General features: G+C 69.4%; 208 protein-coding genes, 5 tRNA genes, 1 other RNA gene, 2 pseudogenes and 2 riboswitches (2 of these 218 running past the window's edge). Of the genes and pseudogenes, 130 read left to right on the top strand and 86 right to left on the bottom strand.

Annotation, left to right across the window (positions count from 1 at the left end; genetic code table 11):
* A protein-coding gene (locus IFU11_RS04160) for a hypothetical protein (RefSeq protein ID WP_079705496.1) crosses the window boundary here: on the top strand, positions 1–219 show its 3' portion. 105 nt of this gene lie to the left of the window's left edge; only the last 219 of its 324 coding nucleotides appear in the window; the start codon falls outside the window, past its left edge; its stop codon occupies positions 217–219.
* A 43-nt stretch (positions 220–262) separates the two neighbouring features.
* On the opposite strand, the gene trhA is transcribed toward IFU11_RS04160, so the two are convergent.
* The gene (trhA, locus tag IFU11_RS04155) at positions 263–979 is read right to left on the bottom strand and encodes a PAQR family membrane homeostasis protein TrhA (RefSeq protein ID WP_192018220.1); all 717 of its coding nucleotides are present in this window, start codon (positions 977–979) and stop codon (positions 263–265) included.
* A gap of 73 nt (positions 980–1,052) precedes the next feature.
* Here trhA and IFU11_RS04150 point away from each other — a divergent pair, with 73 nt between their 5' ends.
* The 4 genes from IFU11_RS04150 to IFU11_RS04135 all read left to right on the top strand — a co-directional run bounded on the left by IFU11_RS04150 (position 1,053) and on the right by IFU11_RS04135 (position 5,308).
* Positions 1,053–1,835 (top strand): isoprenyl transferase, encoded by a 783-nt coding sequence (locus tag IFU11_RS04150; protein ID WP_085510483.1) that lies wholly within the window; start codon positions 1,053–1,055, stop codon positions 1,833–1,835.
* Complete coding sequence (locus IFU11_RS04145) at positions 1,832–2,998, top strand: aminotransferase class V-fold PLP-dependent enzyme (RefSeq protein ID WP_192018219.1); 1,167 nt, start codon at positions 1,832–1,834, stop codon at positions 2,996–2,998. The genes IFU11_RS04150 and IFU11_RS04145 overlap by 4 nt, the downstream gene beginning before the upstream one ends.
* A gap of 344 nt (positions 2,999–3,342) precedes the next feature.
* A complete protein-coding gene (locus IFU11_RS04140; protein WP_370282231.1) occupies positions 3,343–4,626 on the top strand; it encodes a PhoH family protein in 1,284 nt (427 codons plus the stop codon).
* Between the two features lie 100 nt (positions 4,627–4,726).
* Positions 4,727–5,308: a prepilin peptidase gene (locus IFU11_RS04135; RefSeq protein WP_192018218.1), complete on the top strand. Its 582-nt coding sequence runs from the start codon at positions 4,727–4,729 to the stop codon at positions 5,306–5,308.
* Positions 5,309–5,380: 72 nt separating this feature from the next.
* On the opposite strand, the gene IFU11_RS04130 is transcribed toward IFU11_RS04135, so the two are convergent.
* The 5 genes from IFU11_RS04130 to xseA all read right to left on the bottom strand — a co-directional run bounded on the left by IFU11_RS04130 (position 5,381) and on the right by xseA (position 9,687).
* The gene (locus IFU11_RS04130; RefSeq protein WP_082455866.1) at positions 5,381–6,784 is read right to left on the bottom strand and encodes a class II fumarate hydratase; all 1,404 of its coding nucleotides are present in this window, start codon (positions 6,782–6,784) and stop codon (positions 5,381–5,383) included.
* A gap of 67 nt (positions 6,785–6,851) precedes the next feature.
* Positions 6,852–7,493: a carbonic anhydrase gene (locus IFU11_RS04125; protein ID WP_064296442.1), complete on the bottom strand. Its 642-nt coding sequence runs from the start codon at positions 7,491–7,493 to the stop codon at positions 6,852–6,854.
* Positions 7,490–8,185 (bottom strand): DUF4245 domain-containing protein, encoded by a 696-nt coding sequence (locus tag IFU11_RS04120; protein WP_161578537.1) that lies wholly within the window; start codon positions 8,183–8,185, stop codon positions 7,490–7,492. Before IFU11_RS04120 ends, IFU11_RS04125 begins: the two co-directional genes overlap by 4 nt.
* Positions 8,182–8,418, bottom strand: coding sequence for an exodeoxyribonuclease VII small subunit (locus tag IFU11_RS04115; protein ID WP_064296575.1), 237 nt, complete (start codon positions 8,416–8,418; stop codon positions 8,182–8,184). Before IFU11_RS04115 ends, IFU11_RS04120 begins: the two co-directional genes overlap by 4 nt.
* A gap of 9 nt (positions 8,419–8,427) precedes the next feature.
* A complete protein-coding gene (gene xseA / locus IFU11_RS04110) occupies positions 8,428–9,687 on the bottom strand; it encodes an exodeoxyribonuclease VII large subunit (protein ID WP_137241984.1) in 1,260 nt (419 codons plus the stop codon).
* Positions 9,688–9,821: 134 nt separating this feature from the next.
* Here xseA and IFU11_RS04105 point away from each other — a divergent pair, with 134 nt between their 5' ends.
* Positions 9,822–10,853: a 4-hydroxy-3-methylbut-2-enyl diphosphate reductase gene (locus IFU11_RS04105; RefSeq protein ID WP_071261248.1), complete on the top strand. Its 1,032-nt coding sequence runs from the start codon at positions 9,822–9,824 to the stop codon at positions 10,851–10,853.
* A complete protein-coding gene (locus IFU11_RS04100; RefSeq protein ID WP_137241983.1) occupies positions 10,850–11,446 on the top strand; it encodes a DUF6264 family protein in 597 nt (198 codons plus the stop codon). Before IFU11_RS04105 ends, IFU11_RS04100 begins: the two co-directional genes overlap by 4 nt.
* 60 nt (positions 11,447–11,506) lie before the next feature.
* Here the strand turns inward: IFU11_RS04100 and fbaA are convergent, their stop codons facing one another.
* The gene (gene fbaA / locus IFU11_RS04095) at positions 11,507–12,532 is read right to left on the bottom strand and encodes a class II fructose-bisphosphate aldolase (RefSeq protein ID WP_085510491.1); all 1,026 of its coding nucleotides are present in this window, start codon (positions 12,530–12,532) and stop codon (positions 11,507–11,509) included.
* A 76-nt stretch (positions 12,533–12,608) separates the two neighbouring features.
* Here fbaA and IFU11_RS04090 point away from each other — a divergent pair, with 76 nt between their 5' ends.
* A complete protein-coding gene (locus IFU11_RS04090) occupies positions 12,609–13,604 on the top strand; it encodes a fructose-bisphosphatase class II (protein WP_137241982.1) in 996 nt (331 codons plus the stop codon).
* Between the two features lie 50 nt (positions 13,605–13,654).
* Complete coding sequence (gene glpX / locus IFU11_RS04085) at positions 13,655–14,653, top strand: class II fructose-bisphosphatase (RefSeq protein WP_064296437.1); 999 nt, start codon at positions 13,655–13,657, stop codon at positions 14,651–14,653.
* A gap of 78 nt (positions 14,654–14,731) precedes the next feature.
* Here glpX and rmuC read toward each other — a convergent pair whose 3' ends face one another.
* Positions 14,732–16,111 carry a DNA recombination protein RmuC gene (gene rmuC, locus IFU11_RS04080; RefSeq protein WP_137241981.1) on the bottom strand — a complete coding sequence of 460 codons (1,380 nt, stop codon included), beginning with the start codon at positions 16,109–16,111 and terminating at the stop codon, positions 14,732–14,734.
* Positions 16,112–16,169: 58 nt separating this feature from the next.
* Positions 16,170–16,751, bottom strand: a complete 582-nt coding sequence (locus tag IFU11_RS04075; protein WP_064296572.1) for an exonuclease domain-containing protein — start codon at positions 16,749–16,751, stop codon at positions 16,170–16,172.
* A gap of 132 nt (positions 16,752–16,883) precedes the next feature.
* On the opposite strand from IFU11_RS04075, the gene ychF reads away from it, so the two are divergent.
* Positions 16,884–17,957 (top strand): redox-regulated ATPase YchF, encoded by a 1,074-nt coding sequence (gene ychF / locus IFU11_RS04070; protein ID WP_085510494.1) that lies wholly within the window; start codon positions 16,884–16,886, stop codon positions 17,955–17,957.
* A gap of 69 nt (positions 17,958–18,026) precedes the next feature.
* Here ychF and IFU11_RS04065 read toward each other — a convergent pair whose 3' ends face one another.
* Complete coding sequence (locus tag IFU11_RS04065) at positions 18,027–18,332, bottom strand: hypothetical protein (RefSeq protein WP_192018217.1); 306 nt, start codon at positions 18,330–18,332, stop codon at positions 18,027–18,029.
* A 32-nt stretch (positions 18,333–18,364) separates the two neighbouring features.
* Positions 18,365–18,880, bottom strand: coding sequence for a hypothetical protein (locus tag IFU11_RS04060; RefSeq protein WP_192018216.1), 516 nt, complete (start codon positions 18,878–18,880; stop codon positions 18,365–18,367).
* Between the two features lie 135 nt (positions 18,881–19,015).
* Between IFU11_RS04060 and IFU11_RS04055 the strand changes: the two genes are divergently transcribed.
* On the top strand, positions 19,016–20,185 hold the full coding sequence (locus IFU11_RS04055) for a hypothetical protein (protein WP_192018215.1): 1,170 nt from the start codon (positions 19,016–19,018) through the stop codon (positions 20,183–20,185).
* A 13-nt stretch (positions 20,186–20,198) separates the two neighbouring features.
* On the opposite strand, the gene IFU11_RS04050 is transcribed toward IFU11_RS04055, so the two are convergent.
* Positions 20,199–20,546, bottom strand: coding sequence for a LysR family transcriptional regulator (locus tag IFU11_RS04050; RefSeq protein WP_064296432.1), 348 nt, complete (start codon positions 20,544–20,546; stop codon positions 20,199–20,201).
* 46 nt (positions 20,547–20,592) lie between these two features.
* Complete coding sequence (locus tag IFU11_RS04045; RefSeq protein WP_192018214.1) at positions 20,593–21,813, bottom strand: ice-binding family protein; 1,221 nt, start codon at positions 21,811–21,813, stop codon at positions 20,593–20,595.
* 209 nt (positions 21,814–22,022) lie between these two features.
* Here IFU11_RS04045 and IFU11_RS04040 point away from each other — a divergent pair, with 209 nt between their 5' ends.
* Complete coding sequence (locus IFU11_RS04040; protein WP_192018213.1) at positions 22,023–23,678, top strand: ABC-F family ATP-binding cassette domain-containing protein; 1,656 nt, start codon at positions 22,023–22,025, stop codon at positions 23,676–23,678.
* Positions 23,679–23,694: 16 nt separating this feature from the next.
* Here IFU11_RS04040 and IFU11_RS04035 read toward each other — a convergent pair whose 3' ends face one another.
* From IFU11_RS04035 to IFU11_RS04000, 8 genes are all read right to left on the bottom strand, one after another.
* A complete protein-coding gene (locus IFU11_RS04035) occupies positions 23,695–24,264 on the bottom strand; it encodes a carboxymuconolactone decarboxylase family protein (RefSeq protein ID WP_192018212.1) in 570 nt (189 codons plus the stop codon).
* A gap of 219 nt (positions 24,265–24,483) precedes the next feature.
* Positions 24,484–24,699, bottom strand: a complete 216-nt coding sequence (locus IFU11_RS04030; RefSeq protein WP_079705518.1) for a hypothetical protein — start codon at positions 24,697–24,699, stop codon at positions 24,484–24,486.
* A gap of 119 nt (positions 24,700–24,818) precedes the next feature.
* A complete protein-coding gene (locus IFU11_RS04025; protein ID WP_064296429.1) occupies positions 24,819–25,019 on the bottom strand; it encodes a hypothetical protein in 201 nt (66 codons plus the stop codon).
* 108 nt (positions 25,020–25,127) lie between these two features.
* A complete protein-coding gene (locus tag IFU11_RS04020; RefSeq protein ID WP_192018211.1) occupies positions 25,128–26,270 on the bottom strand; it encodes a cysteine desulfurase family protein in 1,143 nt (380 codons plus the stop codon).
* 1 nt (position 26,271) lies between these two features.
* Positions 26,272–27,123 carry a carboxylating nicotinate-nucleotide diphosphorylase gene (gene nadC, locus IFU11_RS04015; protein WP_191940778.1) on the bottom strand — a complete coding sequence of 284 codons (852 nt, stop codon included), beginning with the start codon at positions 27,121–27,123 and terminating at the stop codon, positions 26,272–26,274.
* Positions 27,117–28,742, bottom strand: a complete 1,626-nt coding sequence (gene nadB / locus IFU11_RS04010; protein ID WP_192018210.1) for an L-aspartate oxidase — start codon at positions 28,740–28,742, stop codon at positions 27,117–27,119. Before nadB ends, nadC begins: the two co-directional genes overlap by 7 nt.
* 1 nt (position 28,743) lies before the next feature.
* Positions 28,744–30,051, bottom strand: a complete 1,308-nt coding sequence (gene nadA, locus IFU11_RS04005) for a quinolinate synthase NadA (RefSeq protein WP_191940780.1) — start codon at positions 30,049–30,051, stop codon at positions 28,744–28,746.
* Complete coding sequence (locus tag IFU11_RS04000) at positions 30,048–30,830, bottom strand: NUDIX hydrolase (RefSeq protein WP_192018209.1); 783 nt, start codon at positions 30,828–30,830, stop codon at positions 30,048–30,050. Before IFU11_RS04000 ends, nadA begins: the two co-directional genes overlap by 4 nt.
* Positions 30,831–30,981: 151 nt before the next feature.
* Positions 30,982–31,067, top strand: a riboswitch (glycine riboswitch).
* A gap of 1 nt (position 31,068) precedes the next feature.
* Positions 31,069–31,172, top strand: a riboswitch (glycine riboswitch).
* Positions 31,173–31,228: 56 nt separating this feature from the next.
* Between IFU11_RS04000 and gcvT the strand changes: the two genes are divergently transcribed.
* The 3 genes from gcvT to gcvP are packed head-to-tail and all read left to right on the top strand — an operon-like array spanning position 31,229 to position 35,652.
* A complete protein-coding gene (gene gcvT, locus IFU11_RS03995; protein ID WP_192018208.1) occupies positions 31,229–32,353 on the top strand; it encodes a glycine cleavage system aminomethyltransferase GcvT in 1,125 nt (374 codons plus the stop codon).
* Between the two features lie 3 nt (positions 32,354–32,356).
* The gene (gene gcvH / locus IFU11_RS03990) at positions 32,357–32,731 is read left to right on the top strand and encodes a glycine cleavage system protein GcvH (protein ID WP_192018207.1); all 375 of its coding nucleotides are present in this window, start codon (positions 32,357–32,359) and stop codon (positions 32,729–32,731) included.
* Positions 32,731–35,652 (top strand): aminomethyl-transferring glycine dehydrogenase, encoded by a 2,922-nt coding sequence (gene gcvP, locus IFU11_RS03985; RefSeq protein ID WP_192018206.1) that lies wholly within the window; start codon positions 32,731–32,733, stop codon positions 35,650–35,652. The genes gcvH and gcvP overlap by 1 nt, the downstream gene beginning before the upstream one ends.
* Positions 35,653–35,727: 75 nt before the next feature.
* Here gcvP and IFU11_RS03980 read toward each other — a convergent pair whose 3' ends face one another.
* A complete protein-coding gene (locus IFU11_RS03980; protein ID WP_240043924.1) occupies positions 35,728–36,540 on the bottom strand; it encodes a CPBP family intramembrane glutamic endopeptidase in 813 nt (270 codons plus the stop codon).
* 336 nt (positions 36,541–36,876) lie between these two features.
* On the opposite strand from IFU11_RS03980, the gene IFU11_RS03975 reads away from it, so the two are divergent.
* The 4 genes from IFU11_RS03975 (at position 36,877) to IFU11_RS03960 (ending at position 42,186) form a co-directional block, all read left to right on the top strand.
* Entirely contained in the window at positions 36,877–38,487 is a 1,611-nt protein-coding gene (locus IFU11_RS03975) for a peptide ABC transporter substrate-binding protein (protein ID WP_241160856.1), read from the top strand.
* Between the two features lie 75 nt (positions 38,488–38,562).
* A complete protein-coding gene (locus tag IFU11_RS03970; protein ID WP_064296418.1) occupies positions 38,563–39,492 on the top strand; it encodes an ABC transporter permease in 930 nt (309 codons plus the stop codon).
* Positions 39,482–40,450, top strand: coding sequence for an ABC transporter permease (locus tag IFU11_RS03965; RefSeq protein WP_064296417.1), 969 nt, complete (start codon positions 39,482–39,484; stop codon positions 40,448–40,450). Before IFU11_RS03970 ends, IFU11_RS03965 begins: the two co-directional genes overlap by 11 nt.
* Positions 40,451–40,461: 11 nt before the next feature.
* Complete coding sequence (locus IFU11_RS03960; protein WP_079705528.1) at positions 40,462–42,186, top strand: dipeptide ABC transporter ATP-binding protein; 1,725 nt, start codon at positions 40,462–40,464, stop codon at positions 42,184–42,186.
* An 82-nt stretch (positions 42,187–42,268) separates the two neighbouring features.
* On the opposite strand, the gene IFU11_RS03955 is transcribed toward IFU11_RS03960, so the two are convergent.
* Genes IFU11_RS03955 through IFU11_RS03940 form a run of 4 tightly spaced genes read right to left on the bottom strand, consistent with a single transcriptional unit; the run spans position 42,269 to position 46,944 of the window.
* Positions 42,269–42,886: a hypothetical protein gene (locus tag IFU11_RS03955; RefSeq protein WP_192018205.1), complete on the bottom strand. Its 618-nt coding sequence runs from the start codon at positions 42,884–42,886 to the stop codon at positions 42,269–42,271.
* 48 nt (positions 42,887–42,934) lie between these two features.
* Positions 42,935–45,040: an ABC transporter ATP-binding protein gene (locus IFU11_RS03950; protein ID WP_192018204.1), complete on the bottom strand. Its 2,106-nt coding sequence runs from the start codon at positions 45,038–45,040 to the stop codon at positions 42,935–42,937.
* On the bottom strand, positions 45,033–45,956 hold the full coding sequence (locus IFU11_RS03945; protein WP_191940786.1) for an ABC transporter permease: 924 nt from the start codon (positions 45,954–45,956) through the stop codon (positions 45,033–45,035). Before IFU11_RS03945 ends, IFU11_RS03950 begins: the two co-directional genes overlap by 8 nt.
* Before the next feature lie 4 nt (positions 45,957–45,960).
* Entirely contained in the window at positions 45,961–46,944 is a 984-nt protein-coding gene (locus IFU11_RS03940) for an ABC transporter permease (RefSeq protein ID WP_079705532.1), read from the bottom strand.
* Positions 46,945–47,240: 296 nt separating this feature from the next.
* Here IFU11_RS03940 and IFU11_RS03935 point away from each other — a divergent pair, with 296 nt between their 5' ends.
* From IFU11_RS03935 to IFU11_RS03925, 3 genes are all read left to right on the top strand, one after another.
* Complete coding sequence (locus IFU11_RS03935; RefSeq protein WP_192018203.1) at positions 47,241–48,965, top strand: ABC transporter family substrate-binding protein; 1,725 nt, start codon at positions 47,241–47,243, stop codon at positions 48,963–48,965.
* 161 nt (positions 48,966–49,126) lie between these two features.
* Positions 49,127–51,034: a translational GTPase TypA gene (gene typA, locus IFU11_RS03930; protein WP_056007297.1), complete on the top strand. Its 1,908-nt coding sequence runs from the start codon at positions 49,127–49,129 to the stop codon at positions 51,032–51,034.
* Positions 51,035–51,104: 70 nt separating this feature from the next.
* Positions 51,105–51,536: a hypothetical protein gene (locus IFU11_RS03925; protein ID WP_133059959.1), complete on the top strand. Its 432-nt coding sequence runs from the start codon at positions 51,105–51,107 to the stop codon at positions 51,534–51,536.
* Positions 51,537–51,622: 86 nt separating this feature from the next.
* On the opposite strand, the gene efeB is transcribed toward IFU11_RS03925, so the two are convergent.
* The 3 genes from efeB to efeU all read right to left on the bottom strand — a co-directional run bounded on the left by efeB (position 51,623) and on the right by efeU (position 55,216).
* Complete coding sequence (efeB, locus tag IFU11_RS03920) at positions 51,623–52,987, bottom strand: iron uptake transporter deferrochelatase/peroxidase subunit (protein WP_244631625.1); 1,365 nt, start codon at positions 52,985–52,987, stop codon at positions 51,623–51,625.
* A 113-nt stretch (positions 52,988–53,100) separates the two neighbouring features.
* Complete coding sequence (efeO, locus tag IFU11_RS03915) at positions 53,101–54,312, bottom strand: iron uptake system protein EfeO (protein ID WP_192018202.1); 1,212 nt, start codon at positions 54,310–54,312, stop codon at positions 53,101–53,103.
* Positions 54,313–54,367: 55 nt separating this feature from the next.
* Positions 54,368–55,216, bottom strand: coding sequence for an iron uptake transporter permease EfeU (gene efeU / locus IFU11_RS03910; protein ID WP_192018201.1), 849 nt, complete (start codon positions 55,214–55,216; stop codon positions 54,368–54,370).
* 203 nt (positions 55,217–55,419) lie between these two features.
* Here efeU and IFU11_RS03905 point away from each other — a divergent pair, with 203 nt between their 5' ends.
* The 4 genes from IFU11_RS03905 (at position 55,420) to IFU11_RS03890 (ending at position 58,881) form a co-directional block, all read left to right on the top strand.
* Positions 55,420–55,953 (top strand): hypothetical protein, encoded by a 534-nt coding sequence (locus IFU11_RS03905; protein WP_192018200.1) that lies wholly within the window; start codon positions 55,420–55,422, stop codon positions 55,951–55,953.
* A 39-nt stretch (positions 55,954–55,992) separates the two neighbouring features.
* Positions 55,993–56,316, top strand: coding sequence for a ferredoxin (gene fdxA, locus IFU11_RS03900; RefSeq protein WP_079705538.1), 324 nt, complete (start codon positions 55,993–55,995; stop codon positions 56,314–56,316).
* Between the two features lie 4 nt (positions 56,317–56,320).
* On the top strand, positions 56,321–57,442 hold the full coding sequence (gene dapC / locus IFU11_RS03895; RefSeq protein WP_342450852.1) for a succinyldiaminopimelate transaminase: 1,122 nt from the start codon (positions 56,321–56,323) through the stop codon (positions 57,440–57,442).
* Between the two features lie 179 nt (positions 57,443–57,621).
* Entirely contained in the window at positions 57,622–58,881 is a 1,260-nt protein-coding gene (locus IFU11_RS03890) for a citrate synthase (protein ID WP_064296340.1), read from the top strand.
* Between the two features lie 88 nt (positions 58,882–58,969).
* On the opposite strand, the gene dapD is transcribed toward IFU11_RS03890, so the two are convergent.
* Positions 58,970–59,947: a 2,3,4,5-tetrahydropyridine-2,6-dicarboxylate N-succinyltransferase gene (gene dapD / locus IFU11_RS03885; protein WP_071261031.1), complete on the bottom strand. Its 978-nt coding sequence runs from the start codon at positions 59,945–59,947 to the stop codon at positions 58,970–58,972.
* Between the two features lie 51 nt (positions 59,948–59,998).
* Between dapD and dapE the strand changes: the two genes are divergently transcribed.
* The 3 genes from dapE (at position 59,999) to IFU11_RS03870 (ending at position 62,586) form a co-directional block, all read left to right on the top strand.
* Positions 59,999–61,096 (top strand): succinyl-diaminopimelate desuccinylase, encoded by a 1,098-nt coding sequence (gene dapE, locus IFU11_RS03880; protein ID WP_071261029.1) that lies wholly within the window; start codon positions 59,999–60,001, stop codon positions 61,094–61,096.
* On the top strand, positions 61,086–62,309 hold the full coding sequence (locus IFU11_RS03875) for a hypothetical protein (RefSeq protein WP_244631624.1): 1,224 nt from the start codon (positions 61,086–61,088) through the stop codon (positions 62,307–62,309). Before dapE ends, IFU11_RS03875 begins: the two co-directional genes overlap by 11 nt.
* Positions 62,310–62,412: 103 nt before the next feature.
* Positions 62,413–62,586: a DUF3117 domain-containing protein gene (locus IFU11_RS03870; protein ID WP_079002123.1), complete on the top strand. Its 174-nt coding sequence runs from the start codon at positions 62,413–62,415 to the stop codon at positions 62,584–62,586.
* Between the two features lie 92 nt (positions 62,587–62,678).
* Here the strand turns inward: IFU11_RS03870 and IFU11_RS03865 are convergent, their stop codons facing one another.
* Positions 62,679–63,311 carry an O-methyltransferase gene (locus IFU11_RS03865; protein ID WP_064296167.1) on the bottom strand — a complete coding sequence of 211 codons (633 nt, stop codon included), beginning with the start codon at positions 63,309–63,311 and terminating at the stop codon, positions 62,679–62,681.
* A 71-nt stretch (positions 63,312–63,382) separates the two neighbouring features.
* Between IFU11_RS03865 and IFU11_RS03860 the strand changes: the two genes are divergently transcribed.
* Entirely contained in the window at positions 63,383–63,805 is a 423-nt protein-coding gene (locus IFU11_RS03860; protein ID WP_192018199.1) for a Sec-independent protein translocase TatB, read from the top strand.
* Between the two features lie 35 nt (positions 63,806–63,840).
* Here IFU11_RS03860 and IFU11_RS03855 read toward each other — a convergent pair whose 3' ends face one another.
* The 3 genes from IFU11_RS03855 to IFU11_RS03845 are packed head-to-tail and all read right to left on the bottom strand — an operon-like array spanning position 63,841 to position 66,842.
* Positions 63,841–65,016, bottom strand: a complete 1,176-nt coding sequence (locus tag IFU11_RS03855; RefSeq protein ID WP_371742716.1) for an Mrp/NBP35 family ATP-binding protein — start codon at positions 65,014–65,016, stop codon at positions 63,841–63,843.
* The gene (locus IFU11_RS03850; protein ID WP_071261025.1) at positions 65,009–65,551 is read right to left on the bottom strand and encodes a DUF1003 domain-containing protein; all 543 of its coding nucleotides are present in this window, start codon (positions 65,549–65,551) and stop codon (positions 65,009–65,011) included. Before IFU11_RS03850 ends, IFU11_RS03855 begins: the two co-directional genes overlap by 8 nt.
* Positions 65,529–66,842, bottom strand: a complete 1,314-nt coding sequence (locus tag IFU11_RS03845) for a magnesium transporter MgtE N-terminal domain-containing protein (RefSeq protein WP_079705545.1) — start codon at positions 66,840–66,842, stop codon at positions 65,529–65,531. Before IFU11_RS03845 ends, IFU11_RS03850 begins: the two co-directional genes overlap by 23 nt.
* A 68-nt stretch (positions 66,843–66,910) precedes the next feature.
* On the opposite strand from IFU11_RS03845, the gene IFU11_RS03840 reads away from it, so the two are divergent.
* Entirely contained in the window at positions 66,911–67,414 is a 504-nt protein-coding gene (locus IFU11_RS03840) for a general stress protein (protein ID WP_079705546.1), read from the top strand.
* 42 nt (positions 67,415–67,456) lie between these two features.
* Here IFU11_RS03840 and IFU11_RS03835 read toward each other — a convergent pair whose 3' ends face one another.
* Positions 67,457–68,854: an aminopeptidase P family protein gene (locus IFU11_RS03835; RefSeq protein WP_192018198.1), complete on the bottom strand. Its 1,398-nt coding sequence runs from the start codon at positions 68,852–68,854 to the stop codon at positions 67,457–67,459.
* Positions 68,855–68,895: 41 nt separating this feature from the next.
* Positions 68,896–69,933 carry an endonuclease/exonuclease/phosphatase family protein gene (locus IFU11_RS03830; RefSeq protein WP_192018197.1) on the bottom strand — a complete coding sequence of 346 codons (1,038 nt, stop codon included), beginning with the start codon at positions 69,931–69,933 and terminating at the stop codon, positions 68,896–68,898.
* Between the two features lie 82 nt (positions 69,934–70,015).
* Between IFU11_RS03830 and IFU11_RS03825 the strand changes: the two genes are divergently transcribed.
* A complete protein-coding gene (locus IFU11_RS03825) occupies positions 70,016–70,870 on the top strand; it encodes a PHP domain-containing protein (protein WP_192018372.1) in 855 nt (284 codons plus the stop codon).
* A 238-nt stretch (positions 70,871–71,108) separates the two neighbouring features.
* Here the strand turns inward: IFU11_RS03825 and IFU11_RS03820 are convergent, their stop codons facing one another.
* A complete protein-coding gene (locus IFU11_RS03820) occupies positions 71,109–72,668 on the bottom strand; it encodes a DEAD/DEAH box helicase (RefSeq protein ID WP_192005224.1) in 1,560 nt (519 codons plus the stop codon).
* A gap of 136 nt (positions 72,669–72,804) precedes the next feature.
* Between IFU11_RS03820 and IFU11_RS03815 the strand changes: the two genes are divergently transcribed.
* Positions 72,805–73,524, top strand: a complete 720-nt coding sequence (locus IFU11_RS03815) for a ferritin-like fold-containing protein (RefSeq protein WP_079705551.1) — start codon at positions 72,805–72,807, stop codon at positions 73,522–73,524.
* Positions 73,525–73,599: 75 nt separating this feature from the next.
* Here the strand turns inward: IFU11_RS03815 and IFU11_RS03810 are convergent, their stop codons facing one another.
* The gene (locus IFU11_RS03810; protein WP_079705552.1) at positions 73,600–73,899 is read right to left on the bottom strand and encodes a hypothetical protein; all 300 of its coding nucleotides are present in this window, start codon (positions 73,897–73,899) and stop codon (positions 73,600–73,602) included.
* A 2-nt stretch (positions 73,900–73,901) separates the two neighbouring features.
* Entirely contained in the window at positions 73,902–74,126 is a 225-nt protein-coding gene (locus tag IFU11_RS03805) for a DUF3107 domain-containing protein (protein WP_064296179.1), read from the bottom strand.
* Between the two features lie 141 nt (positions 74,127–74,267).
* Here IFU11_RS03805 and IFU11_RS03800 point away from each other — a divergent pair, with 141 nt between their 5' ends.
* The gene (locus IFU11_RS03800; RefSeq protein WP_192018196.1) at positions 74,268–77,453 is read left to right on the top strand and encodes a UrvD/REP family ATP-dependent DNA helicase; all 3,186 of its coding nucleotides are present in this window, start codon (positions 74,268–74,270) and stop codon (positions 77,451–77,453) included.
* Positions 77,417–80,725 (top strand): UvrD-helicase domain-containing protein, encoded by a 3,309-nt coding sequence (locus IFU11_RS03795; RefSeq protein WP_371742715.1) that lies wholly within the window; start codon positions 77,417–77,419, stop codon positions 80,723–80,725. Before IFU11_RS03800 ends, IFU11_RS03795 begins: the two co-directional genes overlap by 37 nt.
* On the opposite strand, the gene IFU11_RS03790 is transcribed toward IFU11_RS03795, so the two are convergent.
* On the bottom strand, positions 80,635–81,894 hold the full coding sequence (locus IFU11_RS03790) for a phosphotransferase (protein WP_192018195.1): 1,260 nt from the start codon (positions 81,892–81,894) through the stop codon (positions 80,635–80,637). The genes IFU11_RS03795 and IFU11_RS03790 overlap by 91 nt on opposite strands.
* A 63-nt stretch (positions 81,895–81,957) precedes the next feature.
* Here IFU11_RS03790 and nudC point away from each other — a divergent pair, with 63 nt between their 5' ends.
* Complete coding sequence (gene nudC / locus IFU11_RS03785) at positions 81,958–82,896, top strand: NAD(+) diphosphatase (RefSeq protein ID WP_192018194.1); 939 nt, start codon at positions 81,958–81,960, stop codon at positions 82,894–82,896.
* 25 nt (positions 82,897–82,921) lie between these two features.
* Positions 82,922–84,655 carry an ATP-dependent helicase gene (locus tag IFU11_RS03780; RefSeq protein ID WP_192018193.1) on the top strand — a complete coding sequence of 578 codons (1,734 nt, stop codon included), beginning with the start codon at positions 82,922–82,924 and terminating at the stop codon, positions 84,653–84,655.
* Here IFU11_RS03780 and IFU11_RS03775 read toward each other — a convergent pair.
* Both IFU11_RS03775 and IFU11_RS03770 read right to left on the bottom strand, forming a co-directional pair.
* Positions 84,543–85,412, bottom strand: coding sequence for a TOMM precursor leader peptide-binding protein (locus tag IFU11_RS03775; protein WP_192018192.1), 870 nt, complete (start codon positions 85,410–85,412; stop codon positions 84,543–84,545). The two genes, IFU11_RS03780 and IFU11_RS03775, sit on opposite strands and share 113 nt — an antisense overlap.
* A gap of 87 nt (positions 85,413–85,499) precedes the next feature.
* Positions 85,500–86,897, bottom strand: a complete 1,398-nt coding sequence (locus IFU11_RS03770; protein ID WP_371742714.1) for a zinc-dependent metalloprotease — start codon at positions 86,895–86,897, stop codon at positions 85,500–85,502.
* Positions 86,898–87,017: 120 nt separating this feature from the next.
* Here IFU11_RS03770 and IFU11_RS03765 point away from each other — a divergent pair, with 120 nt between their 5' ends.
* From IFU11_RS03765 to IFU11_RS03755, 3 genes are all read left to right on the top strand, one after another.
* The gene (locus IFU11_RS03765; protein ID WP_192018191.1) at positions 87,018–88,148 is read left to right on the top strand and encodes a YlbL family protein; all 1,131 of its coding nucleotides are present in this window, start codon (positions 87,018–87,020) and stop codon (positions 88,146–88,148) included.
* A 71-nt stretch (positions 88,149–88,219) separates the two neighbouring features.
* Positions 88,220–91,141, top strand: coding sequence for a UPF0182 family membrane protein (locus IFU11_RS03760; protein ID WP_192018190.1), 2,922 nt, complete (start codon positions 88,220–88,222; stop codon positions 91,139–91,141).
* A 144-nt stretch (positions 91,142–91,285) separates the two neighbouring features.
* Positions 91,286–91,359, top strand: a tRNA-Met gene (locus IFU11_RS03755).
* 159 nt (positions 91,360–91,518) lie between these two features.
* Here IFU11_RS03755 and ald read toward each other — a convergent pair.
* Positions 91,519–92,622, bottom strand: coding sequence for an alanine dehydrogenase (gene ald, locus IFU11_RS03750; protein WP_192018189.1), 1,104 nt, complete (start codon positions 92,620–92,622; stop codon positions 91,519–91,521).
* Positions 92,623–92,791: 169 nt separating this feature from the next.
* Here ald and IFU11_RS03745 point away from each other — a divergent pair, with 169 nt between their 5' ends.
* The 4 genes from IFU11_RS03745 (at position 92,792) to IFU11_RS03730 (ending at position 97,006) form a co-directional block, all read left to right on the top strand.
* Positions 92,792–93,274, top strand: a complete 483-nt coding sequence (locus IFU11_RS03745) for an Lrp/AsnC family transcriptional regulator (RefSeq protein ID WP_192018188.1) — start codon at positions 92,792–92,794, stop codon at positions 93,272–93,274.
* 397 nt (positions 93,275–93,671) lie between these two features.
* Entirely contained in the window at positions 93,672–95,033 is a 1,362-nt protein-coding gene (locus IFU11_RS03740) for a quaternary amine ABC transporter ATP-binding protein (protein ID WP_192018187.1), read from the top strand.
* Entirely contained in the window at positions 95,030–96,037 is a 1,008-nt protein-coding gene (locus IFU11_RS03735) for an ABC transporter permease (RefSeq protein ID WP_192018186.1), read from the top strand. Before IFU11_RS03740 ends, IFU11_RS03735 begins: the two co-directional genes overlap by 4 nt.
* Before the next feature lie 72 nt (positions 96,038–96,109).
* A complete protein-coding gene (locus IFU11_RS03730) occupies positions 96,110–97,006 on the top strand; it encodes a glycine betaine ABC transporter substrate-binding protein (RefSeq protein ID WP_079705563.1) in 897 nt (298 codons plus the stop codon).
* 62 nt (positions 97,007–97,068) lie between these two features.
* On the opposite strand, the gene IFU11_RS03725 is transcribed toward IFU11_RS03730, so the two are convergent.
* A complete protein-coding gene (locus IFU11_RS03725) occupies positions 97,069–98,265 on the bottom strand; it encodes an aminotransferase class I/II-fold pyridoxal phosphate-dependent enzyme (RefSeq protein WP_192018185.1) in 1,197 nt (398 codons plus the stop codon).
* Between the two features lie 101 nt (positions 98,266–98,366).
* Between IFU11_RS03725 and IFU11_RS03720 the strand changes: the two are divergent.
* From IFU11_RS03720 to IFU11_RS03695, 6 genes and pseudogenes are all read left to right on the top strand, one after another.
* Positions 98,367–100,076, top strand: a pseudogene (locus IFU11_RS03720) (trypsin-like peptidase domain-containing protein); the annotation flags it as partial.
* 73 nt (positions 100,077–100,149) lie between these two features.
* On the top strand, positions 100,150–101,217 hold the full coding sequence (locus tag IFU11_RS03715) for a glycosyltransferase family 2 protein (RefSeq protein WP_191940805.1): 1,068 nt from the start codon (positions 100,150–100,152) through the stop codon (positions 101,215–101,217).
* Positions 101,218–102,045, top strand: coding sequence for a CDP-alcohol phosphatidyltransferase family protein (locus IFU11_RS03710; RefSeq protein ID WP_086473636.1), 828 nt, complete (start codon positions 101,218–101,220; stop codon positions 102,043–102,045).
* Entirely contained in the window at positions 102,045–102,929 is an 885-nt protein-coding gene (locus tag IFU11_RS03705) for a glycosyltransferase family 2 protein (protein WP_086473635.1), read from the top strand. Before IFU11_RS03710 ends, IFU11_RS03705 begins: the two co-directional genes overlap by 1 nt.
* A gap of 68 nt (positions 102,930–102,997) precedes the next feature.
* Positions 102,998–104,293 (top strand): CDP-glycerol glycerophosphotransferase family protein, encoded by a 1,296-nt coding sequence (locus IFU11_RS03700; RefSeq protein WP_192018184.1) that lies wholly within the window; start codon positions 102,998–103,000, stop codon positions 104,291–104,293.
* Positions 104,294–104,346: 53 nt separating this feature from the next.
* Positions 104,347–105,555, top strand: coding sequence for an acyltransferase family protein (locus IFU11_RS03695; protein WP_192018183.1), 1,209 nt, complete (start codon positions 104,347–104,349; stop codon positions 105,553–105,555).
* Here IFU11_RS03695 and IFU11_RS20700 read toward each other — a convergent pair.
* The 5 genes from IFU11_RS20700 to IFU11_RS03670 all read right to left on the bottom strand — a co-directional run bounded on the left by IFU11_RS20700 (position 105,476) and on the right by IFU11_RS03670 (position 110,342).
* Entirely contained in the window at positions 105,476–106,951 is a 1,476-nt protein-coding gene (locus IFU11_RS20700; protein WP_192018182.1) for a glycosyltransferase, read from the bottom strand. The two genes, IFU11_RS03695 and IFU11_RS20700, sit on opposite strands and share 80 nt — an antisense overlap.
* 84 nt (positions 106,952–107,035) lie before the next feature.
* Entirely contained in the window at positions 107,036–107,932 is an 897-nt protein-coding gene (locus IFU11_RS03685) for a hypothetical protein (RefSeq protein WP_192018181.1), read from the bottom strand.
* A 74-nt stretch (positions 107,933–108,006) separates the two neighbouring features.
* Positions 108,007–108,765 (bottom strand): ABC transporter ATP-binding protein, encoded by a 759-nt coding sequence (locus tag IFU11_RS03680; RefSeq protein ID WP_137241935.1) that lies wholly within the window; start codon positions 108,763–108,765, stop codon positions 108,007–108,009.
* Entirely contained in the window at positions 108,765–109,532 is a 768-nt protein-coding gene (locus IFU11_RS03675; RefSeq protein WP_085510553.1) for an ABC transporter permease, read from the bottom strand. The genes IFU11_RS03680 and IFU11_RS03675 overlap by 1 nt, the downstream gene beginning before the upstream one ends.
* A 117-nt stretch (positions 109,533–109,649) precedes the next feature.
* Positions 109,650–110,342, bottom strand: a complete 693-nt coding sequence (locus tag IFU11_RS03670) for a phosphocholine cytidylyltransferase family protein (protein WP_064296200.1) — start codon at positions 110,340–110,342, stop codon at positions 109,650–109,652.
* Positions 110,343–110,613: 271 nt separating this feature from the next.
* On the opposite strand from IFU11_RS03670, the gene IFU11_RS20695 reads away from it, so the two are divergent.
* The 3 genes from IFU11_RS20695 to IFU11_RS03655 all read left to right on the top strand — a co-directional run bounded on the left by IFU11_RS20695 (position 110,614) and on the right by IFU11_RS03655 (position 114,313).
* Complete coding sequence (locus IFU11_RS20695; RefSeq protein ID WP_371742713.1) at positions 110,614–112,395, top strand: ATP-binding cassette domain-containing protein; 1,782 nt, start codon at positions 110,614–110,616, stop codon at positions 112,393–112,395.
* A complete protein-coding gene (locus tag IFU11_RS03660; RefSeq protein WP_137241934.1) occupies positions 112,371–113,942 on the top strand; it encodes a hypothetical protein in 1,572 nt (523 codons plus the stop codon). The genes IFU11_RS20695 and IFU11_RS03660 overlap by 25 nt, the downstream gene beginning before the upstream one ends.
* A gap of 95 nt (positions 113,943–114,037) precedes the next feature.
* On the top strand, positions 114,038–114,313 hold the full coding sequence (locus tag IFU11_RS03655; RefSeq protein ID WP_064296346.1) for a DUF3039 domain-containing protein: 276 nt from the start codon (positions 114,038–114,040) through the stop codon (positions 114,311–114,313).
* Between the two features lie 43 nt (positions 114,314–114,356).
* On the opposite strand, the gene IFU11_RS03650 is transcribed toward IFU11_RS03655, so the two are convergent.
* Positions 114,357–115,685, bottom strand: a complete 1,329-nt coding sequence (locus tag IFU11_RS03650) for a nicotinate phosphoribosyltransferase (RefSeq protein ID WP_137241933.1) — start codon at positions 115,683–115,685, stop codon at positions 114,357–114,359.
* Between the two features lie 87 nt (positions 115,686–115,772).
* Here IFU11_RS03650 and murI point away from each other — a divergent pair, with 87 nt between their 5' ends.
* The 4 genes from murI to IFU11_RS03630 all read left to right on the top strand — a co-directional run bounded on the left by murI (position 115,773) and on the right by IFU11_RS03630 (position 118,969).
* On the top strand, positions 115,773–116,618 hold the full coding sequence (gene murI / locus IFU11_RS03645; protein WP_071260977.1) for a glutamate racemase: 846 nt from the start codon (positions 115,773–115,775) through the stop codon (positions 116,616–116,618).
* A complete protein-coding gene (gene rph / locus IFU11_RS03640) occupies positions 116,611–117,345 on the top strand; it encodes a ribonuclease PH (protein ID WP_064296204.1) in 735 nt (244 codons plus the stop codon). The genes murI and rph overlap by 8 nt, the downstream gene beginning before the upstream one ends.
* Positions 117,345–117,980 carry an RdgB/HAM1 family non-canonical purine NTP pyrophosphatase gene (gene rdgB / locus IFU11_RS03635; protein WP_192018180.1) on the top strand — a complete coding sequence of 212 codons (636 nt, stop codon included), beginning with the start codon at positions 117,345–117,347 and terminating at the stop codon, positions 117,978–117,980. The genes rph and rdgB overlap by 1 nt, the downstream gene beginning before the upstream one ends.
* 77 nt (positions 117,981–118,057) lie before the next feature.
* A complete protein-coding gene (locus IFU11_RS03630) occupies positions 118,058–118,969 on the top strand; it encodes a cation diffusion facilitator family transporter (RefSeq protein ID WP_192018179.1) in 912 nt (303 codons plus the stop codon).
* 53 nt (positions 118,970–119,022) lie between these two features.
* Here IFU11_RS03630 and IFU11_RS03625 read toward each other — a convergent pair whose 3' ends face one another.
* Positions 119,023–119,769, bottom strand: coding sequence for a DedA family protein (locus IFU11_RS03625; RefSeq protein WP_085510558.1), 747 nt, complete (start codon positions 119,767–119,769; stop codon positions 119,023–119,025).
* Between the two features lie 52 nt (positions 119,770–119,821).
* Positions 119,822–119,903: transfer RNA gene (locus tag IFU11_RS03620), tRNA-Leu, on the bottom strand.
* A 243-nt stretch (positions 119,904–120,146) separates the two neighbouring features.
* On the opposite strand from IFU11_RS03620, the gene IFU11_RS03615 reads away from it, so the two are divergent.
* Entirely contained in the window at positions 120,147–122,060 is a 1,914-nt protein-coding gene (locus IFU11_RS03615; RefSeq protein ID WP_192018178.1) for an anthranilate synthase family protein, read from the top strand.
* A gap of 68 nt (positions 122,061–122,128) precedes the next feature.
* Here the strand turns inward: IFU11_RS03615 and IFU11_RS03610 are convergent, their stop codons facing one another.
* A complete protein-coding gene (locus tag IFU11_RS03610) occupies positions 122,129–122,872 on the bottom strand; it encodes an NAD(P)H-hydrate epimerase (protein ID WP_192018177.1) in 744 nt (247 codons plus the stop codon).
* Between the two features lie 107 nt (positions 122,873–122,979).
* Here IFU11_RS03610 and IFU11_RS03605 point away from each other — a divergent pair, with 107 nt between their 5' ends.
* A complete protein-coding gene (locus tag IFU11_RS03605) occupies positions 122,980–123,252 on the top strand; it encodes a DUF2277 domain-containing protein (RefSeq protein ID WP_191940818.1) in 273 nt (90 codons plus the stop codon).
* Positions 123,253–123,277: 25 nt separating this feature from the next.
* On the opposite strand, the gene IFU11_RS03600 is transcribed toward IFU11_RS03605, so the two are convergent.
* Positions 123,278–123,670 (bottom strand): barstar family protein, encoded by a 393-nt coding sequence (locus IFU11_RS03600; protein ID WP_192018176.1) that lies wholly within the window; start codon positions 123,668–123,670, stop codon positions 123,278–123,280.
* A 96-nt stretch (positions 123,671–123,766) separates the two neighbouring features.
* Between IFU11_RS03600 and IFU11_RS03595 the strand changes: the two genes are divergently transcribed.
* From IFU11_RS03595 to IFU11_RS03565, 7 genes are read left to right on the top strand one after another with little or no spacing between them, the layout of a single operon-like run.
* Positions 123,767–124,996, top strand: coding sequence for a CpaF family protein (locus IFU11_RS03595; protein WP_192018175.1), 1,230 nt, complete (start codon positions 123,767–123,769; stop codon positions 124,994–124,996).
* Positions 124,993–125,862 carry a type II secretion system F family protein gene (locus IFU11_RS03590; RefSeq protein WP_159878302.1) on the top strand — a complete coding sequence of 290 codons (870 nt, stop codon included), beginning with the start codon at positions 124,993–124,995 and terminating at the stop codon, positions 125,860–125,862. The genes IFU11_RS03595 and IFU11_RS03590 overlap by 4 nt, the downstream gene beginning before the upstream one ends.
* A complete protein-coding gene (locus IFU11_RS20520; protein WP_192018174.1) occupies positions 125,859–126,797 on the top strand; it encodes a type II secretion system F family protein in 939 nt (312 codons plus the stop codon). Before IFU11_RS03590 ends, IFU11_RS20520 begins: the two co-directional genes overlap by 4 nt.
* A gap of 13 nt (positions 126,798–126,810) precedes the next feature.
* A complete protein-coding gene (locus IFU11_RS03580) occupies positions 126,811–127,005 on the top strand; it encodes a hypothetical protein (protein ID WP_191940830.1) in 195 nt (64 codons plus the stop codon).
* Positions 126,989–127,414 carry a TadE/TadG family type IV pilus assembly protein gene (locus IFU11_RS03575; protein ID WP_371742712.1) on the top strand — a complete coding sequence of 142 codons (426 nt, stop codon included), beginning with the start codon at positions 126,989–126,991 and terminating at the stop codon, positions 127,412–127,414. Before IFU11_RS03580 ends, IFU11_RS03575 begins: the two co-directional genes overlap by 17 nt.
* Positions 127,389–127,877 (top strand): TadE family protein, encoded by a 489-nt coding sequence (locus IFU11_RS03570; RefSeq protein ID WP_192018173.1) that lies wholly within the window; start codon positions 127,389–127,391, stop codon positions 127,875–127,877. Before IFU11_RS03575 ends, IFU11_RS03570 begins: the two co-directional genes overlap by 26 nt.
* A gap of 53 nt (positions 127,878–127,930) precedes the next feature.
* Entirely contained in the window at positions 127,931–128,335 is a 405-nt protein-coding gene (locus tag IFU11_RS03565; RefSeq protein WP_192018172.1) for a hypothetical protein, read from the top strand.
* Between the two features lie 22 nt (positions 128,336–128,357).
* On the opposite strand, the gene IFU11_RS03560 is transcribed toward IFU11_RS03565, so the two are convergent.
* Positions 128,358–129,626 (bottom strand): MFS transporter, encoded by a 1,269-nt coding sequence (locus tag IFU11_RS03560; protein WP_079705592.1) that lies wholly within the window; start codon positions 129,624–129,626, stop codon positions 128,358–128,360.
* A gap of 46 nt (positions 129,627–129,672) precedes the next feature.
* Between IFU11_RS03560 and prfB the strand changes: the two genes are divergently transcribed.
* The 12 genes from prfB to IFU11_RS03500 all read left to right on the top strand — a co-directional run bounded on the left by prfB (position 129,673) and on the right by IFU11_RS03500 (position 140,896).
* Positions 129,673–130,782, top strand: coding sequence for a peptide chain release factor 2 (gene prfB, locus IFU11_RS03555; protein WP_079705593.1), 1,110 nt, complete (start codon positions 129,673–129,675; stop codon positions 130,780–130,782).
* 99 nt (positions 130,783–130,881) lie between these two features.
* Positions 130,882–132,192, top strand: a complete 1,311-nt coding sequence (gene ftsE / locus IFU11_RS03550; protein WP_192018171.1) for a cell division ATP-binding protein FtsE — start codon at positions 130,882–130,884, stop codon at positions 132,190–132,192.
* A complete protein-coding gene (gene ftsX, locus IFU11_RS03545; protein WP_064296231.1) occupies positions 132,189–133,103 on the top strand; it encodes a permease-like cell division protein FtsX in 915 nt (304 codons plus the stop codon). Before ftsE ends, ftsX begins: the two co-directional genes overlap by 4 nt.
* Positions 133,104–133,214: 111 nt before the next feature.
* On the top strand, positions 133,215–133,691 hold the full coding sequence (smpB, locus tag IFU11_RS03540) for an SsrA-binding protein SmpB (protein ID WP_056007115.1): 477 nt from the start codon (positions 133,215–133,217) through the stop codon (positions 133,689–133,691).
* A 137-nt stretch (positions 133,692–133,828) separates the two neighbouring features.
* Positions 133,829–134,197, top strand: a transfer-messenger RNA (tmRNA) gene (ssrA, locus tag IFU11_RS03535).
* A gap of 137 nt (positions 134,198–134,334) precedes the next feature.
* A complete protein-coding gene (locus IFU11_RS03530) occupies positions 134,335–137,265 on the top strand; it encodes a Na+/H+ antiporter subunit A (protein ID WP_192018170.1) in 2,931 nt (976 codons plus the stop codon).
* Positions 137,262–137,741: an NADH-quinone oxidoreductase subunit K gene (locus IFU11_RS03525; protein WP_137241919.1), complete on the top strand. Its 480-nt coding sequence runs from the start codon at positions 137,262–137,264 to the stop codon at positions 137,739–137,741. The genes IFU11_RS03530 and IFU11_RS03525 overlap by 4 nt, the downstream gene beginning before the upstream one ends.
* Positions 137,738–139,306: a Na+/H+ antiporter subunit D gene (locus tag IFU11_RS03520; protein ID WP_079002188.1), complete on the top strand. Its 1,569-nt coding sequence runs from the start codon at positions 137,738–137,740 to the stop codon at positions 139,304–139,306. Before IFU11_RS03525 ends, IFU11_RS03520 begins: the two co-directional genes overlap by 4 nt.
* Positions 139,306–139,875 (top strand): Na+/H+ antiporter subunit E, encoded by a 570-nt coding sequence (locus IFU11_RS03515; protein WP_192018169.1) that lies wholly within the window; start codon positions 139,306–139,308, stop codon positions 139,873–139,875. Before IFU11_RS03520 ends, IFU11_RS03515 begins: the two co-directional genes overlap by 1 nt.
* Entirely contained in the window at positions 139,875–140,138 is a 264-nt protein-coding gene (locus IFU11_RS03510; RefSeq protein ID WP_192018168.1) for a monovalent cation/H+ antiporter complex subunit F, read from the top strand. The genes IFU11_RS03515 and IFU11_RS03510 overlap by 1 nt, the downstream gene beginning before the upstream one ends.
* The gene (gene mnhG, locus IFU11_RS03505; RefSeq protein WP_192018167.1) at positions 140,135–140,512 is read left to right on the top strand and encodes a monovalent cation/H(+) antiporter subunit G; all 378 of its coding nucleotides are present in this window, start codon (positions 140,135–140,137) and stop codon (positions 140,510–140,512) included. The genes IFU11_RS03510 and mnhG overlap by 4 nt, the downstream gene beginning before the upstream one ends.
* Before the next feature lie 15 nt (positions 140,513–140,527).
* Entirely contained in the window at positions 140,528–140,896 is a 369-nt protein-coding gene (locus IFU11_RS03500; RefSeq protein WP_137241917.1) for a DUF7882 family protein, read from the top strand.
* On the opposite strand, the gene IFU11_RS03495 is transcribed toward IFU11_RS03500, so the two are convergent.
* Together IFU11_RS03495 and IFU11_RS03490 are read right to left on the bottom strand one after the other, a co-directional pair.
* Positions 140,893–141,876 carry a DNA topoisomerase IB gene (locus IFU11_RS03495; protein ID WP_192018166.1) on the bottom strand — a complete coding sequence of 328 codons (984 nt, stop codon included), beginning with the start codon at positions 141,874–141,876 and terminating at the stop codon, positions 140,893–140,895. The two genes, IFU11_RS03500 and IFU11_RS03495, sit on opposite strands and share 4 nt — an antisense overlap.
* A 63-nt stretch (positions 141,877–141,939) precedes the next feature.
* On the bottom strand, positions 141,940–142,743 hold the full coding sequence (locus IFU11_RS03490) for an inositol monophosphatase family protein (protein WP_229938626.1): 804 nt from the start codon (positions 142,741–142,743) through the stop codon (positions 141,940–141,942).
* A 147-nt stretch (positions 142,744–142,890) separates the two neighbouring features.
* Here IFU11_RS03490 and IFU11_RS03485 point away from each other — a divergent pair.
* A tRNA-Lys gene (locus IFU11_RS03485) sits at positions 142,891–142,966 on the top strand.
* A 383-nt stretch (positions 142,967–143,349) separates the two neighbouring features.
* On the opposite strand, the gene IFU11_RS03480 is transcribed toward IFU11_RS03485, so the two are convergent.
* From IFU11_RS03480 to IFU11_RS03470, 3 genes are all read right to left on the bottom strand, one after another.
* The gene (locus IFU11_RS03480; protein ID WP_192018165.1) at positions 143,350–143,919 is read right to left on the bottom strand and encodes a hypothetical protein; all 570 of its coding nucleotides are present in this window, start codon (positions 143,917–143,919) and stop codon (positions 143,350–143,352) included.
* A gap of 148 nt (positions 143,920–144,067) precedes the next feature.
* Positions 144,068–144,256, bottom strand: a complete 189-nt coding sequence (locus tag IFU11_RS03475; protein ID WP_079705603.1) for a hypothetical protein — start codon at positions 144,254–144,256, stop codon at positions 144,068–144,070.
* Positions 144,257–144,260: 4 nt separating this feature from the next.
* Entirely contained in the window at positions 144,261–145,094 is an 834-nt protein-coding gene (locus IFU11_RS03470) for a sugar phosphate isomerase/epimerase family protein (RefSeq protein WP_244631623.1), read from the bottom strand.
* A gap of 57 nt (positions 145,095–145,151) precedes the next feature.
* Between IFU11_RS03470 and otsA the strand changes: the two genes are divergently transcribed.
* The 6 genes and pseudogenes from otsA to ilvC all read left to right on the top strand — a co-directional run.
* Positions 145,152–146,735 carry an alpha,alpha-trehalose-phosphate synthase (UDP-forming) gene (gene otsA, locus IFU11_RS03465; protein ID WP_085510580.1) on the top strand — a complete coding sequence of 528 codons (1,584 nt, stop codon included), beginning with the start codon at positions 145,152–145,154 and terminating at the stop codon, positions 146,733–146,735.
* Positions 146,732–147,553, top strand: a complete 822-nt coding sequence (gene otsB, locus IFU11_RS03460) for a trehalose-phosphatase (RefSeq protein WP_192018163.1) — start codon at positions 146,732–146,734, stop codon at positions 147,551–147,553. Before otsA ends, otsB begins: the two co-directional genes overlap by 4 nt.
* A 1-nt stretch (position 147,554) precedes the next feature.
* Positions 147,555–149,249 carry a dihydroxy-acid dehydratase gene (ilvD, locus tag IFU11_RS03455; RefSeq protein WP_064296246.1) on the top strand — a complete coding sequence of 565 codons (1,695 nt, stop codon included), beginning with the start codon at positions 147,555–147,557 and terminating at the stop codon, positions 149,247–149,249.
* Between the two features lie 42 nt (positions 149,250–149,291).
* Positions 149,292–151,097 carry an acetolactate synthase large subunit gene (locus IFU11_RS03450; RefSeq protein ID WP_085510581.1) on the top strand — a complete coding sequence of 602 codons (1,806 nt, stop codon included), beginning with the start codon at positions 149,292–149,294 and terminating at the stop codon, positions 151,095–151,097.
* A 2-nt stretch (positions 151,098–151,099) separates the two neighbouring features.
* Positions 151,100–151,609 (top strand): acetolactate synthase small subunit, encoded by a 510-nt coding sequence (ilvN, locus tag IFU11_RS03445; RefSeq protein WP_064296248.1) that lies wholly within the window; start codon positions 151,100–151,102, stop codon positions 151,607–151,609.
* Positions 151,610–151,657: 48 nt separating this feature from the next.
* A pseudogene (ilvC, locus tag IFU11_RS03440) lies at positions 151,658–152,685 on the top strand (ketol-acid reductoisomerase); the annotation flags it as partial.
* A gap of 49 nt (positions 152,686–152,734) precedes the next feature.
* On the opposite strand, the gene IFU11_RS03435 reads toward ilvC, so the two are convergent.
* The 3 genes from IFU11_RS03435 to IFU11_RS03425 all read right to left on the bottom strand — a co-directional run bounded on the left by IFU11_RS03435 (position 152,735) and on the right by IFU11_RS03425 (position 156,205).
* Complete coding sequence (locus IFU11_RS03435) at positions 152,735–154,057, bottom strand: alpha-L-fucosidase (RefSeq protein ID WP_371742711.1); 1,323 nt, start codon at positions 154,055–154,057, stop codon at positions 152,735–152,737.
* A gap of 124 nt (positions 154,058–154,181) precedes the next feature.
* Entirely contained in the window at positions 154,182–155,183 is a 1,002-nt protein-coding gene (locus tag IFU11_RS20690; RefSeq protein WP_192018162.1) for a Gfo/Idh/MocA family protein, read from the bottom strand.
* A complete protein-coding gene (locus IFU11_RS03425; protein ID WP_192018161.1) occupies positions 155,180–156,205 on the bottom strand; it encodes an N-acetylglucosamine kinase in 1,026 nt (341 codons plus the stop codon). The genes IFU11_RS20690 and IFU11_RS03425 overlap by 4 nt, the downstream gene beginning before the upstream one ends.
* Before the next feature lie 93 nt (positions 156,206–156,298).
* Here IFU11_RS03425 and IFU11_RS03420 point away from each other — a divergent pair, with 93 nt between their 5' ends.
* From IFU11_RS03420 to IFU11_RS03395, 6 genes are all read left to right on the top strand, one after another.
* Entirely contained in the window at positions 156,299–157,246 is a 948-nt protein-coding gene (locus IFU11_RS03420) for a MurR/RpiR family transcriptional regulator (RefSeq protein WP_079002196.1), read from the top strand.
* Between the two features lie 10 nt (positions 157,247–157,256).
* A complete protein-coding gene (locus IFU11_RS03415) occupies positions 157,257–158,036 on the top strand; it encodes a sugar isomerase domain-containing protein (RefSeq protein WP_192018160.1) in 780 nt (259 codons plus the stop codon).
* A 95-nt stretch (positions 158,037–158,131) separates the two neighbouring features.
* Positions 158,132–159,538 (top strand): N-acetylglucosamine/diacetylchitobiose ABC transporter substrate-binding protein, encoded by a 1,407-nt coding sequence (gene ngcE / locus IFU11_RS03410; protein WP_079705609.1) that lies wholly within the window; start codon positions 158,132–158,134, stop codon positions 159,536–159,538.
* Complete coding sequence (locus IFU11_RS03405) at positions 159,535–160,539, top strand: carbohydrate ABC transporter permease (protein ID WP_079705610.1); 1,005 nt, start codon at positions 159,535–159,537, stop codon at positions 160,537–160,539. The genes ngcE and IFU11_RS03405 overlap by 4 nt, the downstream gene beginning before the upstream one ends.
* A complete protein-coding gene (locus tag IFU11_RS03400) occupies positions 160,536–161,447 on the top strand; it encodes a carbohydrate ABC transporter permease (protein WP_192018159.1) in 912 nt (303 codons plus the stop codon). Before IFU11_RS03405 ends, IFU11_RS03400 begins: the two co-directional genes overlap by 4 nt.
* A 53-nt stretch (positions 161,448–161,500) precedes the next feature.
* Positions 161,501–162,256, top strand: a complete 756-nt coding sequence (locus tag IFU11_RS03395; protein WP_192018158.1) for a copper homeostasis protein CutC — start codon at positions 161,501–161,503, stop codon at positions 162,254–162,256.
* 45 nt (positions 162,257–162,301) lie between these two features.
* Here IFU11_RS03395 and IFU11_RS20140 read toward each other — a convergent pair whose 3' ends face one another.
* Entirely contained in the window at positions 162,302–162,688 is a 387-nt protein-coding gene (locus IFU11_RS20140; protein WP_371742710.1) for a DoxX family protein, read from the bottom strand.
* A gap of 71 nt (positions 162,689–162,759) precedes the next feature.
* On the opposite strand from IFU11_RS20140, the gene IFU11_RS03385 reads away from it, so the two are divergent.
* The 3 genes from IFU11_RS03385 to serA all read left to right on the top strand — a co-directional run bounded on the left by IFU11_RS03385 (position 162,760) and on the right by serA (position 165,393).
* Positions 162,760–163,308, top strand: a complete 549-nt coding sequence (locus IFU11_RS03385; RefSeq protein WP_192018386.1) for a DNA polymerase III subunit gamma/tau — start codon at positions 162,760–162,762, stop codon at positions 163,306–163,308.
* A gap of 5 nt (positions 163,309–163,313) precedes the next feature.
* Complete coding sequence (locus IFU11_RS03380; protein ID WP_192018156.1) at positions 163,314–163,685, top strand: bacitracin resistance protein; 372 nt, start codon at positions 163,314–163,316, stop codon at positions 163,683–163,685.
* A 115-nt stretch (positions 163,686–163,800) separates the two neighbouring features.
* A complete protein-coding gene (gene serA / locus IFU11_RS03375; RefSeq protein WP_071260923.1) occupies positions 163,801–165,393 on the top strand; it encodes a phosphoglycerate dehydrogenase in 1,593 nt (530 codons plus the stop codon).
* A 107-nt stretch (positions 165,394–165,500) separates the two neighbouring features.
* On the opposite strand, the gene IFU11_RS20510 is transcribed toward serA, so the two are convergent.
* Positions 165,501–166,058, bottom strand: a complete 558-nt coding sequence (locus IFU11_RS20510) for a TetR/AcrR family transcriptional regulator (protein ID WP_079705616.1) — start codon at positions 166,056–166,058, stop codon at positions 165,501–165,503.
* A 114-nt stretch (positions 166,059–166,172) separates the two neighbouring features.
* Between IFU11_RS20510 and IFU11_RS03365 the strand changes: the two genes are divergently transcribed.
* The 4 genes from IFU11_RS03365 (at position 166,173) to IFU11_RS03350 (ending at position 170,851) form a co-directional block, all read left to right on the top strand.
* The gene (locus IFU11_RS03365) at positions 166,173–167,696 is read left to right on the top strand and encodes an MFS transporter (RefSeq protein WP_371742709.1); all 1,524 of its coding nucleotides are present in this window, start codon (positions 166,173–166,175) and stop codon (positions 167,694–167,696) included.
* A gap of 100 nt (positions 167,697–167,796) precedes the next feature.
* Positions 167,797–168,852 (top strand): 3-isopropylmalate dehydrogenase, encoded by a 1,056-nt coding sequence (locus tag IFU11_RS03360; protein ID WP_191940845.1) that lies wholly within the window; start codon positions 167,797–167,799, stop codon positions 168,850–168,852.
* Between the two features lie 40 nt (positions 168,853–168,892).
* Complete coding sequence (locus IFU11_RS03355; protein WP_191940846.1) at positions 168,893–170,008, top strand: branched-chain amino acid aminotransferase; 1,116 nt, start codon at positions 168,893–168,895, stop codon at positions 170,006–170,008.
* Positions 170,009–170,086: 78 nt separating this feature from the next.
* The gene (locus IFU11_RS03350) at positions 170,087–170,851 is read left to right on the top strand and encodes a fumarylacetoacetate hydrolase family protein (RefSeq protein ID WP_192018155.1); all 765 of its coding nucleotides are present in this window, start codon (positions 170,087–170,089) and stop codon (positions 170,849–170,851) included.
* Positions 170,852–170,857: 6 nt separating this feature from the next.
* Here IFU11_RS03350 and IFU11_RS03345 read toward each other — a convergent pair whose 3' ends face one another.
* Positions 170,858–171,931, bottom strand: coding sequence for an aminotransferase class V-fold PLP-dependent enzyme (locus tag IFU11_RS03345; protein WP_192018154.1), 1,074 nt, complete (start codon positions 171,929–171,931; stop codon positions 170,858–170,860).
* A gap of 81 nt (positions 171,932–172,012) precedes the next feature.
* Here IFU11_RS03345 and IFU11_RS03340 point away from each other — a divergent pair, with 81 nt between their 5' ends.
* The 4 genes from IFU11_RS03340 (at position 172,013) to IFU11_RS03325 (ending at position 175,568) form a co-directional block, all read left to right on the top strand.
* Positions 172,013–172,975, top strand: coding sequence for a LysR family transcriptional regulator (locus IFU11_RS03340; protein ID WP_192018153.1), 963 nt, complete (start codon positions 172,013–172,015; stop codon positions 172,973–172,975).
* A complete protein-coding gene (gltX, locus tag IFU11_RS03335) occupies positions 172,968–174,488 on the top strand; it encodes a glutamate--tRNA ligase (RefSeq protein ID WP_192018152.1) in 1,521 nt (506 codons plus the stop codon). The genes IFU11_RS03340 and gltX overlap by 8 nt, the downstream gene beginning before the upstream one ends.
* Entirely contained in the window at positions 174,485–175,405 is a 921-nt protein-coding gene (locus IFU11_RS03330) for an NAD(P)/FAD-dependent oxidoreductase (protein WP_192018151.1), read from the top strand. Before gltX ends, IFU11_RS03330 begins: the two co-directional genes overlap by 4 nt.
* Before the next feature lie 91 nt (positions 175,406–175,496).
* A tRNA-Gln gene (locus tag IFU11_RS03325) sits at positions 175,497–175,568 on the top strand.
* Between the two features lie 109 nt (positions 175,569–175,677).
* Here IFU11_RS03325 and IFU11_RS03320 read toward each other — a convergent pair.
* The 6 genes from IFU11_RS03320 to IFU11_RS03295 all read right to left on the bottom strand — a co-directional run bounded on the left by IFU11_RS03320 (position 175,678) and on the right by IFU11_RS03295 (position 184,226).
* On the bottom strand, positions 175,678–176,289 hold the full coding sequence (locus tag IFU11_RS03320; protein WP_192018150.1) for an arsenate reductase/protein-tyrosine-phosphatase family protein: 612 nt from the start codon (positions 176,287–176,289) through the stop codon (positions 175,678–175,680).
* Positions 176,286–177,692, bottom strand: a complete 1,407-nt coding sequence (locus tag IFU11_RS03315; protein WP_191940852.1) for a polysaccharide biosynthesis tyrosine autokinase — start codon at positions 177,690–177,692, stop codon at positions 176,286–176,288. The genes IFU11_RS03320 and IFU11_RS03315 overlap by 4 nt, the downstream gene beginning before the upstream one ends.
* A 106-nt stretch (positions 177,693–177,798) precedes the next feature.
* Positions 177,799–178,275 carry a DapH/DapD/GlmU-related protein gene (locus IFU11_RS03310; RefSeq protein ID WP_079002213.1) on the bottom strand — a complete coding sequence of 159 codons (477 nt, stop codon included), beginning with the start codon at positions 178,273–178,275 and terminating at the stop codon, positions 177,799–177,801.
* Between the two features lie 154 nt (positions 178,276–178,429).
* A complete protein-coding gene (locus tag IFU11_RS03305; protein WP_192018149.1) occupies positions 178,430–181,852 on the bottom strand; it encodes an error-prone DNA polymerase in 3,423 nt (1,140 codons plus the stop codon).
* Between the two features lie 44 nt (positions 181,853–181,896).
* Positions 181,897–183,492: a DNA polymerase Y family protein gene (locus tag IFU11_RS03300; protein ID WP_192018148.1), complete on the bottom strand. Its 1,596-nt coding sequence runs from the start codon at positions 183,490–183,492 to the stop codon at positions 181,897–181,899.
* Positions 183,489–184,226 (bottom strand): hypothetical protein, encoded by a 738-nt coding sequence (locus IFU11_RS03295; protein ID WP_192018147.1) that lies wholly within the window; start codon positions 184,224–184,226, stop codon positions 183,489–183,491. The genes IFU11_RS03300 and IFU11_RS03295 overlap by 4 nt, the downstream gene beginning before the upstream one ends.
* Before the next feature lie 141 nt (positions 184,227–184,367).
* Here IFU11_RS03295 and IFU11_RS03290 point away from each other — a divergent pair, with 141 nt between their 5' ends.
* Entirely contained in the window at positions 184,368–185,069 is a 702-nt protein-coding gene (locus tag IFU11_RS03290; RefSeq protein WP_192018146.1) for an SOS response-associated peptidase, read from the top strand.
* 172 nt (positions 185,070–185,241) lie between these two features.
* Here IFU11_RS03290 and IFU11_RS03285 read toward each other — a convergent pair whose 3' ends face one another.
* The gene (locus IFU11_RS03285; protein ID WP_056006986.1) at positions 185,242–185,445 is read right to left on the bottom strand and encodes a cold-shock protein; all 204 of its coding nucleotides are present in this window, start codon (positions 185,443–185,445) and stop codon (positions 185,242–185,244) included.
* Positions 185,446–185,817: 372 nt separating this feature from the next.
* Between IFU11_RS03285 and IFU11_RS03280 the strand changes: the two genes are divergently transcribed.
* Positions 185,818–186,912, top strand: coding sequence for a fatty acid desaturase family protein (locus IFU11_RS03280; RefSeq protein ID WP_191940856.1), 1,095 nt, complete (start codon positions 185,818–185,820; stop codon positions 186,910–186,912).
* Between the two features lie 10 nt (positions 186,913–186,922).
* Here the strand turns inward: IFU11_RS03280 and IFU11_RS03275 are convergent, their stop codons facing one another.
* Positions 186,923–187,561: an MBL fold metallo-hydrolase gene (locus tag IFU11_RS03275; RefSeq protein WP_124769078.1), complete on the bottom strand. Its 639-nt coding sequence runs from the start codon at positions 187,559–187,561 to the stop codon at positions 186,923–186,925.
* Positions 187,562–187,644: 83 nt separating this feature from the next.
* Here IFU11_RS03275 and IFU11_RS03270 point away from each other — a divergent pair, with 83 nt between their 5' ends.
* The 11 genes from IFU11_RS03270 (at position 187,645) to IFU11_RS03220 (ending at position 198,533) form a co-directional block, all read left to right on the top strand.
* Positions 187,645–188,547: a YegS/Rv2252/BmrU family lipid kinase gene (locus tag IFU11_RS03270; protein WP_192018145.1), complete on the top strand. Its 903-nt coding sequence runs from the start codon at positions 187,645–187,647 to the stop codon at positions 188,545–188,547.
* A gap of 108 nt (positions 188,548–188,655) precedes the next feature.
* A tRNA-Glu gene (locus tag IFU11_RS03265) sits at positions 188,656–188,728 on the top strand.
* A 164-nt stretch (positions 188,729–188,892) separates the two neighbouring features.
* Entirely contained in the window at positions 188,893–189,948 is a 1,056-nt protein-coding gene (locus IFU11_RS03260) for a trypsin-like serine peptidase (protein ID WP_121290177.1), read from the top strand.
* On the top strand, positions 189,945–190,871 hold the full coding sequence (locus IFU11_RS03255; RefSeq protein WP_191940859.1) for a hypothetical protein: 927 nt from the start codon (positions 189,945–189,947) through the stop codon (positions 190,869–190,871). Before IFU11_RS03260 ends, IFU11_RS03255 begins: the two co-directional genes overlap by 4 nt.
* Positions 190,868–191,989: a DUF4333 domain-containing protein gene (locus IFU11_RS03250; protein ID WP_192018144.1), complete on the top strand. Its 1,122-nt coding sequence runs from the start codon at positions 190,868–190,870 to the stop codon at positions 191,987–191,989. The genes IFU11_RS03255 and IFU11_RS03250 overlap by 4 nt, the downstream gene beginning before the upstream one ends.
* A 191-nt stretch (positions 191,990–192,180) precedes the next feature.
* Positions 192,181–193,677, top strand: coding sequence for a 3-isopropylmalate dehydratase large subunit (gene leuC / locus IFU11_RS03245; RefSeq protein ID WP_085510608.1), 1,497 nt, complete (start codon positions 192,181–192,183; stop codon positions 193,675–193,677).
* Complete coding sequence (gene leuD / locus IFU11_RS03240; protein WP_191940860.1) at positions 193,677–194,273, top strand: 3-isopropylmalate dehydratase small subunit; 597 nt, start codon at positions 193,677–193,679, stop codon at positions 194,271–194,273. Before leuC ends, leuD begins: the two co-directional genes overlap by 1 nt.
* A gap of 19 nt (positions 194,274–194,292) precedes the next feature.
* On the top strand, positions 194,293–195,663 hold the full coding sequence (murA, locus tag IFU11_RS03235; protein ID WP_064296294.1) for a UDP-N-acetylglucosamine 1-carboxyvinyltransferase: 1,371 nt from the start codon (positions 194,293–194,295) through the stop codon (positions 195,661–195,663).
* A gap of 6 nt (positions 195,664–195,669) precedes the next feature.
* Complete coding sequence (locus IFU11_RS03230) at positions 195,670–196,410, top strand: lysophospholipid acyltransferase family protein (RefSeq protein WP_191940861.1); 741 nt, start codon at positions 195,670–195,672, stop codon at positions 196,408–196,410.
* Between the two features lie 37 nt (positions 196,411–196,447).
* Positions 196,448–197,539, top strand: a complete 1,092-nt coding sequence (locus IFU11_RS03225) for an NAD(P)H-dependent glycerol-3-phosphate dehydrogenase (protein ID WP_229938610.1) — start codon at positions 196,448–196,450, stop codon at positions 197,537–197,539.
* On the top strand, positions 197,442–198,533 hold the full coding sequence (locus IFU11_RS03220) for a D-alanine--D-alanine ligase family protein (RefSeq protein ID WP_192018143.1): 1,092 nt from the start codon (positions 197,442–197,444) through the stop codon (positions 198,531–198,533). Before IFU11_RS03225 ends, IFU11_RS03220 begins: the two co-directional genes overlap by 98 nt.
* A gap of 20 nt (positions 198,534–198,553) precedes the next feature.
* On the opposite strand, the gene IFU11_RS03215 is transcribed toward IFU11_RS03220, so the two are convergent.
* Entirely contained in the window at positions 198,554–199,045 is a 492-nt protein-coding gene (locus tag IFU11_RS03215) for a DUF3515 family protein (RefSeq protein ID WP_192018142.1), read from the bottom strand.
* A gap of 25 nt (positions 199,046–199,070) precedes the next feature.
* Between IFU11_RS03215 and thiL the strand changes: the two genes are divergently transcribed.
* Positions 199,071–200,087: a thiamine-phosphate kinase gene (gene thiL / locus IFU11_RS03210; RefSeq protein WP_192018141.1), complete on the top strand. Its 1,017-nt coding sequence runs from the start codon at positions 199,071–199,073 to the stop codon at positions 200,085–200,087.
* Between the two features lie 64 nt (positions 200,088–200,151).
* Here thiL and IFU11_RS03205 read toward each other — a convergent pair whose 3' ends face one another.
* Complete coding sequence (locus IFU11_RS03205; protein ID WP_192018140.1) at positions 200,152–200,724, bottom strand: RsmD family RNA methyltransferase; 573 nt, start codon at positions 200,722–200,724, stop codon at positions 200,152–200,154.
* A 71-nt stretch (positions 200,725–200,795) separates the two neighbouring features.
* On the opposite strand from IFU11_RS03205, the gene IFU11_RS03200 reads away from it, so the two are divergent.
* The 6 genes from IFU11_RS03200 to mutM all read left to right on the top strand — a co-directional run bounded on the left by IFU11_RS03200 (position 200,796) and on the right by mutM (position 205,946).
* Positions 200,796–202,964 (top strand): ATP-dependent DNA helicase RecG, encoded by a 2,169-nt coding sequence (locus IFU11_RS03200; protein WP_192018139.1) that lies wholly within the window; start codon positions 200,796–200,798, stop codon positions 202,962–202,964.
* A gap of 19 nt (positions 202,965–202,983) precedes the next feature.
* A complete protein-coding gene (coaD, locus tag IFU11_RS03195) occupies positions 202,984–203,466 on the top strand; it encodes a pantetheine-phosphate adenylyltransferase (protein WP_064296302.1) in 483 nt (160 codons plus the stop codon).
* Positions 203,467–203,577: 111 nt separating this feature from the next.
* Entirely contained in the window at positions 203,578–204,090 is a 513-nt protein-coding gene (locus IFU11_RS03190; protein WP_192018363.1) for a YceD family protein, read from the top strand.
* 3 nt (positions 204,091–204,093) lie between these two features.
* Positions 204,094–204,303, top strand: a complete 210-nt coding sequence (gene rpmF, locus IFU11_RS03185) for a 50S ribosomal protein L32 (RefSeq protein WP_056006932.1) — start codon at positions 204,094–204,096, stop codon at positions 204,301–204,303.
* 91 nt (positions 204,304–204,394) lie between these two features.
* Positions 204,395–205,072 (top strand): ribonuclease III, encoded by a 678-nt coding sequence (gene rnc, locus IFU11_RS03180; protein WP_086473824.1) that lies wholly within the window; start codon positions 204,395–204,397, stop codon positions 205,070–205,072.
* Positions 205,056–205,946, top strand: a complete 891-nt coding sequence (gene mutM, locus IFU11_RS03175) for a bifunctional DNA-formamidopyrimidine glycosylase/DNA-(apurinic or apyrimidinic site) lyase (protein WP_191940866.1) — start codon at positions 205,056–205,058, stop codon at positions 205,944–205,946. Before rnc ends, mutM begins: the two co-directional genes overlap by 17 nt.
* Positions 205,947–205,949: 3 nt before the next feature.
* Here mutM and IFU11_RS03170 read toward each other — a convergent pair whose 3' ends face one another.
* Positions 205,950–207,032: a GNAT family N-acetyltransferase gene (locus IFU11_RS03170; RefSeq protein ID WP_192018138.1), complete on the bottom strand. Its 1,083-nt coding sequence runs from the start codon at positions 207,030–207,032 to the stop codon at positions 205,950–205,952.
* 149 nt (positions 207,033–207,181) lie between these two features.
* Here IFU11_RS03170 and IFU11_RS03165 point away from each other — a divergent pair, with 149 nt between their 5' ends.
* Genes IFU11_RS03165 through IFU11_RS03155 form a run of 3 tightly spaced genes read left to right on the top strand, consistent with a single transcriptional unit; the run spans position 207,182 to position 212,286 of the window.
* On the top strand, positions 207,182–210,853 hold the full coding sequence (locus tag IFU11_RS03165) for an AAA family ATPase (RefSeq protein WP_192018137.1): 3,672 nt from the start codon (positions 207,182–207,184) through the stop codon (positions 210,851–210,853).
* Between the two features lie 54 nt (positions 210,854–210,907).
* Entirely contained in the window at positions 210,908–211,786 is an 879-nt protein-coding gene (gene ftsY / locus IFU11_RS03160) for a signal recognition particle-docking protein FtsY (RefSeq protein ID WP_064296361.1), read from the top strand.
* Entirely contained in the window at positions 211,786–212,286 is a 501-nt protein-coding gene (locus IFU11_RS03155; protein WP_192005129.1) for a DUF2004 domain-containing protein, read from the top strand. Before ftsY ends, IFU11_RS03155 begins: the two co-directional genes overlap by 1 nt.
* Before the next feature lie 24 nt (positions 212,287–212,310).
* Here the strand turns inward: IFU11_RS03155 and lipA are convergent, their stop codons facing one another.
* Both lipA and lipB read right to left on the bottom strand, forming a co-directional pair.
* On the bottom strand, positions 212,311–213,327 hold the full coding sequence (gene lipA / locus IFU11_RS03150; protein WP_192018136.1) for a lipoyl synthase: 1,017 nt from the start codon (positions 213,325–213,327) through the stop codon (positions 212,311–212,313).
* Positions 213,324–213,998 carry a lipoyl(octanoyl) transferase LipB gene (gene lipB, locus IFU11_RS03145; RefSeq protein WP_192018135.1) on the bottom strand — a complete coding sequence of 225 codons (675 nt, stop codon included), beginning with the start codon at positions 213,996–213,998 and terminating at the stop codon, positions 213,324–213,326. The genes lipA and lipB overlap by 4 nt, the downstream gene beginning before the upstream one ends.
* A 103-nt stretch (positions 213,999–214,101) precedes the next feature.
* Between lipB and ffh the strand changes: the two genes are divergently transcribed.
* The gene (ffh, locus tag IFU11_RS03140; RefSeq protein ID WP_064296308.1) at positions 214,102–215,655 is read left to right on the top strand and encodes a signal recognition particle protein; all 1,554 of its coding nucleotides are present in this window, start codon (positions 214,102–214,104) and stop codon (positions 215,653–215,655) included.
* Positions 215,656–215,671: 16 nt separating this feature from the next.
* Positions 215,672–216,052, top strand: a complete 381-nt coding sequence (locus IFU11_RS03135; protein WP_192018134.1) for an META domain-containing protein — start codon at positions 215,672–215,674, stop codon at positions 216,050–216,052.
* Positions 216,053–216,062: 10 nt separating this feature from the next.
* Here IFU11_RS03135 and IFU11_RS03130 read toward each other — a convergent pair whose 3' ends face one another.
* On the bottom strand, positions 216,063–217,205 hold the full coding sequence (locus tag IFU11_RS03130) for a glutamate--cysteine ligase (RefSeq protein WP_064296310.1): 1,143 nt from the start codon (positions 217,203–217,205) through the stop codon (positions 216,063–216,065).
* A gap of 251 nt (positions 217,206–217,456) precedes the next feature.
* Between IFU11_RS03130 and rpsP the strand changes: the two genes are divergently transcribed.
* Genes rpsP through rimM form a run of 3 tightly spaced genes read left to right on the top strand, consistent with a single transcriptional unit; the run spans position 217,457 to position 218,784 of the window.
* Entirely contained in the window at positions 217,457–217,882 is a 426-nt protein-coding gene (rpsP, locus tag IFU11_RS03125; RefSeq protein WP_064296311.1) for a 30S ribosomal protein S16, read from the top strand.
* 2 nt (positions 217,883–217,884) lie between these two features.
* Positions 217,885–218,136, top strand: a complete 252-nt coding sequence (locus IFU11_RS03120; RefSeq protein WP_064296312.1) for an RNA-binding protein — start codon at positions 217,885–217,887, stop codon at positions 218,134–218,136.
* Positions 218,137–218,784, top strand: coding sequence for a ribosome maturation factor RimM (rimM, locus tag IFU11_RS03115; protein WP_236555410.1), 648 nt, complete (start codon positions 218,137–218,139; stop codon positions 218,782–218,784). It begins immediately after the preceding gene.
* A gap of 93 nt (positions 218,785–218,877) precedes the next feature.
* Here rimM and IFU11_RS03110 read toward each other — a convergent pair whose 3' ends face one another.
* The 6 genes from IFU11_RS03110 to nirB all read right to left on the bottom strand — a co-directional run.
* Positions 218,878–220,539, bottom strand: coding sequence for an FAD-dependent oxidoreductase (locus IFU11_RS03110; RefSeq protein WP_192018133.1), 1,662 nt, complete (start codon positions 220,537–220,539; stop codon positions 218,878–218,880).
* Positions 220,536–222,689, bottom strand: coding sequence for a molybdopterin oxidoreductase family protein (locus IFU11_RS03105; protein ID WP_192018132.1), 2,154 nt, complete (start codon positions 222,687–222,689; stop codon positions 220,536–220,538). The genes IFU11_RS03110 and IFU11_RS03105 overlap by 4 nt, the downstream gene beginning before the upstream one ends.
* Before the next feature lie 37 nt (positions 222,690–222,726).
* The gene (locus IFU11_RS03100; RefSeq protein WP_192018131.1) at positions 222,727–224,145 is read right to left on the bottom strand and encodes an MFS transporter; all 1,419 of its coding nucleotides are present in this window, start codon (positions 224,143–224,145) and stop codon (positions 222,727–222,729) included.
* Between the two features lie 177 nt (positions 224,146–224,322).
* A complete protein-coding gene (locus IFU11_RS03095; RefSeq protein ID WP_079705653.1) occupies positions 224,323–225,486 on the bottom strand; it encodes a uroporphyrinogen-III synthase in 1,164 nt (387 codons plus the stop codon).
* On the bottom strand, positions 225,483–226,262 hold the full coding sequence (cobA, locus tag IFU11_RS03090) for a uroporphyrinogen-III C-methyltransferase (protein ID WP_121290213.1): 780 nt from the start codon (positions 226,260–226,262) through the stop codon (positions 225,483–225,485). The genes IFU11_RS03095 and cobA overlap by 4 nt, the downstream gene beginning before the upstream one ends.
* Positions 226,263–227,340, bottom strand: partial view of a nitrite reductase large subunit NirB gene (gene nirB, locus IFU11_RS03085; protein ID WP_371742708.1) — the 3' portion only. 1,526 nt of this gene lie beyond the right edge of the window; 1,078 of the gene's 2,604 nt are visible here — the last part of the coding sequence; the start codon falls outside the window, past its right edge — the gene reads right to left on this strand; the stop codon is at positions 226,263–226,265.

Here is a 227,340-nt window from a genome sequence, read left to right as displayed (position 1 = left end):
GTGATCACCTTCGCCATCGCCGGCGTCGTCGTGTTCCTCGTCATCGACATGGTGCGTCGCGTGCGCCGGGTCAACTACCGCGCGGAGATCGACGAGCGGCTCCAGGCCGAGGTCGCCGAGCGGGCAGCCGCGGACCGCGCGGGGAGCGACACCGGTGAGGCGGCCCCCGCAGGCGTCGAGGACGACCCTCGCCCGCCGTCGGACCAGTCGGCCCGCTGACACCACCACCGCGACGCCTCGCCGCGCGCCGGGTCGCCGCTCGTCAGCGGTTGTAGACCGGGTCGATCGCGATCAGCAGGATCCCGGTCCAGTGACAGAGGAACGCGAGCACCGTGCACAGGTGGAAGAGCTCGTGGAACCCGAACCGCCCCGGCCAGGGGTTCGGTCGCTTCATCGCGTACATGATCGCGCCGACCGTGTAGAACAGGCCACCGGCGGCGACGAGCACCATCGTGGCGAAGTTGCCGCGGGCGATGTCGCCGAGGTACGCGACCGCACCCCACCCGAGTGCCAGGTAGAGCGGGACGTAGAGCCACCGCGGGGCGTTGATCCAGAACACGCGGAAACCGATGCCGAGGAGCGCGCCGCCCCAGACGAGCACGAGCAGGAGGTTGCCCTGCGCCGGTGGCAGCGCGAGCACGGCGAGCGGCGTGTAGGTGCCGGCGATCAACAGGAAGATGTTGGCGTGGTCGATCCGCTTGAGGAGGAGCTTGACCGAGGGGCGCCAGGAGAACCGGTGGTACAACGCCGAGTTCCCGAAGAGCAGCATCGAGGTGAGCACGAAGACCGTCGAACTCCACTTCGCGGCCGCACCCTGTGCGAGCACGACGAGGACGATCCCGGCGACGATCGAGATGGGGAAGATCCCGGCGTGCAGCCATCCGCGCCAGGTCGGTTTGACCTCCTCCGGTGCGGCGGCATCGTCGGCGGCGACCTCGAGCAACGGCAGCTTCGGCAGCTCGGGGTCTCCACTCGTCATGGGTCCAGGATACGGGGTGGCACGGAACGCGTACTGGGAGCGATGCAGGAAACTGCACTAGCGTTGCAGGGTGATGACGAGGCATTCCGCACCGGTGGACGGCTTCCTGTACGGCGTCTACGCACGGCGCCTCCGGAAGGCGCTCACTCCGCAGACGCTGCCGCACCATGTCGCGATGATCATCGACGGCAACCGGCGGTGGGCCAAGCAACTCGGGTACGACACCGCGGCGCACGGCCACCGGGCCGGTGCCGCGAAGATGCGCGAGTTCCTGACCTGGTGCGACGACCTCGGCATCGGCGTCGTCACCCTGTACCTGCTGTCGAGCGACAACCTGGTGAATCGTGCGCCGGACGAGCTTGACGACCTCGTCGACATCATCGCCGACCTCGCCGAGGGGCTGTCGCACTACCGTGACTGGCGCGTCAAGCACGTCGGTTCGAGCGATGGGCTCCCGGAGTCGTTGCGCACGGCGTTGACGAGCGCGGAGGAGCGCACGGCCGACCGTTCCGGCATGCACATCAACCTCGCGGTCGGCTACGGCGGCAGGACCGAGATCGTGGACGCGATGCGCGCCATCGTCGCCAAGCACCACCTCGAGGGTCGGAGCCTGGAAGACCTCGCGGCCCTGCTCACCCCCGATCTCATCGGCGAGCACCTCTACACGGGAGGCCAGCCCGACCCCGACCTCGTCATCCGCACCAGCGGTGAACAGCGGATGAGTGACTTCATGCTCTGGCAGAGCGCCCACAGCGAGTTCTACTTCGTCGAGGCGCTCGGGCCGGACCTCCGCGAGGTCGACTTCCTCCGCGCCCTCCGCGACTTCTCGAGACGGCAGCGGCGGTTCGGCGGATGAGCCGTTCGACTCCTGCCTCGGAGCCGGACGAGCCGGAGACGGCGTCCCGGTTGGAGACCTTCCGAGTGGGATTCGGTGAGGTCGACGGCTATCTCAACTACGGCAGTGTCGGTCCGTTGGCGGCGTCCGTCGTCCTCGAGGCCAGCCGCTGGAACGCCGTGCTCGCGAGTGCGACCCCCGGCACGCTCGGCGCGGTCGACGGGCAGGACGAACGGATGCGGACCGCCGTCGGGACGCTCACCGGGTTCCGAGCCGACCAGGTCGTCGCCCAGCCCAACACCTCGCAGGGCCTCATGCACGCGATGTTCGGCCTGAGCGGCACCGTCCTGCTCTCCCGTCTGGAATACCCCACGCTGCCACTTGCCGCGGAGCGGGCCGCCGAGCACCGGCACCTGCTCACGCCGAGATGGCTCGAGACGCGACGCGGGCACGTGACGGCCGAGAGCGTGCGCGAGCAGCTCGACGACGCCGTCACCGCCGTGGCCGTGAGCCTCGTCGACTACCGCACCGGATACGTCTGCGACCTCGAGGCCGTCCGCGACGTGATCGGCGACCGCCTCCTGATCGTCGACGCCATCCAGGGCTTCGGTGTGGTCGACGCCCCCTACGCCGTCGCCGACGTGGTCGCCTCGGGTGGGCAGAAGTGGATGCGGGCGGGCTGGGGCACCGGATTCCTCGCCCTGAGCGACCGCGCCGTCGAGCGACTCGAGCCGGTCTTCTCCGGCGTGACCGGCACCGACGAGCCCTGGCCGTTCAGCGCGACCCCGGCACCGAGCCGATCGGCGCGCGCGTACTCGATCACCAGGCCCGACCCGCTCGCGGCGGCGCGGTTCGCCGCGTCGCTGGAGGACACGGTCGCCGTCGGGACCGCGACGGCCCACGCCGCGATCGCCGAGCTCACGGCCGAGGTGATCGAGCTCGCGGACGAGTTCGGCGTCGCGGTGGTCTCCTCGCGAGACGAGCACGAACGCGCGGGCATCGTCGTCCTGGAGCCGGAGGAGTCCGTCCTCGACACACTGTGGACCTCGCTCGAGAACCACGGCGTCACCGCGACCATCCGCGCCGGGGCCGTGCGGCTCAGCGTGCACGCCGGTACCAGCCGGCAGACGCTGGACCAGCTGCGCGGTGCGCTGCTGTCGTTCGCGACGGCCGCGAGCTACTGAGCCGCCGTCCGACCACCGGCGGGCCAGAAGACGGCCCCCATCTGTTCACCTCCCCGTAACAGAACACGGGGCGTGTCGTCGCGTCGATGTCGGCGGCCGGACGTACGTTCATCTCATCGGGCATGGAGCCCGGTCGAGACGGCCACACAAGTTCGGCTCGAAACCCTGCAGGCGGCCGTTTCGCACAGTGATCCGAGCATCAGATGCTCGGGGTGGGAGTGGTTGTGGCCTCGCGAGAAATCCAGAACACGTCAGCCGGGACCGAGACGCGGGACGCGTCGACGAGACGGAGCCGGCGACCCGCCGACCACACGGCGAGCGGGGGAGATCAGGCGCAGGCCGAGATCACCTACGTGCTCGACACCTCCGTGCTGCTGTCGGATCCCAAGGCGCTCTTCCGGTTCGCCGAGCACGCCGTCGTCATCCCGGTCGTCGTCATCAGCGAGCTCGAGGGCAAGCGCAACGACCCCGAGATCGGCTACTTCGCACGTCAGGCACTCCGCATCCTCGACGAGCTCCGCATCGAGCACGAACGCCTCGACTTCCCGATCCCCGTCGGTGACGGCGGATCCCTGCGGGTCGAACTCAACCACTCGAGCATGGCCTCGCTGCCGTCCGGTCTCCAGCTCGGCGACAACGACTCGCGCATCCTCGCGGTCGCGCTGAACCTGGCGAACGACGGCTTGACGGTCACGGTCGTGTCCAAGGACCTGCCGCTGCGCGTCAAGGCGGCCTCCATCGGTCTGCAGGCGGAGGAGTACCGGGCGGAACTCGCGGTCGACTCCGGCTGGACGGGCATGTCCGAGATCACCCTCGGCTCCGAGGACATGAGCACGCTGTGGGAGCGCGAGGAGGGGACGACGCCGATCATCGAGGACCTGCCGATCAACACGGGCCTCGTGATCCACTCCGACCGGGGATCCGCACTCGGACGGGTCACGGGCAAGCGGAGCTACAAGCTCGTCCGCGGCGACCGCGACGTCTTCGGTCTGCACGGACGCTCGGCCGAGCAGCGGCTCGCGATCGACCTCCTGCTCGACCCCGAGATCGGGATCCTCTCGCTGGGAGGTCGAGCAGGGACGGGGAAGTCCGCGCTCGCCCTCTGCGCGGGTCTGGAGGCCGTCCTCGAGCGACAGGCGCACAAGAAGATCATGGTGTTCCGGCCGCTGTACGCGGTCGGCGGCCAGGAGCTCGGGTACCTGCCCGGCGACCAGGGCGAGAAGATGAACCCCTGGGGACAGGCGATCTTCGACACGCTCGGCGCGGTCGTCTCGCAGAACGTGCTCGACGAGGTGGTCGAACGGGGCATCCTCGAGGTGCTCCCGTTGACGCACATCCGCGGCCGGTCGCTCCACGACGCCTTCGTGATCGTCGATGAGGCGCAGTCGCTCGAGCGCAACGTCCTCCTCACGGTCCTCAGCCGGATCGGGCAGAACTCGCGGGTCGTCCTCACGCACGACGTCGCGCAGCGCGACAACCTGCGCGTCGGCCGACACGACGGCGTCGCCTCGGTGATCGAGACGCTCAAGGGGCACCCGCTGTTCGCGCACGTCACGCTAACGCGCTCGGAGCGCTCGGCCATCGCGGCACTCGTGACCGAGATGCTCGAGGGGAACGAACTGGCCTAGCGGCCGTCGGCGGAGCGGGCTCGCGAGGCTCGCTCCGCCGGACCCGGCCGCCTGTGGAGAACGCCGAGGGCCGGCATGAGGATCCTCCTATCCTGACGGGATGCCCTCGCGACCGACCTCCACCGGCAGGCGGCTCCGCCCGCGTGTCGCCACCGCGGCGATGGCTGGCTCGACGCTGCTGCTCGTGGCAGTCACCGTGGCCCGGCTCGGCCCCGACCCGCGTCCGGTCGGCATCGTGTTCGTATGGCTCGCCTGCATCACGCCGCCGCTCGTGCGCATCGACGTCGCGGAGCGGCGGCTCCCGAACCGTCTCGTGCTGCCGGCGCTCGCCATCGCGGTGCCGGTCACCGCGGTCGATGCCGCAGTGCGTCAGGTGGCCCCGCTCGAACCGCTCCTGATGGGGTTCGCGGTCGGCGCCGTCCTGTACGTGTGCGCCGTCTTCGGCGGGCTGGGCATGGGGGACGTGAAGCTCGGCGCGCTGCTCGGCCTCGCGGTCGGCTGCTTCGGGACGTCCGCGGTACTGCTCTTCGCGGTGGTGTCGGTCTCCTCGGCCGGCCTCGCGGGTGTGGTCGTCGTGATCCTCGCACGCTCACGTGGTGGCTCAGCCGGTTGGCGCACGCGCATCCCGTTCGGCCCGTTCCTGCTCCTCGGCTGCTGGAGCGCGATCGCCGCCACAGCGTGACCACACGGACGGAGACGGCCCCGGAACCGCGAGGGTTCCGGGGCCGTTCGGTCGTTCGACGAGCGGGTCGACTCAGCCGGGGTGCGTCATCGAGAGGACGTCGAGCGCCGTGTCGAGCTGCTCCTCCGTGATCTCGCCGCGTTCGACGAACCCGAGGTCGACGACGGCCTCGCGGACGGTGAGGCCCTTGGCGACGGAGTGCTTGGCGATCTTCGCCGCCGACTCGTAGCCGATGATCTTGTTCAGAGGAGTGACGATCGAGGGCGAGGAGCCGGCGAGTGCCGCGGCGCGGTCGAGGTTGGCCTCGAGGCCGTCGACGGTCTTGTCGGCGAGGACCCGGGTCGCGTTCGACAGGAGACGGATGCTCTCGAGGAGCGCCGTGCCCATGACCGGGATCGCGACGTTGAGCTCGAAGGAGCCCGAGGCGCCGGCCCAGGCGATGGTCGCGTCGTTGCCGATGACCCGGGCGCCGACCATCAGGACGGCCTCCGGGATCACGGGGTTCACCTTGCCGGGCATGATCGAGGATCCCGGCTGGAGGTCGGGGATGTGCAGCTCGCCGAGACCGGTGTTCGGGCCCGAGCCCATCCAGCGGAGGTCGTTGCAGATCTTGGTGAGGCTCACCGCGATGACCCGGAGGGCTCCCGAGGCGTCGACGAGTCCGTCGCGAGCGCCCTGGGCCTCGAAGTGGTCCTGGGCTTCGGTGATGGGCAGCTCGGTCTCCTGCGCGAGCAGCTCGATGACGAGCTGGGGGAAGCCCTTCGGCGTGTTGATGCCGGTGCCCGTCGCGGTTCCGCCGAGCGGGACCTCCGCGACGCGGGGGAGCGCCGTGCGCACACGCTCGATGCCGAGACGCATCTGGCGGGCGTAGCCACCGAACTCCTGGCCGAGCGTGACCGGCGTGGCGTCCATGAGGTGCGTCCGGCCCGGCTTCACCGCGGTCTTCCACAGCTCGGCCTTGCGCTCGAGCGACACGGCCAGGTGGTCGAGGGCCGGGATGAGGTCGTCGATGAGGGCGCTCGTGACCGCGATGTGCACCGAGGTCGGGAAGACGTCGTTGGAGGACTGCGAGGCGTTGACGTGGTCGTTCGGGTGCACCGGGCTGCCGAGGCGCGCGCTCGCGAGCGTGGCCAGGACCTCGTTCATGTTCATGTTCGACGAGGTGCCGCTGCCGGTCTGGTAGGTGTCGACCGGGAACTGCGCGTCGTGCGCGCCGGTGATGACCTCGTCGGCTGCAGCGGCGATCGCGTCGGCGACACCCTGGTCGAGGACGCCGAGCTTGGCGTTGGCGAGTGCCGCGGACTTCTTGATCCGGGCCAGCGAGGCGATCTGCGCCGACTCGAGCCCGCTGCCCGAGATCGGGAAGTTCTCGACGGCCCGCTGCGTCTGTGCACCGTAGAGCGCGTTCGCGGGGACTCGCACCTCGCCCATGGTGTCGTGTTCGATGCGGTACTCGGTTGCTGAGGTGTCTACCACGCTGTTCGTTCTCCTTCGTGCGATTGCGGTGGTGCTGCGCTCGACCGGTCGGTGAGCGGAGTGGAGGTCATTCGGGGACGGTGACGTCGCCGATCACGATGTCGGCGACGGCGGTGCCCTCGAGGAGCTTGTAGTTCGCGCCGATGATGGCGACCGTCCCGGCCGCCACGGCGTCGCTGATGAGCTCGGAGCGCGAGACGACCTCCATGACGGTGCGACGGAGGTGGCGTCGTCCGACCTCGGAGGTGTCGACGGAGGCTGCGTCGATCGGTGCAGGGCCGGCGACCGCGCTCACGGCGGGGACGATCTGCTGGATCAGCTGGTCGATGTACGGGGGGAGCGGGGTGGCGTCCTCGATCTGCGAGTCGATCGCCGCGCGGACGGCGCCGCACTCGTCGTGCGCGAGCACGAGGATGAGCGGGACCTGCAGGACGCCGACGGCGTACTCCAGGGTGCCGAGCACCGAGTCGGAGACGATCTGGCCGGCGTTGCGGACGACGAAGAGGTCGCCGAGTCCCTTGTCGAAGATGATCTCGGCCGCGAGGCGGGAGTCGGAGCAGCCGAAGATGACCGCCTCCGGGGCCTGGGAGTGCGCGAGCGTGGCGCGGCGTTCGACGTCCTGGCGGGGGTGGGCGGGCTGACCGGCGACGAACCGCGCGTTGCCGCGCTGCATCTCGCGCCAGACGGCACCGGGGCGCTTCTGGGTCATTCGGAGTCCGTTTCTGCAGGGGCGCCCGGCGGGGCGTCGAGGTTGGCGGTGACCCCGGTGCGCACGGACCGTGCGACATCGAGGACGTACTCGGGCTTCGCCGTGCCGAACACGGCGATCGTGCTCCGACCGGCGACGGTCGACAGGGCGTACGCGACGTTACCGTCGTCGGAGCCGCTGCCGTTCGCGTATTCGACCCACTCGACGCCGTCGATGGTGACGGTTCCGGTGGGCCGGGCTTCGTCGAGCTCGGCGAGGAGCCAGGTGTCGTTGGCGTCCACGCCTTGGACGAGGCCGACGAACTCGTCGTCGGGGGAGATGAGTCCGACGTTCCAGGAGCGGATGTCGGGCGTGCCGGCGACCGGTGAGGCTGCGGTGCGGACGTCGGCGTAGTTGCTGCCCCAGTCGTCGCCGAGCTCTGGGGTGAGGAGCGGGACGGGGAGGTCGGGCTGCGCCTGACCGGCGAGCTGCGCGTAGTCGACGGTCGGGCGTTCCGGGGCCTCACCTCGGGGCACGGCGAGCACGATCACGACCACGAGGCCGACCGTGGCCAGGAGCGACAGGACGAGGTTGTTGACGGTCTTGCGCGAGCGGTAGAGGCGGGAGTTCTCCGCCTTGCGGTCGGCGGTCTCCTGCGGCGTCTCGGGGCGGCCGAGTTCGGCAACGACGCGCGGCGGCTTGGTGTCCTTCACCGCGATGCGTCCGGAGTGCCGGATCCGAGCTGGGCGGCGCGAGCCGCGTCCAGCCGTGCCTTCGCGCCGATCAGCCACTCCTCGCAGCGCTGGGCGAGCTGTTCGCCGCGCTCCCAGAGCCGGAGGGAGTCCTCGAGCGACGCCGAGCCCTGCTCCAGCTCGGACACGACACGCACGAGCTCGTCGCGTGCCTGCTCATAGCTGAGCTCCTGGACATCGGAGGGGGTTGGCATGCTTCTATCCTATTCGTCGTCGGTCCGGGCGGCAGCCGTGGCCGGGCCGGTACTGGAGGCGCCGATCGCGCCGGAGGCGAGGGTGACCAGGAGCTCCGTCCCGGCGGGGGCGTCGCCCTCCGCACGGATGACCGCGCCACCCGGGACGCCGGCCTCCGGGTCCGCTCGCTGGACGATGGCGTAGCCGCGGTCGAGCGTGCGCTGCGGCGACAGGGCGCGGAGGTGCGCGCGGAGTTCCGTCACCTCGCGCTGGGAGCGCTCGACGGCGCGGTCGATGAGCTCGGCACCCCTCGCGACCGTGCGGGTCAGCTCGTCCGCCCGTGAGTCGACGATCCATGACGGGTCTGCGAGCGCGGGACGGGTGCGGAGCGTCGCGAGTCGGTCGATCTCGTGACCGAGCAACGAGGTCACCCGGGAGGACAACCGGACGCGGGCCTGCTGCACGCGAGCGAACTCCTCCGCGACGTCGGGGACGACCCGCTTGGCGGCGTCCGTCGGCGTGGAGGCGCGGAGGTCGGCGACGTCGTCGAGCAGCGGGCGGTCCGCCTCGTGGCCGATGGCGCTCACGAGGGGCGTGGTGCAGGCGGCCGCGGCTCGGACCACGCGTTCGTCGCTGAACCCGAGGAGGTTCTGGAAGTCGCCACCACCACGCGCGACGATGATGACGTCGACCTCGGGGTCGGCGTCGAGCGTCTGCAAGGCGCTCACGACGTCGCCAGGGGTGCGGTCGCCCTGGACGGCGGCGTGGACGACGCGGAACCGGACCGACGGCCAGCGCAGCTCAGCGTTGCGCAGGACGTCCTTCTCGGCGTCGGAGTCCTTGCCGGTGACGAGCCCGATGCACTGCGGGAGGAACGGCAGTGGGCGCTTGCGGGATGCGTCGAAGAGCCCCTCCTCGGCGAGCTGCCGACGGAGTCGTTCGAGTCGCTCGAGGAGGTCGCCGATGCCGACGTGCTTCATCGCCATGACCTGCATGGTGAGCGTGCCGCCCTTGAGCCAGTAGTTCGGTTTGACCAACGCGACCACGTGGTCGCCCTGCTTGAGGTCGGCGGGGATCTTCGCGCGGACTGACGACCAGATGGTGAACCCGACCGTCGCATCGATCTCGAGGTCTTTGAGCTTGCCGTAGACGTTGCCGCCCGAGGCGCCCCACTGCGTGATCTCGCCCTCGACCCAGACCGTGCCGAGGCGGTCGATGTAGTCGCGGAGCTTCGTGCCGAGGAGCGCGACCGGCCAGGGGGATTCCATGGTGGCCGGTGCATCGCTCATCCCTCCAGCCTAGCCGCGAGCACCGACGGCGCGGGGTCGCGGATCACCCGGCCGTTCACGGCCGACTCCCGAGCGCTGCCGCGTAGAATCCACACGTGACCGATCTCCGCGACGCCCCAGCCATCGGCCTCGGCATGCCGAGGCTCCGACGCATCGCCGGACGCCTCGCAGACCTCCCCGTCGCCGGCGAGAAGCGCGTCCTGCTCGCCGCCCCTCGTGGCTACTGCGCCGGCGTGGACCGCGCGGTCGTCGCCGTCGAGAAGGCCCTCGAGCACTATGGCGCACCGGTGTACGTCCGGAAGCAGATCGTCCACAACGTGCACGTCGTCGATCAGCTCGAGGCCCAGGGCGCGGTGTTCGTGGAAGAGGTCGACGAGGTGCCGTCCGGCGCGCACATCGTCTTCAGTGCGCATGGCGTCTCGCCCGCCGTGGTCGATGCCGCCGCCGACCGCGGGCTGCTCGCGATCGACGCCACCTGCCCGCTCGTCACCAAGGTCCACCGCGAGGCCGTGCGCTTCGCCCGCGACGACTACGAGATCCTGCTCATCGGACACGAGGGGCACGAGGAGGTCGAGGGGACGGCCGGTGAAGCGCCCGACCACGTCACGCTCGTGACGAGCCCGGAAGCCGTCGACGACCTCGTCGTCGCCGACCCCGACAAGGTCGTGTGGCTCTCGCAGACCACGCTGTCGGTGGACGAGACCATGGAGACGGTCCGCCGCCTGCGCGAGCGGTTCCCGAAGCTCCAGGATCCGCCGAGCGACGACATCTGCTACGCGACCCAGAACCGTCAGGTCGCCATCAAGAAGGTCGCCCAGGACGCTGACCTCGTGATCGTGGTCGGGTCGGCGAACTCCTCGAACTCGGTGCGCCTCGTGGAGGTCGCCCTCGAGTACGGCGCGAAGGCCGCCTACCGCGTCGACTATGCACACGAGATCCAGCAGGCCTGGCTCGACGGCGTCGTCACGGTCGGTGTCACCAGCGGCGCCTCCGTGCCGGAGGTCCTCGTCGACGAGGTCCTGGAAGAACTCTCCGGAGCCGGCTACGGCGCGGTGCAGGAAGTCAAGACGGCCGAGGAGGACCTCATGTTCTCCCTGCCGAAGGAGCTGCGCAAAGACCTTGCCGGCACGACCGATCCGCGCGCCCTGGGAGGGCGTCGACCATGAGCGAATCCCGCCCCCGTCCGCAGTTCGGTGAGTACGCGTCCCCCGAGGAGCAGCGTGCCCGGATCGCCGAGCCCATCGACGAACAGCGGGCGGAGGAGCTCGGCATCGCGCCGGTCGTCCCCGTCGAGCGGCAACCGCGGCAGCAGCAGGAGCCGACCCTGCGCGAGCAGACGCGTGAGCCTGGGGTGGTGCAGCCGGGCGCTCCGACCGTGGCCGCCAGACGACCCGTCGCCGGAGACCGCATCGCGACGTCGATCCTGCTCGGACTCGGCCTCGTCGGCCTGATCGTGACCATGCCGGGCCTGCTCGACCTCCCCGGCCTGATCCGCCCCGCACTCGTGCAGATGGGTGTCTCGGGGTACTCCTCGGACGGTCTCGCGAGTGCCATGGGCATCCTGGCGCTCGGTCTCCAGATCGCCCTGTGGGTGGGCGCCATCATCCTGTCGAGCCGGTCGCTCCGCGCGGGTCGACTGACCTTCTGGATCCCGCTCGTCGCCGGTGTCGCGGCGAACCTGGTCGTGGTGATCTGTCTCGCCGTGGCCATGGGCGCCGACCCGGCGTTCATGGAGTACGTCCGCTCGCAGCAGCCGTAGTCGTCCACACACGAAGAACGGGCCCGGCAGCGCTGCCGGGCCCGTTCTTCGTGCAGGTGACTAGGAGGTGCTGGTGCCGTACGAGCCGAGCTGCTTCGTCGACTCCAGGACGCGAGCGGCCATCGCCGACTCGGCAACCTTGCCCCAGGCGCGAGGGTCGTAGACCTTCTTGTTGCCGACCTCGCCGTCGAGCTTCAGCACACCCTCGTAGTTCGAGAGCATGTAGCCGGCGATCGAGCGGGTGAACGCGTACTGCGTGTCGGTGTCGATGTTCATCTTGACGACACCGTTCGCGACGGCCTCGGCGATCTCCGCGTCGGTGGAACCCGACCCGCCGTGGAAGACGAGGTCGAGCGGCTTGGGGCCGTGGCCGTACTTGGCGGTGAGGCCGTCCTGGATGGTCTTCAGCAGCTCGGGCTGGAGCTTGACGTTGCCGGGCTTGTAGACGCCGTGCACGTTGCCGAAGGTGAGGGCGGCCATGTAGCGACCCTGCTCGCCGAGGCCGAGCGCCTCGACGGTCGCGATGGCGTCGTCGAGCGTGGTGTACAGGTGCTCGTTGATGTCGTGGCTGACGCCGTCCTCTTCGCCGCCGACGACGCCGATCTCGACCTCGAGGATGGCGTTGATGGCCTTGGTGCGCTTCAGCATCTCGGTCGCGATCTCGAGGTTCTCCGTGAGGGGGACCGCCGAGCCGTCCCACATGTGGGACTGGAAGATCGGGTTGCGACCGGCCTTCACCTCTTCCTCGGAGGCGGCGATGAGTGGCATGACGAAGCCGTCGAGCGCGTCTTTCGGGCAGTGGTCGGTGTGGAGCGCGACGGTGACGGGGTAGTTCTTGGCGACCTCGGTCGCGAACTTCGCGAAGGCGATCGCGCCGGCGGCACGGTTCTTCACGGTGTGGCCGGCGAAGTAGTCGGCGCCGCCCGTGGTGACCTGGATGATGCCGTCGGAACCGGCCTCGGTGAGGCCCTGGAGGACGGAGTTGATGGTCTGGCTGCTCGAGACGTTGAACGCCGGGTACGCGAACCCGTTCGACTTCGCCTTGTCGAGCATCGCTGCGTACTGTTCCGGGGTGGCGACGGGCATGTCTTCTCCTTGCGTGGGGACGATTCGCCTTGAAGTCTAGTGACTCGGGCTCCGAGGCATACGGCACGATGGGGACATGATCGAGCGCGCTCCGGACACCGACCTCCTCGACGGCTTCCTCGATGCCACGAGGGCCGCGGCTGCCGCCGTCGCGGGTCTCGTCGGTGGTGGTGACGGCATGCGCATCGACGGGGTCGCCGTCGATGCGCTCCGCCGGGCGCTCGAATCGCTCCCGGTGGACGGGCGCGTCGTCGTGGGGGAGGGCGAGAAGGACCAGGCGCCCATGCTGTTCGTCGGGGAGCGTTTCGGCACGGGTTCCGGGCCGGCGATCGACCTCGCCGTCGACCCCGTGGACGGCACGAAGCTCGCTGCCTCCGGGAAGCCGGACTCCGTCGCCGTGATCGCCATCGCCCCGCGCGGTGCCATGTTCGACATCGGGCCGGCGTACTACCTCGAGAAGCTCGTCGCCGCCGGTGGGGGACGCGAGTTGTCGCTGGCCGACCCGATCGCGGTGACCCTCGACCGGCTCGCGGCCCGGCTGGGGCGGCCGGTCGAGCAGCTGCGGGTCGCGGTCCAGGACCGTCCTCGGAACGCGGCGACCGCCCAGGCCGTGACCGCCGCCGGTGCCGAGCTCGTGAGCTTCATGGACGGCGACGTCGCCCTGTCCCTGCGGGCTGCGGCCGCCGACGGCGACCTCGATCTGCTCCTCGGTGTGGGCGGGGCCCCCGAGGGCATCCTCACGGCCGCCGCGGTCCGGGCCCTCGGCGGCTGGATGACGGCGCGCTTCGCACCGCAGTCGCCGGAGGAACGCGCGCGGCTCCTCGAGGCCGGGACCGATCTCGACCGCGAGGTCCCGCTCGACGAACTCTGCCGCGATGACGCCTGGCTGCTGCTCAGCGCCGTCACGTCGACCGCGCTCGCTGCCGGAGCCGAACTCGCCGGAGTCCGGGTCGAAGCGGACGGCGGTGTCACGGTCGAGTCCGTCGTCGTCGGTCCCGGCAGCCCGCTGACGAGGTCACGGAAGCGCCTCGATCGAGACGCACCCACCGGCCTTCCCAGCCCGGTTCGATAGGCTGAAACCCTCATCCACCGAAGCGTCGTGTCCCACGAGGCGAGCGATCCATGGAGGATCCAGTGACCCAGCCTGAAACCGGCTCCCACTATCTGCAGCCCGACCGCAACCTCGCCATGGAGCTCGTGAGGGCGACGGAGGCCGCCGCGATCCGGGCGGCGCCGTTCATCGGACGAGGCGACAAGAACGCTGCCGACGGTGCGGCGGTCGACGCGATGCGCGCCTTCCTCGGCACCGTCAACTTCGACGGCGTGGTCGTCATCGGCGAGGGCGAGAAGGACGAAGCGCCCATGCTGTTCAACGGCGAGCACGTCGGCAACGGCCGCGGCCCGTCCTGCGACATCGCCGTCGACCCGATCGACGGCACGAGCCTCACCGCCGCGGGCCGCCAGAACGCCCTCTCCGTCATCGCCGTGTCCGACCGCGGCAGCATGTTCGACCCGTCCGCGGTGTTCTACATGGACAAGATCGTCACCGGCGCCGACGGCATCGGTGTCGTCGACATCAGCCAGTCCATCGGCGACAACATCCGCGAGCTCGCGAAGGCCAAGGGCAAGCAGCCCGAGGACATCCGCGTCGCCGTCCTCGACCGACCGCGCCACGCGCAGCTCATCGAGGAGATCCGCGCGGCCGGTGCCGGGACGCGACTGCTGCTCGACGGCGACGTCGCGGGTGGCATCAACGCCGCGCGCTACGACTCGCGGATCGACATGTGCGTCGGCATCGGTGGCACGCCCGAGGGCATCATCACCGCGTGCGCGGTGAAGGCGCTCGGTGGCCTCATCCAGGGCAAGCTCATGCCGAAGGACGACGCCGAGCGCGAGCGTGCCCTCGCGGCCGGTCACGACCTCGACCGCGTCCTCGGCGCGAACGACCTCGTCCGTGGCGACAACACGTACTTCGTCGCGACGGGCGTCACCCACGGTGAGCTCGTCGACGGTGTGCAGCGCAAGGGTCCGATCATCCGCACCGAGAGCCTCGTGCTGCGGTCGCGTTCCGGCACCATCCGTCGCGTCGAGGCGGACCACCTCGCTGCGAAGTGGCTGTAGCCGCTCCTCCAGCAGAGCGAAGCGCCCGGTTCCACCTCACGGTGGGCCGGGCGCTTCGTCGTGCGGCGTTCGTGCCGGTCAGTCCTGGAGCCGGTGCGCGAGCCGGGCCTCGAGCTCGCTCGGCTCGGCACCGGACGGCTCCGGCGGGGGCTGCGCCTCCGGTGCGGTGAGGCGCTTCGGTGAGGCGTCGCTCTGGCTCACCTGACCGATGACCGTCGCCTCGTCGAGGGCGTCGAGCTTCCGCGCCGTGACGAGCACGCGGGTCTCGAACGACGAGGCGAACTGGTTGTAGTTGGTGACCGTGCTCTCGATGGACCGGCGCAGGCGGTCGGCGTGGTCCGACAGCGTCGAAAGCCGCTGGTAGAGCTCCTTGCCGAGGTCGAACAGTCGCTTCGCGTCCTCGGTGAGGACGTCCTGCTGCCAGGTGAACGCGACCGTCTTGAGGACGGCCCACAGGTTGACGGGGGAGGCGAGGGCGACCCGTTTGCCGAAGGCGTAGTCGAGCAGGCTCGCGTCGGCCTCGAGCGCTGCGGCGAGGAGCGACTCGCTCGGGATGAAGCAGATCACGAACTCCGGGCTCGACTCGAGGCCGCGCCAGTACCCCTTCGCGGCGAGGGCGTCGACGTGCGACCGCACGGCCTTCACGTGCTGCGCAAGGAGGGCGGTGCGTCGTGCCGCCTCCTCGCCCGTGGCCGTGACGGGGATGGTGCTGGCTTCGAGGTATTGCGCGAACGGCACCTTCGCGTCGACCGCGATCGACTTGCCGCCGGGGAGTCGCACGACCATGTCGGGTCGGCCGATGCCGTTGTCGGACGTGATGCTCGACTGCAGGTCGAAGTCGACGCGCTGCGTGAGTCCTGCGGCTTCCACGACGTTGCGGAGTTGGGTCTCGCCCCAGACGCCGCGGGTGGCGTTGTTGCGGAGCGCCGAGGCGAGCGACTCCGTCGTGGACCGCAGGCGTTCCTCGGACTCCGAAGCCGTCTTCAGTTGTTGGGCGAGCTCACCGTGCTGGCGGCTGCGCTGCTGCTCGAGTTCCGCGACCTTCGCCTGCATGTGCTCGAGGCTGTGCTGCACGGGCGCGAGGGCCTGCAAGACCTGGCTCTCCTCGTGTTCCTGGCGCGATCGTCGTTCGGCGTCGGCGCGGTGGCGTTCGGCGAGCTCGCGGTACTGCTCGCGCTGGGCGTTCAGCTCGCGTCCGAGCCCGTCGGCCGTGGCGTCGAGCGCGGCGAGTTCGGCGCGCAGCGCGGCGCGGAGTTCGGCCTCCCGCGCGGACGCGTCGGCGAGGAGCTGTGCCTGCTGACCGCGGAGGTCGGCGAGTTGGGCGGTGTGCCTGGCCTCGAGCAGCGCCGGGTCGACCGAACCCGCGCCGGTGCGCCGCTGCAGCAGGAGGACCGCCACGGCTGCGCCGATGACGAGTCCGATGAGGAGGCCGATCCCGAGGGCGAGTGCGCTGTCCATGCCCTCAGTGTGTCGCGGGCCGCCGACATCGGTCGGAGGCCGCGCGGCGACCGCGGGCTCAGGCGGCGACGGCCGTCCCGATCCGGCCGATCTTCACGCTCGTGAGCTGCGCGAGTTCGGCGATCGAGGAAGCTCCATGGCGGGCGGCGGCGTGGATGATGATGTGCGCGGAGGCCTCGGCGTCGCCGGTGGCGTCGTGGTGCTGGAAGTCGTCGAATCCGGCGGCGAGGGCCGCCACGGGGAGCCGGTAGGAGTCGAGCTGATACGTCTTGCGGGCGACGTTGAGGCTGCACAGGTAGCTGAGGTCGGGGCAGTCGAGGCCGGTGGCGGCGCAGCCACCCCGGATGACGCCCATGTCGAAGCCGGCGTTGTGGGCGACGAGGGCGTCACCCTGGGCGAAGTCGAGGAGCGTGTCGAGCTGGTCCGCCCAGCCCGGCGCCCCGAGGACGTCGGTGGCGACGATCCCGTGGATGCGGGTGTTCCACTCGAGGAACGCGTCGTGTCCGGCAGGGGGCTGGATGAGCCAGCCCGCGCGGTCGACGACGATGCCGTCGCGGACCCTGACGAGGCCCACGCTGCAGGCGGAGGCGGATGACGAGTTCGCGGTCTCGAAGTCGATGGCGGTGAAATCCAGTGGCACGTCCTCACCCTCGCACCAGCGTCCGACACCGCTCGGGTGGCACGCCGCAACCCGCTCGATCGACGGTGCCGATCCGTGCCCGGAGCGGAGGCGCGACCCACGGGGACGCGCGGCCAAGTACGATAGACCCTCGTGGCTCTTACTCTCGGCATCGTCGGCCTGCCCAACGTCGGCAAGTCCACCCTGTTCAACGCGCTCACGCGCAACAACGTGCTCGCGGCGAACTATCCGTTCGCGACGATCGAGCCGAACGTCGGCGTGGTCGAACTGCCCGACGCCCGGCTCGGCAAGCTCGCGGAGATCTTCGGCAGCGAGCGCATCCTGCCCGCCGCGGTGTCCTTCGTCGACATCGCCGGCATCGTCAAGGGCGCGAGCGAGGGGGAGGGTCTCGGCAACAAGTTCCTCGCGAACATCCGCGAGGCCGACGCCATCGCGCAGGTCGTCCGCGGCTTCGCCGACCCCGACGTCGTGCATGTCGACGGCGACGTGAACCCGGCGTCCGACATGGAGACCATCAATACCGAGCTCATCCTCGCCGACCTCGAGACGCTCGAGAAGGCGATCACCCGGTTCGAGAAGGAGGTCAAGGGCAAGAAGCTCGACCCCTCCGTCCTCACGGCGGCGAAGGAGGCGCAGGACGCGCTGAACGCCGGCACCCCGCTCTCGGCGACGAAGATCGACCTCGCGCCCATCAAGGAACTCGGTCTCCTCACGGCCAAGCCGTTCATCTACGTGTTCAACGTCGACGAGGACGTCCTGCAGGACCAGGCGAAGCTCGACGAGCTGGCCGCCCTCGTGGCACCGGCGAAGGCCGTCTTCCTCGACGCCAAGCTCGAGTCGGAGCTCGTCGACCTCGACGAGGACGACGCCCGCGAGATGCTCGAGTCGACCGGCCAGACCGAGTCCGGCCTCGACCAGCTCGCACGCATCGGCTTCGCGACGCTCGGCCTGCAGACCTACCTCACGGCGGGCCCGAAGGAGTCGCGTGCGTGGACGATCCCGCAGGGTGCCAAGGCGCCCCAGGCGGCCGGCGTCATCCACACGGACTTCGAGAAGGGCTTCATCAAGGCCGAGGTCATCTCGTTCGACGACCTCGTCGAGACCGGCTCCGTCGCTGAGGCCCGCTCCAAGGGCAAGGCCCGCATGGAGGGCAAGGACTACGTCATGCAGGACGGCGACGTCGTGGAGTTCCGCTTCAACGTCTAGCCCGTCGAAAGCGCGCGTTTCGTCGTGCAGCACCGCCAGCGTCGACGGAATGAGCACTCTCGGTGGTGGTCACCGCTTCCGTCGCTGTTCCGCGATCCACGTGTGATCGGCGATCGCGGCTGAGACGGCTTCGCGATACTGCGCGCCGTCTACACTGCGGTACAGATCCCTGCTGAAGAACGGCGATTTACTCCGGTAGGGCGCACTGTTGTGGATGCGTCCGGCGAGGTCGGACAGGACATCGTGGTCGCCCGCGAGGTAGGCGGCGAGCTCGGTGTCGTTCAGCCGGATGAGCGCGGAATCGTCGATGAGGGCGCTGTAGCTGTACCTCGCGTCGAGGTAGAGCGAACCCTCCTGCTCGACGAGGAACCACATTCCTGGTTCATGGTCCACGTAGCGCACCGTCACTACCAGCGCTTGGCGCGAGGGACCAGGCCCGCGAGGGCTGCGAGCCCGGCGAACGCGCTGACCACCCCGAGGAAGCCCAGAGGGGTGTCGCGGAGCGGGCCGATGACGAGCAGGGCGCCCAGGCCGAGCGCTGCCACGCCGAACCCGATGCGCCAGGGTCGCCCGGCTTTCGCCGATGGGCGGCGGCCGGGCAGGTCGGAGGGTCGCGGGCGCGCCCGGCGTCGAACGCTCAGCGGCGGTCCGCCGTCCTCCGGCCCGTCGACGGCACGCCCGAACCCGTCGACCCACGGACCGGCACCGACCTCGGGGCAGCGGTCGTGGACGTTCGTGTCGCGGGTCGAGGCATCCGCCGGGTGTGTAGGCATGGCTGCGGCGAGATCCACGTCGAACCTGACGGAACCGTCCGACAGGAGGGTGTCGTAGCCGACGAACCGCAGCGGCCGTCGGCGCCATCTCGACGTGCCACGAAACGCCGTCGCGCGGACGGCGACGGGACGGTCGGGCGATTCGCGCATGGATCGATGGTGGCACATCGGGTCTCCGTGGTTCAGCACCCTGATGTTTCCGACGTCCCTGCCGCCAGCGGGGTCGTGCTCCGGCGGTACGCTCGATGAGGCGCCACCCGAACGGGCGCCTGGGGGAGGCCACGGGTGACGATCGATCTGGCGAGCATGCTGGTGGTGGCGGTGATCGTCTGCGCCGCCTGCGGGATCTTCTACGGACTCGACAGCGCGCGAACCCTCGCCGGACGCCATATTGCCGCCTGGATGTCCGGATTCGCCACCACTCTGCTCTCGGCGGTCAGCTATCTCGCCGCCACGCTCAACGGCGACTCGGTATGGATCGTCGCCGTCGCCAACGCCGCCATGGTCGCTTCGATCGCCGCCCTGTGGGTCGGGTGCCGGCTGTTCAACGGTCGCCGCAGCCTCGTGCTGCTCGGCACCCTCTTCGTCGGCGTGACGGCGATCTCCACCGTCCTCGACCCCACCGACGACCCGGAGTGGGCCGGCACCATCGCCCGGCTCATCTCGCTCATCATGCTGTCGCTCCTGGTCGCGTACGAGGCGCGGCGGGGGCGGATGCGAGCGGCACGGGCGTCGCTGGTGCTCGTCGTCGTCATGATCCTGCACGCGGCGTTCACCGCCGTGCGCCTCGCGGTCTACCTCACGGGCGGTCCCCACTCGGAGCTCTTCGAGCGGTTGTTCGGCACGGCCTTCGTCACGTACATGAACCTCGTGTTCGTGGTCCTCGTGGCGGTCGGCCTCGTCCTCCTGCGCTCCTGGGAGCGCAAGCAGCGCCTCTCCTCGGAGCGGGTGGGCGTCCGCGCGGTGGGGCGCCGGGCGTTCATCGCCGAGGCGACCCGACTCCGCGAGGGCCAGCAGTCCGATCGTCGCCTCGCGATCCTCGTCGTGGCGATCGACGGCTACGGCGACCTCCGCCGCGCTTACGGGATGGCGACGGCGGGGGAGCTGGAGGCACTGCTCGCAGCCGCGGTCTTCCGTGAGCTGCCGGCCGGGTCCGTCTGCACCCGCGTGTGGAGCGGGACGATCCTCGTGGCCACGTCGGTCGAATCGGGGCCGACCGGCCTCTCGGGTCTCCACGACCTCGCGGCACCGATCGCCGCCGGCTACCGGGAGGCCGTGACGCAGCAGCTCGACGGTTTCGCGGGCGCTGCCAACCTCGGTGTCGCGGTGGATTCGGCCGCGCCGACGCCCGTTGAGACCCTCGTGTCGATCGCTCGGACGGCCCGAGCCGACGCGGAGCGGCGAGGCGAATCGGTGCGGGTCGTCGAGTCCGCGTCGGAGACGCAGGACCGCTGACGGCGGGGACGGCTCAGCGACCCTGGCGCTTCTTGTACGGCAGCGGCTCGCCCTTGACCTTCGGCGCGCGACCCTTGCCCTTGTTCGCCTTGGCTTTGCCGCCCGGCGCAGGAGCCGACTTCGCTGCTGCTGCCGCTGAGGCGTCGAGTTGGCGACGCGCCTCGATGAGGAACGCGTAGCCGGCGTCCGTCAGCTGCGTGGATTCCACGTCGCGAGCGAACAGTTCCGCTCCGACGCTCTCCTCGAGCTTCCGGACGTCGGCGACGACGGTGCTCCGCGGCACGCCGAGCGCCTTGGCCGCCTTCGCGAAGTGGAGGGTCTCCGCGGAGGCGACGAAGGAGCGCAGCTGCTTGTGATCCATGCCCTCAGCCTACGGTCACGGCGTCAGGCTGCCGACCAGTGTCGCGTCAGCCACCCAGCTGGTCGCGTCGACGACGTCGCACGATCACCGAGGCGATACCCGCGAGCAGACCGAGGCCGAGCAGGGAGCCGGCCACGATCGCGAGCGTGGATCCCTGGAACCCGGTGTCGGGGAGCCTCGTGATGTCTCCGGCCGGAACCGCCGGCTGACCGGGGACCTGCGGGGTGCCCGGCGGGACGATGACGATCGTCGATTCGATGGAGTCGTCGGGCGCGCCGCCGTTACTCGCAGTGATGGTGACCGTGTAGGTCCCGGGCGTCGTGGGCGTGCCGGTCACGCCACCGGTCACGCTGTCGAGGACGAGTCCCGGGGGCAGGGCACCCGAGGTGACCGTGTACGTCGCGTCGGGGCTGCCCGTGGAGGTGACGGTGCTGTCATACGTCGTACCGACGGTGCCGCCGGGGAGCGGAGCGGAGGTGATCTCCGGGCTCGTCGTCACGACGGAGCCGCTGCCGTCGTCGCAGCCTGCAGGACGGGTGATGACCGTGTTGTCGAGCGTCACAGCACCGGTGGATGCGAGCAGGCGACCCTCGACGACCGTGCCCGATTGCGTGGAGATGGACGCGTCGGCGAGGATCGTGCCGACGAAGGGCGCGCCTCCGCGGAGCGTGGCCGAGCTGCCCACGCGCCAGAACACGTTGCAAGCACTCGCGCCGCCGACGAGGGTGACCGAGGAGCCGACGGCGGTGTCCAGCGTGCTCGCGGCCTGGAAGACCCAGACGGACTCTGCGGCGCCGGTGAGCGTCACGTTGCCGGTGAGGGAGATCTCTCCGCCTGCATAGACGCCGGGCTCGAGGTTGAGGCCGGTGAGGTCACCGACCTGCTGCGGGGCCGGCGTGAGACTGGAGGCGGTACCCATCGCGATGAGGAGGTCGTTCTTGGCGGTGGCGGCGACCTCGTTGGTCACATCCTGGATGCCGTTGACGATGCCCGGCGGAAAATTGGTCACGGCGCTCCCCGGGCTCAGCCCGAGGTCGCCGTTGATCGTGGTCGGGGAGTCGGTGTTGGTGACGGTCGACCCTGCGAGCACGCCGTACTTGGCTGCCGTGCCCAGGTTGATCGGGCCGTTGATCGTGGTCGCGGCGTTCGCCGGTCCGGCACCGATGGCCAGGAGTCCGACGGTCACGACTGCCGCTGCGGCGAAGAGGCGAGAGCGAACGCGGCCGGGTCTGGCGCTGCGGGCGGGTGGAGAGAGTTCGAGGCGCATCAGGGCCCCTTCCGTGTGGGAGGGGCGCGAAGCCAAAGAACATGGCGACATCAACCGCAACTGCTCCCTGTGTAACACCTTCGGGGGGCGCCCAGTCGGTTAGTGCGGAACGCGTACCCGATCGTGATGTCGTGCTATTCGCGGGCGGGCGCGAGGGTGGCGCGGAATGAACGGTCTCCTGCGCCCGGTCCGAGTGAGACGATTGACCTATGACTGCAACGCTCGTGGCCCAAGGCCTGGCCGGAGGACACGGCCACCGCACCCTGTTCGACGGCCTCGATCTGACGGTGGCACCGGGCGACGTCATCGGCGTCGTCGGGATGAACGGCGCGGGGAAGTCGACCCTGCTCCAGCTCCTCGGCGGCTCCCTCGAACCGCAGGCAGGCACGATCTCGCTGTCGCCCTCCGACGCCTTCGTGGGCGCGCTCCCGCAGGAACACGAGCGCGTCGTCGGCGAGAGCGTCGCCGCTTACATCGCCCGGCGCACCGGCTGTGCTGCGGCGACCGAGGCGATGGACGCGGCTGCCGCGGCGCTCGCCGAACCCCCGCAGGCAGGCGCGGACCCCGCGGACGTCTACTCCGCCGCCCTCGACCGCTGGTTGGCGAGCGGCGCTGCCGATCTCGAGGAGCGGATCCCCGCGGTCCTCGCCGACCTCGGGCTGGACCTCGATGCGGATGTCACGACCACGATGATGACCTCGCTGTCCGGTGGGCAGGCCGCTCGCGTCGGACTGGCGGCGCTGCTGCTGTCGCGATTCGACATCGTCCTCCTCGACGAACCGACCAACGATCTCGACCTGGACGGCTTGGAGCGGCTCGAACGCTTCGTGCAGGGATTGCGCGGGGGTGTGGTGCTCGTCAGCCACGACCGCGAGTTCCTCGCCCGCTGCGTCACGCGCGTCCTCGAACTCGACCTCGCACAGCGGAGCAACCGCGTCTTCGGGGGCGGATACGAGGCCTACCTCGAGGAGCGTGAGGTCGCCAGGCGGCACGCCCGCGACGCCTATGACGAGTTCGCCGACAAGAAGGCCGATCTCATCGGTCGCGCCCGGGTGCAGCGGGAGTGGTCCAGCCAGGGCGTGCGGAACGCGATGAAGAAGGCGCCCGACAACGACAAGATCCGGCGGAAGGCCTCGGCGGAGTCCTCGGAGAAGCAGGCCCAGAAGGTCCGGCAGATGGAGAGCCGCATCGCCCGGCTGGACGAGGTCGAGGAACCGCGCAAGGAGTGGCAGCTGCAGTTCACGATCGGCAGCGCACCGCGTTCGAGCACGGTCGTCGCGACGCTGTCCGAGGCCGTCGTCCGGCAGGGCGACTTCCAGCTCGGCCCCCTGTCGCTCCAGGTGAACGTGGGCGATCGCATCGGCATCACCGGGCCCAACGGCGCCGGCAAGTCCACCCTGCTCGCGACGCTGCTCGGTCGCCGCGAACCCGATGCGGGCAGCGCGAGCCTCGGCTCGAGTGTGCGGATCGGCGAGATCGACCAGGCCCGCTCACTGCTCGTCGGCACGGAGCCGCTCGCCGACCGCTTCGAGGCGATCGTGCCCGACCTCAGTCCGGGAGAGGTCAGGACGCTGCTGGCGAAGTTCGGACTGAAGGCCGACCACGTGAACCGGCCCGTCGACGAGCTGTCACCGGGGGAGCGCACCCGCGCCGGGCTCGCCGTGCTCCAGGCGACGGGGATCAACCTGCTGGTCCTGGACGAGCCGACGAACCACCTCGACCTCGCTGCGATCGAACAGCTCGAGGAGGCGCTCGAGAGCTACGACGGAACGCTGCTCCTCGTCACCCACGACCGCCGCATGCTCGACACCGTCCGGATCGAGCGGCGGTGGGTCGTCGAGGCCGGCCAGGTCACGGAGCGCTAGCCCGCGTCGGTACCGCTCAGAGGCCCCGGAGGAGCGCGTCACGGAGTTCGGGTCCGATGTCCTCGGGAACGTCGACGTCGACCGCGAGCGCCTGGATCGCCCGGCTGTAGTAGTTGCGGGCGGCCGCGGCGAGCGTGATGTCGAGGATCTCCCGGTCGGAGAAGCCGTGCTGGCGCAGGATCAGGCTGTCGGCGTCGGTCATCCGGTCCGAGTCGCGACCCACCCGTTCCGCGTAGGCCATCATCGCGACCTCCGCGGGGCTCAGGTCGGCGTCGCGATAGTCCGCCGCGATGCGCACGAGTTGGTCCTCCTCGAACAGTGAGAGCGATCTCCGGCCGTGAGCGAGACGGCAATGCTGCGACCGTGTCCCTTGCGCCGCGGCGAGCGTCACGAGCTCGTAGCGGCGCATGCCGAGCGGTCGGGCGATCTCACCGATCAGCGCCTCCCATGCGGCGTAGGCCCCCGGGTTCAACGCCATCACCTTCGTGTGAGCAGCGACGAAACCCTGGTCGGCGATGTCGTCGTCATACATCGCGGCCGTCGTCGCATCGGCATCGGCTTCGGGAATGGTGCGGAGGATCGACATGTCGGCCACCTCGTCGGAACGGGTCGCGGGCCGGGCGTCCGCGGCTACCGTTCATGATGGCACTCGAGATCGGCGCTGTTAGAACCAGTTTCCGGCGGGTCTCGGCGATCACATCGGCATCACCGGCCCCCGTTGTCGCCGGGGGAGACCCGCGCCCCGACAATGAGCGAGGACCCCGCGGCGTTCGCCAGGCGGGGTCCTCGTCGTTCAGAGGGCGCGTCAGTCGCGCAGCTGCTCCTTGTAGTCGTTCTTCGCCTCGGTGGTGTCGCGCTCGGCCTCGGCCTTCTTCACGTCGGCCTCCGCCTGCTTCACCTTCGCGTCGGCCTTGGCCTCGTCGACCTTGTCGCCGATCCGGTCCTTGGCGTCTTCGACGGTCTCGCCGATCTTCCGACCGGTCGCCTCAGCAGCGTCCTTGGCGTTGTCCAGGAATCCCATGTCAGCTCCGTCTCTGATCCCGACTCTCGGTCACAGATCCAGCCTCGCGGGCCCGCGCACGCGCGGCAACCACTTGTGTTCCGAGGCGTGGACGGCTAGATCATGAGACGATCCGGCGCTCAGGGAGCGGGGGCACCGCCGTCGGTCGGGGTCGCGTGCGGCAGCCAGTCCTTGAGGATGACCTCCTCCGGGTCGACCAGACGCTCCGTGTGGAGGTCGTACTCCGGGTCGCGCTCGGCGAGGAACCTGGTGACGGCGTCAGCGTCCTCGTTGTCGTGTCGACGTCGTGCGCGGTCTGCCGCGTCCTGCTCGGTGCTCATGGATCCCACCGTAGCCCAGCCTCCGGCAGAGGGTGGCGCTGGACACCCGGCATCGAACGCCCGGCACCGAGCGCGCGCCCGGATCCGTGCGGCCGGCCGTCGCGGGGGTCAGCGGAGGCCCGCGACTGCCTCCACCGAGGCGACGACGGCGCTCGCCGTCCGGTCCAGCTCGGCCGCGGTGACGGCGGCGGTCCAACTGAAGCGCACGGCGGTCTGCGCGACCTCCGGAGCGATGCCGATCGAGAGGAGGACCGGCGACGGCTCGTCGCTGCCGGCGGCGCACGCGGAGCCGCTCGAGGAGATGACACCGCGGCGTTCGAGTTCGAGGAGGACCGCCTCGCCGGAGGTCCCGGGGAACACGAACGACGCGATACCCGGCAGCCGTCGTTCGGGGTGGCCCGTCAACCGAGCGCGCGGGACCTCTGTCAAGACCCTCGCGATGAACGCGTCACGCAGTCCGCTGACGCGGTCGACCGCTTCCACCCGATCACGCTCGGCGAGCTCCAGCGCCGTCGCGAGCCCGACGGCGGCGGCCACCTGTTCGGTCCCGCTCCGGCGACCGCGTTCCTGCCCGCCGCCGTGGAGGAGCGGTTCCAGCGGCAGGGAGCCGCGCACGGCGAGCAGTCCGACGCCCTTCGGAGCACCGAGCTTGTGGCCGGCGAGGCTCAGCGCGTCCACGCCGAGGCGATCCAGTCCGAGCGGCAGCCATCCCGCGGCCTGCACGGCGTCGGTGTGGAACGGGACGCCTGCGGCCCTGATGACGGCTCCGAGCGCCGACAGGTCCTGGACCGTGCCGATCTCGTTGTTGGCCGCCATCACCGAGACGAGCACCGTGTCCGGCCGGAGTGCAGCGGCGAGCTCGGCCGGGTCGACCAGGCCGGTCCCGTCCGCCGGGAGGACGGTGGCCTCGACCCCGTGGAACCGCGTGAGGTATGCGACCGATGCCGCGACCGCCTCGTGCTCGATCGGCGAGGTGACGACATGGCGTCCGCGATCGAGGGCCGCCAGGGTGATGCCCTTGACTGCGAGGTTGTCCGCTTCGGTGCCGCCCGAGGTGAACACCACGTCGCCAGGTCGGACGCCCAGCACGGTCGCGACGCGTCGCCGGGCGTCCCGCAACGCCCCGGCCGCCGCCTCGCCGACGGTGTGATGGCTCGACGGGTTGCCGAAGGTGCTCGTCAGGTACGGCCACATCGCCTCGAGCACCTCGGGGCGCACCGGCGTCGTCGCCGCGTTGTCGAGGTAGAGCATCTCAGTCGACCGAGACGTCGAGTCCGAGGTCGAGGGAGCGGACACTGTGCGTGAGGGCACCGGAGGAGATGACGTCCACACCGGTCTCCGCGATGGCCCGCACCGTCGACAGCGTCACGTTCCCGCTCGCCTCCACGATGGCGCGGCCGGCGATCAGCGCGACGCCCTCGCGGAGCTCGTCGACGCTGAAGTTGTCGAGCATGATCGTGTCGACGCCCGCTGCGAGCACCGCCTCGATCTGGTCCAGACGGTCGACCTCGACCTCGATCGTCGTCGTGTGCGGGAGCTCCTCGCGAGCCCGCAGCAAGGCCTCGGTGACGGTCAGGCCGCGCTCGAGGAGGACCGCCAGGTGGTTGTCCTTGACCATGACGGCGTCGGAGAGCGAGTGGCGGTGGTTGTGTCCGCCGCCCGATCGCACCGCGTGGCGCTCGAAGACGCGCAGGCCCGGGGTCGTCTTCCGGGTGTCGACGATGCGGGCGCGGGTGTCCGACACGGCTTCGACGTAGGCCGCAGTGGTGGTCGCGATGCCGCTCATCCGCTGCACGAAGTTCAGGGCGACGCGCTCAGCGGTCAGGACGGCACGCGCCGGACCCGACACCATGGCGATGGTGTCGCCCGCAGCGAACCGTTCGCCGTCGGCGACGAGGAACGCGACCGTGATGCGTGGGTCGGTCAGTCGGAACGCCGCCTCGAACACGGCCGACCCGCTGAAGACGCCCGCCTCGCGCGCGGTCAGGGATGCCGAGGCCGTGGCGTCCTCCGGGATGAGGGTCGCCGCCGTCAGGTCGCCCCACGGGGCGTCCTCGACGAGGGCCGCGGTGACGGTGGTGTCGATGAGGTGTGGGGTCAGCATGGTGCGAGCACGGTTCCGTTCACGGATGGGTGGGTGGTGGGCTGGGGCGCGTCGGCCGAGGTGGCGAGGATGATCGCGATGGGCGACGCCTGATCCGGATCGACACCGGGATGGTCGTCCCTGGCGTGGGCGCCGCGTGACTCGGTGCGCGCGAGGGCACCGGCGACTACGGCGCGGGCGAGCAGCAGGAGGTTGCGGTCCTCGGCGGCCGCGACCGATCGCGGAGTGGTGACGACGTCGTCGAGCTCGGCTGACCAGCGGTCCAGGGTCCGGCGCGCGCGCTCGAGACCACTTGCGTCACGGACCAGTCCGGCGTCCCGCCACATCACGGCGTGGAGTGCCGCTCGGCTGAACGGCTCGACGTGATCCGCTGGGAGCCGGCGATCGTCTTCGGCCGCAAGGGGATCCAGGACGACCCGCTGACCGCCGAGCCTCGGGCGACCGGCGAGGGGACCCGGTGCCGCATCGATCGCCGCGACGGCGCGGGCCGCGAAGACGGCACCCTCGAGGAGCGAGTTGGAGGCGAGGCGGTTGGCGCCGTGGACGCCCGTGCGTGCGACCTCACCGACAGCCAGGAGCCCCGGCAGGGTGGTCCGGCCGTCGAGATCCGTGGCGACGCCGCCCATCCAGTAGTGGGCAGCCGGGGCGACGGCGACCGGTGTGCGTGACCAGTCCACGCCGGAGGCTCGGAGGTGCTCGTCGATCCCCGGGAACCGCGCGGCGAGGCGGTCAGCACCGAGCGCGGTCGCGTCGAGCGTCACCGGCGCGCCACCCTGCGCTGCCATGGTCCGCGCGATCCCGCGGGCGACCACGTCGCGCGGTGCCAGCTCGGCGTCGGGGTGCAGCGCCCGCATGAAACGTTCACCGTTCACATCCCGGAGGACGGCCCCCTCACCGCGGACGGCCTCGGAGACGAGGAAGCTGCCGGGTGCGGCGAGCGCGGTCGGGTGGAACTGGACGAACTCCACGTCGGCCAGCACCGCTCCAGCACGGAGCGCCGCAGCGGCGCCGTCGCCCGTCGCCACCGCCGGGTTGGTCGTGAACGGGTAGAGCTGTCCGACACCGCCGGTGGCGAGGATCACCTGGTCGGCGTCGACGGTGAACGCACCGCGCTCGGAGGACCGGAGGTGTGCACCGGTGACCGTCCCGGCGGTGACGACCAGGTCGACGAGGACGGTGTGCTCCAGCACGGTGACCCGCCGGGCCGCAAGCGTCTCGACGAGTGCCGTCTCGATCGCCGCGCCGGTCGCGTCACCACCGGCGTGCAGCACCCGGGGGTAGGAGTGGGCCGCTTCGAGGCCCTTAGCGAAGCCGTCGCCGTCGCGGTCGAACGCCACGCCGAAGGCGATGAGCTCGCGGATCCGTTCGGGCCCCTCGGTGCAGAGCACCCGCACGGCCTCCTCGTCGCACAGCCCCGCGCCAGCCAGCAGCGTGTCCCGGACGTGGTCCTCGACGCGGTCGTCGTCGAACATGACCCCGGCGATCCCGCCCTGCGCATAGCGCGTGTTGCTCTGGCCGAGGACGTCCTTGGTGACGACCACCACCTCGTGCCGTTCACTCGCCTGGATCGCGGCCACGAGACCGGCGATCCCGCTCCCGACCACGAGCACCGTCGCCATGTCAGACGGCCTGGGTTCCGGGGGCGACCGGCGGCTTCGCGGCGAGCATGCGCTCGAGCGACAGTCGCGCCGGGACGGCCACGTCGTCGGAGACGGTGATGCGGTTGAGCACCTCGCCCGCGACGAGTCCCTCGAGCACCCAGGCCAGGTAGCCGGGGTGGATGCGGTACATCGTCGAGCAGGGGCAGATCACGTCGTCGAGGCAGAAGATCGTGTGCTGCGGGTACTGCGCGGCGAGGCGCTGCACCATGTTGATCTCGGTGCCGATCGCGAACGTGGTGCCGTCGGGCGCCGCCGCGATGGCCTTCTGGATGTAGTCCGTCGATCCCGCCTCGTCGGCGGCGTCGACGACCGCCATCGGGCACTCGGGGTGCACGATGACCCGGACGCCGGGGTGCTGCGCCCGGGCGCGGTCGATCTGGTCGACGGTGAACCGCTTGTGCACCGAGCAGAAGCCGTGCCACAGGATGACCTCGGCCTGCTCGAGGTCGGTCGCCTCGTTGCCGCCGAGCGGGCGGTTCGGGTTCCACATCGGCATGTGCTCGAGCGGCACGCCCAGCTTCTTCGCGGTGTTCCGACCCAGGTGCTGGTCCGGGAAGAACAGCACCCGCTGTCCGCGCTCGAAGGCCCACCGCAGGACCGTCTCCGCGTTGCTGGACGTGCAGACGATCCCGCCGTGCCGACCGCAGAAGCCCTTGAGTGCCGCCGAGGAGTTCATGTAGGTGACGGGGATGACCGGTACCCGGCCGTCGGCGTCCGGTTCGGTCCCGTAGAGCGCCTCGAGGGCCTCCCACGCCTCCTCGACCTGGTCGATGTCCGCCATGTCGGCCATCGAGCATCCGGCGGCGAGGTTCGGAAGGATCACGGCCTGCTCGGGTCCGGACAGGAGGTCGGCGGTCTCGGCCATGAAGTGCACGCCGCAGAACACGATCGCCTCGGCCTCGGTGCGTGCCTTGGCCGCGTTCGCGAGCTGGAAGGAGTCGCCGATGTAGTCGGCGTGCTGGACCACCTCGTCCCGCTGGTAGAAGTGCCCGAGGATCACGACGCGGTCTCCGAGGGTCTGCTTCGCGGCCACGATGCGGCGGTGGAGTTCATCGTTGGAGGCGTCGCGATAGGCGGCCGGGAGCTGGCCCTGCCGAGGCGAACCGGTCGGGATGACGTCGCCCATCGACGCGCCAGGGCCGTAGCTCGGCGGCTGCAGGTCGAACACCCAGGGCCCGGCCGCGAGCTCGGGCGCGCAGGTCGCGCCGTCGGACGCACCCTCGGTGATCTGCTGGATGGTGTCGTCGACGGATGCGGTGATGGTCATGCTGGCTCCTCGGACTGCTGACGGGTGGTCGGGGTGGACGTCGTGGGCCTGCGGCTCGTCGACCGGCCGGGCGACGGGGTCTCCGGTCGGGTGACGGGCTGGGTCCACCGGTAGAGCCGCGCCGGGCGGTGGCGCCCACCGGTGCGGAGTTCGTCGGTCTGCAGGACGAGGCCGGAGGACTCGACCTGGCGTCGGAAGTTCGCGGGGTCGAGCTGCTTCTGCAACACCGCCTCGTGCACCTCCCGGAGTTCGGAGAGGGTGAAGGTCTCGCCGAGGAAGGCGTGCGCGATGTGGCTGTACTCCAGCTTGTTGCGGAGCCGCCACAGGGCGTACTCGACGATGTCGCGGTGGTCGAAGGCCAACGGGGGGAGTGCGTCGGCCGGGAACCAGCGGACGTTCTGGCCGAGCCGCGTGCGCTTCGCCTCGTCGGACCCGACGAGCGCCCAGTAGACGATCGAGACGACGCGCTCGGCGGGGGAGCGGTCGAGGTCGCCGAACGCGTACAACTGCTCGAGGTAGCGCGGGCGGAGGGAGGTTGTCGTCTCCAGGGTCGACGAGGCCGCGTCCGCGAGGGACTCCGCGGCACCGAGCGGGCCGCCCGGCAGCGCCCAGAGGCCGTCGTAGGGCTCACGGATGCGCCGGACGAGCGGGAGCCAGATGCCCGGCTGCGGGTCGGTCGCGCCGAACCCATCGTCGGCTCGGAGCGTGAAGATGACGGTCGAGACCGCGAGGCCGACCTGCGGGTCCGTCTGCTCCGCGGGAGTCGTCGATCGCTGCATGGGGGATCTCCGTGTTCCGGAGCACCGGCGGCACTTCAGGTAGAAATGACCTGTACTCGATACAGGCTTAGTGTACACCTGACTCGAACAAGGTCCTGCGCCGAGGCGACCACTCGCGATATGCTGGCGGCTCAATCGAACATCGGGCCGCAAACACGATGCGGGAGAGCCGGTACGCCGGCACCGAAGGAGCAAGCCTCCCCGCCAATCTCTCAGGTCCTGTACCGCATCGGACTGGCCACTCTGGAAAGCAGCGCACGTTCGTGGTGCGCTCGCCGACGGTGAAAGCAGTGTCCGCAGCAGCGGCGCTCGTGAAGCTCTCAGGCCAATGACAGAGGGGGAGTTCCCAACGGGCACCGTCAGGTGTCCGCAGCGCACCACGCGACCCCGGAGAACTCGTGACCGACCTCGAACGAACCAGCCCGCTCCGTGCCGTCCACGAAGCCGCCGGCGCGAGCTTCACGGACTTCGCCGGATGGCAGATGCCCGTGCGGTACTCGAGCGACCTGGCCGAGCACCACGCCGTGCGCACCGCCGCCGGCATCTTCGACATCTCCCACATGGCCGAGATCCAGGTCGTGGGCGACGACGCCGCCGACTTCCTCGACCAGGCGCTCGCGGGCAAGCTGTCCGCCATCGATCTGCTCCAGGCCAAGTACTCCCTGCTGCTGAACGAGGCCGGCGGCATCATCGACGACCTCGTCGTCTACCGCAACGGTGAGCACGAGTACCTCGTCGTCGCGAACGCGGGCAACCACGACGCCGTCGTCGCAGCGCTCACCGAGCGGGCCGCGGCGTTCGAGCACGTGGTCGTCATGGACCGCAGCGACGAGATCGCGCTCATCGCCGTCCAGGGGCCCGCCTCCCGCGCCATCCTCCAGGCGACCGAGGGGCTCCACATCCTGGACGAACTGCCCTCCCTCGACGAGGTGAAGTACTACCGCGCGACGGGTGCCTCCTTCGAGAACGGCACGGTCTTCATCGGGCGCACCGGGTACACCGGCGAGGACGGGTTCGAGCTGTACGTCGACGCGGCCGACGCCGTGGAGCTGTGGAACGCCATCGTCGCCGCCGGGACACCGCTCGGACTGGTCCCCGCCGGGCTCGCCAGTCGCGACACGCTCCGGCTCGAAGCCGGCATGCCGTTGTACGGCCACGAGCTCGGTCCGGACATGCTGCCCGTGCAGGCCGGACTCGGTCGCGTCGTCGCACTCGGCAAGCACGGCACGTTCATCGGTCGTGACGCCGTCGAGGCCGGTCCGGCGGACGACGCACCGGTGCTCGTCGCCCTCGTCTCCGAGGGGCGTCGTGCCGGTCGTGCCGGTTACCGCGTCCTCGCCGGCGACACGACCGTCGGCGAGGTGACGAGCGGGGCGCTGTCGCCGACCCTCGGACACCCGATCGCCATGGCCTACGTGCACCCCGACCACGCCGAGCCGGGCACCGTGCTCGACATCGACGTCCGCGGCACGCGGATCCCCGCGACCGTCACCACGCTCCCCTTCTATTCGAGAGAGAAGTAACCCATGGCCGACAAGACCACCCTCAAGTACACCCCCGAGCACGAGTGGATCCGCGTCGAGGGCGATCTCGCCGTCATCGGGATCACCGACTACGCTGCCGAGAAGCTCGGCGACGTCGTCTTCGTGGACCTCCCCGCCGTCGGCGCGGCGCTCTCGGCCAGCACCGTGGTCGGCGAGATCGAGTCCACGAAGTCCGTCGGCGAGCTCTTCGCCCCGCTCGACGGCGAGGTCGTCGAGGCCAACGACGCCGTCGTCGACGACCCGTCGCTCGTCAACAGCGACCCGTTCGGTGCCGGCTGGCTCGTGTCGGTCCGGTACGACGCGCTGCCCGACACGCTCCTCAGCTGGGACGACTACGCCGCGCTGGTGGGCGAGTGATGGCGGACCGCTTCGCAGAACGGCACATCGGAACCGACACCGCCGCCCAGGCGACGATGCTCGCCGCCGTCGGGTACGACAGCGTCGACGCTCTGCTCGCCGCGGCCGTCCCGTCCGCGATCACGGCCGCCGAACTCGCCTCGTCGAGCATCCCCGACGCCGCGACCGAGCGCGCGGCGCTCGCCGAACTCCGTGAGCTCGCCGGCCGCAACACGGTGAACCGGAGCCTGATCGGTCTCGGTTACTTCGACACGATCACGCCGGCGGTCATCAAGCGGAACGTCCTCGAGAACCCCTCCTGGTACACGGCCTACACGCCGTACCAGCCCGAGATCTCGCAGGGCCGCCTCGAGGCGCTCATCAACTTCCAGACGATGGTCGCCGACCTCACCGGTCTCGACACGGCCAACGCCTCGATGCTCGACGAGAGCACCGCGGTCGTCGAAGGCATGCTCCTCGCGCGACGGGCCTCGAAACTAGCCGACCCGACGTTCATCGTCGACGCCGACGCGTACCCGCAGACGAAGGCGCTCCTCCGGAGTCGCGCGGAAGCGGTCGGCATCGACCTCGTCGAGCTGCCGTTGTCGACCACCTCGCCCGAGGACCTCCCGGCGTCGTTCGGTGTCTTCGTGCAGTACCCCGGTGCCTCCGGGCTCGTGTGGGACCCGTCGGCGGTCCTCGCAGCGGTCAAGGCGGCCGGCGGCGTGTCGGTCGTCGCGGCCGATCTCCTCGCCCTCACGCTCATCTCCTCGCCCGGTTCCCTCGGCGCGGACATCGCGGTCGGGACGAGCCAGCGCTTCGGCGTGCCGATGGGCTTCGGCGGGCCGCACGCTGGGTACCTCGCGGTCCGTAAGGGCCTCGAGCGCCAGATGCCCGGTCGCCTCGTCGGCGTCAGCCAGGACGCGGCGGGTCACCCCGCCTACCGGCTCACGCTGCAGACGCGCGAGCAGCACATCCGCCGTGAGAAGGCCACGAGCAACATCTGCACGGCCCAGGTCCTGCTGGCGGTCATGGCCGCGATGTACGCCGTGTACCACGGGCCAGACGGGCTCAAGCGGATCGCGCAGTCGGTGCACGCGACCACCGCGAGTGCAGCCCGTCTGCTGGGGTCGGCGGGTGTCGAGGTGCTCACGGAGCACTACTTCGACACCCTGCAGGTGCGCGTCGCCGACAGCGCAGCGGTGGTGTCTGGTGCGCACGACCGCGGCCTCCTGCTGTGGGCCGTCGACGAGACGACCGTCTCGATGAGCTTCGACGAGGTGAGCGCGGTCGAGAGCGTCGTCCCGACCCTCGTCGAGGTGCTCACGACCGCTGGGACCGCCGCCGCCGGAGAGCCGTCGGCATACGTCTTCGACGAGGGGGCGTCCGCCTCGGCGTTCGGTCCGAGCGCCGTGTCGGAGTACCCGGCCACGCTCGCCCGCGAGACCGAGTATCTGACGCACCCGGTGTTCAACACCCACCACTCGGAGACCGCCATGATGCGGTACCTCAAGCAGCTTGCCGACCGCGACTATGCGCTCGACCGGGGGATGATCCCGCTGGGTTCGTGCACGATGAAACTCAACGCCGCCACCGAGATGGAGGCCGTCACCTGGCCCGAGTTCGCCGGGCTGCACCCGTTCGCCCCGCGTGAGGACGTCGCAGGCTCGCTCGAACTCGTCGACCAGCTCGAGACCTGGCTGGCCGAGGTCACCGGGTACGACTCCGTGTCGCTGCAGCCGAACGCCGGCAGCCAGGGCGAGCTCGCCGGTCTCCTCGCCATCCGCGGCTACCACCGCGCGAACGGCGACGAGCAACGGACGGTCTGCCTCATCCCCTCGAGTGCGCACGGCACGAACGCGGCCTCCGCCGTCCTCGCCGGCATGCGTGTGGTCGTCGTCGCGTGCGACGAGCAGGGCAACGTCGACCTCGACGACCTCCGGTCGAAGATCGAGGCCAACGCCGAGTCCCTCGCCGCGCTCATGATCACCTACCCGTCCACCCACGGCGTCTACGAGCACGAGGTGAAGACCATCACCCAGGCCGTGCACGACGCCGGCGGCCAGGTCTACGTCGACGGCGCGAACCTCAACGCGCTGCTCGGGTACGCGCGGTTCGGTGAGTTCGGCGGCGACGTCTCGCACCTGAACCTGCACAAGACGTTCTGCATCCCGCACGGCGGTGGCGGCCCCGGTGTCGGGCCGGTCGCCGCCAAGGCGCACCTCGCGCCGTTCCTGCCCGGTCACCCGCTGGCGCAGCGGGCCGAGCACCCGCTGCTCGGCGGCGGGACGGTCGTGCACGACGGCGGTCCGATCTCGGCGGCTCCCTACGGCAGCCCGAGCATCCTGCCGATCTCGTGGGCCTACGTCCGCATGATGGGTTCGGAAGGGCTCCGCGAGGCGACCGGGGCCGCGGTGCTCGCAGCGAACTACATCGCTGCGCGACTGCGCGACCACTATCCCGTCCTGTACACGGGCGACAGCGACCTCGTGGCGCACGAGTGCATCCTCGACCTCCGTCCGCTCAAGGAGGCGACCGGGATCTCCGTCGACGACGTGGCCAAGCGTCTCGTCGACTACGGGTTCCACGCGCCGACGATGTCGTTCCCCGTCGCGGGGACGCTCATGGTCGAGCCGACGGAGAGCGAGGACCTCACCGAGGTCGACCGCTTCGTCGACGCGATGATCGCGATCAAGGCGGAAGCGGACGCCGTCGCGGCGGGCGAGTGGCCTGCCGACGACAACCCGCTCGTCGGGGCGCCGCACACGGCCCAGTCGGTCATCGAGGGGGAGTGGACGCACGCGTACTCGCGCGAGCTCGCCGTCTACCCCGTACACACGCTCGTGCGCACGAAGTACTGGCCGCCGGTGCGTCGCATCGACCAGGCGTACGGCGACCGCAACCTCGTGTGCGCCTGCCCGCCGCCCGAGGCCTTCGCCTAGCCGGTCCATGAGCACTCCCTCGCCCATTCGTGGGCGAGGGAGTGCTCGTCCGCCCCGTGATGGGCGAACGGGTCGTCAGGAGGACGGCGTCGCGGCGAAGATCTCCGGCCACCAGGCGACGGCGAGCGGGAAGCCCGCGAACGAGATGATGTCGATGACCGTGTGCGCGACGACGAGCGGCATCACCCGCCCCCAGCGCTTGTAGCACCAGCCGAACGCGATCCCCATGGCGACGTTGCCGAAGAACGGCCCGATGCCCTGGTACAGGTGGTAGCTCCCGCGGAGGACGGCGGTCGACAGGATGATCGTCCACCACCCCCACCCGATCTCGCGGAGCCTGGTGTACAGGTAGCCGATGATGATGACCTCCTCCTGGAGGCCGGCGCGGAGGGCGGAGAAGACGAGCATCGGGATCGTCCACCAGTACATGGTGTCGGGGAACGTCGAGACCGCGACCGTGACGCCGAGTGCGCGGCCCAACGCGTACACACCGATGCCGGGGACACCGATAGCGGCGACGAGGAGCAGACCGCGGCCGAGGTCGCGTCCGGGGGAGCGGAGGTCGAGTCCCATCCGCGCGAAGCCGCTGCGTCCGGGCTGCCAGAGCAGGTAGATGACGAGGGCGACCGGCGCGAGCTGGAAGAAGAGCCCGAGGAACTGGTAGCTGAAGTCGAGCCACTCCCGGGTGGCCTGCGTGGTGTTGATCGCCGCAGATTGATCGGAGAGCGGTGGCCCCGCCGTGAGCTTCGCGATGAGCGAGATGATCGAGTACACCGCCGACGCCCCGAGGCTCAGCGCGAGGACGATGCCGATCTCCCACCACCGACGGCTGTTTCCGGCGCCCTCGGGGAGGTACGGTCCCCGCTCGGTGGTGTTCTGCTCGCTCACCGGTCCATTCTGCTGTCTGGTGGCTCCGAGCGCACCGCATACCATCTGCACGTCCGCTCGGCGGATATCGGGAGATGAACGCCTTACGATTCGTATCCGGAACGAGGAAACGACCGCACGAGTTTTGCGATCATGATCGTTCTGTTGCGTCGTGGGCGGGATCCGTGCACGAAAAAGCATCCGTGAGCAACAATCCGGCGATTGGGTTACCGCTGTGTAACGTTTGGCGTCCCAGTTTGCTCGCCGTCCTGCTTCTGCTTATCGTCAGAGTATTCAAAGAGCGATCCAGCGCACACGATGCGCTGTTTTCGCTTGCCCTTTCCCCAAGGAGGAACTGTGAAGTTCAGTCGGTTCGGCTCTGCCGCCGCCATCATCGCAGCAGGGGCTCTCGTCCTCACCGGTTGTTCCGGTGGCGGTTCCAGCAGCGAGAGCACCAGCAGCGCATCATCCGTCATCACGACCAACGGCTCCGAGCCGGAGTCGGGCCTCATCCCCAGCGACACCAACGAGGTCGGTGGCGGCAAGATCATCGACGAGGTCTTCGCAGGCCTCCGCTACTACGCGGCCGACGGCAAGCCGGTCGACGACCTGGCCGAGTCGATCGACACCGACGACTCGACCACCTTCACGATCAAGATCAAGGCTGATCAGAAGTTCACCAACGGCGACCCCGTCACCGCTGACTCGTTCGTCATGGCATGGCAGGACGCCGTCGTCAACCTCCGCAAGAACGCCTCGTTCTTCGCTGACGTCGAGGGCTACAACGAGACCGGCCAGCCCCTGACGGGCCTGAGCGTCGTGGACGACACCACCTTCACGGTGAAGCTGTCCGCACCTGCATCGGACTTCCCGCTGCGTCTGGGCTACTCCGCCTTCTACCCGCTGCCCGCTGCAGCGTTCGACGCGGCCGGCAAGGTCACGGACGAGTTCGGACAGAACCCGATCGGCAACGGCCCGTACAAGGTCGACGGCGACAAGGCGTGGAAGCACAACGAGTCGATCAAGCTCGTCAAGAACGACGAGTACAAGGGTGGCCGCGAAGCCAAGAACGGTGGCCTGACCATCACGTTCTACAAGGACTTCGACAGCGCCTACGCCGACCTGCTGAGCGGCAACCTCGACGTCCTGGACCAGATCCCGGACTCCGCGCTCTCCACCTACCAGGACGACCTGGGCGACCGCGCGGTCAACCAGCCGGCCGCCGTGTTCCAGTCCTTCACGATCCCGTCCCGCCTCCCGCACTTCAGCGGTGAAGAGGGTCAGCTGCGTCGTCAGGCCATCTCGTACGCGATCAACCGTGAAGAGATCACCAAGGTCATCTTCAACGGGACCCGCACGCCGGCGACCGACTTCACCTCGCCGGTCATCGACGGCTACTCGAAGGACATCGAAGGTAACGACGTCCTCAAGTACAACGAGAAGAAGGCCAAGGAACTCTGGGCCGAGGCAGACGCCATCTCCCCGTGGGACGGCTCCTTCCAGATCGCGTACAACGCCGACGGGCCGCACCAGGCCTGGGTCGACGCAGTGACCAACGGCATCAAGAACGTCCTGGGCATCGAGTCCTCGGGCGTCCCGGTCGCCGTCTTCGGTGACTTCCGTGCCGGCATCACCAACCGCTCCATCGAGACGGCGTTCCGCTCCGGATGGCAGGCCGACTACCCGGGTCTGTACAACTTCCTCGCTCCGCTCTACGCGACCGGTGCTTCCTCGAACGACGGTGACTACTCGAGCCCCGAGTTCGACAAGCTCCTCTCCGAGGGTTCGTCCGAGACCGACCTGGACGCTGCGAACAAGAAGTTCCAGGACGCCCAGGCGGTCCTCTTCAAGGACCTGCCGGCCATCCCGCTCTGGTACCAGAACGTGAGCGGCGGCTTCGGCGAAGGCGTGCAGAACGTCGAGTTCGGTTGGAACTCGGTGCCGCTGTACTACGAGATCACCAAGTAGTCTTGTAGTGGCATAGCTGGGTGGGTCCGGTTCTTCCGGGCCCACCCAGCTTCACGAGTTCAGGAGTCCCACACCATGGGCGGTTACATTCTTCGTCGTGTCCTGCAGGCTATCCCCGTACTGCTCGGCACGACTTTCCTCATCTATTTCATGGTCTTCGCGTTGCCCGGTGATCCCGTGCTCGCATTGTTCGGCGACAAGACGCCGAGCGCCGCGCAGATCGCTCAACTCAACGCCGAGTACAACCTCGACAAGCCGTTCATCGTGCAGTACTTCCTGTACCTCGGCGGCATCTTCACTGGCGACCTCGGAACGTCCTTCTCCGGGCAGCCGGTCAGCGAGATCCTCGCGCAGGCCTTCCCGGTCACGCTGCGGCTCGCCGTCATCGCCGTCTTCTTCGAGATGGTCGCCGGCATCACGATCGGTCTCATCTCCGGCATCCGCAAGGGCGGCATCTTCGACGCCTCGTTCCTCGTGGTCAGCCTGATCCTCATCTCGCTCCCCGTCTTCGTCATCGCGTTCGTCGCGCAGTACGTGTTCGGGATCCAGCTCGGGTGGTTCAGACCGACGGTCGGCCCGGGCGCGCCGATACAAGACCTCCTACTCCCCGCACTGGTCCTCGCCACCATCAGCTTCGCGCAGATCGTGCGGTTGACCCGGTCCTCGGTCATCGAGACGCAGTCGCTCGACTTCGTCCGTACGGCGTACTCGAAGGGCCTCAGCCGTCGCCGGGTCATCCCCGTGCACATCCTGCGCAACTCGCTGATCCCGGTCGTGACCTACCTCGCGGTGGACTTCGGTGTGCTGATCGTCGGCGCCACGGTGACCGAGGGCATCTTCAACGTCCCCGGTGTCGGCCGCACGCTCTACCAGGCCATCCTCCGAGGAGAAGGCCCGACCGTGGTGTCCTTCGTGACGGTGATGGTGTTGTTCTACCTCATCATCAACCTCGTCATCGACCTCTTCTACGCCGTGCTCGACCCAAGGATCCGCTATGTCAAGTAATGATCAGGAGCCGACGATCAAGCGATCCCCGAATCACTTCGTCGCGCCGCTCGAAGAGACCCCCCTCGCGGTCATCGACGCCGTCAAGGTCGACGAGAAGGTCAGCAACCTCTGGACCGACGCGTGGGCGTTCATGCGCCGTCGTCCCATGTTCTGGATCTCGTCCGTCCTCATCCTGCTCGTCGTGGTCGTGGGGCTGTTCCCCTTCCTCTTCACGCAGACGCCCCCGAACAACCAGTGCTTCCTCGAGAACAGCAACGGCGGGCCTGAGGCCGGCCACATCCTCGGGTTCACGAAACAGGGCTGCGACATCTTCGCGCGGGTCATCTACGGGACCTCCACGTCGCTGTCCGTCGGGCTCATCGTGACGCTCATCACCGCCACGCTCGGCATCGTGTTCGGCGCGTTCGCCGGCTTCTACGGCGGTTGGGTCGACTCGGTGCTGTCCCGCATCGGCGACATCTTCTTCTCCATCCCGTACATCCTCGCGGCCGTCGTCGTCATGTCGGTGCTCGCGAAGTACCGGAGCGTGTGGACCATCTCCTTGGCGATCGGTTTGTTCGCCTGGCCATCCGTCGCCCGAGTGCTTCGAGCGGAGGTGCTCAGGGTCAAGAACGCGGACTACGTCCAAGCGTCCATCGCGCTGGGTGTCTCCCGCTTCAAGATCCTCCTGCGCCACGTGCTGCCGAACGCGATCCCTCCGGTGATCGTCGTCATCACGATCTCGCTGGCGTCCGCGATCGTCGCCGAGGCGACGTTGTCCTTCCTCGGCGTGGGGCTCGGGAGCGAGACCATGTCCTGGGGCAACGACATCAGCCAGGCGCAGCGTGACCTCCGCACGGCGCCGCAGGTGCTGATCTACCCGTCGATCGCGCTGTCGCTCACCGTGCTCAGCTTCATCATGATGGGCGAAGTCCTGCGAGACGCGCTCGACCCGAAGGCGAGGGCCCTGCGTTGAACGCGAGCCAGATGAACACCCAGCAGCCGCTGCTCGAGGTCAAGGACCTCGAGGTCACCTTCCGTACCCAGAGCGGGACGGTCCAGGCCATCCGCAAGACCGGGTTCACCATGATGCCCGGGGAGACCGTCGCGATCGTCGGTGAGTCCGGATCCGGGAAGTCGACGACCGCGCACGCGATCATCAACCTCCTGCCCGGTACCGGCAAGATCAGCGGGGGCGAGATCCTCTTCGAGGGGCGCGACCTCTCGAAGCTCTCCCGCAACGAGATCGAGGACGTCCGAGGACGCCTGATCGGTTTCGTACCGCAGGACCCGATGTCCAACCTGAACCCGGTGTGGAACATCGGCTTCCAGGTCGAGGAGGCCATCCGTGCCAACGGCATCGCCCACGGCAAGAAGGCCGTCCGCGCCAAGGCGATCGAGGTGCTCCAGCAGGCCGGCCTCTCCGACGCCGACCGTCGCCTGAAGCAGTTCCCGCACCAGTTCTCCGGCGGCATGCGTCAGCGCGTGCTCATCGGTATCGGTCTGTCGTCGAGCCCGAAGCTGCTCATCGCGGACGAGCCGACGTCGGCGCTCGACGTCACGGTCCAGCGGAAGATCCTCGACCACCTCGAGAGCCTGACCCGCGACAGCGGCACGGCGCTGCTCTTCATCACGCACGACCTCGGCCTCGCCGCCGAGCGCGCTGAGAAGCTCATCGTCATGTACAAGGGGCAGATCGTCGAGGCCGGTCCGTCGGTCGAGATCCTGCAGAACCCGGTGCACCCGTACACGAAGCGGCTCGTCGCAGCGGCGCCGAGCCTGGCGTCGCGTCGCATCCAGTCGGCGACCGGATCGCTCGAGACCCTCGACCACGAGGCTCCCGCCGGCTCCGAGGGCATCGACCTCATCGTCGCCGCCGAGCACCGCGCTGCGGCGCAGGCTGCCCAGCCGGACGCGGAAGCCGCGATCGTGGTCAAGGACCTCGAGAAGGTCTACAACATCCGTGGCCAGAAGGCGGCTGAGCGGGAGCTCAAGGCCGTCGACGGCGTCTCGTTCGAGATCCCGAGGGGCACCACCATGGCGCTCGTCGGCGAGTCCGGATCCGGCAAGTCGACCGTGGCGAAGCTGCTCCTGCAGCTGGAGACGCCGACGTCCGGCCAGATCCGCATCGGTGGCAAGGCGATGGAGGGGCTCGATCGCAAGGGCCTCCTCGCGCTGCGCCGGAAGATGCAGCCGGTCTTCCAGGACCCCTACGGTTCCCTCGACCCGCTGCGGAACATCGGCAACACGATCGCTGAACCGCTCGTCACGCACAAGGTGGGCGACAAGGCCTCCCGCCGTGCTCGCGTGCTGGAGCTCCTCGACCAGGTCTCGCTGCCGCAGGCGGTCGCGACCCGGTACCCGAACGAACTCTCCGGTGGACAGCGTCAGCGCATCGCGATCGCTCGCGCACTCGCGTTGAAGCCTGAGATCGTCGTCCTCGACGAGGCGGTGTCCGCGCTCGACGTCCTCGTCCAGGCGCAGATCCTGCAGTTGCTCGCCGACCTCCAGTCGGAGCTGCAGCTGACGTACCTCTTCATCACCCACGACCTCGCGGTCGTGCGCGTGATCGCCGACAACGTCGCGGTCATGCAGAAGGGGAAGATCGTGGAGGCGTCGACCACGGACGACGTCTTCGAGAACCCGAAGCAGCAGTACACGCGGGAACTCCTCGACGCCATCCCCGGCGCCGGGATCGAGCTCGCGCTGTAACCGGCGCACCACGTCGAAGGGCGGTGCCGCGGAGTGATCCGTGGCACCGCCCTTCGACGTTGTGGGAGGCGTCCGCCGGTCGCTAGCCGAGGAGCGCCGAGGCGACGCCCCAGAGGACGAGTGCGGCCGTGACGCCGAGGGCGACGACGTCCCAGCGCGAGGTGGCGAGGCGGTCGTCCTTCGGGTCGATCCGGCCCCAGCGTTCGTGCGCGCGGTCGATGAGGTCGACGGCCGTCGGACCCTCGTTCCCGGCGCGACCGGGTCGGCGGACACCTGCCGCGCGGTCCTGATGGTCGACCCCGCGTCGTCCGGCGCGTCCGCCGATCATCGACGGACGGTCGAGACCGGCGCTCGGTGCGCCCCAGCTCGTGATCTTCCGACCGTCGCGGAGGAGCACCGTGAGCTGGTAGCGGCTGGTCGCCTCCTCCATGCGCGACCACGGGATGTCGTGGAGACGCCCCACGTTCACGATGGTCAGCTGCGACGGCTCGATGACGATGCAGGGACGGACGAGGACGAGGTAGACCAGCCACACGACGAGGAGCTCCCACGGGAGCGCCTGGACCGCGAAGCCCCAGGCCCCGCGGCCGACGGCGTCGATGATGAAGAAGACCATGAGGAGGGCGGTGACCCCGAGGATCCAGAAGCCGCTCGTGCCCCGCAGGGTGGTCCGATTGCCGGCGTTCGTCGCGTCGTTCACATCCACCATCCTTCCAGGCCGCCGACCCGCGGGGGCCGTGCGGCTCGATCAGGCGGTGACGAGCCGATCACTCTCCGCGTGGTGGCACGCCACGAGCCGTCCGTCGACGGGGCGTTCTCGCGGATCGTCGCGTTCGCAGACCGCCTGCTTCTCCGCCGGCAGCAACTGGAACAGCGGGCAGCGGCTCCGGAAACTGCAGCCGACCCGGTCGTCGCTGGGGGAGGGGAGGTCGCCGTTCAGCAGGATGCGCTGCCGGCTGCGTTCGATCTCGGGGTCCGGGACCGGCACCGCGGAGAGGAGCGCCTGCGTGTACGGGTGCTTCGGGTCGTCGAAGATCGTGGCACTGGGTCCGTACTCGACGATGCGCCCGAGGTACATGACCGCCACGTCGTCGGCGATGTGCCGGACGACGGCGAGGTCGTGGGCGACGAACAGGTACGAGAGTCCGAGCCGCTGCTTGAGGTCTTCGAGCAGGTTGATGACGCCGGCCTGGACGGAGACGTCGAGCGCGGAGACCGGCTCGTCGAGCACGAGGATCTTCGGTTCGACGACGAGCGCCCGGGCGATGCCGATGCGCTGTCGCTGGCCACCCGAGAACTCGTGCGGGTACCGGCCGGCGAAGGACGGCTCCAGGCCGACGAGTTCGAGCATGGCACCGACGCGGGAGCGGATCTCGGTCGGGGAGACCCCGTGGACGGTCAACGGTTCGCCGATGATGTCCTCGATCGTCATGCGCGGATCGAGCGAGGCCATCGGGTCCTGGAACACCACCTGGATGTCGCTGCGCAGCTTCCGGCGGTCGGGCTTCGACAGCGTCGCGGTGTCGACCCCGTTCACGTGGATGCTGCCGCCCTGCGTCCTGGCGAGTTCGAGGATCTCCATGATCGTCGTCGTCTTCCCGCAGCCGGACTCCCCGACGAGGCCGAGGGTGCGTCCGCGCTGCACACTGAACGAGACGCCGTCGACCGCGCGGACGGTGCCGATGTTGCGACGGAACACGACGCCCTTCGTGAGCGGGAAGGCGCGGGTCAGGTCGCGGACGTCGAGGACGGTCTCCTGGGCGACCTCGGCGACGAGCTCCTCCGGCACCTCGTCCGGCCGAGGGAAGATCTCCGGGCGGCGCAGCGATCCGTCGGCGATCTCGCCGGCGCGGATGCACGCCGCGGTGTGGTCGACCGAGGTCGTCGGGTCCTCGACGGGACCGTCGAGGACGGGGAGCAGCGCCGGTTCACCCTCGAGGCAGGCGGCCACGGCGATCGGGCAGCGCGGGGCGAAGGGGCAGCCGGTCGGCACGGTCGTCAACAGCGGTGGGCGTCCCTCGAGTGGGACGAGTCGTTCCTGCTGGTTCGCGGCCATGTTCGGCATGGATCGCAGCAGACCGATCGTGTACGGCATGAGGGGTTCGCGGAACAACGGGACGACGGGTGCCGTCTCGACGATCCGGCCCGCATACATCACGGCGACCCGGTCGGCGTTGCCGGCGACGACACCGAGGTCGTGCGTGATGAGCACCACGGCGGCGCCGGTGATGTCCTTCGCCTTCTGGAGCACCTCGAGGATCTGCGCCTGGATGGTGACGTCGAGCGCGGTGGTCGGCTCGTCGGCGATGATCAGCTGCGGGTCGTTCGCGATGGCGATCGCGATCATGGCCCGCTGACGCATGCCGCCGGAGAACTCGTGCGGGAACGCCTTCGCACGCCGCTCCGCGTTCGGGATGCCGACGATCTTCAGCAGTTCGACGGCCCGGGTCTCGGCGGCGCGCTGCGAGAGCGCGGAGTCGTGGAGGCGGAGCCCCTCGGCGATCTGCTGACCGATCGTGTAGACGGGTGTGAGGGCCGAGAGCGGGTCCTGGAAGATCATGGCGATGTCGCGCCCGCGGATCTTCGACAGTTCCTTGTCGGACTGGCCGAGCAGCTCGACGCCGTCGTAGCGGATGCTGCCGCTCACCTGCGCGTTGGTCGGGAGCAGCCCCATGACGGCCATCGAGGAGACGCTCTTGCCGGAGCCCGACTCGCCGACGATGCCGAGGAACTCGCCTCGCCGCACCTCGTAGGAGACACCGCGGACGGCGTGCACGGGCGTGCCGGCGTTGGGGAAGGTGACGGTGAGGTCGTCGACCTTGAGGAGCGGCGCTGTCGCCTGGGGGTCAGTCACGGTTGGCTCCTGAGGTCGGGTCGATGGCGTCGCGGAGGGCGTCGCCGAGGAGGCTCGAGGCGAGCACGGTGATGACGAGGATCGCTGCCGGGAAGACGAACAGCCAGGGCCGCGTCACGGCCGCACTCGCACCGGCGGCGAGCAGGGTGCCGAGCGAGACGTCGGGTGCTTGGACGCCGAAGCCGAAGAAGCTCAGCGTCGTCTCCGACAGGATCGCCGCGCCGATGCCGAGCGTCGCGTCGATGATGAGGAGGCTCGCGACGTTCGGGATGATGTGCCGACGGATGATCGTGAACCCGGGGACGCCCATGAAGCGAGCGGCCTTGACGTACTCGCGTTCGCGGAGCGACATCGTCTGCCCGCGGATGACGCGGGCGAGCACCATCCAGCCGAACAGGACGAGGAAGACGACGAGGGCGAGCCAGGAGAGCGACTTGAACGCCGGGCTGAGGAGCACGAGGAGGAAGAAGCCGGGGATGACGAGGAGCAGGTCGATGAGCCAGACGATCGCCTTGTCCCAGACGCCGCCGACGTAACCGGCGATGGCCCCGACGAGTCCGGCGATGATCGCCGCCCCCGGGCCGACGATCAGGCCGATGACGATGGACTTCTGCAGACCGACGAGGGTCTGCGCGTACACGTCCTGGCCGATGTTGTTCGTGCCGAACCAGTGCGACAGCGAGGGCGGCTGGCTGAAGGCGAGGCCGTCCTGGTCGGTGAAGGACCAGGGGGAGAGCAGCGGGCCGATGAAGGCCCAGAGGATGATGAAGAGGAGCACGCCACCGCCGATGCGGGCGCGCTTCGTGGCGAGCACCTTCCGGAGGATCGTGCGTCCGCGGGACTGCGGCCGCTTGGGCGTATCCCGCATCGTCTCGGGTTCCCCGACGGTGAGGGTCGATGGGTCGGTCAGTGCCATGTCGTTACACCCGCACTCTCGGGTCGAGCGCCGCATAGATCACGTCGGAGAGGGTTCCGGCGATCAGGACGAGGATGGAGGTGAAGAGGATCGTTCCGGCGGCGGCGTTGATGTCCGAGTTCGAGACGCTCGTGAGGAGGTACTCGCCCATGCCGTGCCAGCTGAAGACGTTCTCCGTCACACTCGCGCCGGTGAGGATGAGCCCGAAGGAGTAGGCGAAGAACGTCGACATCGGGATGAGCGCGACGCGGACGCCGTGTCGGATGATCGCGGAGCCGCGGGTCCGGCCCTTCGAGCGGGCGGTCCGGATGTAGTCGGCGCTCATCACGTCGAGCATGGCGCTGCGCTGGTACCGCGAGTACGAGGCGACGGCGCCGACGGTGAGGGTGATGGTGGGCAACAGCAGATGCATCGCCCGGTCGCCGAACTGTGTCCAGAACCCGCCCTGTAAGCCGGCGGTGTACTCGCCGGTGAAGTTGATGACGTTCGTGCCGACCGCCTGGTTGAGCGACGTCGCGAGGATCATGAGCACGACGCCGATGACGAAGACGGGCATCGCGAGGATCGTGAACGAGGCGTAGGTGATGATCTGGTCGCTGGCCCGGTACTGCCGGACGGCGCCCCAGACGCCGAGGGCGACGCCGATGACCGCGCCCAGGATGGTGCCGATGACGAGGAGTCGGAGGCTCGTGCCCGAGCGCTCGAAGATGTCGGCCGTGACCTGGGTGCCGCGGGTGCTGACGCCGAGGGACCCGGTGGTCACGAGCTGGGTGACCCAGTCCCAGAGGCGTTCGAGCAGCGGCACCTTCGGGTTGACGCCCATCTTGTCGAGCGCCGCGTCGATCGAGGACTGCGGGATGGGCGGGTTCTTCCCGAGGAACCGGGCCGAGGGCTGGAGCGTCATGCTCACGAGCACGTAGCCCAGCATGGTGGCGATGGCGGAGAGGAACAGGTAGTTGACCAACCGCCGTGCAATGAACCCGATCATGTACCAGCCTTGCGAAGTCGTTGTGCGGGACCGCGTCGTCCCGTCAGCTGTGCTCCCCTCGTGGGGTGGAGACACTGTAACCCCGAACTGTCGGGAATCAGAAAACGACGCGTGTACTCAGGAAACGAAACGTATGTTTCCGGCTCGTACCGTCGAGAAATCGAAACGGTAACAATTCGTGCCCACTTGTGGGGGATCCCCGGAGCGGGTGCAAGATGGTCCACATTGGCCTGCGCGCCTTCCGCTCCGCATCGGTGCGGCGTTGCGCAGTTACACGTCACGAAAGGTGGATCTCGATGAGTTCCAGAACACAGGGATCGAAGCGGCGCGGCGGGATGATCCTCGCCGGCGTCTCGATCGTCGCCCTCGCATTGACGGCTTGCACCGGAGGCGGTTCAGGCGGTGGCGGCTCGACGTCGAAGCCCGCCGAGCTGTCCGGCACCGGCTGGGAGCGCGCCGACGCCGACCAGATCGCCCAGGGCGGCACACTCAACCTCGCGGTCGACACGATCCCGGCCAACTGGAACCTCAACAACCTCGACGCCGGTACGGTCGACGACCAGTTCCTCACCAACCTGTACACCCCGTCGTTCGTCAAGATCAAGGAGGACGGCTCCTGGGAGGCGAACCCTGACTACGCGACCTCGGTCGAGCTGAAGAGCGAGGACCCGCAGGTCGTCGAGATCAAGATCAACCCCGACGCCGTGTGGTCCGACGGCACCGCGATCAGCGTCGACGACGTCGCTGCGACGTGGCAGTCCCTGAACGGCGCGAACGAGGCGTACGCACCCACGTCCACGAACGTGTGGAAGGACATCGAGTCCGTCACCGCCGGTGACAGCCCGCAGGACGTCCTCATCACGTTCAAGAACAAGAACGCCGACTGGCCGTCCATCCTCGGCAACATCTGGCCGAAGTGGCTCGGCGCGACGCCCGAGTCGTTCAACACCCTTTGGGCGACCGGACCGTACGCGGCCGACGGCACGACCTACGTGTCGGGTGGCCCGTACATCGTCAGCAAGATCGACCAGACCGGTGCCGTCGTCACCTTCGCGCCCAACCCGAAGTGGTGGGGCGACAAGCCGAAGCTCGACAGCATCATCTTCAAGCAGATCTCCCGTGCCGGGCTCGCCCAGGCGTTCTCCAACAGTGAGATCGACGTCTTCAGCGTGGGTTCCAACGCCGACAACTATCAGACGGCCCAGAAGCGCAGCGACGCCGAGATCCAGCGTTCGCGCGGCACCACCTACAACCACATCACGCTGAACGGTACGTCCGAGGTCCTCAGCGACCCCGAGGTCCGCCAGGCGTTCGCCAAGTCGATCAACCGTCAGACCATCGCCGAGGCTCGCCTCGCAGCGATCGACGCACCGACCGACCTGCTGAACAACCTCATCTTCCTCCCGGGCCAGGACGGCTACGAGGACGACGCCTCCAAGGTGCTCGGCTACGACATCGACGCGGCCAAGAAGCAGCTCGAGGACGCCGGTTGGAAGGAAGGCAGCGACGGCATCCGCGAGAAGGACGGCAAGAAGCTGACCGTCCGCTACGTCATCGACTCCGACAACCCGGTCTCCGCCGAGACGTCGCAGCAGGTGCAGGCCATGGTGAAGGAGTCGGGCTTCGACCTCCAGATCGACACCGTCCCCTCGGACGACTTCTTCACGAAGTACGTCACCACCGAGACCCGCGACTTCGACGCCGTGAGCTTCGCGTGGCAGGGCACCGCCTTCCCGATCTCCAGCACCGAGTCGATCTTCTACCCGGCCGACTCCGGGCAGAACTTCCCCGGCGTCACCGACGACTCGCTCGGTGACCTCTGGGCGAGCGCCAACGCGGAGCTCGACCCCGACAAGCGCCTCGAGATCGCGAAGGAGATCGACAAGAAGATCGTCGCCCTCGCGACCACGCTGCCACTGTTCCCGGTGCCGTACACCTACGGCGTCAAGACCGGCCTCGTGAACTACGGGCCGACCCAGTTCGAGACCATCGACTGGAAGAACGTGGGCTGGAAGAAGTAGGCGACACGACGGGTTCCTCCTGAACCCTGAGGACGACGGGCATCGGCGGGAAACCGCCGGTGCCCGTCGCCGTTCAGCCCCCGGCCAGGACTCCTGCGGTATGATGGTCCGTCGGCACCATCGTGCCCGAATCCCATCCACTTGAAGGAAGCCACCCTTTTATGGCGCTCGCCACTCGTTCCGATCTGCGCAATGTCGCGATCGTGGCCCACGTTGACCACGGCAAGACGACCCTCGTCGACGCCATGCTGCGACAGACCAACTCTTTCGCCGAACACGCCCACCTCGAAGAACGCGCCATGGACTCGAATGAGCTCGAGCGCGAAAAGGGCATCACCATCCTCGCCAAGAACACGGCGATCTCGTACAAGGGCGAACACGCCACCGACGGCCCGATCACGATCAACGTCATCGACACCCCGGGCCACGCCGACTTCGGTGGAGAGGTCGAGCGCGGCCTGTCCATGGTCGACGGCGTCGTCCTCCTCGTCGACGCGTCCGAGGGCCCCCTGCCGCAGACCCGGTTCGTGCTCCGCAAGGCGCTCGAGGCCAAGCTGCCGGTCATCCTCCTGGTCAACAAGACCGACCGCCCCGACGCGCGCATCGACGAGGTCGTCGTCGAGAGCCAGGACCTCCTCATCGGTCTCGCCAGCGACATGGTCGACGACGTCCCCGACCTCGACCTCGACGCCGTCCTCGACGTCCCGGTCGTCTACGCCTCCGGTAAGGCCGGCCGCGCGTCGTCCAACAAGCCCGCCAACGGCGAACTGCCCGACAGCGAAGACCTCGAGCCGCTGTTCGCAGCCATCCTCGAGCACATCCCGGCTCCGCAGTACGACGACGAGCACCCGCTCCAGGCGCACGTCACGAACCTCGACGCCTCGCCGTTCCTCGGTCGCCTCGCGCTCCTGCGCATCTTCAACGGCACGCTGAAGAAGGGCCAGACGGTCGCCTGGGTCCGCCACGACGGCGACGTCCACAATGTCCGCGTCACCGAGCTCATGATCACGAAGGCCCTCGACCGCTACCCGGCCGAGAGCGCCGGCCCCGGCGACATCGTCGCCGTCGCCGGTTTCGCCGACATCATGATCGGCGACACCCTGGCCGACCCCGAGGACGTCCGCGCGCTGCCGGCCATCACGGTCGACGACCCGGCCATCTCGATGACGATCGGTACCAACACCTCGCCGCTCATGGGCAAGGTCAAGGGCCACAAGCTCACCGCACGCATGGTCAAGGACCGCCTCGACCGCGAGCTCATCGGTAACGTCTCGCTCAAGGTCCTCGACATCGGTCGACCCGACGCGTGGGAGGTCCAGGGCCGTGGAGAGCTCGCGCTCGCCATCCTCGTCGAGCAGATGCGTCGCGAAGGCTACGAGCTCACCGTCGGCAAGCCGCAGGTGGTCACGAAGCGTATCGACGGCAAGGTCCACGAGCCGTACGAGCACCTCACCATCGACGCCCCCGAGGAGCACCTCGGCGCGATCACCCAGCTCCTCGCCGCTCGCAAGGGCCGCATGGAGAACATGGCGAACCACGGCACCGGCTGGGTCCGCATGGAGTTCATCGTCCCGTCGCGCGGCCTCATCGGCTTCCGCTCCGAGTTCCTCACCGCCACGCGCGGTACGGGTATCGCCAACGCGTTGGCACACGGATACGGCGAGTGGGCCGGCGCGATCACGACGCGCAACAACGGATCGATCGTCGCCGACCGCTCCGGCGTGGTCACCCCCTTCGCGATCATCGCGCTGCAGGAGCGCATGTCGTTCTTCGTGCAGCCGACCGAAGAGGTCTACGAGGGCATGGTCATCGGCGAGAACTCGCGCAACGACGACATGGACGTCAACATCACCAAGGAGAAGAAGCTGACCAACATGCGTCAGTCTTCGGCCGACAACTTCGAGTCGATGACGCCCCCGCGCGTCCTCACGCTCGAGGAGAGCCTCGAGTTCGCCCGCGAGGACGAGTGCGTCGAGGTCACGCCCGAGCACGTGCGTATCCGCAAGGTCGAGCTCGACGCTCAGGCCCGCCAGCGCAGCTACTCGCGTCTCAAGAAGCAGTCCGAGTAGGCAGTAACCGCTCCAACCCGATGCCCGGTCCTCTCAGGAAGACCGGGCATCCGGTCGTTAAGCTGATCGCATGCGCCGACCCGCCTCCCTCGCCCTGCTGGCCGCCCTCGTCCTCGCCCCGACGCTCGCCGGGTGCAGCGTCATCGAGTCCACCGTCAAGGACTCCGTCGAGCAGGGCATCCGCGACGCCACCGGTGGCGATTTCGACGTGAACCTCGACGAGGGGCTGCCGGACGGATACCCCGTCGACGCGGTCCCGGTCGTCGACGGCACGGTCAACGGCGGACGTGGAACGGTCGACGGCAAGGACACCTTCGTCGTCACGGTGCAGGCGACCGACGCCGCCACCGCAGCCAAGGATGCGCTCGTCGCGGCGGGCTTCACGGTCGACGGGGAGATCGCGAACGGCGACGGTTCGATCGTGACGCTGTCGACGACGGCCTACGACGTGAAGGTCGTCGCCTCGGCGGACAGCATCCTCTACACGGTGACGGTCAAGTAGCACTTCGACAGGCTCAGTGACCGGGGTCGGTGCTTCTCCGGTCCCTGAGCGCCCTTCAGGTCCCTGAGCTTGTCGAAGGGCCGTTCCTACGCGAAGAGCGTCTCGCCGACCCAGCCGTCCTTGCTCGCGCCCGGGGGCACCGCGAAGATCGCCGACCCGACGTGCTTGATGTACTCGTTGAGCGCATCGGTGGCCAGCGCGCGCTGCACGTCGATGAACTGCTTCGGCGATCGCTGGTACGACATGAAGAACAACCCGGCGTTCAACCGCCCGAGGTCGTCATTGCCGTCGACGAAGTTGTATCCGCGTCGCAGGAGCTTCGTGCCCTTGAGCTGGGTCGGGTGCGCCAGACGCACGTGTGAGTGCTTGTCGATGAGGGGCTGATCCGTCGCGCCGACCGCGTCGAAGTCGGGCTCAGTGAACTCCTTGCCGCCCGACAGCGGTGCGCCCTCGCCCTTGCTCCGACCGATGACGCGCTCCTGCTCCTGGAGCTGCGCGCGGTCCCAGGTCTCGATGATCATCCGGATCTTCCGGACCACGAGGTAGGAACCACCGCTCAGCCAAGCGGCGCTGTCTCCGTCCTGGACCCACACCTGCTCCTCGACCGTCTTCGTCTCCTCGGACTTGACGTTCGCGGTGCCGTCTTTGAAGCCGAACAGGTTGCGCGGCGTGACCTGGCTGGTGGAGGTCGACGAGGTGCGACCGAAGCCGAGCTGCGACCAGCGGATGGAGGCACGTCCGAACGCGATGCGGCTCAGGTTGCGGATCGCGTGCACGGCGACCTGCGGGTCGTCGGCGCACGCCTGGATGCAGAGGTCGCCGCCGGTCAGGCCCGCCTGCAGGTTGTCGCCCGTGAAGCGGGGGAGCTTCTCCAACTCGGCCGGGCGCCGGTCGGCGATGCCGAACCGGTCCGTCCCGTCCTCGGCGGTGAAGAGCGTGGGGCCGAACCCGAAGGTGATCGTGAGCCCGCTGGCGGGCAGTCCGAGCGCCTCTCCGGTGTCGACCGGGGGAGCGAGCGGCGAGCCGTCCACGGCGCCGCCGTCGGAGACCTCCTGGCCTTGCGTCATGCGTGCCGCGGCGACACTCCAGTCCTGGAGCAGCTCGATGAGCTCCTCCCGGGTGGTCCCAGCCGACACGTCGTACGCGGCGAAGTGCAGGCGGTCCTGCGCCGGCGTCGTGATCCCGCTCTGGTGGGCCCCGTTGAACGGGTAGACCGTCGTGACGCCCGTGGCACTCGCCGAGGCGCTGACGGCGGCGGTGATGGCCGCGGTCGCCCCGGCTCCGGCCGCCAGCCCTGCGGCGCCTGCTCCGGCCAGGCCGAACAGCGCCCGGCGCGACAGCCCGCGCCGCGGCGGGTCGCTCGGTGGTGCGGACGCGGCGCCGGGCTCAGCCGCAGTGGGCGTCGAACCGGCATCGGGTGCAGGCATGGTGGGGGGAGTGTGCTCGGTCATCGGACCTCATGCTATTCAGGGATGGCTGGAAGGCCGCAGGGCCGGAACCCCCAGAATGCTCTGAGCGGTTCCGGCCCGGCGCGCCGCGGAGGCGGCGGTGGATCCGTTCGGTGCTACTCGGCGACGCCGAGCACCGTGTGGGTGAGCTGCGACAGCGGCTCGGAGAGGGCGTTCACCTGGTCGGAGAGCTCCTTGCGCTGCTCCTCGGTGACGGTGTCGTAGCTCACGAAGCCGCTGTCGAGGCTGCCGTACTTCGCGAGCAGGTCCTGCAGCGCCGTGAACTCGGTCTCGATCTGGCCGACGAGCTTCGTGCCCGCGTCGCCCTTGCTCGCGGCGATGTCCTTGACGTTGCCGAACGCGACCTCGGCTCCCTGCACGTTGGCCGCGAAGTCGTAGAGGTCGGTGTGGGACCACCAGTCCTCCTCGCCGGAGATCTTGCCGACGGCGACCTCGTCGAGGAGACCGATGGCGCCGTTCGAGATGTCGCCGAGGCTCACGGTGAAGTCCTTCTCGGAGACGAGGTCGAACAGCTGCTGCACGTCGTCGACGAGACCGGTGGCGAACTGCTGACGCTGCTCCGGCGTCGACGGCGTCCAGTCCGTCAGCGCGCTCGTGCCGTCCGAGTTCAGCGCGTCGGCTGCCGGTGGCCAGAGGTCCTTCTCGATCCGGTGGAAGCCGGTCCAGTCGAGTCCTTCAGCCACGGCGTCGACCTCGCGGTAGTCGATCTTCGGGTCGAGGTCGCCGAACGCCTCGGCCGTCGGCTCGATGCGTTCGTACGAGACGCGCGTCGTCGCGAACAGCTGACGGGCGGTCTCGTCGTCGCCGGCGGCGTACGCGTCGGTGAAGGCCTTCACCTGCGGCACGAGTTCGGCCACCTGCGACTTGATGTAGGCGACGTAGTTCGTCACGGCCTGGTCGGTGAGCGCCTGCTCGTCCTTCGAGACGGCGGCGTTCTCGCCCGTCACGGTGAACTCGGCGAGGCCGACCGGTGCGCCGACGAGCTGGAACTTGCAGGCCGTGTAGTAGGTGCCGGGGTTCAGCTGTGCGACGTAGGACACCGTCTGGCCCGGCGTCACGTTCTCCTTCTCGCCGACGATGCGCAGCTTGTCCGAGGCGAGGATCTCGAACTCGTTGACGTCGGTGCCGTTGTTGGTGATCGAGAAGGTCACGGCACCGGCCGTCGCCTTCGCCACGGACACCGAGCACGAGTCGTCGGTGATGGCGACGGTGAGCGCGTCGCCGCCGGTCTTGTTCGGGACGCATCCCGTGAGGGCGAGGGCGAGGACGCCCGCGCCGGCGAGGCCGGCGATGATGCGGTGCTGCATGGAGACTCCTGTCGGAAGGTGCTGGTGCTTGGTTCGTGGTGGGTCGGGGACCGGGTCAGGCGTTCGTCGCGACCGGGGTCGTGACCGCCGTCGGGCGCCGACGGCCGAGACCCGAGACGCGGATGAAGCAGATGAGCGTGACGACCAGGTACAGCAGCCACGCACCGAACTGCGCCCAGGTCGGGGCGGGGGTGAAGTTGAAGAGTCCGCCGAGGACGGTGCCGTACCAGCTCGTCGGAGGGACGACGGCGCTCAGGTCGAAGGCGGCCTGGCCCCAGCCGGGGATGACACCCGCCTCCTGGAGGTCGCCGACGCCGTAGGCGAGGACGCCGGCAGCCACGACGACGAGGAAGAGGCCGGTCCACGTGAAGAAGGTCCCGAGGTTGATCCGGACGAATCCGCGGTAGATGAGATACGCGATGACGACGGAGGTGAGGATGCCGAGGAGCGCGCCGATCGAGCCGACGACGGCGTTCTCACCGGAGTTGACGCTCGCCCAGATGAAGAGGGCGGTCTCGATGCCCTCGCGGCCGGCGCTGATGAAGCCGAGGACGACGATGCCGATCGCCGATCCGGCGACGGCGGCGTCAAGTCGTGACTCGAGGTCGTGCTTGAGCTCTCGGGCGTTGCGCCCCATCCAGAAGATCATCCAGGTGACGAGCCCGACGGCCAGGATGGAGAGTCCGCCGCCGAGGATCTCCTGCGCCTGGAAGCTCAGCCCGTACGGTCCCCAGGTGAGGATGGCACCGACGCCGAGGGAGACGACGATCGCGACGGCGACGCCGAGCCACAACCGGGGGAGGACGTCCCGGCGGCCGAGCTTGTTCAGGTAGGCGACGAGGATGCCGACGATGAGGCCGGCTTCGAGGCCTTCGCGGAGGCCGATGAGGTAGTTCGCGAGCACGTGACCGGACTTTCGGGCGTCGAGCAGGCGGTCGCCCGGGGGAGGCCGTCGTCTGCGGGGTGGGGATGCATCCGAGGGCGCGCCGGGCGGGGACCGTGGTCCGGGCGGGGCGCTGCGACTTCGGAACGCGGTTGGGTAAGGCTAACCTTATCCGACGTCGACCATAGCGCCTGATGCTGAGGCTGTCCAGATACAATCGGCGGATGACCGATCCGGCCCCCGACCCCAGCCTCCCAGACGGCCGCACGGCCGGCGACGACCGCTGGTTCCCGCCGACAGCGGCGCAGCAGGACGCCCCGCACGAGCAGTCCACAGCATCACGGGTGATCGGGATCGTCCTCGCGTTCCTCGTCGGTCTGGCATATGGCGCCATCGGCACGGTCGCGCACGCCTGGGCGCCCTCCGTCCTCGGTGTCTCCCTCCCGGTCGGACTGGTGCTCGGGATCCTCGGCGTGGCCATGCTCCTGGTCGGACTCCGCATCGTCCTGGGAGACCGGCTCGCAGCGTCGGCAGCGGCGCTCGGGGTCATCCTCATGATCGGCATCCTGCTGCTCGAGAGCACCGGTGGCTCCGTCCTCATCCCGCAGAGCGTCTCGGGCCTCGTCTGGACCATCGCCCCCGGTCTCATCGCCGTCCTCGTCGTGGCGTGGCCGAAGCTCCCGGAGCGCGCCCGCACGCGCGACGACCGTCCCGCGGGACCGGCGCCCGAACCGTTCCCCGTCTCGCCGCAGGCGTAGACTGGACAACTCAGTGCTCGTGAAGGGAGCCACCCGCCCGTGACCTACGTGATCGCCCTGCCGTGCGTCGATGTGAAGGACCGCGCCTGCATCGACGAATGCCCCGTCGACTGCATCTACGAGGGTGAACGGTCGCTCTACATCCACCCCGACGAATGCGTCGACTGCGGTGCGTGCGAGCCGGTCTGCCCGGTGGAGGCCATCTACTACGAGGACGACCTTCCCGAGGAGTGGGCGGACTACTACAAGGCCAATGTCGAGTTCTTCGACGAGATCGGTTCCCCGGGTGGGGCCGCGAAGGTCGGCGTGATCCCCTCGGACCACCCGCTCATCGCCGCGCTGCCGCCACAAGCCCACGAGTAGTCGCGTGGCACTGCAGCCGCTGCCCGACTACCCGTGGGACCTCATGGTCCCGTATGCGGAGCAGGCCCGTCGGCACCCCGACGGCATCGTCGACCTCTCGATCGGTTCGCCGGTCGATCCGACTCCCGGCCTCATCCGGGATGCGCTCCGAGCGGCCACGGACGCACACGCGTACCCGACCACGGTCGGCACGCCCGAACTCCGGCAGGCGATCGTCGACTGGTTCGCGCGCCGTCGTGGTGTCGAGGGGCTCACCCTCGACGCGGTCCTCCCGACGATCGGCTCGAAGGAACTCGTCGCGCTGCTCGCCTTCCTCCTCGGCCTGGGCGCCGGCGACACCGTGGTCCACCCGGTGGCCGCCTATCCGACGTACGCGGTCGGCGCGGCGATCGCCGGAGCCGAGGCGTTCGCCTCCGACGACCCCGCCGAATGGCCGGAGAGCACCCGGCTGGTCTGGCTGAACTCCCCAGGCAACCCCGACGGTCGTGTCCTGTCGGTCGACGAGCTGCGCGCAGCCCGAGCCAGAGCCCGCGAACTCGGCGCCGTCCTCGTGGGCGATGAATGCTACGCGGAACTCGGCTGGGAGGGGGAGTGGTCCGACACCCCGACCCCGTCCGTGCTCGATCCACGCGTGACCGACGGCGACACCGAGGGTGTCCTCGCGATCTACTCCCTGAGCAAGCAGTCCAACCTGGCCGGCTACCGTGCCGCGTTCCTCGCGGGCGACGAGCGCCTGGTGCGTCGGCTGGTCACCGTCCGGAAGCACGCGGGTCTCATGCTGCCGGCCCCGCTGCAGGCCGCCATGGTCGCGGCGCTCGGCGACGACGCCCACGTGGCGGAGCAGAAGGCCCGGTACCGCGCCCGACGCGAGGTGCTGCTCCCGGCCGTCCGCGAGGCCGGGTTCCGGGTCGACCGCAGCGAGGCGGGACTGTACCTGTGGATCACCGAAGGCCAGGACGCCTGGGTGAGTATCGACCGCCTGGCGTCGATCGGTGTCCTGGCGGGTCCAGGGGTGTTCTACGGCGAGGCCGGACCGCAACACGTGCGGCTCTCCCTGACCGCTACCGACGAGCGCATCGCGGCCGCCGCGGCCCGACTTCGGGGACTCCGCCCGATTTCGGGGTGAACTCCAAGGAAGTCGCCGGATCACTGTGGGAAACAGCAGTAGGGTCCGAAGCCGATTAGGCTGTATGTGACACGCCGTCGTATCGGAGGGCGATGTCGAGTCCCTATCGCACAAAGATATGAGGAGGCGCCGTGGGCGACGTCGAGAAACAGGCTTCCACCGAGACGCAGCAGGTCACCCTGAACTACCCCGGCGGAACGGCCGAATTCCCGATCCACCAGTCAGCCCAGGGCGCGTCGAGTATCGACATCTCCTCGCTCACGCGGCAGACCGGCCTGACCACGCTCGACTACGGGTTCGTCAACACCGCGGCGACCAAGTCGGCGATCACGTACATCGACGGCGACCAGGGCATCCTGCGCTACCGCGGCTACCCGATCGAGCAGCTCGCCAAGCAGTCGACCTTCCTCGAGGTCGCCTGGCTGCTCATCCACGGAGAGCTCCCGACTGCCGACGAACTCGGCGGATTCGACGAGAAGATCCGGCGCCACACGCTCCTCCACGAGGACCTCAAGCGGTTCTTCTCGGCGCTCCCGCACACGGCGCACCCGATGGCCGTCCTGTCGAGCGCCCTGCAGGCCATGTCGACCTACTACGAGTCGGACGCCAATCCGCACGATCCCGACCACGTCGAGCTCACGACGGTCCGTATGCTCGCGAAGCTCCCGGTGATCGCCGCCTATGCGCACAAGAAGTCGGTCGGGCAGGCGTTCCTCTACCCCGACAACTCGTTGAGCTTCGTCGACAACTTCCTCAAGCTGAACTTCGGCAACCTCGCCGAGCCGTACGAGATCGATCCCGTCCTGTCGAAGGCGCTCGACCTCCTGCTCATCCTGCACGAGGACCACGAGCAGAACGCCTCGACCTCCACGGTCCGCCTCGTCGGCTCCACCGGAGCGAACCTCTACGCCTCCGTGTCCGCCGGTATCAACGCCCTGTCGGGTCCGCTGCACGGTGGCGCGAACGAGGCTGTCCTGCAGATGCTCGGCCGGATCCAGGAGTCCGGCGAGGGCGTGCAGCGCTTCGTCGACCGCGTGAAGAACAAAGAAGACGGCGTGAAGCTCATGGGCTTCGGGCACCGCGTCTACAAGAACTACGACCCGCGCGCCAAGCTCGTCAAGGAGAGCGCCGGCGAGGTGCTCCGGGCGCTCGGCATCAACGACCCGCTGCTCGACCTGGCTCAGGAGCTCGAGCAGATCGCCCTGGAGGACGACTACTTCAAGGAGCGCAAGCTCTACCCGAACGTCGACTTCTACACCGGCGTCATCTACAAGGCGATGGGCTTCCCGACGCGGATGTTCACGGTGCTCTTCGCCATCGGACGCCTGCCCGGGTGGATCGCCCACTGGCGTGAGATGAACCTCGACCCGCAGACCAAGATCGGGCGCCCGCAGCAGCTGTACACGGGTTCGCCCGAGCGTCCCTTCCCGACGCGCTAGTCCCGTCCGGTTCGGTCCCTGAGCCTGTCGAAGGGCGGCCCCGCATCCACCTCGGATGCGGGGCCGTTCTGCGTCCCGGGAGGCCGGGTCAGGCGTGCAGTGCCGCGTTCAGCTCGACGCCCGAGCCCGAGCGGGGGAGCACCTCGACGGCACCGGTGAGTGAGTTCCGACGGAACAGGAGGTTCGGGACACCCGACAGCTCGACCGCCTTGACCGTGCGCGGCGCGCCTTCGGCCGTGGCCGCAGCACCCGCGAGGACGACCTTGGTGCCCGCGGTCACGTAGAGACCCGCCTCGACCACCGAGTCGTCGCCGATCGAGATGCCGATGCCGGAGTTGGCGCCGAGGAGGGCGCGCTGACCGATCGCCACCCGCTGCGTCCCGCCGCCGGAGAGCGTCCCCATGATCGACGCACCACCCCCGATGTCGCTGCCGTCACCGACGACGACGCCCTGCGAGATGCGTCCTTCGACCATCGACGCGCCGAGGGTCCCGGCGTTGAAGTTGACGAAGCCCTCGTGCATGACGGTGGTGCCCGGTGCCAGGTGGGCGCCGAGCCGGACGCGCGAGGCGTCGGCGATCCGGACCTTGTCGGGCGTCACGTAGTCGAGGAGTCTCGGGAACTTGTCGATGCCGGTCGCGTGGATGCCGGCGCGGAGGAGCGACGGTCGGAGGCGGTCGAAGTCCGCGGGGTGGACGGGGCCGGCGTTGGTCCAGACGACGATGGGGAGGTGCGCGAAGACACCGTCGAGCGAGATCGTGTTCGGCTGGACGAGCAGGTGGCTGAGCAGGTGCAGCCGCAGGTAGGCGTCCGGGGTGCTCTGCGGAGCGGCCTGCAGCTCGATCTCGACCGTGACGATGTCGATGCGGACGGCCCGGCGCTCGTCGTCGGTCGCGAGGGCCTCGAGGTCTGCGGGGGCGATCCAGCGGTCGCGGCCCTCGGGGATCCGTCCGAGCGAGGGCTCGGGGAACCAGGTGTCGAGCACGGTGCCGTCGGCGGCGATGGTCGCGAGGCCGGAGCCCCAGGCGTGAGTCGGAACAGGGGTCTCGGCAGGCGCAGCGGTCATGGCTCCAGGGTACCGGCCAACACTCAGGTCGACGGCCAATACACTGGTGCCATGCCAGCCGAAGTCCCCGTACTCGACCTGTCCGTCTCCTCGGTGGAACTCACCCAGCAGCTGTGCGACATCGCCTCCGTCTCGGGGGATGAAGCCCGCATCGCCGACGCGATCGAGGCGTCGCTCGAGGGTCTCGAGCACCTGACGATCGTGCGCGACGGCGACACGGTGGTCGCTTCCACTTCGCTCGGACGTGCACAGCGGGTCATCATCGCCGGCCACATCGACACCGTCCCGATCAACGGAAACGTCCCGACCCGGTTCGAGGAGCGCGACGGCGAGGCGGTGCTCTGGGGTCGAGGGACGGTCGACATGAAGGGCGGCGTCGCGGTCCAGCTGAAGCTCGCGGCTGAGCTCACCGATCCCATCGTCGACATCACCTGGATGTGGTACGACAACGAGGAGGTCGCATCCGACCTCAACGGCCTCGGGCGTCTCGCGCGGAACCGTCCCGACCTCTTCATCGGTGACTTCGCGATCCTCGGCGAGCCGAGCAACGCCGGCGTCGAGGGGGGCTGCAACGGAACGCTGCGCGTCCACGTGAGCGCCCACGGCAAGCGCTCGCACGCGGCCAGGAGCTGGGTCGGCGTCAACGCGATCCACGCGATCTCACCGGTCCTCGCGACGCTCGCCTCGTACACGCCACGGGAGGTCGAGGTCGACGGGCTCGTCTACCGGGAGGGCGTCAACGCGGTCGGGATCACCGGCGGCGTCGCCGGGAACGTGATCCCCGACCTCGTCACCGTCGAGGTGAACTACCGCTTCGCTCCGAGCCGGACGGGTGCCGAGGCGCTCGCCCACCTCGAGGAGCTCTTCTCCGGCTTCGAGGTCGTGCAGACGGACGTCGCGGAGGGTGCTCGTCCCGGGCTCGACGCGCCGATCGCCCAGGACTTCCTGGCCGCGGTCGGCGGCACACCGGCCCCGAAGTACGGCTGGACGGACGTCGCACGCTTCTCCGCGCTCGGCGTCCCCGCCGTCAACTACGGACCGGGTGACCCGCTCCTCGCCCATGCCGACGACGAGCGCGTCCCGCTCGCGCACATCGAGGACTGTGAGCGCGGGCTCCGCGCCTGGCTGACCGGGCCCGATGGTCGCTGACGCGGCCCACTCGACCGAGGTCGAGGAGCGGCCGTCGATGCTCCGGCGCTGGGCCCGCCTGCCCTGGTGGGGGCGGATCACCATCGTGTACGTGCTGTCCCGCCTGGTGACGACCGCGATGTTCGCGGTCGCGAGTCTGCTGCAGGCGCCGGACTCCCGGTTCGGCGCGTTCCCCTCGCTCGGCACGCTCGCCGCCGGCTGGGACGGACAGTGGTACTGGTGGATCGCGACGTACGGCTACCCGACCCAGCTGCCGCTCGACGACGCCGGCCGGGTCGCGGAGAACGCGTGGGCGTTCATGCCGGTCTATCCGGGGGGCGTGAAGGCGCTCTCGGTCGTCACCTTCCTGCCGTGGCCGGTCATGGCCGTGATCGTCTCGTTGTGCTGCGGCTTGGGGGCGGCTCTGCTGTTCCACCGGCTCCTGCGCATCCGTCTCGGCGATGAGCGGGCGATGTTCGCCGTCGTACTGTTCTGCATCGCCCCGCTCAGCGCCGTGTTCCAGGTCGCCTACGCGGAATCGATGTTCCTGCTGCTGCTGACGCTCGCACTGCTCCTGCTCGTGACGCGCCGGTACGGCTGGCTCCTCGCGGTCATCCCGGTCATGGCGTTCACCCGTCCCGGAGTCCTGGCCTTCTCGCTCCTGCTGGGCCTCCATCTCATCGTGCGGATCGTCACCCGTCACCGCGACCCGCTCGCGCGCCGGGAGGTCGTCCTCATCCTCGCGGGCGGGGCCCTCGCCGCCCTCGCCGGATTCGCGTGGATGGTCATCGCCGGTCTCGTCACCGGGACGCCGGAGGCGTACCTCGAGACGGAGCTGGCGTGGCGGGCCGCATTCATCGGGGAGCAGCCCCTCGTCCCGTTCTCGGCCTGGATCCAGGGCGGTCAGTTCTGGTTCGGGGATGGTCCGGGCATCGCCGTCGTCGCCGCGATCTTCGTCGGCTCCGTCGTGCTCCTGTTCCTCCCGCCGGTGCGCCGGCTCGGTGTCGACCTCCGGTTGTGGGTGGGGTCGTACCTCCTCTACCTCTTCGCGGTGTTCTTCCCGCAGACGAGTGTCTTCCGGCTGCTCGTACCGGTCTTCCCACTCCTCGGTGCGGTCGCCGTCCCACGGAACCGTTGGTATCGCGGTGGCGTCGTCATCGTCTCGCTGGCGTTGCAATGGTGTTGGATCTTCGTCATGTACGGCCTCGCGAACGCGTATTGGACCATTCCCTGAGTGCGGATCCGGCGTCATCCTGCGCCTCGCCGCGCTCAGGATTATCACGAGCCCCCGTGATACGAGATAATGGGGGTCAGTCGAATAACGAGAGGGGACTCGCATGGCCGCAATGAAGCCACGCACCGGAGACGGGCCAATGGAGGCCGTGAAGGAGGGTCGGCTCATCATCGTGCGAGTGCCTCTTGAAGGGGGAGGGCGTCTCGTCGTGTCGGTCAACGACGCAGAGGCTCAAGAACTGCATGATGCACTCGCGGGTGTGGTGAGCGCGGGCTGATCCCCGTCACCGACGCCGCATGAGCCGAGAACCGGCCGTCATCACTGCTCTCAGAGTCAGGATGGCGGCCGGTTCGTCGTCGTGCGGAGGGCTCAGAGGTTCGGTTTGGTGATCTGCAGGAGGCCGTCGCCGGCGGGGGACAGGGCGCTGACGACCGCGTCGGACGCGGAGATCTCCTGGACGAGCGAGCGGAAGAGTCCTGTGGTCTCGTCCCGCTGAGCCGGATCGGCCACGCGGCCTCGCCAGAGCGCATGCGGGACGAGCACGGTGCCGCCGGGACGCACCAGACGGAGTCCGTGCTCGACGTACTCGATGACCGATCCCGGGTCGCCGTCGACGAGGACGAGGTCGTAGGAGTTCTCGTTCATCCGCGGCAGGACGTCGAGCGCGCTGCCGGTGATGAGGCGGATGCGGTTGGTCGTGATGCCGGCCTCCGTGAACGCCGCGCGTGCCTGCTGCTGGTGCACGATCTCGGTGTCGATGGACGTCAGCACCGCGCTCGTGGCACCGCGAAGCAGCCAGAGCCCGGAGACGCCGGTGCCGGTCCCCACCTCGACGATGGACTCCGCGCGGGTGGCCGCGGCCACCACCGCGATCTGCGCGCCGATCGCCGGGGAGATCGGTTCGACGCCCAGTTCGTGCGCGTGAGCGCGCGCCGTGAGCATCGCCGCGCTCTCGACGACGACGTCGCCCGCGTACTTCCAGTTGAGATTGTGTTCTGACACCTTGCCTCCGGATCCCAGCGTATGGCCTGCAACTGCTCCGACAGCTGAGGCTCGCGCGGTAGTCTGATGTCGTGTTCGGTCTGACCTTCGACAAACTCCTCATCATCGGGGTCATCGCCGTGTTCCTGCTGGGTCCTGAACGGCTGCCGTACTACGCCTCCCAGCTGGCGCGACTCGTCCGCACCCTCCGAGACCTCGCCTCCGGCGCCAAGGATCGGATGCGCGAGGAGATGGGGCCGGAGTTCGACGAGGTCGACTGGAAGAAGCTCGACCCGCGTCAGTACGATCCGAGACGCATCATCCGAGAGGCGCTCCTCGACGACGAGCCTCCGGTGACGCCGACGGTCGCGACGACCGCTCCGCTCGACGCGGCTCCCGCAGCCGTTCCGTCGCTCGAGAAGCCGAAGTCGATCCAGGCGGCGACCGACGAGCGCCTGCGCCGACTCGCCGCCGGAGAGACCGCCGCGCCCCCGTTCGACCTCGAGGCCACCTGAGTCCGCTTCGGTCGCACACGTCCGAGCCGGACGGCTCAGTTCGTGCTGACGCCGAGACGACGACCGGCGAGGCCACGCGGTCTCGCAGCGAGCTGACCGGCCAGGCGGAGGATCTCGGCCGCCGCGGGATCCGTCGGATCCGAGAGGACGATCGGCAGCCCGGCGTCTCCGCCCTCCCGAAGCGGAACGCTGAGCGGGACCGAGGCGAGGAGCGGTACCGGGGCGTCCTGGCCGATCGACAACCTCGCTGCGAGCGCCTCGCCACCCCCTGAGCCGAACAGCTGCAGGACGCTGCCGTCGGGCTGGGGGAGACCCGCCATGTTCTCGATGACGCCGTGGACGCGCTGCCCGGTCTGGCGAGCCACCACGCCGCTGCGCTCGGCCACCTCGGCGGCAGCCGGCTGCGGTGTCGTGACGACGAGCACCTCGGCGTGGGGGAGCAGCTGGCCGATGGAGATGGCGACGTCCCCGGTGCCGGGCGGGAGGTCGAGGAGCAGTACGTCGAGGTCGCCGAAGAACACGTCGGTCAGGAACTGCTGGATGGTGCGGTGGAGCATCGGTCCGCGCCAGGCGACGGCGACGGCGGTGGTGCCGTCCGTCGGTGCGTCGATGAACATGCCGATCGAGACGACCTTCACGCCGTGGGCGACGGGTGGCAGGATCATGTCGCCGACCTGCGTCGGTTTGACGGCCAGGCCGTCCTCGACCAGGCCGAGGAGCCCCGGGATGGAGAACCCGTGGACGTCCGCGTCGACCAGGCCGACCCGCAGGCCGCTGGCGGCGAGTGCGACGGCCAGGTTCGCGGTCACCGTCGACTTCCCGACCCCGCCCTTGCCGCTCGTGACGGCGTACACGCGGGTCAGGGAGTCCGGGCCGAACGGGATGCCGCGGGCGGTGCGGCCGCCTCGCAGGCGCTCCGTGAGTGCCTGACGTTCCGCCGTCGACATCACCTGGACGTCGACCGCGACGCTCGTCACCCCGGGGGTCGCCGCGGTGGCCTCGCGCACGTCGCGCTCGATGCTCGCCGCTGCCGGGCAGCCGACGATCGTGAGCTTGATCGTGACGTCGGCGGCACCGGCGTCGTCCACCGTGATCGGGCCGACCATGTCGAGTTCGGTGATCGGTTTGCGGATCTCGGGGTCGATGACGCGTGCGAGCGCGGTCCTGATCCGCTCGGCGAGGCCGGTGTCAGCCGCGCCGGCGTCAGCCACGCCGACGCTCGGGCCCGTCGTGTTCGGGCTGGTCGGTGCGATCCCGATCGAGTTCCTCGAGGAGGGAGCGCAGTTCGGCGCGGATGAAGTCCTTCGACGCCATGTCCTTAAGGGCCAGTCGCAGCGCGACGACCTCACGGGCGAGGTACTCGGTGTCGGCGAGGTTGCGTTCGGACCGCTGACGGTCCTGTTCGATCTGCACCCGGTCGCGGTCGTCCTGTCGGTTCTGGGCGAGCAGGATCAGCGGCGCCGCGTACGAGGCCTGGAGCGACAGCACGAGGGTCAGGGCGACGAAGCCGATGTCGACCGAGTCGAACCGGAGGGCGAGTGGACCGTAGGTGTTCCAGGCGATCCACAGGATGACGAAGAGGGTGAGACCGAGGAGGAACCACGGGGTGCCCATCGCCCGGGCGATCCACTCGGTGAACCGGCCGAAGCGGTCGCGCGAGGCCGGGGCGCGGCGGATGGAACGGACGGAACTCCGAAGCCCCTTCGGAGCGTCGAGCCGGACCTCATTGCGGGGAGCTCGTGCCACGACCTGCCCTCCTTCCGTTCGATCCGAGCCGCTGTTCCGACGCCGGGAGTTCATCGTTCTCGTCGATGCTGCGCCAGTCGTCCGGGAGCAGGTAGTCGAGGACGTCGTCGATCGTCACGACCCCCAGGAGCCGGTGCTGTTCGTCGACGACGGGTACCTGGACGAGGTTGTAGCTCGCGAGGATCCGCGAGACCTCGGCGGCGGAGGTCCGCACGCCCACCGGATCGAGGCTCTGATCGAGCAGGGTCCCGAGGCGCTCGTGCGGCGGGTAGCGGAGCATGCGCTGGAAGTGCACCATCCCGAGGAAGCGTCCCGTCGGCGACTCGTAGGGCGGCAGGGTGATGCAGACTCCGGCCGCCAGCGCCGGTGCCAGCTCGGAGCGTCGGATCGACGCGAGGGCCTCCGCGACGGTGGCGTCGGCGGAGAGGATGATCGGCTCGGTCGTCATGAGGCCACCAGCGGTCTCGGGGTCGAAGCGGAGCAGCATGCGGACGTCCTCCGCCTCCTCCGGCTCCATGAGTTCGAGGAGGTGCTCACCGCGGTCCTCGGGGAGCTGGGCGATGAGGTCCGCCGCGTCGTCCGGCTGCATCTGATCGAGGACGTCGGCTGCGCGGTCGTCGTCGAGCTGGGCGAGGATCTGCACCTGGTCCGTCTCGGGCATCTCCTCGAGCACGTCCGCGAGGCGGTCGTCCGACAGCTCCTCCGCGACCTCGATCATCCGGTCGCGCGGGAGGTCGAGGAGCGTGTTCGCGAGGTCGGCCGGTTTCAGGTCGGCGTAGGTCGCGATGAGCTGCTCGGCGGACTGGGCCTCGCCGAGCTCCTGCTCCTCGCGCAGCTCGTTCCAGGTGGCGAAGGTCGTCGGGCCCTTCACGAAGGGGGAGGCGGTGGTCTTCGGGCGGCGGACGAACAGCTGCGACACCTGCCACTCGCCGGGGCCCTGCTCCTCGATGGCGACGTCCTCGATCGTCGCCTCCTCGCCGGTGGCGCGGAAGACGACGCGTCGGCCGAAGAGTTCGGCGATCACGCGCACCTCGCCACCGCGCTGCTCGAACCGGCGGACGTTGATGAGTCCCGTGGTGATGATCTGCCCGGCGCCGATGCTCGTCACGCGGCCGATCGACACGAACACACGGCGTTTCCCGGGGATCTCGACGATGAGGCCGACGACCCGCGGGGGTTTGCCGGTGCGGTAGACGACGAGCACGTCCCTGACCTTGCCGACACGATCGCCCGCGGGGTCGAAGACGGTGCACCCGGCGAGCCTGGCGACGAACACTCTGGTTGCACTCACGACTACTAACCTACCCGCCGGTGGTCGGCCTGGAGTGCCCGCTCCAGGCGGGGTGAGAGGATGGAGGCATGAGTGATCCGCGACAGTTCGGCCGGAAGGGCGCCCCGGCGCTCGGCGTCATCCCGCGAGGCGAGACGGTGGCCAGCTACGAGAGCTACGAGTCCGCGCAGGCCGCGATCTCGTCGCTCGCCCACACCGATTTCCCGGTCAAGGAGATCTCGATCGTCGGCAGTGATCTCAAGAGCGTCGAACGCGTCACCGGTCGCCTCAGCTACGGCCGTGCTGCGGGAGCCGGTGCGGTCAGCGGTGCCTGGCTCGGACTGTTCCTCGGGCTCGTCCTCGTCATCTTCAACCCCGAGACGAACCTCATGCTGCTCGGTGCCGCGGTGCTCATGGGTGCCGCGTTCGGCATGCTGTTCGGCATCGTGTCGTACTCGGTGACCCGCAAGCGACAGGAGTACACCTCGGCCACGCTCGTCGTGGCGACGCGCTACGACCTCATCGTCGGCGGTGAGCTCGCGAACCGCGCACGCAACCTCCTGGAGCGCGGCCCGGAGACCGACGCGGGCTGATCCAGCCGCGTCAGGCTCCGAGCCGTCGCCCGGCGGCCGGGCTCAGCGCGCGAGCCAGGCCTCGACCTCGTCCGCGGTGCGCGGGATGCCGGCTGACAGGTTCTCCGCGCCGTCCTCGGTGACGAGGATGTCGTCCTCGATCCGGACGCCGATGCCGCGGTACTCCTCGGGGACCGTGAGGTCGTCGACCTGGAAGTAGAGGCCGGGTTCGATGGTGAAGACCATGCCGGGCTCGATCACGGCGTCGGCGTACATCTCGCGGCGGGCCTGGGCGCAGTCGTGCACGTCGGTGCCGAGGTGGTGGCTCGTCCCGTGCACCATGTACCGCCGGTGCTGCTCGTTCTCCTTCAGGAGGGCTTCCTCGGCGGTGACGGGGAGCAGGCCCCACTCGGCGGTCTTGCGTGCGATGACCGCCATCGCGGCCGCGTGCACCTCGCGGAACCGGATGCCGGGGCGGACGATGGCGAAGGCCTCGTCGGCCGCCTCACGGACGGCCTCGTAGACCCGACGCTGGACCTCGGTGAACGTGCCGGACACCGGGATCGTGCGGGTGATGTCGGCGGTGTAGTAGCTGTCGAGCTCGACGCCGGCGTCGATGAGGATGAGGTCGCCCGGGACGACCCGTCCGTCGTTGCGCGTCCAGTGGAGGATGCAGGCGTGCGGCCCGGCGGCGGCGATGGTCTCGTACCCGACGCCGTTCCCGTCGGCGCGAGCCCGCCCGGCGAAGACGCCCTCGACGATGCGCTCGCCGCGCTGGTGAGCGAGGACCTTCGGGAGTTCGGCGACGACGTCGTCGAAGCCGCGCGCGGTCGCGTCGACGGCAAGACGCATCTGCGCGATCTCGTAGGCGTCCTTCACGAGGCGCATCTCGGACACGGCGCGCGTCAGGTCGTCGTCGACGTCGACCGTGAGATCGGCGGCGTCGGCGGTGAACGCCGAGAGGTCGGCGGTCGCGACCGCGAGGTCGGCTGCCACCTGGGCGAGCGACGGACGCGCGCCGATCCAGAACTCGCCGATCGCGGCGTTCGTGTAGAACTCGTCGGTGTCGCGGCCCGCTCGCTCGCGGAAGTACAGGGTCGCGGTGTGGCCGGACTCCTCGGGATCGAGCACGAGGACGCTGTCGGGCTCGGTGTCGGCCGCCCAGCCGGTGTAGTACGAGAAGGCGGAGTGCGCCCGGTACAGGTAGTCGGTGTCGTTCGACCGTTGCTTCATCCCGCCCGCGGGGAGGACGAGACGCTGACCGGGGAACTGGGCCGAGAGGCGTTCACGACGAGCCGCTGCGAGGCCGGCGGTCTCCCGCGGCTCCGGCAGGACCTCTGGGCGGTCGGCCCACCCGGTGCCGATGAAGGCGCGGAAGCCCTCCGACCAGGCGGCCGCCCGGTTGGAGGTCGCCTCGGTCTGGACGGTGTTCGAACTGGATGTGTCTGCGGAAGTCGCCATGCCTCCATTGTCGCACTGCGGTCGCGACAGGCACCCGACGCTCAGCTCGCCGTGCGGGGGAGCAGCGTCGCGACCACGGGCCGGTGATCGCTGCCCGTGCCGTCGACGTCGGTCAGCACGTGAGCCGACACCGTGACCCATCCCGGTGTCGCCATGACGTGGTCGATCGGCGCGCCGAGGACCGCCGGGAGCTCGGTCGGCCAGGTACCGAGCCCGGCTGCCGCGTCGGCTGCGGCGGCGTCGTGGCACGCGCCGAGGTCGCCGACGCCGCGCAACCCGGCGAGGTGGTCGAGCGTCGCGTTGAAGTCACCGGCCATGATCACGTCCGCGTCGTCGGTGCAGCGGCCGGCGAGATCGGCGAGTTCCGCGCGCCAGTCGTCGAGCCGACTCGGCAGTGGGGCCGTGGTGTGGACGGCGACGAGGGTCGGTCCGCGACCGAGGACCGGATCGGCGATGAGGGTCTCCGAGCGCTCGATGGCGGTCGGGCCGGTCGCCGTCGGTGCACGGACCGCGTACTCGCCGAGTCCGGTGCTGATGAGGAGGCTCGTCCCTCCTGCGTCGGCGTCGGTCGAATGCGCGACCATCGGCCGTCCGGCGGCGGTCATCGCGGCGGCGACGACCGCCGCGGTGTCGGACGAGGTCTCCGGCAGGGAGACGACGTCGGCGCCCTCACGCACCGCGATCGCCGCGATCGTGCCGGGATCGACGGCGTCGCCGAGGGTGTTCCAGGCGAGGACCGTGACCTGATCCGCGAGATCGGTCGCCTCTCCGGCGACCATCTGGTCGTCGACCCCGCGGTTGGCGGTGACGACGGCGCCGGTGACCGAGACCGCAGCGAGGACGACCGCCAGGATGGCGGGGAGCACGCGGCGGGATCCTCGGACCAGGATCGCCGTCACGAGGCAGAGGAGGACGCCGCCCGCGGCGGCGATCGCCACGAGGAGGCGGAACGCGCTCAGCTGGACGACGACCTGGGCCTGCTCGAGACCGAACAGCCCGGGGAGGACGGCGACGACCAGCAGGGCCGTGGTCGCGATCGCGAGCACGGCCGCGATGACGCCACCGACGGTCTTCAGCACCCGCGTCAGCGTAGGCGAGCGGTCTGGGAGTCCTCGGGGCAGGACCTGCGACTAGGGTGGAAGCGTGGTGAGCGCTCGAGACATGCACGGCCCCGCCGATCTGCACACGCACTCGAGCGTCTCGGACGGCACGGAGACGCCGACGCAGCTGATGCGCGCGGCCGGTGCCGCGGGGCTCGGCACGATCGCCCTCACCGACCACGACTCCACCGCCGGCTGGGCCGAGGCGGCGGTCGAGTCGCGGCGCCAGGGCATCACCCTGCTCCCCGGAATGGAACTGAGCACCCGCTATGAGTGGCGGAGCGTGCACCTGCTCGCATACCTCATCGATCCGTTGAACGGCGACCTGCTCCAGGAGACCGCGAAGATCCGGGAGTCCCGGCTCCGGCGGGCCGAGGGCATCGTGGCACGCATCGGTGGCGACTACCCGCTGTCCTGGGCGGACGTCCTCGCGCAGACCCGCGAAGGTGCGACCGTCGGACGGCCCCACATCGCTGACGCCCTCGTCGCCCTCGGGATCGTGGCCGACCGTGGCGAAGCCTTCGACGGCATCCTGCATCCGCGCACCGGCTACTACGCGCCGCACTACGCGCCCGACCCGCTCACCGCGGTCAAGCTCGTCCGCGCCGCCGGTGGCGTCCCCGTGATCGCCCACCCGGTCCCGGCCGGCCGCGACCGGATGCTGCCCGAGCCGTACTTCCGTGAACTCGCTGAAGCGGGCCTGTTCGGGCTCGAGATCGAGCATCGCGAGAACACCGAGGAGGGGAAGGTCGTTGTGCGGCGGATCGCCTCCGAGCTGGGTCTCGTCGCGACCGGTTCGAGCGATTATCACGGAACCGGGAAGCCGAACCGCCTCGGCGAGAACACCACGGACATCGACGTGGTCCGACGCATCGTGGCCGAGGCCACCGGCTCGGCACCCGTCCTGCCCGACTGATCTGCGGCGCGTCCGGAGTGCCCTTCGACAGGCTCAGGGACCGGGGTGTACTTCTCCCGGTCACTGAGCTTGTCGAAGTGCCCACGGGGACGAAGCGGATGTGCGGGGACGATGGTCGGAGCACCCTTCGACCGGCTCAGGGACCGGTATCCTTCGGTCACCAACCGGGTCGAGCGCCGCGCTCGCGACATGCAGAACGCCCGCATCCGGAAGGGTGCGGGCGTTCTGCGTGGCGGATCTACGCCGTGGGGGCCGGGGGAGCGGTGCGGCGCGTCCGGCTCCGGCGGCGGGGAGCGCTGTTGCCGTCGCGGTGCTCCGGACCGTGGCCGTCGTGGGTGCCTGCTGCGGGCGCGCTGCGGTCGACGGTGTCGGTCGAGGCGGCGTCGTGCGTCCGCGAGTGGGCGCGGGTGCTCGGCTGGGACTCGAGGCGGGTGCTGGTCGGCTGCGTGCGGTCGCCTCCGCGTCCGCCGCGCTCACCTCCGCGACCGCCGCTGGTCCGTGAACCGTCGCGTCCGCCGCCGGTCCGCGAACCGTCGCGTCCGCCTGCGCTCCGCGAACCCTCGCGTCGCGGAGCGGGCTCGACGGCCTTGGCGGGCTTCAGCCGGCCCTTCGTGCCTTCGGCGATCCCGAGGTCGGTGAACAGGTGCGGGCTCGAGGAGTAGGTCTCCGTCGGTTCCGGCTGACCGAACTCGAGGGCGCGGTTGATGAGCGCCCACTTGTGGAGGTCGTCCCAGTCGACGAACGTGACGGCGATACCCGTCTTCCCGGCGCGACCGGTACGGCCGACGCGGTGGAGGTACGTCTTCTCGTCCTCGGGGATCGTGTGGTTGATGACGTGGGTGACGTCGTCGACGTCGATGCCACGGGCGGCGACGTCGGTGGCGATCAGGACGTCGCGCTTGCCGGCCTTGAACGACGCCATCGCCCGCTCGCGCTGCTCCTGGTTCAGGTCGCCGTGCACCGCTGCGGCGTTGAACCCGCGGTCGGTCAGTTCCTCGACGAGCTTCGCGGCGGCACGCTTGGTCCGCGTGAAGATCACGGTCTTGCCGCGACCCTCGGCCTGCAGGATGCGCGAGATCACCTCGTCCTTGTCGAGCGAGTGCGCGCGGTAGATGAGGTGCTTGATGTTGGCCTGCGTGAGCCCCTCGTCGGGGTCGCTCGCACGGATGTGGATCGGCTTGCTCATGAAGCGGCGGGCCAGGGCCACGATCGGACCGGGCATGGTCGCCGAGAACAGCATCGTGTGACGCGCGGCGGGAGTCTTGGAGAAGAGCTTCTCGATGTCGGCGAGGAAGCCGAGGTCGAGCATCTTGTCGGCCTCGTCGAGCACCATCTCGGTGATGCCCGAGAGGTCGAGGAGGCGCTGGTTGTTGAGGTCGATGAGACGGCCGGGCGTGCCGACGACGATCTGGGCGCCGGCCTTCAGCTGCTCGATCTGACCCTCGTAGGCCTTGCCGCCGTAGATGGACACGAGCGTCGTCGACCGGTTCGAGATGAGGATCTCGATGTCCTCGGACACCTGGACGGCGAGCTCACGGGTCGGGACGACGACGAGGGTCTTGACGCCGGGAGCCGGGTCGAGGCCGAGGCGCTGGACGATCGGGATGCCGAACCCGAAGGTCTTGCCCGTGCCCGTCTTGGCCTGGCCGATGATGTCCTGGCCGGCGAGCCCGAGGGGGATCGTCTGCTCCTGGATGGGGAATGGTTCGATGATGCCCTTGGTCGTGAGGGCGTCGACGATGTCCTGGTCGACACCGAGATCAGAGAAAGTCACGGAGATACCTGTCAGTGCAGTCATGGTCTACACCTTCGATTGCACACAGGTGTAGGGCCCCGATCCGACGCCGGGGCACGGCTATTCTACCCGGGACGTCCCGAGAGGCCGCTGGGCGCGCGGAACACGGCGATCGGCGCGCTGCGGATAGGGTGGTCGCATGGCTCGTTGGTTTGCACGACGTCGGCGTCCCGGCACCCAGACGCCTCGTCTGCGCTCGCGGGAGGACGCCGTCCAGGCGACCCGTGTCGACCTCCACGAGCTCGCGCCCAGCACCGCGGACTACCTCGGTCAGGTGGCGCAACTGCAGCTCGGGTTCTTCATGACGCTGTCGTTCGCGGTCGAGCACGCTCCGAACGACGCCGATCGGGAGACGGTTGCCGAGGCCGCCGCCACGGCGCTGCGCAAGCACCAGGCGCTCCTCGCCTGGCTCCGCCGGACGAGCGACGACCCGGGCGCCGTGCTCGAACCCTACGCACGCACGCGGGACGAGTTCCAGGCGATCCTGCGCACCGGCACCTGGGACGAACTCCTGCTGGGCGTCCTCGTGGCGCGGGGCTTCCTCGACGAGTTCTTCGCGCAGCTCGCGCGCGGCCTGGACGGGGCGGACGCCCGCGACCTGGCTGCGATCGTCGCCCCCGGTCCGGAGGAGGACCCGCTCGTCGGGATCCTGCACCGGGTGATCGCAACGCACCCCGAGCGAGCTTCGACGCTCGCGATGTGGGGCCGTCGGTTGCTCGGCGACACCATGCTCGTCGCCAGGTCCGCCCTCGTGACCGAGAGTAAGGCGCTGCCGGACGACGCCCGGGTCGAACCGGTCTACACGGAGCTCATCGCGAACCACACCAGACGGATGGACGCGCTCGGGCTCACGGCCTGACCGGTCGTCCCCTCCGACACGACGACGCCGCCACTCCGGGTGGAGCGACGGCGTCGATCGATCGAGCGCTTCGGGTCAGGCGGCGACGCCCTGCTGCAAGCGGGTCAGCATCGCCTCGTCCGACGAGGTGCGGACGCGGACGAGCACGAGGTCGACCACCACACTCACGACGACGGACGCGCCGAAGGCGAGCACCCAGATCCAGCCGCCGTCCCACGCCATGCCGGCCCACGTCGCCGCGACCCAGACGACGGCGGCGACGAGCGTCGCGACCGCCGGGATGAGCGCGGCCCCGTGCTGGTCGCGGCCGGGCAGGAGGTAGCGGACGGCGAGACCGAGGATGGCACCGCCGAGCACGACGAAGAGGAGTTCCATGATCAGCCGACGAATCCGATGCGGCGGGACTCCTCGGTTCCGAGCTCGACGTAGCCGATGCCCGCGGTCGGGATGAGGTAGCTGGTGCCCTTGTCGTCCTTGAGTGCGAGCAGCTTGGCGTCCGTCTCGAGCGCGGTCTTGACCGCCTGCTCGATCTCCGACGCCGGCTGCGAGGTCTCGAAGCCGATCTCGCGAGGGCTGTTGAGGATTCCGATGCGAATTTCCACCTTGAGTGCCTTTCGGTTGCGTAGGGCAAGACTACGGGAGTCGTGGTCCTCCGACCGGCGCGGGTCGGCTGCTGTCAGCGAACAGCGGAACGCCGGTCGGCCGTCGCGGCGATGTCGGGAGGCTCCGGTAACGTGCGGACCATGACGGTTCCCGACGCCTCCGACGATCCGACGGGTGCGGTTCGTGACGCGGACCGCGCGCCCGTCGGCGACCCGGCTGTCGGCACGGGCGTCCGGCTCGACGACTCGCAGGATGCCGTGCTGCGGCTCGCGGACGACCGGTCCGCCGTCGTGCTCGGGGCTCCCGGCACGGGCAAGACCACGACGCTCATCGAAGCGGTGGCGGAACGCGTGCACTCGCGCGGTCTGCGTACCGACGAGGTGCTCGTCATCGCCTCCTCCCGGTCGTCGGCGCAGGTCCTCCGCGACCGCCTCGAGGCACGGGTCGCGCGCGCCACACCCGGATCCCTGGCGCGCACCGCCATCTCCCTCGCGCTCGAGGTCATCGCGGGCTCCGGGGCGTTCGCCGGTTCAGGACGACCACGGTTGCTGACGGGCGGCGAGCAGGACCAGACCATCGCCGAGCGACTCCTCGGTGACGAACAGGACGCGACCGGTCCACTGTGGCCCGCCGAGCTCGGTCCCGAGGTCAGGCGCCTGCAGGGGTTCCGCACCGAGCTCCGGAACCTCATGGAACGCAGCGTCGAACACGACGTCGCGCCCGCCGAGCTGCGTCGGCTCGGTACGGAGCACGGGCGTCCCGAGTGGGTCGCGTCCGCGGGCTTCATCGAGGGGTTCCTCGCCGACGACTGGCGCGGACACCTCACGCCCGCGGCGGCCCTCGCCCGCGCCGTTCGGCTCCTCGACGAACAGGAACCGGGAACGGGCGTGCTCGGCAGCCTGCGGGTGGTCTTCGTGGACGACGCCCAGGAGGCGACCCACGGCGTCCTTCAGCTGTTCGCCGCGCTCGCCCGACACGGGGTCACGATCGTCGCGTTCGGCGACCCCGACCTCACGACGGGGGCCTTCCACGGTGCCCGAGCCGACGCGCTCGGGCGGTTCGCCGAGGTGCTCGGTCGCCCGGTGGACACGCTCGTCCTCGGGCAGGTCCACCGCGGGACGCCGGACATCCGGGCGACCATCCGCGGCGTCGCCGAACGCATCGGCACGGCCGGCGCCGGACTCCATCGCACGGCCGCGCCACCGGTCGATGACGCGGAGGCCCCCGAGCACTCCGTCGTCACCGTGGCGGCCGGTTCCCCGGCCGAGCAGATCGCGGTCGTCGCACGCTTCCTCCGCGAGCGCCACGTCCTCGACGGCGTCGCGTGGGCCGACATGGCGGTGGTCGTCCGCAGCGGCGGGCTGATCCCGGCGATCGAACGGGGCTTGTCCTCCCTCGAGGTGCCCACCCGGGCGAGCACCGGCGGAGCACCGCTGCGCGACCACCCGTTCGTCAGGTCGGTCCTCCTCGCCATGTCGGTGGCGCTCGGACGGACGCCGCTCGACGCCGAGGTCGTGACCGAACTCCTCCACAGCGCGCTCGGCGGACTGGACTCGATCGGGGTCAGGCGACTCCGGGCCGCGCTCCGGCACGCCGATCTCGCTGAGGGCCTCGACCGCAGCGCGGACCGCCTGCTGGAAGAGGCGTTCGCCGTCCCCGGTGCACTCATCGGACTCGAGACGCCCTCCGCCGCCCGCGCCCGCTCACTCGCCGACAGCCTTGCCGAGGCGAGCGCGCAGGCGGCGGCGGGCGCGTCGGCCGAGGAGCTCGTCTACGGCCTCTGGTCGCGGAGCAGGCTCGAGCGCTCCTGGGTCTCGCTGTCGAAGGGCAGCGGTCAGGCCGCCGAGGAGGCGAACCGCGACCTCGACGCGATCACCCAGCTGGCCGATGCGGCACGCACCTTCGTCGAGGCGGAGCCCGACACCCCGGCCTCCGTCTTCCTCGACCGCCTGCTCGAACAGACGGTCGGCGACGACTCCCTCGCGCCGACGGGCCTCCGGGAGGCGGTCACGATCGCGACGCCCGCGGCCCTGGTCGGGACCGCGTTCGACACGGTCGTCGTCGCCGGCATGCAGGACGGCGTGTGGCCCAACCTGCGGGTCCGCGACTCACTGCTCGGCGCCTCGGAGCTTGTGGAGCTGCTGGAGGGCACTGCCACGGCGACGGCGGACGCACGACGCGCCGTCCTCCACGACGAGCTCCGACTCTTCGCCCAGGCGACCTCCCGTGCGCACCGGTCGCTCATGGTGGTCGCGGTCGTCGACGACGACCACCAGGCGAGCCCGTTCCTCACGCTGCTCCCGGAACCCGATCCGCACCGGGCATCCCTGTCGCCCCTGTCGCTCCGGGGGCTCGTCGGCACCCTGCGTCGCTCGCTCACCCGCCGGATCCGCCCCGCGGACCCGGCCGAGCGTGCCGCGTCCGCCTCGGCCCTGGCCATCCTCGCGACAGCGGGAGTCCCCGGCGCTCCGACCGAGGAGTGGTACGGCGTGGCCGCACCGAGCTCGACGGCACCGCTGCACGACCCCGCCGTCGAGGAGCTGCCGGTCTCCCCGTCCCGCATGGAGGCCTTCGAGGAGTGCCCGCTGCACTGGGCGATCGCCCGACTGGGCGGCGGAGCCTCCGGGTTCGCCTCCGGGCTCGGCACGATCGTGCACGCCGCGCTCGAACACGCCGAGTCCTCCGACGAGGCCGCGCTCTGGGCAGCGGTGGAGGACCGCTGGGACGAACTCCACTTCGAGGCGGCCTGGGAGGGCGCGGCGACGAAACGGCGTGCGGCGGAACTCGTCCACCGGTTGTCGGCGTACCTCCACGACGCGGAGCGGGCGGGCGTGACCTCGATCGGCAACGAGAGCCGGTTCAGCCTCCGCATCCCCATCGGTGAGTTGGGCGGCGCGGCCGTGCTCGGCGGCTCGATCGACCGCGTCGAACTCGTGCCCGACGCCGACGGGACGCGACGCGTCGTGATCGCCGACCTCAAGACCGGCGGCTCGGCGCCCAGACAGGACCGGGAGGTCGCCGACATGGCGCAGCTCGGTGCCTACCAGCTCGCGCTGGCGTCCGGTGCGATCACCGGTACTGAGGGGCTGCTGAGCGGTGGCGCGAAGCTCATCGTCGTGTCGGCCGGCACGAAGCGCAAGGAGTACTACGACCCGGCCCAGCCCGCCTTCGACGACGAAGCCCTCGAGCGCTTCCGCGAGCGTGTTCTGGCGGACGCGGTCGGCATGGCGGGCGCGGTGTTCGAGGCCCGTGTCGGGACCCACTGTCATGACCCGTTCGCGTTCGGCGAGTGCGCCATCCACGTCGTCCCGGCGGTGAGCTCGTGAGCACGGAGGAGACCTACTCGGCCGAGATGCTCGCCGGCCTGCTCGGCCTCCCACAACCGACGACGCAGCAGGTCGAGGTCATCGAGGCCCCCATGGCGCCCGTGCTCGTCGTCGCCGGTGCCGGGAGCGGGAAGACCGAGACCATGGCCTCACGCGTCGTGTGGCTGCTCGCCAACCGGCACGTGAGCGTCGACGGGATCCTGGGGCTCACCTTCACCAGGAAGGCCGCGGGCGAGCTGGCGGCGCGGATCGGCAAGCGGATCGCCGCCCTGCAGGACATCGGGATCCTGGATCCCGCGGCGGACGCGCTCTTCGACCGTCCCGAGGTGTCCACCTACAACGCCTATGCGAACGCCCTGTTCCGCGACAACGCCCTCCTGGTGGGCCGTGAGCCCGAGTCGGTCCTGCTGTCCGAGGCGTCCGCCTGGCGACTCGCGAGGCGCGTCGTGGTCCGGCACGGAGACGACCGGCTCGCCACCCTCGGCAAGTCCGTCGACCAGGTAGCCGAGCTCGTCCTCTCACTGAGTCACGAGCTCGCCGAGATCGATGGCACCACCGAGGAGCTGCTCGGCTTCGTGGAACGGTTCGTCGGCATCGGCGAGCTCCCCGACGGCGGTCGCGGGGCCTACGCGCAGATCGACCAGGCCGTCGAGGTCGTGGGTGCCCTGCCGGTCCTGCTCGACCTCGCGCACCGGTACGCCGACGAGAAGCGCCGGCAGGGACTCGTCGAGTTCTCCGACCAGGTCGCCCTCGCGCTCGCCGCCTGCGAACGTTCGCCGAAGGTCGCCGCCGTCGCACGCGATCGCGCGGGCGTCGTCCTGCTCGACGAGTACCAGGACACCTCGGTCGTGCAGACCAGACTGCTGTCGACCCTGTTCGCCGACCACCCCGTCATGGCGGTCGGCGACCCGCACCAGTCCATCTACGGCTGGCGCGGGGCGAGCGCGGCGAACCTCGCACGGTTCTCCCGCGACTTCGGTCGGGAGGTCGCCGCCACCCAGTTCAACCTGTCCACGAGTTGGCGGAACGACCGCACGGTCCTCGAAGCCGCGAACGTCCTCGTCCGCCCGTTGCAGCAGCAGGCGCAGACGGCGGGGAAGCTGCGTGTCCTCGACCTCGAGCCGAAGCCCGGCGCCGGGGCGGGCTCCCTGGCCGTCGAGTTCCCCGAGACCGGTGCCGAGGAGATCCGGGTGGTCGCCGAGTGGTGCGCGGACCGGTTGCTCGCAGAACGCGGGGGAGACCCGGCCGGTTCGGCCGCGATCCTGTTCCGGGCGCGTCGACCGATGCAGGAGTTCGCCGACGGCCTCGCCGCGCTCGGCGTCCCCCACCACATCCTCGGCCTCGGCGGTCTGCTCTCCTCACCGGAGATCGTCGACGTGACGGCGGCACTGCGGGTCATCCACGATCCCGGTGCCGGGTCCTCGCTCATCAGGCTCTTGAGCGGGCCTCGCTGGCGGATCGGCGTCCACGACCTCGGACACCTCGTGGAGGTGGCCCGGTACCTGCAGGCCATCGACTGGAAGACGAAGCGGTACGACGCCGAACTGGCCGCCCGGCTCCGTGAGTCGGTCGCCGACGACGACGGGCGGTCGATCATCGACGCGCTCGACTTCATCGCCGCCGACCGCGTGCCGGCCGGCCTCGCCGCCGGGTTCACCGACGAGGCGCGTTCGCGTCTTCGGGAGGCCGGACTGGTGTTCGCCTCCCTGCGGCGTCGTGCGGGCAGCGGCCTCCCCGATCTCGTCAGAGCGGTCGAGCGCGAGTTGCGGCTCGACATCGAGGTCGTCGCGAACGAGTCGACCGGCTCCGCGGCGCGCGCTCCGGCCAGACTGCAGGCGTTCCACGACGAGGTCATCTCGTTCATCCAGGCGGAGGAGCAGGTGACGCTCGGCAGCCTGCTGGCGTGGATCGACCGCTCGCTCGCCCGAGACGACCTCGGACCGGCGAGCGACGCACCCGACCAGGGTGCGGTCCAACTGCTCACCATCCACGGTTCGAAGGGCCTCGAGTGGGATCATGTCGCGATCCCGCGGCTCGTGGTCGACGAACTGCCAGCCAAACCGAAGGACGGCAAAGGCTGGGTCCGTCTCGGGACGCTGCCGTACGACTTCCGAGGCGACGCAGCGGAGCTGCCGGAGTTCGCCTGGCGGACGGCCGAGACGCGGAAGGAGGTCGTCGACGCTCAGCTCGCCTTCTCGGAAGCGCTCGGCGAACGCGCGCTCGACGAGGAACGCCGGCTCGCGTATGTGGCGGTGACCCGCGCCAAGCACGACCTCCTGCTCACCGGCTCGTTCTGGTCGGGCGATCGGAAGCGGCCCCGTGCTGCGAGCACCTACCTCCTGGAGCTGGCCTCGGCGGGCGTCATCGCACCGCTCCCCGCCGCCTCCGCCTTCGAGGAGAACCCGGTCGACTCCGGTGCCGCGGTCCTCGACTGGCCACTCGATCCGCTCGGCGCGCGTCGGAGCGTCGTCGAGCGGGCGGCGGCCGAGGTCGACCAGCGGCGCGGGCGGTCCGAGTCCGAGCTGCTGGCGACCCTCGGCCCCCTCGAGAACGAGCTGACGCTGCTCCTCGAGGAACGACGCCGTGCCGCGACGACGACCGCGCGCGGTGAGCTCCCCGTGCGCATCCCCGCGTCCAAGTTCAAGGAGTTCGTCACGGAACCGGAGGCCGCACTCGAACGTCTGCGTCGCCCCGTCCCGCAGCGGCCCTACCGGCAGACCCGCCTCGGGACCCGGTTCCATTCGTGGGTCGAGGCGCACTACGGACGCTTCGGATTGCAGGAGCTGGTCGACGCGCTCCCCGAGGAGCTCGACGTCGAACGCCCGGGGCCGGACGCGTCGGAGGGGATCGGGTTCGACGAGCTCACCGAGCGGTTCCTCGCCTCGGAATGGGCGGACGTCCGACCGATCGAGGTCGAGACCGAGATCCACGTGCCGCTCGGCGACACCGGACGAGTGGTGGTCTGCAAGCTCGACGCGGTGTTCGAGCGCGGGGACCGGTTCGAGATCGTCGACTGGAAGACCGGCGCGGTACCCACGACGCCGGAGGACGTGCGGAACGCCTCGTTCCAGCTCGCGCTCTACCGTCTGGCGTACGCGCACCACCGGGAGGTCGACCCCGAGCGCATCGACGCCGTGCTCTACTACGTGAGCCACGACGTGCAGCTCCGGCCGGAACGCCTCTACTCGGAGGAGGAGCTCCTGTCGGAGTGGGAGCGGTCCTTCGGGGAGGCCGCCGAGTCCCAGAGCTCGAACGACGAGGTGTCGATCTGATCCGTGGCGTTCGCGTCCGCGTCGGTTCCGGCGTGGTCGCGATCCTCGTCGGCCTCACCGTCGTCGGTGTCGTCGTCGTCCGAGCCGCCGGGATCGCGGCCGAGGGCGCGCTCGAGCTCTGACCGGTCATAGGTGTCGGTCTGCATGGCGATGCCGGGGGAGGACGAGCCGATCGGCGTGCGGTCGAGCATGTCCTCGACCTCGTCGACGTCGAGGACGGGTCCGGTCGTGGTGCCGAGGGGGTCCGTCACGTCGCCGAGCACGCGGTCGACGAGCCCGTCGAGCATCGCGACCGCGTCCTCGACGATGGTCTCGTCATGGCTGTCGCGGCCGTGCAGGAGCCAGCGGGCGATCTCGAGTTCCGCGTAGAGGCGGGCGCGGAGCGTGACGAAGCGGTCGGGTCCGCGGGAACACGAGGCCGCGTAGGCGGACAGCGCCTGCTCGCCGGTCGCGCCGAGCGTCGCGATCCAGTGGAGGTCGAGGGCCGGGTCGCCGACCCGCAGCGAGCCCCATTCGATGACGCCGTTGACGAGTCCGTGGCCGTCCTGACGAATGACGAGCACCCGGTCGGCGGCGAGGGATCCGTGGATGACGGTGGGCTGGAACTGCCAGAGTGAGTGGTCCTCGACGGCCGCCTGCCAGCGCTCCCGGACGGCGGTCGGGAGGAGCCTCGTCTCGGCGGCGCGGGACACGATGCGGTGCGCGTCCGCCCGGATGAGCTCGGTGGACAGCAGCGGGAGGCCCGCTTCCGCGATGAAGGCCGTCGGGAGGGAGTGGATCGCGGCGACCGCGGCACCGAGCGAGTCGGAGAGGACCTCGTCGCGGCCGAGCGCGGTCGGGTCGAGGTGACTGCCGGCCACGAAGTCGAGCACGACGGCGCGAGTGCCGTCGACGGGCAGTTGGCCCACGACGGTTGGAGCGTCGAAGGGCAACCTGCTGCGGATACCGGGCGTGAGTGCGCGAAGGGCGATGAGGTCCGCGGACTGCTCCGTCTCGGCCTGCTGTGAGGTCGGGATGCGCACGATGAGCTCGCGCCCGTCGGCCGTCACGAGACGGGCCGCGTCGTAGTTCCCCTCGCCGCCGGCGGTGTGCGCGCCGGAGCCGCGGACCTGGAGGTCGGCGACGGCCGAGGTGGCCAACGCGGCTAGAGTGAGATGGGATCTGGCCATGACATCCAGGGTACGGGGCCGTCCCGGTGAGCCGCGCTCGCCACGCCCTCAGAGAGGTTGTCCATGACGATTCAGGTTCGCGCACTCGCCGGTCTACCGCTTGCGAGAGGCGGACTCGACCGTCACGGCGAGCTCCGTTCACGACCGGACGTGCTCGACGGACTGCGGGTCGATCCGAACGCCCGAGCCGTCGTCCTCCGCGGCCGGCGCGCACTCGTGACCGGCGACGCGCTCGACCTCCTGGATCCCTCGGACCTGCCCGAGCCGGAGCTCATGGTCTACCTCGGAAGCACAATTGAGGACAGCCCGGGGACACCACCGGGCACCGACATCCTGCTGTGGGTCCTCGCCGAGGCCGATGCCGACGCGATCACCGAGGATGAGGACCGCTGGTTCGACCTCCGTCGGAGCGGACACCGGCTCTCCGACCGCGACGTCGGGATCCTGGCGACGTCGCTGGCGATCGCCGGCTGGCACCGAGCCGAGCCGTTCTGTGCGCACTGCGGCTCGCCGACCACCGTCCGCAACGCCGGCTGGGCACGGCACTGCCCGGTCGACGGCAACGAACTCTTCCCGCGCATGGATCCCGCGGTCATCGTCGCGGTCGTCGATCCTCAGGGACGGATCCTGCTCGGGTCGAACGCGATGTGGGAGCACAACCGGTATTCACTGCTGGCCGGCTACGTCGATGCCGGCGAGTCTCTCGAGCAAGCCGTCGCCCGCGAGATCTTCGAGGAGTCGGGGATGCGTCTCGGCACGCCCGTCTACCTCGGTTCGCAGCCGTGGCCGTTCCCGCGCTCGCTCATGCTCGGCTTCGTCGCGCCGCTCGCGGAGGATCAGGATCCGGAGGCGCTCGTCCCGGACGGTCAGGAGATCCTCGACCTGCGGTGGTTCACTCGGGAGGAACTCGAGGACCCGGCCACCGACGTCATCCTCCCCGGACCGTCGTCGATCGCACGAGCCGTGATCGACGAATGGCTTCGCGGATCCTGGTCTCGATGAGGCGCGGCACCACCGAGGGGTCCCGATGAGCAGTCCGGCCGAACTGCTGGCCGGACTCGACCCCGACCAGGCCGTCGCAGCGGAGGCGCTCCGCGGACCCGTGTGCATGCTCGCCGGCGCAGGCACCGGCAAGACCCGCGCGATCACCCATCGCATCGCCTACGGCGTCGCGACCGGGACCTACACGGCGTCGCGCGTCATGGCGCTCACCTTCACCAGCCGCGCCGCTGCGGAACTGCGTGGCCGGCTCCGGGCACTCGGAGCCGAGGGTGTCTCGGCCAGGACCTTCCACGCCTCCGCGCTCTCGCAGCTGAACTTCTTCTGGCCCCAGGTCGTCGGCGGACAGGTGCCTGCGCTCGTCGAGAGCAAGGGCCGGGTGCTCGGGCACGCGGCCGAACGGCTCCGGTTGCGGGTCGACACCGCGACCCTGCGCGACGTGGCGGGCGAGATCGAATGGCGCAAGGTGTCCGGCCTGACCCTCGAGCAGTATGCGGCGTCGAACCGGCCGCTGCCGGCCAAGCTGTCCCTCGAGCAGGTCGTCTCGCTTCAGGAGACCTACGAGCAGTTGAAGGACGAGCGCCGGCGCATCGACTTCGAGGACGTCCTGCTCGCATGCGCCGGCATGATCGAGACCGAGCCCGCCGTCGCCATGCAGGTGCACGAGCAGTACCGCTTCTTCGTCGTGGACGAGTACCAGGACGTCTCGCCGCTGCAGCACCGACTCCTCGAACTCTGGCTGGGTGGACGACGGGACGTGTGCGTCGTCGGCGACGCGAGCCAGACCATCTACTCTTTCGCCGGTGCTCGTTCCGACTACCTGCTCGACTTCCCGACCCGGTACCACGACGCCACGGTCGTCCGGCTCGAGCGCAACTACCGTTCCGCCCCGCCGGTCGTGGCCGCGGCGAACACGCTCATGCGGGGGCGCCCGGGGGCATTGCATCTCTCAGCGGCCACCGCACGCGACGACGAGGGCACCCAGACCGCACGGCCCGAGACGCCGGCGGTCGGCCTGCGGCAGTACCCGAACGAGTTGTCCGAGGCGAGAGGCGTGGCCTCGGAGATCCTCGTGCAGCTGCAGGCGGGCGTCCCTGCCTCGGAGATCGCCGTGCTCTACCGGATCAACGTGCAGGCGGCGGCGTTGGAGACGGCCCTGGGTGAGGCAGGCGTGCCCTACGTCATGCACGGCTCCAAGCGCTTCTTCGAGCTGCCCGAGGTGCGGCAGGCCCTGCTCCAGCTCCGCGCGGCCTCCGTCTCGATCAGCGGTGAGCCCCTGTTCAAGTCCGTGAGCGACGTGCTCCGGTCGCTCGGCTGGAGCCAGGACCCGCCCGACGGTGGTGGTGCGGTGCGCGACCGCTGGGAGTCGCTCAACGCGATCATGGGGCTCGTCGACCAGGCGCCGGAGGGGACCTCGTTCCGCGCCTTCACGGATGAGCTGCAACTGCGGCAGGCCGCGCAGCACGAGCCGACGGTCGAGGCGGTCACGCTGGCGACGCTGCACTCGGCGAAGGGACTCGAGTGGGAGGCGGTGCACCTCATCGGGCTCTCCGAGGGGTATCTGCCGATCTCCTACGCGAAACAGTTCGAGCAGGCGGACGAGGAACGGAGGCTCCTCTACGTCGGCATCACCCGCGCCAAGCGGCTGCTCAACCTGTCCTGGTCCGAGATGCAGCAACGTGGGGGTCGACGCGAGCCGTCGCGATTCCTGACAGAGCTCGGCATGCGCACCTCGAGTGCTCCCGGACGACGCGGCGCCTGACCCCACCGGTCGCGGCGTCGACCACCAGCTGGGTGCTCGCGAGGATGGGCTGGGACGCGTCGAGGTGTCGGAGCACCAAGCGGGTCACGCGGGTCGCGACCTCCGCGCCGAGGAGCTGGGTGTCGAGTGGTGAGCGGCGCCCGAGGAGCTGGGAGGCGACGGCCGGCCAGGCCGGATCGTCGTCGGTGCGGTGCAGCTCGACGCAGTGCAGGCACGGCCCTGAACCGGGTGTCACGAACGGCCCGATCCTCACGACACGATCGCTGAAGACGACCGGCAGGTGCGGGACGTCGTCGCGCAGCCAGCGCGTGTACCGACTCGGCGGGATGACGAAGTCGGCGAAGAGGACGGCGACGTCGACGTGGTCGGGCTGCGACCCGGATCCGGTCGACCCGGACTCCGGTGGCAGGAGTTCGACCGCCTCCTGCTCGGAGAGGAGACGTCGGAGGAGTTCGGCCGCCGGGCTCGCGCCGTCCACGACGACCCGGTGCGTCACGGTGGGTCCGGAAGCGGGGCCGTCGTGCTCGATCACCGGGTCGAGCGTCGAGAGGACGCGATCGAACTCCTGGGCTGGGATGTCGAAGGCGTCCGGCAGTCGTCGTTCGACGAGAGCCGGGAAGCCGGCACGCAGTGCCGCGACGACCTGCTCGGTCTCGGTCCGGACGCTGTCGAGCAGGACCGCTTCATCGACTCCCACCTGCAGGCTGTGCGGGGTTCGCCAGAGCAGCGGTCTCCTGGGATCGAGGCGCGTCGTCATCCATCGATGATGACGGGTCGACGACCGGTCGCGTCGTCACTCTCCACAGCCCGCCCGGAAGGACGAGCTGTGGAGCGTCGCCGTGGATCAGACCGGGGGGCCGCCGGCACCGTTCGGGCCGGAGGGCTCCGAACCGGGCTCGTCGTCGTGCTGGTCGCCGCCTTCTTCGCCACGGAGGAGGTCTTCGAGCGCGAGATCCATCTCGTCCTGCTCGGGACGCTCGCCCCTGGCCTCCGCTTCGAGGCGCGCGATGAGCGACTCCGGGGCGTCGATGTCGGCTGCGGTGGGCACGAGGTCGGGGTGCGACCACAGGGCGTCGCGCTGCGCGGTACCGACGGCGTCCGTGACCTGCTGCCACATCTGCGCAGCCTCGCGCAGCCGGCGGGGTCGCAGCTCGAGTCCCACGAGCGCGCCCAAGGCCTGTTCGGCCGGCCCGCCGGCGGCGCGGCGTCGGCGGACGGTCTCCGCGATGGCCGCGGAGCGGGGGAGACGCTCGGTGGCCGCCGCGGTGACCACGTCGACCCAGCCCTCGATGAGGGCGAGCGTCGTCTCGAGTCGTGCGAGGCTCGCGTCCTGTGCCTCCGTGCGGGCGGGGATGAGTGCCCCGCTCGTCATGGCCTCCCGGAGTTCCTCGGGGTTCGACGGGTCGAAGCTCTCGGCGAGCTCCTCGAGTCGATCGGTGTCGATCCGGATGCCGCGCGCGAAGTCGGTGATCGAGGAGATGAGATGCAGGCGGAGCCAGCGGGCGTGGCGGAAGAGTCGTGCGTGCGCGAGTTCGCGGACCGCCAGGTAGATCTGGACCTGATCCGCCGGGATGTCGAGACCCTCGCCGAAGTCGGCGACGTTCTGGGGCACCAGGGCGGCCTCGTTGTCGTCGAGCAGTGGGATGCCGATGTCGCCGCCGGAGACGACCTCCTTGGAGAGCTGACCGACGACTTGTCCGAGCTGCATGGCGAAGAGCGTGCCGCCGATGCCGCGGACGAGCTGTCCGGCGTTCGCGATCATGCTCGACAGCTCCTCGGGCGCGCGTTCCGTGAGCACGCCGGTCAGGGCGTTCGCGATGTTCGTGGCCACCGGCTCGGCGAGCTGCGTCCAGAACGGCATCGTCTTCGTGGCCCAGCGCGTCCTCGTGTACAGGGCCGGTTCGCTCGACAGCTCGGCGACGTCGGTGACGTCGGCGAGCCACAGGGAGGCGATGTGGAACGCCTGCTCGAACGCCGCACGCTGCTCGGGCGTCGTGTCCTGGGCGCCGTCTCCGGCGATGGTCTTCGCCTGCTGGAGCGAGGTGTCCCAGTTGATGCCGTCGCCACTGGAGCGGAGTGCGCCCTGGAGCTGCGACATGAGCGCAGCGAGACTGGCCGGATCGCTGGGGAGGCCGGCGGCGCCGGCGAGCTGGCTCGGGTCGAACGAACCGTTGCCGGAGAGGAGCTCGCGGAGCATGTCGCGGAACTCGTCCTCCGGACTCTTGTCGGAATCCTCTGGCACGTCAGCCGCCTCTCAGATAGCTCGGTGCTGGGCCTTCTACGCTAGTCGCACCTCGCTGAAGAATCGCCGGGGTATGGTTGGTCGGGTTTCCGCCCACCGCGAACACTCCGGAAGGCTTGCATGTCGCTCTTCGCCGATGAGGCTCCCACCGCTTCGGCGCCGACCGGTCAGGGTCGCAATCGTCGCGCCCGGTTCGGGTGGATCGTGCTCAGCCTCTCGCTCGTCCTCCTCGGCGTGCTCTCGGCGGTACCCGCGCCGTACGTCATCGAACAGCCGGGTCCAGTGTTCAACGTGCTGGGTACGACCGAGGGCGATGACGGCGACGTCCCGCTCATCGAGGTCCACGACGAGCAGACCTACGAGACCGGCGGCACACTCGACATGTTAACGGTCCAGCTGGTCGGGAACCCGCAACGGAGCCCGGGCTGGCTCGACATCGTCTCGGCCTGGTTCGACCCGAGCCGCGCCGTCGTACCGATGGACCTCTACTTCCCGCCCGGCGTCACGACCGAGCAGCGCGACGAGCAGAACGCGACCCTCATGGTCGACTCGCAGCAGGACTCGGTCGCGGCGGCGTTGCGTGAGCTCGGGTACGAGGTCCCCGAGCACATCGTGGTGGCACAGATCGCGGAAGGTGCCCCCGCGCAGGGGGTGCTGCAGCTCGACGACGAGATCGTCGCTGTCGACGGTACGCCGGTGACCGGCCTGGCCGGCCTGCGGGACGCGATCAACGCCAACGGCACGGACAAACCGGTCACGCTCGACATCGTGCGTGGGGGAGCGGCGAGCACCGTCGAGATCACGCCGACGACCGCGACCGCGTCGGACGGGACGACTTCGACCGTGATCGGCATCGGCACCAAGACCACCTACGACCTCCCCGTCGACATCACCATCCAGCTCGACAACGTCGGCGGCCCGAGCGCCGGCATGATGTTCGCGCTCGGCATGATCGACCTGCTCACCCCGGGCGAGCTCAACGGCGGGAAGGACGTCGCCGGTACCGGGACGATCGACGCCGACGGCAACGTCGGCGCGATCGGCGGCATCCGGCAGAAGCTGTTCGGCGCGAAGGACGCCGGGGCCGAGTGGTTCCTCGCGCCGGAGAGCAACTGCGATGAGGTCGCCGGACACGTCCCGGACGGCTTGACGGTCTTCGCCGTGAAGACCCTCGACGATTCGCTCGCAGCGCTCAAGGCCATCGCGGACGGAGCCGACACGAGCAAGCTGCCCACCTGCTCGGCCGGTTGACCGCTTCGGGCGCTCTCCCAGCCCGGCCGCTTTAGGATGGGTGGGACGACCCCTATCTGAAGAGGCCACACGTGACATCCGCAGCAGCAGAGAAGCCCCTGTCCACTCAGCGCCGACGCGCCCCGATCGCGATCACGGTGGCGATCATCGCCGCGCTCCTGATCGGGTTCTTCGTGTTCTCGGGGTTCTACGCCGACCTGCTGTGGTTCCAACAGCTCGGCTTCACCGAGGTCCTGACCACGCAGTGGATCGCGGCGATCGCGATGTTCCTCGTCGGGTTCGTGGGCATGGCCCTGCCCGTCTGGCTCGCCATCGAGATCGCCTACCGGACCCGTCCGGTCTACGCGAAGCTCAGCTCGCAGGTCGACCGCTACCAGCAGGTGGTCGAGCCGCTCCGCCGACTCGCGACCTACGGCATCCCGGCGCTCTTCGGCCTCTTCGGCGGTGTCGCCGCGGCTTCGCGCTGGCAGCTGGTGCTGCTGTGGATGAACGGCACCCCGTCCGGCACCAAGGACCCGCAGTTCAACCTCGACGTGTCCTTCTACCTCTTCGACCTGCCGTTCTTCCAGGCCGTGGTCGCCTTCTCCTCGGCGGTCGTGCTGATCGCCCTGATCGCCACCGCCGTCGTCACCTACCTCTACGGAGGCATCCGGGTGGTCAGCCGTGAGGTCTGGATCTCCATGGCGGCCCGCGTACAGATCTCGGTGCTCGCCGCGCTGTACCTGATCCTGCAGGCCGTCAGCCTCTGGCTCGACCAGTACACGACCCTCAACGACACCGGCACGCTCATCACCGGCGCCTCGTACACCGACGTCGCCGCCACCATCCCCGGTCGGGTCATCCTCGCCGGGATCGCGCTCATGGTCGCCGTCCTGTTCGTCGTCACCGCGTTCACCGGCCGCTGGCGTCTGCCGCTCATCGGTACCGCGCTGCTCATCGTCGCGTCCCTCATCGTCGGCAGCCTCTACCCGTGGATCGTCCAGCGTTTCCAGGTGGAGCCGAACGCGAAGAGCCTCGAGACGCCGTACATCAAGCGGAACATCGACATGACCCGCGACGCCTACGGGATCGCCGACGTCGAGGAGGAGGAGTACGCGGCCACCACCGACGCGACCCCCGGAGCACTCCGTCAGGACGCCGAGACCACGGCGAACATCCGGATCATCGACCCGTCGCTCGTGAGCGCCTCGGTCGCGCAGCTCGAGCAGTTCAAGCAGTTCTACTCCTTCGACAAGCAGCTCGACGTCGACCGCTACAACATCGACGGCAAGACGCAGGACGCCGTCGTCGCGGTCCGCGAGCTGAACGTCGCCGGCCTCGACAACTCGCAGTCGTGGATCAACAACACCGTCGTGTACACCCACGGGTACGGTCTGGTCGCCGCGTACGGCAACCAGCGCTCGGCCTCCGGTGAGCCGGTCTTCCTCGAGTCGGGCATCCCCACCACCGGCGCGCTCGGCGACTTCGAACCGCGCGTGTACTTCGGTGAGCAGTCGCCCGACTACTCCATCGTCGGCGCTCCCAAGGGCGCGGACCCGGTGGAGCTCGACTACCCGTCGGGCACCCAGGGTGAGTCGCAGACCTACACGACCTTCGACGGCGATGGCGGGCCCAAGCTCGACAACGTCTTCAAGAAGCTCGTCTACGCGCTCAAGTTCCAGTCGGAGCAGATCTTCCTCTCCGACTCCGTGAACAGCCAGTCGCAGATCCTCTACGACCGCGACCCGCTCACCCGGGTCCAGAAGGTCGCTCCCTACCTGACGCTCGACTCCGACCCCTACCCGTCCGTGGTGGACGGTCAGATCGTCTGGATCGTCGACGGCTACACGACGAGCGCCAGTTACCCCTACTCGAAGACCGTGAGCCTGTCCGACACGATCTCCGACTCGGTCACGCCGGCGCAGAACTACGCGCTCGACGACGTCAACTACATCCGGAACTCGGTGAAGGCGACCGTCAACGCGTACGACGGCAAGGTGACGCTCTACAGCTGGGACGACCAGGATCCGATCCTCAAGACCTGGCAGAAGGTGTTCCCGTCGACGGTCAAGCCGATGTCGGACATGTCCGGCGATCTGATGAGCCACGTCCGGTACCCGGCCGACCTCTTCAAGGTCCAGCGTTCGGTGCTCGGCCAGTACCACGTGACCAACGCCGGTTCGTTCTACTCGAGCGAGGACGCGTGGGTCACCCCCAACGACCCGCAGTCGACCGACACGGAGAAGAAGTACCAGCCGCCGTACTACCTGACGATGCAGCTGCCCGAGCAGGACGCGCCGTCCTTCTCTCTGTACTCCACCTTCATCCCGCGTCAGGGCGGTGAGCAGTCGCGGAACGTGCTGACGGGCTACCTCGCGGTCGATGCGAACGCCGGCGCCGAGGACGGCAAGCGGAGCTCCGACTACGGCAAGATCAGACTCTTGACCCTGCCGAAGGACGACACCGTGCCGGGCCCCGGCCAGGTGCAGAACACCTTCGACTCGGATCCGAGCGTGTCGAGCCAGATCAACATCCTGAAGCAGGGCCAGACCGAGGTGCTGAACGGCAACCTGCTGACCGTGCCGGTCGGTGGAGGTCTGCTCTACGTGCAGCCGGTCTACGTGAAGTCCACCGGTGACACGAGCTTCCCGCTCCTGCAGAAGGTGCTCGTCGCCTTCGGCGACCAGATCGCCTTCGAAGACACGCTGGACGAGGCGCTCGACGTCCTGTTCGGCGGCGACTCGGGTGCGGATGCGGGTGACACCAACGTCCCCGGAGACAGCACGACGCCCCCGACGGACGGCACGGACACCGGCGGTACCGACACGGGCTCGACCCCGAGCACGGGCGACCCGACGGTGGATGCGCAGATCAAGACGCTGCTCGACCAGGCGAAGGCCGCGATGGTCGAGAAGGACGCGGCCATGGCGAGCGGTGACTGGGCTGCCTACGGGGTGGCGGACAAGAAGATCTCCGACGCACTGGCGCAGGCGCTGGCTCTGCTGAACGGCTGATTCCGAGCCTGCAATCCGAACGGCGTCGCCCTGACGGGCGGCGCCGTTCGGCGTTCCAGGGGGAGGGATTCGGCCGGAATCGGGGTGCTCAGCCGCACGCGATTTGCACGCCTTCAGAATGCATGCTAGGTTTATCTCTTGTGCCGCAGGGTGGAGCAGTTCGGTAGCTCGCTGGGCTCATAACCCAGAGGTCGTAGGTTCAAATCCTGCCCCTGCAACAGAAAAGATGAAATCCCGGTCTCCTCGAGACCGGGATTTCGTCGTTTCCGGGGAAGTGTGGTCCGGCACGACTCGGTCCCTGAGCTTGTCGAAGGGCGGTCGGGTCGGGGCACTTCGACAGGCTCGGTGACCGGGTGTGGGTGGTCCGGGCTCGAGGGTCAGTCGAGCGCTGCAACCGGGAGGCCGAACGCCGCGGCCACGCCGGCGTTGGTGATCGCACCCGCGTGGATGTTGACGCCCGCGCGGAGCGCTGCGTCGGCCGCCACTGCTGCTCCCGTGCCCTGGTCGGCGATGGCGAGTGCGTACCGGAGGGTGGCGTTGGTCAGCGCGCGCGTCGAGGTCTCCGGGACGGCGCCGGGCATGTTGGCCACGCAATAGTAGAGGCTGTCGTGGACACGGAACGTCGGGTCGTCGTGCGTCGTCGGCCGGGAGCCCTCGAAACAACCACCCTGGTCGATCGCGATGTCGACGAGCACCGAGCCGGGCTTCATGTCCGCCACCATGGCGTCGGTGACGAGCTTCGGGGCCTGGGCCCCGGGGATGAGCACCGAGCCGATGACGAGGTCGGCGTCGCGGAGCTGCTCCGCGATCTCGTACGCCGATGACGGTCTGGTCTGGATCTGCCCGCTGAAGCGGTTCTCCAGCTCGCGCAGGCGAGGGATGGAGATGTCGATGATCGTGACGTCCGCCTGCATGCCGAGCGCGTTGGCCGCGGCGTGCTCGCCGGCGACCCCGCCGCCGATGACGACGACCTTCGCCTTGGGGGTTCCGGGCACGCCGCCCAGCAGGATCCCGCGTCCACCGGTGGCGCGCATGAGGTGGTAGGCGCCGACCTGGGTGGACAATCGTCCTGCGACCTCGCTCATCGGCTGCAGGAGCGGCAGAGAGCGGTTGGGGAGCTGCACGGTCTCATAGGCGATCGCGGTGGTCCCAGAGGCGAGCAGGGCGTCGGTGAGCGGACGGTCCGCCGCGAGGTGGAGGTAGGTGAAGAGCGTCTGGTCGGCTCGCAGGAAGTCGTACTCGGCGGCGACGGGCTCCTTCACCTTGAGCAGGAGGTCGCCCGCCGCCCAGACGGCGGCCGCGTCGGCGGCGATGGTCGCGCCGGCGGCACGATACGCCTCGTCGAGATTGCCGGACCCGAGGCCGGCACCCGCCTGGACGACGACCTCATGGCCGTGTCGGACGAGTTCGTGGACGCCGCCGGGTGTCGCGGCGACCCGGTTCTCGTTGTTCTTGATCTCCGTGGGGATGCCGATTCGCATGGCTGGTTCCTCTCGCAGGCTGGGCCAAGGCTCGGCTCTCCCGCTCGTCGGTGGACGGTGTGCGACTATTCTGAGGTTGCTGCGTTTCAGCCGGATGAACACCGCAGCTTTTGCGGAATTCGCATCTGAATTCGATGATGATTCGGCTGAAAACGAGAGTGGGCGCAGGATGACGAACAATCTGCACGGGCGTGCGGACCTCGACGACGTCGATCACGCACTCCTGCGGCTCCTGCAGGAGAACGCACGCGTGACGAACGCACGCATGGCGGAGCTCGTCGGCATCGCCCCCTCGACGTGCGTCGCCCGGGTGCGGTCGCTCGTCGATCGAGGCGTGATCACGGGGTTCTCGGCGCGTATCGATCCGGTCGCGGTCGGGCTCGGTCTGGAGGCGCTCATCAGCGTCAACATCAGGGCGGGGGCTCGCGCCCGTATCGCCGAGTTCAGCGCCGGCATCCGACAGCTCCCGGAGGTCGTGCAGGTGTTCTTCCTCGGCGGCTCCGAGGACTTCGTCATCCATCTCGCGGCGCGGGACAGCGCCCACATCCGCGACTTCGTCGTCGAGCACCTGTCGGCCGATCCGACGGTCGCCTCGACCCGCACGAGTCTGGTCTTCGATCACTCCTTCATCGGTGTCGCGGTAGGGGAGTGAGGGTGATCCGCGTGGGGATCAGCTGGGCGAAGGTCACGAACGCATAACGAAGGAGTACTGCGGAAAACCCTGACCATGTTCGGTTTTGCCATGGGGGCCGTGCGCGATGTCCGCCTTTTGGGGGATCGTCGATTAGCCAGCAGCTGTGAGTTTCGTTAGCGTTGTCGACGGCCCGCAAGGGCTGACCTACGTAACCGCGTCCCGCCCCCTGTCGCCCCGTGACGGCGTGCTGGACGTACGGTCGAACGCCACGCGGTAGCCGTTGTCGCCCCACGTGATCCGAGCCCGCGCGCTGTCCATCAGTGCGCCGATGGGGCGGATCGAGAGCCGTTCGACCCGGCCTGACGATCGACAGGAAGAGCGCACCGCGGTTCCGCGTGCGCTTCCAGGAGAACACATGACCGAAACGATTGCCGTCTCCGCGACGGGACTGTACAAGGTCTTCGGCAGGAAGCCGAAGGAAGCCGTGAAACGCCTGCAGGCCGGTGCCTCGCGCGACGAACTCGCCGCCAGCGGGACCACCGCCGCCGTCATCGACGCCTCGTTCGAGGTGAAGCAGGGTGAGATCTTCGTCGTGATGGGCCTCTCCGGCTCGGGCAAGTCGACGCTGATCCGGATGCTCAACGGCCTGCTCGAGCCGACGGCGGGCACCGTGACCATCGCCGGGAAGCCGATCTCGGGGGTGTCCTCGAAGCAGCTGCGTGCGGTCCGACAGGACAACATCTCGATGGTCTTCCAGCACTTCGCCCTGCTGCCGCACCGCACGGTGCTCGAGAACGCCGCCTACGGACTCGAGGTGAAGGGTGTCCCGGCCGCTGAACGACGCGAGCGGGCCCAGGCGGTCGTCGAGCGCGTCGGGCTCGCGGGCTGGGAGGACAAGCTCCCGGGCCAGCTCTCAGGCGGGATGCAGCAGCGCGTCGGCCTCGCCCGCGCACTCGCCTCGGACACCGACATCCTCCTCATGGACGAGGCGTTCTCCGCGCTCGATCCCCTCATCCGCCGCGAGATGCAGGAGCAGCTCGTCGAGCTGCAGGCCGAGCTCGGCAAGACCATCGTGTTCATCACCCACGACCTCAACGAGGCGATGTTCCTCGGCGACCGGATCGCCGTCATGCGCGACGGCCGGATCGTCCAGGTCGGCACTCCGAACGACATCCTGACCGACCCGGCGAACGACTACGTCGCCCAGTTCGTCCAGGACGTCGACCGCGCCCGCGTCCTGACCGCCGGTGGCGTGATGGAACCCGCGCGCTCCGTCGTCTCCGCGTCCGCCGGACCCCGGGCTGCCCTGCGCATCATGCGCGACCTGCAGACCTCGACCGCCTTCGTGGTCGGTCCGGGTCGGCAGCTCCTCGGCGTCGTCCGCGACAAGGACGTGCTGCGTCTCGTCCGGGCGGGCGACCACGAGCTCGGCAGCGTCATCACCGCCGACCTCGCCACGGTCTCGCCGGAGGCGGCGCTCGTCGACCTCTTCGAGTCCGCCGTCGAGAGTGCCCTGCCCGTCGCTGTCGTGGACGAGCGGACGCGCCTGCTCGGAGTCGTCCCGCGGGTGACCCTGCTCGCCGCAGTCGGCAACGTCCCGACCAACACGGACGAGATCAGCCTCGTCGGGCCGCCGGCGACGGTGCCCGTCGAGCTCATCACGGCGACCCTGCGGTCGACCGCGGAGGACCCGCAGCACCCCGACGACGTGACCTCGTCGATCGAGACCAGCGCCGCCGAACCGGCAGCGAGCCTGCCGGAAGGGAGTGTCCGATGAACGGCATCCGTCTCCAGTCGTCCGGGTTCCTGGACGCCATCACCCGCCCCGAGATCGGTGCGTGGGTCGAAGCCTTCGTCGACTTCATCACCGACGTCTTCCAGCCCGTCTTCGACGTCATCCGGAGCGTCTTCCAGGGGCTGTACGACGGCGTCGACCTCGTGCTCAGCGGTCCGCCGTTCTGGGTGATCATCATCGTCGCCGCCCTGCTGGCCCTCGTCGCACGGGGCCCGGTGTTCGCCGTCGGCTCTGCGGTCGGGCTGTTGATCATCGTCGGCGTCGAGCAGTGGGACAACGCGATGGACTCGCTCTCGCTCGTGCTCGTGGCCGGACTCATCGCCATCGTGATCGGGATCCCGCTCGGCATCCTGGCAGCCCGCTCGAAGGTCGCGTCGTCGATGATCCGACCGTTGCTCGACTTCATGCAGACGACTCCTGCGTTCGTCTACCTCATCCCCGCGCTCATCCTGTTCCGCATCGGCGTCGTCCCGGGCATCGTCGCGACGATCGTCTTCGCACTGGCCCCGGCCGTCCGTCTCACGGAACTCGGGATCCGCAACGTCGACCGCGAGGTCGTCGAGGCCGGCAACGCGTTCGGTGCTTCCTCGTGGCGGATCCTCCGTCAGATCCAGCTGCCGCTCGCGATGCCGAACATCATGGCCGGAGTCAACCAGGTCATCATGCTCTCGCTCTCCATGGTCGTCATCGCCGGAATGGTCGGCGCCGGCGGGCTGGGTGGCGACGTCGTCAAGAGCCTCTCCCGGATCGACATCCAGCTCGGCTCCGAAGCGGGCCTGTCGGTCGTCATCCTGGCGATCTTCCTGGACCGCCTCACGGCTTCCCTCGGTGGCGGTCGCAAACAGCGCGGGAAGCGTACGAAGGCTGCCCCGTCCTCGCCCGGCGGGATCCGCCCGGCACCGGCCGCGAGCACCACGACGACCGACAGCACCGCCTCAGGCCAGCAGCAGCGCACCCCCGCCGAGTCGCCGACCGCCGTGCGGTGACCCACCGGCACACAGCTTTCCATCCGACGACACCGATCCCCGCGTCACGCGGGACGAAAGGAATCATCGAACATGCAGTACCGCACCAAGATCGCAACCACCATCGCAGCGGGGGCGGCGGCGACGCTCGCCATCTCCGGCTGCTCCGCGGGCGCCTCGGACGAGACGCTCGAGAACGGCGACAAGCAGGCGGTGACCATCGCCGTGTTCAGCGGCTGGGACGAGGGCATCGCGGCCTCCGAGCTGTGGAAGGCCGTGCTCGAGGAGCAGGGCTACGACGTCACCCTCGAGGAGGCGGAGCCCGCCCCGGTGTTCTCCGGCCTCAGCACCGGTGACTACGACCTGACGCTCGACGTCTGGCTGCCGACCACGCACGCGAGCTACATCGAGAAGTTCGGTGACGACGTCGTCGACCTCGGCGCCTGGAACACCGACGCCAAGCTCACGATCGCCGTCAACGAGGACGCCCCTGTCGACTCGCTCGAGGACCTCGCGGCCAACGCGGACCTCTTCGACAGCCGCCTCGTCGGCATCGACCCCGGTGCCGGACTGACCGAGGCCACCCAGGACAAGGTCATCCCCGAGTACGGCCTCGACGACTGGGAGTTCCTGACCTCGGGCACTCCTGCCATGCTCTCGGAGCTGAAGGCCGCGACCGACGCCGGCGAGAACATCGCCGTCACGCTGTGGCGTCCGCACTGGGCCTACGACGCGTTCCCGATCAAGGACCTCGAGGACCCGAAGGGCGCCCTCGGAGATGCCGAAGGCATCCACAGCTTCGGCAAGGCCGACTTCGCGGACGAGTACCCGACGCTCGCCGGGTGGCTGAAGGACTTCGACTTCGACTCGGAGCGACTGTTCTCGCTCGAGAACGCGATGTTCAACGAGGGTGACTCGAAGGACTACGCGCCCGTCGTCAAGCAGTGGATCAGCGACAACCAGGAGTACGTGGACTCGCTCACCAAGTAGCGGATCGATGAGACGACGGGCACCGGAGCGATCCGGTGCCCGTCGTCTTGTGCATCAGGGCGTCAGCCGCGGAGTCGGGCGAGGCCGTCGACGGCCCGCTCCAGCACCTCGACGCGCTTGCAGAACGCGAACCGGACCAGTGACGCGTAGTCCGGGTCGTGCCGGTCGAGGCAGAACGCCGACATCGGCACCGCCACGACACCGGCGAGCTCGGGCAGTGCCCGGCAGAACGCTGCAGCATCGTCGAAGCCCAACGGGGTCGCATCGGCCACGATGAAGTAGGTACCGTCCGGTCGGAAGGTGTCGAAACCGGCGGCGGAGAGGCCCGCGCTCAGGAGGTCCCGTTTGCCGCGCAGGCCGTCGGCGATGGCCGTGAATGCGGCGTCGGGCAGTCGGAGTCCGGTCGCCATCGCCGGCTGGAACGGTGCGCCGTTGACGTAGCTGAGGTATTGCTTGACCGTCGTGACGGCCGTGACGAGTTCGCGGGGTCCGCTCAACCAGCCGATCTTCCAGCCGGTCGTGCTGAAGGTCTTGCCACCGGACGAGATCGTGAGTGTGCGTCCGGCGGCACCCGGCAGGGTCGCGATGGGGACGTGCCGGACGTCGAAGGTCAGGTGCTCGTAGACCTCGTCGGTCACGATGATCGCATCGTGGCGCTCCGCCAACTCGGCGATCAGGTCGAGCGTCGCGCGGTCGAGGACGGTGCCGGTCGGGTTGTGCGGGGTGTTGACCAGGATAACCCTGGTCCGGTCGGTGACGGCGGCGCGGAGCTCGTCCGGGTCCGGCTGGAAGTCGGGTGCGCGCAGCTTGACCGTCCGGTGCCGGCCGCCGGCGAGGGCGATGAGTCCGCCGTACGCGTCGTAGAACGGCTCGAAGGTCACGACCTCGTCGCCGTGCTCGACGAGGGCGAGCAGCGTCGCGGCGAGCGCCTCGGTCGCTCCGGCGGTGACGAGCACCTCTCCCTGCGGGTCGGGCTGGAGACCGTAGAACCGTCGCTGGTGCTCGCTGATCGCGGTGCGGAGGTCGAGCGTGCCCGGGCCGGGTGGGTACTGGTTCTCGCCGCGCTCGATGGCCGCGACCGCCTCGGCGAGGACCGCCTCGGGCCCATCCTCGTCGGGGAACCCCTGGCCGAGGTTGACGGCTCCGGTCTGCAGCGCGAGCGCGCTCATCTCCGCGAAGATCGTCGACGAGACGTGTCCGTCCTCGTCGACGAGGCCGGCGCCTTCGGCAGTGCGCCGCCAGGGTCCGTCAACCACCATGTCGATCTCCCTCCGTGGCCGCGGGCGCGGGCCGCTCCCAATCTAGGACACCGTGCGCAGGTCCTTGCGGCGAAGCCCTAGCCGGCGCACAGCGGGCGCGAATGAAACACTCAGCTCAGCACGGGAAGCTGACTGCGCTTGGAAGGAGCAGAATCGCCATGACCGACACCGCAGACGGACAGCAGCCCGCCGAACACCCCCAGTCCACCCCGAACGGTGAGACCGCGCCGCAGTCCGCACCCGCTGAGCAGGCGGGCGGCACAGTGCCTCCCGCGGGCGAGGCACGGCCGTCGACCTCAGGAGCGTACTTCCCGCCCCCGACCGCGATGCCGCCGGCCGCACCGCCCGCCGGTCAGCCGACGCAGCAGCCCTACGGCGCGGCCCAGCAGGGCTCGCCGTATCAGCAGGCGCCGCAGCACCCGTCCGCAGCCTTCTCCCGTCAGCAGCAGCCGAACCCGTACGCCGCGTACCAGCAGCCCACCGGTCAGCAGCCCACGGTTCAGCCGCAGCCCGGTCAGCAGCACGGTCCCTACGGAGCGTCCCCCTACGCCCAGCAGCCGACCGGGCAGCACCCTGGCGTCCCGACGCCACCGGCAGCGCGGACGAAGAAGACCAACCGCCCGCTGGCCGGCATGGTCGCGATGCTCGCCGTCGGCGCCCTCATCGGAGGAGCATCCGGCGCCGGGGCGACGCTCTGGGTCACGAACGCGACGAAGTCGAGCGTCTCGAGCAACGAGGCGGGCTCGAAGGCGTTTACCATCAACGACGACGCCGACGTCAGCCTGACCACGGCCATCGCCGCGACGGCCGGGCCGAGCGTCGTGACCCTCTCGGTCCAGGGCGGGCAGAGCGCCGGTACCGGCTCGGGGATCATCCTCAGCAAGGACGGTTACGTCCTGACGAACACGCACGTGGTGACCCTGGACGGCCAGGTCGCCGACCCGACCATCCGCGTCACCGATGCGAACGGCAAGCTGTACAACGCCAAGATCGTCGGCACGGACCCGATCTACGACCTGGCGGTCATCAAGCTCGAGGACGCCTCGGGTCTCAGCCCGATGGAGTTCGCGAACTCCGACAAGCTCAACGTCGGCGAGACGGCCGTCGCGATCGGTGCGCCGCTCGGACTGGCGGGAACCGTCACGGACGGCATCGTCAGCGCCCTCAACCGGAGCATCACCGTCGCCTCCTCCGCCGTTCCGGACTCCGGATCGAGCGACGACGGCGGGTCCGGCGACTCGAACGGCGACAACCAGAGCCCGTGGAACTTCGACGTGCCGGGGCAGACCACCCCGACCTCGCCGACCTCCTCGATCTCCATCGCGGTCATCCAGACCGACGCGGCGATCAATCCCGGCAACTCGGGTGGCGCGCTCGTCGACGGCACCGGCAAGCTCATCGGTGTCAACGTCGCGATCGCGAGCGCCGGAAGCACCGACTCGTCGTCGCAGAGCGGCAGCATCGGTGTCGGCTTCGCCATCCCGGCGAACATCGCCAAGCGCGTCTCGGACGAGATCATCAAGACGGGCAAGGCGACCCACGGCCTGCTCGGCGCGACCGTAAAGGACGCCTCGAGCGACGCCAAGAGCACGGTCGCCGGCGCACTCATCGACAAGGTCACCGACAACGGCGCCGCGCAGGCCGCGGGTCTGAAGTCCGGGGACATCGTCACCGAGTTCAACGGCGTCCCGGTCACGGGTGCGAACGACCTCACCGCTCAGGTGCGGGCGCTCGCGGCCGGGGCGACGGCGAAGCTCACCTTCACCCGCGGCAACGACTCGCAGACCGCCGACGTCACGCTCGGCGAACTCNCGTCCTCCGCGTCCGGGCCACCCCGACGACCGGCTGCTAGGCTCGATCGAACGAAACACGGAGTGAACCCCCATGTCGAACGACACAGGCCAGGCCGACGCACCGTCGTCGCCCGGAGTCTCCTACGTGATGCCGGTGTTGAACGACGTCCGACACGTCCGGGCAGCCGTCGACAGCCTCCTGGCGCAGGACTACACCGGCGACGTGGAGATCACGATCGCCGTCGGACCGAGCATCGACGGCACGACCGAGCTCGTCCGAGAGCTCCAAGCGGCCGACCCGCGCATCCATGTGCTGGAGAACCGCGTCGGGTCGACCCCGGCCGGACTCAACCTGGCGATCGCCGCGTCGACGCATCCGATCGTCATCCGGGTCGACGCCCATTCCGAGCTGCCCGACGACTACGCGCGACTCGCGGTCGAGACCATGCTCCGCACGGGGGCGCAGAACGTCGGCGGGATCATGGACGCCCAGGGGCGTACGAGCTTCGAGACGGCGGTGGCGCGGGCGTACGGCTCGCGCGTCGGACTCGGGGGCACACCCCACCACGTCGGCGGTCGCGAGGGGCCTGCCGACACGGTCTACCTCGGGGTCTTCGACCGCGAGATGCTCATGCGGGTGGGCATGTTCGACGAGCGCATCAAACGCGGACAGGACTGGGAGCTCAACCGCCGGATCAAGCAGGCCGGCGGCCTCGTCTGGTTCACGCCGGCGTTGCGCGTCGTCTACCGCCCGCGTGCGAGCATGCGCGCCCTGGCGCGACAGTTCTTCTCCACCGGACTCTGGCGCGGCGAGCTCAGCCGGAGCTTCCCCACCCGCGGCACGCTCCGTTACTTCGCGCCGCCGGTGCTGGTGCTGGGCATCGTGCTCGGCACGCTGCTCGGGCTCGGAGGCCTGGTCCAGCTGGGTGCGGGAGCGACGCCGTGGCTGCTGCTCGGGTTCGCGGCCCCCATCGCCTACGCGGCCATCGTGCTGCTCGCGAGCATCGTCGTCACCGGGCGGGACGGGGTGCGGACGAGCCTCTGGATGCTCGCCGTCCTGCCGTGCATCCACTTCTGCTGGGGCACGGGGTTCGTGCTCGGCTACGGCTCGCTCGCGAAGGGCATCTCCGCGCTGCGCAATCCACCGAAGGCGGTCTAGATGTCGGATCCCAGTACGGCCGGAAGCGGGCCGAGGCTCACGCCCCCGCGGACGATCGCCGAACTCCGTGCCGTGGCGCAACCGCCGGAGGTCCGCGCGCGGAAGAACGCCGAGCACTGGACCGCCGACCTCTACCTGCGAGACCTGTCGCCGTACGTCACCTGGTTGCTGCTCCGGACGAGCATCAGCGCGAACGGCGTGACGGGTCTGATGATCCTGACCGGCTGGGCGACGGCCGCCGCGCTGCTCATCCCCGGGTTCGGAGGCGCGGCTCTCGCACTCGTGCTCGGCCAGACGCAGATGCTCGTCGACTGCTGCGACGGTGAGGTCGCGCGCTGGCGGCGGACGTCGAGTCCGGCTGGTGCGTTCCTGGACTCCGTCGGCCACTACTCCACGGAGTCGCTCATCGCGATCGCGCTCGGCATCCGTGCCGCCGCGTGGCCGGTCGATGCGCCCGAGGACCTCGTCTGGATCACCCTCGGATTCGCACTTGCACTGTTCGTCGTGCTCAACAAGGCGCTGAACGACATGGTGCGGGTCGCCCGAGCCGGGTTCGGGGCGCCGAAGCTCACGTACTCGACCGAGGAGTCGGCGCCGCGCGGGGGACTGCTCGCGACGGCGCGGACGGTGGCGCGGTTCCTGCCGTTCCACCGGCTGTTCCACTCGGTCGAACTGACCATGGTGATCTTCGCCGCGTCCGTGGTCGGCCTGTTCGTCGGCGACGTGGAGGCGATGCGCTGGGTGCTCGCGATCCTCGTGCCGCTCGCGTTCCTGACGCTCGTCGGGCATTTCATCGCGATCGTCTCGTCGAAGCGGCTCCACGCGTGATGTCCGGCCCGATCCCGGTCACGCGCTCCGTCGGCGTCGTGGTCCTGACGCAGGGGAGCCGCCCGGTCGAGCTCACCGCAGCCGTGGAGAGCGTGCTCGCCCAGCAAGCGGTGGAGCTCGACGTGGTCGTGGTCGGCAACGGCTGGCAGCCGACCGGACTTCCGGACGGCGCTCGAGGCCTGGCCCTGTCGGAGAACCTCGGGATCCCGGCCGGCCGCAACCGTGGTGCCGACGCCGTGCAGGGGGAGTTCGTGTTCTTCCTCGACGACGACGCCACCATCCCGTCCACCACGTTCCTCCGCGACGCCATCGCGATGCTCGACGCGGACCGCTCCATCGGCCTCATCCAGCCCCGGCTCGCCGACGCGGACGGTGCAGCGACGCCGTCCCGCTGGGTGCCGCGCACCCGCGACAAGGACCCGGGGCATTCGAGCGCCGTGTTCTCCTGCCTCGAAGCGGCAGTCCTGCTGCCGCGGCCGGTGTTCGACGCCGTCGGCGGATGGGCCGACCCGTTCTTCTACGCGCATGAGGGCATCGAGCTCGCCTGGCGGGTCTGGGACCAGGGGAGGCGAGCCTGGTACGAGGCGTCCCTCGAAGCGAACCACCCGGTGACCGAACCGACGAGGCACACCGCCTACTACCGGCTCAACGCTCGGAACCGGGTCTGGCTCGCACGCCGAAACCTCCCGGTGCCGCTCATCCCGCTGTACGTGGGTTCCTGGACCGCGATCCAGGTGATCCGGTGGTGGCGGAAGCCGGACGCCCTCCGCCCCTGGTTCGGCGGCTGGCGTGAGGGCTGGCGCACGGACCCCGGCGAACGTCGCCCACTGCGTTGGCGGACGGTCTGGCGGATGACGCGCGCAGGGCGACCTCCGGTCATCTGAGCTGCGGACACCCGTCGTGATCCCACCGTGACCTGGCGTCGTTACGCTTGACGGATGCTGGAGCTGACATGGGACTGATCAGAGACGGTCGTCGTGCCATCACCCTCGCCAAGGACCTGCTCGCCAACCGTCGGGCCAGAGCCGTCCTCGCGGCGCAGATGCAGGCGGCTCCCGTGATCGAGCCGGGGCGCTACAAGGTGGCCGTGTACTTCGCAGACGGTGCCGTCAACATGTACCAGATCCGACAGTGGTACCGGCCGCTCGCCGAACTGTCCAAGCAGTGGCCCGTCCTCATCCTCAGCCGCGGTGCGACGGCTGCGGCGAAGCTGTTCGAGGAGTCGCCGATCCCGACGGCCTACGTCCGGACGGTCGTCGCCCTCGAGCGCACACTGGCCGAACAGGACATCCGCGTCGTGCTGTACGTCAACCAGAACGCGAAGAACTTCCAGATGTTCCGCTACGGCTCCCGCTGGCACGTCTTCGTCAACCATGGCGAGAGCGACAAGATGTACATGACGACGAACCAGTTCAAGGCCTACGACTACAGTCTCATCGCCGGCCAGGCGGCGAGGAACCGGCTGGAGCGGGTGCTCTGGGACTACGACTTCGACAAGCGTGCGATCATGATCGGCCGCCCGCAGGCCGACCACTATTCGGGCGAGCTGCCCTACACGCCCGATGAGCGGACCGTCGTCCTGTACGCGCCCACCTGGGAGGGCGACCGCGCGGCTGCGGCGTACGGCTCGATCGCGAGCCACGGCGTCGCCCTCGTCCGAGCACTCATCGCGACCGGGCGGCACCGCGTCGTGTACCGCCCGCACCCGAGGAGCGGTGTCATCGATCCGGCCTACGCGACTGCGAACCGCGAGATCATGGCCGCGCTCCAGGAGGCGAACCGTGCGGACGCCTCGGCCCAGCACGTCGTCGACACGGGTGCCGACCTCGGCTGGCAGCTGGCGGCTGCGGACGCGGCGATCGTCGACATCTCCGCGATGGTCTACGACCGCCTCGCGAGCGGGAAGCCGCTCATGATCACCCGCCCGGTGAACCCGGAGGCGGAGATCGACACCGGAGGGTACCTCTCGGCGTGCGAGTGGCTCGATGCATCGGACGCAGCGGACATCGTCGACGGGGTCGACCGGCTCCTCGGTGATCCCGAGACGGTCGCTCGACTGCAGCACTGGGTCCAGTACTACTTCGGCGACACGACGCCCGGGGTGACGACGGCGAGGTTCCACAGCGCCATCGAACATCTGATGTCGGAATGGGAACGGTTCGCCCTCGCGCACGCCGACGGCCGGCCGGAGCTCGACGAGCATGAGGACGACGAAGACGAGGATGACGACGACAGAGGACGCGCCTGACGCGCCCTGAGCCGTTGAGTCCGCGCCCAGGAGAACCGCGTAGGGTCGGGCAGGTGAATCCGTCCTCCGGGCGACTGGCCTCCCTCGACGGAGTCCGTGGCGTCGCCAGCGTCGTCGTGGTGCTCTACCACGTGTCGTTACTCGCCCGACCCTTCGCGACGGGCCGGATCTCGGAGCCCGCCTGGGACATCGCGACCGAGACGCCGCTCAAGCTGCTCTTCGCCGGCACCGAGGCGGTGCAGGTGTTCTTCGTCCTGAGCGGTCTCGTCGTCGCGCTTCCGCTGTTGCGAGGCGGTGCGAGCTGGCCAGGGTTCTTCGCCGCCCGATTCGTACGCCTCTACCTCCCCGTCTGGGGCTCACTGCTGTTCGCCGCCGCACTCATCCTGCTGATCCCGAGGGATCCCGCCTCGGTGACCACGGGCGAGTGGATCGCGAACGCGAACGCGACGAGCGTCGACCCGCTGCACCTCCTGACGGAGGCCACCCTGACGCCGGTGAGCTATGACCTGGTGAACACCCTGTGGTCGCTGCGCTGGGAGCTGATCTTCACGCTCCTCCTCCCGTTCGCCGTCCTGCTCGCTCGGCTGCTGCGTCGCTGGGCGTGGCCGGTCGCCGCAGTGATGGCCGTGGTCATGGTGCTCGGGCGGGTCGCCGGGATGGACGCCGCCGTGTACCTGCCGGCCTTCTTCATCGGTACGCTGATCGCCGTCAGGCTCGACGACCTCCGCGCCTGGGCTGCGGACCGGTCCCGCCCGCTGCAGTGGGCGTTGCTCACGGGCGGGTCCGCGCTCCTGCTCGTCGCGAGCTGGCTCTCCCGACCATACGTCGAGTCCTCCTCCACGCTGGGTCAGGCGCTCTGGGGCCTGTCGGGCGTGGGCGCGGCCGGCCTCATCGTCGTCGCCATCGGAAGCCCGTTCGCCCGGCGGCTCCTCGAGACCCCGCCCGTCCTCTGGCTCGGCAAGGTGTCGTTCAGCCTGTACCTCGTGCATGCCCCGATCCTGGCCACGCTCGCCTTCATGTTCGGCGACGAGCGTTGGTGGCTGGTCGGCATCGTGGGCGTGCCACTCAGCCTGCTGATCGCCGCCGGGTTCTTCCAGCTCGTCGAGCGTCCGTCCCATGGCCTGGCGCGCCGCGTCGGCCGAGGGGTGCAGATGGGGGTCGCGGCGGTGCGCTCCCGGATGCTCAGCCGACGCGAGGGACGAGCGCGTTCCGCTTCTTCCGGCGAGCGGCCGAGTGCAACTCCTGAGCCCACCGACGGGTGACGGCTTCGTCGTCGTACTGCTCCGCGGTCGTTCTGGCGTGGCGACGCAGCGCGTCGACCTCGGCTTGAGGGAGGGCGAGCAGACGCTCGATGGCTGCCGACACGACGGCCGGCTCCGCGGACGGCACGAGGAACCCGTTCCAACCGTCGCGGACGATGTCGGCCGGCCCGTAGGGGACGTCGACCACGATGGGAAGACACCCGGCTGCCATCGCCTCGATGAGCACGAGCGGGAAGCCCTCCGAGGTCGAGGTCATGACGAGGAACGAACCGGAGCCGAGCTGCTGCCGGGCGGAGCGGTCGTAGCCGTGGAGGACGACCCGGTGCTCCGGGTCCTCGACGGCGAGGAGCGTCTGCAGCTCCTCGAGCAGTTCCCCGCCGCCGTAGACGTCGAGCGTCGGGGGAGGCCCATCCACTGAGGTGGTGGCGAGGACGGCGCGGATCGCGTTTGCCGGCCGCTTCCGAGCCGTGAGCGACCCGAGGAACATCCCGCGGCTGCGCGGTCGAGGCGCACGTGCGACCTCCGGGGCGACGAGTTCGCGCGAGTTCGGGATGACACTGAGCGAGGCGTGCTCGCCGAGCATGGTCGTCACGTCCGCGAGCTGTCGATCGCTCAGGAGCGCGACGAGGTCGAAGTCGTCGAGCGCCTCGAACACCGCTCGCCGCGACTCCCGCAGCCGACCGTGTGGTCGTTCCGTGCCCTGGAGGTGCGAGGCGTGCACGACATGCGCGGTGACGACGTTACGCTTCCGGTAGCTCAGGACGAACGGGGCGATGGTCTTGCTGTCGACGATCATCCAGGCCGGCCCGCCTGCGGTGATTGCGTCGAACCAGGCGCGGTACAGCGACCAGATGCGCCCCCAGGAGCGGACTGGACGACCCTGCTCGTCGCAGAGGACGACCGAGCGGCCGCCCTTCACGCCCCGTTCACGCGTGTCGCGGCGGTCGGACAGGAGCAGGGTGCCGTCGGCTCGGTAGACGTCCACCTGCAGGATCTGACCCGAGTCGTCGTGTCGCTCGCGGCTGAGGACGGCGTCACCGCGGCGTCGTTCGCTGCCGACCTCGTCGAGGGGGAGCGGGGTGAACCCGTGGCGCGCCAGGTCGAGTGACCCACCCGGCAGCGGGTTGTCGCGGAGCCAGTCCCAGAGGTTGACGACGCGGAGTCCGTCGATCAGGTCTCCGCGTGCGCGCAGCCGTGCCTCCAACTCGGGGTAGTCCGCGCGGTGGTCGAAGGTGAGGACGTCGACCGGGGTGTCGGCCAAACGGATGAACGCGCGCGAGCGCTGCAGCATCGCTTCCGTCATGCCGCCGAAGTCGTCGGACAGACCCCAGGTCACGGCGAAGTGGCGGCCTTCCGGGAAGGGCTTCTGGGGACGGCGCAGGAAGGGAAGTCTCACCCTCCGACGGTACGCGATGGACCTGGAGGGATGCCGCATCCGGAGCGGCCCCGTCGGCGGTGACGCCGAGCGCGCCGCGGTCGGTCAGGGACGCTGCTCGGGCCCGTCTCCGCCCATCGGCTCGCCGCCGGCGGTCTCGCCGCCCGACTCGATGGCCAGGTGCTTCCGGCGTCGGAACACCTGGTCGCGGATCTTCCCGATGCCGGACCGGCCGGAGACGGCCCGCATCCGTGGTTCGAGGTCGAGCGGGACGACGAAGGGCGCCGGTCCGAACGCCTGGCGGGCGGCACGGACGACCTGTCGGCCGAGCATGTGGTTGCCGATACCGCCGACGGCCGCTCCGACGCCGAAGGGGAGCGCCTTGCCGATGACGCCGGCGCTGCCGCTCGCCGCGAAGTGCTTCACGAAGCGCACCCGCAACTGGTCGGCGACGGGGCCCACGATCATCGACGGCAGGCCCTGGGTGATCGTCTGGCCCCAGAACGCCTGCCGTGGGACTCCCTTGCCGGCCGCCTGGGAACCGAAGTTGCGCAGGAGGTCGGTTCCGGCCTTGCCGAGCATCATGGTCATGACGAGCGCGCGGGATCGCATCGGATCCGCCAGGGCGATGCCGTGGACCTCGGTGACCGACTGGGCGAACAGGGCGGTCGCCTCGAGGAAACCCGCCGTCTCGACACCGGAGAGCGCCAGGGTCGTCGCCGTCCCGATCGCCGGGACCACAGCGGTCGCACCGACGGCGGCTCCCGTCGTCGTCACCGTCGTGAGGTACCGGCGTTCCAGGACGCGGATGAGCTGGTCGGCCGTCGCGTTCGGGTACATCCGCCGGATCGAGCGGATGTGCGCCACGACCACCGGTCGCTGGACCCACAGCAACCGGTCGAGCGCCCGCACCCATCCCGGCTCGGGCAACATGGGCTGCTGTGCTGCGGTGGTGGGGAACTGGGCGGGACCCGGAACGGGTCCCTGCTGCGGTCCGGTCATGACGACCTCCTCGTGGGCGGGGCGGCCAGTCTACGTCGACCCACTGCGGGTCGACTGACGCTTGCTGGCGAACCTCAGCTGTTGTAGTCGGCGTTGTAGCGGTCGAGCACGTCGTCGATCGGGGCGTCGAGCACGAGCGAACCCTTGTCGAGGTAGAGGCCCCTCGTGCAGAACCGCCTGAGGTCCTTCTCGTTGTGCGAGACGAAGAACAGGGTCCGCCCGCCCTCGAGGAGTTCCTCGATGCGCCGGTAGCACTTCTCGCGGAACGCCCGGTCGCCGACGGCGAGGACCTCGTCGACGAGGATGATCGGCTCTTCGAGCTGCGCGATCACCGCGAAGGCGATGCGCACCTTCATCCCGCTCGAGAGGTGCTTGTACGGGGTGTCGATGAAGTCCGCGATCTCGGCGAACGCGATGATGTCGTCGAACCGTCCGTCGATCTCGCGGCGCGACATGCCGTGGAGGCCGGCCGTCAGGTACACGTTGTCGCGCACGGTCAGATCGTTGACGAAGCCTCCGGTGATCTCGATCAGCGGCGCGACACCCTCGCGGACGCCCACGGTGCCCTCATCGGGGAGGACGACACCGGCGACGAGCTTGAGCAGCGTCGACTTGCCTTGACCGTTCCGACCGACCACGCCGATCGCCTCGCCGGGGGCGACATCGAAGGAGACGTGGCGCAGGGGCCAGAACTCGCCCGGCTTCGAGCGGCGGTCACGTCCGGCGAAGAGGTCCTTGAAACTCCGCCGACCGCCACGGTTGCGCCGGAACCGGATACCTGCGTCGGCGACCGAGATCGCCGGCCGACCTGCGGTCGAGTTGCTTGTGGGCATCAGATCTCCTTCAGCACGGAGCGCTCGCAGCGCTTGAAGACGAGGAGACCGACCGCGAGGATGACGGCCGACATGGCGGCGGACACGCCCACGAGGTGCCAGTTGAGTTCCTGTGGGAAGAACGCGGAACGGTACAGCGCGAAGATGCCGCTGAGCGGGTTGAACGCCGCGAAGGGCTCGATCTTGTCGGGCAGTGCCGTCGTGCTGTAGATGATCGGCGTCGCGTAGAACATGAACCGCAGGACGAGCTTGACGGCTCGCTCGAGATCGCGGAAGAACACGACGAGCGGAGCGACGATCAGGCAGAGCCCGATGGTCAGGACGGCTTGGATGACGATGGCGAGCGGGAACAGCACGATGTCGAGGTTCACCTGGGCACCGCTGAAGATCGCGAACGCCGCGAGGACCGGAAGCGCCGCGAGGAACTCGATGCCCTTCGACAGCACGATCCGGTTCACCCAGATGGTCCGGGGGATCGTCGTCGAACGCACGAGCTTCGCCTCGCGCAGGAAGGCGCGCGTGCTGTCGGACACCGATCCGGTGAACCACATCCACGGCAGCAGGGCGGCGAGGAGGAACACGATGTACGGTTCCTCGCCGACGTCGCGCCGGAACACCTGCGTGAAGACGAACCAGTAGATCCCGCTCATGACGAGGGGGTCGAGGATGGACCACACGTAGCCGAGCGCGCTCGTCGAGTAGCGCACACGCAGGTCTCGGACGGTCAGGATCCAGAGCGCGTGGCGATACCTCGCCGAACGCGACATCCTTGGCCGCGTTTCAGCAGAAGAACTCACGTGACCAACCTTATCGAGGCGACGCAGGAACGCCGCCCGCGACGCTCAGCGTCGGGACGGCGTTCGTGTGTGACGTGGACGGGGCCCTCAGACGAAGAGGTTCGCGCGCTCGAGGTCCTCGGCGAAGTCGACCTCGACCGCGTAGAGGTCGGAGATGTCGACCGGCTCGACGAGCATGCCTTCGCGCTCGATGGCGAGCTCGATGCCGCGCTCGAAGTAGTCCTGGTCGCCGACCTTGGTCAGGTAGCGGTGCAGCATCGTCTTGTCCTGCGAGGAGATGTAGTTGATCCCCACGGCCTCGCCGAGCCCGCCGACGACGGTCTTCGAGAGCTCCTTGATGTAGCCCTCGGCGCTCGTCGTGTACTTGACCTCCTCATCGGACACCTTGGAGGTGTTGACGGTCACGAAGGAACGGTCCTTGGCGATCATCGCGGCCGCGCGGTCGAGGACGGCGGGGTCGAAGACGACGTCGCCGTTCATCCAGAGCACGCCGCCGGCCTGAGACGCCGCGAGGGCGCGCATGAGGCTCTTCGAGGTGTTGGTCTGGTCGTACTGCTCGTTGTAGACGAAGGAGGCGTCGGGGAAGGCCTCGATGATGTGCTCGAGCTTGTAGCCGACGACGATCGTCACCTTGGCGCTCGCTCCGAACGCGTGGTGGATGTTGTCGAACTGCTGCTGCATGATGGTGCGGCCGTCGCTGAGCTCGGTCAGGGGCTTGGGGAGCGAGCGGCCGAGACGGCTGCCCATCCCTGCGGCAAGGATCACTACCTGGGTGGTCACGTTGTTCTCCTCAGTGTGGGTATGGAATCACGCGGTGCCACGATGCTGTGGACGATTCACCGAGGATTAACCAAGACGTGCATTGAAAGACACTCCGTTATGCCAAAATACAGGCTAGCCGCGGTGAACTCCGTCTGTCAGGGGTTCCCAGGGTCCGTTGTCGTTTTGTGATCGACCACCCGGCGTTTACACAGCTTGGGGGAGATGTGTCAACCGTTCATCCTGAGACTCCGCTGTCCGCTGCGGCCGCCGCTGTTGGTAGGTTTGCTTGGTGACTTCCACGACTCCGCCAGATCCCGCTCAGCAGCCCGCGCCTGCCGACGGCACGTCGACGAGTCCGGGCACGCCGAACCCCGCCGACGCCGCGGGTGCACCTGCGCCGACGACCGCTTCCGACGATCAGGGCGCTGCAACGCCGACGGCACCGAAGCGCGCACCCCGCTCGACGACGCCTCGGGCTTCCGGAACGGCGAAGGCCCCGGCGAAGCGGCCGAGCACGCCCCGCACCCGCACCAGGTCGGCGAGCGAGACCTCGGGCGAGTCCGGGGACGCGACCACACCGGCGCCCAAGACGACCACGGCACGCTCGACGACCGCTCGGACCTCGACGGCGAAGACCACGGCCACCAAGTCGACGACGGCGCGAACCACCGCCGCGAAGCGCACGCCCGCGAAGTCGGCTGCTGCAGCCGGTAATGCTGAGAGCACTGAGTCGGCCGAGACGACCACCGCCCCGAAGACGCCCAGGTCGACGACGGCGCGCCCCGCAGCCGCGAAGCCGGCGACCAAGGCCGCAGGCGCCAAGACGACCACCGCCCGGACCTCGACGACGAAGTCCACGACGGCCCGGACGCCGGCCAAGCGCACACCGGCGCGCACCAGCGCCGCGAAGCAGACCGAACAGACCGCCGCCGCGGTCGCCGGCGTCCTCGACGAGGTCAGCGCACCGGGATCGGTCGACCGGGCGACGACGTCGGCCCCGTCCGAGCAGCCTTCCCCCGAGGTCGCCGACCGGATCGTCGTCGACGAGCCTCGGTCCGACGACACGCAGACCGAGACCCCGACGACCGCGTCATCCACTGCCGAGCAGGCTGCGGACGACACGGCCCCGCAGACGACGCCGGCACCGTCGGAGTCCGTGTCGGTGGCGCCTCCGCAGGATGAGGTCGTCGCTCCGGCGGCAGCCCCCAAGCGTCCTGTCGGCCGTCCCGCGTCGACCCCGCCGTCCGCCGCCCCCTCGTCGCCCGCAGCGACGACGGCGCAGCGCACCGAGGCTGCCGACGACGGCGCACATCCCGTCGTCCTGTCGATCTCGGGACTCGTCAAGCAGTTCGGCGACACGGTCGCGGTCGACGGCGTCGACCTCGAGGTCCGCCGGGGCTCCTTCTACGGCATCGTCGGGCCCAACGGCGCCGGCAAGACCACCACGCTGTCCATGGTCACGGGTCTCCTCCGTCCCGACGCAGGGTCGATCACCGTCCAGGGCGTCGACGTCTGGCAGGATCCCGCCGAGGCCAAGCGGGCGATCGGTGTGCTGCCCGACCGGCTGCGGCTCTTCGACCGCCTGACCGGCAGCCAGCTCCTGTACTACTCCGGTGTCCTGCGGGGGCTCGACCCCGCGACCGTCAAGTCGCGGACCGCCGATCTGGCTCGTGCCTTCGGTCTCGACGACGCGCTCGGTCGTCTCGTCTCCGACTACTCGGCGGGCATGACGAAGAAGATCGCGCTGGCAGCCGCACTCATCCACTCGCCGCGGCTCCTCATCCTCGACGAGCCGTTCGAGTCGGTCGACCCGGTCTCCGCGGCGAACGTCATCGAGATCCTCCAGCGGTACGTCGCCAACGGCGGAACCGTCGTGCTCTCGAGCCACGGTATGGACTTCATTCAGCGCGTGTGCGATCACGTGGCCATCATCGTGCAGGGCAAGGTGCTGGCCGCCGGGTCCGTCGACGAGGTGCGCGGAACGGGCACGCTCGAGGAGCGGTTCGTCGAGCTCGCCGGGGGCCGCAAGTCGGCAGAGGGAATGGAATGGTTGCACAGCTTCTCCGACTGAAACTGCAGCTGACGCTCAACGCGTTCCGCCGCAGCCCCTGGCGACTGGTCGGGCTCGTCCTCGCGATCGCGGTCGGCGTGTGGATCGTCGTGCTCGCGAGCACCGGTCTCGTCGCGCTGCGCGGTGGCGATCCGGAGGTCACCCGCAACCTGCTCGTGCTGGCCGGATCGGCCGTCGTCCTGGGGTTCATCATCCTTCCGCTCGTCTTCGGTGTCGACGATCAGCTGGATCCTCGGGCGTTCTCGCTCTTCGGGCTGCCCAACCGCACCCTGTCGGCCGGCCTACTCGTGACAGCGCTCGTGTCGGTGCCGTCGCTCGTCCTCGCCGTCCTCGCGGCCTCGTCGGTGGTCACCTGGTCGCGGTCGCCGCTGCCCGCCGTCCTCGCCGTGGTCTCCGCGGTCCTCGGCGTGCTGCTCTGCGCGCTCCTGGCCCGGATCGCCACTTCAATCTCCGCGAGCCTCCTTTCGACGCGTCGCGCCAAGGAAGTCATGGGTGTCCTCGGGCTGGTACTCATCATCGCCGTGGCCCCGGCGATCATCGCCCTCACCACCGTGGACTGGCAGCGCGACGGATTCGCCGTCCTCGGCCGGGTCGCTGACATCCTCAGTTGGACCCCGCTCGGCGCCGTCTGGTCGTTCCCCGGTGATGCCGCACTCGGCGGCATCGCGCCGGCGATCGTCAAGCTGCTGCTCACCGCGGCGACCATCGCCCTGCTCTGGTTCGCCTGGCAGGCGTTCGTCGCCCGACTGCTCGTGACGCCGGAGCGCCTCGGGACGGGCCGCGACAGCACCGGTCTGGGCTGGTTCGACCTGCTCCCCGGTTCCCCGTCCGGCGCCATCGCCGCTCGGAGCATGACCTACTGGCTGCGCGACCCGCGGTACCTCGTCTCCCTCGTGATCATCCCGATCGCGCCCTTCATCTTCTTCGTGCCCATGCTCGTCGCCGGCATCCCGATGAACGTCCTCGCTCTCGTCCCACTCCCGGTCGTGTGCTGGTTCCTCGGCTGGCTCCTGCACAACGACCTCGCCTTCGATTCGACCGCGGTCTGGCTGCACGTCGCCTCGGGGGTCCGCGGACGATCGGACCGGATCGGCCGGCTCTTCCCGGTGCTCCTCATCGGCATCCCGCTCATCGCGGTCGGGTCGACGCTGAGCATCCTGTTCTACGGCGACTGGGACGCCCTGCCGTCGATGATCGGCGTGAGCACGTGCCTGTTGTTCAGCGGTGCCGGTATCGCGAGCTTCGTGTCCGCGCGGTTCCCGTACCCGACGTCGCTTCCCGGCGACAGCCCGTTCCAGCAGCCGCAGGTGCCGGGCAGCAGCGGCATGTCCGCGCAGTTCCTGAGCCTGCTCGGTACGGTCCTGCTCACGATTCCCGCCGGCTGGTTGGCCGTGCTCGGGCTCACCGGTGAGCCGAACTGGAACTTCGGGGCTCTCGCGGTCGGTGCGGGCACGGGCATCCTGGTCCTCGTGATCGGGATCTTCGCCGGCGGTCGCGTCTTCGACCGCCGCAGCCCCGAGATCGTCGGCTTCGCCAGCTCGCACTGACCAGCCGCCCGCGACCGGATCCGCCCGCAGGAGACCCGGGTGCCGTCCGGCGGTACCATGGAGCCATGGCGCAGCATGACAGCACGAAGCAGCAGATGAGCACGATCGATCCCGGTGGCACGCCCGACGGTGGGAGCACGGCGATCATGGATCGTGAGCTCGAGGAGCTGATCGAGAGCGAGAACATCGAGCCCGGCGATCACGAGCGCTTCTCGCACTACGTCAAGAAGGAGAAGATCCTCGAATCGGCGTTGAGCGGCAAGCCGGTGAAGGCGCTCTGCGGCAAGAAGTGGACGCCGGGTCGAGACCCCGAGAAGTTCCCGATCTGCCCCGCCTGCAAGGAGATCTACGAGAAGCTCCTCCGCGACTGACGTTGGAGCGCACTGCGGCCGACGCTGAGACGCGTCGCCGCGGTCAGCCTTCGAGGTAGACGGTCGGGAGCACGGGGTCGCCGCGGGTGAGGCTGACGGCCCGGGGTGGCAGTTCCGCCACCGCCTGTGCCCGGTGTTCCCTCGCCTGGCGCGTCCCCGCGGCGCCGAGGTACTGCTCGTCCACGAGTCCGCCTTCGACGAGCTGGACCATCAGGGGGCGTTCCGAGGCGGCGTCGGCCGCACCCTCGTGTTCGCCCGCAGGACCGTCGCCGAGGTAGATGCGCTCCTCGCGGGCGACCCCGTGCCGGTCGTAGGCGCGCGCAGCGGTCTTGCGGCCGCCGACGGTCGCCTTCTCGGCCGACTTCTTCGCGACGCTGATCCAGTCGCCCTGGTCGTCGCGGTGCGCCACGAGCTTGTAGACCATGCCCATGGCGGGGGATCCGGAGCCGGTGACCACGGAGGTGCCGACGCCGTAAGAGTCGACCGGGGACGCGGCCAGGGCCGCAACGGCGTGCTCGTCGAGGTCGTTGGTGACGGTGATGCGGGTCGACGTGGCGCCGAGCTCGTCGAGGAGGCGGCGGACCTGGTCGACGACGATCGGCAGATCGCCGGAGTCGATGCGCACGGCTCCCAGCTCCGGGCCGGCGAGGCGGACGCCGAGTCGCACGGCCTCCTCGATGTCGTAGGTGTCGACGAGCAGCGTGGTCCCGGCGCCCATCGTGTCGATCTGGGCTCGGAAGGCGTCCTCCTCGGAGTCGTGCAGGAGGGTGAAGGAGTGTGCGGCCGTCCCCATCGTGGGGATGCCCCAGCTGCGTCCGGCCTCGAGGTTCGAGGTGGCGCTGAAGCCGGCGATGTACGCTGCCCGGGCTGCGGCGATGGCCGACCGCTCGCCCGTCCGACGGGAGCCCATCTCGGCCAGGGGGCGGCTGCCCGCCGCTGAGGTCATGCGCGCGGCGGCCGTGGCGACGGCGCTGTCGTAGTTGAACACGCTGAGCGCCAGGGTCTCGAGGATGACGGCTTCGGCGAACGTGCCCTCCACGACCAGGATCGGCGAACCGGGGAAGAAGGCCTCTCCCTCGCGGTAGCCCCAGATCGATCCCGAGAAGCGGTAGTCGGCGAGCCAGTCGAGCGCCGTCGTGCTGACGACGCCCTCCTCGCGCAGCCACTCGAGTTCCGATTCACCGAAGCGGAAGTGCTTGAGCAGTTCGAGGAATCGGCCCGTGCCGGCCACGACGCCGTAGCGGCGGCCGCCGGAGAGGCGTCTGGCGAACAGCTCGAACAGACACTCCCGATCCGCGGTGCCGCGGTGGAGGGCGGCGTCCAGCATCGTGAGTTCGTATCGGTCGGTGAGGAGAGCTGAGGACTCGTGCACCCGTTCAGCCTAGCCGCGAGCGTGCTCGGAACGTGGTGATCGGTCGGTCAGCGACGTCCGTCGGCAGGGGCGGTAGGCTGGGTCATCGTGAACGACGCACCCATCGGCATCTTCGACTCCGGCGTCGGCGGACTCACGGTGGCGAGAGCGGTCAGCGACCAGCTCCCCGCCGAGTCCGTGATCTACATCGGCGACACGGCCCACTCGCCCTACGGCCCGAAGCCCATCGCCGACGTGCGGCGCTACTCGCTCGAGGTCCTCGACTCGCTCGTCGACCAGGGCGTGAAGATGCTGGTGATCGCCTGCAACACCGCATCGGCGGCGATGCTCCGCGATGCACGCGAACGCTACTCGGTCCCCGTGGTCGAGGTGATCCAGCCCGCTGTGCGGACCGCGGTCCGGAGCACGAGGAACGGGCGCATCGGCGTCATCGGGACCGAGGGCACGATCAACTCGCGGGCGTATCAGGACCTCTTCGAGGTCAATCCCGAGCTGACGGTGTTCGGCCAGGCCTGCCCTCGCTTCGTGGAGTTCGTGGAGGCCGGCGTCACGACCGGCCCCGACCTCCTCGAGGCTGCGGAGGAGTACCTGGCCCCGCTCCGGCACGCCGGCGTCGACACCGTCGTCCTCGGATGCACCCACTACCCCTTCCTCAAGGGCGCGATCAGCTACGTGATGGGTCCGCAGGTGTCGCTCGTCTCGAGCGACACCGAGACGGCGAACGACGTCTACCGCGTGCTCGTCACCCGTGACCTGCTGCGCGACAGCAGCGAACCTGCCACCCACCGGTACGAGGCGACCGGGAGCAGTGCCGACGACTTCATCGCCCTCGCCAACCGTCTGATGGGCCGGGAGATCTCCACCGTCTCGCTCGTCCAGACCGGCGTCATCGACCTTCCATCCCACCAGTTCGAGGAGCACATCCATGAGTGACATCGCGCGCGCCGACGGCCGCACCAACGACCAGCTGCGTCCCATCACGATCGAGCGCGGCTGGAGCGAGCAGGCCGAGGGTTCGGCACTCATCAGCTTCGGCCGGACGAAGGTGCTCTGCACGGCCTCGTTCACCAACGGTGTGCCGCGCTGGCTGAACGGCAAGGGTCGCGGCTGGGTCACCGCGGAGTACGCGATGCTGCCCCGTTCCACCAACGAGCGGATGGACCGTGAAGCGGTCAAGGGCAAGATCGGCGGTCGTACCCACGAGATCTCGCGACTCATCGGTCGGAGCCTCCGAGCCGTGATCGACACCAAGGCCCTCGGCGAGAACACGATCGTCATCGACTGCGACGTCCTGCAGGCGGACGGTGGCACCCGCACAGCGGCGATCACCGGCGCCTACGTCGCCCTCGCCGACGCGATCGAGTGGGCGCGCGGCAAGAAGTTCATCTCGCAGAAGGCGTCTCCCCTCACCGACAGCGTCTCGGCCGTCTCGGTCGGGATCATCGACGGTGTACCCATGCTCGACCTCGCCTACGTCGAGGATGTGCGCGCCGAGACCGACATGAACGTCGTCGTCACCGGCGGCGGATCGTTCGTCGAAGTGCAGGGGACGGCCGAGGGCGCCCCGTTCGACCGCCGCGAACTCGACTCCCTTCTCGACCTCGCCGTCGGTGGCGCTGCGTCGCTCAAGGCCATCCAGTTCGAGGCCCTCGGACGCTGATGGGCGTCGAGATCGTCCTCGCGACGCACAACCACCACAAGGTCGAGGAGTTCCAGCGGCTCGTCAGCCGCGACGTCCCCGGGATCACGGTCCTCGCCTACGACGGCCCGGAGCCCGTCGAGGACGGCACGACCTTCAGCGAGAACGCGTTGATCAAGGCGCGGGTCGCCGCCGCGCACACCGGCTCCATCGCGCTCGCGGACGACTCCGGCATCGGCGTCGAGATCCTGGGTGGATCGCCGGGTATCTTCTCGGCGCGCTGGGCCGGCTCGCAGCACGACTCGACCGCGAACCTCGCCCTCCTCCTCGATCAGCTGCAGGACGTGCACGAGGAGCATCGTGCCGCCTGGTTCGCCTGCCACCTCGCCCTCGTGGTGCCGCCTGGGATCGATGGGATCGAGCCGTTCGAGCACGTCGCCGTCGGAACCTGGCGCGGAACCCTCGCGACGGAGCCGAGCGGGACGAACGGCTTCGGGTACGACCCGGCGTTCATCCCGGACGGTGAGCGGCGGACGGCGGCGGAGCTGTCACCGGCGGAGAAGAACGAGCTGAGCCACCGCGCGCTCGCCTTCCGAGCACTCGTCCCGGTGCTGCAGCGGCTCGTGCCCGATGGGCCCGCCTCGACCGCCAGCTGAGCATGATACTCAGGACCATTCCTATCTCGGCATGAACCCTTCCGCGGGCGCTGGGAAGCTCCTACGGTTGATGCATCATGGGTCACGATCACGCACACGCCGGCACCGCCAACCGCAGGAGACTCGCAGTGGCGATCGCCATCGTCGCGACCGTCCTCGTGGTCGAACTCGTCGGCGCCTGGGTGAGCGGTTCGCTGTCCCTCCTCGCCGACGCCGGGCACATGCTGTCCGACCTCACCGGGCTGATCATCGCGCTCGTCGCCACGATCGTGGCCGCCCGACCGGCAACCGACCGCCAGACCTTCGGGTATCAGCGCGCGGAGGTGTTCGGCGCGCTCATCAACGCGCTCATCCTGATCGCGGTCGCGGTGTCGGTCCTCATCGAGGGGGTGTCCCGCCTCGTCGAGCCGGCGGACGCGGAGGTCAAGAGCCTTCCGATGTTGATCGTCGCCGTCATCGGTCTCGTGGCGAACCTCGCCGCCCTGCAGGTGCTGCGCGGCGGCCGTGACACGTCGATCAACATGCGCGGCGCGTACCTCGAGGTCCTCGGCGACCTCCTCGGTTCAATCGCCGTGATCATCGCCGCGGTGGTCATCATGGTGACGGGTTTCGCTCAGGCCGATGCCATCGCGTCGCTCGCGATCGCCGCGATGATCGTGCCGCGGGCGTGGTCGTTGCTCCGCGACGTCGTCCACGTCCTCAGCGAGTCCGCACCGTCCGACACGGACGTGCAGGAGATCAGGGACCACCTGCTCGGCACCGACGGTGTCGTCGCCGTCCACGACGTCCACGTCTGGCAGATCACGTCCGGACAGCCGGTCTTCTCGGCACACGTCGTCGTCGAGCAGGAGGTGTTCGCCGATGGTGGCACGGGGGAGCTGCTCGACCGTCTCGGTTCGTGCCTCCACGACCACTTCGACGTCGAGCACTCGACGTTCCAGCTGGAACCCGAGGAACACGCCTCGCACGAGGAGTCGCACCACCGCTGACGCGTGGGCGGTCCGCCTGTCGCGATCGCTCGTGCGAGCGTCGCCACCGGTGATCAGACCGTGTCGTTCCCGCGGTCGCGCTTGAAGACGTCCTGGTCGGCGAGCTTCGAAGCCGCGGCCCGACGCTCCTCCTCGGTGATGGTGCCCTGCAGCGCCTTCGCCTTCCGGCTGGACTGGATGTAGTGCCAGGTGGTCGGGATGAGGGTGAGGACGACGGCCCCGATGAGGATGACGTCGATGTAGTTCTGCACGAAGGTGGCGACCGGGGGGATGTATCCGAGCAGGTAGCCGAAGAAGGTGAGCCCGGCGCCCCAAATGAGCGCGCCGATGAGGTTGTAGAGCGAGTACTTCTTGTAGTTCATGTGGCCGATGCCTGCCGCGACCGGGGCGAAGGTGCGGACGATCGGGACGAAGCGCGCCAGGATGACCGCGAGGGCGCCGAAGCGCTCGAAGAAGGCGTTCGTCCGTTCGACGTTCTTGATGCTGAAGAGGCCGGACTCCTTGCGTTCGAACACCTTCGGCCCGAGTTTGTGCCCGATGAGGTATCCGACCTCGCCGCCGAGGAACGCGGCGAACCCGATCGCGAGGCAGACCCACCAGATGTCGATCTCGATGACGCGGGCGGAGCCGAACGCGAGGAGGCCGGTGATGACGAGCAGGGTGTCGCCGGGGAGCAGGAATCCGACGAGGAGGCCGGTCTCGGCGAAGACGATCGCGCAGACCACGACGAGGGCCCAGGGACCGACGGCCGTGATGATGCCCTCCGGGTCGAGCCAGGGGATGAGGGCGGTGTGGACCATGCGGAGCTCCTGCTGTAGGGGGAGGGATGGAACGGCGTACGACGATGTCGCGTGCGGGAGAAGGGACTTGAACCCTCACGCTCGAAAGCACAGGATCCTAAATCCTGCGTGTCTGCCAATTCCACCACTCCCGCGGCCCGCTCAGTCTACGGGAGCGAGGTCGGGAACGTCCTGAGCTTCGGGGGAGGAGCCATGGCCAGCGGAGCCCGGGTCGGCCCGTGTATGCTCGGCTCCATGCGAACGACGTGTGCAACGAGCTGGTGGCCCGCCTCCTAGGCGGACCGCGCACGTGCACACACGACGACTCGACCGCCTGACAGGGCGGTCGTTCTCGTTCGGAGGCCCTGTCGGATCGGTCCCAGCCTGAGGACACCACCATGACCACCCTGCTCCACCGCGTGCTGCACGCCGGCCCCGACTTCCCGTTCGCGGTGCTCCGCAGACACGGCAGCGACACCGTCGACCTCTACACGGGCGACGTCGTCGACGTCGAGTCGCTCGCCGACATCCCGCTCGGATCCGCCGGCGACGACCACCAGCCCGAAGTCCTCACCCTCGTGCCCTATCGCCAGGTGCGCGAGCGCGGCTTCGCAGCGATGGACGACGGCGCTCCGCTGCGCTGCCTCGTGGTGAGCGAGCGTGAGACGGTGACGCTCGACGAGCTCTTCGAGCGACTCCCCGCCGACGCGGTCCCGCTGGTCGACGGTGGGTTCGACGTCTCCGACGAGGACTACGCGTCGATCGTGCGCCGCGTCATCGAGGATGAGATCGGACGCGGCGAGGGCGCCAACTTCGTCATCCGCCGCGAGTTCACCGCGACGACCGAGGTGCCGGCCGAGCGCGCCGTCCTCGCGTGGTTGCGCGCGCTCCTGTCGGGGGAGACCGGCGCCTACTGGACCTTCGCCGTGCACACGCCGGGCGTCTCGATGGCCGGTGCGACGCCCGAGCGCCACGTCGCGGTCGCCCGCGACGCGTCGACCGGTGAACGCACCGTCACCATGAACCCCATCAGCGGCACCTTCCGCCACCCGCGCTCCGGCGCGACCGGCGACGACTTCCGCGCGTTCCTCGGCGACGTCAAGGAGACGGAAGAGCTCTTCATGGTCGTCGACGAGGAGATGAAGATGATGAGCCGGGTGTGTGCCTCCGGTGGACGCATCCTCGGCCCCTACGTCAAGCAGATGTCGCGCCTCACCCACACCGAGTACCTGCTCGCCGGGACGAGCGAACTCGACGTCCGCGAGGTCCTGCGGTTGACGATGTTCGCACCGACGGTCACCGGCTCGCCCATGCAGAACGCGTGTTCGGTCATCGCCCGCCATGAGCGGAACGCGCGCGGCTACTACTCCGGCGTGCTCGCGCTGTTCACCCCGGTGGGCGACGGCGACTACGAACTCGACGCACCGATCCTCATCCGTACCGCCTACGTCGACGACGCCGGTCTCGTCCGCGTTCCCGCCGGTGCGACGCTCGTCCGTCACTCGGATCCCGAGTCGGAGGTCGCCGAGACGGCGGCGAAGGCGGCCGGCGTGCTGACTGCGCTCGGCGTCATGGCACCCGCCGAACTCGGCCCGACCGTCGACCTCGCGGCGGAACCCGGAGTGCAGGACGCGCTCCGAGCGCGGAACGAGCGGTTGGCGTCCTTCTGGTTGCAGCCGCAGCACCCGGCGCCCGTCGGTTCACTGTCGGGCCGTACCGCGGTCATCGTCGACGCCGAGGACGAGTTCACCGCGATGCTCGCCCACCAGCTGCGCCACTTCGGGATGACCGTCAGCGTGGAGCACTGGTCGGCGGTGACCGACGCGCTCGTGGACGTCGACCTCCTCGTCGCCGGCCCGGGTCCAGGCGACCCGCTCGACCTCGCCGACCCGCGGGTCCGCCGGATGCACGAGATCGTATCCGCGCGTCTCGCCGCCGGAGCGCCGCTGCTCGCCGTCTGCTTGAGCCATCAGGTGCTGGCGATCCAGCTCGGGCTGCCGATCGAACGCCTCGACGCGCCACGACAGGGGCTGCAGCTCGACCTCGACCTCTTCGGTGAGCAGTCGCTGATCGGGTTCTACAACACCTTCACCGCACGGCTGGCGGGTGAGGCTCCGGTCGGTGGGGTCGAGATCGCCGCCGATGCGGCGTCCGGCGACGTGTTCGCGATGCGTGGTCGTGGGTTCGCGTCGGTCCAGGGGCACCTCGAGTCGGTGCTGTCGCGCGACGGGCTCCGGACCCTCGGCTCGCTCGCGGGCCACGCGCTCGCGGGTGTCGCATCAGGGCGATCGGCTGCTGCCGTCGGCTCCTGAACGTCATGCACCGCCTGGACGGTCGGTGATGCCGCCCGCCCAGGCGCCGAACCGTGCGTGGCTGCTCGTCAGGCGTCCGCCTGGTCGAGCGTCGTGAACGGCGTGACGTCGGCGAGCTGCGGTCCGAGACCGATGTCGATGAGGCGGACGTCGCCGGCGTAGGCCGAGCCGGGTGGGATGAGGAGCCCGGCCTTCACCGCGCCGAAGGTGACCGTGACCTCCGCCGGCAGGACAGCACCCTCGGGGACGCTTCCCTCGTCGGGGTCGATGCCGCTCGGGACGTCCACGGCGACGACGGTCGGTCCGCCGGAGTTCTGCACGACCGGCAGGACCGCCTCGACGATCGCTTTCGGCGCACCGCGCAGGGTGGGGTTCCGGCTTGCCCCGATCCCGAAGACGGCATCGACGACGATCGCGGCGCCCTTGGCCTCGTCGGCGGTGTCGTCCGGTTCGGCGGGGGAGTTCATGAGGAAGCGGACACCGGCCTCGACCGCCGCGGCGTAGCCCGCCTCGTGGGCGTGGTCACCGGTCCTCGCCACGACGAGGTCGAGCGGGACGTCGTCCGGACCGGTCGTGCCGGCGAGCTCCGCCGCCGCGAAGAGGGCGTCACCGCCGTTGTCGCCTGAGCCGACGAGCAGCAGGATCTTCCAAACCTCGGGTGCCTCGCCCTCGACGCCCGCCGTGCGATCGGCGAGCACCGCCCGCAGTTCTTCGGCGAGGCCGTGGGCGGCTCGCGCCATGAGCGGTTCCCCTGCGTCCAAGAGTGGTGCCTCTGCCGCTCGGACCTGGTCTGCGGTGTAGCCGTTGATCATGGCGCCCACTCTTCCGGCTCGGGTCGACCGCCGCAAGCGGTTGCGGCGCGGCACCAGCTCCGGAATCACCTCTGGATCCTGGCGTGCGCCGGGGCTACCATGCCTGCATGTGCCGGAACATCCACACCCTTCACAATTTCGAGCCGGCGGCGACCGACGACGAGGTCGGGGCCGCGGCGCTCCAGTACGTGCGGAAGGTCAGCGGGTCGACGAAGCCGTCCCAGGCGAACGCTGAGGCCTTCGACCGGGCGGTCGCGGAGATCGCCCACATCACCCGCCACCTGCTCGAGGACCTCGTGACGACCGCCCCGCCGAAGGACCGCGAGGTCGAGGCGCAGAAGGCGAAGGAGCGTTCGGCGAGGCGGTTCGCGACGGCTTGAGCGCGACCGTCGGTTCGGGACCTGGTCAGGCGAGCTCGAGTCGGATGTCCGGGTGGCCGGCGAAGACCTCGAGGAGGAGGTCGAAGTAGGTCTTGCCTCGGCCGGCGTCCAGGTCGTCGAGCTGCGTGGTGATCCGCGCCGTGTCGAACGGTGCGCCCCGTTCGAGTTTCTCCTGCAACCACGCGCGGGTGGCCGTGATGCCGAGTGCGGTGCGGCTGGCGTCATGCTCCGTCCAGACGAAGTGCACGTCGTCGATTTCGCGGAGCGCGCCGATCCCGCCGTAGAGGACGTCGTCGAGGGCGTCGAGGCTCGGGCCGAGGTCCCAGTTCTCGTCCTGCATCACCAGCTCGTTCATCACCTCGTAGAACGAGGAGATGTCGTGGATGCGGGAGCCGTCGATGCGGAAGGTGGTCGGCACGGTCCCCGAGCCTAGTGACCGCTCGGTGACGCGTCGAGCGGGTGCAGCTGTGGATAACTTCTGCGGGGTGTGGCCGGTGTTCGTCAGGATGGCGGCATGGGGACAGCGGCGGAGATCATCACGGCGCGCGTGCGTGACCGGGTGCGTGAGGAGTTCGGGGAGCCGGGTCGGCGTGGGGGAGCGGGGAGGATCGCCCGTGAGGAGGTGCGTCGCTACAACGAGCGGGCGTTGAACGACACGACGCCGCTGATCGATGATGAGCACGGGATGACGAGCGAGGTGCTCGCCGCGGTGACGGGGTTCGGTGCGATCCAGCCGTTGCTCGATGATCCGGGTGTCGAGGAGATCTGGATCAACGAGCCGACCAAGGTGTTCGTCGCCCGCGGCGGGGTGTCGGAGCTCACGGACGTGGTCCTCGGCGAGGGTGACGTCCGCGATCTCGTGGAGCGGATGCTGCGCGCCACCGGTCGACGGGTCGACCTCGCGAACCCGTTCGTCGACGCGTCGCTTCCGGACGGCTCGCGGCTGCACGTCGTCATCCCCGACGTCACGCGTCGGCACATGTCCATCAACATCCGCAAGTTCTCCGCGCGAATCCGCGACCTCGGTCAGCTCGTGGCCGCAGGGTCGATCAGCTACCAGGCCGCCGAGTTCCTGCGCGCGAGCATGACCGCGGGGGCGAACCTGCTCGTGTCGGGCGCGACCCAGGCCGGCAAGACCACGATGCTCGGCGCCCTCATCGCCGCGCTGGACCCAGCCCTCCGCATCGTCACCGTCGAGGAGACCTTTGAGCTCGCGCCGGGCAACCGCGACGTCGTCGCGATGCAGTGCCGGCAGGCCAGCCTCGAGGGCACGGGAGAGATCACCCTCCGACGGCTCATCAAGGAGGCGCTCCGGATGCGGCCGGACCGCATCGTCGTCGGCGAGGTCCGGGAGGCGGAGAGCCTCGACCTCCTGATCGCCCTCAACAGCGGGTTGCCCGGGCTCTGCAGTATCCACGCGAACTCCGCGCGCGACGCGATCGGCAAGCTCTGCACGCTGCCACTGCTGGCGGGCCGGAACATCGACTCGGGGTTCGTGCGCCCGGCCGTCGCATCCTGTGTCGACCTCGTCGTGCACTGTGAGCTCGACCGGTCCGGACGCCGACGGGTGGCGGAGATCATCGCGGTCGGCGGGAGCGGGGAGTCCCACACGATCGAGGCCTCCACCCTCTTCGAGCAGCGCGACGGAGAGCTCCGCGCGACCGGTCGCTTCCCGCTGAACGACGCCAAGTACCGTGCGGCCGGGATCTCGCTCGCATCGATCCTCGCCGTCGGCGAGCGATGAGTCTCGTCGTCGGAGCGGTCCTCGCCGCAGGCCTCCTCCTCACCGTCGCACCCTGGTGGTGGCCGGACCCTGAGCCGCTGCGCGACACCCTGGAGCGGTGGAGGCCGGTCGCTGCGCTCCGCGAACTCCTGATCCTGGCCGGTCTGCCCGGTCGGTACTGGGCGGCCGCCATCGTGGTCTCCGTCCTCGCCGGTCTCGTCTCCGGCGCAGTGGTCCAGGCGCTCTGCCGGGTCCTGCCGTTGAGCGCCGTCGTCGCCGTCGCCGGACTCGTCGCCCCGGTGATCGTGCTCCGAGCCCGCGCCACCTCTCGACGTCGCCTGCAGCGGGGACTGTGGCCGGATGTCGTGGACCACCTGTTGTCCGCGATCCGATCAGGGCTCTCGCTCCCGGATGCGGTGGCCGCGCTCGACACCGTCGGACCCGCACCGCTCCGCCCGGCGTTCGCCGCGTTCAGCGCCGACTACCGGGCTGCCGGCCGCTTCGCCGACGGCATCGACGACCTGAAGACCGCGCTCGCCGACCCGGTCGCGGACCGCATCCTCGAGACGGTGCGCATGGCCCGCGACGTGGGAGGCACGGAACTGCCGGCGGTGCTCCGAGCGCTGTCCGCGGGGCTGCGCGAGGAGTCGGCCATCCGAGCCGAGGCCGAGGCGCGACAGTCCTGGGTGGTGAACGCCGCCAGGCTGGGCGTCGCAGCACCATGGGCGATCCTCCTGCTCCTGTCGTCCCGGCCGGAGGCCTCGGCCGCCTACAACTCCCGGGAAGGAGCAGTCCTGATCATCGCCGGCGTCGTGGTCTCCGCCCTCGCCTACCAGGCGATGCTCCGCGTCGGACGCCTCCAGCCCGAACGACGGTGGTTCCGGTGAGTGCCGACGGAGCGTGGGCCGTCAGCCTCGGAGCGGTGCTCGGGGTCGGCCTCTGGGCGCTCGCGATGCTCCTGCCGGCACTCGGACGACCGCGGCTCGCGGACCGCATCGCCCCCTATGTCGCCGACCTCTCCAGCGACGCCCGCTCACAAGCCGCGCGCCGCTCGACCGACCCGCTACCGGTCCTCGGGACCCTGCTGGTCCCGGTCCTCCGCGCCGTTCGATGGTCGCTCGGGCTGGTCGGCGCCGATCAGGAACTCGTCATCCGTCGATTGGGTCAAGCCGGGGGACCGACGCTCGAGCGGTACCGACTGCTGCAACTCCTCTGGGGGCTCGGCGGCTTCGCGGTCGCCGCGGCGCTCGCCGTGTTCTCCTTCAGCAACGGTCGGCTCCCGCTCCCGTTCGCAGCACCGCTTCCCGCGGTCGGGGCGGTGGCCGGAATCGTCCTCCGCGACCAACTGCTGGCGCTCGCCGCCAGTCGCCGCCTCGCGCGGATCGAAGAGGAGCTGCCGACGGTGCTCGAGTTCCTCAGTCTGAGTCTCGCGGCGGGCGAAGCGATCACGGACGCCATGGACCGCGTGGCGCGCATCGGGTCCAGCGGGGAGCTCGGTAGGGAGTTCCGCCGGGTGATGGCGGACGTCTCCACCGGTATCCCGTTCGCCACCGCACTCCGGCAGTTCGAGGCACGACTCGCGATGCCGATGCTGTCGCGATGCGTCGACCAGATCCTCGGTGCGCTCGAACGCGGCACACCGGTCGCAGCCGTGCTCCTCGATCACGCACACGACGGACGCGACACCGCCAAACGCCGTCTCCTCGAATCCGCCGGGAAGAAGGAGGTCGCGATGCTCGTGCCCCTCGTCTTCCTCATCCTGCCCCTGTCCATCATCATCGCCGTCTTCCCCGGAGTCTTCGTGCTCCGGACCGGCTTCTGACGAAAGGTTCCACATGTCCTCCCCCTCCTTCCTCGACCGCGCGTTTCGCCGGAGTCGTTCCCTCTTCACCGAGGAGCGCGGCGACGTCCCCGGCTGGGTCCTCATCACGCTCATGACGGCCGGGCTCGTCCTCCTCATCTGGGGTGTCGCCGGCCCGGCGCTCACGCAGGTGTTCGAACAGGCCATCGACCGTGTCTCCGGCATCTGAGCCCGAGATCGGCGGATGGCGGACGCGACTCCTGCGCGGCGAGGACGGATCAGCCGTCGCCGAGTTCGTGTTCGTCGGAGCGATCCTCACCGTCCTGATGATGTCCGTGGTCCAGCTCGCGCTCGCCTTGCACGTCCGGAACACGCTCATCGACGCGGCGGCGGAGGGAGCCCGGTTCGGCGCACTGGCCGACACCGAGCTGCTCGACGGCGCCGACCGGGCACGCCAGCTCATCGCCTTCGCCGTGGGAGAGGGGTACACGGGTGACGTCAGCACGACGCTGGCCGAACATCGCGGAGCCGACATGGTCACCGTGACCGTCCGCGCGCCGCTCCCGATCGTGGGCTTGATCGGGCTGCCCGGTGTCTTGGAGGTGGAGGGTCATGCGGTCCTCGAGACGCTCGAGTGATGAGCTGCGTCGCCGACCGACCGCACTGGACGACGACGGTTCGGCCTCCCTCGAGTTCATCACCGTCGGTCTGGTCCTCCTCGTGCCGATCGTCTATCTCATCGTCGCGCTCGCCGAGGTGCAGGCGGCGGTGCTCGCGGCCGGCGGGGCTGCGGCGCAGGCGGCGAAACTCTACGCGCGGGCCGACGACGACGCCACGGGTCGCGACCGCGTTGAGGACTCGCTCGCACTCGCGCTCGACGACTTCGGGCTCGACCGGTCCCAGTCGTCCGTCACGCTCGACTGCGCACCAGCCGGTCTCCCATGCGGGCAGCGCGGCGGTGCCGTAACCGTCACCGTCGACATCCTCGTCGTCCTGCCGCTGATGCCCGAGATCATCGGCGTCCAGGCCGCGGTCCCCGTGACCGGCGCGGCGACGGCACCGATCTCCCGGTTCGACGACCGGTTCAGCGAGGCGGAATGAGGGTTCCGGGCGGACGTCGACGTCCGGACGTCGACGAGGAGGACGGGTCCACCATGCTCCTGACGATTGGATTCGCCGTCGTGGCGCTCGCCGTGGTCCTCGTCGGGAGCGCCGCCACATCCCTGTACGTGGAGCACAAGCGGCTCCTCGACCTCGCCGACCGCCTGGCCGCGACCGCCGCGGAGTCCTTCTCCATCGACGATGTCACGATGCAGCCCGACGGGACCTTCCGACCCGTCCTCGATGACGACTCGGTCCGTTCGAGTGCGCGCGACGACCTCATCACTGGCGGTGCGGGTGCGCTCACCGGCGTCGAGATCGTCGCGGCGCGGACCCCGGACGGCCGGAGCGCGGAGGTCTCGCTGGCGTCGGACTGGCGACCGCCGATGCTGACCCTGTTCGTCCCGCAGGGCCTCCGGATCGAGGCGACCGCGAGTGCGCGGAATGTCTTCTGGTGAGGGCGGACGGACCTGCCGACGATCAGGGGAACGGGCGCGTGCCGCGATCGATGAAGCGTGGGATGAACCGGAAGAGGAGGAACGCGCCGATGAGCCCGACGCCGCCGATGGTGCCGGCGGCGAGGGAGATCGACGCAGCCGCGGTGATCCCGGACATCGCCAGTGGAGCGGCGGCGGTGCCCGCGTCGCCCAGGAATCGATAGGCGCCGAGGAACGGCGCGGGACGGTCCGGTGGCGCGAGGTCGGAGCCGAGGGTCATGAGGATGCCGCTACCAAGCCCATTGGACAGTGCCAGCACGAGCGCGACGGCGATGAACCAGACCCGCGCCTCGTCGAGGTCGTGCGTGAAGGCCAGGACGATGAAGCCGGAGCCCAGCCCGATCATCGACGGGACGGCGGTCCAGATCCGCCCCCAGCGGTCCATGACCTGACCGCTGGCGTAGAAAAGAGCGAACTCCACCGCGCCGACGACGCCGATGATGAGCGCCGTGTCCGTCTCCGAGACGCCGATGCTGACGGCCCACAGGGGGAGCAGGACCGCCCGACACGAGCGCAGGGCGCCGACGAGTGCAGCGGTCGTCCCCATCCTGGTGAGCACCGCGCCGTGCGCTCGGATCGAAGCGATCAGACCGCTCGACTCCTCGGACGCGAGCTCTTCTCCCTCGGTCCGCTCCTCGCCGTCGGCGGTGCGCGTCGACGGCGGTCGCCCGAACATCTCCGCCGGGTCGGGGAGGACGAGCAGGGTGATCGCGGAGCCAGCGCAGCAGATGACCATCACCCAGAACGCCGCCTGCGACGTCCCGGTGAGGTGGATGACGCCCGCCGCGAGGAACGGGCCGATGAACGTGCCGGCGCGGAAGACACCGCCGAGCGAGGAGAGCGCCCTCGCCCGGTACCGCATCGGCACGTACGTCGTCATGAACGCGTGCCGGGCCAGCCCGAACACGGCGGTCGCGAGCCCGATGCAGAAGATGCCGACGGCGAGGACGAACGGATTCGGCGAGATGGCCGCCGTCGCGACACCGACGACCGCGAGCAGCGCCGCCCACATCATCGCGAAGCGTTCGCCGATCCGACTGACGATCCACCCGGACGGGACGTCGCCGACGAGTTCGCCGAGCATGATGAGCGAGGAGATGACGCCGGCGACGGCGAGCGTCGCCCCCAGGTTCCCGGCGACGGCCGGGATGATCGGGATGATGGCGCCTTCACCGATCGAGAACAACAGTGTGGGGAGGAAGACCGAGACGGCCACGGAGCGCAGCTGGAACGGGCGTTCGTCGGAAGTCATCCCCTCGATCGTACGCCCGCGGCCCTGCGCGGTAGGCTGAAGCCAAATGTTTGACTTGGACCTCTCCACACAGATCAGTACCCTCCGCTCGACCTTCGACGACATCCGCACCGTCGTCGACGTCGACCGTCTCGAAGCCGAGATCGCGACGCTGAGCGAGCAGGCGGGTGCCCAGGATCTCTGGGACGACACGACGAACGCGCAGAAGGTGACGAGCGCCCTCAGCCACCGTCAGTCCGAGCTCGCCCGCATCACCAGCATCGCGAACCGGCTCGACGACCTCGAGGTGCTCATCGAACTCGCGACCGACGCCCAGGACGAGGAGTCGGCCGAAGAGGCCCGCCAGGAGCTCATCAGCCTGCAGAAGGTGCTCGGCGACCTCGAGGTGCAGACGCTGCTGAGCGGCGAGTACGACCCGCGCCCCGCCGTCGTCACCATCCGCGCGGGCGCCGGTGGTGTGGACGCCGCCGACTTCGCGGACATGCTGTTCCGCATGTACCTGCGGTGGGCCGAGCAGCACAAGTACCCGGTCACCGTCATGGACACGAGCTACGCGGAGGAGGCCGGCATCAAGTCGGCCACCTTCGAGGTCGACGCACCGTACGCCTTCGGCACGTTGAGCGTCGAGGCGGGCACGCACCGCCTGGTGCGCATGAGCCCGTTCGGTGCCGCCGGCAAGCGTCAGACGAGCTTCGCCGCCGTCGAGGTCATCCCGCTCATGGAGGAGACGGAGATCGTCGAGATCCCCGAGTCGGACATCCGTGTCGACGTCTTCCGGTCCAGCGGCCCTGGCGGCCAGTCGGTCAACACGACCGACTCCGCCGTTCGCATCACCCACCTGCCGACCGGCACGGTCGTCTCGATGCAGAACGAGAAGAGCCAGATCCAGAACCGCGCCGCGGCCATGCGCGTGCTCCAGTCACGGCTCCTCCTGATCCAGAAGGAGCAGGAGGCCGCGACCAAGAAGGAGCTGGCCGGCACCATCACGGCGAGCTGGGGCGACCAGATGCGCTCCTACGTGCTCGCGCCGTACCAGATGGTCAAGGACCTGCGGACGGAGCACGAGCAGGGGAACCCCGCAGCGGTGTTCGACGGCGATCTCGACGGGTTCATCGCCGCGGGCATTCGCTGGCGGTCGATGTCGAAGCCGGAGTAGCGCAGCGCGGCATAGTGTTCGCCCAGCCCTCGTACAGGGTACGGATCGCGGGCGTGTCCTGCCCGTAATCGGCAGGTCGCTCCTTAAGCTCAAGGAGCCATGATTCGGTTTGATCACATCTCCAAGAAGTATCCGGGAACCTCGCGTCCCGCGCTCAACGACGTCGATTTCGAGATCCTCCGGGGAGAGTTCATCTTCCTCGTCGGTGCCTCGGGGTCGGGGAAGTCGAGCTGCCTCCGCCTGATGCTCAAGGAGGACAAGCCGAGCAAGGGCAAGATCCATGTGCTCGGCCACGACCTCGGTTCCATCTCGAACCGCAAGGTGCCGTACTTCCGGCGCAGCCTCGGGGTCGTGTTCCAGGACTTCCGACTGCTGCCGAGCAAGACGGTCTACCAGAACGTCGCCTTCACCCTCCAGGTGATCGGCAAGTCGCGCGGATTCGTCCAGGAGGCCGTCCCCGACGTCCTCAAGATGGTCGGACTCGACGGCAAGGCGCAGCGCCTGCCGCACGAGCTGTCCGGTGGTGAGCAGCAGCGCGTCGCCATCGCCCGCGCGATCGTCAACAAGCCGCAGATCCTGCTCGCCGACGAACCGACCGGTAACCTCGACCCCGCCACCAGCGCCGGCATCATGCAGTTGCTGGAGCGCATCAACGCCGGTGGGACGACGGTCGTCATGGCCACGCACGAGGCCGGCTTCGTCGATCAGATGCAGCGCCGGGTGATCGAGCTGCAGGACGGTCAGATCGTCCGTGACGAACGCCACGGTGGATACGGCACGACCGCGGCCATCCCGGGTCTCGTCAGAGGATCCTCCAAGGCTGCCGCCCCGTCGGCGCAGACGACCCCCGCAACGGCCTCGACCCCGGTCGCACCCGCCGTCGAGACCTCCTCGGTTCCGGTGACGACCACGACCTCATCCGTCGCTGCCAGCTCCGAGCCCACGACGAGTGCCGTGGCCGCAGCCGCGGTCGCCGCAACCGCGGCCACGCCGACCGCTTCAGCCGCACCGACCGCGCCCGCCGCGGTCTCGCGCGAGACCACGCCGCAGGCCGACACCGACGAGGTCGTCACCGGGGTGTCCGGCTCGACGCCGATCCAGGAAGCGGCCGCAGCACCCGTCGCCGAGCCTGCGGCCCCGGCGACGCGAGCCGAGGAGTCGAGACCGGAAGCGCCCGAGGCCGAGCCGACGACGCCGGAAGCGGAGCCCGCCGTGCCACCGGCGGCTGCAGTCCCGGAGGTCGCGCCTCCACAACGCCTGAGCAACGCCACGGGCCCCATCGGGCTCCCGGCACGCAACGAGATCGACCCCATTGAGGTCGAACACCTGTCGCTCGCCGAGCGACTCGGCCTGCGTGCCGCGGCGCGCGGCACTGAAGACGGAGAGCAGAACGTGGGGCCGACCAAGTGAGACTCGCACTGATCTGGTCCGAGGTCTGGAACGGCCTGCGTCGCAACGTCTCGATGGTCGTCTCCGTCGTGCTCGTGACGTTCATCTCGCTCACCTTCGTCGGTACGGCCGTCCTGCTGCAGATGCAGATCGGCCAGATGAAGAACTACTGGTACGACCGCGCACAGGTCGCGATTTACCTCTGCACCGCCGACAGCGCGGGCGACACCTGCGCCGCCGGCGCCGCGACCGAAGAGCAGCGCGCCGCCGTCCAGAGTGCGCTGGAGTCGTCGACCCTCGCACCCTTCGTGGACAAGTTCTACTTCGAGGACCAGGCGCAGGCGTTCACGAACTTCCAAGAGCAGTTCAAGGGCAACGACATCGCACAGTTCGTCACGGCGGACCAGCTGCCCGAGACCTTCTGGGTGAACATGAAGGACGCCTCGCAGTCCGACGTGCTCGTCGAGGCGTTCTCCGGCGTCGCGGGCGTGGAGCAGGTGACGGATCAACGCCAGTACCTCGACCAGATCTTCTCGGTCCTGAACATCGCCAGTTACACGGCGATCGGGATCGCGGCACTCATGCTGGTCGCCGCAGCCCTGCTGATCGCGACGACCATCCGATTGTCGGCGTACTCGAGACGCCGGGAACTCGGAATCATGCGATTGGTCGGTGCATCGAACCGGTTCATCCAGACACCGTTCATCCTCGAGGGTGTGTTCGCCGCGCTCATCGGCTCCATCCTCGCGGCCGGGGCGGTGATCACCATCGTCCAGGTGTTCGTCCAGGGATACCTGGCGGACCGCATGCGGTACGTCAACTTCGTCGATCTCGGTGACGCCTTCGTGGTTCTCCCGATCCTGCTGCTCGTCGGCGTGCTGTTGGCGGCGATCTCGGCCAACTTCGCGATCTCGCGGTACCTCAAGGTCTAACGGGGAGGCAGTGCGGCCGCCGCACCGCTCGCTCTGCGTTAGACTGACAGGCTGCCGCGATCGCGGCCGGTCCGTTCCGATGGATCCGAACCAGAACGTCAGGAGTACACCGTGCCGAGGGAACGGGGCGAGAACGTCGTGGCCACGAACCGCAAGGCCCGCCACGACTACACGATCGAGGACACCTACGAGGCCGGCATGGTCTTGACGGGTACCGAGGTGAAGTCGCTGCGAGCCGGGCGGGCGTCGCTCGTCGACGGGTACGCCTTCATCGACCGCCGTGAGGCGTGGCTCGACGCGGTGCACATCCCCGAGTACGGTCAGGGCACGTGGACGAACCACCCGCCACGGCGCAAGCGCAAGCTGCTGCTGCACCGCGAGCAGATCGACAAGATCGCCCACAAGATCGCCCCGGGTGGCTTCACCCTCGTGCCGTTGAAGATCTACTTCAAGGACGGCAAGGCCAAGGTGGAGATCGCCGTGGCGAAGGGTAAGAAGGAATACGACAAGCGGCATGCCCTCCGCGAGAAGCAGGACACCCGTGAGGCCGCGCGTGCGATGGCCACCAGGAACCGGCTCGGCGAATAGGTGACAGGTGCCCCTGGGGCGCGGTAGACTTGCAAGCTGCACCGCAAGGTGCTCGTTCACCGTTCGCGGTGGATTGACAACTCGACAGCGTGTGACAACGACCCTCTTCGCCTCGTTCTCCGAGGCGCTGAGTCCATGGGGATGATCGGTTTCGACATTGCCTGCGAAACTGCGAGAAGCGGGTCGAGGATGCAGGGTTATCTCGTTAACGATCTCTGCAAAACAACAAGTGCCAACTCTAAGCGCACTGACTTCGCCCTCGCTGCTTAAGCGAGCCCGATAGTCCGTCAGACCGAGCGTGTCCCCGTCTCGGATCCTGGCGTCATCTAGGGGACTTGCTGGATGACGGAGCCGCGACGTCATCCGGGACTTTTCTTCGGCTGGGCCCGTCGACCAAGATGCCCTTGTCAATGGTCGGGGCCGAGTAGAACATTTTAAGGGATACGCCCGTAGAAGGCGCAGAATCACAGCAGTGGACGGGGGTTCAATTCCCCCCATCTCCACTCCGGACGTTGTCACACGCTGCCGAGTCGACGACAGGCCCCCGCTTCGGCGGGGGCCTGTCGTCGTTCCTGGGGTCGGAGGGGTACCGACGGGCTGCTAACCTGGGAGTCCAGAGGCCGCCACCACCCGGGAGACCTGCATGGCGACAATCCTGCTAGTTTTTGCTGCGATCGCCGTCGCCACGCCCACACTCACTCGAGTGCTGTCGACGAAGGTCTTCTACGTCATCGCGTGTATGCCCGCGGCGGCATTCGTCTGGGCGCTCTTCCAGACCGGCACGGTCACGTCCGGCGGAACGGTCGTCGAGACGATCGAGTGGATCCCGCAGCTGAGCATCGCGCTCTCGTTCCGGATGGACACGCTCGCCTGGCTGCTGTCCCTCGTGGTCACCGGCGTCGGTGCCCTCGTGCTGCTCTACTGCGGCCGCTACTTCTCGTCGACCGAGCCCGGCCTCGGTCGCTTCGCCGCGCTCCTCTTCGCCTTCGCCGGCACGATGTTCGGCCTGGTGACCGCCGACGACATCATCGTCATGTTCATGTTCTGGGAGATCACGAGTGTGCTCTCCTACCTGCTGATCGGGCACTACACCGATCGCAAGGAGAGTCGCGGTGCCGCGCTGCAGGCGCTCCTCGTGACGACCTTCGGCGGGCTCGTCATGCTCGTGGGCGTCATCATGATCTCCGTGCAGGCGCAGAGCACTTCGCTCGCCTCGATCGTCGAGCAGGGTCTGACCGGCCCCGCGACCACCGTCGCCATCCTCCTCATCCTCGTCGGCGCGATCTCGAAGTCGGCGCTCGTGCCGTTCCACTTCTGGCTGCCGGCCGCGATGGCCGCACCGACGCCCGTGAGCGCATACCTGCACGCTGCGGCGATGGTGAAGGCGGGGATCTACCTCGTCGCGAGACTCGCTCCCGGTTACGCCGACACCCCGGGTTGGGACGCGATGCTCGTCGGTCTGGGCGTCCTCACCATGGTCGCCGGGGCCTGGCGGTCGCTGCGTCAGTACGACCTCAAGCTGGTCCTGGCCTACGGGACGGTGAGCCAACTCGGGTTCCTCATGGTCATCTCGGGGTACGGCACCCGTGATTCGGCCCTGGCCGCCGTCGCGCTCCTGCTCGCCCACGCCATCTACAAGGCGGCACTCTTCCTCGTCGTCGGCATCATCGACCACCGTGCTGGGACGCGTGACTGGCGGCACCTCTCCGGTCTCGGGCGTCAGACGCCGGTGCTCGCCGTCATCGCGGCGATCGCGGTCGCGTCGATGGCCGGTATCCCACCGCTCTTCGGGTTCGTCGCGAAGGAGGCCGTCTTCACCTCACTGCTGGAGGGCGCGCTCGAGGGCGACGTGTGGGGTTGGGTCGCGATCATCGGCACTGCCGTCGGGTCCGTGTTGACCGTCGCGTACAGCGCCCGGTTCCTCTGGGGCGCCTTCGGAGACCGACGCGGCGCCGCGCCGACCGAACTGCATGCCGAATCCGGAACAATCATGATCGCGCCGGGCATCCTCGCCGTCGCGACCATCGCCCTCGGCTTCGCGACGAAGCCCATCGACACGGTGCTCGCGCCGTACGCGGACTCCGTGGGGGAGGGCGACTACCACCTCGCGCTCTGGCACGGCCTCGAGCCGGCGCTCGGCATCTCGGCCGTCGTGGTGCTGCTCGGTCTGCTGCTCTTCCGCTGGAGGCTCCCGGTCGCGCGTCTGCAGGACCGCCTGCCACCCCTCATCGACTCCTCGAAGGGCTACTGGGCGGCGACCCAGGGCATCGACCGGCTCTCCGCGAAGGTCACCCTGTTCGCCCAGCGCGGCGGGCTCGTCCAGTACCTGTCCACCATCCTCGTGGTCTTCGTCCTGACCCTCGGCACGATCGCCCTCCTCGGGCGTGCCTGGCCGAGCGAGATCCGGCTGTGGGACTATCCCGCCCAGGTGGCCATCGCCTTCATCATGGCGACCGCGGCGATCGCGGCCGCCCGGGCGAAGCAGCGCATGGCCGCCGTGCTGCTCGTCGGCGTCACCGGTTTCGGGCTCGTGGCGCTGTTCGCCCTGCACGGCGCTCCCGACCTCGCGCTGACCCAGGCCCTCGTCGAGACGATCACGATCGTGGTGTTCGTCCTCGTGCTCCGCCGACTCCCGGCCAAGATCGCCCAGCGCAACGCCCCGGTCCACCGCGTCCGTCGGGTCGTCATCGGGACGCTGACCGGCCTGGTCATGGGGCTCATCGGGGTCATCGCCCTGGGCGCGCGACAGGCCGAGAGCATCGCGACCGAGCTGCCCCGGCTCGCCGTCGAGGAGGGCCACGGCAAGAACATCGTCAACGTGATGCTCGTCGACATCCGAGCCTGGGACACCATGGGGGAGATCTCCGTGCTCGTCGTGGTGGCCACCGGTATCGCGAGCCTGCTCTTCGTCTCACAGCGGGGCGCCGAGGTCCCGCGCCTCAGCGGTGCGCGGCGCCGACGTATCCCGGGCCTCCGATCCCAGGTCGTGTCCGACCCCCACCTCGCGGACAGCGAGATGGAGGCGCCTCGCGATGCGGTGGGGCGGCACTCATGGCTCATCGGTGGCCGGGCGATCGCCGAGGCGAACCGTTCGATCCTCCTCGAGGTCCTCGTGCGGCTCCTCTTCCACCCGGCGATCGTCGTCTCCGTCTTCCTGCTCTTCGTCGGCCACAACGAGCCGGGCGGCGGCTTCGCCGGTGGTCTGCTCGCCGGCCTCGCGCTCGTGATGCGGTATCTCGCCGGCGGACGCTACGAGCTCGGCGAAGCCGTGCCGATCGACGCGGGCAAGGTGCTCGGCGTCGGGCTGCTGCTCGCGGTGGGGACGGCCGTCGGTTCCCTGTTCTTCGGCGGCGAGGCGCTCCAGTCCGCGTACTTCTCGGCCGACGTCCCGATCCTCGGACACCTCTCGTTCGGCACGTCCAGCATCTTCGACATCGGCGTCTACCTCGTCGTCGTCGGACTGGCGCTCGACATCCTGCGCAGTCTCGGGGCCGAAGTCGACCGTCAACAGGAGGAAGCCGACATCGACGAGCAGAGTACGGACGAGTTCTCGGCGAGTGAGGCCGAACGATGAGCGCCTCTCTGACCCTCGTCGTCCTGATGGCCGTCATGTACGGCACCGGGGTGTACGTCATGCTCGAGCGGAGCCTCACCAGGTTCCTCATCGGGTTCGTGCTCGTCGGCAACGCGACGAACCTGCTCATCCTGATCATGAGCGGCCCGAGCGGCACCGCACCGCTCGTCACGGGCACCGCCTCCGACGACCGCATGGTCGACCCGGTCCCGCAGGTGCTCATGCTCACGGCCATCGTCATCAACTTCGGCGTGACCGCCTTCATCCTGGCGCTCATCTACCGGACCTGGTGGTTGGCACAACTCGGCGACGAGGGCGACACCCTCAGCGACGAGCACGCCGACGACACGGAGGCGGCGACCGAGGCGGTCTTCAACCAGGTCGACCTGGACGACGAGGCCATCCAACGGGTCCTCGACGAGAGCAACGAGCACGGCGACGATCGCAAGACGACCAGGAAGGGGGCAGGCGAATGAACGCACTCGTCCCGCTCGTGGTCATGATCCCGCTGATCGGCTCGGCGATCGCGCTCATGTTCCGCAACCGCCGCAAGACGCAGGTGGCGATCAGCGTCATCGCGCTCACCGCGGTGACCGTGATCAGTGCGATCCTGCTCGCGGCCGTCGACCAGAGCGGCACGATCGTCGTCGAGCTGGGCGGCTGGTCCCCGCCGTGGGGGATCGTGCTCGTCGTCGACCGACTGTCGGCGATCATGCTGCTCGTCGCCGCCCTGATGCTGCTGGGCGTCCTCATCTTCGCCATCGGTCAGGGCATCGTCGACGGCGACCGGGAGACGCCGGTGTCGATCTTCCACCCGACCTACCTGGTCCTGGCGGCCGGGCTGTTCGACGCCTTCGTCGCGGGCGACCTCTTCAACATGTACGTCGGCTTCGAGATGCTCCTCGCATCCAGTTACGTCCTCCTCACCCTGGGCGGCACGGGAGCGCGGATCCGCGCCGGTGTCACGTACATCGTCATCAGCCTCATGTCGTCGCTGCTCTTCGTCGCCGCGATCGCCCTCATCTACGGCGCGACGGGCACGGTGACGATCGCCCTCGTGGCGGACCGCGTGCGCGACCTGCCGATGGAGGTGCAGGCGATCCTCTGCGCCGCACTCCTGCTCGGGTTCGCGGTGAAGGCTGCGGTGTTCCCGCTCTCGTTCTGGCTGCCCGACTCCTACCCGACCGCGCCGGCGCCGGTCACGGCGGTGTTCGCGGGCCTGCTGACGAAGGTGGGTGTGTACGCGATCATCCGGACCGACACGCTCATCTTCAAGGACGTGCCGCTGGCGACACCCTTGATGGTCATCGCCTTCCTGACCCTGCTCATCGGCATCTTCGGCGCGGTCGCCCAGGCCGACATCAAACGTTTGTTGTCGTTCACGCTCGTGAGCCACATCGGCTACATGATCTTCGGGATCGCCGTCGGCGGGGTCGCCGGGACCGCCGCGACGATCTACTACATCGTCCACCACATCGTCGTCCAGACCACGCTGTTCCTCACCACCGGTCTCGTCGAGCGGATCGGCGGGACGACCTCCATCTCCCGGCTCGGCGGCATCCTGAAGGCCTCGCCGATCGTCGGTGTGCTGTTCTTCATCGGAGCGATGAACCTCGGCGGTATCCCGCCGTTCTCGGGCTTCCTCGGCAAGATCGGGCTGTTCCAGGCGGGTGTCGCCCTGGGCGACCCGCTGTCGTACATCCTCATCGCCGCCGGAGCCGCGACCTCGCTCCTGACGCTGTACGCCCTGGCGCGCGTGTGGAACATGGGCTTCTGGCGTGGGAAGGACGAGGTCGCCGGATATTCCTCGCCGTTGCTCGACCAGCTCGCGGAGAGCCCCGAGGACTCGGGCTCGGTCGACACCAAGACCATCTCGCGCCCGATGATCGGCGCCACGACCGGCATGGTCGCGTTGACGCTCGCCCTGACGGTCTTCGCGGGGCCGCTCTTCGGACTGGCCACGCGCGCGGCGGAGAACATCGAGGACCCGGACAACTACATCACCGCGGTCTTCCCCGACGGAACGGAGCACCTGAAGTAATGCAACCGTCACGTCGTCGCGCCCTGTTCAGCCAGGCCCTCCTCCTGGCCGGACTCATCCTGCTCTGGTGTCTCCTCTGGGGGATGTTCGACCTGCTCACCCTCGTCACCGGCCTCGGGGTCGCGTTGCTGGTGTCGTTCCTGTTCTACCTGCCGGCCGTCGAGCTGAGCGGCCGCATCAACCTCTGGCGGACCGCGATCTTCCTGGGCAAGCTCCTCGTCGACATCGTGCGGGCGAGTGCGGAGATCGCGTGGCTCGTCCTCAAGCCGAGGTTCCGCTCCAGTAACGCGGTGATCGCGGTCCGTCTGCGCACGACCTCCGACCTCATCATGAGTTGGACGGCCGAGGCGGTCTCGATCGTCCCCGGCTCGATCGTGGTCGACCTCGACCGCACGGCCTCGACGCTCTACCTGCACGCGTTGAACGTGCATGACGACGCCGACATCGACGAGGTCATCGCCGAAGTCCTCGGAACGGAGCGACGGCTCATCCTCGCGATCGGTTCCCGCGCCGAGGCGGACGCCCTCCGCCACGACCATGACCACGTCTCGATCGGAAGGGGGCAGTGATGCTCGTCGTGATCGTCATCGTCTCCGTGCTGTTCGGTGCCGCGGCGCTTGCTGCGGTCTACCGGATCATCCGCGGGCCGAGCCTCCTCGACCGCGTGATCGCCTCCGACGTGCTCGTCGCCACCGTCATGTGTGCGATCGGGGCCGAGATGGCGATCAACCGTCACACGGACGGCCTGCCGGTCCTCCTGGCGCTCGCGATGTTCGCGATCGTCGGCTCGGTCAGCGTCGCCCGCTTCATGTCGAAGCAGGACGACGCATGACCGGCGAGCTGATCCGCGACATCGTCACCGGGGCCCTCGTGCTCGTCGGGGCGATCATGTGCTTCACCGCCGGCGTCGGCCTGCTGCGCTTCCCCGATGTGCTGTCCCGCCTGCACGCGGCGACCAAGCCGCAGATCCTCGGGCTCATCGCGATCATGGCGGACGTCGCCGTCTCGAGCCCGACGGTCGGGACCATCACCATCGCGATCGCGATCATCGTGTTCCAGAGCCTCACCGCGCCGATCTCCGCGCACATGGTCGCTCGGGCGGCCTACCGCAGCGGCAACTTCGACGAGGCCGTCCTCGTCCGCGACGAGCTCGCGGGACGCGAAGAACTCGGCGAGGAACGACATCCCGGCCACACGCCCGAATAGCGGCAGAATGTCCCCATGGGAATGCTCATCTACGGGTCCGGCGACGAGTACGAGATCGAAGACCGCGCGCTCGCGCACCTGAAGGCCGTCATCGGGGCGAAGCTGCGCCGCCAGGAGAGCTTCTTCCTCAGCTGGGCGAACGATCCCGAGCACGGTTCCGGACGACGCTCGCTGTGGTTGTCCCCGAGTATCCCGCTGCAGTTCCGCTTCTTCGGGAGCCGCCCGCCGGAACTCAACCGTGCGTGGCTCGAGGTCCTCTCGGATTCATCGCACACCCCGCGAGGGCTGCAGCTCATCCCGGAGTCCGATGTCGAGGGGTACCTCGCGGGGAACGGAGCGCCGCGCGACGCGGGCACCGAGTCCCACGACCAGGACCACGGCTAGGACGGGTCGTCCGTCCCCACGAGCAGGACGCGCAGCGCCGTCTCCGGTGAGCCGCGACCGTCCGGTGGGATCGTCTCGCCATGCGTGTAGCGATCGACGACCCGCGGGTCGACGTAGCTGGACTTCGCGATCGCCGGGGTGTTACCGAGGACCGCTGCTGCGTCACGCATGGCCTGTGCGAGGACCTTCGAGCGTGCCGTCTTGCTCTGCACGGGTCCGGCCTTCGCCAGGCTCTCCGCGGCCGCGACGGTGCCGTGCAGCGTCCGGAAGTCCTTCGCGGTGAACTCGCCGTTCGTCTGCGCCCGGACGTAGTCGTTGATCTGGCTCGCCTGGAGGTGACGCCAGCGGTTCCCGTCCTTCCAGGCCAGGAGGCGGGCGTGCGGTCCACGGCGCTTCAGGGAGCGGATGAGCGAGGCCAGGTCGGCGTCGACGATGTCGGACTCCCAAGGCTGTCCGCTCTTCGCCGGGAACTTCAGCGCGACGGTGTCGCCGCTCACGCGAGCGTGCGCACCCTCGAGGGTCGACAGGCCGTGACTGCCGTTGGCCTCCGCGTACTGCTCGCCGCCCACGCGCAGGGAGCCGGTGTCGAGCATGCGGAACGCGCCGGCCGACACCCGTGCAAGCGGGTACCCCTCGAGCCGGAGGTCCCGGGTGACCCGACCTCGCGCGGCCGGGAGGGCCTCGGCGAGGGCCAGGGCGCGGTCGAACTTGCTCCGGTCCTGACGCTCGCGCCACGACGGGTGGTAGAGGTACTGTCGTCGCCCGGCCGCGTCGATCCCGGTCGCCTGGATGTGCCCGTTCGCGTACGGGGTGATCCAGACCTCGTTCCACGCGGGAGGGACCACCAGGCCGTCGATCCGTGCCCGGATCTCCTGATCGTCGAGGAGCGAACCGTCCGGCAACCGATAGCTGAAGCCGCGCCCGGATCGAACCCGTCGGATGCCCTGTCCGTTCACGTCGCTGCGCCTCAGTCGTACCATCCGCCCAGCGTACGACGCGGCCGGATCCCGCTCGGCGGGCTTGCGCGGTGCCGTGCGCTCGTGTCAGCCGACGGGTGGCAGCTCGGCGAGGAAGGCGTCGTGCAGGCGCCCGTTCGTCGCGAGGGAGCTCCGCGTGGAGATGGTCTCGATGCCGTCGATGTCCGTGAAGCGACCGCCCGCCTCGAGGACGATCGGCACGTGGGCGCCCAGGTCGTACTCCTGCACGCCGAATTCGGCCACGGCGTCGATCGAGCCTTCGGCGAGCAGCATGTAGGGCCACATGTCACCGATGGCCCGATCGCGCCACAGCGAGCCGCACAGGGCCAGCAGCTGGGGGATCCGTCCGACCGAGGCCCACTGCGCGATGCTCTGGAAGCTGAAGGACGCATCGGCGAGGTCGGAGACCCCCGAGACGGACAGCCGGCGCGGGGTGGTCTCGCCGAACCGGATGCCCCACGCACCGTGCCCGATGGCACCCCACCAGCGGGCGTGCATGGCGGGTGCGCTCACAACGCCGACGACAGGCACGCCGTCGACGGCGAGGGAGATGAGCGTCGCCCAGTTCGAGACACCGCGGAGGAAGTTCGCCGTCCCGTCGATCGGGTCGATGATCCACTGTCGATCCGTCGGGCCCTGCGCGCCGTACTCCTCGCCGAACACGCCGTCGTCCGGACGCTCGGTCTCGAGGATGCCGCGGATGGCGCGTTCGACGGCGAGGTCGGCGTCTGTGACGTGCGATCGGTCCGGCTTGGTGGAGACTTCGAGGTCGCGAGCCTCGAAGCGGTCCATCGCGATGCGGTCGGCCGCGTCGGCGAGTCGGAGCGCGAGATCGAGGTCGGCGGGGGAGACGGTCACGGGTTCGGTCACCTCTCCAGGATAGGGTCGCGCGGGCCTGATCGAACGACGCTCGAGGGGTCGGCGACGTGCCTTCGCGACACGCCGACCGGCTCGATTTCGCACCCGGGCCAGTTGGGTGCTAGTGTCATATCTCGGTTCGGAACACTCCGAAACCACGCACCTCTAGCTCAATTGGCAGAGCAACTGACTCTTAATCAGTGGGTTCCCGGTTCAAGTCCGGGGGGGTGCACCACACCAGCAACGGCCTCGTCTTCGGACGGGGCCGTTCTGCGTTTCGGCTCGGTTCGCGTTCGCGCCTGCGGCCCGACGAAACGCTTCATGAGTGTTTCGCGACAGCTCCCGTCCGATTCGCGTCATCGGGACGGAGTGGGGCTCGGGCATGAGACCCTGGAAGGGTCGGCAGCATGGCGGGATCGGGTCCTGCCGTTGCCGATGAAAGCCTCCGCGTGGTCACCCCACCGTGCGGAGCAGAGCGACGGTCGGGCATTCGTGCCCACCAGCGCCGTGGCGCCTCATCGATTCGGGTTCGATGAGGCGTCATGCCCGCTCAGTGGCCCGGTACGACGAAACGGCCGCCCACCGGAGTGGACGGCCGTTCTCGAGGTGCGTTGCCGGTCAGGCGACCGAGCTGCGGCGGGCCGGCACCGGGTTGACGAGGCTCGCGTCGATGAACTCGGGTTCGGCCCAGACGGTGATGGGGTAGTGCTGCGGCTCGAGGAGGGTTCGCTCGACGAGCGTCGGCTCGGTGTCTTCTGCCGCCGCCTCGGGGTGGTCGTCACCGGCCTGCGCCTCGGACGGCGCGTCGATCGTCTCGGTGATGGCGGCAGGCTTCTCGGCGACGGTCGGCTCGATGACCTCGACGGCCTCGACCTCGTCGGCGGCGTCGACCGCGGATTCCTCCTGGCCGCGCGACCAGAGGCGCCATCCACGTGCCGGAGCTGCCTCGGCACGAACCGTCACCGCTGCCTGCTCGAGGTCGATGTCCGTCGCGATCTCGTGAGCGAGCTGCTGGGCATACACCTCGTGGAAGATCTCGTCGCCGGAGCTCGGGGTGCGGCGCGACAGCACCCAGGCGCCGTTGGCGCCGAGTTCGCTGGCCAGTCGAGCGTGGACGAGGTCGAACAGCTGCTTCTCGGTCAGCTTCGATGCGGAGACTGGTGCTGCGTGGCGTCGGCGACCGAACATGGCGGGCCCTTCATCGAAAGCGGATCATCCGTGAGGCTGGACTGCCCTCATTGTCGATCACCAGGCGCGGAACGACGCGGAGACACGCGGGCGAGCGCCCCAATTCTCGGGTTTTCCGGGCGGTCGTGGTAGCGCGGGTGGCGCGACCTCAGCGGCCGATCTCGGCCTGCTTGCTGTCATCGAGCACCGAGCTGATCGCGAGGGCCAGCGAGATGCCCCAGCTCACCCAGAGGAGGGCGAGCTTCCAGTCCCGTGGTCCCTGTCGGGTCGCCTGGAGGGCGGAGATCCCGCCGAAGACCGTGGAGATCATGCTGCCGTTGAAGAGGAATTTGCGCATGACTTCACGCTAGCCGGTAGGGGAGGCCCCCCGCATCCGGGCTTTCCTTCGGGTTCTCGCCTGTGCTAGCGAACGCGCGCTTCGCGAAGGCCAGTGAGGCGCGCAGCTGGGTGAGGCGGAGCTCGTCGCCACGCGTCGCGGGCAGGTGCACCTCCGCGACGATGCTTCCCGACCAGTCCGCCGCGCGCAGCAGCTCGAGGACCTCGGCGACCGGCTGCTCACCGTCGCCCGGGAGGAGGTGCTCGTCGAGGAAGGCGCCCCGCGGCGACGGAGCGGTCCCGTCGCACAGGTGCACGTGTCGGAGGCGACCGCCGTAGCGGGTCGCGATCTCGAGCGAGTCCTCACCCGCGAGGGCCGCGTGGGAGAAGTCGAGCGTCAGAGCGGCGCAGGCGAGTGGGGCAGGGTCGTACCCGAAGGCGAACGGCTGCACCCGGAGCCCGCGGCTCTGGAAGCACGCCATGTTCTCGACGGCCAGCTCGAGTCCGTGCGTCTCGGTCAGCTCCGCGACGAGGTCGACGAAGGCGTTGGCATAGCGCCGCTGCCACCGGAACGGCGGGTGGACGACGACGGTCGACGCCCCGACGGCGACGGCGAGCTCAGCCGAGCGGCGGAGCTTCTCCCGATGGTCGCGGCCCCAGACGAACGCGGTCCGGGTCAGGACCGGCGCGTGGATCGAGAGGATGTCCAGCCCGGTCTCGGCGGCGAGGGCGCGGAGGGCGTCGGCGTCCTGCGTCACGCGGTCCTGGGTGACCATGACCTCGACGCCGTCGTAGCCGGCTTCGGCGGCCAACTCGAACGCGCGCCGGGTTCCCAGCGGGTAGACGCAGGACGTGCTCATGCCATGGCGGATCATCAGCGCAAGCATATGCTCGCCGTCTGAACACGCGGTTTCGCCATGCGGAACGCTGCTAGCCTGAACAGCGAACCCGAGTACCCCGGGAGGGCCATCATCACCAGATATTCCGCGCCTGACGGCGGATCAGCGTCGACCTTCGACTTCATCGTGGTATCCAACCGGCTGCCGGTCGACCGCGTCGTCGATGCAGACGGTGCCGAGAGCTGGCGGACCTCACCCGGTGGACTCGTGACCGCCCTCGAACCCGTGATGCGCGGTGCCGACGGCGCATGGATCGGGTGGGCCGGCTCGGCCGACCTCGAGATCGAGCCGTTCGACAACGACGACATGTGGATCATCCCGGTCCCACTGTCCGAGGACGAGATCGCCCGCTACTACGAGGGCTTCTCGAACGACACCATCTGGCCGCTCTACCACGACGTCATCGCTCCGCCGAGCTACCACCGCGAGTGGTGGGACTCCTACGTCGCCGTGAACCGACGGTTCGCGGAGGCGGCCGCAGCGGCCGCGTCCGACGGCGCGACGGTCTGGGTGCAGGACTACCAGCTGCAGCTCGTGCCGAAGATCCTGCGTGAGCTGCGACCCGATCTCACGATCGGCTTCTTCAACCACATCCCCTTCCCGGCCTACGGCATCTACTCGCAGCTCCCATGGCGACGCCAGATCATCGAGGGACTGCTCGGCGCCGACGTCATCGGCTTCCAGCGCGTCGCGGACGCGGGCAACTTCTCCCGGGCGGTCCGCCGCCTGTTCGGGTACGAGACGAAGGGGGCCGCGATCCAGGTCCCGCTCGATGCCGCACTCGTGTCGGTCACGACGGACGCGGCTCCGGTCGCCTCGAAGCGCGGCGCCCCGTACCGCACGGTGATCGCCCGGCACTTCCCGATCTCGATCGACAGCAAGGGGTACCAGGCCCTCGCGCAGCGCCCCGAGATCATCGCCCGTGCCAAGCAGATCCGCGAGGAGCTCGGCAACCCGGAGACGATCATGCTCGGCGTCGACCGCCTCGACTACACCAAGGGCATCGGGCACCGACTCAAGGCCTTCGGCGAACTCCTCGCACAGGGCAAGCTCGCGGTCGAGGACGTCACCCTCGTCCAGGTCGCCAGCCCCAGCCGCGAACGCGTCGAGACGTACCGTCAGCTCCGCGACGACATCGAGCAGACGGTCGGCCGGATCAACGGCGACTTCGGCACCATCGGCCACACCGCGATCCAGTACCTGCACCACGGGTACCCCCGCGAGGAGATGGCTGCCCTCTACCTCGCTGCCGACGTCATGCTCGTCACGGCCCTGCGCGACGGCATGAACCTCGTCGCGAAGGAGTACGTCGCCGCTCGCTACGACAACGACGGCGTCCTCGTGCTGAGCGAGTTCGCCGGCGCGTCCGACGAGCTGAAGCAGGCACTCAAGATCAACCCGCACGACATCGAGGGGATGAAGTCGGCGATCCTCCAGGCCGTGCACATGACGAAGGCCGAGCGTGGTCGGCGCATGCGGGCGCTGCGCAAGCGCGTCATGGAGTACGACGTCGCGCGGTGGTCGGCGTCCTTCCTCGACGAGTTGCAGCGTGTGCGCGACCAGTCACCGACCATCGAGCAGGGGAGCACCACCCAGTCATGAGCATCACCGACGAGCCCACCGACACCCTCGGGGGGCTTCCCCTCGGACTGCGTGCGGAACTCCGCCGCCTGGCCGACGTCCCGAAGCTCCTGGTGGCCCTGGACTTCGACGGCACGCTGGCACCCGAGGTCGACGACCCGGACCAGGCGCGCGCGCTGCCCGCGGCTCGCAAGGCCGTGTTGGCGCTGATGGACCTGCCAGGGACGCGCGTCGCACTCGTGTCCGGGCGCGCGATCGACAGTCTCGTGGCGGTGGCCGAGCTGCCCGACCACGCCCTGTTCGCCGGCTCGCACGGCGTCGAGATCCGTCTCGACAACCCCGACGACGCCCTCGCCCTCGACGACGAGGAACGCGAACAGCGGGAGACCCTCCAACGGATTCTCCAGGACGTCGCGGAGGGTTACGATAATGTCTGGATCGAGCGGAAGCCGGCAGGGTTCGCCCTGCACACGAGGCTCGCCAGTGAAGAAGACTCCAGGATCGCCCACCTCGAAGCACTCGCCCACACCAAGGACGAGTTCGGCGCCCTGACGGTTCGAGAGGGCAAGAACGTCCTCGAGTTCTCGCTCAGGAGCGCGACCAAGGGCGAAGCCGTCGAACACCTCCGGCGGTACACCAAAGCAGATGCCGTGTTCTACGCGGGCGACGACGTCACGGACGAGGACGCGTTCGGCGCACTCGGCCCCGGCGACCTCGGGGTGAAGAGCGGCACCGGCGTGACCGCCGCCGACTTCAGGGTCGAAGGACCCTCCGAGATCGCGCGCGTCCTCGGCATGCTCGCGGAATATCGAAGCAACAAGGAAGCCGTAGACTCTTAAAATGCCAGAGATCGACATCAAACCACGCAGTCGTGCCGTCACCGACGGGATCGAGGCGACCACCTCGCGCGGCATGCTCCGCGCCGTCGGCATGGGCGACGAGGACTGGGACAAGCCCCAGATCGGCATCGCGAGCTCGTGGAACGAGATCACGCCCTGCAACCTCTCGCTCGACCGCCTCGCGCAGGGTGCCAAGGAGGGCGTGCACTCCGGCGGGGGATACCCGCTGCAGTTCGGTACCATCTCCGTCTCCGACGGCATCTCCATGGGCCACGAGGGCATGCACTTCTCGCTCGTCTCGCGCGAGGTCATCGCCGACAGCGTCGAGACCGTGGTCATGGCCGAGCGCCTCGACGGCACGGTCCTGCTCGCCGGCTGCGACAAGTCGCTGCCGGGCATGCTCATGGCCGCCGCGCGGCTCGACCTCTCCTCGGTCTTCCTCTACGCCGGATCGATCGCGCCGGGTTGGGTCAAGCTCTCCGACGGTACCGAGAAGGAGGTCACGATCATCGACTCCTTCGAGGCGGTCGGGGCCTGCAAGGCCGGCAACATGAGCGAAGAGGACCTGAAGCGCATCGAGTGCGCCATCGCCCCGGGCGAGGGTGCCTGCGGCGGGATGTACACGGCCAACACGATGGCGTCGGTCGCCGAGGCGCTCGGCATGAGCCTCCCGGGTTCGGCATCGCCGCCCTCGGCCGACCGCCGTCGCGACTACTTCGCGCACCGCTCGGGCGAAGCCGTGGTCAACATGCTCCGACTCGGTATCACCGCTCGCGACATCCTGACGAAGGAGGCGTTCGAGAACGCCATCGCCGTCGCGATGGCATTCGGCGGATCGACGAACGTGGTCCTGCACCTGCTCGCGATCGCCCGCGAGGCCGAGGTCGACCTCACGCTCGACGACTTCAACCGCATCGGCGACAAGGTGCCGCACATCGGCGACCTGAAGCCGTTCGGCCAGTACGTCATGAACGACGTCGACCGTCACGGCGGCGTCCCCGTCGTCATGAAGGCGCTGCTCGACGCCGGTCTGCTGCACGGTGACTGCCTCACGGTCACCGGCAAGACGGTCGCCGAGAACCTCGCCGACATCAACCCCGACCCGATCGACGGCACGGTCATCCGCACGCTCGACAACCCGATCCACGCGACCGGCGGCATCACGATCCTCAAGGGGTCGTTCGCGCCCGAGGGCGCCGTCGTGAAGACGGCAGGCTTCGACGCCGAGGTCTTCGAAGGACCGGCGCGGGTCTTCGAACGTGAACGCGGAGCCATGGACGCGCTCACCGAGGGCAAGATCAACAAGGGCGACGTCGTCATCATCCGCTACGAGGGCCCGAAGGGTGGGCCGGGAATGCGCGAGATGCTCGCGATCACGGCCGCCATCAAGGGCGCCGGACTCGGCAAGGATGTACTACTGTTGACGGACGGTCGATTCTCAGGCGGCACAACCGGACTGTGCATCGGCCACATAGCACCCGAAGCGGTGGACGCAGGTCCAATCGCCTTCGTGCGCGATGGTGATCTCATACGGGTCGATATCGCTGGCCGCTCGCTCGACCTACTCGTCGACGAAGCAGAGCTGGAAGCCCGCCGCGACGGCTGGGCGCCTCTTCCCCCGCGCTATACCCGTGGCGTTCTCGCAAAGTACTCTCGTCTCGTGCACTCCGCAGCGGAGGGCGCGATCACGGGATAACCGAGCATCTCGTTCGTGCATCTCATCGCTGAAGGAATCATCATGCCCACGGAATCCCAACCCGTGCCTCATCCCAGAACACCTGCGGCCCCGGCCGCACCGGAGATCCTGACGGGAGCCCAGGCGATCGTCCGATCGCTCGAGCTCCTCGGGGTCACCGACATCTTCGGTCTGCCCGGCGGCGCGATCCTGCCGACCTACGACCCGCTGATGGACTCGACGAAGCTCCGTCACATCCTGGTCCGACACGAGCAGGGCGCCGGCCACGCGGCCGAAGGATACGCGGCCGCCGGCGGCGGGATCGGCGTGTGCATCGCGACGTCCGGCCCCGGCGCGACGAACCTCGTCACCGCCATCGCCGACGCCTACATGGACTCGGTGCCGATGGTCGCGATCACCGGTCAGGTGTTCTCGACCCTCATGGGCACGGACGCGTTCCAGGAGGCGGACATCGTCGGCATCACCATGCCGATCACGAAGCACTCCTTCCTCGTCAAGACCCCGGAGGAGGTCCCGGCGGCCATCGCCGCGGCCTACGAGATCGCGGGCACCGGCCGTCCCGGACCGGTGCTGGTCGACATCACGAAGGACGCCCAGCAGGCCGAGGCGCCGTTCATCTGGCCGCCGAAGGTCGACCTGCCCGGCTACCGTCCGGTGACGAAGGCTCACGGCAAGCAGATCCAGGCCGCTGCGCAGCTGCTCGTCAACGCCAAGAAGCCGGTGCTGTACGTCGGCGGCGGCGTGATCCGCTCCAAGGCTTCCGAGGAACTGCTCGCGCTGGCCGAGGCGACCGGAGCTCCGGTCGTGACGACGCTCATGGCTCGCGGGGCGTTCCCCGACTCGCACACGCAGCACCTCGGCATGCCCGGTATGCACGGCACGGTCCCGGCGGTGCTCGCGCTGCAGGAGGCCGACCTGCTCGTGTCGCTCGGTGCCCGGTTCGACGACCGCGTGACCGGCAAGGCCTCGCTCTTCGCGCCGAACGCCAAGGTCGTCCACGTGGACGTCGACCCGGCCGAGATCTCGAAGATCCGCATCGCGGACGTCCCCATCGTGGGCGACGCGAAGGACGTCATCGTCGACCTCCAGTCGGCGTTCGAGGCAGCCGCCCGCGAGGTCACTCCAGACATCGCCGAGTGGTGGTCCTACCTCGACGGTCTCCGCGAGGAGTTCCCGCTGGGCTACGCCGAGCCGACCGACGGTCTGCTCTCGCCACAGCACGTGATCTCCCGCATCGGCGAGATCACCGGTCCGGAGGGCGTCTTCGCGTCGGGCGTCGGCCAGCACCAGATGTGGGCGGCGCAGTTCATCAAGTACGAGCGTCCGAACTCCTGGCTGAACTCCGGCGGTGCCGGGACCATGGGCTACTCGGTCCCCGCGGCCATGGGCGCCAAGGTGGCCCAGCCCGATCGCCACGTGTGGGCGATCGACGGCGACGGCTGCTTCCAGATGACCAACCAGGAACTCGCGACCTGCACGATCAACAACATCCCGATCAAGGTCGCGATCATCAACAACTCCTCGCTGGGCATGGTCCGCCAGTGGCAGACGCTCTTCTACGACGGTCGCTACTCGAACACCGACCTGAACACCGGGCACGACACCATCCGCATCCCCGACTTCGTCAAGCTGGCCGAGGCCTACGGTTGCCTCGCGATCCGCGTGACGAAGGAGGAGGAGGTCGACGCCGCCATCAAGCTCGCCCTGGAGACGAACGACCGTCCGGTCGTCATCGACTTCGTCGTGAGTGCCGACGCGATGGTGTGGCCGATGGTGCCGCAGGGTGTCAGCAACAGCTACGTCCAGTACGCCAAGGACCACAGTCCGTCGTTCGATGAGGAGGCCTGAGCATGAGCAGCCACGTCCTGAGCCTCCTCGTCGAGGACAAGCCCGGTCTGCTGACCCGCGTCGCCGGGTTGTTCGCCCGCCGGGGCTTCAACATCGAGAGCCTCGCGGTCGGCCACAGCGAGATCGAGGGTCTGTCCCGGATCACGGTCGTCGTCGACGTCGAGGAACTTCCGCTCGAGCAGGTGACGAAGCAGCTGAACAAGCTCATCAACGTCATCAAGATCGTCGAGCTGGATCCGGCGCAGTCCGTCCAGCGTGAGCACCTGCTCATCAAGGTCCGCGTCGACAACTCCACCCGTTCCCAAGTGCTGGAAGCCGTCAACCTGTTCCGGGCCCGCGTCGTCGACGTGGCGACCGACGCCCTCGTGATCGAGGTCACGGGCGACTCCGGGAAGACGACCGCGCTCCTCAAGGTGCTCGAGCCCTACGGCATCAAGGAGATCGCCCAATCGGGTCTCCTCGCCATCGGGCGCGGCTCGAAGTCCATCACCGAACGCGTCTTCAAGAACTAGTCGCATCTGCGGCATATTGCGAAACCACAACCAAGGAGAGAACCACCAGTGACTGAGATTTTCTACGACCAGGACGCAGACCTGTCGCTCATCCAGGGCAAGAAGGTTGCCGTTATCGGCTACGGCTCGCAGGGCCACGCACACGCGCTCAACCTCCGCGACTCCGGTGTCGAGGTCGTCGTCGGCCTGAAGGACGGCTCGAAGTCGATCGCCAAGGCCGAGGAGCAGGGCTTCACCGTCAAGAACGTCGCCGACGCCTCCGCATGGGCCGACGTCATCGTCATCCTCGCTCCGGACCAGCACCAGCGCACGATCTTCGCCGAGTCCATCAAGGACCAGCTCGCTCCGGGCAAGGCGCTCGTCTTCGGCCACGGCTTCAACATCCGCTTCGGCTACATCGAGGCTCCTGAGGGCGTCGACATCTTCATGGTCGCCCCGAAGGGCCCGGGCCACACCGTCCGTCGCGAGTACGAGGCCGGCCGCGGCGTCCCCGTCATCGTCGCCGTCGAGAAGGACGAGACCGGTGGCGCGTGGGCGCTCGCCTGGTCCTACGCCAAGGCGATCGGTGGCCTCCGTGCCGGTGGCATCAAGACCACCTTCACCGAGGAGACCGAGACCGACCTCTTCGGCGAGCAGGCCGTCCTGTGCGGTGGCGTCTCGCAGCTGATCCAGTACGGCTTCGAGACCCTCACCGAGGCCGGGTACCAGCCGCAGATCGCCTACTTCGAGGTGCTCCACGAGCTGAAGCTCATCGTCGACCTCATCTGGGAGGGCGGCATCGCCAAGCAGCGTTGGAGCGTCTCCGACACGGCTGAGTACGGCGACTACGTCTCCGGCCCGCGCGTCATCGACCCGAGCGTCAAGACCAACATGCAGGCGGTCCTCAAGGACATCCAGGACGGCACCTTCGCCAAGCGCTTCATCGACGACCAGGACGCCGGCGCGCCCGAGTTCCTCGAGCTGCGCAAGAAGGGCGAGGACCACCCGATCGAGGCAACCGGTCGCGAGCTGCGCAAGCTCTTCGCGTGGAACGCCTCGAACGACGACGACTACGTCGACGGCAGCGTCGCCCGCTANCGCCCGCCCCGATCCGTCGGGGCGGGCGTTCCTTCGTCTGCGGGAGCCTCAGGCCGTCGCTGCTCCGGTCGTGCCCGGCTCGAGGAAGATCTCGATGACCGGGATCGGGGTGTCGGGTTCACCGATCGGCAGGTGCAGGGTCACCGTGTCGGGACCGAGTCCCTTCGGCTGGGTGTGCTGGTTCGGCAGATCGTGCTCGGGGCGATGCACCTGGAACGGCACCTCGGAGCCGTCCGACAACAGCTGCGCGTAGCGCACCCGGCCGCCGAGACCGGGCAGGTGCAGGTGCACGAACGGCCAGGCGAAGACGTGCACGTACAGCCGGTCGCCGCGTTGCGTGTATCGGACGTCGGTCGGACTGCTGAACTCCGACGGGCCGCATCCTCGGATCGCCCGCTCGTGGAGCGCGAACCAGTCGGCGAGGACCTCGAGTCGTTCGATCGCGCGCGGATCGATCGTCCCGCGCGCGGTCGGTCCGATGTTCAGCAGCATGTTGCCGTTCTTCGAGACCGAATCGATGAGCATCCGCAGGAGCAGCTCCGGCGACTTGTAGTCGAGGTTGTCGCGGTCGTACCCCCAGCTGCCGTTCAAGGTCTGGCAGGCCTCCCACCGGAGGGGTTCGCCGTCGGGACCGACCGGCGTCACCACGGGCTGGTACTGCTCCGGGGTGGTGACGTCGCCCGGGAGTTCGAGGCGGTCGTTGATCAGGATCTCCGGCTGCAGCCCGCGGATCATCTCGACGAGTTCCTCGGAGCCCCAGTCGGCGGCGCCCTTCCCCGGCAGACCTTCGATGCCCTGCGAGTAACTGAAGTCGAAGAAGAGGTAGTCGATCGGGCCGTAGCCGGTGAGCAGCTCGCGCACCTGGCCGTGCAGGTAGTCCCGGTAGCGGGACCAGTCCCGGTCGGCGTTCGCTGCGAGCGCCTCGGGGTCGTTCCGTCGCGGGTGGATGCCGTCGACCGTGAAGTCGGGGTGATGCCAGTCGATGAGCGAGTGGTAGAAGCCGATCCGGAGCCCCTCGGCGCGGAAGGCCTCCACGAACTCCGCCACGAGGTCGCGGCCGGCGGGCGTGTGCATGGACGTGAAGTCGGTGAGTGCCGAGTCCCACAGGCAGAATCCGTCGTGGTGCTTCGTCGTGAGGACCGCGTACCGGAAGCCGGCCGCCTTGGCCTGCCTGGCCCAGGCGCGGGGGTCGAACCGGTCGGGGTCGAAGTGCTCGCGGTAGCGCTCGTAATGTTCGGCCGAGAGGTGTTCCCGCGTCTGCACCCACTCATGGCGTGCTGGGAGGGCGTAGAGGCCCCAGTGCAGGAACAATCCGAATCTCGCCTCGTCGAACCAGGCTGTGTCGGGTCGGGGGATGGTGGTCTCGGTCACGGCGGCCCTTCGATCGTCGAGTGGGTTCACGGCGGTGCGGGGGCAGGCTAACACGAAAGGTCGGATGTCTGCTGTCCGGTGGATGGGCGTGGTCAGGACGACGGACCAGCTGCGTGTCGACGGTTCAGGCGTCGTGGGGTTCGGCGATTCGCACCGGTACGCCGGCGTCCAGCGACGCCTTCGCCGCCAACGCGACCGTCAGGGCCGCGAGGGCGCTCCGGCCGGTCACTCGGAACGGTTGGACGTCTCGCTCCACGCAGTCGAGGAATGAGGCCATCTGTCGTCGGTAGGGGTCGGTCTCGTCGAGGTCGTAGGGACCGTGCGCGGCGGCCGTCCCGAGGGCGTCGACCGAGAGCGGCGGTGCGTGGGTCGGGGACGCACCGACGAATCGGTGGGCGATGAGCCCGGTGCTGCCCAGCACCTCGATGGCCGAGCTGAATCCGAAGGCCGGCGGGAGCTCCATGGAGGTGAGGACGCGCCCGATGCCGCCGTCGGCGTAGTCGACCGTCGTCTCGATCGGGCGACCGGTGCCGGTGCGTCGTGCTGACACGGATCGCGGCTGACCGAGGAGCTGGTTCAGCTGGTCGAAGTCGTGGATCGCGAAGTCGACGAGGGGGCCGCCGGATCGTCGCTCGTCCTGCCACCACGGTGACGGGGCGGCGGGGGAGCTCAGCCGTTCGGCCGTGACGGCGAGCGGTGTGCCGACGGCGCCGTCGCGCACCGCATCGTCGATCGCCTCGTACCCGCCGAAGAACCTGACGACGTGCGCGACCATGAAGGTCCGGCCGGACTCGTCGGCGGCCCGCAGGATCGCGTGGGCGTCGGCGAGCGTCAGGGCGATCGGCTTCTCCAGCAGGACGTGCTTGCCGACACGGAGTGCCCTGACGGCGAGGTCCCGATGGGTGTCGGTCGGCGTGCAGATGACGACGATCCCCACGGAGGCATCCAGGAGCACCTCGTCGACCGAGGTGGTGAGTCGTGCGGCCGGTGCCTCCGGCATGGCTCTCGGCCACCGGGCCGAGCACAGGTAGGCGATCCGGTCCGCCGCACCGAGTCCGGCGAGCGCGCGGACGTGCGCCAGTCCCATGGCACCGGTGCCGATGACGGCGATCCGGTCCGCCGTCACCGCGTCGCCCCAGCAGCCAGGTCCTCGCGCAGGCGGCTGAGGGTCGCGTCGTCGACGTCCCCGCCCAGCATCCTGATGCCCAGGGCGGCGGCTCCGACGAGGCCGTCGGCGACCGGGACGAGTCGGGCACCGGCGGCAGCCGACGACAGGCGCTCCGCGGCTGAGGGGACGGAGGGGAGGAGTCCATCGACGAGCACGCTGCCGCCGACGACGAGCGTGCTCTCTCTGTGGTCCGAATCCGGAGCCAGCACCCGTTCCACGAGGAGCGCCAAGCGGTCGACGGCAGCGTCGAGGATGGACCGCGCGACCTCGTCGTCCGCGGCTTGGAAGGCGAGCGGCGCCAGGCGGGCGATGGCGATGGGGGGACCGTCGTTCACCGAGCGGATGAGTGTGTCGAGTACCGGGGACCGGCGGTGGTCCGCGTCACCGGATGAAGACGGGTCCGGCGTGAACCCGACCGCCTGGGAGAGCAGCGGGGTGAGTCCCGTGCGGGGTCCGATGCCGTCGAGGTCGGCGGCGACCGCGCGGATCACGCGCCGAGCGATCCAGAACCCGGAGCCGCCATCGCCGAGGAGCCAGCCGGCACCGCCGACCTCCCGGACGACGAGACGGTCCCTGATCCGTCCCGCGACGCTCCCGGTCCCCGCGACGAGCACGACGCCGTCCGGCGACGCCGAGCCGGAGCCGTACATGCCGAGCAGATCCGGTTCGATCACGACCGGTCCGAGTCCGAGCGGTACGAGGTGCGCGTCCAGGGCGCGGCGGTAGGCGTCGGACACCTGCCCCGCCTGTGTGATCACCACGAGCGCCCCGGACGGGAGGGGCGGTATGGACGACGTCGTCCTGGCCTGGTCGAGTGCGGCACGAGCCGCAAGCGCGATCTGCGTGGCAGCGCTGTCCACACCGGACGACGTCGGATTCCCGCCGCCCGCGCGCCCGGAACCGAGGCGACGTCCTGAGGCGTCCACGAGCACCGCGCGGGACGAGGTGCCGCCGGCGTCGACCGCCAGAGTTGTTTTCATCATCGTCATCATCTCGAAACATGTTGCCGTGGGCCACAACGTACTGTAAGAATCAGTTTCGCGTCACTCCAACGAAGGAGAAAAGGAATTTCCATGACTGTTTCCATCCGCACCGACCCACCGGTCGAGCACGCCACCGGCGTGACCAACCGGATTCGGTCGCGGATGCCGGAGATGTCCGGGGTCATGCTGCGTATCGCGGACTACCTGTTGGAGAACCCCGACGCGCCCCTCACCCTCACGATCGGTGAGCTCGCAGCCGATTCGGGCGTCTCAGCGGCGACCATCACCCGCTTCTGCCGGATCATCGGATACACGGGCTACGCGCCGTTCCGGGTCGACCTCGCCAAGGACTTCGGTCGCAGCACCGCTCGCGACTCCTGGCAGACCGACATCGGCCGGGCGTTCGGCCCCGACGACTCGGCTCCGGACGTCCTGAGCACCCTGCTCAACGCGCACACCCGGACGCTGCGCGAGACCGCCGATGTGATCGACCTCGAGGTCATGCTCGAGATCGCCGCAGCCATCGCGCGCAGCCGGAACGTCGACATCTACGGTGTCGGCGGCAGCGCGATGCTCGCCGACGAGATGCAGGCCAGGCTGTACCGCATCGGCATCAGCACGCACGCCTGGTCGGAGGTCCACGCGGGCCTCACGAGCGCGGCGATCCAGGGCCCGGACTCGGTCGCCCTGGGGATCAGCAACACCGGGCGCACCGAGGAGACCATCCAGATGCTCCGCCAGGCGGGTCGCGCGGGCGCGCTCACCGTGGCGATCAGCAACAACCCGGACTCCCCGCTCGTCGCCGCGTCGACGCTGGCCATCATCACCTCGGCCCATGAGCGGTTCCTGCAGCCCGACGACCTCTCCGCCAAGCACGGTCAGCTGTTCGTCCTGGACCTGTTGTACCTGTTCGTCGCGCAGCAGAACTTCGAGCGCACGACCAAGCGCCTCGCGGCCTCCGCCCTCGCGGTCGCCCCACACCGCCGACCGACCAAGGCCGGAGCCCTGTCCGAGACCGCCTCGCCCGTGGGCGTCTGAGAGGAACCGAATGAGCACCACATCCACCACGACCTGGACCGATCACGTCGATCGCTACACCGACGAGGTCACCTCGCGCCTCGCGGACATCACCCAGGCGGCACGGTCCGGCGAACTCGACCCCGCGATCGACCTGCTGGTCGCGGCCCTCGAGCGCGGAGCGGTCATCCAGGCGTTCGGTACCGGCCACTCGGAGGCGTTCGCGATGGAGATCGCCGGCCGCGCCGGTGGATTGATCCCGACGAACAAGATCGCCCTGCGGGACGTCGTCCTCCGCGGTGGACGGTCCGTCGACGACCTCGGTGGTGCCGCGCTGGAGCGCAGCGGCGACGTCGCGGCGGAACTCTTCGCGATCTCCCCGGTGGGGGAGGGCGACGTGTTCATCATCGCGTCGAACTCCGGTGTCAACGGGTCGATCGTGGGACTCGCCCTGATCGCCAAGGAGCACGGCCACCCCGTCATCGCCGTGACCTCGCTCGAGCACACCTCGCGCGTCGAGCCGAAGCACCCGAGCGGGCTGCGGCTCTCCGAGGTGGCCGACGTGGTGCTCGACAACCGTGCTCCGTTCGGCGACGCGACCATCGAGGTCCAGGACGGCGTCCCGGTCGGCGCGGTGTCCTCGATCACGGCGGCCTACCTCGCGCAGCTCCTCACCATCGGCGTCGCGGCGAGGATCGCGGCAACCGGCGAGACCCCACCGCTCTACATCTCGGCCAACATCCCGGGCGGCGACGAGCACAACAGTGTGCTCGAGGACCGCTACCGGGGCCGGATCAGACGTGACGCCTGAACCCGAGGCGTCGCACCACCCGCACCACACACCCGACAACACCACCCCGACAGCACCACACCCGGGCAACACTCGAATCACTGGAAGGTAGACCGATGGACAAGCAGCCAGCAACGCTCCAACGCCGCGATTTCCTGCGAGGAGCACTCGCGACCGCGATCCTCCTCCCGCTGGGCGGGACGCTCGCGTCCTGTGTCGGCGGCGGAGGCGGGGCGACCACCACCGGCGGACCGGTCTCGGCCGACAACCCGTTCGGCATGGCCGCCAACTCGACGGTCGACGCCGTCATCTTCAAGGGCGGGTACGGCATCGAGTACACCGAGTTCGCCGGGAAGCTCGTCGAGAAGCAGCAGGCGGGCTCGACCGTCAAGGTCACTGCCGCGACGAACATCGCGCAGACGCTCCAGCCGCGGTTCGTCGCAGGCAACCCGCCGGACGTCATCGACAACAGCGGCGCCGGCCTCATCGGCATCAACACCATCCGCGAGCAGCTCGCCGACCTGACGGACGTCATCGAGGCGAAGAACTACGAGGGCAAGGTCATCAAGGACACCCTGTACCCGGGTGTCGTCGAGCCGGGCACCTTCGACGGCAAGTTCGTGCAGCTGAACTATGTGCTGACGGTCTACGCGGTCTGGTACTCGGCGGCGCTCTTCGAGGCGAACGGCTGGACGCCCCCGAAGACCTGGGCCGAGGCACTCGATCTCGGTGCGAAGGCCAAGGCGCAGGGCAAGTACCTGTTCGGTTGGGGCACCGAGGCGGCCACCTACTACCTGACGATGGCGATCGCGTCCGCGATCAAGGAGGGCGGCGACGAGGTCCGTCTGGCGCTCGAGAACCTCGAGGCGGACTGCTGGTCGAAGCCGGCCGTCCAGGACGTGCTCAAGGGTCTCAAGGCGATCATCGACGCCGGGTACGTCAAGCCCGGTGGCGCCGGAACGCAGTTCACCGCTGCGCAGGCGCAGTGGAGCAACTCGGAGGACTTCATCCTCTACCCCTCGGGTGGCTGGATCGAGAACGAGATGAAGACCCAGACGAAGGACGGCTTCAAGATGACCGGCGCGCCCGAGCCGACGGTCTCCGCCGACTCCGCCCTGCCGTACTCGGCGCTGCACAGCACCGCAGGTGAAGGGTTCATCGTCCCGTCGCAGGGCAAGAACGTCGGCGGTGGCAAGGAGTTCCTGCGGGCCATGCTGTCGAACGACGCCGCGGTGAACTTCGCCAAGACGACCTTCTCGTCGACGATCGTCAAGGACACGATCCCCGAGGACGGCTTCGGCTCGACGGCGCTCGTGTCCCAGGTGAAGATGTTGAACGACGCGGGCACGGATGTGTTCTCGTGGAGCTTCATCGACCTGTACGGACTCAACACGGACCTCCTCGTCCTCTGGAACACGTTCCTGCAGGGTGGTTCCGACGTCGCCACGCTCACCAAGGGCATGCAGGACATCTCCGACAAGGTCCGTAACGACGACTCCGTGGACAAGGTCACCGTCAAATGACGGCGGTCGGCACGCCGATCGGGAAGGTGGGAGGGGCTACCCCTCCCGCCGCCCGGCGGTTGCGCCGCCGGGACTTCACGTTCGACCGGGTCTCGTTCTTCCTGGTCTTCCTGATCGTGCCGGTGGTGGGGTACGTCGTCTTCGTGGTCTCGCCGTTCGCGCAGGCGGCGTACTACTCGTTGACGAACTGGTCCGGGTTCTCCCCGGGCATGGACTTCGTCGGGTTCTCGAACTACACGAAGCTCTTCCAGGACCAGACCTTCCTCCAGTCCATGGGCAACAGCGTCGCGCTCGCGATCGTCCTGCCGCTCGTGACTCTCGGGATCGCGTTCCTCTTCGCCTCCCTCATCACGATCGGCGGGCCGAGCAACGGTCCGATCCGCGGCCTCCGCAACTCGAGCGTGTACCGCGTGATCACCTTCTTCCCGTACGTCGTGCCGGCCATCGTCATCGGCCTCATCTGGAAGCAGATCTACGACCCGTCGTCCGGGCTGCTGAACGGCTTCCTGACCGGCATCGGGCTCGACCAGTTCACCTCCTTCGCCTGGCTCGGTTCGCCGGACACGGCGATGATCGCGACCATGTTCGTCATCGTCTGGGGACTCATCGGGTTCTACACGGTGCTCTTCATCGCGGCGATCAAGGGCGTGCCGGCCGAGGTGTACGAGGCGGCACGGATCGACGGCGCGGGTCGCCTGCGGACCGCGCTCACGATCACGATCCCGCTGATCCGCGACAACATCCAGACGGCGTACATCTACATGGGCATCCTCGCCCTCGACGCGTTCGTGTACATGGCCGCGTTGAATCCCGGCGGCGGCCCGTCCAACACGACGCTCGTGATGTCGCAGCAACTGTTCACGACGGCGTTCACCAAGGGCCAGTTCGGCTACGCCTGCGCGATGGGGGTCGTGCTCGCGCTCGTCACCCTGATGTTCGCGGGCGTCGTCTTCCTGGTCAGCCGACTCACCGGCGGCAACGATGAAGGGGTGGCGGAATGACCGTCCAGACCACGGCGACGACCGCGAACCCGGCGGTCGTCGGAACCGGCACGCGCACACCGGCCAGCCGTAAGCCGACCACGGGCGACCGCGTCGTCGGGACGGCATCGCACACGGTGCTCATCATCTGGTCGATCGTGGTCATCGTCCCGCTGCTCTGGACGGTCATGTCGTCGTTCAAGACGAGCTCCGAGATCTTCGCCTCGCCGTTCTCGCTGCCGTCGAAGTGGAACTTCGACAACTACGTGAACGCGTGGACGACGGCCGGGATCGGGAGCTTCTTCCTGAACTCGATCGTGGTGGTGTTCGGCGCCCTGATCGTGACCATGCTGTTCGGCTCGATGTGTGCGTACGTGCTGGCGCGGTTCCGCTTCTTCGGGAGCCGGGCCATCTACTACCTGATGCTCGCCGGTCTCACGTTCCCAGTGTTCCTCGCGATCGTGCCGTTGTTCTTCGTGCTGCAGAGTCTCGGGTTGCTCAACTCGCTCCCGGGACTCATCCTCACGTACGCGGCGTTCGCCTTCCCGTTCACGGTGTTCTTCCTGTTCTCGTTCTTCAAGTCGCTGCCGGTCTCCATCGCGGAGGCTGCTGCGATCGACGGAGCGGGGGAGTGGCGGACCTTCTTCCAGGTGATGCTGCCCATGGCGAGGCCGGGGCTCGCGACCGTCGCGATCCTCAACTTCGTGGGGCTGTGGAACCAGTTCCTCCTGCCGGTGGCGCTCAACTCGAACCCGCAGAACTACGTCCTGACGCAGGGGATGGCGTCCTTCGCCGCCCAGGCCGGGTACTCGGTGGACTTCGGTGCGCTCTTCGCGGCGTCCGTGATCACCGTGGTCCCCGTGCTCATCGTGTACCTGATCTTCCAGCGCCAGCTGCAGGGTTCGGTGTCGCAGGGCACGGACAAGTAGCGCAGCGGCGTGCGCGTCCTCGGCTCGAGCGGATCACTGGAACAATGGGTCCAATGAGCCTCCAGTCGCCAATCGCCGTCGAGATCGCCGTCCAGGACGTGGAGGGGGTCCGCATCGCCATCCGCGAGGGAGCCCAGCGGGTCGAGCTGTGCCAGGCCCTCGGCACCGGTGGGCTCACCCCCTCCATCGGACTGGTCATGGCGGCGGTCCGCGCTGCGGACGAAGCCGGGCTCAGCGACTTCGTGCACGTCCTCGTGCGTCCGCGAGAGGGCGGTTTCGTCTACTCGCCCGCGGAGATCGACGTCATGTCCGGCGACATCCTCGCGCTCGAGGCCGCGGGTGCTGCGGGCATCGTGGTCGGCGCCCTCCGGTCCGATCGCACGATCGACCTGGAGGCGCTGGCGCAGCTGCGTCAGGCTGCGGGCTCGCTCGCGGTGACGTTCCACCGGGCCGTCGACGCGACGACCGACCCCGTCCGGTCCGCCGACCAGCTGCGCGACGCCGGTGTGGACCGTCTGCTGACGTCCGGCGGCGCGCGGGCGAGTATCGACGGCGCGGAGAAGCTCGCGCAGATGGCCTCGAGGGGCGACAGCTCGATGCAGATCATGGCCGGTGGCGGCGTCACGATCGATGCGATCCCCACCCTCGCGCGGGCGGGTGTCGACGCGGTGCACCTCTCCGCCCGTCGTCGTGCCGGCCGGGTCACCGAGACCGGCCCCGGCGGAGGGTCGCCGAGCTACGACATCACGGACGCGACGACCGTCGCTCGCGCGGTGGCCGCGGCCAGGCGCGCCGCCGTCGCCGTCTGAGATCCGTCGGCACCGACGGGATCGTCGACAGGTCCCGTCGAGCGATCAGATCGCCACGATGACGAGGGCGAGGATCAGCACGAGCTGACCGATGAGCCGTGGGACGAACGGTACGGCGAGTCGACCGAACCGCTCGGGCTGCCGCGCGGCCGCGGCGTTCGCTGGGAACACCGCGACGAGGAACACGATCAGGCAGACCACTGCGGCGAGCTTGGTGGGTGGGACGAGCAGGCCGACGCCGCCCGCGATCTCGCACACACCGGTGATGGCGACGAGCATCCGCGGTGTGATGGTGCTGCCCCGCAGGGGTCCCGGGATCATCGCGGCCATGGTCCTCGCCGGTCCCGGGAGGAAGTGGAGGACTCCCATGCCGATGAACATGATCGCGAGGACGACGGTCAGGATGGACTGCAGGAGCGGGAACGGGTTCACCAGCCAATTCTGCTCCGTCGAGTCCGGATCGCCGCACTCGGTGATCGGCCCGGCGGCGATAGGCTGGCGGTATGACTGAGCCGCGGGACGAAGACGCGCTGAGCTGGGCGGGCGACGACGATCCGACGCTCGACGCCTCGGCTTCCGGCGACCGGACCACGCTCGAGCCCGCATCGCCGGAGCCGATCACGCGGGTTCGGGCGACCGAGGCGATCCAGCCGGCCGCGGAGTCGGCCGGTCCGATCGCGGAACCGATGACTCCTCCTGTCGAGGTCGACGTCGCGAAGCCGACCGACCGGGTCACGGGCGAGGCTGCCGCCGGAGAGCGCGAGCAGATGAGCTCGGTCATGCTGGTCACCCTCGGCATCTTCGGTGGGGTCTTCCTGCTGTACAGCGTCGGTTGGCTGATCTCGGCGTTCCGTCCTGACGCGGCCGTCCCGAGCGATGCGGTCGGCCGGTTCATGTTCGATCTCGGACAGGGACTCGCGGTCGCCGCGGGACCCGTGTGGATGGCCGCGACGCTCTGGTTGACCCGTGGCGGCAGACCCGTCGTCAGGATCGCGATGCTCCTGCTCGGTGTCGTGCTCATCCTGCCCTGGCCGTTCCTCCGAGGAGTGTGACCCTGATGCCCTCCATCACCGCGGACCCCGTGTCGAAACCCGCCGCCGATCGACCCGGCTGGCTCAGCTGGTCCATCGCCGTCCTGTTCGGCCTGTTCTTCGCCTATGACGTCTTCGAAGCCGTCGGCAACCTCGTCGGCATCGTCGGGACGGCGAGCGGCCTCGCCGTGCCGGTCCTGCCGCTCGGCTGGGTCGTCCTCATCGGCGGCCTGCTCCTGCCGGTCGTGGCCTTCGCGATCGCCTTCTGGACCGGTCGCGAGCGGTCGCTCGGCGAGCAGGCCGTGCGCTACCTCGTCGCCCTGTGCGTCGTCGCGGCGATCTCGCTGTCGGTCCTCGCGATGTTCGGCGCGCAGCAGCTGATCGACCTCTCCGTCTGACCCTGCCGCCGCATCGTCACACGACGAACCGCCCGGTGCGCCTCCGATAGGCTTGCGATGGCCGCCGGACACCGACGCGCTGCCCACCCCACTGCTACTGCGAAGGAACCGTTCCGTGTCGAAACCGGTCGTACTGATCGCCGAAGAACTCTCACCAGCAACCGTCGACGCCCTCGGGCCCGATTTCGACGTGCGCTCCGTCGACGGGACGGACCGCCCGGCTCTGCTCGCGGCGATCGCCGACGCCGACGCCATCCTGGTCCGATCCGCGACCAAGGTCGACGAGGAGGCCATCCAGGCGGCCACCCGGTTGAAGGTCGTCGCGCGCGCGGGTGTCGGTCTCGACAACGTCGACATCAAGGCCGCCACGACGGCCGGGGTCATGGTCGTCAACGCACCCACGTCGAACATCATCTCCGCGGCCGAGCTCACCGTCGGCCACATCCTGAGCCTCGCCCGCCACATCCCGGCCGCGCACGCCGCGCTCGCCCAGGGGCAGTGGAAGCGGTCCAAGTACACCGGTACCGAGCTCTATGAGAAGACCATCGGCATCATCGGCCTCGGCCGTATCGGTGCCCTCATCACGGCCCGTCTGCAGGCGTTCGGCACGAACGTCATCGCGTACGACCCCTACATCACGTCCGCTCGTGCGCAGCAGCTCGGGGTGCAGCTGGTCACGCTCGACGAGCTGCTGGCGCAGTCCGACTTCATCACCATCCACATGCCGAAGACGCCGGAGACGACGGGCATGATCGCCGGCCCGCAGTTCGCGCTCATGAAGCCGACGGCCTACGTCGTCAACGTCGCCCGCGGCGGCCTGATCGACGAGGACGCGCTGTACGAGGCGCTGTCCAACAACGTCATCGCCGGTGCCGGCCTCGACGTCTTTGTCAGCGAGCCGCCCACCGACACGAAGCTGCTCGGGCTCGAGAACGTCATCGTGACGCCGCACCTCGGTGCGTCCACGGATGAGGCACAGGAGAAGGCCGGCGTCTCGGTCGCCAAGTCCGTGCGCCTCGCGCTCGGCGGCGAACTCGTCCCGGACGCGGTCAACGTCGCCGGCGGCGTGATCGACCCCTACGTCCGTCCCGGCATCCCGCTCGTCGAGAAGCTCGGGCAGGTGTTCGCCGCGCTGTCGACCTCGTCGCTCACGAGCGTCGACGTCGAGGTCCACGGCGAGCTGAGCGGGTACGACGTCAGCGTCTTGAAGCTGGCCGCGCTGAAGGGGATCTTCACGAACATCGTCAGCGAGACGGTCTCGTACGTGAACGCCCCGCTGCTCGCCGAGCAGCGCGGTGTCGTCACGCGCCTGCTCACCGACGAGGTGAGCGAGGAGTACCGCAACGTCATCACGCTGCGCGGAGCCCTCAGCGACGGATCGCAGATCTCGGTGTCGGGCACGCTGACGGGCACGAAGCAGACCGAGAAGATCGTCGAGATCAACGGCTACGACGTCGAGGTGCCGTTCGCGAAGCACCACATCGTGATGGTCTACACCGACCGACCCGGCATCGTTGCCGTCTACGGCCAGCGGTTCGGCGAGGCGGGCATCAACATCGCGGGCATGCAGATCGCCCGTCACGAGGCCGGTGGCCCGGCGCTCAGCGTCCTGACGGTCGACTCACCGGTCGCCGACGACGTCCTCGAGGTCATCCGCGAGACGATCGACGCGACACTGCTCCGCGAGATCGACATCACCGAGCAGTAGCCCGACCGCTGCTCCGACCCGATGCCCCGCGCCGTCCGGTGCGGGGCATCGTCGTCCGCAGGCCGAGGCGCCGACGCCGTTCCGGTGCGCCCGGCGGGCGTCGCGGCTCAGCGCCCGCCGGCGGGGAGCAGTCGCGCGATGACGGCCAGGAGCCGCTCGATCGACTCGTCGCTGCCCTCGTCGGGGTCGCTGACCCCCATGCCGAGCTGCGCCGTGTTGGCGTAGAGGCCGTCGGACATCAACACGATGGCACGAGCGGTGTCGGGGTCGCCGACGGCGTCCTCCACCGTGCGCAACCAGCTCCGGCGGATGTCCGCCATCGCGTCGCTCGCCTGGGCGTGCTGTCCCTGCGCCAGCCGCGCGACGGCGATGATCGTCCGGTCGAACGGGGTGCCGCAGTCGACGGAGGTGCGCACGAAGTACTCGACGACGCCCTCCGGGGCCGCGAGCATCCGCGCCGTGTCGGCCTCGCTCATGTCCGAGAGCCGCTCGATGAGGCCGTCGACGAGGGCCTCCTTGCTGCCGAAGTGGTAGAGCAGTCCGCCCTTGGAGACGCCGGCCGCCGCGGCGACGGCGTCGAGGGTGGCGGCGCGTTCGCCCTGCTCGATGAGGAGTTCGGCGAAGGCGTCGAGGACGCGTTCTCGGGCTGCGGTCTGCTTCGCCATGGCTCCATCGTATTCGGCTCGTCGGATTCGGATTGATACTATACCGGCTGGACGGTATAGTCGAGCGGGCGGCGCCCGACCGGCGCCGTTCTCCACGCTTTGAAAGAGGTCACCGTGTCCACCGCCACCGAACCCACCGCCGTCGCCGCTCCCCGTGCCGGTCGGCGAGCCTGGTTCGCGCTCGCCGTCCTCATGCTCCCCGTCCTGCTGGTGTCGGTCGACAACACGGTCCTCAACTTCGCGCTGCCCGCGATCTCGAGCGCGCTCACCCCGACCGGGACGCAGCTGCTCTGGATCGTCGACATCTACCCGCTGGTCCTCGCCGGCCTGCTCGTGTCGATGGGCAGCCTCGGCGACCGCATCGGTCGTCGTCGCCTCCTGCTCATCGGTTCCATCGGGTTCGGCGTCGTCTCCGTCGCCGCGGCGTTCGCGCCCAGCGCCGAGCTCCTGATCGCGGCTCGGGCAGCACTCGGGTTCTTCGGAGCGATGCTCATGCCGTCGACGCTCTCGCTGCTGCGGAACATCTTCCTCGACCGCGACCAGCGACGGTTCGCCATCGCCGTCTGGGCCAGCGGGTTCGCCGCCGGCAGCGCGCTCGGGCCGATCGTCGGTGGGATCATCCTCGAGCACTTCGCCTGGGGTGCGGTGTTCCTCCTCGCCGTTCCGGTGCTCCTGCCGCTCGTCGTCCTCGCACCCTTCCTCATCCCGGAGTCGAAGGACCCGAACCCCGGACGCATCGACGTGCCGAGCATCCTGCTCATCCTCCTGACGATGACGCCACTCGTGTTCAGCATCAAGCACCTGGCGGAAGCAGGCTTCGACGTGCTCACGGTCGTCTCGATGGTCGTCGGCGTGGTCAGTGGCGTCCTGTTCATCCGCCGTCAGCTCCGCCTCGAGCACCCGCTGCTCGACCTGAGCCTGTTCCGGCGGGCCTCGTTCAGCGGCGCCGTGGTCATCAACCTGCTGAGCGTGACGGCGCTCGTCGGTGGGTTGTTCTTCGTGTCGCAGCACCTGCAGCTGGTGCTGGGCCTGCAGCCGCTCGACGCCGGGCTCGTCCTGCTCCCCGGCCTCATCGTGATGATCATCGCCGGCCTCGTGATCGTGCCGATCTCCAAGCGGGTCCGTCCGGGCATCGTGGTCCCGATCGCACTCGTCGTCTCCGCCGTCGGATACGCCTCCATCGCGATCACCGGGGGAGACGTTTCGGCCCTCGGGATCGGCCTCGCGTTCGTCGCCCTCGGGCTCGGCATCGGCTCCGCCGAGACGGTGTCGAACGAGCTCGTGATCGCGAGTGCGCCGCCGGAGAAGGCCGGTGCGGCGTCCGGTGTCTCCGAGACCGCCTACGAGCTGGGCGCGGTGCTCGGCACGGCGACGCTCGGCACCGTGCTCACCGCGTCCTACCGTTCCTCGGTCGTCCTGCCGGACGGACTGACCGCCGCCCAGCAGCAGGCGGCGGGGGAGACCCTGGGTGGTGCGGCGACGGTCGCCGAGCAGCTGCCCGGTGACCTCGCGGGCGCACTCATGGACTCCGCGCGGCACGCCTTCGACAGCGGTGTCGGTGTCGCAGCGTGGATCGGCGTCGGCCTCATCGTGGCCGCCATGCTCGTCGCGGCGATCGGTCTGCGCCGGGTCCGGTAGGGCTCCGTGGATCGTGCCACCCGGAGACGGGTGGCACGATCCACCCGAGGTCGGAGGCGTTAAGCTGGGCGCACACCGTCGTCGCATCCTCAGGAGTCGCATGTCCCGCACCGTCAAGCTCGCAGTCATCCCCGGCGACGGGATCGGTCCCGAGGTCGTCGGCGAGGCGCTCAAGGTCCTCGATGCGGCGGTGCAGGGTGGCGACGTCCGGTTCGAGCAGACGCCCTTCTCGCTCGGCGCCGCGCGGTTCCTCGAGACCGGCGACGTGCTGACCGACGCGGACCTCGCCGCGATCGCCTCGCACGACGCCATCCTCCTCGGAGCGGTCGGCGGCGTGCCCGGCGACCCCCGGCTCGCGAACGCGAACATCGAGCGCGGGCTGCTCCTCAAGCTCCGGTTCAGCCTCGACCACTACGTGAACCTGCGCCCGACCGTGGTGTACCCGGGTGTCCCGAGCCCGCTGAGCGAGCCCGGCGACGTGGACTTCGTCGTGGTCCGAGAAGGCACGGAGGGGCCGTACGTCGGCAACGGCGGAGCGATCCGCCAGGGCACGCCCCACGAGATCGCGAACGAGGTGTCGGTCAACACCGCCTACGGCGTGGAGCGGGTGGTGCGCTACGCGTTCACCGCTGCGGCCGCGCGTCGGCGGAAGCTCACCCTCGTCCACAAGACCAACGTCCTCGTCTTCGCCGGGTCGCTCTGGAAGCGCGTCGTCGACGCGGTGTCCGCGGAGTTCCCCGACGTCGCGGTCGACTACCTGCACGTCGACGCGGCCACCATCTTCCTCGTCACGGATCCTGCTAGATTTGACGTCATCGTCACGGACAACCTCTTCGGCGACATCCTCACCGATCTGGCCGGCGCGATCAGCGGCGGCATCGGACTCGCGGCCTCGGGAAACATCAACCCGGACGGCACGTACCCGAGCATGTTCGAGCCCGTCCACGGATCGGCGCCCGACATCGCCGGGAAGCAGCTGGCCGACCCGACCGCCGCCATCCTCTCCGTCTCCCTGATGCTGTCGCATCTCGGGCTCGAGACGGAGGCGGCGCGAGTCGCCACTGCCGTCACCGCCGACATCGCCGCCCGCACCGGCGCAGCACGCACGACGACCGAGGTCGGCGATGCGATCGCGGCCCTCGCGGCGAACCGGTAGACGCCCACCAGACACGCAGATCACGACGGAAGACACCATCATGACGATCAACCTCCCCATGGCGCAGCGCGAACTCGCCTTCACCGTGACCCCCAACGAGCAGCCCGTCCCCGCCGCAGAGCGCGACGCGATCCTCGCCGACCCGGGCTTCGGGCAGCACTTCACCGACCACATGGTCGACATCTGCTGGTCCGAGCGTGGTGGATGGCACCGCCCACGGGTCCAGGCGTACGGTCCGATCTCGCTCGACCCGGCCGCCGCCGTCCTCCACTACGCCCAGGAGATCTTCGAGGGCCTGAAGGCGTACCGTCACGCCGACGGGTCCATCTGGTCGTTCCGCCCCGACGCCAACGGCCGTCGCCTGCAGCGCTCGGCCAAGCGGCTCGCGCTGCCGGAGCTCCCGGTCGAGTACTTCGTCGAGTCGATCAAGCAGCTCATCGCCGTCGACGGTGCCTGGGTGCCCTCCGCGCCGGAGACCAGCCTGTACCTGCGGCCGTTCATGTTCGCCAAGGAGGCCTTCCTCGGCGTCCGCCCCGCGAAGAAGGTCAACTACTACGTCATCGCCAGCCCGGCCGGCGCGTACTTCACCGGCGGCGTCACCCCCGTGTCCATCTGGCTGTCAACCGACTACAGCCGTGCGGGCAAGGGCGGCACCGGGGCGGCGAAGACCGGCGGCAACTACGCGTCCTCCCTGCTCCCGCAGGCCGAGGCGTACGAGCACGGGTGCGCCCAGGTGCTCTTCCTGGACGCGCAGGAGGCGACCTACATCGAAGAGCTCGGCGGGATGAACGTCGTCCTCGTCAAGCGCGACGGCACGCTCGTCACGCCGGAATCGGACTCGATCCTCGAGGGCATCACCCGCGACAGCATCCTGCAGCTCGCGGAGGACCGCGGACACCGGGTGGAGCGCCGCCGGGTCACGATCGACGAGTGGCGCGAGGGCGTCGAGAGCGGCGACATCGTCGAGGTGTTCGCCTGCGGCACGGCTGCGGTCGTCACGCCGATCGCGCAGCTGAAGGCCAAGGACTTCACCGTGGGCGACGCCGACGCTCCGGCGGGCGAACTGACGATGTCGCTGCGTCAGGAACTGACCGACATCCAGTACGGCCGCCTGCCCGACCGCCACGGGTGGATGACGCGTCTCGACGCCGAGTAGGCTCCGAGCAGCCTGGGAAGCCCCGCACCTCGTGCGGGGCTTCCGTGTCGCCGGGGCACCTCGGGATAGGCTGGCCTGGTGAAAATCGCTCGCTTCAGTCACGATCAGGCCATCCGCTACGGCATCATCGACGATGCGGATCTCGTCGTCCTCGACGGCGATCCGCTCTACTCGGGCTTCGAACCGACGGGGGAGCGCGTCCCGCTCGCTGATGCGGTCCTGCTCGCGCCGGTCATCCCTCGCTCCAAGGTCGTCGCCGTCGGCAAGAACTACCACGACCACGCAGCCGAGATGGGTGGGGAGGCTCCCGCCGAGCCGCTGCTCTTCCTGAAGCCCAACACCTCCGTGGTCGGGCCGGGAGACGCCGTCGTCTTCCCCAAGCAGTCCGAGCGCATCGACTTCGAGGGCGAACTCGCCATCGTGATCGGTGGCGTCGCCAAGAACGTCAGCGCGGAGCGTGCCGACGAGGTCATCTTCGGCTACACGATCGCGAACGACGTCACGGCCCGCGACCTCCAGGAGTCCGACGGCCAGTGGGCCCGCGCGAAGGGCTTCGACACGTTCTGCCCGCTCGGCCCCTACATCGAGACGGAGTTCTCCTTCGACGGCGCGACGATCGAGACCCGCGTCGACGGTGAGGTCCGCCAGCACGCCCCGCTGTCCGACATGGTGCACTCCATCGGCGCGATCGTCGAGTACGCATCCGCCGTCTGGACGCTCCTCCCGGGTGACGTCATCCTGACCGGGACGCCGGCCGGCGTCGGACCCTTCACCGACGGCCAGGTCGTCGAGGTCGAGGTCTCGGGCATCGGCATCCTGCGGAACACCGGCCGCCGGCCCTGACCCGCGTCAGCTGCGCTGACCGAGAGCGGTCAGCGCAGCTGCGACGTCGTCGTCGGTGTTCCAGAGGTGGAACGCGACCCTTGCCCGGCCTGCGCGACCCGATGCCGTGATCCCGGCCGACTGCAGCGCCCGGAGGTCGTGTCCATCGGGATCCGTCCACGTCACGATGGCCGAGGCCGTCCCGGTGAGGAGCGACCGGCTCTCGCCGATGCCCGCCCGGAGCGCCGCTGCGAGCCGGGTGTCGTGCTCGTACACGGCGACGGCGTCGACCGCCGCGAAGAGGGCGATGGCGGGCTCGGCGCCGACCCAGGCCTGCCAGGCGGGGGAGACGTCGAACCGTCGTGCGCTCTCGGCGAGATGCAACGACGGGCCGTAACAGGACGACCAGACGTCGGCGCCCGAGTACCAACCGGCCTGGCTCGGCCGGAGGCGGTCCATCACCTCGTCGCGCACCGTCATGAACGCAACGCCTCGTGGCGCGCAGAGCCACTTGTAGGCGTGGCACACGGTGATGTCGTCGGCCGAGGCGTCGACGGGGAGCCACCCGGCCGCCTGTGTGAGGTCGTTGAGCGTCAGCGCGCCGTGCACGGCCGCCGCCTCACGGATCGCGACCACGTCGGCGACCGCGCCGGTCGCGGACTGCACCGCGGAGTAGGCGACGAGCCAGGTCGAGGCGTCGATGTGGGCGGCGAGTTCGGTCAGCGGTGCGTGGCGGACACGCACGCCGCGGTGCGCCTGCATGAGGAATGGAGCGACGAGTGAGCTGAAGTCGCCCTCGACGCAGAGGACCTCGGCGCCGTCCGGCACCGACGCCGCGACCATGGCGACCATGGCGGAGGTCTGGGATCCGATCGCGACCGAGCGGGCCGGCACGTGGACCAGCTCGGCGAAGGAGCCGCGCACCCGCTCGACGACGGCGCCGTAGGCGGCTGCATCGGTTCGAGCCGCCTGCCACGCGGAGAGGTCGGCCATGATGGCGTCCGTCGTGCCCGTCGTCGGCAGTCCCAGCGTGCAGGCGGCCAGGTAGCCGGGTGCGGATGGGAAGGATCCGCTGGCTTCCTGGAGGCTGAGGGTGCTCATGCATCCAGTCTCTTCGCCGGGTATCCATACGACAAGGACCGGCGCTCGATGAGAACCATAACGAGAGATTATGCTTCGAGGATGTCCACCCTCTCGCCGCCGCCCTCGTCATCGGCCCTCGACGCCGGTTCCCTCCTCGTCGTCGGCGCCATCGCCTCGACCGGGTCGATCACGGCCGCCGCGCACGCGCTCGGCTCGAGTCAACCGGCGGTGAGCCAACATCTCCGCCGGCTCGAGCGTCGGCTCGGCATGCCGGTCGTCGAGCGCGTCGGTCGCGGCGTCCGCCTCACCGAGGCCGGTGCGATCCTCGCCGGACACGCGGTGGCGGTGGACCGAGCGGTGCGCGCGGCGTCCGAGGAGGTCGCGGCACTCGCGGGGTTGCGGAGTGGGCGGGTGCGCCTCGTCGCCTTCCCGTCGGCGTCGTCGATGCTCGTGCCGCAGCTCCTCGCTCGCCTGGCCGACGAGCATCCGGGGATCGGCGTCTCCTTCGTCGAGGCCGAACCGCCGGAGGCCGTCGCCGCGGTCCGTGCCGGTGAAGCCGACGTCGCGATCACCTTCAGCTACCCGGACGATCCGGACGACCCGCATCGGGAGAGCGCGGCCGGACTCCGCGTGCGCCGGTTCGGAACCGACCCGATGCGTCTCGTACTCCCGGTCGGCCACGCTCGAGCCGGTGACCGACAGGTCGACCTCGCGGCCCTCGCCGGTGAGCGTTGGATCGCGGGTTGTCCGCGTTGCCGAGGTCATCTCCTCGGTCTCTGCCGGTCGAGCGGCTTCGAGCCCGTCATCGCGCACGAGACCGACAACGCGATCGCGGTCACCGCCCTGGTGGCGGCCGGGCTCGGCGTCGCCCTGCTCCCAACCCTCGCGCTCGCGGCCGCACAGCTGCCGACCGAGGTGGTCGTGCTGCCGACGCGCAACGACGACGACCGGGCGCTCCACCTCGTCAGCGCCGAGCACGCGGACCGCATCCCCGCCGTCGCTGCACTCCTGCGGATCGCCGCGTCCCTGGGCGGCGCGACTAAGATGACAGGCGATGTCTGACACGATTACGCACCCCTTCTCCACGGCTTCCGGCACCGACGTCCGCGTCCGGTTCTGCCCGTCGCCGACCGGCACGCCGCACGTCGGTCTCGTCCGCACGGCGCTGTTCAACTGGGCGTACGCCCGGCACACGGGGGGCAAGCTCGTCTTCCGGATCGAGGACACCGATGCCGCTCGCGACAGCGAGGAGAGCTACGAGCAGCTCGTCGACGCGCTCACGTGGCTGCGGCTCGACTGGGACGAGGGCGTCGGCGTCGGCGGACCCCATGCGCCGTACCGGCAGTCCGAGCGGAGCGACATCTACGCCGACGTGATCGAGCGACTGACCGCTGCCGGGCACCTCTACGAGAGCTTCTCGAACGCCGACGAGATCGACGCGCGCAACGAGGCGGCCGGCCGGCCGAAGCAGTTCGGGTACGACAACTTCGACCGCGACCTCACCGACGAGCAGCGCGCCGCGTTCCGAGCCGAGGGCCGCGAGCCGGCGCTCCGCCTGCGGGTCCCGGACGACGACCTCAGCTTCGACGACCTCGTGCGCGGTGAGATCACCTTCCCGGCCGGGTCGTTCACGGACTTCGTCCTCGTGCGCCCGAACGGCAAGCCGCTCTACACGCTCGTGAACCCCGTCGACGACGCCATCATGCAGATCACCCACGTCCTCCGCGGCGAGGACCTGCTGCCGTCGACGCCGCGGCAGATCGCGCTGTACCACGCGCTCATCGACATCGGCCTCACGACCTTCGTCCCACGGTTCGGTCACCTGCCGTACGTCATGGGCGAGGGCAACAAGAAGCTCTCGAAGCGCGACCCGGAGGCGAACCTCTTCCACCACCGCGACCGCGGCTTCGTGCCGGAGGGGCTCATCAACTACCTCGCGCTGCTCGGGTGGTCGCTAAGCGGCGACCGCGACGTCTTCTCGATCGACGAGATGATCGCCGCGTTCGACGTCGTCGACGTCAACCCGAACCCGGCGCGCTTCGACCTCAAGAAGGCGGAGTCGATCAACGGCGACCACATCCGACTGCTGGAGCCGGCCGACTTCCTCGGCCGCATCACGCCGTACCTCGTCGAGGCCGGTGTAGTGAGCGAGCCCGTCACCGAGGCGCAGCAGGCCGTGCTCGAGCAGGCAGCCCCGCTCGTCCAGGAGCGCATCGCGCTGCTCGGCGAGGTCCCCGCGCTCCTCGGCTTCCTGTTCCGCGGTGCCGCGGAGCTCGAGTACCAGGAGGACGCGCTCAAGGGTCTTCCGGCGAACGCCGGCGAGGTGCTCGCCGCGTCCATCGGCGCGCTCGAGCTCGTCCCCGAATCGGAGTGGACGGCTGGTTCGATCCAGGACGCGCTCGCCGGCGCGCTGATCGAAGGCCTCGGTCTGAAGCCCCGTATCGCCTACGGCCCGCTCCGCGTCGCCGCGTCCGGGCGTCGGATCTCCCCGCCGCTCTTCGAGTCGCTCGAGATCCTCGGGAAGACGGAATCGATCACGCGACTCGATCGGCTCTCCGCGCACCTCGCGTCATGAGCGACTCGTACGACGTCGTCGTGGTCGGCGCGGGACCCGCGGGACTCTCGGCCGCGCTGAACCTGGCTCGCGCGCGTCGTCGCATCCTCGTGCTCGACGGCAATCGCCCACGGCACGCTGCGACGCTGCGCTCGCACGGCTTCCTCACCCGCGACGGCATCGCTCCGCTGGATCTCCGACGAATGGGGCGCGAGGAGGTTGCCGCCTATGCGAACGCGCAGGTCCAGTTCGCGTCCGTGCAGTCGATCGAGGCGACCACCGACGGCTTCCACGTCGTCGCCCAGGGGGTCCGCGGCGAGCCGGATCGCGACGTCGTGACCCGGACGGTCGTCCTCGCGAGCGGTCTCACGGAGACGCTGCCGAAGGTCACGAACCTGCGGGCCTTCTACGGAACGGATCTGCACAGCTGCGTCGAGTGCGACGGGTACGAGAAGGCCGACGCGCCGCTCGCGCTCATCGGCGAGACGACGGACCTGGCGGAATGGGCGATCCTCATCGCACAGTGGTCGTCGGACCTCATCGTCTTCACGAACGGTACCGACACCGTCACCGGTCCCGAGGAGGCCGCGCTCGCCTCCGCGGGCATCCGGGTCGAGCGGGGTGCGATCGCGGAGCTCGACGGCGGTCGCGACGGCTTCACCGGTGTCCGCCTCGCCGACGGTGCGCTCATCCCGCGCTCCGGGGGCTTCGTGCGGCCGCAGTGGGCCGCGCCCCTCGGATATCTGGAACAGCTCTCACTCGATCGCGACACCGACGGGTACGTCGTGGTCGACGCCTGGGGTCGCACGTCCGTGCCGGGCGTGTACGCCGCCGGCGACATCACGCCTCCCGGTCCGCAGCAGCTCATCGTGGCGGCCGGGAACGGCGCTCGAGTGTCCCGAGCACTCAACCGGGACCTCGCGGGCGTCCCCAGCTGAGTGACCCGCGACGCGCCCGGGACGCCTCGATTTGAGACGACCGCCTCCGTAGGCTAGTGTTGTTCTTCGGTCGGGGCTTCGGTTCTGACAGTGGGGTATGGTGTAATTGGCAACACGACTGATTCTGGTTCAGTTGTTCTTGGTTCGAGTCCAGGTACCCCAGCAGTACAGCATCACCACGACGAAGGCCCGCGATCATCGCGGGCCTTCGTCGTTTCCGGCGTGCTGTGCAGCTCCGTGGGCTGGCGACGCCGCCGAACCACCGACGTCTCTCACCACGGCTCCGAATCCTCCTCCACGGATGTGCGCTCGAATGCGATGATGCGCTCGACGGCCGGGATGATCTGCGAGGCCATCCGACGGAAGACCTCCGGGCCCTGACCGAACGGGTCGACGACGTCGTCCTGCGCCGGATCAGGGAGTCGCGCGCTCGTCCGGTTGGCCGCCAGTTCGGGGCCAAGATGCTTCCAGCGCCCTGCTCGAGGGCGGGGGAGTCGTCCCGAGTCGACGGTGTCGAGGAGCCGGGCGAACTCACGCAGGGAGAAGGTTCGACGCAGCGCCTCCGGGCACAACCTGAGGACGGCGCTGCGATGCTCCCGCGTCATGGTGAGGACGACGTCCTGTCGAGCCACGAGGTCGGCGGTGAGCTGCGTCGCGGTGAAGTCGGCGGCCGTCGCGGCGAGCGGACCGAGCAACGCCGCACTCGAGGCGTCGATCGGGTGTCCGCGCAGCGCCCCCGTCCCGGCGCTCCGCACCTCGAAGCCGCACGCGTCGACCTCCGCCAGCCCGCTCGTGAGGAGGAACTCGGCATACGGGGACCGACAGATGTTGCCGGTGCAGACGATCAGGATTCGGGTCGGAGGCGGATCGAGCGGGGTGTTCATGCTGTGGTCCGCCGCGGTCGACGCGTCGGGGCGGTCCGGTGGTAGTACGCGTAGGACGACGACTGCTCTCCTCGAGCCACCTCGACGCGGTTGAGGACGACCCCGAGGAGCTTCGCCTGGACGAAGCTGAGGTTCTCGAGGGACTGCCGGAGCTGATCGCGGTGCAATCGCCCGTCGGCCGACGCCACGAGCAGGACCCCGCTAGCGAGGGTCGACAGTGCTGTCGGGTCCGAGACGTTGATGAGCGGGGGTGTGTCGATGACCACCACGTCGTACGCGCGTTCCATCTCGGAGAGCGCGCGCTCCATCGCCGCCGATCCGAGGAGTTCACTCGGATTCGGCGGCAGCTCGCCGGAGGTGAGGACGGCGAGACGCCCCGCCCCGTCGACCGCTTGCGAGGCCTCGCCGAGGCTGATCCTGCCGGTGAGCACGGTCGTGAGCCCGACCGCATCCTCGAGTCCGAACATCTCGTGCTGGCGGGGTCGGCGCAGGTCCGCATCGACGAGGAGGACGGCGTTCCCCGCCTCTGCGAGGACGAGCGCGAGGTTCGCCGCGGTGGTGCTCTTCCCCTCGCCCGGGACCGAGGACGTGACCATCACGCTGCGGAGTCCGCCGTCGATGGAGGCGAACTGGAGGTGCGTCCGAAGTTGCCGGAAGCTCTCGGCGCGCCGGCTGTAGCTCTCCGTCGATCCGAGGATGAGTTGCGCCGCGTCGGTGGGCTCCGTGTGGAAGGCGCCGAGGATGCTCGTGTCCGTGAGCTTCTCGATCGCCGAACGACCACGGAGTCGGGTGTCGAGGACCTCGATGAGCAGTGTGATCCCGACGCCCAGGGCGAGGCCGGTGAGGACGCCCACCGCGAGGTTCTGCAGCACGTTCGGCGCAACGGGCGACCGGGGTGGAGACGCCGGTTCCACGATCGTCAGCCCGACCGGGGTCGGATCACCTGGTGCACCGGCGGAGCCCACCTCGTTGGCGCTCTCGACATCGTCGACCAGGTCGACGAGCACCTGGGCTGCGGTGTTCGCGATGCGGGCTGCTGCAACCGGATCGCTGTCGACGGCGGAGATGTTGATCAGGACCGACTGCGCGGGATTGGACGCTGAGATCGTCCCGATGAGCGACGCGGGGTCGAGGTCGAGGCGGTCAGCCACCGTGGACCGCACCGTCGAGCCGGTGGCGAGGATCACGTATGAGGCGACGCGGCTCTGGGCGAAGGTGTTGCCCTGATTGAGGTCGCCCACGGAGTCTCCACCGGTGACGGCCACGAACAGCTGGCCCGTCGATTGGTAGACGGGTTTGGTGATGAGCGTGTATCCGTGGGCGAGTGCGGTGGCCCCCAGCGTGATCGCGACGATGAGCAGCCAACGATGGCGGAGGATGCGCAGGTAGTCCTTCAGGTCCATCCTGATATGTTAGTCGTCTGGCATGTCCGCCGCGTCGGCGAACATGACGCAGGGCCCGGACTCACGAGTCCGGGCCCTGCATGACGGTGGTGGGGCGGTCTGCCGTTCAGGCGGCCTTGCCGAACCGGTCGGTGCCGTTCGCGCGAGGTCGGCGCGGGGCGCGGTTCGTCTGACGGACCGTCGGTTCGGTCATGACGGGTCGTTCACTGCCGACCACGGTGCGGTCTGCGACCCTGGCATCCCGATCGACGCTCGCGCCGTGGGCGACCTGGACGTCGGCACCCAGACGGGCGTCGCTTCCGACCCGCGCTCCGCGTCCGATGACACAGCGCTCCCCGATGTGGACGTTCGCGCCGATGAAGGCGCCTTCCCCGATCACCGCGGACCGGTCGATCCAGGTTCCGGCACCGATCCAGGCGTTGGCACGGATGTCCGCGTCAGCCTCCACGAAGGTGGTGCGTTCGATGAACGCCGACGGATCGATCAGTGCACGAGCTGCGACCATGCCCTTGCCGTTCGGGTGGTGACGGTACCGTTCCACCTCGCCGGTCCGGCCTTCGATCTCTTCGTACACTCTCGCCATGGGTGACCCCCTTCTGGTCTACTCAACACTGGGGACAACGCCGGGTGGCTCCCGGTCATTCCTTCCCGGGGCCTGCCTGGGAATCCCATGAGTCTCGTGCTGTGCTGTAGAGGGTGTTCGGAGGAGGAGGCCGCCGCGGTTTGGTCGTGACCGGTCATTGGAAGTCGCGCGAACGGGTGTTCGCCCCGATCCGGAGCGCTTCCAACCGATCCGCCACCAGATTGACGATGCCTTCCGGTGATCGCTCCAGCATGCCGCGGACCACCATCGCCGGGGCTTCCCTGGCCACGCGGCGATACCGGTTCCAGACGCCGACACTGCAGATCACGTTGACGAGTCCCGCTTCGTCCTCGAGGTTCATGAAGGTGATGCCGCTCGCCGTCGCCGGCCGTTGCCGATGCGTCACGACACCCCCGACCTCCACGCGACGGTCCGTCTGCGCCGTCAGGAGTTCGTCGGACCGCAGCGCACCTCGTCGTGTGAGATCGGCACGGACGTGGCGGATGGGGTGGTCGTCGGTCGACATCCCGGTCGACCAGATGTCGGAGATGAGTTGTTCGGCGGCCGTCGGAACCGGGAGCAACGGCGGCTGCACGGTCGTGAACGTCCCCTCGAGCTGGTCGGGACGATGCCGACTGGCCTGCGCTGCGCCCCACATCGCCTCACGACGGGTGAGGCCGAATCCGTCGAAGGCGCCCGCCGCCGACAGCGACTCCAACTGCGAGGAGCTCAGGCCGATCCGCCTGGCCAGGTCGGCCTGGCTGGTGAACAGCCCTCCGGACTCCCGTTCGGCGACGATCCGCTTCGCGAGCTCCTCACCGATCCCCTGGACGGAGGAGAGACCCAGCCGGACGGCGAGTGCGCCGTCGCGCCGGTGTCCTGCCGAATCGTCGGGAAGGAGTGGATCGAAGAGCCCGGTCGGTCCCTGATCGTGTTCGAGGCAGCGCGTGCGTCCGCCGGGAGCGACCGGGGCACCGGGGGCGGCCTCCGGGTCGAGCGCTTCGAGGCCGGCCTGTGCGCCGGAGCGATGCAGATCGGGACGAAGGACGGAGACGCCGTGTCTGCGGGCGTCGGCGACGAGCGTCATCGGCGAGTAGAACCCCATGGGCTGCGCCCGGAGCAGGGCCGCGAGGAACGCCCCCGGGTAGTGCAGACGCAGCCAGGCGCTCACGTAGACGAGGAGGGCGAAGCTCAGGGAGTGGCTCTCAGCGAAGCCGAAGTTGGCGAAGGCCTGGATCTTGGCGTACACGGCATCGGCGTCCGCTCCGACGATGCCGTTACCGGCCATGCCGAGGTACAGCGTGTCCTTGAGGCTCTCGATCTTCTCCTCGCCGCGCTTCGATCCCATCGCCCGGCGCAGGAGGTCCGCATCCTCGGCCGAACACCCACCGACGGCCATCGCCATCTGCATGAGCTGCTCCTGGAACAGCGGCACGCCGAGCGTGCGTTCGAGGACCGGTTCGAGGCTCGGGTGGAGGTAGGTGATGGGCTCCTGGCCGGTCTTCCGGCGCAGGTAGGGGTGCACCGCGCCGCCCTGGATGGGCCCCGGGCGGATCATGGCGACCTCGATGACGAGATCGTAGAACCGGCGGGGGAGCAAGCGCGGCAGCATGCCCATCTGCGCGCGGCTCTCCACCTGGAAGACCCCGATGGTGTCGGCCCGGCAGAGCTGGTCGTAGACCCCTGCTTCGTCCTTCGGGATGGTCTCCAGGGTCCAGCGCTCCCCGGTGTGTTCGGCCACGAGGTCGAAGCAGTACTGGATGGCCGAGAGCATGCCGAGACCCAGGAGGTCGAACTTGACGAGACCCATCCAGGCGCAGTCGTCCTTGTCCCACTGGAGGACCGTGCGACCGTCCATGCGCCCGTGCTCGATCGGGCAGACCTCGCCGACCGGCCGATCGGTCAGCACCATGCCACCCGAGTGGATGCCCAGGTGCCGGGGCAGGGTGAGCATCTGCTGCGCGAGGCCGACGACGCGCTCGGGGATGTCGTGGTCGGTGCTCGACATGACCCCGCCCCAACGCTCGACCTGTTTCGACCAGGCGTCCTGCTGACCGGGGCTGTACCCGAGCGCCTTGGCGGTGTCGCGGACGGCGAACTTCGGCCGATAGCTGATGATGTTCGCGACCTGAGCGGCGTTGCGGCGCCCGTAGGTCTCGTAGACGTACTGGATGGCCTCCTCGCGCCGGTCGGAGTCGAAGTCGACGTCGATGTCGGGCTCCTCCTCTCGCATGCTGGAGAGGAACCGTTCGAACGGCAGCTCGTAGAAGATCGAGTCGACGGCGGTGATCCCGAGCAGGTAGCAGACGGCCGAGTTCGCGGCGGAACCGCGTCCCTGGCAGAGGATGCCCCGGCCGCGGGCGAAACTGACGATGTCGTGCACGATCAGGAAGTACCCGGGGAAGTCCTTCTGCTCGATGACCTCGAGCTCCCGTTCGATGCGTCGGAGGTGTTCGGGAGTGGCGTCGGGGTACTTGACGGGGACGGCTTCGAGCACGAGGTGCCGAAGCCAGCTCATGGGCGTATGGCCCTCCGGGACGCGCTGTCGCGGGAGCTTCGGGCGGACCGCCCGCAGGCTGAAGGCGAGTTCGTCGGCCAGCTCGACGCTCCGTGCCACCGCTCCGGGGTATCTGGCGAACCGGTCCGCCATCTCGGCGCCGCTCCGCAGGTGCGCGGTTCCGGCCGCGGGAAGCCATCCGTCGAGCTCGTCGAGGCTGCGTCGTGCTCGGACGGCCGCCAGCGCGGTCTGGAGTCGATGCTGCTCGGGCGTGGCGTAATGGACGTTGCCCGTGGCGACGACGGTGAGGTCGAGCAACGCCGCGATCTCGGCGAGTGCATCGTTCTCCGCCGAGTCCTCCGGGTGGCCGTGGTCGCTCAACTCGACGACGACGTGCTCCGGACCGAACAGGGCGACGAGTCGGTCGACCGCGGCGGCGGCGGCCTCCAGACCGTGCTCACGGAGCGCGGTGCGGACGAACCCCTTGCGGCACCCGGTGAGCACGGTCACGTGGCCGGCGACGGAGGCGGCGAGCCGCTCGAGGTCGTAGATCGGGTGACCCTTCTCGGCTCCGTCGGCGAGTTGTGCGTCCGTGATCGCGCCGGCCAGGCGGTGATACCCCTCTGCTCGACGGGCGAGCAGGAGCAGATGATGTCCGACGGGGTCGGGGACGCCGTTCTGCGGCCGGTCCAAGCCGATGGACAGTTCGGCACCGTAGACCGTCCGGAGGTCGGGGAATCGTTCCGCCGCCTCGGCCATCCGGACGACACCGTAGAAACCGTCGTGGTCGGTGAGCGCGAGCGCGTGCAGGCCGAGTGCCGCAGCCTCTTCGACGAGCCGCTCCGGCGGGCTCGCGCCGTCGAGGAAGCTGAAGCTCGAGTGCGCGTGGAGTTCCGCATAGGGGACCCGCGTCGTCGACGGGCGCTGCTCCGGTGGTTCGGGGACGTACGGTTGACGCTTCCGCGACCAGGCCGGGCTGTCCCCACCGTCGGCTCCCAGCGGCAGGGTGGCCGGACGGCTCGCGTCGGACAGACGGCGCTCGAACTCCGACCATGAGACCGGGGGGTTGTTCCATCCCATGCTGGGCTCCTTCGTCATGCGGTGTGGTGCGGACGTGATGCGGTTCAGTCGTAGCGGGCCTCGGCCCTCCAGTGCTGCTCCTCCAGCAGGAGCAGCCAGGCGTCACCCGAGTCGTCGAGGACCTGGAGACGGTGGACGCGATGGTGGCCGTCGTCGTCCCACCAGCGTTCGTCGATGCTCCAGGGGCCGGCCCAACCCTCGATGACGTGCCAGTCCGAGAAAGCGAAGAACCGTGCGGGTGCTGCACTCACGGTGCTGCGCTCGTCGACCGCCACAGCCTGGCCCGTCGCGTCGACGACCTCGACCGGCACGGCGGTGTCGAAGACGGTCGAGGGAGCCGCTCCCGGGATGGTCCCTGGCCACGGCCGGTTCCGACGTTCGGCCACGGCTGCCTCACCACCCGGCGGAACGCTGCCCCAGGGGACGAGGATGCGGCGGTCGAGGAGGAGGCGGCCGCCGGACGGCACCGCGGTCACGACGCCGTCGTGGCCGAGCATGCTCTGGACGCGGGCGAGTCCGCTGTGGATGCGTTCGTCCGGTCCGCTGCCCCAGAGTCCTTCCTCGTGTTCCGCAGCGTCGTCGAGGGTCTCCGGGACGACCTCGACGAGTTCGACGGGGGAGGCGAGTCCGTGATCGATGTTGGACGCGCCCTGCAACTGCCAGCGCACGCGATCGAGGACGTCGCCGGCGGTGAACCAGCGTGGGTGGAGCCAGGTGCGGGTGGAGCGCTCTCCGCGCTCGCTCCGCATGCTGATCGTGATCGCGGTGGTCACGAGGCCGGCTTCCGCCAGGCCGGTGATGAACCGTTCCGCGGACTGCCGGAACCCGAAGGTCAGCTGGTCGATGCGGTCGAGCGGGGGCTCGAAGGCGATCGACACGGCCAGCTCAGTCGGCGGCACGCGGGGGACGACGCTTCGGGCGTCCGCGCCGGCTGCGAGGCGGTGCGCTCGGGCGCCGTCGGGGCCGAAGCGGTCGCGGACCTCGGTCGCGGGCAGTGCGCCGAACGCCCCCAGGGTGCTGATCCCGAGCCGGTGCAGCAGTGAGCTGAGTTCGGGGCGCCCGAGGGTGGACAGGGGGAGCGGGGCCAGGAAAGCGGGAGAGGCTCCGGAGGGGATGACGATGATCCGGGAGCCGTCCTGCTGGAACGCGGTGGACCTCGCGGCCTGCTCCGCGGCGAAGGGGCCGTCGGCGATGCCGATCCGTGCATCGGGGACACCGAGCTCGTCGAGACGGGCCAGGAGGACCTCTGCCGCAGCCGACTCGCCGCCGTAGTATCTGCTCGGTCCTCGGGATCGGATGGCACAGAGCCCGGCCCGGAAGGGCTGGACGCCCGGCATGAGCTCCTCGATGCCGAGGAGGATCGGCTCGAAGGCGCGGGTGTCGACGACCGGGTCGTAGTCGGCGGTCGCCAGTTCCGGACAGCGGGCCTCGGCCTCGCGGACACGGAGTCCTCGCCGCACTCCTGCTCGACGTGCGCTGGCGTCGCAGGCCAGGACCTCACCATGCTCGATCAGGGCCAGCGGAGCGTCGGTCGTGTCCTCGGACAGCGCTCCAGAGAGTCGTGCCGCCACGATCGGCCAGTCGGGGCACCAGAGGACCATGGTGCGCTCGACCGGTCCCGCAGGCGGTTCGGTCGTCATCGGTTCACGACCATCGGGAGCCGGACGACCGTGTCGTCGTCGATGAGGCCGGAGCCGGCGAGCGGCGCGGTGCGACCCTCGGTCGATCCCAGGGGCAGCGTCAGGTGCGCGGTCCTGGGCCGGCCCGCAGCCCCCTGGCCGAGCATCGAGCTGACGGTGAGCCGCCGATTTCGGAGATGTCCGTGCCCCGCCCCGAGGCCGCTCCAGGAGCTCTCGGTCACGCGCAACGTCGCATCGCTCTGCGGCCAGGAACCGAGGACGATCAGTGCGGCCTCGCGCTGCCGGAGGCGAGCCGCGAGTCTGGCGGCGTCGCTCGGGGCGATCCGTCCGGGAGGCGCTGTGATGAGCACGCCGGCGACGTCGGCCATGGCCGCGGTGACCGTGAGCCAGTCCGGACCTGGCTGGGGGACGAGGACGAGTCGTTCGAGGTCGATGCCCATGGAGGCCGCCGCCTCCACGCCGAACGACGGGAGACCGATGACGGCGCACCACGTCCCGGCTGCGGACGGCCCGGCCATGAGCGACATGGCGAGCGCCGTGGAGCCGAGCACGGAGTAGCTGCCTCCGGCCTGGAGGGCACCACCGGGCAGGAGCCGGGAGAGCTCAGGAGCGGTCGGCAGGGACCGGGTGTCGAGGCGCGTCCCCTGCATCCGCTTGATGCGCCCCTGGAGTTCGTGCAGCTCGGTCGCGGTGTCCGCCCTGACGGGGGAGTCGACGAGTGCGCGGAGGGCCATGGCTCAATATTCGAACATATCTTCGAACAAGTCAACCGGCTCGATCCGGTCTCGACGACGACTGACGGATGACTCGACCATGGTCCCGCATCCCACCGACACGCGGTCCGCGGTGTCAGCGGCGCCCGGTACGCTGGGCCCATGTGCGGACGTTTCGTCGTGACCGAATCCACCGAGGAACTCATCGAGCTCTTCGACATCGACCACGCGGCTGCCGAGCTGCCCGGGCCCTCGTACAACGTGCGCCCGACCGAGCAGATCCCGATCATCCTCGACTCGGTGAAGACGGGGCCGGTGGTCCGCCGGCTCGAATCGGCGCGGTGGTCACTCGTGCCGTCGTTCGCCACCGAGCTGAAGAGTCAGTACCCGACCTTCAATGCTCGCGCGGAGGAGATCACCACCAAACCCACGTTCGCGCCATCGGTCAAACAGAAGCGCGCGTTGGTCCCTGCCGCCGGGTACTACGAGTGGCACACCGAGGGCGCGACGAAGACTCCGTACTACGTGCAGACCGCTGGTGGTGAACCGATCGTCTTCGCGGCCCTCTACTCGTGGTGGCGCGACCGCTCGCTACCGGACGACGACCCACGGCGTTGGGTGCTGAGCGCGACCATCCTCACACGGCCGGCGGTCGGTTCCTTGCAGGAGCTGCACCCACGGACGCCCGTGACGCTGCCTCCGGAATGCTGGGACGCCTGGCTCGATCCGCACCACGAGGCCGACCAGGACGAGGTCGACGAGATGGTGTCCGCAGCGACCGACGTCGCGGAGCAGCTCGTCTTCCACCGGGTGGCGCCGTTGCAGGGCGATGGACCGGAGCTCATCCTCCCCGTCCAGGAATAGCCGCAGGAGAGTCGGCCGGAGGCGCGGAACGGAACCGCCCCGGAGACACGAAACCTACCCCGGACACACAGAACCGCCCCTGACGCGAACGTCAGGGGCGGTTCTCGGTGTCTCAGACGCGAGGGCTGGAATGACCGGCCGCTCGGATCGTCAGCTCCGACTGATCAGAGAATCAGAGGGGGCGGATGTTCTCGGCCTGCAGGCCCTTGGGGCCCTGGTTGGTCTCGAACTCGACCTTCTGGTTCTCCTCGAGCGAGCGGTAGCCGCTCGTCGCGATGGCGGAGAAGTGTGCGAAGACGTCGGCGCTGCCGTCGTCAGGAGTGATGAATCCGAAGCCCTTTTCGGCGTTGAACCACTTCACAGTTCCAGTTGACATGTATTTCCTCTTTCATGAGTGACCGTTCCCGACTTTCGGGCCCGTTCGTCGCGGTGTTCTTTGCTCGCTCCTCAGAAAAGCAGCGTATCCATCGGTGGAAACGCGGCTTGAAATACCTGCGCAACACAACAACTTCGATCCACGTTAGCCCATCTCGGCTCGAAACGGCAGCCGAACACGTAACGGATTGGCCAATTCTGCATCTTTTTCCGACATTCGACGTGATGCCTGGGTATCTCCAGCGGATCTCGCGGTCTGCGGTGATTCCCCAGCCGTCGACCGTAGGCTGAGGCCATCTGCAGAGCGCATGCTCGCCCGAGCGTCCGCTCACCACCCCGGCTGGGAAGTCGACACGATTCCTCCGGAGTGCCCATGTCAACTGAAGCCATCCTCGGCCCGGTTCGTGCCACGAGCCCCCGCAAGCCCGGCGCCACGAACGTCACCAGCTCCTACTCGTCGCTGTTGAAGACGGTTCGCGAGGCGGGACTCCTCCGCCGCCACCGCATGTTCTACATCCTGACGTTCTCGTTCCTCGTGATCGCGCTCCTCGGCTGCGTCACCGGGTTCGTCCTGCTCCGCGAGTCCTGGTTCCAGTTGCTCATCGCCGGCGCGCTCGGCATCATCCTCACCCAGTTCGCCTTCCTCGCCCACGAGGCCTCGCACCGTCAGGTCTTCGAGTCGGGTCGGGCGAACGACCGCGCCGGCCGCTTCCTCGCGGCGGGCATCGTCGGCATCAGCTACTCGTGGTGGATGACGAAGCACACGCGCCACCACGCGAACCCGAACCAGGTCACCAAGGACCCCGACATCGAGATCGACACGATCTCCTTCATCGAGGAGGACGCGGCGAAGGCGAAAGGCCTGCAGGCGCTGATCACCCGGAAGCAGGGCTACCTCTTCTTCCCCCTCCTCATGCTGGAGGGCATCAACCTCCACGCGCTGTCCTTCAAGACCCTCTTCGGTCCGGGCAAGGTCGACGGCCGCGCCGCCGAGATCAGCATGATCGTCGCCCGCGTCGGTCTGTACCTGGCTGCGATCTTCCTCTTCCTGCCCGTCGGCATGGCGTTCGCGTTCCTCGGCGTCCAGCTCGCGGTCTTCGGTGTCTACATGGGTGCGTCCTTCGCGCCGAACCACAAGGGCATGCCGATCATCCCGGCCGACATGAAGCTCGACTTCCTCCGCAAGCAGGTGCTGACCTCGCGCAACGTCCGCGGCTTCGGCATGGCCACCTTCATGGGCGGCCTGAACTACCAGATCGAGCACCACCTGTTCCCGAGCATGCCTCGCCCGGCTCTGGCCCGTGCTCGCGTCATCGTTCGAGAGCACTGCGAGACCCAGCAGGTGCCGTACACCGAGACGACCCTGCTGCAGTCCTACGCCATCGTCATCGAGTACCTCAACCGGGTCGGGCTCTCAGCCCGCGACCCGTTCGACTGCCCGGCGGCGGCGAACTTCCGCCGCCGGTAGTCGATCCGGCTCAGACCTCGAGCGTGTCGAGCGGGGCGAGCGGGTAGTAGGTCCCGCCGCCCTGTTCGGTCGCCCACTGCAGGCGGTCGTGCGACATGCTCTGTCCCGGCCCTGAGAGCACCATCTCGTGTGTCCCGAACGCGCGCTTCGGCGCGACGGCGGTGACGAAGTCCATGCCCTCGGAGATCTTCATCCACGGTGCACCAGCCGGGGCGGCCAGGACGTCGACCTCGACGCCCTCAGGGACGGCGAAGGAATCGCCGGGGTAGTACACCAGGTCGTTGATGAGGACGCCCACGTTGTCGATCACCGGGATCGACGAATGGATGACCGCGTGGGTCCCTCCGAAGAAGCGGAGCGTGAACGGCCCGGCTTCGACCACGTCTCCCGGAGCGACGACGGTGATGTCGTAGCCGTCCGCGGCGGCGGCGACACCGGCCGGTCCGTAGAGGACGGCCTCCGGGCTCGCGGCGAGGATGCGGTCGAGGTGCTCCGCGGTCCAGTGGTCGGGGTGCAGGTGCGTGATCAGGACCGCCGCGGTGTGCTCCACATCGGCGATCGGCGACGTGAACGCGCCCGGGTCGACGATCAGCTTGGCGCCGTCCGTCTCGAGGAGGAATGCTGCATGTTCGAACTTCGTGAGTCTCATAGGACGAGTGAATACCGTGGGAGCGCCGGGGGCAACCCGGTCGTCCGGGTATCCAGCCGCCGTGGGCCTGTCAGAATCGGCAGGTGACCACGCAGCCCCGACGCATCGGCGTCGCCATCAACCCGACCGCGTCGTTCGGCTCGACCCGAGCCGTTGGCCCGATGGTGCTCGACGCCCTCGAGCAAGCCGGGCACCGCGCCGTCCGTCTGCAGGAGCAGACCGTCGGGCAGCTCCGGAGCGCGGTGCAGACTGCCATCGAGGCTGGGTTGGACGCGCTCGTCGTCGTCGGTGGCGACGGCATGGTGAGTCTGGCCGTCGAGGCGGTGCGGGACTCGGGCCTGCCGTTCGGCGTGGTCCCGTCCGGTACGGGCAACGACATCGCCAGGGGACTCGGGATCCCGCTGGGGGATCCCGCAGCCGCGATCGCGTCCCTGCTCCGTGCGCTCGAGGGCGAGCCGCGCGTGATCGACGCCGGCACGGTGACGGACGGCGAGCGGACGACCTGGTTCGTCGGTGCGGTGTCCGCAGGCTTCGACGCCCTCGTCAACGAACGGGCGAACCGCATGCGACGGCCGCGCGGGCGCAGTCGGTACACGATCGCGATCCTCCGTGAGCTCCTGGCCCTGCGACCCCGCCGGTACGAGCTGACCGTGGACGGGGCGCCGGAGACGGTCGACGCCGTCCTCCTCGCCGTCGCGAACAACACCTCGATCGGTGGAGGCATGCTCATCGCGCCGCAGGCGGACCTCGCCGACGGCCGATTCGACCTCTTCGTCGTCACACCCGTGTCCCGATTCCGGTTCCTCCGGCTGTTCCCCAAGGTCTTCTCGGGTGCCCACACGGATCTCGACATCGTGCAACTGTCGAGGGTCCGTTCGGTCTCGATCGCCGCGGACGGCATCACGGCCTACGCCGACGGGGAGCGCATCGGTCCGCTGCCGGTCACGATCGACGTGGTCCCCGGCGCCCTCCGAGTGCTCGCGTGACCGCGTCCGCCCGAGCACGACCACCGCGCGACACGCCCGTCGGATGCCGCTGGTGGCCTCGATTTGTACGGCTCGAAATCGTATGGCATACTCATATCCGTTGCTTACGGCCCCATCGTTTAGCGGCCTAGGACACCGCCCTCTCACGGCGGCAGCACGGGTTCAAATCCCGTTGGGGTCACAACACCGAACGAAGCCTCGCTTTCCTGAGTCATCAGGAAGCGGGGCTTCGTTCATTTGGCGGCTCGAGTGCGCCTCGGGATGGCCACGCGGGCCTTCCGGGACGCTCCGAAGGCAGGGCCCGCACCGATCTCGCCGAGTGCCGCTGCGTGCTAGCTTGGCCGGGTGACCGTGAAGCAGAAGCGCCGCGCTCCGGCGACAGCCGCAGTCCTGATCCTCGCCGCCCTGCTGACGGGGTGCTCCATCCCGGTGACGGGGGAGCCCGTGGCCGGCGGTGCCGGCCCCGTCGTCGACGTCGCCGGCGGCACCGACGACACGCTGCGCAAGGACTTCGACGCGAGTCCTCAGGAGGTCAACGACTACTGGACCGACGACAAGTTCGGCGGAGCGACGGCACCGGATCTGAAGCCGGGTGAGGACACGCTCACGGGCGACCAGGCCACCGGCGTGGTCGTGCACCCGAGTACCGGGGTCGGTCCGGACGTCGACGTCAAGGCCATCACCCCGACAGCAGCCGGCGACCCGTACCCGGCGACCGGCTTGGCGGCGGCGACGCAGGGACGTCTGTACTTCTCCATCGGCGGTGCCACGTACGTCTGTTCCGCGAGCGTCGTCAACGCCCCGACCATGGACCTCGTCCTGACGGCGGGCCACTGCGTCTGGGACACGTACGGCAAACAGCTCGCCGAGAACATCATCTTCATCCCGGCCGACGCGGCCAACGGCCAGACCCAGCCCTACGGGCAGTGGGCCGGGGTCAGCACCTACGTCCCCGACGAGTTCACGAGTGAGGCGACCTCGGACGCCAGCGGTGCGACGAGCGGCAACGGCTGGGCCTACGACTTCGCCTTCATCCGGCTCGCCCCGAACGCTGCAGGCCAGAAGATCCAGGAGGTGACCGGCGGTCAGGGCATCTCGTTCGGTACGCCGCCCGAGGGCATCACGGTGATCGGGTATCCGTCCGCCGCACCGTTCGACGGACAGTCGCAGCGCTACTGCGCGAGCCAGGCCGCCACGAAGGGATACGCCGGATACCGGGTCGACTGCCTCATGACCCCGGGTTGCTCGGGCGGGGGCTGGCTCACCCGCTTGGATCCCGCCACCGGCGCCGGGTACGTCACCTCGGTCACCTCGCGCGGCGACGGTTCCTGGCTCGAGGGCCCCGTCCTCGGACAGCGGGCGCTCACCCTGTACAACGACGCTCTGGCGGAGGGGTCATGACCGCCAGCGCGAGTATGACGCGACGCCGGCGGCGGATCGGCGTCCTGGCTCTGGCCGGGAGCGCCGCGCTCGCCTTGAGCGCGTGCACGACGCCCGGATCGGCGTTCCCCGACGCCGCCGCCCAGCAGAGCTACATGCAGGATCTCGCCGAGGCGAGGTTGGAGTTGCTGTCAGCCCAGATCGGCCAGGCGCCGGACGTGATCGGGTCGGCATACGTCCACGCCGTCTCGGGAGACCTCGAGTCGCACGAGAACGACTCGGTCGTGCTCTTCGGCGACCCGACCGCGTCGTTCAGCCAGGACAAGGGCTCGGCCGACGGGGACACCGTCGACATCTATCACCAGGCGGGAGTCGACTACGACCTCCTGCTGCTCGGCGGTGAACTCAAGGAGCTCGCGCCCACGGAGTGGGTGGCCGTCCAGACGCAGTACGTGGCTGACGAGGACGCCGAAGGTTCGCTCGGGCCGGCCTGCGTCTACCCCGGCATCTCCATCGCGTGCGACATCTACAGCGCGGTCGAAACCACTCGCAGCTCGGGGGACGGCGCGCTCAGCAGCGTCGTCGTCTCGATGCGCAACGACGGCTCCTCGCAGATCTCGACGAGCGCGAGCCTCGAGAGCGTGCTGGCCGTCGGGACGCTGTTCGACCTCCCGGACGACCTCGTCGCGTCGTTCAGCGAGGACGACCTCGCGACGCTCCTCCCGGTGACGATCTTCCAGAACGCCGAGGGCGGCCTCGTGAAAATGGAGTTGAGCGGGACGGTCGAGAGCAAGACGACGCTGCAGTTGCAGGCCGGCTTCGAGGTGTCGGGCACGTCGACGCTCGAGGACCTGCCGACCGCACCATCAGGATTCGACGTGACGGTGATCCCGGCGGCCGATCAGGCCGCGTTCTGGGATCGGATCGAGGAGTTGAGGAAATGACCGACGACCAGAAGCCCGAGGACCTCGGAAAGCCCCCGGTCGGCGGCCCCCTGCGCCCCGACCAGCAGCCGCCGGGATTCCCCGACCCGAACGCACCTCGCCTGGAGTTCGGACCGGGAAGCCCGCAGCGTCAGACGCCGCCGCAGAACGGTGCACCCCAGAACGGCGCGCCGCAGGGTCAGAACGGACCACCGCAGGGCGTCCCGTCGCAGAACGGCCCGTCTCAGCCGTCCGCGCCTGGTCAGGCCGGCGGAGGGCCCCGTCCGCAGGGAGACGCCCCAGGGCAGCAGTCCAACGGTCCAGCGCCGCAGCCGCCCACCCAGCCTGGAGCGCCGTTCGCCGGCGCGCCCGGTGGGCAGCCGTGGGTGCAGCAGCAGCGGCCCTCGAACGCAGGCCCGAACCAGCAGCCGCAGCAGCAGGGGCGGCCAGGCGGTCCGGACGGGTTCCGGCCCCCGACATCGACTGGTCAGCCCGGTCACGCGCCCGGGGGTCCTCAGCAGGGTCGGGCCCCCGGTCAGGCTCCACAGGGACGTCCGCTCGGCGCGCCGCAGGGCCGGCCGCAGAGCCAGCCTCAGGGGCCGCAGGGCCAGCCGCCCTACGGTCAGACACGCCCGACCGGGCCACAGCCCTTCGGTCCGGGACAGGCGCAGCACCCGACCGGCCCGTTCCAGCCAGGTCCGCAACAGCAAGGATCGCAGTCCGGTCCACAGCAGACCGGTCCGTTCCGTCCCGGCCCCGAGTACGGCGTCGCGGGCCAGCAGCCTGCTCCGAGCCGGAAACCCGCGCGCAAGCCACTTGGGCGCAAACTCTGGACCGGCGTGCTCATCGGTGCGGTCGCCGCATCGCTCATCGCCGTCCCGCTCACCCTCCTCTCGGTCGGTCGCCTGTTCACGCCGATGCTCGACCGCGGCTCGGTGCAGACCGGTGTGGCCGAGGTGCTCAAGCAGGACTTCGGCCTCGCAGACGTCGAGAAGGTCGAGTGCCCGAGCGATCAGCCGGCCACGACCGGGACACAGTTCGAGTGCACGTTCTCGTACAACGCGAAGAGCTACCCGGTGGCCGTCGAGGTCATCAACGACCAGGGGCAGTACCGCGTCGGGATCGACGCGCCGAAGTAGCACGGTGTCGGCACCGGCGTCCCCTCGAGCGACGACGGTGCCGACGGCTTCGCCACGGACCGGGTGGTACGCTGGGCGAATGTTGTCCGGGCTGCTCCTCCTTCCCAGCCGCGACGAGGCCTAGATCCAGGCTCCCTCGTCGCGGAGGTCGCTGACGCCTGACCACTCATCGTTTGAAGGAATTCCACGACATGTCGCAGCTGAACGCCGATCCGTCCGTCCCGAGCATTCCCGAGCACCCGCGCACGCTCGCCGAGAAGGTCTGGGACGACCACCTCGTCGTCAAGGGTGAGGACGGCACGCCCGACCTCATCTACATCGACCTGCACCTCGTCCACGAGGTGACGAGCCCGCAGGCCTTCGACGGTCTCCGCCTGGCCGACCGGCCGCTGCGTCGCGTCGACCTCACGATCGCGACCGAGGACCACAACACCCCGACGCTCGCGATCGACAAGCCGATCGCCGACCTCACCAGCCGCACGCAGATCGAGACCCTCCGTCGCAACGCCGCGGAGTTCGGGGTGCGGATCCACTCCCTCGGCGACCTCGATCAGGGGATCGTGCACGTCGTCGGGCCGCAGCTCGGCCTCACGATGCCCGGGATCACGGTGGTCTGCGGCGACTCGCACACCTCGACCCACGGCGCCTTCGGGGCCATGGCCTTCGGCATCGGCACCAGCGAGGTCGAGCACGTCATGGCCACGCAGACGCTGCCGCTGAAGCCGTTCAAGACCATGGCGATCACCGTCGAAGGCACGTTGCGGCCGGGCGTGACCGCGAAGGACATCATCCTCGCCGTCATCGCGAAGATCGGCACCGGCGGCGGGCAGGGCTACGTCCTCGAATACCGCGGCTCGGCGATCCGTGCGCTCTCCATGGAGGGCCGCATGACGATCTGCAACATGTCGATCGAGGCCGGTGCCCGTGCCGGCATGGTCGCCCCGGACCAGATCACCTACGACTACCTGCAGGGCCGCCCGCACGCTCCGACCGGAGCCGACTGGGACGAAGCCGTCGCCTACTGGGACACCCTCGCGACCGATGAAGGCGCCGCCTTCGACGCCGAGGTCTTCCTCGACGCCGACGCGCTGGAACCCTTCGTCACCTGGGGCACCAACCCGGGCCAGGGCGTCTCGCTCAGCGAGAACGTTCCCGACCCCGCGGCCATCGCCGACCCGAACGAGCGCTCCGCCGCCGAGCGCGCGCTGGAGTACATGGCACTCGAAGCCGGTACCCCGATGAAGGAGATCCCGGTGGACGCGGTCTTCATGGGCTCCTGCACGAACAGCCGGATCGAAGACCTGCGGGCGTTCGCATCCGTCATCGAGGGCCGCACGAAGGCCGAGGGTGTGCGAGTGATGGTGGTCCCGGGTTCCGCCCGGGTTCGGATCGAGGCGGAGGCCGAGGGGCTCGACAAGATCATCACCGACTTCGGTGCGGAGTGGCGGTTCGCCGGATGCTCCATGTGCCTCGGGATGAACCCCGATCAGCTCGCTCCGGGGGAGCGCTGCGCCTCGACGTCGAACCGCAACTTCGAGGGTCGCCAGGGCAAGGGCGGCCGCACGCACCTCGTCTCACCGCTCGTCGCCGCGGCGACCGCCATCCGAGGCACGCTCTCCAGCCCGGCCGATCTCGAGGTCGAGCCCGGCAGACACGCGGCCACCGAGCAGGAAGGCGTGCACGCCTGATGGACAAGTTCACGACCGTCACCGGCGTCGCCGCTCCGATGCGGCGCTCCAACGTCGACACCGATCAGATCATCCCCGCCGTCTACCTGAAGCGCGTCACGAAGACGGGCTTCGAGGACGCACTCTTCGCCGGATGGCGCCAGGACCCCGACTTCATCCTGAACCAGCCGGCCTACCAGGGCGCGAGCATCCTCGTCGCCGGGCACGACTTCGGCACCGGCTCGTCGCGTGAGCACGCCGTGTGGGCCTTGCGCGACTTCGGGTTCAAGGTCGTCGTGTCGTCCCGCTTCGGCGACATCTTCCGCGGCAACTCCGGGAAGCAGGGCCTCCTGGCCGCCCAGGTCACGGAGGAAGAGCTCGAGCAGCTCTGGGCTGCGATCGAAGCCGCTCCCGGCTCCGATTCCGTCGTCGACCTCATCACCCGCACCATCACGGTCGGCGATCTCACGGTTTCGTTCCAGGTCGACGATTACACTCGGTGGCGGCTCATCGAAGGACTCGATGACATCGGGCTGACGCTCCGTAGCGAAGAGCAGATCACCGCGTTCGAGGCCCGGCGGCCGAACTGGCTGCCCCGCACCATTCCCGTCAAGTAGCAAGGCAGTAGGTACCGGTTTGAATTCACTCGTCCAGGCGTCACAGGCGGCAGGCTCGTCGGTCGGACTCGATGTCGACCGCATCACGATCAACGGCGGTATCCCGCTCAGAGGCCGGATCGAGGTCAAGGGTGCCAAGAACCTCGTGACCAAGGCGATGGTGGCCTCGCTGCTCGGCGAGAACGTCAGCGTCCTGCGCAACGTGCCGAACATCAGCGACGTCCGGGTGGTCCGCTCCCTGCTCGAGATCCACGGCGTGGACGTGACGGAGGGCGAGAACCCGAACGAGCTCCGCCTCGACCCGACCAACGTCGAGTCCGCGCACATGGAGGAGATCGACGCACACGCCGGCTTCTCCCGGATCCCGATCCTGTTCTGCGGGCCGCTGCTCCACCGCCTCGGGGCGGCGTTCATCCCCGACCTCGGAGGCTGCCGCATCGGCGACCGCCCCATCGACTTCCACCTCGACGCGCTCCGCAAGTTCGGCGCGGTCGTGGAGAAGCTCCCGCAGGGCATCCGTCTCTCGGCACCGAACGGTCTCCACGGGACGACGGTGCATCTGCCGTACCCGAGCGTCGGCGCCACGGAGCAGGTCCTGCTCACGGCGGTCCGTGCCAAGGGCACCACGGAGCTCAAGGGTGCGGCGATCGAGCCGGAGATCATGGATCTCATCGCCGTCCTCCAGAAGATGGGCGCGATCATCTCCTACGAGCCGAACCGCGTGATCCTCATCGAGGGCGTGGACAAGCTCGAGGGGTACGACCACACGGCCATCGGCGACCGCAACGAGGCAGCGAGCTGGGCGTCGGCCGCGCTCGCGACCGACGGCGACGTCTTCGTCGGCGGCGCGAAGCAGCAGGACATGATGACGTTCCTCAACATCTTCCGCAAGGCCGGTGGCGGGTTCGACATCACCGACGACGGCATCCGGTTCTACCGCAAGGAGGAGCTGAAGCCCGTGGTCATCGAGACCGACGTGCACCCCGGCTTCATGACGGACTGGCAGCAGCCTCTCATCGTCGCGCTGACGCAGGCGACGGGCGAGTCGATCGTCCACGAGACCGTCTACGAGAACCGCTTCGGCTTCACGGACGCGCTCAACACCATGGGCGCGAACATCGTCGTGCACCCCAACGGGCTGTCGGGTACGCCTCGTCGGGTGCCGCGGCGCAACCTCGAGCAGGCCGCCGTGATCAACGGACCGACTCCGTTGCACGGTGCCGACATCGAGGTACCCGACCTCCGCGGTGGCTTCAGCCACCTCATCGCGGCGCTCACCGCCGAGGGCAAGTCGACGGTCAGCAACGTCGGCATCATCAGCCGTGGGTACGAGAACTTCATCGTGAAGCTCCAGCAGCTCGGTGCTGACTTCGTCCTCGAAACGAAGTAGTCCGCCGTGGGGGTGGAACGGTCGAGGCCGTCGATCTACTGGTTGCTGTCGTCGATCGCGATCCCGCCGTTCAGTGCTCTCGTCAAGCTCCGCGTCCGGCACGGCGAACGCCTGCCGCAGGAGGGGCCGTTCATCCTGTCGCCCAACCACGACAGCGAGTTCGACCCGCTGATCATGGGCGTGGCCGTCTGGCGGCTCGGGCGACAGCCCCGCTTCATGGCGAAGGGCAGTCTGTTCAAGGTCCCGGTGGTCGGGTGGTTGTTGCGGAAGTCCGGCCAGATCCCCGTCGAGCGCGAGGGTTCCGCCCGCGGGATGGACCCGGTCAGCGCTGCAGCACACCTGACCGAACGCGGTCAGGGCGTCGTCGTATACCCCGAGGGTTCGCTCACCCGTGATCCGGGCCTGTGGCCGATGCGCGGGCGCACCGGCGCGGTCCGGATCGCCCTCACGCACGGCCTGCCGATCATCCCCGCGGCGCACTGGGGCACGCAGGAGGTCATGCCCCGGTACGGCAAGCTGCGGGTGTTCCCCTTGCGGAAGCGCGTCGAGGTCGCCATCGGCGAGCCGGTGGACCTCTCGGCCTTCGCCGGGCGGCAGCTAGACTCGAAGACGCTGAACGAGGCGACCGAGGTCGTCATGCAGGCCATCACCGCCCTCTGCGAGGAACTGCGCGGTGCCCAAGCTCCCACGGAGCGTTGGGATCCCTCGAAACACCAGCAGAAGGAGACAGGCCGCTTTGAGTCCTAGGAACGTTCCGCAACCACCGGCCGCCACGAGGGTCGCCGTGCTCGGAGCGGGCAGCTGGGGCACGACGTTCGGCAAGATCCTCGCAGACGGTGGCTCCGACGTGGTCATGTGGGCCAGACGGCCCGAGCTCGCCCGCGAGATCACCGAGGCCAAGCGCAACAGCGACTACCTGCCCGGGATCAATCTGCCGATGCGGATGACGGCGACCGCGAGCATGGTCGACGCCGTGCGCGGTGCCTCGGTCGTGTTCCTGTCCGTCCCGAGCCAGTCCCTGCGCGACAACCTCATCGCGCTCCGCCCGCACCTCGAGGACGGCACCATCGTCGTCTCGCTCATGAAGGGCGTCGAGCGTCGCAGCGGATCCCGGATGAGCGAGGTCATCCGCGAGACCCTCGACATCGACCCGTCACGCATCGCCGTCGCCTCGGGCCCCAACCTCGCGCTCGAGATCGCCCGCGAGCAGCCGACGGCCGCCGTGATCTCCTCGGAGAGCCTCGAGACGGCGCAGACGGTCGCGCTCCTCGCGCGCAACCGGTACTTCCGCAGTTTCGTGAACACCGACGTCATCGGCACCGAGTTCGGCGGTGTGCTCAAGAACCTCATCGCCGTCGCGATCGGCATCGTCGACGGCGTCGGCTACGGCGAGAACACGAAGGCCTCCATCATCACGCGCGGGTTGGTCGAGATGACCGACTTCGCGGTGGCCCACGGCGCGCAGCCGGAGACCCTCTCGGGCCTGGCCGGGCTCGGCGACCTCATCGCGACCTGCCAGTCGCCGCTGTCCCGCAACAACACGGCGGGGCGTCTTCTCGGCCAGGGGTATCAGTTCGACGACGTCGTCAAACAGATGCAGCAGACCGCGGAGGGGCTCGCGTCCGTGGCGCCGGTGCTCGAGCTGGCCAAGGCGAAGGGGGTCGCGATGCCCATCGTCGAACAGGTCAAGCAGGTGCTCGACGGCACGCTCGACCCGAAGGACATCGCACCGCACCTCACGACCGACGACGACGAACCCCAGGGGGAGAGAAGCAACGATGACGCACAAGACCGGAGTGGTGGTGCTCTTTGGAGGCCGTTCAAGCGAGCACTCGATCAGCTGCGCAACGGCGGGCGGCGTCCTCGCCGCGATTGACCGCGAACGGTACGACGTCTACCCGGTCGGGATCGCCCACGACGGCTCGTACGTCCTCGAGGTCGACGACCCGAGCCGGTACGCGCTCGACCCCGCGCACTTGCCGGAGGTCGACCCCTCGCGGCCGGCCGTGCGCTGGCCTGAGCGCATCGGCAGCCGTGAGCTGACCGTCGTCGGGGAGGACGGCGTCCCGTTCACCCTCGGCCCCATCGACATCGTCTTCCCGATCCTCCACGGTCGGTTCGGCGAGGACGGCACCGTGCAGGGCATGCTCGAGCTCGTCGACCTCCCGTACGTCGGCTCCGGCGTCCTCGCGTCCTCCCTCGGCATGGACAAGCACTTCACGAAGACGGTGCTCCAGGCCGCCGGGATCGCCGTCGCCCCGTGGGTGCGGTTCACCGCCCACGACTGGGCCACGGCACCCGAGGAGGTGCTCGCGTCGCTCGGATCGCTCGGGTCACCGGCGTTCGTGAAGCCGGCGCGAGCCGGTTCGAGCGTCGGCGTGTCGAAGGTGTCGACGCCGGACGCGTTCCGTGCGGCGATCGAACTGGCCCTCGCCGAGGACTCGACCGTGCTCGTCGAGACCGGTCTGGTGGGCCGCGAGGTCGAATGTGCGGTCCTCGAGTCCCTCCCCGGCGAGCCACCTCGGGTCTCGGTGGCCGGCGAGGTCGTCGTGACCGGACGCGACTTCTACGATTTCGAGGCGAAATACCTCGACGCCCCCGGTATCGAGCTCGTCTGCCCCGCCGATCTTCGTCCCGAGCAGTTGTCGGAGATGCAGGACCTTTCTCGTCGGGCGTTCGAGGCGTTGGGCTGCGCGGGGCTCGCCCGGGTCGACTTCTTCCTGACCGCGGACGGCTTCGTCGTCAACGAGGTCAACACCATGCCGGGGTTCACCCCGATCTCGATGTTCCCGAGCTGCTGGTTGGCCTCGGGGCTCAGCTACCCCGAGCTCATCACCGAGCTGATCGAGGTCGCGCGCGCCCGCTCCTGAACGCAGCGGCGCCGGAACGGTCAGCCGTCGGTGGGGATCGGGACGTCGGCGTCGCCGAGTGCGGTGCACTTCCCGGTGACCGGGAGCACGGACACGGCAGGCGCCAGATCGGCCAGGACGGTGCTGCTGGCGACGGCGTCGCCGTCGAGCACGATCTCGACCGCGGGCGTGCGCCCGAAGGTGGTGAACCGGTAGTTCGGCGCGTCGGCGTCGTCGATGATCCAGTCGACGCCGTTCACCGACTGGCACTGCTGCGTGGTCGGGCCGGGGATCGCGACGCCGCAGTGCAGGAGGACCGTCGCGGGATCGCCCCAGGCGCCGGTGGCCTGGGCGTCGGTCCCTCGCTCGGGCAGCTCGGCGACGACGTCGGGCAGACGCACCGTGACCTCCGCGCACTGCGGGTTGTTCGCATCGGCGGCGGGTTCGAGCGCGACGGCGGGCGCGCAGCCGGCGAGGGCCAGGGTTGCGGCTGCGGCGAGGGCGGTGGCGAGGAGCACACGAATCGGGGACATCGCCCACCAGGCTACCGTTGATCCCATGAACGAGTCTGGGAGCGCGTCCGACGATCACGGAACCGTAGGGCCCTGTGTCGGGGACCTCGCCGAGGGTGAGCTGCTCGAGCGCATCTTCCCTCGCCTGCCGCACGCCGACGCCGAACTCCTCGGGCCGGGTGACGATGCCGCGGTCGTCCTGGCGCCGGACGGTCGGTTCGTCGTCACGACGGACACGATGATCCATGGGCCGGACTTCCGGCTGGCATGGTCGAGCGCCCACGACCTGGGGTGGAAGGCTGCGGCCAGCAACCTGGCGGACGTCGCGGCGATGGGGGCGCGTCCGACGGCACTCGTCGTCGCACTCGCCATGCCCAAGCACCTGCCGGTCGCCGTGCTCGACGGGTTCGCAGACGGACTGCGCGACGCCTGTGCCGAGCTCGCGCCCGGCTGCGGTGTCGTCGGAGGCGATCTGGCCGTGTCCGACGTCTTCATGATCGCGGTGACAGCGTTCGGCGACCTCGAGGGTCGTGCCCCCGTCCGACGCGACGGAGCGCGACCCGGCGATGTGGTCGCGGTCGCGGGGGAGTTGGGTTCGGCTGCGGCAGGCCTGCGACTCCTCTTCTCACGCGGGGTCGACGCCGACGGCGTGCCCTCGGTCGAGGCAGCGGCCGGCCTGCGACGCGATCACCGGGTCGAGGTGGAGGCACAACTCGCGCCACGGCCACCGATCGCCGCCGGTGTCGTCGCCGCCGTCGCCGGTGCCACGGCGATGCTCGACCTGTCGGACGGGCTCGCGCTCGACGCCGGTCGCCTCGCGCGGGCGAGTGGGGTCGCGATCGACCTCCGGGCCGAGGACCTGGGTGCCGACGTGGCGCTCGCCCTCGCCGGCGGCGAGGACCACTCCCTCCTGGCGACGTTCCCGGCCGCCACCACGATCCCCACCGGCTTCCGGACCATCGGCACGGCCCGGACCGGTGCCGGAGTCCTCGTCGACGGTCTGGCCTACGACGGTCGCGCCGGTTGGGACCCCTACCGCGACTGGGACGACGCGTCCGGTTGAGCGGTGTTCCCGGCCGTTGTGGCGCGAGGACCGTGCGGTGACGCGGTGACCGTGACGCGCTGACTCAGACCGGCGTGATCCACCAGACGACGGTCTCGCCGTAGGTGCTCTTCCGCAGGACCTCGAGCGCTGGGGGAAGGGTCGGTTCGGGCGAGCGTGAGCTCCGCTCGACGAGCACGAGCCCGTCGTCGGTGACCAGACCGACGAGCGCGGCGAGGTTGGCCGTGAGCTCCGCCTCGGGGAGGTCGTACGGGGGATCGATGAAGACGAGGTCGGACGGGACCGTCGCCCCGGACAGGTAGGCGCCGACCGACTTGGCGTGCACCGTGATGCGTGGTGCCGCACCGCGAGGTGCTGCCGAGGTCACGATCTTCGCGTTGTCGCGACACAGCTTCGCCGCCTCCGACCCTCGGTCGACGAGGGTGACGACCGCGGCACCCCGGCTGGCACACTCGAGTCCCAGCGACCCCGACCCTGCGTACAGGTCGAGCACCTCGGCTCCGGCGAGCACGTCGCGGGCCTCCAACGCGGAGAAGAGTGCCTCGCGGACGCGATCGCTCGTCGGTCGTGTCCCGCTGCCCGGGACCCGGATCGTGCGTGATCCGGCGAAACCCGAGATGATCCTGATGCCGGCCATGGTCCCATCCTCGCAGGCTGCGCGAAGCCGGGCGAACCGCCGTGTCCGAGGTCCCGAATAGAATCGACGGCATGACGGGGATCGAGCTGGGCACGAAGCTCGGCGGTGTCCTCGGCGGACGGACCGCGACGGCACTCCAGAAGGCGTTCGGCGTCGAGACCGTCGGCGACCTCCTGGAGCACTACCCGCGTCGCTACGCGAAGCGCGGCGAGCTGACGGTCATCGGCCTGCTGCCGCTCGGCGAGGACGTGACGATCGTCGCCGACGTCCTCGAGGTCCGCGACCGCCAGATGAAGCAACGCAAGGGTTCCATCCTCGAGGTCGTCATCTCCGACGGTCAGGGTCGGCTCAACCTCACCTTCTTCAACCAGCCCTGGCGCGCGAACGAACTCCGGCCGGGACTCCGCGGCATCTTCGCAGGCAAGGTCGGCGACTACCGCGGCAGTTATCAGCTCGCCCACCCGCAGTACCAGATCTTCCCCGACGACGCTGAAGCCCCGGCGCTCGCCGACGCCCAGGCGAAGGCGTGGTCGGAGGCGCCCATCCCGATCTACCCGGCGACGAGCACGATCACGAGCTGGAACCTCAGACAATCCGTCGAGCTGGTTCTGGACGCCCTGCCGCCGCAGGAGGACCCCGTCCCGCGGTCGGTCCGGGCGGCGAGGGGTGAGCTCTCCTTCGACGCCGCGATCCGTGCCGTCCACCGCCCGACGGTCGACCGCGACTGGCAGCGCGGTCGCCGCAGCCTGCGGTACCAGGAGGCGTACCTCCTCCAGACGGCCCTGCTCCAGCAGCGTGCGGCCACCCGTGCGCTGGCGGCCGAACCCCGCGTGCCGAAAGCCGGCGGCTACCTCGAGCGCCTCGATGCCGCGCTCCCGTTCGAGCTGACCGGCGACCAGCAGACGGTCGGCACGGAGATCGCGGCCGACCTCGCGCAGCCCAATCCGATGAACCGGCTCGTCCAGGGCGAGGTCAGTTCGGGCAAGACGCTCGTCGCCCTCCGGGCCATGGCGGCCGTCGCCGACAGCGGGGGACAGTCGGTGCTCCTGGCGCCCACCGAGGTCCTCGCGGCGCAGCACCTGCGGTCGATCGTCCGTTCGCTCGGCCCCGACCTCTCGGCCGAGCTCATGCCGACGCTGCTCACCGGCCAGCTGCCGACGTCCGATCGCAAACGCGCGCTGCTGCGGATCGTCGCAGGCCAGGCGCGGATCGTGATCGGGACGCACGCGCTGCTGGGTGACGCCGTGACCTTCGCCGATCTGGGGATGGTCGTCGTCGACGAACAGCACCGCTTCGGCGTGGAGCAGCGCGACCAGCTCCGTCAGAAGGGACGCACACCGCCGCACGTCCTCGTGCTGACCGCGACGCCGATCCCACGGACCGTGGCCATGACCGTCTTCGGCGACCTCGACGTCAGCATCATCAAGGAGCTGCCACGCGGGCGGCAGGGGATCGAGAGCTTCGTGGTCGCCCTGGCCGATCACCCGCGGTGGATCTCCCGCGTCTGGGAACGCCTCGCCGAGGAACTCGCGCAGGGACGGCAGGGGTTCGTGGTGTGCCCGGCGATCGACGCCAAGGAGGTCGAGCCCGGTGAGGCGCTCGAGGAGGACGCCGACCCGGCGCGCCCGATCGCGTCCGTGCTCACCACGGTGGAGCAGCTGCGTACCCACCCACTGCTCGCGTCACGACGCATCGACGTCCTCCACGGCCGGATGAGCGCGGAGGAGAAGGACCGGACGATGCGGGCCTTCGCCGCCGGTGAGATCGACGTGCTCGTGGCGACGACGGTCATCGAGGTGGGCGTCGACGTCCCCAACGCCTCGACGATGGTCGTGCTCGACGCGGAGCGCTTCGGGGTGTCGCAGCTCCACCAGCTCCGCGGACGCGTCGGCCGAGGCGGCGTCCCGGGTCTGTGTCTGCTCGTCACCGCGGCGGAGGCGGAGAGCACCGCACGCGAGCGCGTCGACGCGGTGGCCGCGACGCTCGACGGCTTCGACCTCGCGCAGGTCGACCTCGAACTGCGGCGCGAGGGCGACGTCCTCGGCAGCATGCAGTCGGGCGGGCGGTCCTCGCTCAAGCTGCTCCGGGTCGTGCACGACAGCGAGGTCATCATCGAGGCGCGGGCGGATGCCGCCGAGCTCCTCGACACCGATCCCGACCTCGCCGACCACCCGGTGCTGGCCGAAGCGCTCCGCCGGCGCCTCGACGAATCCGACCGCGCCGCGCTCGCCAAGAACTGAGCACCGATAGGCTGGCGGCATGAAGCGGATCGCCGTCGTCCCAGGATCGTTCGACCCAGTCACCCTCGGTCACCTGGATGTCATCGAGCGGGCGGCGCGCATCTTCGACGAACTGCACGTGCTGGTCGTGCACAACCCCGACAAGTCCGCGCTACTGCCGATGCCGCAGCGGGTGTCCTTGCTCGAGCGCTCCATCGCGGACGGCGGGTTGCCCGACAACATCGTCGTCGCGCAGTGGAACGTCGGCCTGCTCGTCGACTACTGCACGGACGTCGGCGCGAGCGTGCTCGTGAAGGGCATCCGCTCGCAGGTCGACGTCGCGTACGAGACGCCCATGGCCATCATGAACCGCAGCCTCGCCGGCGTGGAGACGGTCTTCCTCCTGCCTGATCCGGCGCATGCGCACGTCTCGAGTTCACTCGTCCGGCAGGTGGCCGCGCTCGGTGGCGATGTCAGCCCGTACGTCCCGCAGGTGGTGGCGACCTTCCTCCAGGAGGGCTAGGGCGTCCTCCCGGTCGGGTTCGGCGTAGAATCGTCGATCGTGACTAGGAAGAGAACGAACAATTCGCCGTTCAGCGTCAACGTGCGCGATCTGGTGAACCGTCCCGGGGAGATGCGCGAGCACGACCTCGAGGTGGTGCTCGCCGAGCGCTGGGGCGAGGGTCTGGTCGCCGTCCAGGAGGGCACGACGCTCTCCGAGCAGATACGTCTCGAGTCCGTTCACGAGGGGATCCTCGTGACCGTCGACGTCGACGCACTGGCGACCGGCGAGTGCGGACGCTGCCTCCGCGACATCGAACTGCCTGTCGAAGTCGAGATTCAGGAACTTTTCGCGTATCCTGATTCGGAAGCGTCTGACTTCGAGGTTCACGACGACCACGTGGATCTTGAACCTCTGGTCAGAGATGCGGTAGTTCTCGCATTACCGTTTCAGCCGGTGTGCCAGCCGGATTGCCCCGGACTCGACCCCGAGACCGGTGAGCGGCTGGCCGAACGTCCGGAACGACACCCTCACGACGTCGCAGATCCTCGCTGGTCTGCGCTCGCGGGCTTGTCCTCAGACTCCGTACTTGACACAGACGCCAGTAGCGCCCAGCGCGCCGCTGCAGACACAGAAGAGAGATAGATCATGGCTGGAAACCCCCCGAAGCGGAAGGTCTCGCGCTCGAACACCCGCTCGCGTCGCTCGCAGTGGAAGGCCGCCGTGCCGACGCTCGTGAAGACGGTGGAGAACGGCCGCGTCACGTACAGCCTGCCGCACCGCGCCAAGGTCGTCGAGGACTCGCAGGGCACCGCCCTGTACCTCGAGTACAAGGGCCGCAAGGTCGCAGACGTCTGATCCGCGCGTTGAACGTCCGCGTTCGAACAGCGTGAACACGAATCATTCCGACCACACCGGAATCGGCTCCGCATCGGAGACCGATCCCGGTGTGGTCGTTTTCGCACGGCAACTGGGCGTCGACGTCTCGTACGAGCTGCTCGACCTGGCGCTGACGCACCGCTCGTACGCGTACGAGCACGGTGGACTCCCGCACAACGAGCGCCTCGAGTTCCTCGGCGACTCGATCCTCGGGCAGGCCGTCACCGTCATGCTCTACCGCGACTTCCCGCACCTCGACGAAGGGCAGCTGGCGAAGCGACGTGCGAGCCTCGTCTCGACGATCGCGCTCGCTGAGGTCGCACGCTCGATCGGTCTGGGCGAGCGGATCAAGCTCGGCAAGGGCGAGGACCAGACCGGTGGCCGCGACAAGGCGTCCATCCTGGCCGACACGATGGAGGCGGTCATCGGCGCGACGTATCTGTCGGCCGGTCCCGACGCGGCGACGGCACTCGTCCTGCGGCTGGTGAACCCCCTGCTCGAGAACCCTGAGCGGTTCGGTGCGGCGATGGACCCGAAGACGAGCCTCCAGGAGGCCGCCGCGGCCATCGGTGCGCCGGCGCCCGTCTACGAGATCGCCAGCTCCGGCCCCGACCACAACCGACGGTTCGTCGCGACGGTCACCGTGGGCACCGCCGTCACGGCGACGGGCTCCGGCACGAGCAAGAAGCACGCCGAGATGGCCGCGGCCCTGGAAGCCTGGTCGAGGATCAGTGCCGGAACTCCCTGAGGTCGAGGTCGTCCGCGCCGGCTTGGAGCCCGCCGTCAGCGGGGCGACGATCGCCGGCGTCGAGGTCTTCGACGAACGCTCCCTGCGCCGCCACGCGAGTGGTGTCGCCGACTTCACCGCACGGCTGACGGGGCGGACCATCCGATCGGCCGTCCGACGCGGGAAGTTCCTCTGGTTCCCTCTCGACGACGATGAGGCGATCGTCGGTCACCTGGGCATGAGCGGGCAGATGCTGCTCCGGTCACCTGGCGATGACGCCGACCGACTCCTGCGCATCCGCTTGCAGTTGGAGCATCCCGAGCACGGCGAGCTCTGGCTGCACTTCGTGGACCAGCGGATCTTCGGCTCCATGGCAGTGACCGCGCTCGTCCCGACGACGGACGGAGCCGCAGGTGGGTTCGGCGACGAGGTCGCGATGGTGCCCGACCAGGTCGCTCACATCGCCCGCGACCCGATGGACCCGGCCTTCGACGACGCCGTCTTCCTCCGACGACTGCGCGAGAAACGCACCGGTGTGAAGCGGGCGCTCCTCGATCAGACCCTGGTCAGCGGGATCGGCAACATCTACGCGGACGAGTCGCTCTGGGCGGCGCGCATCCACCCCGAGCAGGAGACCGCCCGTCTCGGGCTCGGACGCGCCGGCCGGCTGCTCGAAGAGGTCCGCTCCGTGCTCGCCAAGGCCCTCGCCGAGGGCGGGACGAGCTTCGACGCCCAGTACGTGAACGTCAACGGTCAGGCGGGGTACTTCGCCCACAGCCTGAACGCCTACGGCCGGCAGGGCAAACCGTGCGCGCGCTGCGGCACGCTCATCGTCCGCGAGCAGTTCATGAACCGGGGCTCGCACCGCTGTCCCGTGTGCCAGCGCCGCACCTGACGATCAGTCGCTGCGGGGGAGTCGGCGCTGCCACTCTCCGGAGTAGCCGACGATGCGGAAACCGAGTCGGTCGTTGATCGCGAGCATGTGCGCGTTCTCGTCGGCGTTCCAGGTGTAGATCCGGGACCGCTCGGGTGCCTGATCGGCGAGTGCGAGGAGGTTCGCCGCCTTCATCCAGAGTCCGAGGCCGTGTCCCCGGTGGTCGGCGAGCACGAGCGTGTCCCACTGCTCCGCGTGTTCCTTGCCCTCGCCGAGGACGAGCTCGCTGTACCCGGCGACCGTGCCGCTGTCGCGGTGGACGGCGGCGACGACGATCGCGTGGTCGCCAGACGCCGCCAGCTGGTCCTCGCGGGCGCGGACCCGCTCGGGCGTCCAGACCTCGGGGTCGAGCTCCAGATCGGCGGCCGGGATGTCCGTCGCCATGTGTTCGCGGGCCGTCGCGAGCGAGCCGAGCAGCTCGTCGGGGGTGCGATCCAACCAGTGCACGAGGCGGTACTCGTGCCCGGCTCGGGCGGTCGACGCAGCGACGATGTCCGGCAGCTCCCCGAGCGTCGTGGCGAGGTCGCAGCGGTTGGTCCGCTCGACCTGGGCGAGGGCGTATCCACGATCGAGCATGAACCGGCTGGCCGCGGCGTTCGCGGGGATCGCCCGATCGCCGACGCTCGCACCGAGGAGCGGTTCGCCGGCCGGGATGTCGTCGACGGCGTGCTGGGTGAAGGCGGTCACCGTCGGGCGACCGGCCGCGAGGGCCCGTCGCTCCAGCTCCGACAGGAGCGCTGTGCCGATCCCTTGACGACGCGCGTCGGGGAGGACGCCGACGTCCAGGGAGGCCGTCGCCGCGTCGGCTTCGGTGCCGTACCCGAGCCAGCCGCGACCGACCACACGGCCGTCGAGGACGGCGGCGAGCAGGACGCGTCGCTGGAACCGCTGGTCGCGGTACTCGGGCAGGGTCATGGCGGAGGTCAGAGCGAAGTCGTCGGTGGACCAGATCTCCGCTTCGAGCGTGTTCGCGACCTCCTGGACCGTGTCGAACACGGCTGAGCTCCCGGACGTCGGGATCTCGACCTCGTCGATCGTGACGCGCATCGTCGCCTCCCTCCCACACCAGACCGTCCTGGGTGATGCGGTCCATGGTACGACCGCCCCGGCGGGCCGGCACAGCGTGGTGTCCCTCGTCCGTCCGCGGATTCGCTACCGTAGTGCACAGCATCCGCGACGCGGGAGAGGAGGTGCGCGTGTACCTGAAGAGCCTGACGCTCAAAGGGTTCAAGTCCTTCGCGCACTCCACCACCTTCGCGTTCGAGCAGGGCGTCACCTGCGTCGTGGGTCCCAACGGTTCCGGCAAGTCGAACGTCGTCGACGCGCTCGCCTGGGTGATGGGCGAGCAGGGGGCGAAGACCCTCCGCGGCGGCAAGATGGAGGACGTCATCTTCGCCGGCACGTCGACCAAGGGCCCGCTCGGTCGAGCCGAGGTCACGCTCACCATCGACAACAGCGACGGCGCACTGCCCATCGAGTACACCGAGGTGACGATCAGCCGCACCCTGTTCCGCAACGGCGGGAGCGAATACGCCATCAACGGCGACACGTGCCGGTTGCTCGATGTCCAAGAGCTCCTGAGCGACTCCGGCCTGGGCCGTGAGATGCACGTCATCGTTGGGCAGGGGCAGCTCGACGCGGTGCTGCGGGCGACGCCCGAGGAGCGACGCGGCTTCATCGAGGAGGCGGCCGGCATTCTGAAGCACCGTCGGCGCAAGGAGAAGACGCTCCGGAAGCTCGAGGCGATGCAGACCAACCTCACGCGGTTGAGCGACCTCGCCGGGGAGATCCGCCGGCAGCTGAAGCCGCTCGGTCGTCAGGCGGAGATCGCCCGGGAGGCGCAGACGATCGCCGCGGTCGTCCGCGACGCCCGCGCTCGGATCCTCGCAGACGACGTCGTGGGCCTCCGGCGTTCCCTTGATGAGCACAACCGCTCGGAGAGCGAGCGCCACAGCGAGCGCCTCGTCCTCCAGGAGCAGTTGGAACAGGCGGAACTGCGGATCAACCGGATCGAGCAGGCGCAACTCGGCGACGCGGTCGACGACGCCCGCCGCATCACCTTCGAGCTCGAGAGTGTGCAGGAGCGGCTCCGGAACCTGTACACGCTCGCCAACCAGCGGCTCGCGCTCCTCGGATCATCGACGGACACGACGGCCGCCGAACCCCGGATCACGAAGCAGATGGTCGCCGACGCGACCGCGGAGATCGACGGACTGCGGGTGGCGGTCGCCGACGCGGAGCGCGCGTTGCAGGAGGCGCAGGCGGACACCCGCGCGAAGCATGCCGCACTCGACGCGGTGGACGTCGAGATCGCAGCGCAGAGCGCGCTCGTGTCACGACACGACCTGGAGCTTTCCAAGCTCGCTGGAGCCGTCGACGCCGCCGGGTCCAAACTCGCCGCGGTCCGTGGCGAGGCGTTGCGCCAGCAGAACGCGATCGACGCCGCCGCCCTCCGTCTGGACGCCGCGCGGCTGGAGTACGAGGCGCTCGAGGACGACCCGACCCTGGCGGACGCCGCCGACTCCGGCCTCGACGACGCCTACGAGGCGGCCCAACGCGGCGCGGCGGAGGCCGAGGGGGAGATCGAGGGCCTGCGCGAGCAGCTCCACACCCTCGAACGTGAACGTGATTCGCTCGGCGCCAAGACCAGTGCACTCTCGCGCGCCCTCGACCTCAAGACCGGCTCGGCCGAACTCGCATCGAGCGGTCTCGACGGGATCGACGGGATCGTCGCGGACCGGGTGCAGGTCCGACCCGGCCACGAGTCGGCTGTGGCCGCAGCACTCGGCACGCTCGCGGAGGCCGCCGTCGCCGTCGACCGGCACGCTGCCCGTCGGGCGCTCGATCACGCGGCCGATCAGGATCTCGGCCGGGTCGAGATCGTCATCGCCGACGGTGCGCGAGACGTCCCGGACGCGCCCGCCGGGTTCACCTCGGCTGCCGAGCTGGTGGAGGCCCCTCCTGGCGTGCTGGGGATCCTCGCCTCGGTCCTCGTCGTCGACTCGCTCGACGACGCGATCGCGGCGTACGACCGACTCGGCTCGTCACTCAGCGCGTTCACCCTCGTGACCCGTGACGGGGCGGTCGTCACGGACAGCATCGTCCGCGGGGGGAGCGGCGGAGCGCAGAGCCGCATCGAACTGCTGGCCGAACGCGATGCGGCAGCCGATCGACACGGCGAGGTCGAGTCGCTCATCGAACGGGCGCGCTTCGCACTGGCCGAGCAGCGCACGATCCTGCAGGAGGCGAAGCAGACTGCGCAGGCTGCGCTCAGCGCCCTCCGCGAGTTCGACGCCACCCGTGCCTCACAGGCCGAGCGCGTGAACCGGGTCACGGTCCGATACGAATCCGCCCAGGCCGAACACGACCGCCTGCTCGCCGCTGCCGGGACGGCGGAGGCGGCCGTCGCCGACGCCGCTGCCGCCGTGGAGCGGGCCAAGCTGGACCACGACACCGCTCGCGCGCGTCCACGACCGCTCCTCGACGTGTCGGCACGCGACGGGCTCTCCGCCGAACTTGACGCGGCGCGCGAGGCCGAAGTGCAGCACCGCCTCCTCCTCGAGACCGCGCGCGAACGCGTGCGGGCGGAGGAGCTCGCGGTCGCGAACCTCGAGCGGCAGCGGCAGGCCGACCAGGCGGCAGCTGAGGAAGCGGCTCGGCGTGCCGTCATCCGTGCGCGCCAGGCCGCGGCCGCCACCGCGGTGACGGAGGCGCTCCCGCCCGTCCTCGACTCGGCCGACCGGTCGGCCACCGAGGCCCGCGTCGCCCTCGCGGCAGCCGAGGCGACGCGGTCCAGCCGGAACGCCGAACTCGTGCGACTGCGCGGCGAGGAGCACACGCTCCGGCAGCGGCTGCAGGTCGTCACCGAGAGCGTCCACGGCCTCGAACTCCAGATCTACGAGAAGAAGCTCCACTTGTCCGGTCTGCTCGAGCGCGCCGGGTCGGAGCTGGGACTCGTCGAGGACGTGCTCGTCGCGGAGTACGGGCCTGAGGTTCCGGTGCCCGTCGACCCTCCGACACCCCGCGCGACCGCCCGCTCGGCTGTGCGAACGGCCGACGACACCGGTCCGGAGGTCTCGCCCGAGACGACGACGCCCGACTCGGACGAGGCGCCCGAGGCACTTGCCGACGGACCCGCGACGCCGGACGCCGAGCCGGAGGAGGAACCCACCGAGGAGTCGGACGACGTGCCGACGACGCCCTACGTCCGCGCCGAGCAGCAGAAGCGTCTCGTAGCAGCGGAGCGCACCTACGCCCAACTCGGGCGGGTCAACCCGCTCGCGCTCGAGGAGTTCGCGGCACTCGAACAGCGCCACCGCTTCCTCACCGAACAGCTCGCCGACCTCACCAGCACCCGCGCCGACCTGCTGTCGATCATCGAGGACATCGACGGGAAGATGGAGGTCATCTTCGCCTCGGCGTTCGCCGACACCGAAGCCGCCTTCACCGAGGTGTTCCCGATCCTGTTCCCGGGCGGCACGGGCAGCATCTCGCTCACCGACCCCGAGCACATGCTCACCACGGGTATCGAGGTGTCGGTCAAGCCCGCCGGTAAGAAGATCGAGCGCCTGTCGCTCCTGTCGGGTGGGGAGCGCTCGCTCGCCGCGGTCGCCCTCCTCATCGCCATCTTCAAAGCCCGGCCGAGCCCGTTCTACATCATGGACGAGGTGGAGGCGGCCCTCGATGACGCGAACCTCGGGCGGCTCCTCACCATCTTCGAGGACCTCCGTCAGACGAGCCAGCTCATCGTCATCACGCACCAGAAGCGCACCATGGAGATCGCCGACGCCCTCTACGGCGTCTCGATGCGGCAGGACGGGGTGTCGGCCGTCGTCGGTCAGCGCGTGGCAGCAGAACGCGCGAGCTGATCCGGTCTCGTGCCCACGCGACGGGACCGCGTCGCCGACGGCTACGCTGAGACCATGGCTGCACGCACACCCTGGTCACTCTCCGGTGCCCTCAAAGGCATGTTCCAACGTCCGACGATCGACGAGACCACCTGGGAGGACCTCGAGGATGCGCTCATCGGCGCCGACTTCGGTCCCGACGTCACCGAGTCGATCGTCACGGGCCTGCACGCCTCCGTCGACCGCTACCGCACCACCGACCCGCGCGACCTCCAGCGCATGCTGCGCGAGGAGGTCGAGGAGCGGCTGTCGAAGTTCGACACGACGCTGAAGCTCAGCGAGCGTCCGGCGGTCGTCCTCGTCGTCGGCGTCAACGGGGTCGGCAAGACGACCACCATCGGCAAGTTCGCGAAGTTCCTGCGCAACTACGACCGCACCGTCGTCGTGGGCGCCGCGGACACCTTCCGTGCCGCTGCCGTGGAGCAGCTGGCGACGTGGGCGGAGCGCGCGGGCGCACAGATCGTCCGCCCCCAGCAGCAGGGACAGGACCCGGCGTCCGTCGCCTTCCAGACGATCGAGTACGCCAAGCAGACCGGCACCGAGATCGTCATCATTGACACCGCTGGCCGGTTGCAGACGAAGGGCGGGCTCATGGACGAGCTGTCCAAGATCCGTCGCGTCGTCGAGAAGCAGGCGCCCATCGCCGAGGTCCTCCTCGTCCTCGACGCGACGACCGGTCAGAACGGTCTGTCGCAGGCGCAGGCGTTCATCGAGCACGCCGGGGTGACCGGGCTCGTCCTGACGAAGCTCGACGGCTCCGCGAAGGGCGGGTTCGTCCTCGCCGTGCAGGAGAAGACCGGCATCCCGATCAAGCTCGTCGGTCAGGGTGAGGGCATCGGCGACCTCACCGGCTTCACGCCGCACGTCTTCGCACAGAACCTGGTGGGCAGCTGATGGCGATCGAACACGACTACTTCGGCATCATCGCGACCGAGCCTGGTGGTGGCGTCTACTGGTCCGACAACATCGACGTCGGGGAGCAGTCCGTCTCCATCTCGTTGAGCGCCCCCGACGAGGACGACATCCCGGCCGACGCACTCGACCTGGCGGCGGCGATGATCCTCGCCCTCGAGGGCTTCGACCTGCGCTCGCGTGAGGCGATGCTGAGCGAGGTCGACGACCGCACCTCCGAGGTGACCGAGTACATCATCCAGGCCGTCGAGGAGCTGGGGGAGTCCCTGCCGGACGTCCTGGTCGACGAGTCCGGAGACCGCGACGTCGACGTCATCAGGTCGATGACGCTGCTGAGCGTCGGGTTCGCGCCGCATCAGCACAACGGCGACGAGGCGTTCGCGATCTTCGAGTACTCGCTCGACGCGGACCAGCTCGACGGCGTGCTCATGGTCGCGTACAGCTCCGACGGCGAGGTCACCGGGGTCACGAGCGAGGACTGAGCCCGTCCGGTCGAGGCGTCGGCCTCAGACCGCCTGGGCGAAGCCGAGTGAGGCGTCTGCGAGGTGCTGCAGTCCCTCGGGGACCTCGCGGCCCTTCGCCGTCATCGACTGCGCCCAGAGACGTCCGGCGCGATAGGACGATCTGACGAGCGGTCCCGCGAGCACACCGAGGAACCCGATCTCCTCGGCCTCCTCCTTGATCTCGAGGAACTCCTGCGGCTTGACCCAGCGGTCGACCGGGAGGTGCCGAGGCGTCGGCCGGAGGTACTGGGTGACGGTGATGATGTCGGTGCCGGCCTCGTGCAGATCCTCGAGCGCCTGACTGATCTCGTTCCGGTCCTCGCCCATCCCGAGGATGAGGTTGGACTTCGTGATGAGGCCGGCGGCACGCGCCTGGGTCAGGACGTCGAGGGAGCGCTCGTAGCGGAAGGCGGGCCTGATCCGCTTGAAGATGCGTGGGACCGTCTCGACGTTGTGTGCGAACACCTCCGGACGGGAGGCGAACACCTCGCCGAGGAGGTCGGGGTTGCCGGAGAAGTCGGTCGCGAGGATCTCGACGCCCGTCCCCGGGTTCGTCTCATGGATGCGCCGGACGGTCTCGGCGTGCAGCCACGCCCCCTCGTCGGGGAGGTCGTCGCGCGCCACACCGGTGACGGTCGCGTAGCGCAGGCGCATCCGCTGCACCGAGTCGGCCACCCGCCGTGGCTCGTCGCGGTCGTAGTCGGCCGGCTTGCCCGTGTCGATCTGGCAGAAGTCGCAGCGCCTCGTGCACTGCGACCCGCCGATGAGGAAGGTCGCCTCGCGGTCCTCCCAGCACTCGAAGATGTTCGGGCAGCCGGCTTCCTGGCAGACCGTGTGGAGGCCCTCCTCCTGCACGAGCGCCTGGAGCTGTCGGTACTCGGGTCCCATCGTCGCGCGGGTCTTGATCCAGTCGGGCTTCCGCTCGATGGGGGTCTGGGCGTTCCGGACCTCGAGTCGCAGGAGCTTCCGTCCGCCGGTGTCCGCCGCGGGAGCGGGTGCCGGTGCGCCGCAGCCGCTCACGCGGCCGCTCCGATCGTGGTCACGGACGCGGCCGTCCAACCGGGCCGGAGCGCTTCGAAGATCTCTGAGACGCGCCCGGCGACGTCGCTCGGCGTGATCCGTCGACCGAGCTCGGCGCTGATCGTGGTGACCCCGGCATCGGCGATACCGCACGCGACGATGTGGCCGAAGGGCTCGAGGGAGTTGTCGCAGTTGAGCGCGAAGCCGTGCAGCGTGACCCCCGCCTGCACCCGGACACCGACGGCGCCGATCTTCGCGGCCGGTCCGCCGGCGACGGGGTCGACCCAGACACCCGACCGGCCGTCGACGCGGCGACCGATGACGCCGAGCTCGGTGATCGTCTGCAGCATGACCTCCTCGAGCAGGCGGACGTGCGCGACGACGTCGACCGGCTCCGGGAGGCGGACGATCGGGTAGCCGGTGAGCTGTCCGGGTCCGTGCCAGGTGATGCGGCCGCCGCGGTCGACCTCGACGACCGGTGTGCCGTCGTCGGGACGCTCATGCGGCCGGGTCAGTTTGCCCGCCGTGTACACGGGCTCGTGTTCGCACAGGATGAGGTGCTCCGGCCCCACTCCGCTGACGACCGCCTCATGGACCCGACGCTGCAGCGCCCAACCCTCGCGGTACGGGACGAATGCGGGCGCGAGCCCGGCGATGAGGAGCTGAGTCATGGCCGCCACGATAGCATTGTTGGACGCCGTCCAAATACTCATCTTCCGACCGTGGCGGCGATCGACCGGGTCGCGTCGCGGTCTGCCCTAAACTGGAGGGATCATGGCAACGTTCGGCACACTCTCTGACCGCCTCGCGGATACGTTCAAGAACCTCCGCACCAAGGGCAAGCTCTCCGCGGCCGATGTCGACGGCACCGTCCGCGAGATCCGTCGCGCCCTCCTTGACGCGGACGTCGCACTCGACGTCGTCAAGGACTTCACGGGTCGCGTGCGCGAACGCGCCCTCGGCGACGAGGTGAGCAAGGCCCTCAACCCGGCGCAGCAGGTCGTCCAGATCGTCAACGACGAGCTCGTCACGATCCTCGGCGGACAGCAGCGCCGTCTCGAGTTCGCGAAGAAGCCGCCGACCGTCATCATGCTCGCCGGACTCCAGGGTGCCGGAAAGACGACACTCGCGGGCAAGCTCGCCAAGTGGCTCAAGAAGGACGGCCACACGCCGCTCCTCGTCGCGTCCGACCTCCAGCGCCCCAACGCCGTCAACCAGCTCCAGGTCGTCGGCGAGCAGGCGGGCGTCCCCGTCTACGCTCCCGAGCCCGGCAACGGGGTCGGCGACCCGGTCAAGGTCGCCCGCGACGGCGTCCGGTTCGCCGAGCAGAAGCTCTACGACACCGTCATCGTCGACACCGCCGGACGACTCGGCGTCGACGCCGAGCTCATGAAGCAGGCGTCGAACATCCGCAAGGCGGTCGATCCCGACGAGGTCCTCTTCGTCATCGACGCGATGATCGGTCAGGACGCGGTCGCGACGGCCAAGGCCTTCCTCGACGGCGTCGACTTCACCGGCGTGGTGCTCTCCAAGCTCGACGGCGACGCCCGGGGTGGTGCGGCACTCTCCATCGCCTCCGTCACCGGACGCCCCATCATGTTCGCGTCGACCGGTGAGGGTCTCGACGACTTCGAGCCGTTCCACCCCGACCGCATGGCGAGCCGGATCCTCGACCTCGGTGACATCCTCACCCTCATCGAGCAGGCGCAGCAGAACTTCGACGAGGAGGAGGCGCGCAAGGTCGCGGAGAAGTTCGCGACCGACTCCTTCACGCTCGACGACTTCCTCAAGCAGATGCAGCAGCTGCGCGGCATGGGTTCCATCAAGAAGATGATGGGCATGCTCCCCGGCATGGGGCAGATGAAGGAGCAGCTCCAGAACTTCGACGAGCGCGAGATCGTCCGCACCGAGGCCATCATCCAGTCGATGACCACGGCCGAGCGCACGAACCCGAAGATCCTCAACGGATCCCGTCGCCTGCGCATCGCCAAGGGTTCCGGCATGACCGTCACCGAGGTCAACGCCCTCGTCAACCGCTTCGAGCAGGCGGCCAAGATGATGAAGACCGTCGCCAAGGGTGGCGTGCCGAACATCCCCGGGATGGGTCCGGTCCCCGGTGCACGGACGAACCGACCGAAGCCGCAGGCCAAGAAGAAGGGTTCCCGCTCAGGCAACCCGGCCAAGCGCGCGGCGGAGAACGCCGGCGCCGTCGAGACGCAGGCTGCCGCCACGGGCGCCGGATTCGGCCTCGGCGGTGGTTCGTCGTCGGGATCGGCAGCCCCCACCGAGGCGGAGCTCGCCGAGTTGCAGAAGTTCCTGGGTCGCTGAGTCGAGCGGAGGCGGTATGCGCGCGCTGAGGGCGGCGGCTTCGGTCGTCGCAGTCGTGCTGGCCGCGGGCATGCTCGCCGGGTGCTCCGCGCCGTCTCCGGGCGAACGTGTCCTGGGCACCTGGGGTGAGGGGACCGGCGCCGCCGACCCGCACCTGGTGTTCACCGACGACGGTCGCGTGAGTGGTTCGGACGGCTGCAACAGCCTCTCCGGCTCCTGGCGCGCCAAGGACGACGCGGTCGTCGTCTCCGACGTCGCGAGCACCCTGATGGCGTGCCCGGGCGTCGACACCTGGCTGCGGGGGATCGCACAAGCGACGCTCTCGGCCGACGGCGGCCGCCTGACCGTGACCGACGACGCCGGCGCGCGGATCGGGACGCTCGACCGCGCGGAGTGACGCCGCCTCGTCAGGCGGAGGGCTGGACCCCGTGTCGCAACTCCTTCGCGAGCGAGCTCACGACCGCCTGCAGGCTGCCGCCGTTCGCGTGTGCGACGGCGAGCTGTCGCTGGTAACTCGCGCCGTGCTCGATGATCGTGGCGATGCTCGCCAGTTCGTCCGCACAGCCGAGCCGACGGGCGACCGGCGCGAGAGTGTCGAGCAGGTCGTGCAGGTCGTCGGTCACGAGGCGCTCGTGGCCCGAGGAGTCGAGGATGATCTCGGCGTCCAGGCCGTACCGCGCCGCACGCCACTTGTTCTCGCGGACGTACCACGGCTGCAGGGTCTGCAGGCGCTCTCCGGCGTCGAGGCGGTCGGACAGGTGCTCGGTGAGGCAGTGGATGAGCGAGGCGAGGGCCCCGAACTCCGCGACGGTCGACGCCCCGTCGCACGCGCGCATCTCCACCGTGCCCCACTGCGGCGACGGTCGCACGTCCCAGCGGACCTCGGTGTGGTCCTCGATGATGCCGGTCACCGTCATGTCGTCGACGTAGGCCTCGAACTGCTCCCAGTCGGAGAGCTGGTAGGGGAGGCCCGCCGTCGGGAGCTGCTGGAACATGAGCGCGCGGTTCGACGCGTACCCGGTGTCGACCCCGCCCCAGTACGGGCTGGACGCCGACAACGCCTGGAGGTGGGGCAGATAGGTCAGCAGCCCGTTCATGATCGGGAGGACCTTGTCGACCGTCTCGACGCCGACGTGCGCGTGCACACCCCAGATCATCATGTTGCGACCCCACCACTGGGTTCGGTCGATGAGCTTGTGATACCGGGGCTTGTCGGTGACCTGCTGGTCGTACCACTGGCCGAACGGGTGCGAACCGCTGCAGATGAGTTCGACGCCCATCGGATCCGTGATCGCCCGCACCTCGGCCAGCTGGCCCTCGAGGTCCGCGATCGCCTCGGGGACCGTGTGGTGCACGCCCGAGACGAGTTCGACGGTGTTGAGCAGCAGCTCGTTGGTGATCTGCGGATGATCGGAACCGTCGCTCGGGCGGAGTTCCGACAGGACGGTGTCCGCTGCGCCGACGAGATCGCCGGTGTCGCGGTCGACGAGGGCGACCTCCCATTCGAGGCCGACCGTCGAACGCTCGGATCTGGCGAACTCGATGGGCATTGGCGTCGACCTCCCGCAGGGCGCGGCCGGATGCCGCGCGCCAGCCCATCTTCACACGGGGTGGAGGGGTCATCCGGTATCGGTGTCGCCGGATTACCCAGATCGCCCGATGTCTGGCAGAATAGAGAGTTGAGTCTGCGCGGAGTTCGACCCTCTATCCGACGCCCGCAGCAACCACAGTTTTCGCGTCGAGCGTGTGGCCCCACCTTTCGGCAGCGAGCACATCAAACATCACATCATTCAGGAGAATCGTGGCTGTCAAAATCCGTCTCAAGCGTCTCGGCAAGATCCGTGCGCCGTACTACCGCATCGTCGTCGCAGACTCGCGCACGAAGCGCGACGGTCGTGTCATCGAGGAGATCGGCAAGTACCACCCCACCGAGGAGCCCTCGTTCATCGAGGTCGACTCCGAGCGTGCGCAGTACTGGCTCAGCGTCGGCGCCCAGCCGACCGAGCAGGTCGCAGCACTCCTCAAGCTCACCGGTGACTGGGGCAAGTTCAAGGGCGACAAGGACGCCGTGAGCACCGTCCGCGTCAAGGAGCCGAAGGCCGCCTTCGTCGCCGACGAGAAGAAGAAGCCCGTCCTCAAGCCGAAGGCTGAGGCCCCCGCGGCCAAGGCTGCTCCGGCCGAGGCCGAGGCGCCCGCTGCCGACGCCGCTGAAGCAGAGCAGGCGTAGTCTTGCTCGCTCCCGCGCTCGAACATCTCGTCAAGGGGATCGTCGATCACCCGGATGACGTTCGCGTCACGGCACAGAACTCCGCCCGTGGCGAGGTCCTCGAGGTTCGTGTGAACCCCGAGGACCTCGGCCGGGTCATCGGTCGTGCCGGCCGGACGGCCAAAGCCCTGCGCACCCTCGTGGCAGCGCTGGCAGACGGTCGGCGGGTCCGAGTCGACGTGGTCGACACGGACGCCTCCGGCGCCAGCGCGTAGGTGGCGGACGAGACGGAGCCGAAGACCCAGTTGCGGGTCGGTCGGCTCACGAAAGCCCATGGCCTGAAGGGCGCCCTGAAGGTCGAGCTCTACACGGATGAGCCGGAGCACCGGTTCACCCCGGGCGCGACGTTCACGCTCCAGGTCCCCGCAGGATCGAAGTGGCGCGGCAAGACGCTCGAGCTCATCGAACTGCGCTGGTACAACAGCCAGCCGGTCGCCTTCTTCGTCGGCATCTCCGATCGCAGTGAGGCGGAGACCCTCGTGAAGGCGATCCTCTGGGTCGAGCAGGACCCCACCGAGCTACCGGTCGACGACGACGCGTGGTACGACCACCAGCTCGTCGGGTTGGCCGTGCACCGCGACGGCGTCGCCGTCGGTACCGTCGCTCGCGTCGACCACTTCCCGGCTCAGGACCTCCTGATCGTGAAGACCGGCGACGGCGAGGTCATGGTCCCGTTCGTGAAGGCGATCGTCCCCACGGTCGACATCGCTGCCGGGATCGTCACGGTCACGCCGCCAACCGGTTTGTTCGAGGAACTCCCGGAGGCCGACGACGCCCCCGAGACGACGACGGCCGGCCCAGCCGAATCCGAGGCCTCCGACGAGGCTCAGGACGACACCGGAGCGTCGCAGCCGGAGCAGTAGATCGCGTTCCGAGTCGGTTCTCCCGGCTCGGAACCCCCACGACGGAGGCGTCGGTTGCGTGCAACCGGCGCCTCCGTCGTCGCCTCCGGCAGATCACGCCGGCACTGGCTCGCTCTGACGATTACCGTCCGCGACCCGCTCGAGGACCGCGGCGATCCGGCCGGTGCACCCACCGCAGCCGGTACCGGCGCGGGTTGCCTTGCCAATGCAGGCGACCGTGGTACTGCCCGATTGCGCGGCATCCATGATCCTGCCGACCGTCACGCCGTTGCACGTACAGACGGTCGTCGAGGGGGCGAACGCATCGGCGGAGGCACCACCGATCGCGTCCGGCCCGTCGAGCCGGAGGAGGACCGAGCGATCCGCCGGCAGTTCACCGCCCCCGTCGTACAGGAGCGTCAGCTCGGCCGCAGTGCGCGGCATACCGACGCAGACGAAGGCGGTCAGGACCCCGGCGCGGGTGATCATCTTGACGTAGCGGCCGTGGCCGGGGTCCGCCCACACCGAGACGCTGCGCGGAGCGGCCGGATGCACGCTGCACACGTCAGCGGTCGTCGGCTCGACGTCCCAGGGCTCGGCGTGGACGTCGCCGACCGCGACGACGTCGACCCGCTCGGCCTTGAGTGCGACGGTGCTCGGCCGCTCGACCGGTGGCGGACCCAGCTCGAGCGGTGGTCCGCCGGCCGCGGCCTCGAGCAGGAAACGAGCGGCGAGCCACTCGGCCTGCCGCCATCCTGGGCCGATGAGCCCCGACGGGCCGCCGGGGACGATGCGCTCGCGGCGCAGGTCCGGTGTCGGCGCCAGCACGTGCGCGCAGTCGCCGATGGCGAAGATCCGTTCGTCCGACCAGCTGCTGAGGTCTTCACCGACGAGCACGCCGGAGCCGACACGGACCCCGGCGAGGATCGCCAGATCGGAGCGTGCGCTCACCCCGCACGACAGGACGAGCAGATCGCCGGTGATCCGTTTCCCGTCAGCGGTGATCAGCGCGTCGAAGTGCCTCCCGCCCGCGGGGTCATCCCGATGACCGACCGCCTCGGCGCGGCTGTGCGCGATGACCTCCACTCCTGCTGCCCGCAGCGCCGCGGCGAGCACGGAGCCGCCGCCGCGGTCGAGGTTCCGCGGCATCGGGGTGGGGCCGTGGTGGACGACGACCACGTCGGCGCCGGCGCGCGCGGCGGAGAGCGCGAGCTCCAGTCCCAGGACGCCGGCACCCAGGACGACGATCCGGCCGCCCGATCGGACGACCTCGGCGACGGCGTCGGCGTCCGCGAGGTCACGCAGGGTGCAGACGCCGCGGGGGAGGTCGTGGTCGGACAGCAGCAACGACCGTCCGTACTTCTCGAGCGCCGGGAGGTCCCGCTTCCGTCGATCGACGCCGTCGAGTGTCGGAACGTTCGCGCGCGCACCCGTCGCCAGGACGAGGCGGTCGTAGGGGAGCGTCTCCCCGGTGTCGAGTTCGACGGTCCGCGTCTCTCGATCGATCTGCATCGCGGTCGTGCCGCGCAGGACACGGATACCGTCCCGGGCGAGGTCCTCGGCACTGACGAGCGTCATGTCGGCGAGTCCGGTCGAGCCGACCGCGTGATCGGCGACCAGCACCCGGTTGTACGCGTCGACCGGCTCCTGCCCGACCACGGTCACCTGGAGCGAGCCGTCCCGCACGCCGGGCGCGACCTCCTCGGCGAATCGCGCACCGACCGGGCCGAATCCGACCACGACGATGCGGAGTGGCCGACCTGGTCGCGGACTCATCGGAGGGCTCCGGTCCCTGTGGCTTCCGGCAGTGGTGCGCCAGCGGCCGGGCGCAGCCGCACCACCGCGCGCTTGAAGTCCGGCATCCCGGAGATCGGATCGACCGCGTCCTGCGTCAGGAGGTTCGCCGACGCATCGCCCGGGTAGTGGAACGGCAGGAAGACGGTGTCGTGACGGATGTCGCCGTCGACACGGGCTCGGACCGTCAGCGCGCCCCGACGGTTCGACACCTCGACCAGTCCGCCCTCGACGATGCCGAGTCGTGCCGCCGTTGCGGGGTGGACCTGGACGAAGACCTCGGGGCGAGCGTCGTCGAGCTCGGGGACGCGGCGGGTCTGGGTGCCCGACTGGTAGTGCTCGAGGAGGCGACCGGTCGTCAGGGTGAGTTCCTCCCCGGTCTCCGGCGACTCCGATGGCCTCGCAGGGCGGACCGGGACGATCCGGGCGAGGCCGTCGTCGTGCGCGAACCGTTCCGAGAACAGCCGGGGTGTGCCGCCGCTGCCGACGGGGAAGGGCCAGTGCGCGGCGAGACCGGTGTCGAGCAGGGCGTGGCTCAGCCCCGAGTAGTCGGCGATCCCTCCGGCGGATGCGGCCGCCAACTCGTCGAACACGATCGACGGGTCCAGCTCGAATCGGCCCGGAGCATCGAGACGACGGGCGAGTTCGTGCATGATCCAGAGCTCGCTGCGGACGCCGACCGGAGCATCGAGCGCCCGCCGGCGGCGGATCACTCGCCCCTCCAGCGAGGTCATGGTGCCCTCCTCCTCCGCCCACTGCGTCGTCGGGAGGACGACGTCCGCGAGCGCGGCGGTCTCCGACAGGAAGAAGTCGCAGACGACGAGCAGCTCGAGGCGGCCGAGTCCGTCCCGGATCGTCTGCACGTTCGGAGCGGATACGACGACGTTCGAGCCGTGGACCAGGAGGGCGTGCACACCGTCCGGTGCACCGAGGCGGTTGAGGAGGGCGACGGCCGGCAGCCCGGGACCCGGGATCGACTCGACCGGTACACCCCATACCTCGGCGACGTGACGGCGGGCTTCCGGATCGGTGATCTTGCGGTACCCGGGCAGTTGGTCGCACTTCTGACCGTGTTCGCGGCCGCCCTGGCCGTTGCCCTGGCCGGTGAGCGTGCCGTAGCCCGATCCCGGCCGACCTGGTAGTCCGAGCACGAGTGCGAGGTTGATGGCGGCGGTGGCCGTGTCGGTGCCATCGACATGCTGCTCGACGCCGCGACCGGTGAGGATGTAGGTGCCGTCCGAGGCTGCGAGCCGACGAGCCACGTCTCGGAGGACCGCCGCCGGCACACCGGTCACGGATTGGACGCGTTCCGGCCACCACGCGCTCACGCTGCGGCGCAGGCCGTCCAGCCCGGTCGTGCGCTCGGCCAGGTAGGCCTCGTCGGCGAGCCCTTCGGCGAGGACGATGTGCGTGAGCCCCAGGAGCAGGACCAGATCCGTCCCGGGCGCCGGCTGCATGTGGAGTCCACGACCGGTCTCGGTGAGTCGCGCGGTGGCCGAGCGGCGCGGGTCGACCACGATGAGGCCACCGGCGGCCTGAGCACCGACGAGATGACCGATGAACGGGGGCATCGTCTCCGCGACGTTGGAGCCGAGGAGGAGGACGGTCGACGCACCGTCGAGGTCCTCCAGTGGGAACGGCAGCCCCCGGTCGATCCCGAACGCACGGTTGCCCGCTGCCGCGGCGGACGACATGCAGAACCGGCCGTTGTAGTCGATCCGGCTCGTCCCGATCGCGATCCTGGCGAACTTGCCCAGCTGGTAGGCCTTCTCGTTCGTGAGGCCACCGCCTCCGAAGACCCCGATCGCGTCCGCCCCGCGCTCACCGCGGATGCGGAGGATGGTCGATGCGACGAGGTCGAGGGCCGCATCCCAGCTCGTCTCGACGAGCTCACCGGTGGCGTCGCGCACCAAGGGGGTCGTGAGGCGATCGCCCCGCGCGAGGAGCTCGGCCGACGTCCACCCCTTCTTGCAGAGGCCGCCCCGGTTGGTCGGGAAGTCCCGCCCGGCGACGTCGACCGGGAGCCTCGGAGTGACCCCGTCCACCGCCGCCGTTCGGGTGAGGGACATCGCGCACTGCAACGCGCAGTACGGGCAGTGGGTGTCGGTCACCGGGGCGGTGGGACGAGGCATGCGTGGTCCTTCGATCAGGAGCGGGTGGAGCGACGACTCAGAGTCGCTGGCCGGCGAGTGACGCGTTCTTGCGGAAGTAGACGAGGAAGGTGACCGCGAACAGGACGACGTACGCGCCGATGAAACCGATGAACGCGGCCGAGTAGCTGCCGGTCGCGCCGTGCGAGAGCCCGAGGATCTGTGGGATCACGAAGCCGCCGTAGGCACCGATCGCGGAGATGAGCCCGAGCGCGGCGGCGGCCTTGCGCTGCGTCCCGACGTCGCCGCTGCGGTGGTGCGCATCGCGCAGGCCGGATCGCGCCGCGAAGACGCTCGGGATCATGCGGTACGTCGAGCCGTTCCCGACACCGGCGGCGACGAACAGGAGCAGGAAGCAGCTGAGGAACAGCCAGAAGTTCGCCAGCGGAAGAGTCCACAGCACGGCGAGCGCACCCAGGGCCATGACGGCGAACGCGCTCATCGTGACGACGGCCCCGCCGAAGCGGTCGGCGAGACGCCCACCGAAGGGTCGTGCGAGCGAGCCGATCAAAGCTCCGAGGAAGGCGAGCGAGATCGACGCCGAACCGACGGCGAAGGAGGAGAAGTCGGGGAACTGGTCCGCGATGAGCTTGGGGAACACACTCGCGAAGCCGATGAACGAGCCGAAGGTGCCGATGTACAGGAGCGCGAGGAGCCAGAGGTGCGGTTCCCGGAGCGCGGCGGCGGATCCGCGGAGGTCCGCCTTCGCTGACGACAGGTTGTCCATGTAGCGGTAGGCGCCGAACATCGCGAGGAGGATGAAGGGGACCCAGATCCATCCGGCGAGGCTCAGGTTGAGGGTGGCGGCGGCTCCGACGGTGACCGCGATGGGGACGACGAACTGCGCGACCGCTGCACCGAGGTTGCCGCCCGCCGCGTTCAGCCCGAGCGCCCAGCCCTTCTCCCGCTGCGGGTAGAAGTAGGTGATGTTCGACATGGAGCTGGCGAAGTTGCCACCGCCGAAGCCGGCGAGCCCGGCGACGACGAGCATGACGCCGAACGGGGTGTCCGGATTGCCCACACACAGCGCGAGCGCGATGGACGGGATGAGGAGCAGCCCCGCCGAGATGATCGTCCAGTTCCGCCCGCCGAAGCGCGGGACCATGAACGAGTACGGGAACCTGAGGGTCGCACCGACGAGGCTCGGCATCGAGATGAGCCAGAAGGTCTCGGCCGTGGAGAACGAGAACCCGGCCGTCGGGAGCATGACGACGACGATGCTCCAGAGCTGCCAGACCACGAAGCCGAGGAACTCCGCGAAGATCGACCACCGGAGGTTCCGCCCGGCGATGCCGCGGCCCTCCCGGTCCCAGAACGCGCTGTCCTCGGGGTTCCACCCGTCGATCCAACGACCGGGGCGGTGGATCAGGGCGACCGGAGTGACGGTCGGGGTCGCCGTGGTCGGTGGGGCGTCGGCTGCTTCGAGGTTCGTGGTCATGGCTGCTCCGAGCGTTCGGTGAAGCGGGACGGGACGTGTGCTGTCTCCGAAGCTACCGACGCCGTGTTTCGGGGCCCCACCCGCGAGGTAACACCTGGATCACCGCCTGCTCACAGGCACTCATCACCCTGGTGAGGCGGATGAACGCGCGCGGTCCAGGGGCCGGACCGGCCGCCGTCAGACGTCGAGGCGGTAGCCGCGCTTGACGATCGTGTTGATGAGTCCAGGGACGCCGAGCGTCTGGCGGAGGCGGCTCATCTGTACTTCGAGCGCGTGGTGGTCCGCGGCTGCCGGCAGCGCGTCGGCCAGCGCGGAGCGCGAGAGGACGGCTCCGTTCGCGCGGACGAGGGCGCGGAGGAGCGCGAGGGAGTTCGGGGGGAGCCGGACCCGCGAGCCGGGCAGCTCCACGATGGCGCCACGGATGGCGATCGGGCCGTGCAGCGTCTCGGCTCGGAGGATCGCGTGCTGCTCGAGGTGTTCGCACAGCAGCCGGATGAGTGCCCCCATGCGGAACCGCTCGGGGACGATGGGCTCGATGTCCTGGGCGAGCAGTGGCGCCGCCGTGACCGGGCCGACGGCCGCGCACAGCACGTCGCGACGGAAGGCGTCGACGACGGCGTCCTCCTGACCGAGTGCTTCCGCGGCCGTGAACAGGGCGACGACCGACGGGGCACTCGTGAAGGTGACCGCGTCGAGCGAGCCGCTCACGATCGCCTCGACGAGTCGCCGCACGCGCTCGTCGGTCGCGTCGGGGTCCGTCCACCGGTACGGGGCGACCGTGTGCACCTCCTGATGGACGGCTCGGAGCCGTTCGAGCTGGCGCTCGTCGGTGTACCCGTGGAGCTGGACGGCGACGCGGAGACCGGCCGGATAGTCGGCGACGACCTTGTCGACCAGGGAGGCGGTGGTCTCGCGGTCGCTCATGCCCACGTCGTTCAGGCCGGCGGCTCGGATGGCACCGCGTGCCTTGGGCCCACGAACGAGGATGGCCGTCTCGGCCAGCGCTTCGAGGAGTTCGTCGCCGAGTCCCGCGGCGTCCGCGACCTCGAACCACCGTCGGATGCCGTACGAGGTCGTGGCGAGCAGGACGTCGGGGCGTGCGGCGATGATGTCGCGGGTGTCGTCGATGAGCGGTTCGTCGTGCTGTGCGTGTGCGATCCGCAGCGTCGGTGCGTGCACGACGGTGGCACCGCGTCGCTCGAAGGCGTCGATGAGGTCCTGCGATCGGCGGTCGCTCGTCACCCCGATCCGGAAGCCCTCCAGCTGGTCCGCGCGGAATCCCGGGACCGGGGTCGTGACGTCCGGGCCGGCGTCAGCGGCCGGCGGGGTGGTGTCGGTCACGCCGATGCCCCCAGACGTTCGGCCCGCGCCAGCAGTTCCGAGGCCTCGGCGTCACCGTCGAAGGCGAAGGCGACGACATGGCCGATCACGATGACGGCCGGTGACCGCACACCGGCGGCCGCGGCGACGTGGAGGATCGTCCCGAGGTCTGCCACGGTGGTGCGCTGGGTCTCGCTGTAGCCGCGCTCGATGATCGCGACGGGGGTGTCGGCGGCGAGCCCAGAGGTGAGGAGCCCGTGGGAGATGGAGGGCAGCGTGCCGACGCCCATGAGGACGACGATCGTCCCGCCCAGTCCGGCGAGGTGACGGTGTTCCTCGTCGGAGAGCGGCGCGTGACCGCTGACGACGGTGAAGAGGTGACTCAGGTTCCGGTGGGTGAGGGGGATGCCTGCCGCCGCGGGCACGGCGACGGAACTCGAGACGCCCGGGATCACGCGGACGGGGACGCCCGCGCGGTGGCAGGCCAGGACTTCCTCGCTGCCGCGCCCGAAGACGTACGGGTCGCCTCCCTTGAGGCGGACGACCGCCGCGCCGTCGAGCGCGTGTTGCACCATGACGGTCTCGATGCCGTCCTGTCCGATCGGGTGATGGCCGGGGCGCTTGCCGACGTCGACGAGGAGCGCGTTCGGGGCGAGCTCGGGGAGGGTGTCGTGGGGTGCGAGCCGGTCGTAGAGGACCACGTCCGCGTCGCGGAGGGCCTCGACGGCGGCGACGGTCAGCAGCGCGGGATCGCCCGGTCCGCCGCCGACGAGCGTGACCCTGCCTGGACCCGACATCTACGCCCCTTCCCTCACTGGAATGGTAGGCCCTGCGAGATAGACGGCCTCGCCGCGCTCGATCTCCTCGGTCGTCGCTGGCCGGTACTGGCCTCGCTCCGCGACCCGCGCGAGTCGCGGTTCGGCGTCGCCCGGCTCGTTGACGAAGGAACGGAACCGCCGGAGGCGCTCCGGGTCGGCGAGGGTCGCCGCCCACTCGTCCTCATACCCGTCCACATGGGCGGCCATGGCCTGTTCGAGTTCGGCGGCGAGTCCGAGCGAGTCCTCGACGACGACCTCCCGCACGTGGTCGAGTCCGCCGTCGAGGTCCTCCATCCACCTGGCGGTGCGCTGCAGTCGATCCGCCGTCCGGATGTAGTACATGAGGTACCGGTCGATGTACCGGATGAGCGTCTCGTCGTCGAGGTCTCCGGCGAGGAGCTGCGCGTGGGTCGGCTGGAACCCTCCGTTGCCGCCGACGTACAGGTTCCAGCCCTGCTCGGTGGCGATGATCCCCACATCCTTGCCACGTGCTTCGGCGCACTCGCGCGCGCACCCGGAGACCCCGAACTTGAACTTGTGCGGTGCCCGGAGGCCGCGGTACCGGAGTTCGAGGTGGACCGCCATGCCCACGGAGTCCTGCACACCGAAACGGCACCAGCTGGAGCCGACACAGCTCTTCACGTTGCGGAGCGACTTCCCGTACGCCTGTCCGGACTCGAAGCCCGCGTCGACGAGGAGGCGCCAGATGTCGGGCAGCTGTTCGAGGCGGGCGCCGAACAGGTCGATGCGTTGACCGCCCGTGATCTTCGTGTAGAGCCCGTAGTCGGTGGCGACCTGCGCGATGACCGCGAGCTTCTGCGGTGTGATCTCGCCACCGGGGATCCGGGGGACCACGGAGTAGGTGCCGTCCTTCTGCATGTTCGCGAGCGCCCGGTCGTTCGTGTCCTGCAGCGTCCCCCGGCCGCCATCGAGGATGTACCCACCCTGCTGGCTGGCCAGGATGGAACCGATCACCGGCTTGCACACGTCGCAGCCGCGTCCGGTGCCGTAGCGCGCGAGGATCTCGTCGAAGGAGGTGAGGCCGAGCACCCGGATG

Source organism: Plantibacter sp. CFBP 8804, assembly GCF_014841225.1.
Taxonomy (GTDB): domain Bacteria; phylum Actinomycetota; class Actinomycetes; order Actinomycetales; family Microbacteriaceae; genus Plantibacter; species Plantibacter auratus.
The sequence above is the reverse complement of the archived record's forward strand: the minus strand, read 5'-3'. Positions and strand labels throughout refer to the sequence as shown.

Coding starts and splice junctions, on each gene's coding strand:
- IFU11_RS03685 (WP_192018181.1), bottom strand. CDS start 107,932: ATGACCGGACCGCAGCAGGGACCCGTTCCGGGTCCCGCCCAGTTCCCC.
- IFU11_RS03395 (WP_192018158.1), top strand. CDS start 161,501: ATGAGCCTCCAGTCGCCAATCGCCGTCGAGATCGCCGTCCAGGACGTG.
- IFU11_RS03315 (WP_191940852.1), bottom strand. CDS start 177,692: ATGGACCTGAAGGACTACCTGCGCATCCTCCGCCATCGTTGGCTGCTC.
- IFU11_RS03945 (WP_191940786.1), bottom strand. CDS start 45,956: ATGGCACTGACCGACCCATCGACCCTCACCGTCGGGGAACCCGAGACG.
- IFU11_RS03250 (WP_192018144.1), top strand. CDS start 190,868: ATGACCGACGACCAGAAGCCCGAGGACCTCGGAAAGCCCCCGGTCGGC.
- IFU11_RS03190 (WP_192018363.1), top strand. CDS start 203,578: ATGCGCGAGCACGACCTCGAGGTGGTGCTCGCCGAGCGCTGGGGCGAG.
- IFU11_RS03705 (WP_086473635.1), top strand. CDS start 102,045: ATGTCCGGCCCGATCCCGGTCACGCGCTCCGTCGGCGTCGTGGTCCTG.
- mnhG (WP_192018167.1), top strand. CDS start 140,135: ATGACCGGCGAGCTGATCCGCGACATCGTCACCGGGGCCCTCGTGCTC.
- xseA (WP_137241984.1), bottom strand. CDS start 9,687: ATGAGCGATGCACCGGCCACCATGGAATCCCCCTGGCCGGTCGCGCTC.
- otsA (WP_085510580.1), top strand. CDS start 145,152: ATGCGGAACGCTGCTAGCCTGAACAGCGAACCCGAGTACCCCGGGAGG.
- IFU11_RS04000 (WP_192018209.1), bottom strand. CDS start 30,830: ATGCAGCGATCGACGACTCCCGCGGAGCAGACGGACCCGCAGGTCGGC.
- coaD (WP_064296302.1), top strand. CDS start 202,984: ATGAAGCGGATCGCCGTCGTCCCAGGATCGTTCGACCCAGTCACCCTC.
- IFU11_RS03415 (WP_192018160.1), top strand. CDS start 157,257: ATGAGCACCACATCCACCACGACCTGGACCGATCACGTCGATCGCTAC.
- trhA (WP_192018220.1), bottom strand. CDS start 979: ATGACGAGTGGAGACCCCGAGCTGCCGAAGCTGCCGTTGCTCGAGGTC.
- IFU11_RS03345 (WP_192018154.1), bottom strand. CDS start 171,931: ATGAGCACCCTCAGCCTCCAGGAAGCCAGCGGATCCTTCCCATCCGCA.
- ngcE (WP_079705609.1), top strand. CDS start 158,132: ATGGACAAGCAGCCAGCAACGCTCCAACGCCGCGATTTCCTGCGAGGA.
- IFU11_RS03305 (WP_192018149.1), bottom strand. CDS start 181,852: ATGGGATGGAACAACCCCCCGGTCTCATGGTCGGAGTTCGAGCGCCGT.
- IFU11_RS03960 (WP_079705528.1), top strand. CDS start 40,462: ATGAACACCCAGCAGCCGCTGCTCGAGGTCAAGGACCTCGAGGTCACC.
- gcvP (WP_192018206.1), top strand. CDS start 32,731: ATGGCGGACCGCTTCGCAGAACGGCACATCGGAACCGACACCGCCGCC.
- IFU11_RS04100 (WP_137241983.1), top strand. CDS start 10,850: ATGAGCGAATCCCGCCCCCGTCCGCAGTTCGGTGAGTACGCGTCCCCC.
- IFU11_RS04090 (WP_137241982.1), top strand. CDS start 12,609: ATGATCGAGCGCGCTCCGGACACCGACCTCCTCGACGGCTTCCTCGAT.
- IFU11_RS03675 (WP_085510553.1), bottom strand. CDS start 109,532: ATGTCGCGTTCGGCGAGGTATCGCCACGCGCTCTGGATCCTGACCGTC.
- IFU11_RS03530 (WP_192018170.1), top strand. CDS start 134,335: ATGGCGACAATCCTGCTAGTTTTTGCTGCGATCGCCGTCGCCACGCCC.
- IFU11_RS03820 (WP_192005224.1), bottom strand. CDS start 72,668: ATGACTGCACTGACAGGTATCTCCGTGACTTTCTCTGATCTCGGTGTC.
- prfB (WP_079705593.1), top strand. CDS start 129,673: ATGTTTGACTTGGACCTCTCCACACAGATCAGTACCCTCCGCTCGACC.
- IFU11_RS03935 (WP_192018203.1), top strand. CDS start 47,241: ATGAGTTCCAGAACACAGGGATCGAAGCGGCGCGGCGGGATGATCCTC.
- IFU11_RS03355 (WP_191940846.1), top strand. CDS start 168,893: ATGACGATCAACCTCCCCATGGCGCAGCGCGAACTCGCCTTCACCGTG.
- nudC (WP_192018194.1), top strand. CDS start 81,958: ATGACGATTCAGGTTCGCGCACTCGCCGGTCTACCGCTTGCGAGAGGC.
- IFU11_RS03135 (WP_192018134.1), top strand. CDS start 215,672: ATGCGCGCGCTGAGGGCGGCGGCTTCGGTCGTCGCAGTCGTGCTGGCC.
- IFU11_RS03130 (WP_064296310.1), bottom strand. CDS start 217,205: ATGCCCATCGAGTTCGCCAGATCCGAGCGTTCGACGGTCGGCCTCGAA.
- IFU11_RS03925 (WP_133059959.1), top strand. CDS start 51,105: ATGCGCCGACCCGCCTCCCTCGCCCTGCTGGCCGCCCTCGTCCTCGCC.
- fbaA (WP_085510491.1), bottom strand. CDS start 12,532: ATGCCCGTCGCCACCCCGGAACAGTACGCAGCGATGCTCGACAAGGCG.
- IFU11_RS03605 (WP_191940818.1), top strand. CDS start 122,980: ATGTGCCGGAACATCCACACCCTTCACAATTTCGAGCCGGCGGCGACC.
- IFU11_RS03710 (WP_086473636.1), top strand. CDS start 101,218: ATGTCGGATCCCAGTACGGCCGGAAGCGGGCCGAGGCTCACGCCCCCG.
- IFU11_RS04045 (WP_192018214.1), bottom strand. CDS start 21,813: ATGCGCCTCGAACTCTCTCCACCCGCCCGCAGCGCCAGACCCGGCCGC.
- IFU11_RS03475 (WP_079705603.1), bottom strand. CDS start 144,256: ATGCGCAAATTCCTCTTCAACGGCAGCATGATCTCCACGGTCTTCGGC.
- IFU11_RS03630 (WP_192018179.1), top strand. CDS start 118,058: ATGGGTCACGATCACGCACACGCCGGCACCGCCAACCGCAGGAGACTC.
- IFU11_RS03610 (WP_192018177.1), bottom strand. CDS start 122,872: ATGATCAACGGCTACACCGCAGACCAGGTCCGAGCGGCAGAGGCACCA.
- IFU11_RS04065 (WP_192018217.1), bottom strand. CDS start 18,332: ATGTGGTTCCTCGTCGAGCAGGAGGGTTCGCTCTACCTCGACGCGAGG.
- IFU11_RS03500 (WP_137241917.1), top strand. CDS start 140,528: ATGGGAATGCTCATCTACGGGTCCGGCGACGAGTACGAGATCGAAGAC.
- IFU11_RS04150 (WP_085510483.1), top strand. CDS start 1,053: ATGACGAGGCATTCCGCACCGGTGGACGGCTTCCTGTACGGCGTCTAC.
- nadC (WP_191940778.1), bottom strand. CDS start 27,123: ATGCTGACCCCACACCTCATCGACACCACCGTCACCGCGGCCCTCGTC.
- IFU11_RS03425 (WP_192018161.1), bottom strand. CDS start 156,205: ATGAAAACAACTCTGGCGGTCGACGCCGGCGGCACCTCGTCCCGCGCG.
- IFU11_RS03970 (WP_064296418.1), top strand. CDS start 38,563: ATGGGCGGTTACATTCTTCGTCGTGTCCTGCAGGCTATCCCCGTACTG.
- IFU11_RS03590 (WP_159878302.1), top strand. CDS start 124,993: ATGAGTCTCGTCGTCGGAGCGGTCCTCGCCGCAGGCCTCCTCCTCACC.
- IFU11_RS04060 (WP_192018216.1), bottom strand. CDS start 18,880: ATGCGCGAATCGCCCGACCGTCCCGTCGCCGTCCGCGCGACGGCGTTT.
- cobA (WP_121290213.1), bottom strand. CDS start 226,262: ATGTCGGGTCCAGGCAGGGTCACGCTCGTCGGCGGCGGACCGGGCGAT.
- IFU11_RS03905 (WP_192018200.1), top strand. CDS start 55,420: ATGACCGATCCGGCCCCCGACCCCAGCCTCCCAGACGGCCGCACGGCC.
- IFU11_RS03510 (WP_192018168.1), top strand. CDS start 139,875: ATGCTCGTCGTGATCGTCATCGTCTCCGTGCTGTTCGGTGCCGCGGCG.
- IFU11_RS03515 (WP_192018169.1), top strand. CDS start 139,306: ATGCAACCGTCACGTCGTCGCGCCCTGTTCAGCCAGGCCCTCCTCCTG.
- IFU11_RS03380 (WP_192018156.1), top strand. CDS start 163,314: ATGCCCTCCATCACCGCGGACCCCGTGTCGAAACCCGCCGCCGATCGA.
- IFU11_RS03420 (WP_079002196.1), top strand. CDS start 156,299: ATGACTGTTTCCATCCGCACCGACCCACCGGTCGAGCACGCCACCGGC.
- IFU11_RS03105 (WP_192018132.1), bottom strand. CDS start 222,689: ATGCCTCGTCCCACCGCCCCGGTGACCGACACCCACTGCCCGTACTGC.
- IFU11_RS03840 (WP_079705546.1), top strand. CDS start 66,911: ATGAGTGATCCGCGACAGTTCGGCCGGAAGGGCGCCCCGGCGCTCGGC.
- IFU11_RS03290 (WP_192018146.1), top strand. CDS start 184,368: ATGTGCGGACGTTTCGTCGTGACCGAATCCACCGAGGAACTCATCGAG.
- IFU11_RS03790 (WP_192018195.1), bottom strand. CDS start 81,894: ATGGCCAGATCCCATCTCACTCTAGCCGCGTTGGCCACCTCGGCCGTC.
- IFU11_RS04020 (WP_192018211.1), bottom strand. CDS start 26,270: ATGCTCTACCTCGACAACGCGGCGACGACGCCGGTGCGCCCCGAGGTG.
- IFU11_RS03480 (WP_192018165.1), bottom strand. CDS start 143,919: ATGTTCGGTCGCCGACGCCACGCAGCACCAGTCTCCGCATCGAAGCTG.
- ffh (WP_064296308.1), top strand. CDS start 214,102: ATGGCAACGTTCGGCACACTCTCTGACCGCCTCGCGGATACGTTCAAG.
- IFU11_RS03450 (WP_085510581.1), top strand. CDS start 149,292: ATGCCCACGGAATCCCAACCCGTGCCTCATCCCAGAACACCTGCGGCC.
- rpmF (WP_056006932.1), top strand. CDS start 204,094: ATGGCTGGAAACCCCCCGAAGCGGAAGGTCTCGCGCTCGAACACCCGC.
- IFU11_RS04050 (WP_064296432.1), bottom strand. CDS start 20,546: ATGGATCACAAGCAGCTGCGCTCCTTCGTCGCCTCCGCGGAGACCCTC.
- IFU11_RS03560 (WP_079705592.1), bottom strand. CDS start 129,626: ATGACTTCCGACGAACGCCCGTTCCAGCTGCGCTCCGTGGCCGTCTCG.
- IFU11_RS04035 (WP_192018212.1), bottom strand. CDS start 24,264: ATGTCGATCCTCCGCACCATTCCCGAAGCCGATGCCGATGCGACGACG.
- ilvN (WP_064296248.1), top strand. CDS start 151,100: ATGAGCAGCCACGTCCTGAGCCTCCTCGTCGAGGACAAGCCCGGTCTG.
- IFU11_RS03200 (WP_192018139.1), top strand. CDS start 200,796: ATGACGGGGATCGAGCTGGGCACGAAGCTCGGCGGTGTCCTCGGCGGA.
- IFU11_RS03800 (WP_192018196.1), top strand. CDS start 74,268: ATGACGGTTCCCGACGCCTCCGACGATCCGACGGGTGCGGTTCGTGAC.
- IFU11_RS03730 (WP_079705563.1), top strand. CDS start 96,110: ATGCAGTACCGCACCAAGATCGCAACCACCATCGCAGCGGGGGCGGCG.
- IFU11_RS04030 (WP_079705518.1), bottom strand. CDS start 24,699: ATGGGATTCCTGGACAACGCCAAGGACGCTGCTGAGGCGACCGGTCGG.
- dapD (WP_071261031.1), bottom strand. CDS start 59,947: ATGACCGCTGCGCCTGCCGAGACCCCTGTTCCGACTCACGCCTGGGGC.
- IFU11_RS03580 (WP_191940830.1), top strand. CDS start 126,811: ATGTCCTCCCCCTCCTTCCTCGACCGCGCGTTTCGCCGGAGTCGTTCC.
- efeO (WP_192018202.1), bottom strand. CDS start 54,312: ATGCAGCACCGCATCATCGCCGGCCTCGCCGGCGCGGGCGTCCTCGCC.
- nadA (WP_191940780.1), bottom strand. CDS start 30,051: ATGACCATCACCGCATCCGTCGACGACACCATCCAGCAGATCACCGAG.
- ftsY (WP_064296361.1), top strand. CDS start 210,908: ATGGCTGCACGCACACCCTGGTCACTCTCCGGTGCCCTCAAAGGCATG.
- lipB (WP_192018135.1), bottom strand. CDS start 213,998: ATGACTCAGCTCCTCATCGCCGGGCTCGCGCCCGCATTCGTCCCGTAC.
- IFU11_RS03870 (WP_079002123.1), top strand. CDS start 62,413: ATGGCCGCAATGAAGCCACGCACCGGAGACGGGCCAATGGAGGCCGTG.
- ftsE (WP_192018171.1), top strand. CDS start 130,882: ATGATTCGGTTTGATCACATCTCCAAGAAGTATCCGGGAACCTCGCGT.
- IFU11_RS03220 (WP_192018143.1), top strand. CDS start 197,442: ATGACGCACAAGACCGGAGTGGTGGTGCTCTTTGGAGGCCGTTCAAGC.
- IFU11_RS03595 (WP_192018175.1), top strand. CDS start 123,767: ATGGGGACAGCGGCGGAGATCATCACGGCGCGCGTGCGTGACCGGGTG.
- IFU11_RS03110 (WP_192018133.1), bottom strand. CDS start 220,539: ATGAGTCCGCGACCAGGTCGGCCACTCCGCATCGTCGTGGTCGGATTC.
- ilvD (WP_064296246.1), top strand. CDS start 147,555: ATGCCAGAGATCGACATCAAACCACGCAGTCGTGCCGTCACCGACGGG.
- IFU11_RS04025 (WP_064296429.1), bottom strand. CDS start 25,019: ATGAGCACCGAGCAGGACGCGGCAGACCGCGCACGACGTCGACACGAC.
- IFU11_RS03875 (WP_244631624.1), top strand. CDS start 61,086: ATGGTCGCTGACGCGGCCCACTCGACCGAGGTCGAGGAGCGGCCGTCG.
- IFU11_RS03155 (WP_192005129.1), top strand. CDS start 211,786: ATGGCGATCGAACACGACTACTTCGGCATCATCGCGACCGAGCCTGGT.
- dapE (WP_071261029.1), top strand. CDS start 59,999: ATGCCAGCCGAAGTCCCCGTACTCGACCTGTCCGTCTCCTCGGTGGAA.
- IFU11_RS03745 (WP_192018188.1), top strand. CDS start 92,792: ATGACGAACAATCTGCACGGGCGTGCGGACCTCGACGACGTCGATCAC.
- otsB (WP_192018163.1), top strand. CDS start 146,732: ATGAGCATCACCGACGAGCCCACCGACACCCTCGGGGGGCTTCCCCTC.
- thiL (WP_192018141.1), top strand. CDS start 199,071: ATGAACGAGTCTGGGAGCGCGTCCGACGATCACGGAACCGTAGGGCCC.
- IFU11_RS03300 (WP_192018148.1), bottom strand. CDS start 183,492: ATGACGACCGAACCGCCTGCGGGACCGGTCGAGCGCACCATGGTCCTC.
- IFU11_RS03765 (WP_192018191.1), top strand. CDS start 87,018: ATGTCGCTCTTCGCCGATGAGGCTCCCACCGCTTCGGCGCCGACCGGT.
- IFU11_RS03825 (WP_192018372.1), top strand. CDS start 70,016: ATGCACGGCCCCGCCGATCTGCACACGCACTCGAGCGTCTCGGACGGC.
- IFU11_RS03470 (WP_244631623.1), bottom strand. CDS start 145,094: ATGAGCACGTCCTGCGTCTACCCGCTGGGAACCCGGCGCGCGTTCGAG.
- rdgB (WP_192018180.1), top strand. CDS start 117,345: ATGGGCGTCGAGATCGTCCTCGCGACGCACAACCACCACAAGGTCGAG.
- IFU11_RS03815 (WP_079705551.1), top strand. CDS start 72,805: ATGGCTCGTTGGTTTGCACGACGTCGGCGTCCCGGCACCCAGACGCCT.
- IFU11_RS03570 (WP_192018173.1), top strand. CDS start 127,389: ATGCGGTCCTCGAGACGCTCGAGTGATGAGCTGCGTCGCCGACCGACC.
- IFU11_RS03520 (WP_079002188.1), top strand. CDS start 137,738: ATGAACGCACTCGTCCCGCTCGTGGTCATGATCCCGCTGATCGGCTCG.
- IFU11_RS03320 (WP_192018150.1), bottom strand. CDS start 176,289: ATGAACACCCCGCTCGATCCGCCTCCGACCCGAATCCTGATCGTCTGC.
- IFU11_RS03940 (WP_079705532.1), bottom strand. CDS start 46,944: ATGATCGGGTTCATTGCACGGCGGTTGGTCAACTACCTGTTCCTCTCC.
- IFU11_RS03405 (WP_079705610.1), top strand. CDS start 159,535: ATGACGGCGGTCGGCACGCCGATCGGGAAGGTGGGAGGGGCTACCCCT.
- IFU11_RS03205 (WP_192018140.1), bottom strand. CDS start 200,724: ATGGCCGGCATCAGGATCATCTCGGGTTTCGCCGGATCACGCACGATC.
- IFU11_RS03725 (WP_192018185.1), bottom strand. CDS start 98,265: ATGGTGGTTGACGGACCCTGGCGGCGCACTGCCGAAGGCGCCGGCCTC.
- IFU11_RS03525 (WP_137241919.1), top strand. CDS start 137,262: ATGAGCGCCTCTCTGACCCTCGTCGTCCTGATGGCCGTCATGTACGGC.
- IFU11_RS03615 (WP_192018178.1), top strand. CDS start 120,147: ATGACCACCCTGCTCCACCGCGTGCTGCACGCCGGCCCCGACTTCCCG.
- IFU11_RS03835 (WP_192018198.1), bottom strand. CDS start 68,854: ATGGCGACTTCCGCAGACACATCCAGTTCGAACACCGTCCAGACCGAG.
- IFU11_RS04040 (WP_192018213.1), top strand. CDS start 22,023: ATGACTGCAACGCTCGTGGCCCAAGGCCTGGCCGGAGGACACGGCCAC.
- rmuC (WP_137241981.1), bottom strand. CDS start 16,111: ATGGACAGCGCACTCGCCCTCGGGATCGGCCTCCTCATCGGACTCGTC.
- IFU11_RS03700 (WP_192018184.1), top strand. CDS start 102,998: ATGGGACTGATCAGAGACGGTCGTCGTGCCATCACCCTCGCCAAGGAC.
- IFU11_RS03275 (WP_124769078.1), bottom strand. CDS start 187,561: ATGAGACTCACGAAGTTCGAACATGCAGCATTCCTCCTCGAGACGGAC.
- typA (WP_056007297.1), top strand. CDS start 49,127: ATGGCGCTCGCCACTCGTTCCGATCTGCGCAATGTCGCGATCGTGGCC.
- IFU11_RS03655 (WP_064296346.1), top strand. CDS start 114,038: ATGAGCACGATCGATCCCGGTGGCACGCCCGACGGTGGGAGCACGGCG.
- IFU11_RS03780 (WP_192018193.1), top strand. CDS start 82,922: ATGAGCAGTCCGGCCGAACTGCTGGCCGGACTCGACCCCGACCAGGCC.
- IFU11_RS03295 (WP_192018147.1), bottom strand. CDS start 184,226: ATGGCCCTCCGCGCACTCGTCGACTCCCCCGTCAGGGCGGACACCGCG.
- efeB (WP_244631625.1), bottom strand. CDS start 52,987: ATGACCGAGCACACTCCCCCCACCATGCCTGCACCCGATGCCGGTTCG.
- IFU11_RS03310 (WP_079002213.1), bottom strand. CDS start 178,275: ATGGCGAGAGTGTACGAAGAGATCGAAGGCCGGACCGGCGAGGTGGAA.
- IFU11_RS03775 (WP_192018192.1), bottom strand. CDS start 85,412: ATGACGACGCGCCTCGATCCCAGGAGACCGCTGCTCTGGCGAACCCCG.
- ald (WP_192018189.1), bottom strand. CDS start 92,622: ATGCGAATCGGCATCCCCACGGAGATCAAGAACAACGAGAACCGGGTC.
- IFU11_RS03280 (WP_191940856.1), top strand. CDS start 185,818: ATGTCAACTGAAGCCATCCTCGGCCCGGTTCGTGCCACGAGCCCCCGC.
- IFU11_RS03715 (WP_191940805.1), top strand. CDS start 100,150: ATGTCGAACGACACAGGCCAGGCCGACGCACCGTCGTCGCCCGGAGTC.
- IFU11_RS20510 (WP_079705616.1), bottom strand. CDS start 166,058: ATGGCGAAGCAGACCGCAGCCCGAGAACGCGTCCTCGACGCCTTCGCC.
- rph (WP_064296204.1), top strand. CDS start 116,611: ATGAGTGACATCGCGCGCGCCGACGGCCGCACCAACGACCAGCTGCGT.
- IFU11_RS03735 (WP_192018186.1), top strand. CDS start 95,030: ATGAACGGCATCCGTCTCCAGTCGTCCGGGTTCCTGGACGCCATCACC.
- leuC (WP_085510608.1), top strand. CDS start 192,181: ATGTCGCAGCTGAACGCCGATCCGTCCGTCCCGAGCATTCCCGAGCAC.
- IFU11_RS04115 (WP_064296575.1), bottom strand. CDS start 8,418: ATGCCAACCCCCTCCGATGTCCAGGAGCTCAGCTATGAGCAGGCACGC.
- nadB (WP_192018210.1), bottom strand. CDS start 28,742: ATGGCGACGGTGCTCGTGGTCGGGAGCGGGATCGCCGGTCTCGTGGCC.
- glpX (WP_064296437.1), top strand. CDS start 13,655: ATGGAGGATCCAGTGACCCAGCCTGAAACCGGCTCCCACTATCTGCAG.
- IFU11_RS03100 (WP_192018131.1), bottom strand. CDS start 224,145: ATGACCACGAACCTCGAAGCAGCCGACGCCCCACCGACCACGGCGACC.
- IFU11_RS03400 (WP_192018159.1), top strand. CDS start 160,536: ATGACCGTCCAGACCACGGCGACGACCGCGAACCCGGCGGTCGTCGGA.
- IFU11_RS03565 (WP_192018172.1), top strand. CDS start 127,931: ATGCTCCTGACGATTGGATTCGCCGTCGTGGCGCTCGCCGTGGTCCTC.
- IFU11_RS04135 (WP_192018218.1), top strand. CDS start 4,727: ATGCCCTCGCGACCGACCTCCACCGGCAGGCGGCTCCGCCCGCGTGTC.
- IFU11_RS03360 (WP_191940845.1), top strand. CDS start 167,797: ATGTCCCGCACCGTCAAGCTCGCAGTCATCCCCGGCGACGGGATCGGT.
- IFU11_RS03625 (WP_085510558.1), bottom strand. CDS start 119,769: ATGGTCCACACCGCCCTCATCCCCTGGCTCGACCCGGAGGGCATCATC.
- IFU11_RS04145 (WP_192018219.1), top strand. CDS start 1,832: ATGAGCCGTTCGACTCCTGCCTCGGAGCCGGACGAGCCGGAGACGGCG.
- IFU11_RS04125 (WP_064296442.1), bottom strand. CDS start 7,493: ATGACCCAGAAGCGCCCCGGTGCCGTCTGGCGCGAGATGCAGCGCGGC.
- IFU11_RS03385 (WP_192018386.1), top strand. CDS start 162,760: ATGACTGAGCCGCGGGACGAAGACGCGCTGAGCTGGGCGGGCGACGAC.
- IFU11_RS03965 (WP_064296417.1), top strand. CDS start 39,482: ATGTCAAGTAATGATCAGGAGCCGACGATCAAGCGATCCCCGAATCAC.
- IFU11_RS03215 (WP_192018142.1), bottom strand. CDS start 199,045: ATGTCCCCGATTCGTGTGCTCCTCGCCACCGCCCTCGCCGCAGCCGCA.
- IFU11_RS04105 (WP_071261248.1), top strand. CDS start 9,822: ATGCCGAGGCTCCGACGCATCGCCGGACGCCTCGCAGACCTCCCCGTC.
- IFU11_RS03680 (WP_137241935.1), bottom strand. CDS start 108,765: ATGCCCACAAGCAACTCGACCGCAGGTCGGCCGGCGATCTCGGTCGCC.
- IFU11_RS03740 (WP_192018187.1), top strand. CDS start 93,672: ATGACCGAAACGATTGCCGTCTCCGCGACGGGACTGTACAAGGTCTTC.
- gcvH (WP_192018207.1), top strand. CDS start 32,357: ATGGCCGACAAGACCACCCTCAAGTACACCCCCGAGCACGAGTGGATC.
- IFU11_RS03330 (WP_192018151.1), top strand. CDS start 174,485: ATGAGCGACTCGTACGACGTCGTCGTGGTCGGCGCGGGACCCGCGGGA.
- IFU11_RS03170 (WP_192018138.1), bottom strand. CDS start 207,032: ATGCGCGTCACGATCGACGAGGTCGAGATCCCGACGTCCGGGAGCTCA.
- IFU11_RS03255 (WP_191940859.1), top strand. CDS start 189,945: ATGACCGCCAGCGCGAGTATGACGCGACGCCGGCGGCGGATCGGCGTC.
- IFU11_RS03810 (WP_079705552.1), bottom strand. CDS start 73,899: ATGGAACTCCTCTTCGTCGTGCTCGGCGGTGCCATCCTCGGTCTCGCC.
- IFU11_RS03495 (WP_192018166.1), bottom strand. CDS start 141,876: ATGGTACGACTGAGGCGCAGCGACGTGAACGGACAGGGCATCCGACGG.
- gltX (WP_192018152.1), top strand. CDS start 172,968: ATGTCTGACACGATTACGCACCCCTTCTCCACGGCTTCCGGCACCGAC.
- leuD (WP_191940860.1), top strand. CDS start 193,677: ATGGACAAGTTCACGACCGTCACCGGCGTCGCCGCTCCGATGCGGCGC.
- IFU11_RS03285 (WP_056006986.1), bottom strand. CDS start 185,445: ATGTCAACTGGAACTGTGAAGTGGTTCAACGCCGAAAAGGGCTTCGGA.
- IFU11_RS03340 (WP_192018153.1), top strand. CDS start 172,013: ATGTCCACCCTCTCGCCGCCGCCCTCGTCATCGGCCCTCGACGCCGGT.
- IFU11_RS03660 (WP_137241934.1), top strand. CDS start 112,371: ATGGTTGCACAGCTTCTCCGACTGAAACTGCAGCTGACGCTCAACGCG.